This is a genomic window from Curtobacterium sp. VKM Ac-2889, from assembly GCF_015350855.1.
GTDB classification, from domain to species: domain Bacteria; phylum Actinomycetota; class Actinomycetes; order Actinomycetales; family Microbacteriaceae; genus Curtobacterium; species Curtobacterium poinsettiae.
In genome coordinates, this window is sequence record NZ_JADKSC010000003.1 from 1 (window position 1) to 230,686 (window position 230,686).

Below are 230,686 nucleotides of genomic sequence, written 5' to 3' on the forward strand. Positions count from 1 at the left end.
AAGCTAAGCCTCTCAGCGCCGATGGTACTGCAAGGGGGACCTTGTGGGAGAGTAGGACGCCGCCGGACTTAACGTAGCAACAACAGGGAACCCCTGACCATTCATGGTCAGGGGTTTTCTGCGTTCACGGGGTTGTTCTGCGTCATCCACAGCGCAGGAAGGACAGGCGGGTGCCGCGGTAGGGTTGGCGGGTCATGACTGCGCCATTCACCACCGCCTCCGGCTCCGACATCCGCGTCCGCTTCTGCCCGAGCCCGACGGGGACCCCGCACGTGGGGCTCATCCGCACCGCCCTCTTCAACTGGGCCTACGCCCGCCACACCGGCGGCAAGCTCGTGTTCCGCATCGAGGACACCGACGCCGCCCGCGACAGCGAGGAATCGTACGCGCAGATCCTCGACGCGCTCCGTTGGCTCCGGCTCGACTGGGACGAAGGCGTCGACGCCGGTGGCGAGCACGGACCGTACCGGCAGTCCGAGCGCACCGCGATCTACGACGACGTGATCGCGGAGCTCAAGGCGTCCGGACACATCTACGAGTCCTTCGTCACGCCGGACGAGATGGAAGCCCGCAACAAGGCAGCCGGTCGTGATCCCAAGCAGGGCTACGACAACCACGAGCGTGACCTGACCGACGCCGAGCGCCAGGCCTTCCGTGACGAGGGCCGCGAGCCGGCGCTCCGTCTGCGTGTGCCGGACCGCGACCTGAGCTTCGACGACCTGGTGCGCGGCGAGATCACGTTCAAGCAGGGCACCTTCCCGGACTTCGTGGTGGTCCGCCCGAACGGCAAGCCGCTCTACACGTTCACCAACCCGGTCGACGACGCCCTGATGGGGATCACCCACGTGCTCCGTGGTGAAGACCTGCTGTCGTCGACCCCGCGACAGATCGCCCTGTACGAGGCGCTGTACGAGATCGGCCTCGCGCCGTCCATCCCGGTGTTCGGACACCTGCCGTACGTGATGGGGGAGGGGAACAAGAAGCTCTCGAAGCGTGACCCCGAGTCGAACCTGTTCCACCACCGCGCCGCCGGCATGATCCCCGAGGGGCTCGTCAACTACCTGGCACTGCTCGGGTGGTCGATCGGCCCCGACCGCGACGTGTTCTCGATCGACGAGATGGTCGCGGCGTTCGACGTCACCGACGTCAACCCGAACCCGGCCCGCTTCGACCACAAGAAGGCCGAGGCGATCAACGGGGACCACATCCGGCTGCTCGCACCGGACGACTTCCGGTCGCGCCTGCTGCCGTACCTGACGGAGTTCGTCAGCGACTCGGCGACCCCGGAGCAGCTCGAGGTCCTGACGAAGGCCGCCCCGCTCGTCCAGGAGCGCATGCAGCTGCTCGGTGAGGCACCGGCGATGCTCGGGTTCTTGTTCACGGCCGACGCCGATCTGGTGGTCGAGGACGACGCGCTGGCATCGCTCAAGGGCGACACGGCGACCGTCCTGACGGCGAGCATCGCGGCGCTCGAGGGGGTGCAGGACTGGACCACCGAGTCGATCGAGGGTGCGCTCCGTGCGACCCTCATCGATGAGCTCGGCCTGAAGCCCCGCGTGGCCTTCGGACCGTTGCGCGTCGCCGTGTCCGGGCGTCGGATCAGCCCGCCGCTGTTCGAGTCGATGGAGATCCTGGGCAAGGAGTCCACCCTGACCCGGCTCCGCGCCCTCGCGGCGCGCTGACCGACCGTGAGCAGCACCGAGCAGGCCGTGCCGTTCGTGCACGACGTGGCGGTCATCGGCGCCGGGCCGGCCGGCCTGAGCGCGGCGCTCAACCTGGTCCGGGCGAAGCGAACCGTGCTGCTCGTCGACGCGAACCGGCCCCGGAACGCCGCCACCCTGCGGTCGCACGGGTTCCTGACACGGGACGGCATCTCGCCGCTCGAGCTCCGGAAGCTCGGCCGGACCGAGGTCGAGGGCTACCCGGAGGCGACGGTCGTGCAGTCCGTCGTCGACCTGGTGTCCCGGGACCCCGACAGGGACGCCTGGCGGGTGCACGGTTCGTGGCGCGGCACCGAGCTCGACGCCCGCGCCCGGACGGTCGTCGTCGCCACCGGGCTGCGTGAGGAGTTCCCGGCACTGCCGATGCTCCGCGCGTTCTACGGTACGGCGGTGCACAGCTGCGTCGAGTGCGATGCGTACGACAAGGCCGGGCAGCCGCTCGCGTTCATCTGCGAGACCGACGACGTGGTCGACCGCGCGCTGCTCATCGCGTCGTGGACGGACGACCTGATCGTCTACACGAACGGCATCGCGCCGATCGATGATGCTGGTCGCGCACGCTTGGCCGCGGCTGGCGTCGTCGTGGACGAGCGAGCCGTCGAGGACCTGGAGGGGGACCGCACCGGGATGACCGGCGTCCGGCTCGCCGACGGCCACGTCGAGCCACGCGCCGGCGGGTTCGTCCGCCCGGTCTGGCACGCGGACCTCGACTGGCTGCACACCAGCACGGGCACCGGCGCCGGCGCCGGCGCCGGCGAGAGCACCAGCGCCAGTACGGGCACCAGGGCCAGCGCCGGTGGGAGCACGACGACGACCGCGGACGCCGACACGCCCGGGTCGCTCGGAGGCCTGCAGCGCGACCCGCAGGGACTCCTGGTGGTCGACCGGGTCGGCCGGACATCGGTCCCGGGGCTCTACGCCGTGGGAGACGTCACGCCGCCCGGCCCGGAACAGCTCATCGTCGCCGCCGGGCACGGCGCCGCGACCGCTGCTGCCGTGCACCGAGACCTGGTTGGTGGTCTCACGGACCTCCGGGATGCTGTACAGTAGTTGATCGTGCCCCGGGTGACCGGGCCAGAAGGCCGACAGGCCTTTTGGGGTATGGTGTAATTGGCAACACAGCGGTTTCTGGTACCGTCGTTCTTGGTTCGAGTCCAGGTACCCCAGCACTCGATGAACAGCCCCCGGGATCTCCCGGGGGCTGTTCTCGTTCCGCGGGGCGGTTGCGCGGAACCGCACGATCCCCGAGCGGTGAGCCACCGCTGCGCGAGAACTGCCCAGGGCGGCGGACACCGATCGGTCCGGATCCGCAGCCTCCGTGGCGGGCGCGGGCCGCGCCTCCAGGCCGGGTTGCGGTTCCCCGCACCCACCCGGCACCTGCTCGCGTGCGCGGGAGCGCGGTCCTACGGTCGGAAGACCGTCGCGGGAGTCGTGGCGGTCCGCTGCCGAGCACCCGAGGTGTCATCGTGACCTCCGCCGACCCGCTGACGACCATCGATCCCTGGCACCACCCAGCCGCCGTCCCCGCAGCGGCCGACCACTCCGTGCTGGACCGCTGGGACCGCGTGGTGGCGCTCCGGGGCGACGCCGCCGCGCTCGCGGGGAACGGCCGTCCGTACACGTACGCCCAGGCGGACCGGGCGTCCCGCGCGCTGGCCGCAGCCCTGACCGTGACGCTCCGGCCCGACGACCACAGCGGCGCCGGCGTGGACGAGACCCCCGGCGGGGCGTCGAAGCCGGTCGGGCTGATGGCGGGACAGTCGACCGAGGCCGTGATCGGGATCCTGGCGCTGGTGCGTGCCGGACGGACCGTGGTGGTGCTCGACGACCACCTGCCCGCCGCACGGCTGGCGCACGTGGCCCGGCTCGCCGGAGTCGACGAGATCGTGGCCGACACCGAACGAGCGGCACCGGCCGCCGGTGTCGTCGCGGAGCGGGACGGCCGGGTGCACGCACTCGGCGAGCTGCTGGACGTGGGCGCACCCGGCGATGCCCCTGCGACGGACACCGCAACCGCACCCGGTGGTGCCCCCACGACGGACACCGCAGGCGCCCCCGGCGGGCGGGACCCCTTCGCGATCGTCTTCACCTCCGGCTCGACCGGCATGCCGAAGGGCGTCGTCCTGACGCACCGGCAGCAGATCGCCAACGCCGAGCAGGACGCCCTCGCCCTGGGCCTCGGCCCCGGCGACCGCCTCGGTGTGGTCCTGCCGCTGTCGTTCGCGGCCGGGCTGCTGTTCTCGTTCGACACACTGCTGTGCGGCGGCACGATCGTGCTGCTCGAGCCGCGTGACCTCGGTGTCGAACGGCTGCTCGGACGGTTCCGGGACGACGGCGTGAACGTGCTCGTCTGCACCCCGCACCTGCTGCGCTCGATCGTCGGGTCGCAGAACGCCCCCGGAGCGCACGGGACCGCAGCCGGGACCGCACCGGTGCTCGGCGGCCTGCGCTTCCTGATGACCACGGGCGAACCCGTCACCGGCGCCGACCTCGCCGCAGCCCGACCGCACCTGGACCCGGACACGCTGCTCCTGAACGCCTTCGGTTCGAGCGAGACGGCATGCGTCGCGTACTGCCCGGTGGCCCCGGGCGAGCCGGTGCCCGAGGGCGTGGTGCCCGCCGGGTGGCCACTGCCCGGCAAGACCGTGCTCGTGCTCCGTGAGGACGGCAGCCGGGCCGACCCGGGGGAGACCGGCGAGCTCGTCGTCGTCTCCGACGCCCTGACCGCGGGCTACTGGGGCGCGCCGGAGAAGACCGCCGAACGGGCCGGTCGCACCGGCGAGGCCGAGTCCGCCGTCGGCATCCCCGTCGGGACCCCGAGCTGGCGGCAGGGCGACCTGGCACGCGTCGACCCCGACGGCCGGCTCGTGCTGCTCGGCCGGTCCGACGACGCCGTGAAGGTCCGCGGCTACCTGGTCGAACCGAGCGAGGTCGAGGCGGCGCTCCGCGCGGTCCCCGAGGTGCACGACGCGGTCGTGACGGCACAGGTCGATCCCGGTTCCGTCACCCGGCTCGTCGCCTACGTGGTCGGTCGCCCGGGGCACCGCACCCCGGCACCGGGTGCGCTCCGACGGGCACTCCGCGACCGGCTGCCCGAGTACATGGTGCCGGCGTCGATCGTGCCGATGACCGAACTGCCGCGGAACGAGCGGGGCAAGGTCGACCGGGCCGGACTCCCCGGGGCGCCGAGCGTCGAGACCGAGATGGTCGAGGGTGAGTACGACCAGTGGGAGCTCGTCGTCGGGCAGATCTGGGCTGAGGTGCTCGGTCTGCGGGGCGTGCACCTGGACGAGGACTTCTCCGCGCTCGGCGGCGACTCGCTGTCCGCCGAGGAGATGCTCGCCGTCGTGCAGGACCGGCTCGGGGTCGACCTGCGCTCGTCCGACGTGCTCGAGCACCCGACGCTCCGCGCCTTCGCCCGCCGTGTGCGGAGCGGGACGAGCGCGCTGCCGAGGCACCCCGACGTCGTGAAGGTGTCCGAGGCGCGCGAGGGCGGCCGTCCGCCGGTGTTCTGCTTCGCGGGTGGCGGTGCCCTGGCGCTGACGTTCCTGCCGCTGTCGCGCCACCTGCCCGAGCACGACGTGTACGCGTTCCAGCAGCACGGGCTCGAACGCCGCGGGGTGCCGGACTGGACCATCGAGCGGAGCGCCCGCCGCTGGGTCGCCCTGATGCGCATCGTCCAGCCCCGGGGACCGTACGTGCTCGTCGGGCACTCGCTCGGCGGACTGGTCGCGCTGGAGATCGCCCGGCTGCTCACCGAGAGCGGCGAGCAGGTCGAGCACCTCGCGCTCCTCGACACGTACCTGCCGCGGACCGGGTCCGACACCGCTCGGCTGCACTTCGGTCGGCTCGGGCCGCGCGAGCACCGCAACCCCACCGTGCGGGCCGTGCGGCAGCGGGTGGACGGGGCACTCCGGCGCGTGCTGCCGTCCGGGACGTCGTGGGGCGACCACGTCGCCAAGCGCCTCCGGGCCTACACGGCCGGCGTCCTGCGTCACGGCGGCCAGCGACACTTCGACGCGTTCTTCGACCAGGCCGAGCTCGTGACCAGACGGCACCACCCGACGCCGTTCCACGGGCGCGCCACCTACGTGCTCGCCGACGCGAACCCCGACGCCGCCGGCTGGTCCGCGCTGCTGCGCGGGGAGACCGAGACGGTACGGATCGCCGCCGAGCACAGCTCGCTGCTGCGGGAACCGCACGTCGCCGACCTCGCGACGGCGCTGCGGGCCGCGTTCGCGACGGAGCACGCACCCCGGAGCTGAGCGGCCGCGCACCGGGTGCGGTGGTCGCGACCAGGAAGCGGACGGGAGGCGCGGGGCCGGCCGGCACCGCGCCTCCCGTCCGCTCGTGGCTCGTCCACCACCCGTCGGCCGCCGCGCCCGGCGGCCCACCTGCGCGAGCGTTGCGGGTTTCCGTATCCGCACCCGGGTGTCCGCAAGGGACCGCAGCGTGCATTGACCCTCCCGCCGGCCACGGCGATGGTTGGAACCGCGGGGGAGAGTACCCACTCACCCGCGGCAAGCCGGCGGCGTCGTACCCGCGTCCCGCTGCTCGACCGACGACGATCACCGTCGTCGAGGCGTCATCCGAGGACGCACCGCTCGTCTCGACGAGCCACCACCCGACAGCAACCCTGACCCGACAGGACCGCGCCATGCCCGTACGTACCGTCCGCCCTGCAGATCCGAGGGTCTCCGTCGTCATCCCGGCGCGGAACGAGGCCCGCAACCTCGAGATCATCCTCCCGAAGCTCCCGCCCGTGTACGAGGTGATCCTGGTCGACGGCAACTCCGTCGACGACACGATCGCCACGGCCCAGCGGGTCATGCCCGGCATCCGCGTCGTGCACCAGACGCGCAAGGGCAAGGGCAACGCCCTGGCGTGCGGGTTCGAGGCCGTCACCGGCGACGTCGTCGTGATGTTCGACGCCGACTGCTCCGCGGACCCCGACGAGATCCCTCGGTTCGTCCAGGCACTCGTCGAGGGCGCCGACGTCGCGAAGGGCACCCGGTACTCGCTCGGCGGTGGCAGCGACGACATCACGATCGTCCGCAACATGGGCAACCGCGGCCTGAACCTGCTCTGCAACGTCATCCTCGGCACCCGCTACAGCGACCTCTGCTACGGCTACAACGCCTTCTGGGCCGACGTGCTGCCGGAGATCGGTCTGCTGTCGTCCGAGCTGCCGAAGCCGGCCGACGGCTCGATGCTGTGGGGCGACGGGTTCGAGATCGAGACCGTCCTCACCTGCCGCTGGTCGGCCGCCGAACTCGCGATCACCGAGGTGCCGAGCCACGAGAAGCTCCGCGTGCACGGTTCCAGCAACCTGAACGCCGTGACCGACGGCATCCGCGTGCTGAAGTCGATCATGCACGAGCGCCGTCGCGCCGCCATCGGCCGTGCCGAGGTCCGCCGGGCGGCGATGAGCGTCGTGCCGCCGGCCCAGCAGCTCGTTGCCGGGCACGCTCCGGTGCACGCCGCCGGGCACGCTCCGGTGCACGTCGCCGGGCACGCTCCGGTCGGCACCCCCGTCGCCGCGACCGCCGGCATCCTCGAAGAGGACGTCGCGTGACGAGCGTCGCGGTCGTCATCTGCGCCTACACCCAGCAGCGCTGGGGCGACCTGCAGGACAGCGTCGAGTCGGCCAGGCGTCAGCCCGAGGCGCCCGAGGTCGTCGTCGTGATCGACCACGAGCCCGAGCTCCTGCTGCGCGCCGCGGCCCGCTGGCCCGGACTCCGCATCGTCCCGAACACCGAGGACCGCGGGCTGTCCGGTGCCCGGAACACGGGCGTCGCCCTGACGGACGCCGACGTCGTCGCGTTCCTGGACGACGACGCCACGGCGGACCCGGACTGGCTCGGGCACATGCTCACCGCGCTCGAGGACCCCGAGGTCGTCGGCGTCGGGGGCCGCGCCACCCCGTCCTGGCCGACCGCCACCGGCGCCGGCCCGTACGCCGACGAGCTGCTCTGGATCGTCGGCTGCTCGTACCGCGGCCTGCCGGAGACCCCCGGCGACGTCCGCAACGTGATCGGCTCGAGCATGGCCTTCCGCCGCGACGCGATCCTGCTCGCGGGCGGGTTCCGCTCCGGCATCGGTCGGGTCGGCAACCAGCCGCTCGGGTGCGAGGAGACCGAGCTCTGCATCCGCATCGCCCAGGCCCGTCCGGGTGCGCGGATCCGCCACGAACCGCGGTCGAACGTGTCGCACCGGGTCTCACCGGACCGTGTCACCATGCGGTACCTGCGTCGTCGCAGCTACTACGAGGGCATCTCGAAGGCCGTCCTGAGCCGCCGGGTCGGCACGGGGGACTCGCTCGCCAGCGAGTCGACCTACCTGACCCGTGTGATCCCGGGCGCCGTGCTGCGGGAACTCCGCCACGTCGGTCGTGGCGGAGGCCTGCGGGCGTACGCCATCGCGCTCTCCGTCGTCTCGACGGTCGCGGGCTACGCCGTCGGCCGGGTCCTCGGCACCCTCGTCGTGCGGACCCCGCCGGCACCCGCCCCGCTCCCGCAGACGGTGGGGACGCCGTGACCCGCGCGACCCTGGCGATGGTCCTCTCGCCGATCGTGAGCGGACCGCTCGTCCCCACGTGGGACGGCGCGCTCTGGATCGGCGAGGTGGACCGGGCCGACGTGCACGCGTCGAGCCACCGGGACGTCATCGCCCTGCAGGGATCGGCCGGGTACGGGCGTGCCCGGCTGCTCGTCCGCGACCGCGGTGAGCCGCTCGGCTTCGTCGAGACCGAGATCACCGAACGCCGTCGCATCGGCGGCACGATCGACGTCCGCGCGCTGCAGCGCGCGATCCGGCCCATGCCGGCCCCCGAGCGTCGGCCGGCAGCAGGTCTGGTGCTGCCGTCCGTCACCGTGGTGCTCTGCACGGACGGCGCCGCCGGCACGACCATGCGCTCGGTGCTGGCGAACCGGTACCCCGACTTCGACGTCGTGGTCGTCTCCCGCGGTGCCGACGACGAGGGCGTGGCGACGGTCGACATCGGCGGACGCCGGGTCACCACCATCGCCGCGCCGGGTGACGGGCTCGCCGCCGCGCGGAACGCCGGTCTGCTCGCCGCCTCGGGCGAGGTCGTCGCGTTCGTCGACGAAGGCGCCGTCGTCGACGGTGACTGGGTCGACGCCGTCGCCCGTGCCTTCGCGGCCGCTGACGACGTGGACTGCGTCACCGGTCTCGTGCCGAGTGCGGAACTCCGCACCCCGGCACAGCGCTGGCACGACGCCCACACCCCGGGGGCGCGCACCGTCCGTCGTCGGGTGTTCCGGCTCGACGACGCGGTGGACGACCTGCCGCTGCACCCCTTCGCCGCCGCCGCGTACGGCACCGGCGCGAACCTCGCCGTCCGCCGTGCGGCCGCGCTCCGGATAGGTGGGTTCGACACCGCCTTCGGTCCCGGCACCAGCGTCGGTGGCGGCGACGACCTCGACCTCTTCACACGACTGCTGTTCGCCGGATCCGCGATCGCCGTCGAACCGGCCGCCATCGCGTGGCAGCGATCGGCGGACGACGTCGCGTCGCTCCGCGCGGCCGCCGCTGCCCACGGCCACGGACTCGGAGCCTGGATGACCAAGAACGCCTTCGACCGCGACACCTTCACCGCTTCGGTGGACGCGGCCCCCGAGGCGATCAACGCCTTCGCCCGGCTCGGTCTCGAACAGGGCGACCGTGCGTCGGACGTCGCCGGGGACACCCGCACGGACCGGGCCCGCGCGACGGACCCGGTCGACGCGGAGTTCGCCGCGACCGAACGGCGGCTGCGGGGCGTCGAACGACGGTCGGTGCTCACCGCACCCGTCCTGGCGCTCGTCGAACGCCTGCGGGGTGGCGGCACCATCGACCGCACCGCACGCGGTCGTCACGAGCTCCGGCACGGCCTGGCCGGTACCCGCTCGGGCCGCCCGGTGGTGGCGGACGCCATGGGGCCGCTCACCCGCCTGAGCGCCGCGGGGCTCGTCACCGCGACGCTGCTCGTCGCGGTCGTCGGCGCCGTCGGTGACCTGCCGGTGCTGCGGGGGAGCGCGATCGGCGTCTTCCTGTTCGCGCTGCTCGGTGTCGCACCGCTCCTGCTCGTCCGTCCGATGCCGCTCGCCCGGTTCAGCGTCTTCGCCGTCACGGCGTCGCTGGTCGGCACGATCGCGATCGGCTACACGATGGCGACGTTCCGGATCTGGGAACCGACGGTGCCGTTCGTCGGGGTCGTCGTGCTCACCGCCCTCGCCCTGGCGATCGCGGTGCCGCGGGACCTCGCCGAACTCCGGCGCGCCCGCCTGCTGCCCACCGACGGTGCCGCACCGGCGCGCCGGTGGTCACCGACGCACACCGTGACCGCCGCTTCCGTGGCCGGTCTGCTCGTCATCGTCGTCGCCGCGCTGACCCACGTCGGCGATCCGGTGCCCGACGGCCTGTTCGGATCGCTGGGCCCCGGCCTGGTGATCGGCCTCGCGATCGTCGTCGCGGCCGCCGTCGTCGCCGTGGTGCGCGGCCGCGGACTCGCGGTCCCCGTCGTGGTGCTCGGTGGGAGCATCCAGCTCGCCCAGGCGATCACCTACGGCATGCCGACCGTGATGGCGGCCGCCCGGCACATCGGGGTCCTGGAGTACATCCGACGCTGGGGCGGGACGAACCCCACGGCCGACATCTTCCAGACGTGGTCCGGCCTGTTCGCTGGTGGCGCCTGGGTCGCGGACGTCGGCGGCATCGACAACGCCATGACCATCGCCGCGTGGGTCCCCGTCCTGCTCGCCTTCAGCACGACGATCGCGGTCGGTGTCCTGGCCGCCAACTGGCTGCCGGGCAACCGTCGTCCGTGGATCGCCGCGTTCCTGACGGCGATGACCGGTTCGCTCAACACGACGTACTTCTCGCCCCAGTCCGTCGGCATCCTGATGTCCCTGGTGATCCTGGTGCTCGCCGTCGGCCCGCTGCGCCGGACCGCCGTGACCACCGACGACGGCCTGCGGACCACCGTGCTCCGTCCACGCCGTGTCGGCCTGTCCCGGATCATCGCGATCACGGCGATCGGCATGTTGCTCGTCGTGACCCACCAGATCTCGCCCTACCTGACGGTCGCGGCGCTCGTGACCCTCGTCGTGTTCCGGTTGCTCCGCCCCTGGTGGCTGCCCGTCGTCGTGCTCGTGCCGGCGATCGGGTTCGCGATGCTGAACGGCGACGTGCTCGGCAAGTTCCTGTCCCTGGCGGCGGTCGGCAAGGTGCTCGACAACGTGCAGCCGCCGTCGCACGACATGACGGTGCTGCCGAAACCGCTCGTCACCCGGCTCGCGTTCGACGTGCCGGCCGTGGCACTCATCGTGCTCGGCCTCGTGGCGGTGCTCACCGTGCTCATGCGTCGTGACCGCGTGCACTGGGGCCTGCTCACCGCCGCCGCGAGCCCGATCTCGTTGCTCGTCGCGACGAACTACGGCCAGGAGGGCATCTTCCGGGTCGTGCTGTTCGCGACACCATGGATCGCGATCCTGGCGGCCGGCCTGCCCAGGCCGAGCGGCCGCTTCGCGTGGGCCGGTGAGCTGCTCGAGCGCACCTTCCGACCGACGGCGGTCACGGCCGTCTTCGCCGCCGCCGCCGTGGCCGCGATGGTCGCCGTCGGCGCCTTCGGCCAGACCGCCCTCGACTGGAACCGCGTGCCCCCGCGCAGCCAGTCCGCCGCGACGCAGTTCTACGACGCCACCGCCCCGAAGGGTTCCGTCATGCTGCTGACCGGTTCGGCGAACGCCGTCCCCAGCAACACCGGGTCGCGCTACTTCGACGTGGGCTGGTTGTCCCGCGAGGTGCTCGGCGACTACCCGGGACCCCGGGGCTACGACGCCGTCGACGACGTCTCCGAGATGACCCGTTCGCTGGTGCTCGAGTGGCCGGCCACGCAGTACTACGCCATGGTCGCGGAGCCGTTCGGCGCGTACGACGAGCGCTACGGGTACCAGACCGAGGTCGACTACCAGCGGGTCCGGGCAGCCATGGCCGACTCGCCGTACTGGAAGCGTGTGTGGGGCTCCGGCACCACGACGGTCTACCGGATCACCCAGGCGGGCCTCGCGCATGCCGCGGACTGACCGTCGGCGGACCGGGCGGGCGTGGCGCATCGGTGCCGCGTCCGCCGCGGCGGTCCTCGCGCTGGTGGCGCTCGCCGCCCCGGCCCTCGACGCGACGCGTGCTGCGGCCTCGGCATCGACGCCGACCAGCCGTTCCGAGGGCGGTGGTCCGGCGGTGCCCGGCCCGGCCGGTGTCGACTGCAGCGCCGGTCGTGTCCTCACCCTGGTGGCGCACGCCGACGACGACCTGCTGTTCTCCGGCACCGAACTCCGTGCGGACGTCGACGCGGGCAAGTGCGTCCGCTCCGTGGTCGTCACCGCTGGCGACGCCGGCAAGCCCGCCTGGTACTGGCAGGCGCGTCAGGACGGGCTGATGGCGTCCTACGCCGAGATCGCCGGCGTCGACCCGGTCTGGACGACCGGACAGGCCACCGTCGCGGGACGCACACTGCACACCGAGACCCTGGCCACCGACCCGGCGCTCAGCCTGGTGTTCCTCCAGCTGCCGGACGGCGACGTCGACGGTTCGGGCTTCGCGGCCGACGACGACGAGAGCCTCGAGAAGCTGTACCAGGGCCACATCCCGACGATCCACACCGTCGCTGACGCGTCGCAGCCGGCGTCGTACTCCCTCGCCGACCTGCGCGCGACCGTCGGCGGACTGTTCACCGACTACGCGCCCACCGAGGTCCACACCCTCGACCACGGCGGGTCCTACGGTGACGGCGACCACAGTGACCACCACACCGTCGCCTACCTGGCCGCCGAGGCCCAGGCCGCGTCGGCGACGTCCCACACCTTCACGGGGTACCTCGGCTACCCGATCGCGGACCGACCCTCGAACCTGACGGCGGCACAGACCGCGGCCAAGTCGGCGGCGTTCTTCGCCTACGCGGCGCACGACGGGGAGACCTGCGCGTCGACCTCGGCGTGCGCGTCCCGCCCCGAGGGCTCCTGGCTGAGCCGGCAGTACACCGTCGGGTCGTCCACCGAACCGCCGACGGACCCGCTGCCCGAGCACGGCACCGACGTCACCTCCGGCGCATCGGTCACGGCGAGCGCCGAGAACCCGGCCGACGGCCAGACCGCCGCCAAGGCCGTCGACGGCGTCGTCAGCGGCTACCCGGACGCCCCGACGGCCGAGTGGGCTGCCCCGTGGGGCGGCGTCGGGACGTGGATCCAGCTCGACTGGGCCGCGGGTACCACGTTGCACGAGGTCGACCTCGCCGACCGGCCGAACGGGGACGACCGGGTCACCGGCGGCACGCTGACCTTCTCGGACGGCTCGAGCGTGGCCGTCCCGGCGCTCGACGACGGCGGTGCCGTGCAGCGCGTGGCGTTCGCTGCGCGCCACGTCACGTGGGTCCGGTTCACCGTCGGCTCGGTGAGCCGGACGACACGGAACGTCGGTCTGGCCGAGATCCGGGCGTTCGCCCCGGAGCCGCCGCCGACGCCGACGCCGACGCCGACGCCGACCCCGACCCCGACGCCGACCCCGGATCCGACGCCGACGGCATCCGACGTCACCGCCTCGGCCGTGCCGACGGCCGCGTGGGACGACGCGTCCACCGGGCAGACGGTCGACAAGGCGGTCGACGGGGTCGTCTCGGGCTACCCCGCCGACACCACCGCCGAGTGGGTCGCCCCGTGGGGGCGGACCGGCGTCTGGATCCAGCTCGACTGGGCCGCCTCGCAGCGCCTCGGCCGGATCGTGCTGCACGACCGTCCGAACAGCGCCGACCAGGTCACCAGCGGGATCCTGACGTTCTCGGACGGCAGTCAGGTCGCGGTCGGTTCCCTGCCGGACGGCGGCGACGCCCTGACCGTCGACTTCACCCCGCGCAGCGTCTCGTGGGTGCGCTTCACGGTGACGGGCGTCTCGGACAGCACCGGCAACGTCGGACTCTCCGAGCTCCGCGCCTGGACGACCGGATGACCGACGACCAGGGGGACCGCCAGGAGGCCCGCCCCACGTGGTCGGAACACGTCGCCGACGACGCGGCGTCGGCCAACGGCGCGGCACCGGCACACGGACGCGGCCTGTCCCGGCACCGCCCGCCGCGCCGCCGCGCACGACGCGCCGCCTTCGCCGCCGGTGCGCTCCTGGCCGCCGCCGGCATCGTCGCCGGCACCGCGACCGCCACCACCACCGCGAACGGGGACGACGTGACCCTCGACGATCCCAGTGGCGTCTCGATGCCCTCCGACCAGCCGGCCGGGTGGACCCGGGTGTTCGGCGAGGACTTCGCCGACACCGCCACGAACCGCACCTTCGAGTCGCGGTACGCCGAGCGCTTCGTCGCGTACCACGGCTTCGCGGACACCGCGGGGACCGGGCGGTACCAGGCGTCGACGCTGTCCACGCACGACGGCCTGCTCGACGTGCGACTCCGGACCACCAGCGCCGGTGTCCCGCTCGCCGGCGGTGTGGTGCCGCTCGTCGACGGGCACTGGGGCGGACAGACCTCCGGCCGCTACAGCATCCGGATGAAGAGCGACGAGGTCGACGGGTACGGCGTCGCCGTCCTGCTGTGGAGCGATCAGAACCTGTGGTCGGACGGTGAGATCGACTTCCCGGAGGGGGCACTCGGTGCGCCGGCCTGGCTCAACGTGCACTGCCTGTCCGATCCGGCCGAGAAGTGCGTCCACGAGCAGACCTCGGCCTCGCTGGCCGACTGGCACACCTACACGATCGAGTGGACGCCCGAGCGGATGTCGTTCCTGGTCGACGACGAGGTCGTCGGCACCACGACGGAGAACATCCCGACGGCACCGATGCACCTGGTCGTCCAGGCGGGCTCGAACGGTGGGGACCCGCCCGCCGACGCCGAGGGCTCGCTGCTCATCGACTGGCTGACCATCGACGTGCCGTCTGCCGGGGCCGCGCCCGCGGCGACGCTGCCGTCCGACGCCCCGACCGACTGAGCTGCTCCGGACCCCGCACCGAGACCGGGGCGTGGTCGACGCTCAGTGCTCCGCGTGGTCGCGGAGTGCCTGCAGCAGCGCCGCGACGTGACGGTCACGGCCGTGGTGGTCCCGTACCCAGGCTCGGCAGCGGTCCGCCAGGCCTGGCTCGGTGCCGCTCGCGTGCAGTGCCTCGATCAGCGTGTCGGCGAGCGCGTCGGTGTCGGTCGGTTCGACGGTGAACCGGGCCCACTCGCCGCGCAGGATCTCGGCGGTGCCGCCCGATGCGGCCGCGACGACGGGGCGGCCGGTCGACATCGCCTCGACGACGACGCGGCCGTAGCCCTCCGGTTCGATGGAGGGCGCCACCACGACGTCGGCGGCGTGCAGCACGGGGACGACGTCGTCGCGCTCCGGCACCACGATGACGGACCCCGGTGGCAGCGCCGCGATCGCGCGGCGCACCGCGGGGGCGTCGGCGGCGGAGAGCGCTCCGGCGAGGACGAGCACCGGGGCCGGGGCGGGCGGTGTGCCGTGCCCGACGAGGACGCGGGTCGACGCGTGGACGCGCCCCCAGGCCTCCAGGAGGGCGAGCACGCCCTTCGAACGCGTGAGGCGACCGTAGTGGAGCACCACGGGGCGGTCGTCGTCGATGCCGAGCGCCGCACGGGCGCGGCGGGTGCTGGCGGGCGTGGCCAGCGGGAAGGCCGAGGTGTCGACGCCGTTCGGCACCGCGTCGATGCGGTCGGCCGGTGCCCCGGCTGCCGTCCAGGCCCGCGCCATCGCGGTGGAGACCGCGAAGAACCGCGTCCGGCCCCCCGCGAACGGCCCGAGGCGGCGGTAGTTCGGGGCGTGGTGCAGGTGCACCGCGAGGGGGACGCCGGACACGAACGACACGACGCGGCCCCACGGCAGGAACTCCGGCCGGTTCAGCCAGAGGACGTCGGGGCGGGACCGGCGGAGGCGGAGGCCCTCGCCGACGAAGCGCAGCAGGTCCCGCGGTGCGGTCCGCACCGAGAAGGAGTAGTCCCGTGCTGGGCGGAGCCGGACACCGAGACGGTCGAAGGGCGCACGGCCGTCGTCCGGGCGACCGGTCGGCGCAGGGCGGTGCCAGACCTCGACGTCGTGCCCAGCGGACACGAGCTCGCCGACGTCCTCGAGGACGCAGCGCTCGACGCCGCCGGTGATGGTGAGCCCGTTCGTGGCGACGACGACACGGAGTGTGCGGTGGGCGGTGGGACTGGTCATGCCGAGCCTCCGCGGGCGAGTTGCAGTCGACGGAAGAACCAGGGCATGCAGGCGACGACACCGACGACCCTGACGATGTTCCAGGTGAGGTCCTGCGGTGCCAGCAGCGACGCCGCGGCGAGCACCAGGGCGATGCCGACGGCCAGCAGCACCCCGCGTCCGGGCCCCCGCCACTCGCGGCGGTCCGGGAGCGCCGCCTGCTGCAGGACGGCGAGGATCCCGTAGGCGATCACGGTCGCGATGCCGGCGCCGACGATGCCGGTCAGCGGCACGAGCACCAGGTTTGCGGCGATGTTGACGACACCGGCGACCGCACCGATCACTCCCACGGTCACGCCGCGGCGCTCCACCAGCAGCAGTCGGCCGGTGGCGCCGCTCGCGACCACGGGGAACGCGGTCAGGGCGACCACGAACACGACGACGGTGAGCGACTCGACGCGGTACGAGGCCGGCGCGAGGATCGGCAGGGCCACGGGCGACACGAGCGTCACGGCGAGGAGCACGGGGGCGAGGAGCACGTAGAGCTCGTCGCGGGCGTGCATCGCGAGCCGACGACGGGCGACGGCGTCGCGGAGGGCGGCGAAGTGCGGCGCCCACGCCTGGTTCGTGAAGGTCAGCAGCAGGATGACCGCGGACCCGACGACGTAGGCGATCTGGTAGCGGGCGACCTCGTCGGCACCGAGCAGGCGCTGCACGACGAGCCGGTCGCCGGCGTTCAGGACGAAGTACGACAGGCTGCCGAGCGCGATCGGGACGCCCAGCCGGAAGGCGCGAGCGGTGGTGCGGTGGTCGAACAGGCCACGGAACCGGGGCCTGGTCGCGACGATGCCGATGACCATCGCGACGCCCTGGGCGACGACGCCGCCCCAGGCGTAAGTGGTGGCGTCGGCGTGCACGGCGGCCAGCAGCCCGAGGCCGATGACCGACCCGCCGACCGACGACAGCAGGCTCGTCACCGCGAAGACCCGGATGCGGTCCTGTGCCACCAGCAGGGCGAGGGAGAGCTGCACGATCGCGGCGGGCCCGGTCCACAGGACGGCCACCAGGAGCAGCGGGTGCTGGTCGACGAAGCCCGCGGCGTCCCCCCACAGCGGGATCGAGACGAGTGCGAACACCGTGACGGTGACGGCGGTGACCATGCCGACGAACAGCAGGCCGCGCGCCCGTCGGTCGTCGCCGTCCTCGGCCCGCTGCAGCACCGCCGCCTGGTCGATGCCGCACACCGCGACGACCACGAGCGCCTGGTAGAGCGCGATCGCCGAGGCCAGCACACCGAACTCGGCCGGTGGCATCAGGTGCGCCAGCACGGGCGAGATGAGCGAACTCACGACGAGCTGCATCGACCACACCACGACGTAGAGCAGGCCGCGTCCGAACAGCACCGACGAGCCGCGGGCCACCGCCGTCGAACCGGTGTCCGTGGAGAGCGCTCCGGGCGAGGCGGGCTGCTCGACGGCGGCCTCGGCTGCACGGGCCTCGCGTCGGGTCTGGGGGACGGTCACCGCGACACCACCGCCGGTTCGTCGTCGCGTCGGGCACCGGTGCGCAGCCCGAACGCGGCGTCGACGACGTCGAGCAGGTCGCCGCTGCGTTCCGTCGAGAACTTGCGGGCGAACAGGAACGGGGCGGACTGGTCGGCCGAGGCACGGCGTTCCAGCACCCGTCCGGCGTCCTCGATCCCGAGCCACGGCGGGCTCTTCTGCTTCGTGCCGTCCCACCCGATCCACCACAGCGGGTGCGCGACGTGGGCGTCGGCGAAGTCGGGGGTGAACGCCGGGGTCAGCAACACCGACGGCACGAAGGTCTCGTCACCGATCCACACACGCTCCCAGAAGGTCACCAGGTCCGGCCGGCCGTCGACCACGTCGACGACGCCCTGCGCATGGTGCCGCGCCAGGACCTTGAGCTGCGAGCCACCGCCGAACACGACGCCGCGCGGCGCCCTGCGGGGGATCGGCAGGCGCAGCATGTGCTTCCGCCACGCCCAGTGCCGGAAACGCACGCGGGAACGGCCACCGTCACGACCCCACGCGGGGTGCGGGAGCGGCTGCACGTCGACGAACGACCGACCGGGGTTCGCCGTCATGACCGCGGCGATCTCCGCGGCACCGGCCAACGGGTAGTCGCTGCCGGTCAGCACGGCCACGTGCGTCGCGTCGGTCTCCGCGAGGGCAGCACGGTAGCCAGCGACCTCGGCCGCGACGTTCTCCCACTTCGCCCAGCCGGTGCGCATCCGGGGCAGCACACGGACCCGCTCGGGCAGGTCGGCCGTCATCGCTGCGAACGCGTCGTCGTCGGTGCTCGCGTCGCAGTGCAGGAACACCGGGAACGGGTCGAGCGCCGCCACGAGACGACGGACGTGCGTCGGGTCCTCGTGGGCGAGGACGATGCACGCGAGCGGCGTGGGGGAGATGGCCATGTCCGCGACGCTAAGCGGGCCCGGGAACCCCGACAAGGCCGGTCAGGGGCGGGTGCGGGGGAACGGCGGTTTCCCGCAGACCGGCCGCTCGGACCGATCGGACGCGGGGCCGGTCAGCGGTTGCGGCGGAACTTCGGGCAGTCGCAGAGGGCGCAGTCGGTGCCGGGACGGTAGTGCTCGTGCGCCCCTTCGGCGTGCCCGCAGCTCGAGCAGCCGGACCCGGTCGCGTCGTCGTCGGCCACGAGCGTGAGGAGACCCCCCGAGGTCTCGGGCACCAGGTGCAACTGCGGCCGCGGACGCCTGGTCGGGCCGGGCCGGGCCGTCGTGCGAGCCTGGGGCATGCGTCCTCCTCGTGCTCGGCGGGCAGCCGGTGCGCACCGGGGCGATCGCCCGGCGTGTTCGCCACTCTACTGGCGGCAAACCGCAGGCTCCCCGCATCCTCCGAGCAACGCCGTTGACCCCCTGTCGTCGGCCGGTGACCATGGCCAGGTCCACCCGATGAGAGCGGCCCGACGGGACGAGCATGACCGACCACACCACCACCGCGGCCCGAGCCCTGACACTCGAGCCCGCGATGCCCTCGACCCACGCCCCCACCTGGGCCGGAGCCGCCTGGGTCGGTGCCGTCGACCGGTCCGCCGCGCTCGCCGCGGACACCGTCCAGCTGGCCGGCGCCACCGGCTTCCGCCGGGCACGCCTGATGGTCCGCGACGGCGACGACGTCGCCGGGTTCGTGGACGTGCGCGTCGACGAGGGCGGGGCGGTGGACCCGGCCGAGCTCGGACCCGTCCTGCGCCGACTGCCGGCACCGGGCCCCGCGGTCGACGCGCCCGCATCCGGCGCACGCGTCTCGGTCGTCATCGGCACGCGCGAACGCGCCGCGTCACTCGACCGCGCCGTCCGGTCCGTCCTGGCGTCGGCGTACGACGACTTCGAGGTGTTCGTCGTCGACAACGCGCCGGTCACGACCGGGACGCGCGACGTCGTCGCCGCGCTCGGTGACCCGCGGGTGCACTACGTCCTCGAGCCCCGCGCCGGAGTCTCGCGTGCCCGCAACGCCGGCCTCGCGCTCGCGTCCGGCACGGTCGTCGCCTTCATCGACGACGACGTCGTCGCCGACCCGCGCTGGATGGCCGCCATCGCCGCCGCCTACGAGCGGGACAGCGACGTCTGGTGCGTCACCGGACTGGTACCGAGCGGCGAGCTCCGCACCCCCACGCAGCGCTACTTCGACGAGCGGGTCACCTGGGCCCGGAACCTCGAGCGCCGGGTCCTCCGCACGGCGAGCCCTCCGGTCGACGAACCCCTGTTCCCGTTCACCGTCGGGGCCTTCGGCACGGGGGCCAACATGTCCGTGCGCCGCGACGCGGTCCGCCAGCTCGGCGGCTTCGACGTCGCCCTCGGCCCCGGCACCCGGGCCCGGGCCGGCGAGGACCCCGACCTGTTCACCCGGGTCCTGCTCGCCGGTGGGGCGCTCGCCGTGGAGCCCTCGGCCGTCGTGTGGCACGAACACCGGAAGGACCGTGCCGCTCTGCGGTCGCAGGCCATCGGTTACGGCACGGGCCTCGGCGCGTGGGTGACGAAGCTCGTCCTGCGGCCGTCGACCGCGTTCGCGGTGCTGCGGCGGGCGGCCGGGGCGGTGCGGCGGCTCGGTGCCCTGGGGCAGGGAGCGGACGATCGCCCGGTCGACGCGATCGGCGGCTGGCCCGTGGACGCCGAGTTCACCGAGGCGACGCGCGGGCTGAAGCGCGCTGAACTCGTGGCCGCGCTGGGCGGGCCGTGGCGGTACCTGGCCGGGCGGCTGACCGCGCGCTGAGGCGGGTACGCCGGCACCGGCTTTGCGACAGAGCACGCGTCGATCGACGCGTGCTCAGTCGCGTTCCGCGTGCGCGGCAGAACGGACGGGAGGCCCGTGGCGACGCTGCCACGGGCCTCCCGTTCCGCGCGGGGGACCGGCTAGGGCCGGAACCGTCCTGCCTCGACGTCGCGCCAGCGACGACGGCTCCGGAACCAGGCGGCCGGACCCGCGGGGAAGCCGCGCAACTCGTGGTACGCCAGGGTCTTCGGGATGCGTGTGGTCGAGGCCTCGTTCGTGACCTCGGTGGCGGCGTCGCGGCGCCCGGCCAGACGGGACACCATCTGCTTCGACTTGACCTTCGCGGCGAGCGGCATCAGGCGGGCGAGGACGGCGACGTGCCGCTTGTCCTTCGCGGCGAGCGCGAACATCAGCGCGGTGAACCCGACGCCGTTGCCGTGCAGCTGCTTGTGCAGGTCCTCGATGGTCTGACGGTGCCGGTGGTGCACGACCGCGCGGGGTTCGAAGCCGATCCTCCCGCCGCGCCAGAGCGTCTCGACGAACATCGCCAGGTCCTCACCGCCGCGGGCGGGGGAGCCGGCGCCGAGCGTGGGGTCGAAGCCACCGACGGTGTCGATCAGGGTGCGTCGGTAGGCCATGTTCGCGCCGGCGCCGTACGCCCCGATGCCGTAGACCGCGAAGCGCTTGAGCACCTGGCCCGACGGGGTGAGGGCACGGACGCGGGCGTGCCGCATGGTGCCGGGGACGTCCTCGGGGACGATCGTGACGGGCGAGAAGGTGCGCTCGGCGCTGAACCCGCCGTAGTACGCCTCGTACCAGATCTGCGCGGGGGTGGTGAGCTCGCTCGGCAGGATCACGCCGGTGACGGCCTGCAGGTCCGGCTCGCTGACGAACCGCGAACCGATCGCGCGGAGCCACTGCGGGTCGACGCGGACGTCGTCGTCGGTGAAGGCGATCACGTCGCCGGTCGCGGCGGCGACACCGGCGTTGCGACCGGCGGACAGGCCCGGGCGACGTTCCTCGACCAGACGGACGTCCCGCCCGGCCAGCATCGCGGGCAGCGCGTCACCGGCGGGGACGCGCACCCGGTTGTCGACGAGGATGACCTCGTGCCGCGGGTAGTCCAGGTGCTCGAGGACGTCGAGCAGCTTGCCGAGGTCCTCGACGCGGTCGACGACGGTGGACACCACGACCGAGATGGTCGGCAGGTCCTCGTCGGCCACGACGGGGACGTCAGCCAGCACGGTCTCCTGCAGGGCCTCGAGCGCGCGGGCCGCGTCGGCGGGGTCGTCGGTGAGCAGCACGTCGAGCGTGCCGGTGGGGTGGCCGCCGCGGTAGCCGATCACCATGGCGGACGCGCCGGTCTCGTCGGCGACGAGCCGGGGGAGCGGGGCGTCGAGGTCGACGCCGATCACCCGGCGCGGTGCGGGCACGGTGGCGGCGGTGGAGGGGATGGCCATGTGCGGGACGCTACGACGGCCCGGAGCGGCCGACAACGGGAGATCGGCGCAGTGGCGGGGTTCGTGCGGGGTTCCGCACGGCGCGTGTGCCCCGGACGAGGGTGAGCGCTCACCCAGGAAGACACGGGAAGCTCATGGGTCACGCTCAGGTCACGGATCCGATGCAACCGGTTGCGCTCCGGTCGGACCGGGCGTAGCTTCCTCCTCCAGCAGGCAGTGTCGCCTGCTCCAGGGCAGCGGTGTCGTGCTCCGACCGAGCCGTCCTGGTGATCTCAACGAGGAGACAACGCTGTGAAGACAACACGCGCCAGGGTGCGGTTCGCGTCCGTTGCGGGGGTCGCGGTCATCGGGCTCGTGCTCACCGGATGCTCGAGCGGCAGTTCGGCGGACGACGACGCCAAGAGCGGCCAGGACAGCCGCGGACCCATCACCTACGTGCAGGGCAAGGACAACTCGAACGTCGTCCGCCCGCTGATCGCGAAGTGGAACAAGGCCCACCCGGACGAGAAGGTCACCTTCAAGGAACAGTCCGACCAGGCCGACCAGCAGCACGACGACCTGGTGCAGCACTTCCAGGCCAAGGACGAGAACTACGACGTCGTCGACGTGGACGTCGTCTGGACCGCCGAGTTCGCCGCGAAGAAGTGGCTCACGCCGCTCACCGGCGAGATGAAGCTCGACACCTCGAAGCTCCTGCCGTCGACGGTGAAGACCGCGACCTACAACGACACCCTCTACGCCGCGCCGCAGACCTCGGACGGCGCGCTGCTCTACTACCGCAAGGACCTCGTCAAGACGCCCCCCACCACGTGGAAGGAGATGATGGACGACTGCACGATCGCGAAGGCCGCCGGCATCGGTTGCTACGCGGGGCAGTTCGCGAAGTACGAGGGCCTCACCGTCAACGCGTCCGAGGCGATCAACGGCTCCGGCGGTTCGGTGCTCGGCAGCGACGGTGCTCCCGACGTCGACACCGACAAGGCGAAGGCTGGTCTGCAGAACCTGGTCGACGCGTTCCAGGACGGGAACATCCCGGCCGAGGCGATCACCTACCAGGAGGAGCAGGGCCGCACCGCGTTCGAGGACGGCAAGCTGCTGTTCCTGCGCAACTGGCCCTACGTCTACAGCCTCGCCAAGACCGACGGCTCGTCGAAGGTCAAGGACACCTTCGGCATCGCGCCGATCCCCGGTGCCGACGGCGTCGGAGCCTCGACGCTCGGTGGGCACAACGCGGCCATCAGCGTGTACTCGAAGCACAAGGCGACGGCGCACGACTTCCTCGAGTTCCTGACCTCGGACGAGACGCAGAAGTTCTTCGCGACCCAGGGCTCGCTCGCACCGGTCGTCGGTGACCTCTACACGGACCCCGAGCTGACGAAGCAGCTGCCCTACCTGCCGACGCTGCTCAAGTCGATCGAGTCGGCGGAGCCGCGCCCGGTCACGCCGTTCTACCCGGCCGTCACGAAGGCGATCCAGGACAACACCTACGCGGCGCTCAAGGGGTCGAAGTCGGTCGACGAAGCCATGAAGGACATGCAGGACGCCCTCAAGGCCGCGACCGACAGCGGGAGCTAGCGGCCGCACCGCGGCTTCCGCCGCACCTTCCGGACAGGAGGCCCGTGGCGGGTCCGCCACGGGCCTCCCCTCCGTCCCCACTTGCGTTCCGACACCCCCGGCAAGGAGGCCGACACGTGTCAGCAGCAACCGAGATCCCCGCAGCCGTCCCGAACCCGACGGGCACGGAACCGAAGCCCCAGCGGCGCAAGGGCGGGCTCAACGCCGAGCACGGCCGGTGGGCCGTGTACCTCATCGGCCCGACGATCGTGCTCCTGGCGGTCGTCATCGGGTACCCCGTGGTCAGCGCGGTCATCCAGTCGTTCCAGCTCGACCAGGGCCTCGACAAGGCGACCGGTCTGTTCGTCGAGGGCGGCTTCGCCGGAGTCACGAACTACGTGCACTGGCTCGGCCAGCGGTGCGGGGACGTCGCGTGCCCACCCGGCAACCTCGGCTCCCAGTTCTGGGTCGCCTTCGGGAACACGTTCTTCTTCACGATCGTGACCGTGGTCCTCGAGACCGTCATCGGTCTGTGGATGGCGATCATCATGAACCGCAACTTCAGGGGCCGCGCCCTCGTCCGCGCCGCCATCCTGGTGCCGTGGGCGATCCCGACCGCCGTCACCGCGAAGCTCTGGTACTTCATCTTCGACGCGAACGGCGTGCTCAACCACGTGATCGGGCACCAGGTCCTCTGGTTCTCCGACGAGTGGGCGTCACGGTTCGCCATCGTCATCGCCGACACCTGGAAGACGACGCCGTTCATGGCGCTGCTGATCCTCGCGGGCCTGCAGCTCATCCCCGAGGACGTCTACGAGGCGGGGAAGATGGACGGCGCTTCGACGCTCCAACGCTTCTTCCTCATCACGCTGCCGCTCGTCCGGCCGGCCCTGATGGTCGCCATCCTGTTCCGCGTCCTCGATGCCCTGCGCATCTACGACCTCATCGCGATCATGACCGGCGGTGGTGGTGGTTCCGGGAACGCGACCGTGTCGCTGTCGGTGCTGGTCGTCGACCAGATCCGGCAGGGGTTCAATGCCGCATCCGCCCTGTCCACCATCACGTTCCTCATCGTCTTCATCGTCGCGTTCGTCTTCGTCCGGTTCCTCGGCGCGAACGTCGTGCAGACGCAGGCAGCCCAGCAGAAGGGTGAACTCAAGTGACCCTCGCAGCAGATCGTCCCCGGCGCACCGCCGCGACCCGCGACCGGGCGACGGACCGTCCCGACGTGCGGGTCCGACGCCGGACGGGCCCGAAGCTCCGGACCGCCGTGCAGGCCGTCGTCATCGCCGTCTGGTGCCTCCTGCCGTTCTACTGGATGGTGGTCACGAGCTTCCGCGAGGTCGGGTACACGTTCGACGCCACCCCGTGGTTCACCCACGTGACCCTCGACAACTACGCGACCGCGTTCTCGACCGCACTGGGCAACCACCTCGGCAGAGCCCTCCTGAACAGCGTGTTCATCGGCGTCGCGGTGACCGTCATCGCCCTGCTCGTCGGCACCACGGCGGCGTACGCGCTGGCCCGGCTCGAGTTCCGCGGCAAGTCGTTCATCGCCGGTGCGATCCTGGCCGCGTCGATGTTCCCCGGTGTCGCCCTCATCTCGCCGCTGTTCCAGCTGTTCACCGACATCGGCTGGATGGGGTCGTACCAGGCACTCATCCTGCCGAGCATCTCGTTCGTGCTGCCCCTGACCGTGTACACGCTCGCGTCGTTCTTCCGCGAGATGCCGTGGGACCTCGAAGAGGCCGCCCGCATCGACGGGTGCACCCGGGTGCAGGCGTTCCGGCGGATCATCCTGCCGCTCGCGGCGCCCGCGGTGTTCACCACGGCGATCCTGGCGTTCATCTCGAGCTGGAACGAGTACCTCATCTCGTCGCAGCTCTCGAGCGACGCGACACAGCCGGTGACCGTGGCGATCGCCTCGTTCGCCGGGTCGCAGCCGCACCAGGAGCCCTACACGGCGGTGATGGCCGCCGGCACGATCGTCACGATACCGCTCGTGGTCCTCGTGTTGATCTTCCAGCGGCGCATCGTGGCGGGGCTCACCGCCGGCGGCGTGAAGGGCTGACGGCCGTGGCCCAGCGCGGACCCACCCGTCCCACCGCCCACATCGAGGAATCGATCGGCTTCGTCGGCATGTTCGGCATGCTGTTCCTCGGCGTCACGGTGTTCTGCGAGCTCACCGGGCGACCGGCACTCGGCTGGGCGCTCACCCTGCTGGTGTGCGTGCTCGGTGTCGTCGCCCTCGACCGCTGGCGGGTGCGGGTGCTCCGCCGGCACGCCGAGGTCGACGGTGTCGGTGCCACTCCCGCCATCGCTGGGTTCCGCACCGCGCGCGGCGACGACCACCGGCGCCGGCCACGACCCTCCGCGGACGGGCGGGTGCACCGGCACAGCGGGTGGGACGAGCTCGCACCAGCCGGTCGTCGAGCGCCGCACGGCGCCCGCCGGGCCGCAGCGGCCGTCGCGCACGCCACCCCCGGCACTGCGGCCGACCGACCGGCGGACGTGACGCACGGGACGGACGGCTGACGGGCCTCCCGGGTCGCACCGATGGGGATCCAGGAGATCGCGACCGTCACGGGGCTGTCGAAGTCGACGGTGTCGCGGGCGCTCCGCGGCATGTCGAACGTGGCCGACACCACGATCGACGAGGTGCGCCGGGTCGCCGACGAACTCGGGTACGTCCCGAGCTCGGCGGCGGCCGGTCTCGCCACCGGGCGTCAGCGCGCCGTCGGGGTGGTCGTGCCCGTCATCGACCGATGGTTCTCCGTGCAGGCTCTCGGCGGTGTCGACGCGGAGCTCCGCCAGGCCGGGTACGACCTGGTCCTCTACAACCTCGGCGGCCCGGGCGGCGACCGTGACCGGGCGTTCCGGCGCTCGATGCTGCGGCACCGCGTCGACGGCCTCGTGCTGCTCTCCCTGGTGCTCGACGCCACCGAACGGGCCGAACTCGAACTCAGCCGACACCCGATGGTCGTCATCGGCGGCCCCGCACCGGGCCTGCGGAACGTGGGCGTCGACGACCGCGAGGTCACCCGGATCGCCGTCGAGCACCTGCACGGACTCGGGCACCGGCGGATCGCCTACGTGGGCGGCCAGGACGAGGCCGGCCTGAACGTCGCCGTGCCGCACCTGCGTCGGGACGGGTTCCTCGACGCGATGCGGTCGGCGGGGTCCGCGGTGCCGGAACGGTGGTCCCTGGACGGCCGGTTCTCGTTCGCCGGTGGGACCGCCGCCGGGGCCGTGCTGTTCGCCGAGCCGGCGACCGCGCGACCGACGGCGGTGCTCTGCGCCTCGGACGAGATGGCCCTCGGCGTCCTGCTGGCCGCCCACCGAGCCGGCCTCGCAGTACCCGAAGCCGTGTCCGTGATGGGGATCGACGGCCACGAGTTCGGTGCCACCGTCGGACTCACCACCGTCGCGCAGGACCCGGTCGCCCAGGGGCGGACCGCGGCGCGGGCGGTGCTCGCCGAGGTCGACGGCGGTGTGGCCGGCCCGATCGCGGCGGCACCGGCGCACCTGGTCGCCCGAGCGTCGACGGGGCCGCCGCCGGGGTGAGGTCGGCGGCGCGTGGGTGGCGTGGGCGTGGGCGGCGTGGGCGTGGGCGTGGGCGTGGGCGTGATCGACTCGGAACGACGTTCCCGATGTCGTACGACAACGGCGATGTCGTTCCGAGCCGACGCAGCCCCAGCGGCCCTCCCTCGCTCGGCTCGGCTCGGCTCGGCGTAGCCTCGCCCGCATGGAGGTCACGAAACTCGAACACGCCTGCCAGATCATCACCGAGGGCAACACCCGCTTGGTGCTCGACCCGGGCAACTTCACCCGCCCGGTCGACGTCACGGGTGTCGTCGCCGTCGTCGTGACCCACGAGCACCCGGACCACGTCACGCCCGAACAGCTGCACCGGATCCTCGCCGCCGACCCCGATGCCGTGGTGTTCGGCCCCGAAGGCGTCCGCGCGGCGCTCGCCGACTCCGGCATCGCGGTCGAGGTCGTGACCGACGGCGACCACCGCACCGTCGGCCCGTTCGAGCTCTCCTTCCACGGCACCCGACACCAGCTCATCCACTCCTCGGTGCCGATCGTCGACAACACCGGCGTGCTCGTGAACGGCCGGCTGTTCCACCCGGGGGACTCGTACACGGACCCGGGCGTCCCCGTCGAGGTCCTCGCAGCGCCCGTCGGGGCACCGTGGCTCAAGGTCGGCGAGATGATGGACGCCGTCGCCGCGATCGCGCCGTCCCGCGCGTACCCGATCCACGAGGCCACGCTCTCCGACATCGGCTACGACATGCACACGGGGCGGCTGCGCGAGGCCGTCGAACCCGCGGGGTCGCTCGTCGTGCTGCGGCCGGGGGAGTCGCTCACGATCTGACCGCGCGGGCGGACGGGAGGCCCGTGGCGGGCCCGCCCCGCGCCTCCCTTCCGAGGGGCGGTCGCGTCCACGGCCGCGCGACCGATGCGTGCGCATGTTGCGACAGACTGCGCGTCGTTCGACGGGTGTTTCGTCGCTCGATGCGCACGCAACGGATGCGTGTGCAGGTTGCGACAGAACGCGCGTCGTTCGACCGGTGTTCCGTCGAAATCTGCACGTGCAGCGAGCGCCGTATGCCGGGCGCAGCACGACGGCGCACCCGGGCGACACGCCCCGTTTTGGTGCGGATGCAGGGCTTGTGCAATACTTGTCGAGTTGTCGGAACGGCCCCATCGTATAGCGGCCTAGTACGCTGCCCTCTCACGGCGGTAACGCGGGTTCGAATCCCGCTGGGGTCACCACAGGTGACATGCTCCGAGTCCGACAACAGCCGCGGCCCCATCGTATAGCGGCCTAGTACGCTGCCCTCTCACGGCGGTAACGCGGGTTCGAATCCCGCTGGGGTCACCAGCACACGAAACCCCCGCCGAGCTCCTGCTCTGCGGGGGTTTCGTCGTCCCCTCCGACAGGCGGTGTCGACCCGGCTCGGCATATGTGCGCATCCACAGACCGTCCAGGTGCGGGCGATCGCGGGCGCCGCGGGTGGGGCGGTACGCTGTCGACGTCGCCAGACCCGGCAGTGGGGCCTGCCGGACCCAACCGCGCACCAGCCGCCAACGGTCCCTATCCCGAACACCGCACGCGCGGAGACGATCCGGCGTGCTCGGCGATAGGAGTACCGATGACCGATGAGCGCCCACCACACCTGCGATGGGGCTTCATCACCCTGGTCGCCCTCGGCGGCGCGATCGGGACCACCGTCCGCGCACTGCTCGCTGCGGCGTTCCCCGCACACGACGGCATCAGCTGGACCATCCTGGCGATCAACGTCGTCGGGGCGTTCTGCCTCGGGTTCCTGCTCGACGCGCTCGCACGCCGCGGCGCCGACGTCGGTCGTCGTCGCGCGGCCCGCCTGTTCGTCGGCACCGGCGTCCTGGGCGGCTTCACGACCTACAGCACGCTCGCGGACGACACCGCGCAGCTGCTCGACCTCGGCCGGTGGACGGCCGGCAGCGGGTACGCCCTGCTGTCGGTCGTGCTCGGACTCGCCGCGGTCGTCCTCGGTCTCTGGGTCGCCGCGGCCACCCGGCCCCGCACCCGCCCGGAACCGCTGCAGGATGCCCGATGAGCCCCGTCGAACTGCTCCTCGTCGCGGTCGGCGGGGGAGCAGGCGCCGCGCTGCGCTTCGTGCTCGACGGCCTCGTCAAGGGCCGCGTGGCCCGTTCGCGGTTCGCCGGGTTCCCGGTCGGCACGCTGCTCATCAACGTGTCCGGGTCGCTCCTGCTCGGCGTGCTGACGGGCCTCGGACAGGCCGGCACCATCCCCGCCTCGACGGTCGCGGTGCTCGGGACGGGCATGATGGGTGGGTACACGACGTTCTCGACGGCGAGCGTCGAGACCGTACAGCTCCTCCGATCCGGCAAGACCCGGCTCGCCGTCCTGAACGGCCTCGGGATGCTCGTCGTCTCGGTCGGCGCAGCTGCGCTCGGCCTCTGGATCGGAAGGAACTCATGACCTCGGAACGCCCCGGCGAACTCGTCCTCGTCCGTCACGGAGAGACGGAGTGGTCGAAGAGCGGGCAACACACCGGCCGCACCGACATCCCGCTCACCGACAACGGCGTCGAGCAGGCGAAGCGCGCAGGCCGGTACCTCGGGGACCGGTCGTTCGCGCTGGCGCTGTCGAGCCCGCTGCAGCGCGCCCGCGACACCGCACACCTGATCGGCGTCGAGCCGGAGCTCGACGAGGACCTGTACGAGTGGGACTACGGCGCGTACGAGGGCCTCACCACCCCGCAGATCAAGGTGCTGCGCCACGGACCGTGGGACCTGTGGACCGACGGCGTCCCCGCCGGCGACACCCCCGGTGAGAACGCCGCCGAGGTCCGGGTCCGCGTCGAGCGCATCCTGAACCGTGCCCGTCCGGTGCTCGCCGAGGGCCACGACGCCGTGTTCATCGCGCACGGCCACGTGCTGCGGGCGCTCGGCGCCGCGTGGATCCGGCTCGCACCGCAGGACGGTGCCGTGCTGAAGCTCGGCACCGCCTCGGTCAGCGTCCTGGGCTACGAGCACGGCCGCCCCGTCATCGACGCCTGGAACATCCAGCCGCGCGACTGACGCGCTGGTGGGGCGTCCGGTGCTCGCGAAAGCGACAGACCCGCGGCACCCGGTGCGGTCCCGTCCGCGAGAGCGACAGACCTCCGCGGTTGTTCCGCAGCGATCTGTCGCTTTCGCAGGGCGCGGTGGTCGTGACCACGGACGGACGGGAGGCCCGTGGCGGCCCCGCCACGGGCCTCCCGTCCGTCGTCCGCGCCCGTTCCTTCCCCTGTCACGCGCGATGGCAGGCGGAATCGGGCATCCCTGGTCGGAAGGAATGACCAGGAACGCCCGGAACGACCGGGTGCGTCAGACCGTGCGGATCGCGCTCGTCGCACCGAGGGCACGGCCGCGCCGGCGCTCGATCGCACGCCCGACGAGCAGCAGCCCCACGCTGACCACGGCACCGAGCACGGTCTGCGCGATCCGGTCGAGCGCGAGCAGCTGGGGCGCCTCGGGCAGGCTCAGCCACGAGACCGCCAACGCAAGCGGGGTGAGGAACAGCAGGCACACGGCGTAGTTCCGGGCGACGAAGATCTCGGCGAAGAACTGCCCGACGACGGCCAGCACGACGATCCACCACGCCGACGGTTCGAGCAGCAGGACGCCGACCGCGACCACGGTGCCCCCGATCGTGCCGACCACACGCTGCCCGGCGCGGACGACGGTGTGCCGCTGCCGGATCGCCGGCAGCGTCGACACCACCGCGATGACGGCCCAGTACGGGTGGCCGAGTCCGGGGATCGACTCCGCGACCGCACCGGCAACGAGTGACCCGACGACGTTGAGCCCGACGGTCTCCCACAGGGCCGGGGTCCCGAGGACCGCGAGCGAGCGGTGCTTGCGGTCGGCCAGCGGGCGGAACCGGTGCGGGGCGTGCGGGTGGAGCACCCGGCGGAGCACCGAACCGGACATCGCGACGAGCCAGGCCCAGACCACCGAGCACACGATGATCGTCGCGACGAGCGGGACGTCCGCCGGACGCATCGGGACGAGTGCGGACACGACGAACGCGAACACCGGGAAGATCGGCTGAGCGGGGATCGCCCGGAGCGCGGAGAGGGTGCAGACCGCGACCACCAGGACGACGACGAGACCCACGGCCTGCAGCCAGAGCGGCGACCCGACGAGCCCGACCCCGACGCCGGCGAACATGCAGAGCGTCTGCAGTGCACCCGCGACGCCGGTGGTGACGGCACGCTGCCGGTAGGGCTCGGTCGCACCGAAGATGGCGGTGAACCCGGCGAACATGGCGAAGGCGGCGTACCCGGGCATCCCGAGGGCGATGAGCAGCGCGAGCGGTGCGCCACCGGCGATCGCGGCGCGGGCCGCGCCCTCGAGGTTGATGGTCCGGGTCGAGTGCGCAGGTGTCGTCATGTCGTCCCCATCTTCCCACCGCGACAGGTGTCGGGGAGTCGCCCCGGGCCTCCAGGCCGCGCCGTCACGGGGTGACGGGCGTGCGACGGCGGGGTGACGGGCCCGCGACGGGCGGGGTGCCGCCCGTGCAACGGGCGGGGTGCCGCGCGTTGGTATACCAATGGTAGAGTCGCCTGATCGTGCCGCGGTCGCGGCGCAACGACGAGGACGAGGAGGGCCGGGCTCATGGGAAAGACGCTCGCCGAGAAGGTGTGGGACGACCACGTCGTGGTCAAGGGTGAGGACGGCAACCCCGACCTCCTCTACATCGACCTCCACCTCGTGCACGAGGTGACGAGTCCGCAGGCGTTCGACGGCCTGCGGCAGGCCGGTCGGCCGGTCCGTCGCCTCGACCTGACGATCGCGACCGAGGACCACAACACCCCCACGCTCGCCATCGACCGCCCCATCGCGGACCCGACGAGCCGGATCCAGATCGAGACCCTCCGTCGCAACTGCGAGGAGTTCGGCGTCCGCCTGCACTCCCTGGGTGACAAGGAGCAGGGCATCGTCCACGTGGTCGGCCCGCAGCTCGGCCTCACCATGCCCGGCATCACCGTGGTCTGCGGCGACTCGCACACCAGCACCCACGGGGCCTTCGGTGCGATGGCGTTCGGCATCGGCACGTCCGAGGTCGAGCACGTCCTCGCCACGCAGACCCTGCCGCTCAAGCCGTTCAAGACGATGGCGATCACGGTCGAGGGCACGCTGCGCCCCGGGGTGACGGCGAAGGACATCATCCTGGCCGTCATCGCGAAGATCGGCACCGGCGGCGGACAGGGCTACGTGCTCGAGTACCGCGGCTCCGCGATCCGCGCGCTCTCGATGGAGGGGCGCATGACGATCTGCAACATGTCGATCGAGGCCGGTGCCCGCGCCGGCATGGTCGCCCCCGACCAGACGACCTACGACTACGTGCAGGGCCGCGACCACGCCCCGACCGGTGCGGACTGGGACGACGCCGTCGCCTACTGGGAGACCCTCGCCACGGACGACGACGCCGTGTTCGACGCCGAGGTGTTCATCGACGCCGACGACCTCGAGCCCTTCGTCACCTGGGGCACGAACCCCGGCCAGGGCGTCTCGCTGTCCGAGAACGTGCCGGACCCGTCGAGCTACAGCGACCCCAACGACCAGGCCGCAGCACGCCGGGCCCTGGAGTACATGGACATCACCGCCGGCACCCCGATGAAGGACATCGCCGTCGACGCGGTGTTCATGGGGTCCTGCACGAACTCGCGCATCGAGGACCTGCGGGCCTTCGCGTCGATCATCAAGGGCCGCACCAAGGCCGACGGCGTCCGGGTGATGGTCGTGCCCGGCTCCGCCCGCGTCCGGCTCGAGGCCGAGGCCGAGGGACTCGACAAGGTGTTCACCGAGTTCGGCGCCGAGTGGCGGTTCGCGGGCTGCTCGATGTGCCTCGGCATGAACCCGGACCAGCTGGCGCCGGGGGAGCGCTGTGCGAGCACCTCGAACCGCAACTTCGAGGGGCGCCAGGGCAAGGGCGGCCGTACGCACCTGGTCTCGCCGCTCGTCGCCGCGGCCACCGCGGTGCGCGGCACGCTGTCCAGCCCGTGGGACCTGGAGACCGACGACGAGATCGCGGCGGCGACGTCCGCCACCGCCACCGAGGGGACCTTCTGATGGACAAGATCACCACCGTCACCGGCATCGCGGCCCCGCTCAAGCGGTCCAACGTCGACACCGACCAGATCATCCCCGCGGTCTACCTGAAGCGCGTCACGAAGACCGGTTTCGAGGACGCCCTGTTCTCCGGGTGGCGCCAGGACCCCGACTTCGTCCTGAACCAGGAGCGCTACCAGGGCGCCCGCGTCCTGATCGCCGGCCCCGACTTCGGCACCGGGTCGTCCCGCGAGCACGCCGTCTGGGCGCTCCGTGACTTCGGCTTCTCGGTCGTGATCTCGCCCCGGTTCGCGGACATCTTCCGGGGCAACGCCGGCAAGCAGGGCCTGGTCACCGCGATCGTGACCGAACCGGAAGTCGAGCGGCTGTGGGCCGTCATCGAGGCGAACCCGGGCGTCGAGGCGACGGTCGACCTCGTGACGCAGCGCGTGTCGCTGGGGGATGTGGACGTCCCCTTCGAGATCGACGCTTACACTCGTTGGCGGTTGATGGAAGGGCTCGACGACATCGGGCTCACCCTCCGTGACGAGACCTCGATCACGGAGTTCGAATCCCGCCGCTCCAGTTGGCGGCCGAAGACATTGCCGGTGAAGTAGTGAACTCTCTCGTACAAGACGCAGCGGCCGCAGGGGCGCGCGTGGGCCTCACGTCGGACGAGATCGTCATCCGCGGGGGCAAGCCCCTCGTGGGGCGCATCGAGGTCCGTGGGGCGAAGAACCTCGCGACCAAGGCCATGGTGGCGTCGCTGCTCGGTGACACCCCGTCGATCCTCCGTGACGTGCCGGACATCTCCGACGTCAAGGTGGTCCGCGGGCTGCTCGAGGTGCACGGCGTGCGCATCACCGATCCGGCACGAGGCGAGCTCATCCTCGACCCGTCGCGCGTCGAGTCGGCGCACTTCGCCGAGATCGACGCCCACGCCGGCTCGAGCCGCATCCCGATCCTGTTCTGCGGCCCGCTGCTGCACAAGCTCGGCGAGGCGTTCATCCCCGACCTCGGCGGCTGCCGCATCGGCGACCGCCCGATCGACTTCCACCTCGACGCGCTCCGCGCCATGGGCGCGGTCGTCGACAAGCAGGTCAACGGCATCCACCTGACGGCCCCGGACGGCCTGACCGGCGCCTCCATCGAGCTGCCGTACCCGAGCGTCGGCGCCACCGAGCAGGTCCTGCTCTCGGCGACCCTCGCCAAGGGCGTCACGGAGCTGCGGAACGCCGCGATCGAGCCCGAGATCATGGACCTCATCGCGATCCTGCAGAAGATGGGCGCCATCGTCTCGGTCGAGCCGAACCGCGTCATCTTCATCGAGGGTGTCGAGTCGCTCCGTGGCTACACGCATCGTGCGATCAACGACCGCAACGAGGCCGCGAGCTGGGCCTCCGCAGCGCTCGCCACCAACGGCGACATCTTCGTCGAGGGTGCGAACCAGCAGGAGCTCATGACGTTCCTCAACGTCTTCCGCAAGGTCGGCGGCGGGTTCGACATCCAGGAGGACGGCATCCGGTTCTACCGCGAGCTGGACACCCTGAAGCCCGTCGTCATCGAGACCGACGTGCACCCCGGCTTCATGACGGACTGGCAGCAGCCGCTCGTCGTCGCGCTGACGCAGGCCGACGGCCAGAGCATCGTGCACGAGACCGTCTACGAGAACCGCTTCGGCTTCACCGACGCCCTGAACGAGATGGGTGCCGACATCGTCGTGCACAAGGAGGGGCTCCCCGGCCACGACCGCCGTGTCGCCCGCCGACCGTTCGAGCAGGCCGCCGTCGTCACCGGGCCCACGAAGCTGCACGCCGCGAACGTCCGCGTCCCCGACCTGCGCGGTGGCTTCAGCCACCTCATCGCGGCGCTGACCGCCGAGGGCGAGTCGCACATCACCAACGTCGGCATCATCAGCCGCGGCTACGAGCACTTCATCCCGAAGCTGCGCAAGCTCGGCGCCGACTTCGACTTCGCTGGGTAGGCACCGTGCGGGCTGAAGGCAAGGGCGACGGTCTGGAGGCCCGTGGCGGCTCCGACGCGCAGGTCGCGACCGGCATCCCCGTGCGTGGGCGCCGGTGGCGCCGCGGCGAGCTGAACACCGCGTTCCGCATCGTCGCCTCCATCGTCATCCCGACGTTCCGGTTCTCGGCGCGCTACCACTGGCACGGCCCGAACCGCCTGCCGGCCGAGGGCGCGTTCGTGCTCGCGCCGAACCACTTCACGAACATCGACCCGCTGGTCGTGGGCACCGCCGTGTACATCTCGAAGCGGGCGCCGCGGTTCCTGGCGAAGGCGTCGCTGTTCACGGTCCCCGTGGTCGGCAAGCTCATGTCCGGCATGGGGCAGATCCCGGTCGAACGCTCCGGCCGGACGCGTCTGAGCGACCCGCTCGGCGGCGGCCGGTCGCTCGTCGAGCAGGGCGGGGCGATCATCGTCTACCCCGAGGGCACGCTCACGCGCGACCCGGACCTGTGGCCGATGCGCGGCAAGACGGGCGCGGTCCGGATCGCGCTCGAGAACGACGTCCCGATCATCCCGATGGCCCACTGGGGCACGCAGAACATCATGGCGCGGTACGGCAAGAAGCTCCGGCTGTTCCCGCCGTCGCGCGTCGACGTGATCATCGGCGACCCGGTCGACCTGTCGGCGTACCGCGGTCGGCCGATCGACCAGCAGATGCTCGGCGAGGCCACCGAACTCGTCATGCGCGAGATCACCGCGCTGCTCGAGGTGCTCCGTGGTGAACGGGCACCCGCGACCCGCTGGGACCCGGCGGCGAACAACCAGAAGGAGACCGGCCGGTTTGAGTGACCTCCGCCCCCACGACGACCGACCCGACCCCGCTGCGGCGGCTCCCGGGGCCTTCGACACCGCTGCGATCCGGGTGGTCATGCAGTCGACCGACAAGCCCCGGGTGGCCGTCATCGGTGCCGGCAGCTGGGGCACCACGTTCGCGAAGGTGCTGGCCGAGGGCGGTGCGTCCACCGTGGTGTGGGCCCGGCGCCCCGAGGTCGCCCGCGAGATCACCGAGACCAAGCGCAACTCGGACTACCTGCCCGGCATCAACCTGCCGCGCACGCTGACCGCCTCGACGTCCCTCGAGCGCGTGCTCGACGGTGCCTCGCAGGTGTACGTCTCGGTGCCCTCGCAGACCCTGCGCTCCAACCTCGCCGCGATCCGCGAGCTGCTGCCCGCCGACGTGCCGGTCGTCAGCCTGATGAAGGGCGTCGAGAAGAGCACGGGGCTGCGGATGAGCGAGGTCCTGCTGCAGGGCCTCGGCATCGACCAGGACCGCATCGCCGTGGCCAGCGGCCCGAACCTGGCGCTCGAGATCGCCCGCCGGCAGCCGACCGCCGCCGTGGTGTCGTCGTCCTCGCTGGAGACCGCCACCGACGTCGCCGCCGTCGCGACGAACCCGTACTTCCGGTCGTTCATCAACACCGACGTCATCGGCACCGAGTTCGGCGGCGTGCTGAAAAACCTCATCGCCGTGGCGATCGGCATCGTCGACGGGGTCGGCTACGGCGAGAACACCAAGGCCTCGATCATCACCCGCGGCCTGGCCGAGATGACCGACTTCGCGGTGTCGCTCGGTGCGCAGTCGTCCACGCTGTCCGGGCTCGCGGGCCTCGGCGACCTCATCGCCACGTGCCAGTCGCCGCTGTCGCGGAACAACACCGCCGGGCGGCTGCTCGGTCAGGGCTACCGGTTCGACGAGGTCGTCCGCCAGATGAACCAGACGGCGGAGGGGCTGGCCTCGGTCGCCCCGATCCTCGAGCTGGCCGCGGCGAACGGTGTCGACATGCCCATCGTCAGCCAGGTCGGCGAGGTCCTCGCCGGTAGGCTCGATCCGCGCAACATCGCGCCGCACCTCACCGAGACCGACGAGCCGCAGGGCGAGTGACCGGTCCCGCACCGAGTCACGAAGGGACTCCCGTGCCCACGATCCCCGAGGGAACCCCCATGCCCAGGACCACCGTCGCCGTGCTCTTCGGCGGTCGATCGAGCGAGCACGAGATCAGCTGCGTGACCGCAGGCGGCATCATGGACGTCGTCGACCGGTCCGAGTACGACCTGGTGCCGATCGGGATCACCCAGGACGGTGCCTTCACGCTGCAGTCCGACGACCCGGCGCAGTGGACGATCCGCGACGGCGCGCTGCCGACCGTGCCCGACAACGGCACGCGGATCGCGTTCCCGACGTCCCCGGCCACGAACGAACTCGTCGTGTCGCACCCCGACGGCACCGTCACCGCGATCCCGGTCGACGTGGTGTTCCCGATCCTGCACGGCCCCTTCGGAGAGGACGGCACGATCCAGGGCCTGCTCGAGATCGCCGGGCTGCCCTACGTCGGCGACGGCGTGCTCGCGAGCGCCCTGGCCATGGACAAGCACGTCGCCAAGGCCGTGCTCGAGCACGCCGGGCTGCGGGTCGCCCCGTGGACAACAGTGCTCCGCCGGCAGTGGGCGGCCGACCCGGTCGACGTCGCCGAGACGGTCGCCGCACACGGCTGGCCGCTGTTCGTCAAGCCGGCCCGAGCGGGATCGAGCATGGGCGTCTCACGCGTCGACGACCCCTCGCAGCTGGGTGCCGCCATGGACCTGGCGTTCGAGCACGACTCCAAGGTCATCATCGAGCCGCGGGTGATCGGCCGCGAGGTCGAGGTGGCCGTGCTCGAGGGGCGCGACGGTGCGCCGCGGACGAGCCTGCCCGGCGAGATCGTGGTGGCCGAGGACGGCTTCTACGACTTCGCCTCGAAGTACCTGGGCGGCGACGAGTCGCTGCTCTGCCCGGCCCCGCTGACCGAGGCGCAGACCGACGAGATCCGCTCGATCGGCGCGCGCGCGTTCGAGGCCATCGGCGGTTCGGGCCTGGCCCGTGTCGACTGCTTCCTGACCGACGACGGCTTCGTCGTGAACGAGGTCAACACGATGCCGGGCTTCACGCCGCTGTCGATGTACCCGCGCTGCTGGGCGGCGTCGGGCGTGTCCTACGGCGAGCTGGTCACCGAGCTCATCGAACTGGGTCGCGCCGCCGTCCGCTGACCAGGTCGGTCAGCCCTGCACGTCCGCCGGGTCGAGGCACTCGTGTCCGTCCTTCGGCAGCGACGACACGGCGTCGGACAGCTCCTGCACGACCGACGTGGTCTTCGTCGAGTCGACGACGACCTGCACGGCCGGCGACCGTCCGAACGTGGTGAAGACGACCTGGTCGCCGCGGTCGTCGCGGATCCAGTCGACGCCGCCCTGCGAGAAGCACGGCAGGTCGGACACGGTGGGCACGGCGACGCCGCAGTGGTAGATCGCCACCTCGGGGTCGCCCCAGGCCGCCGTGGCCTGTGCGTTCGTGTTCCGCAGGTCGAACTTGGAGCCCACGGTCGCGGGCAGTCGGACCTGCACGGCGGCACACGCTGCGGCGTCGGCCGACGGCGCTGCGGTCATCGAAACGGCGTTCGTGCACCCGGTCAGCCCGGCGGCGAGGGTGATCACGACCCCGACGATCGCGAGGGTTCGAGGGGTGCGGCGCGCGGTGTCCATCGCCGTCCAGGCTACCGTTCTCGTGTGGACGCGACGGACGACGCCTGGACCGGACCGACGGTGGGGGAGCTCGGCGAACTCGTCGTCCTCGACCGGATCACGAGCCGCCTGCCGACCGGGACGCCGATCCTCGGCCCCGGTGACGACTGCGCGGTGGTGGCAGCACCCGACGGTCGGTTCGTCGTCACGACCGACATGATGGTCCACGGTCCGGACTTCCGGTGGGCATGGTCGTCGCCGACGGACGTCGGGTGGAAGGCCGCCGCCACGAACCTCTCCGACGTCGGGGCGATGGGTGCGGTGCCGAGTGGCCTCGTGATCGCCCTGGCCGCGCCGCAGGACACCCCCGTCGCGGTCCTCGAGGGCATCGCCGACGGCTTCCGGCTCGCCGTCGACGCGCTCGCGCCGGGGTGCGGGGTGGTCGGTGGGGACCTCTCCACCTCGGCCACGTTCACGGTCACCGTCACCGCCTTCGGGGACCTGCGCGGCCTCGCACCCGTGCTGCGGTCGGGCGCCGGGGTCGGTGACGTGCTCGCGGTGTCCGGCGAGACGGGTCGTGCCGCACGTGGGCTGTCCCGGCTGTTCCGCGACGGCGTGGACGACCGGGGCGAGCCGGACCGCGCAGCGACCGTGACGAGCGGCGCCGACACGGACCCCGACGTCGGACGGCAGCGTCGCCCGGTCCCGCCGATCGCCGACGGCCCGCTCGCCGCGCAGACGGGGGCCACCGCGATGCTCGACCTGTCGGACGGCCTGGCGATCGATGCCGGCCGGATGGCGCGCGCGAGCCGCGTCACGCTGGAGATCGACGCCGAGGCCGAACTCGACGACGCCGCGCTGCACGGCGGCGAGGACCACGGACTCCTCGCCACGTTCCCCGCCGACGTCGTCCTGCCCGGGGGCTTCCGCCGCATCGGCGTCGTGCGGGAGCGTGGCGACGCAGACCTGTTGCGCGCCGGCTCCCCGGTGCCGACGACCGGCTGGGACCCCTACGCCGACTGGGACGGCGCCGCCGGCTGACCCGGCTGACCCGATCCGGTCGGTGCAGGACCGTGTTGCGACAGGACACGCGTCGTTCGACAGGTGCACTGTCGCAGAACGCGTGCACAGGCGCACCGCGCCTCAGTCGGCGGCGACGGCCTCCCACGCGACGGTCTCGCCGTAGCTGCGCTTGCTGAACGGCGCGAGCCCCGTCGGCCAGGTGGGTTCGGGGGAGCGCTTGCTCCGCTCGACCACGACGACGGCGTCGGGAGTCAGCTTCGGCGCCAGCGCCTCGAGCACCTCGGCGAGCTCGTGCTCCGTGACGTCGTAGGGCGGGTCGATGAACACCAGGTCGAAGGTGCGGACGGTTCCGCGCAGGTACCCGAGCACGGGCTGCGGCTGCACGTCGATCCGGACACCGGGGATCCGCTGCTGCACCGCCTTCGCGTTCGCCCGGCACGCCTGCGCCGCTGCGGACGCCCGGTCCACCAGGACCACCTCGACGGCCCCTCGCGATGCCGCTTCGAGCCCGAGCGCGCCCGTCCCCGCGTACAGGTCGGCCACCGACGTGTCCTCGACCAGTCCCCGCGCCTCGAGCGACGAGAACAGCGCCTCACGCACGCGGTCGCTCGTCGGCCGGGTGCCGGACTTCGGCACGCGGAGCGTCAGGGAGCCGGCGGCACCGGCGATGATGCGGGTCATGCAGCCACCGTATCGGCCCGGCGGGTCCGTTCCGGCGTTCTCCACAGGCCCATTCGGGAGGCGCGGGTGGGGTCGGTCGTGCCCGGTACCGTTGGACCGTGGTCACCTCCGGAACCCCCGCTGCGCCGGCCGCGCCCGACCTCGGTCCGGCGCCGCTCGACGCGCGGCTCGCGAACGTCCTCGGCGGTCGGACGGCGACCGCGATCGAGAAGGCCTTCGGCTACCGCACGGTGGGGGAGTTCCTCGAGCACGCGCCGCGTCGGTACGCCGAGCGTGGTGCGCTGACGGCCCTCGACTCGCTCGCGATCGGCGAACCGGTCACCATCGTGGCCGAGGTGGTCGACGTCCGCGAACGCACCATGCGCGCGCGTCGTGGCTCCATCCTCGAAGCGAAGATCGGTGACGGCAAGGGGCTGCTCACCCTGACGTTCTTCAACCAGGGATGGCGCACGAAGGACCTCGTGCCCGGCGCCCGCGGCATCTTCTCCGGCAAGGTCAGCGACTACCGCGGTGCCCGGCAGCTCGCCCACCCGGACTACGAGCTGTTCGACCCGGACGACCCACGGGCCACCGCCGACCCCGGTTCCGACGAAGCGATCCGGTGGTCGCGCCAGCCGATCCCGATCTACCCGGCGACGGCCTCGCTCACCTCGTGGCAGATCGCGAAGTCCATCGGCATCGTCCTCGACACCCTGCCGGACCTGCCCGACCCCGTGCCCGCGTCCGCGCGGTCCCGGCTCGACCTCGTGCCGTTCCGCCGGGCTCTCGAACTGCTGCACCGCCCCGAGAAGGTCGCCGACTTCAAGCGCGCGCAGGACGCCCTGCGCTACCGCGAGGCGTTCGTGCTGCAGACCGCCCTGGTGCAGCGCCGGATCGCGGCCCGTCGCACCGCGGCGACGCCGCGCGTGGCCGCTCCCGGTGGCATCCTCGAGCGCTTCGACGCCACCCTGCCCTTCACGCTGACCGACGACCAGCGTGCCGTCGGTGCCGACATCGACCACGACCTCGCCCGTACCTGGCCCATGCACCGCCTGATCCAGGGTGAGGTCGGTTCCGGCAAGACCCTCGTGGCGATCCGGGCCATGCTCACCGTGGCCGAGTCCGGCGGGCAGTCCGCGCTCATCGCCCCGACCGAGGTGCTTGCGGCGCAGCACCTGCGGTCCATCGTGAAGTTCCTCGGTCCGGACCTGGCGGCCGAACTCCGACCGGTGATCCTGACGGGGTCGCAGTCCACCGACGAACGCCGTCGTGCCCTGCTCGCCGCGGTGTCGGGCAGCTCACGGCTGGTCGTCGGCACCCACGCCCTCCTGGGCGACCGGGTGGACTTCGCCGAGCTCGGACTCGTGGTGGTCGACGAGCAGCACCGCTTCGGCGTCGAGCAGCGCGAGGCCCTCCGCACCAAGGGCACGACCCCGCCGCACGTGCTCGTGCTCACGGCCACACCGATCCCGCGCACCGTCGCGATGACCGTGTTCGGCGACCTCGACGTCTCGACCATCACGGGCATGCCGTCGGGGCGTGCCGGCGTCGAGACCTTCACCGTCCCGCTGGCGGAGCACCCCGGCTGGGAGCCCCGGATCTGGTCGCGGATGGCCGAGGAACTCGCGAAGGGCCGGCAGGCGTTCGTCGTCTGTCCGGCCATCGACGACGCCCACACCGAGGACGACGGGGAGCCGGAACCCGCCGAGGCCGAGGCCGACGCCCCGAAGCGCGCTCCTGCGACCGTCCTCGCCACGGCCGAGCGGATGCGCACCATGCCCGCGCTCGAGGGGCGCTCGATCGCGGTCCTGCACGGCCGGATGACCGCCGACGAGAAGGACCGCGTGATGACGTCCTTCGCCGCCGGTGACCTCGACGTCGTCGTGGCCACGACCGTGATCGAGGTCGGGGTCGACGTGCCGAACGCGGCGATGATGGCGGTCCTCGACGCCGACCGGTTCGGTGTCTCGCAGCTCCACCAGCTGCGCGGTCGCATCGGCCGTGGGCAGTGGGCCGGTGTCTGCCTGCTCGTCACCACGGCCGAGCTCGAGACCACCTCGCGTGAGCGCGTCGACGCGGTGGCCGCCTCGGACGACGGCTTCGAGCTCGCCCGGATCGACCTCGAGCTCCGACGCGAAGGCGACGTCCTGGGTGAACGGCAGTCCGGTGGGCGGTCCTCGCTCAACCTGCTCCGGGTGGTCGAGCACGCGGACCTCATCGTCGACGCGCGCGAAGAAGCCGAGCGGGTGCTCGAACCCGACCCGGAGCTCGAGGGTTCGCCGGCCCTCCGTGACGCGCTCGCCCGGCGCCTCGACGAGTCCGACGCGGCGTTCCTCGGCAAGAACTGACCCGGGGGCACGACGGCGCGCGCGGTATCGTCGCTGCCATGGCGCAGATCGCGGTGGTCCCCGGTTCCTTCGACCCCGTCACCCTCGGGCACCTCGACGTCATCGGCCGCGCGGCCGGGCTCTTCGACGAGGTGCACGTCCTCGTGGTGCACAACCCCGACAAGAAGCCGGCGATGTTCGAGGCGGTCGACCGGGTCCGGCTCATCCGGGACTCGCTGGTCGAGGTCGGCGCGCCCGGGACGGTCACGGTCGGCGAATGGACGTCGGGCCTGCTGGTCGACTACTGCCGACAGGTCGGCGCGAAGGTCCTGGTGAAGGGCGTGCGGTCCGGCGAGGACGTCGCGTACGAGACCCCGATGGCCATCATGAACCGCCACCTGGCCGACGTCGAGACGGTGTTCCTGCTGCCCGAGGCGTCACGGGCGCACGTGTCGAGCTCGCTCATCCGCCAGGTGTCGTCCCTCGGCGGCGACGTCACGCCCTACGTGCCGAAGACCGTCGCGGACGCCCTCGCGGCCCGCTGAGCGTCCCCGGGGCGGCATCGCGTCCGGACACGCCTGTCGCCACCTCGACTCTCGGCCTGGATCGCGCTAGGCTTGTCGATCGTGTCTTCCCCCGTGAACAGCCCCTACGCCCTGCGCGTGCGCGACCTCGCGCACCGGCCGGGCGAGATGCGCGAGCACTCGCTCGACATCGAGGTGCCCGACGCGATGGGGGCCGGTCTGATCGCCGTCCGCCAGGGTGCGGAACTGCGGATCGACGTCAAGCTCGAAGGCCTGCACGAGGGCGTCCTCGTGTCCGGGCACGCTTCAGCCGACGCCGCGGGGGAGTGCTCGCGCTGCCTCATCGACATCAGCGAACCGATCGAGGTCGATTTCGCCGAGCTGTTCGCGTATGATGCCTCGGAGGATTTCGACTTCTTCGTTCGCGATGACCACGTGGACACCGAACAGGTCGTTCGAGATGCGGTGGTGCTGTCGCTGCCGTTCCAGCCGGTCTGCCGACCGGACTGCCCAGGACTCGACCCGGTGACGGGTGAGCGTCTGGCCGACCTCGGCGAGCAGCCCGCTCGTCAGGTGATCGACCCCCGGTGGGCAGCGCTCAGCGGGATCGCTCTCGACGACAGTGCTGCAGGATCCACCGACGGTGACACCACCGCACCGAAGACCACCGAGGGCGAGGAGCGGGCCGAGACCGAGTAGGTCCCGACACCGCCAGCCCCCGTTCCGACCACCGACCAACCGAAAGAGATTCACCATGGCCGTTCCCAAGCGCAAGCAGTCCCGTGCGAACACGCACGCCCGTCGTTCGCAGTGGAAGGCCACGCCGATCCAGCTCGTGAAGACGATCGAGAACGGTCAGGTCACCTACAGCCTCCCGCACCGCGCGAAGGTCGTCGAGGACTCGGCCGGCACGCCCCTGTACATGGAGTACAAGGGCCGCAAGGTCGCCGACGTCTGATCGGACCGAACGCATGACGACAACGTCCGGCGCTGCGGGGTCTCGCCCCGCGGGGCCGGACGTCGTTCGTCTGCAGGGCATCCTCGGGGTCGACATCGATCTCGAGCTGCTCCAGCTCGCCCTGACGCACCGTTCCTACGCCTACGAGCACGGCGGCATCAAGCACAACGAGCGCCTCGAGTTCCTCGGGGACTCGATCCTCGGCCAGGCCGTGACCGTGAAGCTCTACCGGTCGTTCCCCGACCTCGACGAAGGCGACCTCGCCAAGCGTCGAGCGAGCCTGGTGTCGACCGTGGCGCTGGCCGAGATCGCCCGGATGATCGGGCTCGGCCGCTACCTGCGCCTCGGCAAGGGCGAGGAACAGACCGGTGGGCGCGACAAGTCGTCGATCCTGGCCGACACGGTCGAAGCCGTGATCGGCGCGACGTACCTGTCGGCCGGCCCCGACCCGGCCACCGAGCTCGTGCTCCGTCTGGTCGAGCCGCTCATGATCGACCCGGACCGCTTCGGCGCCGCGATGGACCCGAAGACGAGCCTGCAGGAGCTCGCCTCGAGCCGCTCGCTCGGCAACCCGGCGTACCGCGTCACCGAGACCGGCCCGGACCACGACAAGACCTTCACGGCCACGGTCGTCCTGCAGGGCGAGGACATCGCCACCGGCACCGGGTCGAGCAAGAAGGCAGCCGAGATGGCCGCCGCGCTCGACGCGTGGACGCGGCTGTCCGGTCGAGCGGCCTGACCGCGTGCCCGAACTCCCCGAGGTCGAGGTCGTCCGCGCCGGCCTCGAACCCGCCGTCAGCGGCGCGCGGGTCCTGCACGTCGACGTGGTCGACGACCGTGCCCTGACCCGGCACGACGGCCCCGCCGAGGACTTCGCCGACCGACTGACCGGTCGCACCATCGCCGCCGCCGTCCGCCGGGGCAAGTTCCTCTGGATGCCGCTGCAGCCCGAGCACGACGGGGACCGCCCCGAGGCACTCGTCGCCCACCTCGGCATGAGCGGGCAGATCCTGCTGGGCCGTGGTCGGCAGGCGGCGAAGCACCGGCGGATCCTCATCGACGTGCAGCCCGCGGGCACCGACCGTGCGGGTGCGTCGGAACCCCCGGTGGAGCTCGAGTTCGTCGACCAGCGCACGTTCGGTTCGATGGCGATCGACGCGATGGTGCCGACGATCGACGGTGCTCCCGCCGGGTTCGGCGGGCAGGTCGACGCGACCGACCCCGACGCCGTGTGGCGCCGCTGGGTGCCCGGCCAGGTGTCGCACATCGCGCGTGACCCACTCGATCCCGCGTTCGACGACGACCGGTTCACCGCGATGGCCCGGAAGCGCTCGAGCGGCATCAAGCGGGTGCTGCTCGACCAGGGTGTCGTGAGCGGCATCGGCAACATCTACGCCGACGAGTCGCTGTGGGCGGCGAAGCTGCACTACGACCGCGCCGCCGACCGGCTCACCCGCGCCGACCTGCGACGCCTGCTCGACGAGGTCCGCGCCATCCTGCGCCGGGCGCTCGAGGACGGCGGCACGAGCTTCGACGCCCAGTACGTCAACGTGAACGGGCAGTCCGGGTACTTCTCGCAGCGCCTGAACGTCTACGGCCAGCAGGGCAAGCCGTGCCCCCGCTGCGGCACCACGATCGTCCGCGAGGCCTTCATGAACCGGTCGAGCCACATCTGTCCCGTGTGCCAACCGCGTCCCCGTGCCCGCACGCGTTAGCCTGACGCCAACCTGAGCATCCGGAGACCGCATGTACTTGAAGAGCCTGACCATCAAGGGGTTCAAGTCCTTCGCGCAGCCGACGACGTTCGCGTTCGAGCCGGGCGTGACGTGCATCGTCGGCCCGAACGGCTCCGGCAAGTCGAACGTGGTGGACGCCCTGGCCTGGGTGATGGGGGAGCAGGGGGCGAAGACCCTGCGCGGCGGCAAGATGGAGGACGTCATCTTCGCCGGCACCTCCACCCGCGGTCCGCTCGGTCGCGCCCAGGTGCTGCTGACCATCGACAACAGCGACGGCCTGCTGCCGATCGAGTACTCCGAGGTGACGATCGCGCGCACACTGTTCCGCAACGGCGGCAGCGAGTACGCCATCAACGGTGAGAACTGCCGACTGCTCGACGTGCAGGAGCTGCTGAGCGACACCGGCCTGGGCCGTGAGATGCACGTGATCGTCGGGCAGGGGCAGCTCGACAAGGTGCTGCACGCCACGCCGGAGGACCGCCGCGGCTTCATCGAGGAGGCCGCGGGGATCCTGAAGCACCGCCGCCGCAAGGAGAAGACCCTCCGCAAGCTCGACGCGATGCAGACCAACCTGACCCGCTTGTCCGACCTGGCCGGTGAGATCCGGCGGCAGCTGAAGCCCCTCGGGCGACAGGCCGAGGTCGCGCGCAAGGCCCAGTCGGTCGCCGCGGTCTTCCGCGACGCCAAGGCCCGCATCCTGGCCGACGACGTGGTGCGCCTGCGCCGCGAGCTGCACGACCACCAGGAGGTCGAGGCCGGCCGCAAGTCCGAGCGCATCGTCCTGACCGAACGGCTCGACCAGACCCGGGTGCGCCAGCAGCACGTCGAGCAGAGCATGGTCGGCGACGACGTCGACTGCGCCCGCACCGTCGTGCACCGGCTCGAGAGCGTGCAGGAGCGCCTCCGCGGCCTGTCGAGCCTGGCGAACCAGCGCCTGATGTTCCTGGCGCAGCAGGCCGACGCCCCGCAGCAGGGCCCGACCGTCACCCAGGAGCAGGTGGACGGGGTCCGCGCCGAGGCCGATCGCCTCGCGGCCCGTGCCGACGAGATGCAGGGCGGCTCGGCGACGACGGCCCGTGCCGTGCAGGACGCCCGGGTCGCCCTCGACGCCCTCGACGAGCGGATCGCCGCGCAGGCCGCCCGGGTCTCGCAGCACGACCTCGAGGCGCAGCGGCTCGCCAGTGCCGTTGACGTCGCGCGGTCGAAGCGCGGTTCCGCCGTCGCCGACCGTGAACGGCGGGAGCGGGCTCTCGCCGAGGCCGGGGAGCGTGCCGAGCGTGCTGCGGCGGCCCTCGCCGAACTCGGGGTCGACCCGTCCGAAGGTGTCGACGAGGCCGCACTCGCGCAGACCCTCGAGCAGGCGCGTGCCGAGCTCGAACGGGCACAGAGCGCGCGCGACGAGCAGCGCGACCGGCTGCACGCCCTCGAACGCGAGCGGGACGCCCTGGACGCCCGGGTCACCGCGCTCGGCATGTCGATCGAGGTCCGTGACGGCTCGCAGGCCCTGATCGACGCCGGCCGCGCGGGCATCGTCGGTCGCCTGGCCGACAGCCTGACGGTGTCCCCCGGGTTCGAGGCCGCGATCGCCACCGCGCTCGAGGGCCTCGCCGACGCCGTGCTCGCCGACGGCCGCGGTGTGGCGCTCGACGCCGTCGACCACGCCCGTGCCGCTGACCTCGGCCGGATCGACGTCGTCGTCGCGGACGCCGCATCCGTCTCCACCGCTCTGCCCGCGACCCTGCCGGCCGGCGTCCGCCGTGCCACCGACCTGGTGCAGGGACCGCCGGCGCTCGCGTCGATCCTGCGCGACACGCTGGTCGCGGAGACCGACGACCTCGACCTGGAGGCGGTGCTCACCGCCGCCCCGCAGGCCACGGTGGTCACGCGGTCCGGCGACCTCGTCCGTGCGGTCCGCGTGACCGGCGGCGGGGAACGCGTGACCTCGCGCATCGAGCTCGTCGCGGAGCGCGACGACGCCGTGACCCGACGCGACGCGATCGCGACCGACGCGGAGGACGCCGCCACGGGCCTCCAGGCCGCGCGCAGCGCCGTCGAGGACGCACGCCGTCGTGCGGACGAGGCCGACGCGGCATCCCGGGCGTACACGCGGGCGAAGGCCGAGTACGACCGCACGAGTGCGTCGACGCGGGCGAAGGCGGAGAACGCCGCGGCCGAGGTCGAGCGGCTGCGCGCCGCGCTGGCGGAGACCGACGGTGCCGTCGAGACCGCCGAGGCGGCGCTGGCCGAGGCCGAGTCGGCCCACCGGACCTTCACCGAGCAGGACCGCCCCGTGGTCGACGCGTCCGAGCGCCCCGCGCTGCAGGACGCGCTCGAGGCCGCGCGCGCCGCCGAGGTCGAGCAGCGCATCCAGGTCGAGACCGTGCGCGAGCGGGTGCGCGCCGAACGGAACCGCGCCGACCAGCTCGAACGCCAGCTGGAGGCCGAGCGTGCCGCCGCTGAGGAAGCCGCGCGGCTCGCGGTGATCCGCCGCGGACAGATCCGCACCGCCGAAGCCGTGCTCGCCGACCTGCCCGGGGTGCTCGGCGCGGTCGACCGTTCGCTGGCCGAGGCGCGGGTGCAGCTGGCGACCGAGGAAGCCGAGCGGTCGAAGCGCAACACCGAGCTGCAGACGATCCGCAACGAGGAACGTGAACTCCGCGACCGCCTGCAGACCATCACCGACGGCGTGCACTCCCTCGAGATGGAGATCTACGAGAAGAAGCTGCACGTCTCCGGCGTCCTCGACCGGGCGCAGAGCGAGCTCGGGCTGACCGAGGCGGTACTGGTGGCCGAGTACGGGCCGCACGTGCCGGTGCCGGTCGACGTGCTCGTGGACCCGCGGGTGCTCGCGCGGAAGCACCGCGAGGCGGAGCGCGCAGCGGCGGCCGTCGCCGCCGACGCCGCGGGCGTGCCCGAGCCGGACCGCGCGGACGCGCACGAAGACGCAGACGCAGACGCAGACGCCGAGATGAGCACCGACGACGGCACTGACGAGCCGGCCGACGACCTGGCCCTCGTCGAGCCTGCGTCCACCCTGCCCGGCGGCCCCGCCCTGCCCGAGTTCGACACGACCGACGAGATCGACCCCGCCGACGTCGAGACCGTCCCCTACGTCCGCGCCGAGCAGGAGCGCCGGCTCAAGGCCGCCGAGCGCGACCTCGGGCAGCTCGGCAAGGTGAACCCGCTCGCGCTCGAGGAGTTCCAGGCGCTCGAGCAGCGGCACGCGTTCCTCGCCGAGCAGCTCGAGGACCTGCAGAAGACCCGGACGGACCTGCTGACGATCATCGACGAGCTCGACACGAAGATGCAGACGATCTTCGAGTCCGCGTTCAACGACACGAAGGAAGCGTTCGACGTCATCTTCCCGATCCTGTTCCCGGGCGGATCGGGGTCGATCAACCTGACCGATCCGTCCGACCTGCTGGGCACCGGGATCGACGTGCAGGTGAAGCCCGCCGGCAAGAAGATCGACCGCCTGACGCTGCTGTCCGGCGGCGAGCGGTCGCTGGCTGCGGTGGCGCTCCTCGTCGCGATCTTCACCGCGAGGCCGTCGCCGTTCTACATCATGGACGAGGTCGAGGCGGCGCTCGACGACGCCAACCTCGGCCGTCTGCTGACCGTGTTCGAGCGCCTGCGCGAGTCGTCGCAGCTCATCGTCATCACGCACCAGAAGCGCACGATGGAGATCGCGGACGCCCTGTACGGGGTGTCGATGCGGCAGGACGGCGTCTCCGCCGTCGTCGGGCAGCGGGTGCAGAAGCGCGAGCCGGCGGACGCGGTCGCGTAGGCGCCCTGGTCGCGACTCGACGACAGACAGGAGGCGAGGTGCCAGCCGGCACCGCGCCTCCTGTTCCGTCAGGTGCGTCCGGACAGGACGCCGGGTCGCTACGCGCGACCGCGGATCGTCCGGAGCAGCCAGCCGATGATCCCGAGCAGGATGAGCACGATGCCCACCCAGAGCAGGAGCTTCAGGGCGCCGACGAAGATGCCGCTGAAGAGCAGGACGAGGCCGACGATGATCGCGATGATCAGCAGTGCGGGCATGAGGGTCTCCTATCCCTGGAACGAGACCGAGCAGATGCCCGGACCAGAACGGGACGCTACTCCTCGGCGCGGCATCGCGTTCGGTCGTCCGGCGGGGCCGCGCCCGCTCAGCCGACGAGGTTCTGCACGAACACGTGCGGCGTGAAGCCCGTCAGGTCGTTGATGCCCTCGCCCTGGCCGATGAGCTTGATCGGGATGCCGGTCTTCTCCTGCACGCTGAGCACGAAGCCGGCCTTGGCCGAGCCGTCGAGCTTCGTGATGACGAGGCCGGTCACGCCGGCGCCCTCGATGAAGGCCTGGGCCTGGGCGAGTCCGTTCTGGCCGGTCGTCGCGTCGAGGACGAGCAGGACCTCGCTGATCTCGGTCTGCTTCTCGACGACGCGCTTGATCTTGGTGAGCTCGTCCATCAGCCCGGCCTTGGTGTGCAGGCGCCCGGCGGTGTCGATGACGACGATCTCGGTCTGGTCGCGGATCGCCTTCTCGACGGTCTGGTACGCCACCGATGCGGGGTCCTGCCCGGGCTGCGACGGACGGACGACGTCGACCCCGGCGCGCTGGGCCCAGGTGGCGACCTGCTCGACCGCCGCGGCGCGGAACGTGTCCGCCGCCCCGACGAGCACCGTGCGGTCGTAGGTCTTCAGGAACTTGGCGAACTTGCCGATCGTCGTGGTCTTGCCGACGCCGTTCACCCCGACGACGAGCACCACGGCGGGCCGCGCGCTGAGCTTCAGGGTGGTGTCGAGCTTGGAGAGCCGTTCCTCGAGGACCTCGCGGAGCATGCGCTGCAGGTCGGCGGGGTCGGTCGTGCCGTACCGGTCGACGCGGGCGTGCAGGTCCTCGATGATCTCCTCGGAGATGTCCGGGCCGAAGTCGGCGCCGATCAGGGCGGTCTCGAGGTCCTCCCACGTGGTCTCGTCGATCGTCTTGCGCTGGAAGAGGCCGCGCAGCCGTGTGGACAGTGACCAAGAACTCGCCATGCTCCCAGCTTAGAGCGCGGCGCATGTCCGCTGTGCCCGGTATGCTCGGGGACACGAAGGGGAGTATTCCCTCTCGGTGACCCCGTCAGTACGGTCCGGAACGATCCGGCCCCGGGGCGCCGGTCGTGCTGCACCGGTTCCGGTGCGGGGCGACGGAAGAGACCTTCAGGCCTCGGCGTACCCGCACACCAGTGGCACGCCCTACCTGAAGGAAACCGTGGACGTCCCACTCTTCGTCTGGCTCATCACGATCGCCGGCATCCTCGCGCTGCTCGTGTTCGACTTCTACTCGCACGTGCGCACGCCGCACGTGCCCCACATCCGCGAATCCGCGTTCTGGTCGGCCTTCTACATCGGCCTGGCCATCCTGTTCGGCATCGGGATCCTGGTGTTCGGCGGCGGACAGGCCGGTGGTGAGTACTTCGCCGGCTGGCTGACCGAGAAGGCGTTGTCGGTCGACAACCTCTTCGTCTTCCTCATCATCATGTCGAGCTTCGCCGTGCCGAAGGAGTTCCAGCAGAAGGTCCTGCTGGTCGGCGTCGCGATCGCGCTCGTCGCCCGCGGTGTGTTCATCGCCCTCGGCGTCACGATCATCGAGAACTTCTCGTGGGTCTTCTACCTGTTCGGTGCGCTGCTGTTCTGGCTCGCCTGGTCGCAGGCCCGCAGCGGCAACGACCACGGCAACGAGGGCGATTCGCGGCTCATCCGGATCCTCAAGCGCTTCATCCCGACCTCGGACCACTACGACGGTGACCGCCTGACCACCCGCGTCGACGGCAAGCGCCTGTTCACCCCGATGCTGCTCGTCATGGTCGCCATCGGCCTCACCGACGTGCTGTTCGCGCTCGACTCCATCCCCGCGATCTTCGGGCTGACGCAGGACGCCTTCATCGTGTTCACCGCGAACGCGTTCTCGCTCCTCGGGCTCCGGCAGCTGTACTTCCTGATCGCCGGTCTGCTCGAGCGCCTCATCTACCTGGGTCAGGGCCTGGCCGTCATCCTGGCGTTCATCGGTGTGAAGCTCGTCTTCCACGCCATGCACGTCAACGAGCTGCCCTTCATCAACGGTGGCGAGCACATCGAGTGGGCGCCGGAGATCCCGATCTGGTTCTCGCTGGGCTTCATCGCCCTGACGATCACGGTCGCGACGATCGCCTCGCTCGTGGTCTCGAAGCGCCGCCAGGAGCGCGGGCTCACCCCGTCGGGTGAGCCGAAGGAGTCGGTGGAAGCCGACGCGAAGTAGTCGTCACCACCTGACGGACGCCAGGCGCGGTGCCAGCCGGCACCGCGCCTGGCGTCTGTCCGGAGCGTCGCCCGGAGCGTCAGACGGCCTGGCGACCGGGGGTCGCGTCGAGCAGGTGGGCCAGGTGCTCGGGAACCGAGCCGCCGCGCGCCACCGTCGCCCGTGCCCACAGCCGGCCCGCCCGGTACGACGACCGGACCAGCGGCCCGGCGAGGACCCCCGCGTAGCCCATCTGCTCGGCGAGCTGGCGGAGCTCGACGAACTCCGCAGGGCTGACCCAGCGCGCGACCGGCAGGTGCCGCGGTGACGGGCGGAGGTACTGCGTCAGCGTGATGATGTCCGTGCCGGCGTCGTGCAGGCGCTGCAGGGCGTCCTCGATCTCGATGCGCTCCTCGCCCATGCCGAGGATCAGGTTCGACTTCGTGACGAGTCCGGCGTCGCGGCCCTGGGTGATGACGTCCAGGGAGCGTTCGAACGTGAACGCCGGTCGGATCCGCTTGAAGATCCTCGGGACGGTCTCGACGTTGTGCGCGAAGACCTCGGGGCGGGCGTCGAACACCTGGCCGAGCTGGTCCGGCCGGCCGTTGAAGTCCGGCACCAGGATCTCGACGCCGGTGCCGGGGGAGTGCTCGTGGATCTGCCGGATCGTCTCGGCGTAGAGCCAGGAGCCGCCGTCGGGCAGGTCGTCCCGTGCGACGCCGGTCACCGTCGCGTACTTCAGGCCCATCGAGATGACGGAGTCCGCGACCCGGCGGGGCTCGTCGCGGTCGAGCGGTTCCGGCTTGCCGGTGTCGATCTGGCAGAAGTCGCAGCGGCGGGTGCACTGCGATCCGCCGATCAGGAACGTCGCCTCGCGGTCCTCCCAGCACTCGAAGATGTTCGGGCAGCCGGCCTCCTGGCAGACGGTGTGCAGCTGCTGGTCCTTGACCAGGGCGGACAGTTCGCGGAACTCTGGGCCCTGCGTGGCGCGGGTCTTGATCCACCCGGGTTTCGTCTCGATCGGGGTCTCGGCGTTCCGGGCCTCGACCCGGAGCATGCGGCGGCCTTCGGGGGCGAGGGTCATACGAGGGTCTCCTGTCGGGCGGGCGCGGTGCTGGTGCTCGTGCTGGTGCTGGGGGTTGTCGTGCTGATCCGGTGGCCGCGGTGCATGCCGTCGACGGCCTGTTGGACGCCGTGCGCTACCAGGGGTGCGAGGTCGTCGACGGTCACGGGAGCGAGCCCCAGGTGCGCCGCGGCGGCGCGCAGCGTCGTGACCCCGGCGTCCGCAATGCCGCACGGGACGATCGCTCGGTAGGCGTCGAGGGCGTTGTCGCAGTTGATCGCGATGCCGTGGCTCGTCACGCCCTCGGCGACGTGCAGCCCGATGGCGCCGATCTTGGCGGCGGGGGAGCCGTCCGCGCTCGGCACCCATGCGCCGCTGCGCCTGGCGACCCGTTCGGCGTGCACTCCGACGGCGGCAGCAGCGTCGATGATGACCTGCTCCAGGTCGCGCACCCACGCGACGACGTCGAGGGGTTCGGCGAGTCGGACGATCGGGTAGGCGACGAGCTGCCCCGGGCCGTGCCAGGTGATGCGGCCGCCGCGGTCGGTGTCGACGACGGGGGCACCGTTCGTCGGCAGGTCGGATGGTTCGGTGCGGCGTCCGGCGGTGTACACGGACGGGTGCTCGCACAGCACGAGGGCTCCGGGGGAACGGCCTGCGACGACGGCGGCGTGCAGGTCCCGCTGCAGAGCGAGACCGTCGGCGTAGTCGAGCAGCCCGGGGTGGTGCACGATCTCGAGTTCCGGCATGCGGCGAGCGTACGACAGTTTCTGGACGGCGTCCAACAACTATCCTCTTGACCTCAACTATGGTTGAGATAGTCCGATGGGGACATGGACATCCGCCAGGTACAGCTCGCCACCCGATCGCTCGACGACACCGCCCGGTTCTACGAACGGCTGGGGTGTCCGGTCGAGATCGTCGACGCCGCGGTGCGCGTCGTCGTGGGGTCGTCGCTCCTCCTGTTCCGTGAACTGCCCGAGATGACCGGAGCCCTGCACCTGGCGATCACGATCCCCACCGGGACGTTCGACGCGGCCAAGGTCTGGATCGCCGGACTGACGACGGTGCTCGGTGCCGATGACCAGGACGAGTTCGAGGGGCCGCCGAACTGGAACTCGCGGTCGGTCTACTTCGAGGGGCCCGACGAGCAGCTCCTCGAGCTCATCGAGCGGCGGGACCTGCCCGCAGATGCGGGCGAGAACACGGTCGTCCCGCTCGTCTCCATCAGCGAGGTCGGCGTCCCCGTCCCCGACGTCCTCGGCGCCGTCGATGCCCTGCGACGCGCCGGTCTCGAGCCCTACGCGAACCCGCCGGGGGAGTCCTTCGCCGCGGTCGGCGACGTGGACGGCCTCGTGATCCTGGTGTCGCCCGACCGGCGCTGGTTCCCGACCGGTGACCGGAGTCCGTCGAGCGCGCCGGTGATCGTCGACCTGGGCCTCGGGGCACCGCTCGAACTGACCGAGGGTGTCCTCCTGCGGTGAACGGACCGGTGCGGCCTGCGCGAGCCTTGTAGAATCGACGGATCATGGCGCAATTCGGCTCACTCTCCGATCGGCTGACCGAGACCTTCCGCAATCTGCGGAGCAAGGGTCGGCTGACTCCGTCCGACGTCGACGGCACCGTCCGCGAGATCCGGCGGGCCCTCCTCGACGCCGACGTCGCGCTCGAGGTCGTCAAGGCGTTCACCGCCTCGGTGCGCGAGCGTGCCCTCTCCGACGAGGTCAACCGCGCGCTCAACCCGGCGCAGCAGGTCGTCCAGATCGTCAACGAGGAACTCGTCGGCATCCTCGGCGGGCAGCAGCGACGGCTCGAGTTCGCGAAGAAGCCGCCGACGGTCATCATGCTCGCGGGTCTGCAGGGTGCCGGTAAGACGACCCTGGCCGGCAAGCTCGGCAAGTGGCTCAAGAAGGACGGCCACACCCCGATGCTCGTCGCGGCGGACCTGCAGCGACCGAACGCCGTGCAGCAGCTGCAGGTCGTCGGCGAGCAGGCCGGCGTGCACGTCTTCGCGCCCGAGCCCGGCAACGGTGTCGGCGACCCGGTCAAGGTCGCCAAGAACGCCATCAAGGCCGCGATCGACCAGCAGTACGACACCGTCATCGTGGACACCGCCGGTCGTCTCGGTGTCGACGCCGAGCTGATGAAGCAGGCCGCGAACATCCGCAAGGCCGTCGACCCGGACGAGGTCCTGTTCGTCATCGACGCGATGATCGGTCAGGACGCCGTCAACACGGCCCGCGCGTTCCAGGAAGGCGTCGACTTCACCGGTGTCGTCCTGTCGAAGCTCGACGGTGACGCCCGCGGTGGTGCTGCCCTGTCGGTGGCCAGCGTGACCGGCCGCCCGATCATGTTCGCGTCGACGGGTGAGTCGCTCGACGACTTCGAGCCGTTCCACCCGGACCGCATGGCGAGCCGGATCCTCGACCTCGGCGACATCCTGTCCCTCATCGAGCAGGCGCAGGGTGCCTTCGACGAGGAAGAGGCGCGCAAGGTCGCGGACAAGATCGCGACCGACAACTTCACGCTGAACGACTTCCTGCAGCAGATGCAGCAGCTCCGCAAGGCCGGCTCCATCAAGGGCATGCTCGGCATGCTCCCGGGCGCCAAGGGCATGCGCGAGGCGCTCGACAACTTCGACGAGCGCGAGATCGTCCGCACCGAGGCGATCATCCAGTCGATGACGCCCCAGGAGCGCGAGCTCCCGAAGCTGCTGAACGGTTCGCGTCGTCTGCGCATCGCGCGCGGCGCCGGATCGACCGTCACCGAGGTCAACGCCCTGGTAAACCGGTTCGAGCAGGCCGCCAAGATGATGAAGACCGTCGCCCGCGGCGGCGTGCCGCAGATGCCGGGCATGGGTCCGATCCCGGGCATGCACGGTGGCAAGAAGCAGCAGCAGGGTGGCAAGAAGAAGTCGAAGGTCGGCAACCCGGCCAAGCGCGCGGCCCTCGCGGCGGGTGCCGCGGCTGCACCGCAGCAGGCCCCGCAGGGCTCCGGCCTCGGCCTCGGTGGCGCCAAGGGTTCCAAGGCGCCGACCGAGGAAGAGCTCGCGTCGCTGCAGAAGTTCCTGGGTCGCTGACGCGGCTCGCGATCGCGACCACCTGACGGACGGGCGCGCTCCGCTCAGCGTGACGCGCCAGCGGCACGCGGGGCGCGCTGACCGAGCCTGCGAGGGAGGGGAGCCAGCTGGCACCGGGCCTCCCGTCCGTCGTCCGGTCGCGTCGCGACGTTCCTTCCCATCGCACGGCCGATTCGACCAGGTACACCCGGTCCGGGTGGGTGCGTCAGAGCGCGTCGCGGAACTCCGTGACCAGGTGGCGGACCACCGCGCGCAGGTCGCCGCCGTTCTCGCGCGCGACCTGCAGCTGCCGCTGGTACGAGGCGCCGCGCTCGATCATCGTGTCGAGGTGGTGCAGTTCGTCCTGGCAGCCGAGCCGCTCCGCGATCGGGTCGAGCCGCTGCACCAGGTCGTGCACCTCGTCGGTCACGAGCCGCTCGTCACCGGCGACGTTCGTGATGATCTCGGCCTCCATGCCGTAGCGGGCCGCGCGCCACTTGTTCTCGCGGATGAACCACGGCTGCATCGTCGGCAGGGTCTCACCGGCGTCGAGCCGGTCCGAGCACGCGGTGACCAGGCACTGCACCAGCGCGGTGACGGCACCGACCTCGTGCAGGGTCGAGATGCCGTCGGACACGCGGTTCTCCAGGGTGCCCCAGCCGGGCGAGGGGCGGATGTCCCAGCGCAGGTCCTTCACGCTGTCGATGACGCCGGTGTGCGTGAGGTCGCCCACGACCTCCTCGAAGTTCGCCCAGGCACCGAGCTGCGGTGGGAGTCCACCGGTCGGGAGCTGCTGGAACATGAGCGCACGGTTCGAGGCGTACCCGGTGTCGGTCCCGCCCCAGAACGGGCTCGACGCCGTGAACGCCTGCAGGTGCGGGACGTACGCGAGCATCGCGTTCATGATCGGGACCGCCTTGTCGCGGTCGTCGATGCCGACGTGCACGTGCACTCCCCAGATGAGCATCTGGCGTCCCCACCAGCGGGTGCGGTCGATCAGGGTCGTGTAGTGCTCGCTGTCCGGGGTGATCTCCTGCTGGTCCCAGACGGCGAACGGGTGCGTGCCGGAGCACATCACCTGGGCGTCGAGCGGTTCGGCGGCGTCGATGACCTCGCCGATGATGCCGGACAGCTCGCTCGTCGCCGCACCCACCCGATCGTGGACGCTCGACACGACCTCGACCGTGTTGGTCAGCAGCTCCTCGGTGACGCGGTCGGGGTCACCGAGCCGCTCGTGCACGGCGGCGATGACGGCGGGGGCGCGGGGCGCGAGGTCGCCGGTCGACAGGTCGACCAGCGGGAGTTCCCACTCGACGCCGATGGTCGACGGGCGGGACTCGGTGAAGCGGATGTCCATGCCGTCCATCCTGCCCGGAACGTTGTCGGACACGCACAACGATCCGTCCGCCGGTCGCACGGACCCCGCAGAATGGGCGCATGAGCAGCGTCGCTTCCGCCCCCGTCGTCCCGGAGTCGCTCCGGCGCGTGGCGTCACCCTGGACCCTCGGGCCCCTGCACCTGCCGAACCGGGTGGTGATGGGGTCGATGCACACCGGGCTCGAGGTGCAGGACGACGGTGGTGCCGGCATGGCTGCGTTCTACCGGGAGCGTGCAGCTGGCGGAGCCGCGTGCATCATCACCGGCGGCATCGCGGTCAACGACGAGGCCCGCGGTGGTCCGGACTTCGCGGTGTTCGGGGTCGGGGGAGCCGACGAGCGGTTCCGGGTCGCGGTGCAGGCCGTGCACGACGAGGGCGGGACGATCCTGGCGCAGCTGTTCCACGCCGGTCGGTACGCCCTGGCGTCGGGGATGGTCGACCGGCACGGGGACCCGCAGCGCGTCGTGGCGCCCTCGGCCCTGCCGTGGGCAGCCGCCCGGGGCGTGGTGCCGACCGCGCTGACGGCGGCCGAGGTCGAGCGGACCATCGAGGACTTCGCCGTCGCTGCCCGCACCGCCCGCGCGATCGGGTTCGACGGCGTGGAGATCATGGCGTCCGAGGGGTACCTGATCAACCAGTTCCAGTCGCCGCTGACGAACCTGCGCGACGACGAGTGGGGCGGCGACGCAGCACGCCGCCGGCGGTTCGCGATCGAGGTCGTCCGGGCCGTGCGCACCGCCGTCCCGGACCTCGCCGTGACGATCCGGCTGTCCGGCGCCGACCTGATGCCCGGCTCCTCGACCGACGACGAGGTCGACGCACTCGTGCACGACCTGCTGCCGCTCGGGCTCGACGGCATCTCGGTCGGCATCGGCTGGCACGAGTCCCGCACCCCGACGGTGCAGGCCGCGGTGCCGCACGGGGCCTGGCTGGCGTACGCGTCCCGGATCGCCGGGGTGGTGCGCGCGTCCCCGCACCCGCACGTCCGCGTGATCGCCTCGAACCGGATGACGGACCTGCGGGACGGCGAGGCGGTGCTCGCCGACGGCCTGCTCGACGCCGTCGCCCTCGCCCGACCGTTCCTGGCCGATCCCGCACTCGTCGACCGCTCCCTGGCCGGCCGGTTCGCCCTCGTGAACACCTGCATCGGCTGCAACCAGGCGTGCCTCGACCGGTCGATCATCGGCGCGCCGGTGTCGTGCCTGGTGAACCCCCGCGCCGGCCGCGAGGTCGCGTTCCCCGCACGCCCGACGGCCGACCCGAAGCGCGTCGACGTCGTCGGCGGCGGTCCGGCCGGGCTCGCCGCGGCGGTGGACGCCGCCCGCCGCGGCCACGAGGTCACCCTCTGGGAGGCCTCCGACCGTCTCGGCGGCCAGTTCGGCCTCGCCGCACTCGTCCCGGGGAAGGAGGACTACGCCGCCACGGTGCGGTCCGCCCGCACGGAGCTCGAGGAGCGGGGCGCGACCATCCACCTCGGACGCCCGGCCACGGCTCGGGACCTCGTCGACAGCGACGCCGTCGTGCTCGCGGCCGGGGTGGTCCCGCGGAGCATCGACGTCCCTGGCAGCGACTTGCCGCACGTGCTGTCCTACGAGCGGGCGCTGCGGGACGGCGTCCCCGAGGGCACCGTCGCGATCATCGGCGGCGGCGGCATCGGGGTGGACACCGCGGCGTTCCTGACCGAGTCGCCCGACGAGGCCGTCCGGGCCGCCGGGTTCGCGGCGCGCTGGGACCTCGACGTGTCCGAGGAACTCGTCGGCGACGTCCCGCAGCGGCTCCCCGCGGCACCGCGCACCACCCGACCGGGGCCGGACGTGACGGTGCTCCGCCGATCGGGCAAGTTCGGCCACGGGATCGGCATCACCTCGCGGTGGGTCGCGATCGGTCGGCTGCGCGACGCCGGCGTGCGGATGGTCGGCGGCGTGCAGGAGTACCTGCGCATCGAACCCGGGGTGCTCTGGATCCGCGACGAGCACGGGGACGAGGTCGGCGTGCCGGCGGACACCGTCGTGGTCTGCGCCGGGCAGGAGCGGGCGAGCGACGCCGAGGGTGACGCTCCCGACGGACTCGCCACGGGCCTCCAGGCCGCCGGCGTGCCGTACGCCGTCGTCGGCGGCGCGCGGGACGCACGGAGCGTGGACGCGGTCCGGGCGACGTCCGAAGCCCTCGAAGCGGTGCGGCGCCTCGCCCCGTAGCGAGTCGGCTCGCATCACGGCCGGGAATCTGCAAGAATGAACGGTCGAATCGCCGCAGCTCGACCCTCTATCCAGCTGTGAGCGATCTCTCTCGAGCTTTCGCCGTGTGTGCCCCCACGCCCGCGGTTCCAGTTCAACCACAACGAAAGCAAACAGGAGCAATTGTGGCTGTCAAGATCCGTCTGAAGCGTCTCGGTAAGATCCGTGCGCCCTACTACCGCATCGTCGTCGCCGACTCGCGCACCAAGCGCGATGGTCGTGTCCTCGAGGAGATCGGTCAGTACCACCCCACCGAGGAGCCCTCGGTCATCAAGATCGAGTCCGAGCGTGCGCTCTACTGGCTCGGCGTCGGCGCGCAGCCGACCGAGCAGGTCGCGGCCCTCCTCAAGCTGACCGGCGACTGGGCCAAGTTCAAGGGCGAGAAGGACACCGAGTCCAAGGTCAAGGTGGCCGAGCCGAAGCAGGCCTTCCAGGTCGACTCCTCGAAGAAGGCCGTCCTCAAGCCGAAGTCGGAGAAGACGGCTCCCGCCGCCAAGGCCGACGACGCCGAGACCGCCGACGAGACGACCGAGGCGTAGTCCTTGCTCGAATCCGCGCTGACGCACCTCGTCAAGGGGATCGTCGATCACCCTGACGACGTGCGCGTCGCCAGCTCCACCTCCCCACGCGGCGAGGTCCTCGAGGTGCGTGTGCACCCCGAGGACCTCGGCCGCGTGATCGGTCGCGCCGGGCGCACCGCCAAGGCGCTCCGCACCCTCGTCACGGCCCTGGCCGACGGCAAGCGCGTGCGGGTCGACGTGGTGGACACCGATTCCTAGGGAGACGACCCAGCTCCGGGTGGGTCGAATCACGAAGGCGCACGGGCTCAAGGGCGGCATCAAGCTCGAGCTCTACACCGACGACCCGGATCGTCGGTTCACCCCGGGCGCCACCTTCACGCTCCAGGTCCCCGACGACTCTCCGTGGTCGGGCAAGACCCTCGAGCTGGACGAACTCCGCTGGTACAACGGTCACCCCGTCGCGTTCTTCGCCGGGATCGACGACCGCACCGGCGCCGAGTCCCTGGCACGCATCATCCTCTGGGTCGAGCAGGACGCCGACGCCGAGACCGGTGAGGACGACGCCTGGTACGACCACCAGCTCGTCGGGTTGAAGGTCCTGCGCGACGGCGCCGAGGTCGGCACCGTCGCCCGTGTGGACCACATGCCCGCGCAGGACCTGCTCGCGATCGACACGCTGACCCGCGGCGAGGTCCTCGTGCCGTTCGTCTCCGCCATCGTGCCCGCGGTCGACATCGCTGCCGGCACGGTCACGGTCACGCCGCCGCAGGGCCTGTTCGAGGACCCCGAGGACACCTCGCGCCCCGAGACGGTCACGGACTAGCTGCCGTGCGGATCGACATCGTCACGATCTTCCCGGAGTTCTTCTCCATGCTGGACGTGTCCCTGCTCGGCAAGGCGCGCTCCGGCGGCCTGCTCGACCTGCACGTGCACGACCTGCGGTCGTGGACCACCGACCGGCACCGCACCGTCGACGACACCCCGTACGGCGGTGGCGCTGGCATGGTGATGAAGCCGGAACCGTGGGCGCAGGCGCTCGAAGCGCTCTTCCGCCCCGACGGCTCGTCGACCCTGGTGGTCCCGACGCCGGCCGGCACCCCCTTCACGCAGTCGATCGCGCGCTCGCTCGCGTCGAAGTCCGACCACCTCGTGTTCGCCTGCGGGCGGTACGAGGGCATCGACGCCCGCGTCTTCGAGTGGGCGTCATCGCGCGCCACCGTCGTCGAGCTCTCGCTCGGTGACTACGTGCTGAACGGTGGCGAGGTCGCCGCGATGGCGATCATCGAGGCCGTCGGTCGACTGGTCCCCGGCGTGGTCGGCAACCCCGAGTCACTGGTCGAGGAGTCCCACGAGGACGGTCTGCTCGAGTACCCCTCGTACACCAAGCCCGCGTCGTGGCGCGGCCTGGACGTCCCCGACGTCCTGCTCAGCGGGCACCACGCCCGCGTCGGTGCCTGGCGGCACGAGCAGCAGCTGGAGCGGACGCGGCGCGTCCGTCCGGACCTGCTGCCCGACGCGTAGCGCGACCCGTCCTGGGAAAGCGACAGACGTCCGCGGAACATCCGCGGACACCTGTCGCTTTCGCTGTTCTGACGGTCCGCGGCCCGCGAGGTCTGTCGCCTCGGTGGGGTGGGGGCGACGCGTGACGGACTGGAGGCGCGGTGCCAGCTGGTGCCGCGCCTCCAGGCCCGCTACTGGTCGCGCTGGGCGCGACGCAGGGTCAGGACCTCGGGTCCGGCCTCGGTGACCGCCACGGTGTGCTCGACGTGCGCAGCGCGCGAGCCGTCGACGCTGCGCAGGGTCCAGCCGTCGTCGTCCTGGGAGAGCTCGTCGGTCGTCTGCATGAGCCACGGTTCGATGGCGACGACCAGCCCCGGCCGGAGCTTGAGCCCGCGGCCCGGACGGCCGTCGTTCGGCACGTGCGGGTCCCCGTGCATCGTGCGGCCGACGCCGTGCCCGCCGAACTGCAGGTTGACGTCGTGACCGGCCTGGTGCGCGACGTGTCCGATGGCGTGCGAGACGTCGCCGAGCTTGTTGCCGGGGGCGGCCTGGGCGATGCCGGCCGCCAGCGCCCGCTCGACGGTGGCGATCAGGGCCTGGTCCTCGGCACGCGGCGTCCCGACCTGGACGCTGACGGCGGAGTCCGCGACCCAACCGTCGACGCTCGCGGCGAAGTCCAGGCTCACCAGGTCGCCGTCCTGCAGCGCGTAGTCGTGCGGCAGGCCGTGCAGGGCGGCGTCGTTGACCGACGTGCAGAGGTTCTTGCCGAACGGCGACATCCCGAACGACGGGTGGTAGTCGACGTAGCAGCTCTCGGCCCCGCGCTCGGCGATCATCCGGGCCGCGACGCGGTCGAGGTCGAGCAGGTTCACGCCGACGTCGACCGTCTCGAGCAGTTCGTCGAGCACGTCGGCGACGAACCGGCCGGCGACACGCAGGCCGTCCAGCTCGGCGGGGGTGCGGAGTTCGATCATGGGTCCATCCTCGTCGTTTTGCCTCGCGCGCTCTCTGTGGCAGTATTGAACGCTGTGCCCTGGCTGGACTCTGCCACGGGGGAGTCGCCGACACCGGGCACGCACCACCACTTTCCGAACCTTCTATCCGCGGCGACCCGTGTGCGTCCGCAGAGAGTGAAACCCACCATGAGCCAGCTCCTCGACAACGTCGACGCAGCATCGCTGCGGACCGACGTCCCGGACTTCCGTCCCGGCGACACCATCAAGGTGCACGTCAACATCATCGAAGGCACGCGCTCGCGTATCCAGGTCTTCCAGGGTGTCGTCATCGGCCGTCAGGGCCACGGCATCGGCGAGACCTTCAAGGTCCGCAAGGTGAGCTTCCAGGTCGGCGTCGAGCGCTGGTTCCCGGTGCACTCGCCGATCATCGACCACATCGAGATCGTCACCAAGGGTGACGTCCGTCGTGCGAAGCTCTACTACCTGCGCGAGCTCCGCGGCAAGGCGGCTCGCCGCAAGATCAAGGAGAAGCGCGACGCCTGATCGCCTTCACAGTGAACGTCCGCGAGCCGGACGACGCTGCGAGCCCCTCGTCCATGTACGGTTGTGCATCGACGGGGGGCTCTTCCCATTGCGGCAGAGCGAGCGGTTCGAACGAGAGCGGAAATGACGGACACGACAGACGATTCGGGGCGCAGGCCACGTGCCGAGAAGCAACGGAACGGTGTCCTCACATTCCTCCGCGACCTCGTCATCATCTTCATCGCGGCACTCCTCGTGTCGTTCCTGGTGAAGACGTTCCTGATCCGGTCGTTCTACATCCCGTCGGCGTCGATGGAGAACACGCTGCAGATCAACGACCGCGTGATCGTCAACGAGCTCGTTCCCGGAACCGTGGCGCTGAAGCGGGGGGACGTCGTCGTCTTCAAGGACCCGGGCGGATGGCTCACCGGTTCCGACGTGCCGAACGTCACGCCGGACACGCAGCCCGCCAAGGCCATCGACTGGGCCCTGACGCAGGTCGGTCTCGGCACGGGGGACAGCGACGACCACCTCATCAAGCGCGTCATCGGACTGCCGGGTGACAAGGTGTCGTGCTGCAACGACCTCGGGCAGATGTCCGTCAACGGCGTCCCCATCAAGGAGCCGTACCTGAAGCTGCCCGCCGGTGCCCCGGCCTCGGCGACCGACTTCTCGGTGACCGTGCCGAAGGGCACCATCTGGGTGATGGGCGACAACCGGAACGACTCGAAGGACTCCCGGTACAACGGCGACACCCCGTCGAAGGGCTTCGTCCCGATGTCCGACGTCACCGGCCGCGCGTTCGTCATCTCCTGGCCGGCGAGCCGGTGGACCTGGCTCGACGACCACCCCGAGGTGTTCGCCGGCGTGGAGGAGCGCGACGAGTGACCGCCGTCCGTCCGTCGCTCCGGGTCGAGAAACGGCTGCTGGCCGAGGGCCGCGTGACCGTGATCGGCATGGACGAGGTCGGCCGTGGCGCCATCGCCGGTCCGGTCGGGGTCGGAGTGGCCGCGGTGACGCTCGACATCGGACGTGTGCCCCAGGGGCTCGCCGACTCGAAGCTGCTCTCCGAAGCGCGCCGGACCGACCTGGTGCCCGTCGTGCAGCGTTGGGCGCGGACAGCGGTCGGCATGGCCTCGGCGGAGTTCGTCGACCAGCAGGGCATCGTCCCCGCCCTCGGTGCTGCCGGGGCGCAGGCGCTCGGTTCCCTGGTCGCAGACGGGGTGTCCCTCGACGGCGCAGTGGTCGTGCTCGACGGCTCGTTCGACTGGTTGAGCAGGGCCATCCCCGCATCCCTCCGGCCGGCGACGGAACCGCTCGAGGTCGTCGTGCGGGTCAAGGCCGACCGCGACTGCGCCTCGGTGGCCGCGGCGTCCGTGGTGGCCAAGGTCGCGCGTGACGCCGTCATGATCACGGCGCACGACGACGCTCCGCACTACGGCTGGGTGTCGAACAAGGGGTACGGGTCGACGGCGCACTACGACGCGATCCGGACGGTCGGGGCGCACACCCTGCACCGGAAGTCGTGGCTGCACCAGGCCTCGAGCGTCGCGCTGGACGGGTTCGACGAACTCGACGCCCCCGCGGCCCTGACCGGTCCTCCGCTCGGGCGTCCGTCGCCGTAGACTGTGGGCGCAATGGATGAGGACGAATTCGACGACTACGACCGCGAGGTCGAGCTGGCCCTGTACCGCGAGTACCGAGACGTGGTCTCGCAGTTCCGTTACGTGGTCGAGACGGAGCGCCGTTTCTACTTGGCGAACGAGGTCGAACTCGTGCGCCGTGACACGGAGCACGACTTCTACTTCGAACTGACCATGAACGACGTCTGGGTCTGGGACGTCTACCGTTCCGACCGGTTCGTCAAGGGTGTCCGCGTGCTCACGTTCAAGGACGTGAATGTCGAGGAGCTCACGACGCGGGAACTCGAACTGCCGAAGGAACTCGCACTCGACGAGTGATCGTCGCTTTTCATTCTGCTGCTTTCTCGGTGAATCGCCGGTGATCCGAAGCGCCATGGAATTGTTCGCGCTATTCTGATGGCGATTTAACCGCCCCACGAACAGGAGCACCCCATGGCACAGAAGGTCACCGTCCAGCTCGTCGACGACCTCGACGATTCCCCCATCACCACCGGTGAAGGCCGGACGGTCGAATTCGCGTTCGACGGCTCGTCGTACGAGATCGACCTGTCGAACGACAACGTCGACAAGTTCCGCGAGGCGATCTCCGATTACGTCGCCGCGGCGCGCAAGGTCTCCGGTCGTCGGACCGGTGGCGGTTCCGCCCCGAAGTCCGCACCCAAGCGCGGCAACTCGGAAGAGCTCGGCAAGATCCGCGAGTGGGCCAAGGAGAACGGGTACGAAGTCTCGTCCCGTGGTCGTATCTCGACGCAGGTGCAGGAAGCGTACGCAGCAGCGCACTGACGCTCGCCGCAGCAGGACCCGGGTGATCTCGATCGCCCGGGTCCTTCTTCTTTCCTCCACAGTGGCAATCTGCTCGCACTGATTCCACAGATTCTGCATCGTCACTGATGCGGCTGTTCGTTCCCGAGATCGTTGTCGTGGAGGCAACGACATGGAACAACAGGTGCAACGCCCACCGGGGCGGTCGCTCCGGAACGGCCGACTCGGGCGATTCGGTGAAGAACGCGCGGTGGTCTGGCTCGAGGCTCGGGGATTCCGTGTCCTCGAACGGAACTGGCGATGTGCGCGTGGGGAGATCGACATCGTCGCGTGGGATTCCTGCACGCTCGCGTTCATCGAGGTGAAGACCCGGTCCGGTGCGGCGACCGGGCACCCGTTCGAGGCGATCACCGCAGCGAAGCTCACCCGGATGCGTCGGCTCGTCCCCGAGTGGTTCGACGCGCATCCCGAGGTCTCGGCACGTGCGGTCCGCGTGGACGTCGTCGCGGTCCACGTCGACGGACCCCGCATCGTCGTGGAACACCTGGCAGGCGTGCTGTGACCGGCATCGGCCGCGCGGCCGCGGTCGCGCTGCTGGGGGTCACCGGCCGCTGCATCGAAGTCGAAGCCCACCTCACCAGTCAGCTCCCGGCGTTCAGCATCATCGGGCTTCCCGACACCTCGTTGGGCGAGGCACGGGAACGCGTGCGATCCGCGGCGGCGAACGCGGGGTGCCCCTTGCCTGCCCGTCGGATCACCGTGAACCTGACCCCCGCTGCGATCCCGAAGCGCGGTTCCGGGTTCGACCTGGCCATCGCGATGGCGGTGCTCGCCGGCGCGGGACTCGCGCCGGACGTCTCGGAGCGTGTCGTGTACATCGGCGAGCTCGGCCTCGACGGTCGGGTGCGTCCGGTCCCCGGGGTGATCCCGATGCTCATCGCCGCGCGCGACGCCGGTGTCGACCGCGTGGTGCTGCCCGTCGGCAACCTGACCGAGGCCCGTGTCGTCAGCGGTGTGCGGGTCCGGGGTGTGGACTCGCTGCGGGCGGCGGCCATCGACGCCGGGGCGTTCCTGCCGGAGGTCGAGGTCGACCCGGTGCTGCCGGTCCCGATCCCGTCGGTGCCGCGTCCCGTGGCCGAGCTGTCCGACGTCGTGGGGAACCCGGTCGGGGTCCGAGCCGTGATCGCGGCGGCGGCCGGGGGACACCACGCGCTGCTGCTCGGGCCGCCGGGTGCCGGCAAGACGATGCTCGCCGAGCGGCTGCCCGGGCTGCTGCCGGACCTGGACGACGAGACCGCGCTCGAGGTCGCCGCGGTCCGGTCCGTCGCCGGACTCGGCCCCGCGTCCTGGAGCACGAAGCCACCGTGGGAAGCCCCGCACCACTCCGCCTCGGCGGTCTCGCTCATCGGCGGTGGGTCGGGGGTGCTGCGTCCGGGGGCCGTGTCGCGCGCCACCGGGGGCATCCTGTTCCTCGACGAGGCGCCGGAGTTCCCCCGGGCCGTGCTCGACGCGCTCCGGCAACCGCTCGAGTCCGGTCGGATCACCGTCCACCGGGCGGCGGGCGCCGCCGAGTTCCCCGCACGCTGCCAGGTCGTCCTCGCGGCGAACCCCTGCCCGTGCGGGAACGCCGGTGGTGCCCACGGGCAACCCTGTGAGTGCTCGCCGAGCACCGTTCGCCGGTACCTCGGGCGGATGTCCGGGCCGTTGCTCGACCGCATGGACATCCGCGTGCTCGTGCCCCGGGTGACGACGGGGCGGATGCGCGCCGCGGACGGCAGCACGCCGACCACGGCGGTCGCACGTGCAGCGGTCGCGGCAGCGCGGGCCCGCATGGCGGAGCGGCTGCACGGGACGGGATGGTCCCGCAACGCCGAGGTCACCGGGACCTGGCTCCGCGCCGACGGGCGCATCGAACCCGGGTCGACCGCGGACCTCGACCGTGCACTCGACCTCGGCACCCTGACGATGCGCGGCTGGGACCGCGTGATGCGACTGGCGTGGACGCTCGCCGACCTCGATGCCGTCGACCGGCCCACGGGTGAGCACATCCGGGGTGCCCTGGCCCTGCGGAGCGCGCTGTGATGCCGGCGGGCACGGAGCTCCTCGACACCGTGGCGCGCCTGCTGGGACGCAGCGGCGCCGCGGTCGACCCGGTGCAGGCCGCGGCACGGGTCGCGTGGTCGGCCATCGTCGAACCCGGGGACTCCGTCGCCGGCGAGCTCCTCGCCGGGCTCGGGCCGGAGCGCGCACTCGGTGGGGTGTTGCTCGCCGCGGACGGCGACCACGACGCGCTGCTGGGGGACTGCGTCGAGGCCGAGGTCCCCGGAGCCGAGGACCCCGCGGTGCTGCTCGGGGTGCTGCGGACCGCGGTGGAGCGCTGGCGGCCCCGGCTGGCCAGCGTCGAGGTGGGCGACGTCCTCGCGGCCGCCGGTGCGGTCGGCGCCGGTCTGCTCGTCCCGGAGAGCGACGGGTGGCCCTCGTCGCTGGACGACCTCGGGCCGCACGCCCCGGTGGTCCTGTGGACGCGCAGCCCCGGCGTCCGCCTCGGCGACGGGACGCCGGTGCTCGGGGTCGTGGGGTCCCGGGCGAACACGGTGGCCGGTGCCGAGGCGACCGCGGAGATCACCTCGACGGCGGTGGACGCCGGATTCCGCGTCGTCAGCGGTGGCGCCTACGGCATCGACGCCGTGGCGCACCGCGTGGCCGTCGCTGCCGGAACACCCACGATCGCGGTCCTGGCCGGTGGCATCGACCAGCTCTACCCGGTGGGCAACGCGCAGCTGCTCCACAACGTGGCACGGCAGGGCGCCCTGCTCGCCGAGTCGGCACCGGGGACACGACCGACGCGGTGGCGTTTCCTCGCTCGGAACCGGCTGATCGCCGCGCTGGCCGACGTCACGGTGGTGGTCGAGGCCGGTGCTCGGTCGGGGGCGCTCAACACCGCTCACCACGCCGCGCAGCTCGGCCGGCCGGTGTTCGCCGTGCCCGGAGCCTTCGCGTCCTCGGCGTCGGTCGGGTGCCACCGGCTCATCGCGCAGGGGCGGGCGGAGATCGTCGTGCACCCCGGCGATCCGGTCGCGGCGATCCGTGCGGTGTCCGGGACCTGTGGGGGAGCGGTGCCGGACGAGCCGTTGCTGTCCGGCAGGCAGGACCCCGAGGTGGTCCGGGTCCTCGACGCGCTCGGCCGTCGTGCGCTGCCCGAAGCCGAGATCGCCCGCCGAGCCGGGATGTCGACGGCGGACGTCGCCGACGCGCTCGCGCTGGCGCAGCTGCAGGGGCTCGTCGTCCCGAGCGGCGGCGGGTGGGGGCGGGCATGACGGTCTGCAGCCGTACGCTGACGTCGTGGCTTCGCGGACGGACGATCGACTCGAGGCGGCGGTGCACGCCTTCCTCGGACACGCGCGGCACGCGCGGGGCCTCAGCGAGCAGACCCTCCGCGCGTACGCCAACGACCTCGAGCAGCTCGTCACCTTCGCGGGCGGCCGCAGCGTCGACCGCGTCGCCGACGTCGAGCTGGAGCTCCTGCGTGACTGGCTCTGGGACGCCGACCAGCGGGGGCTGGCCCGGTCGACCATCGCCCGACGGTCCTCGTCCGTGCGGGCGTTCACCCGGTGGGCGAGCGAGACCGGGGTGACCCCGACGGATGCCGGGGTCCGGCTCCGTGCGCCGAAGGGTGGAGCGCACCTGCCCCGAGTGGTGTCCGCCGACCAGGTGCGCACCCTGCTCGACGGGCTCGGTGCCCGGGCCACGACGGACGACCCGACGGCGCTGCGGGACCTGGCCCTCGTCGAGCTCCTGTACGCGGCCGCCATCCGGGTCAGCGAACTCGTCGGGATCGACGTGACCGACGTCGATCGCGGACGCCTGACCGTGCGGGTCCTCGGCAAGGGCGGCAAGGAACGCGTGGTGCCGTTCGGCGTTCCGGCGCGGGACGCGCTCGAGGCATGGCTGGAGCGCGGACGGCCCGCCCTCGCTGCTCGGAGCGACGGCCCGGCGAGCACGGCGCTGTTCCTCGGCGACCGTGGCGCCCGACTCGGCGTCCGCAGCGCGTACCGCGTGGTGGCGCGGTTGCTCAGTGATCTGCCGGGCGAGGGCCCGAGCGGCCCGCACACGTTCCGCCACACCGCGGCGACGCACCTGCTCGACGGGGGAGCGGACCTGCGCGCGGTGCAGGAACTCCTCGGGCACGCGAGCCTGGGGACGACGCAGATCTACACGCACGTGTCGTCGGCGCGGCTGCGCGAGGTCTACCGGACGGCGCACCCGCGCGCCTGACGCTGCGCCGACGTCCCGGACGCTCGGTCGCCGGTGGGCTCAGCCGGGCCACGCCGACTCGGGCAGCAGCACCGGCCACTCGGCAGGCGGCAGGTACGGCATCGGGTCGACGTAGCGACCGTCGACCCGCGCACCCAGGTGGAGGCACGGTGCCGTCGCCGGACAGTGCCCGACCGAGACGCGCCCGACTGCATCGCCCTGCACGACCTCGTCACCGGCGGTGACCAGGGGCGTCACCGAGTCGAGCGTGCTGACCAGCCCGCTGCCGTGGTCGATCGTCACGACGGTGCGGCCGCCGACCGCGCCGGCGAACGCCACGGTGCCGTCCGCCACCGCCGACGCGGTCGTCCCCAGGGCCGCGGGGACGTCGATGCCGCGGTGGCCGGCGGCGTAGTCGGAGGACGGCGCCTCCCACGCACGCTCGACCACCCGTGACCCGGTCGGCCAGACCCAGCGGGCCTCGGCTCCGTCGGCGTCGGCCGCAGGAGTCACCGACGGCCCGGCTCCCGACGACGGCGCAGCACCGAACGCCGCCGCCCCGGACGCCGCCGTCCCGAACACCCCCGCACCGGACGCCGCCGTCCCGCACAGCACCGCCGCGCACACCACGGACAGCAGGACGGGACGGGAGCTCGATCGCATGTCCCCAGCCTCGGCCGTGGAACCGGCCCCGTGGCGGACACGGGGCGATCCGTGGAGGGGGAGTCGCGCCTCCAGGCCTGGGGAGGAACGATGCGACGGCCGATGCGACGGAGTCGACGTCGTCCGACAGCGACACCGTCGTTCCGCGTCGGCACGCCGACCAGTCGTCCCGATCTCGCACCCGGTTATGACCACATCCCGGGCGAGGAGTACAGTCGGGGCCGCTCCGGAACACGCAACGCCGCTCGGACGGCGAACCTGCCGACCGCCGGGGCACCGTGCTGCACACCGGCACGGCGGCAGAACCCAGGAGCATCGTGTCCACCACGACCACCGGGCACGGCGAAGACCGTGCGTTCAAGGGGAAGGTCACCCTGTTCGCCATCGCGGCGGCGGTCGGTGGCTTCCTGTTCGGCTTCGACTCGTCCGTCATCAACGGCGCCGTCGACGCGATCAAGGGTGAGTTCAACCTCTCCGACGCGGCCAGCGGCTTCGCGGTCGCCTCGGCCCTGATCGGCTGCGCGTTCGGCGCCTACTTCGCCGGCCGTCTCGCCGACCGCTACGGCCGCACCCGGATCATGTTCTGGGCCGCCGTGCTGTTCTTCGTCTCGTCGATCGGATCGGCGTTCGCGTTCGCCACGTGGGACCTCGTGGTCTGGCGTCTCGTCGGCGGTCTCGGCATCGGTACCGCCTCGGTCATCGCACCGGCGTACATCTCCGAGGTCTCCCCGAAGGCGATCCGCGGGCGGCTGGCCTCGTTCCAGCAGCTCGCGATCACGCTCGGTATCTTCGCCGCGCTCCTGTCCGACCAGCTCTTCGCCGTGACCGCGGGCAGCGCTTCGGCCGAGGTCTGGGGTCTGGCCGCCTGGCGCTGGATGTTCCTGGTCGGGGTGATCCCCTCGGTCGTCTACGGCGTCCTGGCGATCACGCTGCCGGAGTCCCCGCGGTACCTGCTCACCAAGGGGCGGGACGACGACGCGCGCGTGGTGATGGGCAAGATCGTGCCGCGCGACACCGTGAACACGAGCCTGGAGGAGATCCAGGACGGCATCAAGAAGGAAGCCAGCGAGAAGAAGGGCTCCATCCGGGGCAACCGCTTCGGGCTCCAGCCGATCGTCTGGGTGGGCATCATCCTGGCGGTGCTGCAGCAGTTCGTCGGCATCAACGTGATCTTCTACTACTCGACGACGCTCTGGCAGGCGGTCGGCTTCAAGGAGGAGGACTCGTTCCTCATCTCCACGATCACCTCGGTGGTCAACGTCGCCGTGACCTTCATCGCGATCTTCCTGGTCGACAAGGTCGGCCGCAAGCCGCTGCTGGTCGCGGGTTCCGCGGGCATGTTCGTCTCGCTCACCATGGTCGCCATCGCGTTCTCGCAGGCGATGATCGTCGACGGCAGCCCGAGCCTCCCCGGCTCGTGGGGCGTCATCGCGCTGATCTTCGCGAACCTCTTCGTGGTGTCCTTCGGCGCCACGTGGGGTCCGCTGATGTGGGTCCTGCTCGGTGAGATGTTCCCGAACCGCATCCGTGCCACGGCGCTGGGGATCGGTTCCGCCGCCAACTGGATCGCGAACTTCATCGTGACGATCTCGTTCCCGGTGCTCTCGGGCTTCAACCTCACCGTCACCTACGGCATCTACGCGCTGTTCGCGCTGCTGTCGCTCTTCTTCGTCATCGCGAAGATCCCGGAGACGAAGGGCCGCTCGCTCGAGGAGATGGGCATCTCCGCCGACGGCGACACGGTGGACGCCAAGGCCTGATCAGGACGGCCGGATCCGCGGAGATCCGCCGGATCGACCGGACAGGAGGCCCGGATCACGTCAGCCGCGAGGCGCGCGTGATCCGGGCCTCCCTTCTGTTAGCATCTATCCAGCAGCGTGCTGATGCGCGCTGACTTCGCGTGTCCACCAGGCCCTCATCGGCTCGGTACCCGACCACCGGTCCCGCTCTCACGAGCGGGCGGTCGCGTGCCAGGACACCAGGGATCACGACCGACGGTCGCGATCGACACAACCGCAACAGGTCCGCAGTGACGTGTGAGAGCACGGCTGCGCGCCGAGAACACAGAAGGAGGACGGCACATGGCCGTCGTCACCATCCGCCAGCTGCTCGACAGCGGCGTCCACTTCGGACACCAGACCCGTCGGTGGAACCCGAAGGTGAAGCGCTTCATCCTCGCCGAGCGCTCGGGCATCCACATCATCGACCTGCAGCAGTCGCTGGCCTTCATCGACCGCGCGTACGACTTCGTCAAGGAGACGGTCGCGCACGGTGGCACGATCCTCTTCGTGGGCACCAAGAAGCAGGCCCAGGGCTCCATCGCCGAGCAGGCGACCCGCGTCGGCCAGCCGTACGTCAACCAGCGTTGGCTCGGCGGTCTGCTCACGAACTTCCAGACGGTCTCCAAGCGCCTCGCGCGCATGAAGGAGCTCGAGGAGATCGACTTCGACGACACGACGAAGGGCTTCACCAAGAAGGAGCTCCTCATCAAGAAGCGCGAGCTGGACAAGCTCCACAAGACCCTCGGTGGTATCCGCAACCTCACGCGGACCCCGAGCGCGCTCTGGATCGTCGACACCAAGAAGGAGCACCTCGCCGTCGACGAGGCGCAGAAGCTCGGTATCCCGATCATCGGCATCCTCGACACCAACTGCGACCCCGACGAGATCACGTACCCGATCCCGGGCAACGACGACGCGATCCGCTCCGTCGGTCTCCTGACCCGCATCGTCGCCGACGCCGCGGCCGAGGGCCTGAAGACCCGCCACAACGGTGGCGACGAGGACGAGGCCAGCGAGCCCCTCGCCGAGTGGGAGCAGGAGCTCCTCGGTGGCGAGACGGCAACCCCGTCCGCCGACGCCGCCCCCGAGGGTGCGACCGTCGAGGAGAACAACGCTGACGCGCAGGTCGCCGCGAAGGAGATCGGCGAGCCGATCGCCGACGAGGCGAAGAACGCGGAGCCGACGGCCGAGGCCGAGGCAGCCGCGGAGACCACCCCCGCCGAGTGAGCCGCCGGGGCGTCGGACCCACCGGGTCCGGCGCCCCGACTGCACTCCACTCTCCACACACGTACAGTCCAGAAAGGACTCCAGTCAATGGCAAACTTCACCGCTGCTGACGTGAAGAAGCTCCGCGAGGACCTCGGCGCCGGCATGATGGACGCGAAGAACGCGCTCGTCGAGGCCGACGGCGACTACGACAAGGCCGTCGAGCTGCTCCGCATCAAGGGTGCCAAGGCCGTCGCCAAGCGCGACGACCGAGCCACCTCCGAAGGCGTCGTCGTCGCGACCTCCGAGAACGGCGCCGCCACGGTCGTCGAGCTCGCGAGCGAGACCGACTTCGTCGCCAAGAACGAGAAGTTCACGACCCTCGCCGACAAGGTGCTGGGTGCGGTCGCCGCTGCCGGTGCCGCCGACGTCGCCGCCGCCAACGCTGCACCGCTGGACGGCAAGACCGTCCTCGAGGTCGTCAACGAGTCGGCAGCCGCGCTGGGCGAGAAGCTCGAGGTCCGCACGGTCCGCCGTGTCGAGGGCTCGGCCTTCGAGATCTACCTGCACAAGACCAGCCAGGACCTGCCGCCGCAGATCGCCGTCGTCATCGCGTACGAGGGTGACAACGCCGCCGAGGCGCGTTCGATCGCCCAGCACGTCGCGTTCGCGAACCCGACGTACCTGACCCGCGACGAGGTCCCGGCCGAGGCCATCGAGAAGGAGCGTGCGACCGTCGAGGCGATCACGCGCGAAGAGGGCAAGCCCGAGGCCGCCCTCCCGAAGATCGTCGAGGGTCGGGTGAACGCCTACATCAAGCAGGTGTCGCTCCTCGACCAGGACTACGCGAAGGACAACAAGATCTCCGTCGCGAAGGCCGCCGAGAACGCCGGCATCACGATCCAGGGCTTCGCCCGCGTCAAGGTCGGCGCGTAACGAACCCGTGACGGGGTCAGGAACCAACGAGGTTCCTGGCCCCGTTTTTCGCGCGCACCGACACGACACGCGCGCGACACATCCGCGAGTACATTTCCACGAGACCACGACGAAGGGTGCGGACCAGATGACCGACGAGAAGACCGGACGACGCCGCGTTCTGCTGAAGCTGTCGGGAGAGGCGTTCGGCGCCGGCTCCCTCGGGGTGAACCCCGACGTGATCGGCACCATCGCCAAGGAGATCGCCGTCGCCGCGCGCGAGGTCGAGATCGCGATCGTCGTCGGCGGAGGCAACTTCTTCCGTGGCGCCGAGCTCTCGCAGCGCGGCATGGACCGCGGACGCGCCGACTACATGGGCATGCTCGGCACGGTGATGAACGCGCTCGCGCTGCAGGACTTCCTCGAGCAGGCCGGCGCCGCGACGCGCGTGCAGTCCGCCATCGCGATGACCCAGGTCGCCGAGCCGTACATCCCGCGGCGTGCCGAGCGGCACCTCGAGAAGGGCCGGGTCGTCATCTTCGGTGCCGGCGCCGGTCTGCCGTACTTCTCCACCGACACGGTGGCGGCGCAGCGTGCGCTCGAGATCAAGGCGGACGAGGTCCTCGTCGCCAAGAACGGCGTCGACGGCGTGTACACCGCGGACCCGAAGAAGGACGCCTCGGCCGAGAAGCTGCACCACGTGACCTACCAGGACGCACTGCTCAAGGGCCTCAAGGTCGTCGACGCCACCGCGTTCTCGCTCTGCATGGACAACGGCATGCCGATGCACGTCTTCGGCATGGAGGGCGACGGCAACGTCCAGGCCGCCATCCGTGGCGAGCGCATCGGCACCGTCGTCAGCAACTGACCCCCGGCGCTGACTAGACTCGACGCCAGTACCGAAGGAGTAACACCGTGATCAGTGATGTCCTGACCGAAGCCACCGAGAAGATGGCGAAGGCTGTCGAGGTCGCCAAGGACGACTTCTCGACCGTCCGCACCGGCCGCATCAACGCGGCGCTCTTCCAGAAGATCCCGGTCGAGTACTACGGCACCCCGACGCCGCTCGCGCAGCTCGCGTCGCTGCAGACGCCCGAGGCCCGAACGCTCATCGTCACGCCGTACGACAAGTCGGCGCTCAAGGAGATCGAGCGCGCCATCGCGACGTTCCCGAACCTCGGTGCCAGCCCGACGAACGACGGCGACATCGTCCGCGTGACGATCCCCGAGCTCACCAAGGACCGCCGCAAGGAGTTCGTCAAGCTCGTGCGGACGAAGGGCGAGGACCACAAGGTCGTCATCCGCAACATCCGCCGCAAGGCCAAGGACGACCTCGACGCGCTCAAGGGTGAGATCTCCGACGACGAGATCTCGCGTGGCGACAAGGACCTCGAGGGCCTGACGAAGAAGCACGTCGACCAGATCGACGACGCGCTGAAGAAGAAGGAAGCCGAACTCCTCGAGGTCTGATGCGTCGCTCCGACCAGGGCGATGACCGCCCCACAGCAGAGCACGGGCCCGCGACGAGCGGGCCTGTGAAGAAGGGGCTCCGCCAGGACTTCGATGCGCGCGCACGTGCGGCGCGCACCGACTTCGAGGCGCAGCTCCGCCAGCGCAAGGCCGACTTCGGTGCGCGGAACGAAGCACTGACGGCGCGGACCGGGCGCAACCTGCCGGCGGCGATCGGCATCGCGCTCGCGTTCGCGGTCGTCATGCTCGGCACGCTGCTCCTGTTCACGCCGTCCTTCATGGTGGTCGCGGCGTTCCTGCTGGGCGTGGGCGTCTACGAGCTGACGAGCGCGATGCGCTTCGCCGGCCGCGACGTCCCGCGGATCCCGAGCGTCGCCGTCGCGATCGCGGTGGTGCCGGCGGCGTTCCTGTACGGGCAGGCCCCGGCGCTGTTCACGCTGCTCGGCGGCATCGTCCTGATCAGCGTCTGGCGCCTGGTCGAGGTCGCCCTCGCCCGGCAGAAGCCCCCGGCCGGCAACGTCGTCCGTGACCTGACGAACGGGCTGTTCGTCCAGGCGTACATCTCGTTGCTCGGTGCCTGCGTCGTGCTGCTCTCCGCCCAGCGGGACGGCAACCTCTGGGTGATCGGCTTCATCCTCGTGGTCGTCGCGGTCGACACCGGTGCGTACGCGACCGGCCTGAACCTCGGCAAGCACCCGATGGCACCCCGCATCAGCCCCAAGAAGACGTGGGAGGGTTTCGCCGGGTCCGTGGCGGCGAGCATCGTCGTCGGCATCCTGGTGGCCGTGTTCATGCTCGGGCTGCCCTGGTGGACCGGTGTCGTGCTGGGTGTGCTCATCTCCGGGTCGGCCACGCTCGGCGACCTGACCGAGTCGATGATCAAGCGTGACCTCGGCATCAAGGACATTTCGTCGTTCCTGCCCGGGCACGGTGGACTGCTCGACCGCATCGACAGCATCCTGCCGTCGGCCGCGGTCGCCTACGTGCTGTACCTGGTCGTCAACCACTGACCCGCCCCCGGGCCGGGCTGTACGTGGCACTCAGCGCGTCCAGGTTGTGCCACGGGTCGGGACTGGCAGAATGACGCCGTGGCCACCACCTTCCCGACCGCAGCCCGTTCCGCCCTCGGTTACGACGTCGACGAAGTCGAGCGTTTCCTCGAGGACGCCCGGCGCGCGTACTCCGCCGACGACAGTGCCCCCGGCATCGAGGCTGCGAAGATCCGTGCCACGGCGTTCTCGATGCGCAAGGGCGGCTACTCCACCTCGCACGTCGACGCCGCTCTCGAGCGGCTGGAGGACGCCTTCGCGGCACGCGAACGTGAGCGGGAGATGAGCGAGGTCGGCAAGAAGGCCTGGTACGCCGAGGCGCGGACGAAGGCGTCGGACGTCGTGGCACGCCTCGAGCGGCCCGACGGCCAGCGGTTCAGCCGGGTGAGCGTCCTCGGCACCGGCTACCACCCGAAGGACGTCGATGCCTTCGCCGCCCGACTCGCCGGGTACTTCCGCGAAGGCAAGCCGCTCAGTCTCACCGAGGTGCGCTCGATCGTGTTCCGCCCGAAGCACGGCGGGTACCGCGAGGCGCAGGTCGACGCGGTGCTCGACGCCGTCGTCGAAGTGATGCTCGCTGTCCGATGACGACGCGCTGTCCCCAGGTGCTTCGCTTTCCGTGATCGTTCCGTTACCCTGGTCCTACTCATGGGCAGGCACACGGCAGATTCAAGCTCCGACCGCGATACCCGCGAGCACCTCAGCCTCCAGGCTTCCGGTGAGCGCCGCGCGGCAATGCAGCGAACCCGCACGACGGAGACGTCGGCGTTCGGGGTGACCCCGCAGGCAGCGGCGACGGGGCCGGTGGCCACGCCGAAGTCGGTCGCGGCGAACCGCGTCTCGGACGAGCGTGTGGCGTCCTTCGCCCACGACGCGCTCGTCGCCGAGCAGCGTTCCCCGAAGCAGCGCACCGCGACGGTCCAGCGCCGTACGACGCCGAAGCTGGCCAAGCCAGCCCGTGTCGCGTCGGTCAACGCCGTGGCCCGCAAGCGCGCGACGGCCCCGATGCTGTCGTTCGTCGGCGTGTTCCTGTTCGTCGGCGGGTCGCTGTTCAACCCGCTGCAGGCCGACGTGGCACAGGCCGCCGTCGACACCCCGGTGCTCGTGAAGGCCCCGGCACCCCAGCAGTACACCGCACACGGCACCTACGGCGAGGCCGCTGCCGACCGCGACGGCTACGGCGTCACGGTGCCGGCCCCGAAGGTCGTGAAGCCCGTCGTCGAAGACGACGACGCCGATGCCACCGACGCCGCCGCGGATGCCGCAGCCCCCGATTCCGAGCCGGTCTCGGCCGCCAACACGCTCGCGGCCACCGCCGCGACCCCCGACCCCGGCAGCGCGCAGGCGATCGCCCTGCAGCAGGTCACGGCCCGCGGCTGGGGCACCGACCAGTACAACTGCCTGGTCTCGCTCTGGAACAAGGAGTCCGGCTGGCGGGTGAACGCCTACAACCCGAGCGGTGCGTACGGCATCCCGCAGGCCCTGCCCGGCAGCAAGATGGCCACGGCCGGCGCCGACTGGCAGACGAACCCGGCGACGCAGATCACCTGGGGTCTCAACTACATCGCCGGCGTCTACGGCACCCCCTGTGGAGCGTGGGGTCACAGCCAGGCCAACAACTGGTACTGATCGGCTGCTCGGGTGCCGCGCAGCAATCGGCCGCGGCGTCCCCGTGGTCGCGACGTCGAGCCTGACGAGGAGTCCACCCTCGATCGGCTGATGAGTTCGTGGAAGCGCACCGAGGTCCGCCACGGTCGCGAGTACCAGGTGCAGCCGATCTCCGCCGCGTCGGCGCAGAAGGAGTACATCTGCCCGGGCTGCGGTGGCACCGTTTTGCCCGGCACCGCCCACGTGGTGGTCTGGCGCGCGGACGGCGTCCTGGGTGACGCCGCCGACCTGGCGTCCCGTCGGCACTGGCACAACCACTGCTGGAGCATTGCATGACCGAGCACGACGTGACGCACGACACCGAGATCCGCTCCGCGACCGAGCTGCCCGCCCGACGAACCGAGGTCGAGCTGGTCACGGACGACCACCTGACGCTCGTCGGGGAACTGGCCGAGCCCGCCGACGCGCCTGCCCGCGGCACCATCGTCACGCTCCACCCCCTGCCGACCGCACACGGCTTCATGGACTCCCACGTGCTCAAGAAGGCCGCTGCCCGGTTGCCGGCCCTGGCCGACATCGCGGTGCTGCGGTTCAACTTCCGATCCGTCACGTCGCCGCGCGGCACGTCCGAGGGGGGCTTCGGCGACGGCGTCTCCGAGGGCTTCGACCTGCGTGCCGCTGTCGCCGAGGTCGTCGACCGCGGGCTGCCGACGCCGTGGCTGGTGGGGTGGTCGTTCGGCACCGAGGTCATCCTCAAGCACGCACTCGAACACGTCGAGGCCGGCACCGTCGCCGGGGTCGTCCTGCTGTCACCGCCGCTGCACCGCACGTCGGACGCCGAGCTCGCCCGCTGGGCCGCCGTCGACGTCCCGGTCGTGGCGCTCGTGCCGGAGCACGACGACTTCCTGCAGCCCGAAGCTGCGGCCGCGCGGTTCGCGCTCGCTCCCAATGTCCGGGTGGTGCCCGTCGCGGGCGCGAAGCACCTGTGGGTGGGGGAGCGGTACGTGCGGATCGTGCTCGACGCGATTGCCGACCTCGTCGTCCCGGGCAGCGCACCGCTGCCGACCCACTGGCCGGTCTGAGCAACGCCCACGGCACGCCGTGCGCCCCGCCACCTGCTGCGGGTGGGGCGGCCTGGAGGCGCGTGTCGGGCCTCCGGGCCGGTGACCGTCAGCGCTCGGTCGCGTCCACGTCGTCGCGCTCGTCCGCAGCGGACGCTGCGGCGGGCGCCGTGCCGAGCAGGCCGGTCGCGTTCGTGAGGACCCCGCGGAGGTTCTCGAGGTAGCCCGCGACGGCCTCGCGCTCGGTGCGGATCGCCGCCAGGCGGTCCTCGGCCTCGGCGATGACACCGGCGGTGCGCTCCTCGGCGTCGGCGACCATCCGGTGCACCCGGTCTTGAGCGTCGGCGACGATGGTGCGTGCGTGCTCCTGCGCCTCGGCCGTGCTGGTGCGCTCGAGGTCGTCGGCTTCCTGCTGCAGACGCTCGGCTCGCTCACGGGCCTCGGTGGCGCGGCGCGTGGCCTCGGCGAGCTGCAGGTTCGCCTCGTCCAGGTACTTCTGCGTCTCGGTCACGGTCTCGTGGTGCTTCTGCAGGTAGTCCTGCTCGGCGTCGTCGCGGCGGGCCGCGAGTTCCGACTCGAGGGTCGTGCGGGCTTCGTCGCGTGCTCGGGCGATCTCGGCACGGACCTCGTCGCGTTCCTTCACGAGGGCGGCGCGGGCGGTGTCGATCTCCTGCTGCAGGGCGGTGCGCTCGGCTTCGAGCACCCCGAGCTCGGCGGTGCGGCGGTCGGCGATCTCGGCGTCGACCTCGGCGTGCTCGCGTTCGCGGCGTGCGGCGATGGCGTTCTCGTGCTCGCGGACGGCACGCTCGGCTGCTGCGTCGGCTTCGGCCCGCTCCTGCGCGATCCGGGCGTCGTGCTGCTCGAGTTCGCGGGCGATCCGGTCGGCGGTCTCCTGCACCAGGCGCGCGTTCTCGACGCGGGTCTGTTCCTCGTCGACGCGCAGCTGGGCGCGGGCTGCTTCGATCTCCTGTTCGAGGTCGGTGCGGGCCACGGCGAGTTCGCGCTCCCACTCGGCGCGGGCGGCCGCAAGCTCCTCGTCCAGTTCGCGGCGGCGGTCACCGATCTCGCTGTCGAGCTCGGCCCGCCGACGCGCGACCTCGGACTCGAGTTCGGCGCGACCGGTCTCGAGGGCCAGCGCGTGTGCCTGCTGCTCCTCGTCCCGTTCGCGGTGCCAGGCGGCGCGGCCCTCGGTGACCTCGCGCTCGAGGGCCTCGCGCCGGGTCGTCTCCTCACGGTCGAGGTCCTCGGTGCGGCGGGTGTGGTCGGCTTCGAAGACCGAACGGCGGTGCTCGGTCTCACGGTCGAGTTCGGCTGCGGCGGTGCGGGCGTCGGCGGACTCGCGCTGGGCGATCTCACGCAGCTCCGCGACCTCGTGCTCGACCTGGGCGCGCAGTGCGTTCGTCTCGCGGATGGCGACGGAGCGGACCTCGGCGGCCTCGGTCACCGCGGCACCGCGGATGGCGGCTGCCTCGTTGCGGGCGTCCTGCGTGAGCAGACCGGCCTCGGCGCGGGAGCGCTCGACGGTGTCGGCGGCTTCGGCGCGGGCACGGGTCAGCTCGTTGGTGGCGCGGGTGCGGGCGTCCTCGAGGGCGTCGCGCGCTTCTTCCTGCGCTTCGCGGACGGTGCGCTCAGCTTCGGCGCGGCTCGAGGCTCGGAGCCGCTGGGCGTCGATGTCGGCCTGGCTGATGAGCCGGGTCGACTGTTCCTCGGCGACACGCAGCGTGGACTCGAGGCGAGTGCCCAGACCGCTGTACGTGGGGGTGCCGGCTTCGTCCAGCTCGCCCTGCAGCTCGGACACGCGGGCCTGCAGGAGACGGATCTCCTTCGCGGCGTCGGCGCGGTCGTTGTTCGACTTGATGAGCTCGCGGCGCAGGTCGTTCAGTGAACGCTCCACCTCGTCGCGGCGGTACCCGCGCAGCTCGGTCCCGAACTCGGCCTCGTCGTTCGCCACGTGTCGCTCCTGGGTGCTCGGCGGAGGGCCCGGATCGGCCCGCGGTCGATTGTAGTGGCGGCCGGAGCGGGTCGTCTGAGTCCGGCGACAGCGCGGATTGATGCACTGTCCAGCGATGCTCGCTATCCTGAGTCGCTGATTCGCGCGCCGACATCCCCACCCCGGCGCGGTAGGGAGAGTGTTCGTGCGATTCGTCCTGGCGATCGTCAGTTTCGTCATCGGCCTGCTGCTCGTGGTGCTGGCGGTGGGGCAGCGGACCGTGTTCGCGCCGCCGTCCTCGCTCGTGGCCGAGAGCTCGACGACCAGTTCCGCCCCGGTGACGGTGATCCCGGGGACGACGCTCAACGCCAACCCCGGCTACCAGCGCATCAACGTGTCCGGCTCCGGCAAGGTGTTCGCGGCGTACGGCAAGACCGCCGACGTCGACGCCTGGATCGGTGACGCCGAGCACACCACGCTCCGCTTCGACGCCGAGAAGGGCTCGCTGGTCGGGTCGACCTCGGGCAGCGAGACGAGCGTGCCGTCGCCGAAGGGCAGCGACCTCTGGTACCAGGAGTACGACGGTGCCGGACAGTTCACCGTCCGCCTGCCCCAGGACGTCTCGGTCCTGGTCGTGAGCGACGGCAAGGCCGCCGCACCGAGCGACGTGTCCGTCACCTGGCCGCAGGACACCGCGACGCCGGCGGTCGGTCCGCTGCTCGTGGCCGGCGGCGTGTTCGTCCTCGGAGGCCTCGTGCTGCTCGTCCTCGCCTTCCTGCACCAGCGCCGTGGCCGCGGTCCCCGCCGTCGCAGCGGTGGCAGCCGTCCGCCGCGGGTGCGTGCATCGCGCCGTGCCGCCGCCGCCGGAGCGCAGGTGCCTCGCCCCGGTCGTCGTGGGACCCGCGCGTTCGTCGGCATCCCGGTGCTGCTCGTCGGTGCCCTGACCCTGGCCGGCTGCTCGTCGGACTACTGGCCGCAGGGCGGCGATCCGTCGCTGGCCACGCCGACTCCGACGGCCACCGCCACGGGGGCGGCGGAGCCCACCGAGCCGACCGCCGCGACCAAGCAGCAGATCACCCGCATCGTGCAGCGCGCCGCGGCCGTCGCGAAGCAGGCCGACGGGGCGCGCGACCGCGACCTGGTCCGCACCCGGTTCTCCGGCGCGGCGCTCGACCTCCGGCTGGCCAACTACTCGATCCGCGGCAAGGACTCGGACGTGAAGGCGCCGCCGGCGATCTCCGCAGCGCAGGTGTGCGTCGCGCTGCCGCAGCAGACCGACACCTGGCCGCGGACGGTCTTCACGATCGTCGCCGAGGACTGTGACGCCAAGTCGGCGCCGCAGGCCCTGACCCTGGTGCAGGACAGCGCCCGTGATCCCTACAAGGTCGCGTACGACGTGTCGCTCGAGGCCGACGCGAAGATCCCGAGCCTCGCCCCGACGACGATCGGTGCGGCCCTGCTCGCGCCGGAGTCGAAGCTCCTGACCATCCAGCCGGACCAGGTCGCGACCGCCTACGGCGACATCCTGTCGAAGGACACCGCCAGCGAGTACGCCGACCTGTTCACCACCGAGGGTGACGCACTCCGCACGACCATCGGCAAGGCGTACAAGGACAAGAAGGCCAAGGCGCTGCCGGACACGGCGAAGATCGAGTACTCGTCCGAGGTCCCCGCCGACTCCGCCGTCGCCATCGCGACGGACGACGCCGGCGCCCTGGTCTCGGCTGACCTGGATGAGATCGAGAAGGTGACCCCGACCGCGTCGGGCGCCGAGGTGAACACCGAGGGTGCCGTGAAGGCACTGTCCGGCGTCGACACGAGCAAGAAGGGCATCAGCGCCACCTACAGCGTCCAGCTGCTCTTCTACGTGCCGCCGGTCGCCTCGGATGGCAAAGTGGTCCTGCTCGGGTTCACGCAGGGCCTGACCGCAGCAAGTGAGGTGCAATGAGCAACATCCCCCCGACCCCGTCCGGGCTCCGCGGAGCCGTGGACCTGTCGTCCCTCGTCGACCGCGCACAGCGGCCGCCCCAGCCGTCCGGCGCTCCGGCCCCGGCGGGTCCAGCAGGCGGTGCCGCGCCCGGTTCCGACGTCGGCACTGCGAGCGGCGCCGGCCCGACGGTCCCGTCGCTCGTCATCGACGTCACCGACGCGACGTTCCAGGACGTCCTGGAGCTGTCGAACGTCGTCCCGGTCATCGTGGACATCTGGGCCGAGTGGTGCGGGCCGTGCAAGCAGCTCTCACCGATCCTCGAGCAGCTCACGGCCGAGTACGACGGCCGCGTGGTGCTCGCCAAGGTGGACGCCGACACGAACCCGCAGCTCGTGCAGGCGTTCCAGGCGCAGTCGATCCCGACCGTCGCAGCCGTGATCGGCGGACGCCCGCTCGGGCTCTTCGTCGGCGCACTGCCCGAGGCGCAGGTCCGCGACGTCTACGAGCAGGTGCTCCAGGCTGCCGAGCAGAACGGGGTGTCCGGTCGCGTGTCCGTCGACGGCGCAGCGGCCGACGTCGACGCGGAGCAGGGCGAGCCGGAGCCGGAGCCGCTCCCGCCGCACCACCAGGCCGCGTACGACGCGATCGAGCAGGGCGACTACGCCACCGCGATCGAGGAGTACAAGACCGCCATCCTGCAGGACCCGCACGACCAGATGGCCGTCGCCGGGCTCGCGCAGGTGTCGCTGCTCGACCGGTTGGACGGTCGGACGGCCGACGAGATCCGCGCCGCTGCTGCCGCAGGCCCGCAGGACGTCCAGGCGCAGCTCGCCGTCGCCGACCTCGACATCTCGGGCGGACACGTCGACGACGCATTCGGGCGACTGCTCGACCTCGTCCCGACCGTGTTCGGCGATGACCGTGAAGCCCTGCGCGTGCGGCTCGTCGAGTACTTCGAGCTCATCGGTTCCGAGGACCCGCGCGTCGTCGCGGCTCGCCGCCGCCTGGCGAACGCGCTGTACTAGCCGCTGCCGGGTCCGTGCGGCGCAGCAGACGCCGTCGTCACGCCGAGACGCCGCCGGATCCGGCGGCGTCTCGGCGTTTCCGCGGCGTCTCGCGGACACGACGGCGTCTCGAGCAGGACCGCCCGGACCCGCAACGAGACAGACGGGAGGCCCGGTGCCAGCTGGCACCGGGCCTCCCGTCCGTCGGTCGGTCGCGTCCTGGACGCGGGCCGGGTTACCGGGCCAGCTTCAGCCAGACGGCGCCGAGCGGCGGGACCACGACGTGCGCTGAGGCCGGGCGGCCCGCCCACGGGGTGTCCTCGGCGGTGACGACGCCGAGGTTGCCGACTCCGGAGCCGCCGTACTCGGCCGCGTCGGTGTTGAGCACCTCGTGCCACTCGCCCGCGGTCGGCAGCCCGAAGCGACGCTCCACCGGGACGCCGGAGAAGTTGACGAACACCGCGACGCGGTCGTCGCCGTCCTTCCGCAGGAACCCGAGGGTCGAGTGCGGTGCGTCGCCGCCCTCGAGCCACTCGAAGCCGTCGGCCGTCGAGTCGTGGGTCCAGAGCGCCGGGGAGTCCTTGTAGACGCGGTTGAGTTCGGCGACGAGGTCCTGCACGCCGCGGTGGCCGGGCTGGTCGAGGAGCCACCAGTCGAGGCCCTTCGCCTCGGACCACTCCGCGGGCTGCGCGAACTCCTGGCCCATGAAGAGCAGCTGCTTGCCGGGGTGCGCCCACATGAACGCCAGGTAGGCGCGCACGTTCGCGAGCTTCTGCCACTCGTCGCCGGGCATCTTGCCGTACAGGGAGCCCTTGCCGTGCACGACCTCGTCGTGGCTGATCGGCAGGGTGAACTGCTCGCTGAACGCGTAGACGAACGAGAACGTGATCTCGTCGTGGTGGTAGCTGCGGTACGCCGGGTCGCGCTGCACGTACTCGAGCGAGTCGTGCATCCAGCCCATGTTCCACTTCTGCCCGAAGCCGAGCCCACCGGCGCTCGTCGGCTGGGTCACCCCCGGCCACGAGGTGCTCTCCTCCGCGATCATCACGATGCCGGGGTACCGCTTGTACGCCGTCGCGTTCGTCTCCTGCAGGAAGGCGATCGCGTCGAGGTTCTCGCGCCCACCGTGGATGTTCGGCAGCCAGTCGGTGCGGGAGTAGTCGAGGTACAGCATCGACGCCACCGCGTCGACGCGCAGACCGTCGATGTGGAACTCCTCGAGCCAGTACAGCGCGTTCGCGACCAGGAAGTTGCGGACCTGCGGCTGCCCGAAGTCGAAGACGTAGGTGCCCCAGTCGAGCTGCTCACCGCGGCGGGGGTCGGGGTGCTCGAACAGGGCGTAGCCGTCGAAGCGGCCGAGCGCCCACTCGTCCTTCGGGAAGTGCCCGGGGACCCAGTCCATGATCACGCCGATGCCCGCGGAGTGCAGGCGGTCGATCAGGTAGCGCAGGTCGTCCGGTGAACCGAAGCGTGCGGTCGGGGCGTAGTACCCGGTGACCTGGTAGCCCCACGAGCCACCGAACGGGTGCTCGGAGAGCGGCAGGAACTCCACGTGCGTGAAGCCGGTGTACTCAATGTGCCCGATGAGCTGGTCGGCGACCTCGCGGTACGACAGGCCGGGGCGCCACGAGCCGAGGTGCACCTCGTAGACGCTCATGGGGGCGTCGTGCGTGGTGGTCTGCGCACGGCGCTCCATCCACGCGGCGTCGCCCTCGGACCACGTGTACGTGGACTCGGTGATGACGGAGGCCGTCGCCGGCGCGATCTCGGCTTCGCGGGCGAACGGGTCGGCCCGCTCCACCCAGCCGGAGTCGGTGAGGATCTGGAACTTGTAGCGCTGGCCGACGACGGCACCGGGCCAGAAGAGTTCCCAGACACCGAGGTCGCTCAGACGGCGCATCGCGGTGGTGCGGCCTTCCCAGCCCTCGAAGTCCCCGATGACACGCACGGCGGTGGCGCGCGGTGCCCAGACGGCGAATGCGACCCCGTCGACCCCGTCGACCGTGCGGGCGTGTGCACCGAGGTGCTGCCAGAGCTGCTCGTCGCGGCCTTCGCCGAACAGGTGCAGGTCGAGCTCGCCGAGCGTCGGGGCGAACCGGTACGCGTCGTCGGTGGTCCAGGTGGCGTCGTCCTCGTCCGTCGACGCGTCGTAGTCGTACTCCGACTCGACGCGGTACCGACCGAGCGTGTCGGCCGTGGCGCCGGCCCAGAGCCCGTCGCCCTCGTGCGTGAGCTCGATGTCGTCGCCGTCGGGGCGGACGAGTCGCACCGCGCGAGCCAGGTGGCGGACGACGCGGACGCTCGTGCCGCCGTCGACGGGGTGCGGGCCGAGCACGTCGTGCGGCTGGGACCACCGGCCCTCGGCCACCTGCAGGCGCAGCCAGTCCTCGATCGGTGCCGGGCGCGGGTCCGTGGCGGCACCGGCAGTGCCGACGGCCGGGGCCGGGGCATCGGCCGGAGCCGGGGAGGCGGCAGCGGCGCCGGGGGCGACCGGGGCGTCGACGGACGCCGGACGGACGACCGGTGCCGAGCCTTCGGTCGGGGCCTGCGGGTCGTCCGACGACGAGGCTGCCGCCACGGACGGCTGCCGCGGGTGCGTCGGGTCGGCGGGGTGTCCGGCGAGCGTCGCGGACTCCGCCACGCCGCGGTCGGGCGCCTCGCGCTCGGCCGGAGGGGCACCGGGCAGGTCCTCGGCGGGAGCGGACACCTTCGGCTCGTAGCGCGGCACGGCCGGCGGCGGAGGCGGTACCGGCGGCACGGCCGGTCCGCGCTTCGTGGGGTCGGTCGGTTCGGGGGTCATCGGTGGGGTCCTTCCACGACGAGCAGGTGCACGGGCTCCTGGAACGCGTCCAGGCGGACGTAGTTCGACGCGCCCCAGGTCCAGCGCTGACCGGTCACGACGTCACGGACGTCGAACAGGCCCTCGGTCGGCAGACCGAGTGCGGCGAGGTCCAGGTGCACGGTGGTCTCACGGGCGGAGTGCGGGTCGACGTTGGCGACGACGATCACCGTGTCGGGCCGACCCGACCGGATGAAGTCACCCGACAGGTGCTTCGAGTAGACGACGATCGCCGGGTCGTCAGCGGCGTGCACGTGCAGGTTCCGCAGCTGTCGCAGCGCGGGGTGCGCCGCCCGGAACCGGTTGAGCATCGTGACGTACGGGGCGAGGGACGCGCCCTCGGCCTCGGCCAGTGCGAAGTCGCGCGGCTTGTACTCGTACTTCTCGTTGTCGATGTTCTCTTCGGAGCCCGGTCGTGCGACGTCCTCGAACAGCTCGTACCCGGCGTACATGCCCCACGTCGGCGCACCGGTGGCGGCGAGCGACGCACGCACCTTGTAGCCGGCTCGGCCGCCGAACTGCAGGTACTCGGTGAGGATGTCGGGGGTGTTCACGAAGAGGTTCGGGCGCAGGTAGTCGCTCGTCTCGTGCGAGAGCTCGGTGAAGTAGTCCTCGATCTCGTCCTTGGTGTTGCGCCAGGTGAAGTACGAGTACGACTGCTGGAACCCGGCTTCGGCGAGCGCGCGCATCATCGCCGGGCGGGTGAACGCCTCGGCCAGGAACACGGTGTCGGGGTGCTCGTCGCGGATCTCACGGATGACCCGTTCCCAGAACCACAGCGGCTTGGTGTGCGGGTTGTCGACGCGGAAGATGCGGATGCCGAAGGCGATCCAGTGGCGCAGGACGCGCTCGACCTCGGTGACCAGGCCCTCGGGGTCGGTGTCGAACTGGATCGGGTAGATGTCCTGGTAGCGCTTCGGCGGGTTCTCGGCGGTCGCGATGGAGCCGTCGGCGCGCTGCGTGAACCACTCCGGGTGCTGGGTGACCCAGGGGTGGTCGGGGGAGCACTGGAGCGCGAAGTCGAGCGCGACTTCCATGCCGGTGTTCTTCGCCGTCTCGACGAAGTCGCGGAAGTCGTCCTCGGTGCCGAGGTCGGGGTGGATCGCGTCGTGCCCGCCTTCGGGGGAGCCGATCGCCCAGGGGCTGCCGGGGTCGTTCGGCCCGGGCGTGAGCGTGTTGTTCGGCCCCTTGCGGGCGGTGGTGCCGATGGGGTGGATCGGCGGCAGGTAGATGACGTCGAAGCCCATCCGGGCGACGGCGGGCAGGCGGCGGGCCGCGGTGCGGAAGTCACCGCTCTTCCAGGAGCCGTCGGGGTTCTTCTTCGCGCCTTCGGAGCGGGGGAAGAACTCGTACCAGGCGCCGACGCCGGCGCGGGTGCGTTCGACGTCGAGCAGCTGGGTGGCGGAGTGCGTGCGGAGCGAGGTGAGGGGGGCTTCCTCGACCTCGGCGACGATGCGCGGGTCGTCGACGGCGGCCAGGCGTTCCGCCGGGTCGAGGTCGGTGTCGCGGACCCGTGCGGCGGCGCGTGTGGCGGCGGGGGAGCCGGTCTCGTCGGCCAGCCGGTCGAGCAGCACGGCGCCGTCGAGCAGCGTCGCCTCGGTGTCGACGCCGGCTGCGATCTTCAGGCGTGCGCCGTGCAGCCAGCTCGCCCAGTCGTCGGAGTACGACTCGACGTGCCAGGTCCAGACGCCGACGTGGTCGACCTGCACCGTGGCGTCGTAGCGGTCGGTGCCGGGGGCACCGAGGGTCATGGGGACGGTGCGTGTTCCACCGTCTGGGCGTTCGAGGACGAGGTCGGCGCCGATGATGCCGTGTCCTTCTCGGAAGACGGTCGCACCGAACGTGATCACCTCGCCGTCGAATGCCTTGCCGGGGAAGCCGTTCGGCGTCCTCGGGGCGAGCTCGGTGATCGGGATGCGCCCGATCTTCGGGCGTCGGGGTCGGTCTGCGGTGGCCACGGAAGCGACGCTACCCGGCGGGCGGCTCCGCGTTCCCCGGATTCCGCCCACTGTGGAGGGGCCGGGCGCGCCGTGGACCCTGTGGAGGACCGGACGCAAGGCCTGTGGCGGGGCCGCCACGAGCCTTGCGTCCGCCTGTCGGTCGCTGTGCCCGGCCGCACCCGCCTGCTCGCGCTACGCCACCTCGAACAGGTGGATGCCGGGGCCGTAGGCGGTGAAGACCTGCCCGGCGGGACGGAGGCGCTCGTGGTCTCGGTGCTTCTCGCTCGACCAGGCCAGGCGGTACCCGAGGACGTCCTCGCGCGCCGGCAGGGTCAGGTCGCGGGTACGGCCGCTGCCGTGCACGACCACCAGGACGCGGTCGAAGGGCTCGTGCTCCGGTGTCGACTCGACGAAGTACTGCAGGGCGCGGTGCACCGGCTGGTCCCAGCCCTCGATCGTCATCGCGTGCCCGTCCGGTCCGTACCAGGACATCCGCGAGGCCCCTGGTGTCTCCTGGCCCTCGACGCCGAAGCGGGTGGGCCGGAGTGACGGGTGCGCCTGCCGGAACCGGGCCAGCGCGGCGACGGCCTCGGTCATCGTCTCGGCGTCCTCGTCGTCGGACCAGTCGACCGGGGTCAGGTCGTCGGACACCACGTAGGCGTTGTTGTTGCCGTGCTGGGTGCGGCTCCGCTCGTCGCCGGCGGTGAGCATCGGCACCCCGGCGGACAGCATGAGCGTCGCCACCATGTTGCGCATCGACCGGCCACGCGCGGCGCGGACCCCCCGGTCGGCGGTGTCGCCCTCGATGCCGTGGTTGAACGAGCGGTTGTCGTTCGAGCCGTCGCGGTTGTCCTCGCCGTTGGCCTCGTTGTGCTTGCCGTCGTACGACACCAGGTCGAGCAGGGTGAAGCCGTCGTGCGCGGTGACGAAGTTGACGCTCGCCAGCGGGCCGCGGTCGGCGCCGAAGACACTCCTCGACCCCGACAACGCTTCAGCCAGCTGGCCGATGCCGGTCTGCGGCAGGCCGGTGCGGCGCTCCTCGGCGATGTCGGTGAGCCAGAACTGCCTGACCGTGTTCCGGAAGCCGTCGTTCCACTCGCTCGTGCGGTCCCCGGCCGCACCGAACGCCCCGGTCTTCCAGCCGTCGGGGCCGACGTCCCACGGCTCGGCGACCACCAGGGTGTCCTGCAGGTCGGGGTGGTTCCGGATGCGTTCGAGCAGTGGGTGCGACGGGTCGAACCGGTGCTCGCCGTCGCGGGCCAGGGCGGCCATCAGGTCGAAGCGGAAGCCGTCGACCTGCACCTCGCGCGCCCAGTACACCAGGCTGTCGACGATGAGGTCCGCGGTCGCCTCGACCGAGGTGTCGAGCGTGTTCCCGCACCCGGTGGTGTCGTAGTAGCCGTCCCGGTACGGCGAGGCGGAGTGCGCCCAGCGGTACCGGTTCGCACCGTCGATGCCGCGCAGGCTCGTCGTCGGGCCACCCAGGCCCTCTTCCGCGGTGTGGTTGTAGACGACGTCGAGGACGACCTGGATGCCGGCCTCGTGCAGCAGCCGGACCATGCCCTTGAACTCGCGCAGGACGGCGTCGGCACCCTGCTGCCGGGCCGGTGCCGAGGCGTGCGCGGCGTGCGGGGCGAAGAACCCGAGCGTGTTGTAGCCCCAGGCGTTCTGCCGGCCGGCGTCGCGGAGCCACCGCTCGGTGTCGAAGGCCTGCACGGGCAGCAGCTCGAGCGTGGTGACGCCGATGCGGTGCAGGTGCGCGATCGTGCTCTCGTGTGCGACCCCGGCGTACGTGCCGCGCAGGTGTTCCGGCAGGTGCGGGTTCGCTGCCGTCAGGGTGCGGACGTTCGCCTCGTAGACGACGGCGCGGTCGAGCGGGACCTGCGGCTTCACGACGCCGCCCCAGTCGAAGGCGTCGTCGACGACGACGCTGGTCCAGCGCGGGCCGGCTGCTTCGTCGTTCCCCGTCGGCAGGATGCCCCGCGCGTACGGGTCGAGCAGCGGACGCGTCGGGTCGAACTCGTGCCGCGGGCCGACCGGGCCGTCGACGAGCAGGTGGTACCGGTCGCCGGGCACGACCCCGGGGACCTCGCCGGTCCACACGTCCGTGTCCGGCACGCGCTCGAGCGGGTGTCGGGTCGGCCGGCCCTCGGAGCCGTCGGAGCGGTCGGTCCCGTCCGCGCCGTCGGCGCTTCCCGCGCTCGTCACGACCAGGACGACGCCCGTCGCCGTCGCGGACCGCAGGGTGAACCGGGGGACGGTCCCGCCCAGGGAGAACCCCGGCGTCAGGTCGATCGCTGTCTCGTGCACGCGACAAGGGTACGAGGACCGGCGCGTATCCTGGACACTGCTCGATCCAGGGGGTGCATTTGTCGGTCTACCTCGACCACGCCGCGACGACGCCGATCCTGCCGGAGGCGCTCGCCGCCTTCACCGATGCCCTGGGCACCGTCGGCAACCCGTCGTCCATCCACAGCGCCGGTCAGCGCGCGAAGATGCTGCTCGAGGACGGCCGCGCCGCCGTCGCGCGCTCGCTCGACGCCGACCCGGTCGAGGTCGTGTTCACCTCCGGCGGTACCGAGAGCATCAACCTCGCCGTGAAGGGCCTGTTCTGGGCTCGCCAGCGTGACCGTCAGCGGCCCCGCATCGTCGTCCCGGGCGGCGAGCACCACGCCACCGTCGACACCCTGACCTGGTTGGAGACGCACGAGGGGGCCGTCGTCGACGTGGTCCCGTTGGACGCGCAGGGTCGCGTCGACCTCGCCGGACTGGAGGCGCGGCTCGCCGACGCCTCGGACGTCGCCCTGGTCACGTTCCTGTGGGCGAACAACGAGGTGGGCACCATCCAGCCCGTGTCACGGATCGTCGAACTCGGGCACGCCGCCGGCGTGCCCGTGCACAGCGACGCGGTCGCCGCCTACGGCCAGGTGCCCGTGTCGTTCGCGGCGTCCGGCCTCGACGCCCTCAGCGTCTCCGCCCACAAGATCGGCGGGCCCGTCGGCATCGGTGCGCTCGTGCTCGGACGGAAGGCGACCGTCGAACCCCTCATCCACGGTGGTGGGCAGCAGCGGCAGGTGCGGAGCGGCACGCAGGACGCCCCTGCGGCTGCGGCCTTCGGCGTGGCGGCCGGCGCGGTGGTCGCCGAGCCGATGCCGCACCCGGCGCTCGCCGCCCTGCGGGACCGCCTGGTCGCCGGGGTGCGTGCGGCCGTCCCGTCAGCCGTGCTGATGGGGGACCCCGTCGACCGGCTGCCGGGCAACGCGCACTTCACGTTCCCCGGGTGCGAGGGCGATTCGCTCCTGTTCCTGCTCGACGCCGCCGGGGTCGCGGTGTCGACCGGATCGGCGTGCCAGGCCGGGGTGCCCGAGGCGTCGCACGTGCTGCTCGCGATGGGGCTGTCGGAGCAGGACGCCCGCGGTGCGCTCCGGATCACACTCGGGCACACGACGACCGACGCCGACGTCGACGCGTTCCTGGCTGCGCTGCCGGATGCGGTCGCGCGGGCCGGTGCCGCGGGGATGGCGTCGCGGGAGCCGCTGCTCGGGCGGTAGGGCCTCTTCCGTCGGGCTGGATGCCACGGGGCACGGTTGCGGTGCTGGACATCGTTCTGCTCCTGACGTCGAGAGCCTCGCGACTCTACGGGTCACGGCGGGTGCGGGTCGCGCGCGGCTGCGGGAGCGGCTGCCGTCGGATCCACACACCGACCCAGACGTGCGAGAGCCCGGTCGCTGCGAGACCGACCATCGCCCACCCGACGACGCCGTGCCCGGTCCCGACCCAGAAGACCCCGAGGACGAGGACGAGCGTCGTCACGACTGCACCGAAGGCGAGCATGAGCAGACTGGACACGGGACTGGCGTTCTGGGCGAGCCGAGCGTCACGCACCCAGGCCGGGTTCCGCACGCGCCACAGGACGATCGCGACGGTGCCCAGCAAGACCGCGATGCTCACTGCGAGCAGACCTGTTCCAGCCACGGCCCGATGGTGATCCGACGGGACCGTCCTCGACGCGATCTCCACGAGGGCCTCGCGACCGACCCGCATCGTTGTGATACTTGGACATGCTCGAGTTGGTGCGACCGCAGACGGCGTTGTACGAGGCGTGGGCTGAAGCGCATGCCGAGTGGGGGCCGGGTCTGCACGAGGACGGGTTCGGGATCACGGCGCACGACGACGTCAGCGACGAGGACGGGTTCCGCACCTGGGTCGGCCGAGTGCATGCCAGGCCCGGCGCGCTCTGGTGGATCGTCGAGGACGGCCGTGTCCTGGGCGGGATCGCACTCCGGGCTCCGGGAGACACCGCCGGCGTGCACCGGTTCGGCCACGTCGGGTACGGGATCCGCCCGTCAGCACGGGGCCGCGGCGTGGCGACGTGGGCGCTGGGCCAGGTGCTCGCCCACGCCTCGCGAGTCGGGATCGACCCCGTGATCGTGCTCTGCCGCGATGACAACGCCGGGTCCATCCGGGTCCTGGAGCACTACGACGCGGTGCTGTCGTCGATCGAACGGCGTGAGGGAGTGCGGCTCCGGCGGTACGCCGTCTCCCGGTCGCACCGGCGTCCCGGGTAGCCGATCGAGCGCACGGCCGCCCCCGGGAACCCTTGTCGACGCGTCACACCAGCCGGGCGAGGAGCGCGTCCGTCTCGGCTGCGGTCGGCGCTGTCGCCGGACCGTTCCTGGTGACCGCGAGGGCCGCCGCGGCGTTCGCCCGGCGGACGGCGTCGACGAGCGACGCACCACGGGACAGCGCAGCGACGAGCACTCCGCCGTGGGCGTCTCCCGCACCGTTGGAGTCCACCGCGACGACCCGGAAGCCGGGGACCAGCACGGGGGAGGCACCGGGCTCGACGACCCAGCAGCCGGCTGCGCCGTCGCGCACCAGGGCGGTCCCTCGGGCGGCCGCGGCGATCGTGGTGACCGCCTCGGGGAGTCCCGCGGACGTGGGAGCCATGAGTCGCGCCTCCCGTCCGTTGGCGCTGACCACGTCCGCACGCGCCATGACGGGGCCGAGCACCGCCGGGGGCAGCGTGTCGACCAGCGGCGACGGGTCCAGGACGACGCGGACTGAGTCGGGGACACCCCCGAGCCAGTCGGCGATCGCTCGCCCGTTGACGGCGTGCGCGAGGCCGTAGCCGGACACGAACACGGTGTCGTCGGCGACGAGGGCGATCCGGTCGAGGTCGGCGCGGCCGAGCTGTCCCTCTGCGCCGACGCTCGTGACGAAGGTCCGCTCCGTCGAGGCGTCCACGAGTGCGACGCAGTACCCGCTGTCGACGTCGTCGAGACCGGGCTGCAGGACGTCCACGCCGGACGTGGCGAGCGCGCGACGCACCACGTCGCCGAACGGCCCGCTGCCGTACTGCCCCCCGAACGCGACGTCGAGTCCGTCCCGGACAGCGGCGACCATCGTGTTCAGGCCGCCGCCCGCGGTGATCTCCGACGCGGAGGCGATGACGTCGCCGCCCGGATCCGGGATCGCGTCGACGCGCATGACGATGTCGACGATGACGTTGCCGACCGAGACGAGGCGGGGCATCAGGCGCGCGCCCCGGCGTCCGTGGTGGTGGCCGGCTCGTGCTCGGTGAGCCGGCCGCGTGCTCCGCCGGTCAGCAGGTAGACCGCGGCAGCGACGATGAACGTGATCACCCAGCCGAGTCCGTTCGCGCCGATCCAGGTCGCGGAGAACGCACCGACGAAGACGGGGTCCGCGTCACCGACCTGCACCTCGGTGAACAGGAAACCGATCACGATCGCGACGATCCAGGCGGCGAGGGCACCCCAGGCGACACCACCGCGGTACCAGTACCGGCCGCCAGCGCGCAGGTCGAGGAGCGCCGCCGGGTCGTACCAGCGCCGCCGGACCATGTCGGCGGTGAAGGCGCCGAGCCACGCGGTGATCGGGACGGCGAGGACGGAGATGAACGTGATGAACGGGGCGTAGAAACCGTCGGCGACGAGCATGAAGTACATCGCGCCGAGTGTGGTGACGACCACATCGACCGCGACCGCCCACACGCGCGGGACCTTGATGCCGAGGGTCAGCGTGGTGAGGCTCGCCGAGTACACGGACAGGTGGTTCGACAGCAGCAGGCCACCGAACGCCGCGATGAGGTACGGGATCGCCATCCAGCTCGGCAGCAGGTCGCGGATCGCAGCGACCGGGTCACCGGCCTGCGCCAGCGTCGGGTCTCCGGCGGAGACGAGCGCGCCGAGGCCGACCAGGACGACGAGCGGGATGCCCGCACCGGCGGCACTCGACGCGATGAGCGCGCCGGCCTTCGACGAGGCGCGGGTGTAGCGGGCGATGTCCGCTCCGGCCGTGGCCCAACCGATGCCGGTACCGGCTGCGATCGTGCCGATGCCGATGACCATCGCGGCGACGGGGCCCGCGGGCTGGGACCCGACGACGTCCCAGTCGACGCGCAGCACGAGGAAGACCGCGACGAACACGTTGAGCGCACCGAACACCCACGTCGCCCACTTCTGGACGGCGACGATGAACGCGTGCCCGAGGCCGGAGACCAGCACCGTGGCGACGACGAACACCAGGATCGCGACGATCGTCAACACCGGGTTCGCCTTCGCGTCACCGCCCGTCCCGAACAGGATCGTGAACAGCGACAGGAGCACGAACGCCGCCGTCGTGGTGTTCACCGTCTCCCAGCCGAGCCGCGACAGCAGCGACACGAACGTCGGCCCGATGTTCCCGCGGACGCCGAACACCGCTCGGCTGAGGGTCAGACCCGGAGCACCGCCGCGGCGGCCGGCGACGGAGATCACGCCGACGACCGCGAAGGACCCTGCGGCGCCGATCACCGCGACGAGCAACGCCTGCCAGATGGTCAGGCCCTGGAACGCGACCAGGGTCGCACCGAGCGGAAGACCGAGGATGGAGATGTTCGCGGCGAACCAGACCCAGAACAGCGCGCCGGGCGTACCGGTCCGTTCGTCGTGGGGCACGGGCTCGATGCCCCGCTGCTCGATCGTCGTCAGCGTGCCGCTGCTGAGCGTGGTGGGCGTGTGGGACATGGTTCGGTTCCTCTTACGTCGTCGGAAGGGTGGTGCGCGAGACCGTGCGTCGGCCTGTCCAGGCGACGCCACAGCGTGGGGGGAGGGGGGAGGCGGGTCAGCTGCCCGCGCGGAGGGTGAGGAGTCCGTCGACGACCCGGTCGAGCCGGAGGTCGTTGACCGTGGTCACGGTGGCGACGGCATCGGCGGGCCAGGCATCCTGCCCGTGGACGGCGCCGAGCACCGCACCGGCCATCGCGGCGATCGTGTCGGTGTCGCCGCCGAGTGCAGCCGCTGCGCAGAGGGTCTGCCACGGGTCGAGGTCGAGGGCGACGAGGGCGAGTGCGGCGACGACGGACTCCTGGCTGGCCACGCTCGTGCCGATGAGCCGCGTGATCGTGTCGATCTGCGCGGACGCGGGCACGGTCGGCAGGTGCTCACGCGCCCACGTCGTCCTCGCAGCGATGTCCGCACCGGCGACCCAGTGGCCGCGCTCCGCGCCGATCGTGGCGGCGGCGACCGCGGCGTCGAGCGCTCCGGACCGGGTCGCCCCGTCGATGCCGGCGCTCACGGCCCCGGCGATCGCGCTCGCTCCGGCGATGCCGAGTCCGGTGTCGTGGGTGACGCGGCTGGCGTCCTGGACGGCGTCGACCAAGCGGACCAGGTCGTTCGAGGGCACGGCGACGCCGACCGGTGTGATCCGCATCGCGGCCCCGTTCGTCGTGCCGGTCGAGCCCGCCTCGGACGCGGGGACGCCGTCGAGGATCCGCTGCACCGCGGTCTTCGTGCTCGGGCCGAGCAGGTCGAGCGAGCCCTTCGCCTCCATCCCGCGCTCCCAGGCGATGAGCGCCTCGGCGAACCGGACCGGGTCCAGTCGTCCGTTGCCCTCGAGCAGCAGCTCGGCGAGCATCAGGGCCTGTTCGGTGTCGTCGGTGATCGTGCCAGCCGGCATGCCGGTGGCGATGCGCTGGTGCGGTCCGGCGTCGGCGAACCCGGCGATGGCCCCGTGGTCGGCGAGGATCTGCGCGCGGGACATCGACTGGGTCGGCATGCCGAGGGCGTCGCCGATCGCCAGGCCCGTCAGGGCAGCGAGGGCGTGGTCTCGGAGGCGGTGCTGGTTCACGGTGTCCTGTCGTGGGGTCGTGACGTGGTCCCGAAGCGCATGTGCAGTCGGAAGCGGTCGGGGTCGAGGAGGCTGTCCACACGCTCGACGAACGCGCCTTCGGCCGTGCGTGCGATGCGTCGGCTGCGCAGGAACGGCGTGCCCGCGGTGCGGTCGAGCAAGGCCGCGTCGTCGATGTCGAGCGGCACGACGTCGATCCACTGCTCGGCGCTCGCCGGCACCAGACCGGTCTCGGCGATCGTGGCCGTCAGGGAGCCGTCGACGAGTCCGTCGGTGGTCGCGGACGCCAGGCGCCCCAGGTGCGGCACGACGCTGCGCTCCAGGGACACCGGACTGCCACCGACGACGACACGGAGCCGGTCGACCGCGACGAACGTCGCGCTGGCGGCATCGACCTCGGTCTGGAGCGCTGCGTCCTCGAACCGCTCGATGCGCAGGGTGCGGGTCGACACCTCGGTCCCGGAAGCGGCGATGGACCGTGCCCAGCCGCCGCGGGGGTCGAGGGAGGCGCCGTCGAACGTGACGACCGAGCCGATCCCACCCCGGGTGGCGATGTACTCGTCGTCTGCGAGGTCGGCGAGGGCAGCTCGGACGGTGCCACGACTGACGGCGAAGCGCACGGCCAGGTCGTGCTCGCCGGGCAGGCGCTCGCCGGCTCGGTACCGCCCCGTCGCGATCTCGTCGCGGAGCGCGTCGGCGACGAGACGTCGCTTCGAGGTGATCGGCATGCCATGAGCGTACATGTACAAGACCTGTCCAGTCGTGTCTCCGCGCTCAGTGGATGACCGGCCGGTCCGGTCCGGGTACCTCGACGCTCAGAGGTCGCAGACCGCGGTGGGCAGGTTCTGCTCCGCGCTGACCCACACCGATTCGACGTTCGCCCCGCCCTCGCCGAGTTGGAACGAGACGAGGCCGCCGGGCAGCTGGACGTCCCACCGCGACCAGGATCCGTCCGGTGTCGAGATCCGTTCCGTGAGTGACGGGTACGCGGCCCGGAGTGCATCGGAGCTCGACCCCACACCGATCCCCGCGGCGGTCGTCGGCCCAGCCGTCGTCGTCCGGGCAGAGTCACCCTCGGTGCCGATCAGGACCCCGGTCACGCGGTCGTCCTCCTCGGTGATCCGCAGCGTCGGGCTGCCGTCGCGCGCCCACGTTCCCGGAGCCGTGCACGTGCTCGGCGTCGCGGGCACCAGACGGTACGCCTGCGCGAGGTCGTCGCTCTCCGCCTCCGTGGCGCCGCCGAGCGCGATCGGACCGACCTCGTCGCCCGAGATGGTCCACGAGGACGGGTCGTCGAGCGCGAAGGGGCCCTTGCTCGGTGTCGGGGCAGTGGATCGTGTCGGTGGGGCTGTGGGCTCCGGGGTCTCCTGGACCGGAGCGGACTCCGGGGTGCTGGTCGTGGCCGGTTCGGTGGGCCCCGGCGTGGAGACGGGGGCGGGGTCGGCGGGGAACGGCTGCGGGATCACGCCGAGTGCGACGCCACCACCGGTGATCCCGAGGCCGAGCAGGGCGACGACACCGATGACGATCGCGGCGCGGCGACCACGTCGGCGCGGCGCAGGGCGCTGTTCGGTCGCGCGGGTGAGCACGGTGCGCTTCATCGCGACGAGCATGCGCTGCAGGTCGTCGCCGGAGGGAGGCTCAGTGTTCATCGTGCATCACCGCCTTCTGCAGTCGGGCACGGGATCGGGCTGCACCGCGGGGAGCAGCGTCGACGGTGAGGCCGAGGGCCTCGGCGGCGTCCGCGTAGGAGCGTCCGTCGACGAGGCAGGCTTCGCAGAGGCGGCGGTCGACGGGTGCCAGCGCATCGATCTCGTCGCGGACCCAACGCAGTCCGACGCGGGCACCGTCCGCGTCGGGACCTGCGGTGTCGCCGTCACCCGTGCCGGGGCGGCGCGCGTGGTCGCGGCACACGACGAGCAGCCAGGGCAGCAGGGCGTCGGTCGCCAGACGGAGCGTTCCGCCGCGCTGCCAGAGCGTGAGGAAGGTGTCCTGCACGATCCGTTCGGCGTCCTCGCTGCTGGAGGCCAGGGCCCATGCGAAGCGGGTCAGGGTGGGCGCGTACCGATCGAACGCGTCAGCCAACGCCGCACGTTCGCCGTTCGCGAGTCGACGCCTCAGTGCTGCGTCGGCGTTGGCGCCGTCATCCACGGTTGCCCCCTCTCACCTCAGGAGTGTCGCCAGCGACGCGATCCTGACACAGCGGCGTCCGCCGGCGTGTCGCGCCGCGGGCGGACGCGGGTGGCAGGCCCCCGGTCGACGTCACCGTGACCGGTGTGACGGACCTGCGCCGGGCCTCCCGGTCGGCCGTTTCCCAGCGCGCCGGACAGGCGGGCGCGCTGGGACACCGCACGGTCGGCGCGTCCGTCGTCAGCGGTCGTCGGCCGTCGGTCTCGGACTGCTCGTCGTGCGCCGCACCACCAGTGACACCGGCACTCGGTGCACGCGCGGCTCCGGCGTTCGGCCGTGCACGCGTTCCCCGAGCCAGCGTGCGGCCTGGGCCCCGATCGCGAAGGTCCCGTTGTCGACCGTGGTCAGCGAGATGTGCCGGATGCTGCCGAGGTACGTGTCGTCGTAGCCGACGAGCGACACGTCGTCCGGGACGGCCAGGCCCAGGTCGTCGGCCGCGGACAACGCGCCGATGGCGACGAGGTCGTTGTAGGCGACGAGCGCGGTCGGACGGTCAGCCGTGGCCAGGACTCGTCGGGCCGCCGCGTACCCGCTCTCCTCGCTCATGCCGGCCGGCACCACGACGGCGTCGGCACCGTGGCGGGTCATCGTCGTGCGGAAACCCTGCTCGCGGAGCTCCCCGACGCGCCCCGGGCCGACGAGGTGACCGATCCGCGTGTGCCCGAGTGCGAGGAGGTGCTCGGTCGCGATCGACGCGCCGGCGTGGTCGTCGTTCACGACCACGTCGGTGTGCAGGTCGTCAGGCTCGTAGGTCCCGGCGAGGACCACCGGGATCTCCTGGGCGGCCCGTCGGAGCGCGGCGTCGTCCTCGGTGGTGCCGACCACGACGATCCCGTCGACCTGTTGTCGCAGGAGCATGTCCACGGGGGAGCCGCCCACACGCCGGGTGGTCGCCGAGTCGACCAGGATGGGTGCCAGCCCGACGGTGTCGAGTGTGGCGGTCAGGCCGGCGAGCAGGTCGACGAACCAGGGGTTCCGCAGGTCGTTCAGCAGCACGCCGACGGTGCCCGTCCGCTGCTCACCGAGGCTCCTGGCTGCGCGGTTCGGTCGGTAGCCGAGTTCGGCGACTGCTCGTTCGACGGCCGCGCGACGAGCGTCACTGACCCCTGGGTCGCCGCGGAGCGCGAGCGAGACCAGCGACTTCGAGACCCCGGCGTGCTCGGCGACGTCCCGGATGGTCGGGGCGTGGTGCGGTCTCGACATGGATGCAGGCTAGTCGTATTCTGGACCGGTCCAGTTCATTCCAGTGCTGTCCAACGAAGCGAGCGCAGATGCCCCCGAAGATCTCCATGAACGTCACGACGACGTTCCACGGCAACGTCGTCCAGGACATCCGACTGGCGAGGGAAGCCGGGTACGGCGGGATCGAGCTGCAGAGCCCGAAGCTCTACCGGTACCTCGACGCCGGCTACGACATCCGGACGCTGCCGCCGCTGCTCGAGGGGCTCGAAGTGACGGGGCTCGGTGCGGTGCTCGACATCGAGCGTCAGGGTGCCGGTCGCGACGACTTCGTGGCGGAGGTCGAGCGCATGTGCGGTGTGGCGACCGCCGTCGGGGCGCCCATCGTGCAGCTGTGCACCGGGCCGGTCGATTCCGCGGTCGTCCGTGACCACCGCGCGGGCCGCCTGGCCGACGACGACACCCGGTACCGGGCGACGCTGGGGCTCGACGAGGACGCAGCGGTCCGCATCACCGGAGCGAACGTCCGTCTGGCGGCGGACATCGCCGCGGACCACGGACTCGAGGTCTACCTGGAGCCCCTCGCGTGGGCGCACCTCAACCGATGCCGGCACGCGCTGGACATCATCGAGGAGGCCGGGCGCGACAACGTCGGCATCGCACTCGACACCTGGCACTTCTGGACGACCGGGGACACGCTGGCCGAGGTCCGAGCGCTGCCCGCGTCGGTCATCAAGGCCGTCCACCTGTCGGACGGGTTCGACCTGGACCGCGACCGGACGGTTCCCGACCAAGCCGTCCACCGCAACGTCGTGATCGGCGGTGGCGCGATCCCGCTGCAGCAGTGGGTCGAGGCGATCAAGGCCACCGGCTACGACGGATGGTGGGTCACCGAGATGTTCTCCGACCGGGCGAACGAACAGGATCCCGCCGTCGTCGCACGCACGATGCACGACCTGACCGCGATCCTGGTGGGCTGATCATGACGCAACGCTTTGCCCTCGTCGGCGCCGGGTTCATCGGCGCTGTGCACGCCGCGTCCCTCGCAGCGCACACCGACGTCGACTTCGTGGGGATCCACGACGTCGATCGTGACCGCGCTGCGTCGCTGGCGGCACGCCACGGCACCCGGGCGCTCACCCAGGATGAGGCGTTCGACGCGGCGCAGGTCGACGCGGTCTTCGTCGCTTCCTCCACCGACACCCACGCGCAGCACCTGCGCGCTGCCGCCGACGCCGGGATCGCCGTGCTCTGCGAGAAACCCATCGCTGCCGGGTACGCCGACGCGGTCGCGGTGGTGGAGCACGTGCGTGCCAGCGGCGTGCCGGCGATGCTCGACTTCAACCGGCGGTGGGACCGTGACCACGCCGAGTTGCAACGCATCGTCGCCGCGGGGGAGATCGGTGCGGTCGAACTCCTCCAGCTCAGCTCCCGTGGCCCGTCCATGCCGCCGCTCGACTACCTGCGGGTCTCCGGCGGCCAGCTCCGCGACCAGACCGTGCACTTCTTCGACCTCGTGCGGTGGATCACTGGCGAGGACCCGGTGACGGTCGCGGTGGCGGGTTCGGCGCTCGTCGACCCGGCCATCCGCGAGTTCGGCGACGTGGACACATCGGTCACGACTCTCACGATGCCCTCCGGCGCGCTCGTGCAGATCGACAGCGTGCGGCGCACCGGCTACGGCTACGACGAGCGCATCGAGGTCATGGGATCGTCCGGACTCGTCGAGTCGCGGCGGAACCACCGCGGTAACGTCGCTCGTTACACCGATGGGCAGATCGTCGCGGACGGACTCCACGACGGCTGGTTCGAGCGTGTGCAGCCCACCTACGCCGCGACGCTCGCCGCCTTCGTCGCGTCGCTCGAGTCCGGATCCGAGCCGCCGGTCTCCCTGGAGGACGGGCTCAGGGCCCAGGCCATCGCCGAGGCGGCCACTCGTGCCCTGTCGTCGGGACGGACGGAGCACATCGACTACTGACCCCCGGTCGGCCGAGTCGGACTCGCGCCGGTAGGATCGATGACCATGGTCGAACTGGACTTCACCGAGCAGCTCTCCGCCCTTCGCGAGACCTTCGGCAACATCCGCTCGGTGGTCGACGTCGACCGCCTGCAGCGTGAGATCGCCGACCTCAGCGAGCAGGCCGGGGCCCAGGACCTCTGGGACGACGTCGACCACGCGCAGCAGGTGACGAGCTCGCTCTCGCACCGGCAGTCGGAGCTGAAGAAGATCACCGACACCGAGCAGCGCATCGACGACCTCGAGGTGCTGGTCGAGATGGCGAACGAGGGCGACGACCAGGAGTCGGCCGACGAAGCCCTCGCCGAGCTCAAGGCGATCCAGAAGATGATCGGCGACTTCGAGGTGCAGACGCTCCTCGACGGCGAGTACGACGACCGTCCGGCCGTCATCACGATCCGTGCCGGCGCCGGTGGTGTCGACGCGGCGGACTTCGCCGAGATGCTCCTCCGCATGTACCTCCGGTACGCCGAGCAGCACAACTTCAAGACCACCGTGATGGACACCTCCTACGCCGAAGAAGCGGGCATCAAGTCCGCGACGTTCGAGATCGACGCCCCGCACGCGTTCGGCACGCTGTCGGTCGAGGCCGGCACCCACCGCCTGGTCCGGATGTCGCCGTTCGGCGCCGCCGGCAAGCGCCAGACGTCCTTCGCCGCGGTCGAGGTCATCCCGCTCATGCCGGAGACCGCCGTCATCGACATCCCCGAGAACGACATCCGTGTCGACGTGTTCCGCTCGTCGGGCCCCGGCGGACAGTCCGTCAACACGACCGACTCGGCGGTGCGGCTGACGCACATCCCGACCGGCACCGTGGTCTCGATGCAGAACGAGAAGTCACAGATCCAGAACCGCGCAGCCGCCATGCGCGTGCTGCAGTCGCGCCTGCTCCTGCTGAAGAAGGAAGAGGAGAACGCGAAGAAGAAGGAGCTCGCCGGCAACATCACGGCGAGCTGGGGCGATCAGATCCGCTCGTACGTCCTGGCGCCGTACCAGATGGTCAAGGACCTCCGGACGGAGCACGAGGTGAACAACCCCTCAGCCGTGTTCGACGGCGATCTGGACGGCTTCATCAACGCCGGCATCCGTTGGCGCAAGCAATCCGTCGCCGACTAGGGGTCCGTGAGCCGCGCGCCTCGCTTGCTTTCCAAGCGGGGCGACCTACCCTGATCCGGTCATGATCAAATTCGACCAGGTCACCAAGGTCTACTCGGGCAACCCGAGTCCGGCGCTCGACAACCTCACCCTCGAGATCCTCAAGGGTGAGTTCGTGTTCCTCGTGGGCGCGTCCGGTTCCGGCAAGTCCAGCTTCCTGCGCCTCGTGCTCAAGGAGGAGAAGCCCACCAGCGGGCAGATCCACGTGCTCGGGCAGCGCCTCGGGTCCCTGGCGTCGCGGAAGGTCCCGTACTTCCGACGCAACCTCGGCGTGGTGTTCCAGGACTTCCGTCTGCTGCCGAACAAGAACGTGTTCGACAACGTGGCGTTCTCGCTGCAGGTCATCGGCAAGAGCAAGGGCTTCATCAGTGAAGCCGTGACCGACGTGCTGAAGCTCGTCGGACTCGCCGGCAAGGCCACCCGCATGCCGCACGAACTCTCCGGTGGTGAGCAGCAGCGTGTGGCCATCGCCCGCGCCGTCGTGAACAAGCCGGCGATCCTGCTGGCCGACGAGCCCACCGGAAACCTGGACCCCACCACGTCCGCCGGCATCATGGCGCTCCTCGAACGCATCAACCAGGGAGGCACCACCGTGCTGATGGCGACGCACGACGCCAGCATCGTGAACCAGATGCAGCGGCGGGTCATCGAGCTCTCGAACGGCACCGTCCTGCGTGACGAGCAGTCCGGCGGCTACCAGACCCAGGCCGTCCCGATCCAGCGAGGCACCGTGTCCAACACCACCGGCATCCAGACGATCCCGGGGCTCATCCGATGAGGCTCGGACTCGTCATGTCCGAGGTCGGCTCGGGCCTGCGGCGCAACGCGTCGATGGTCGTCTCCGTCGTCCTCGTGACCTTCATCTCACTGACCTTCGTCGGTACCGCGATCCTGCTGCAGATGCAGATCAACCAGATGAAGGGGTACTGGTACGACCGGGCGCAGGTCGCCGTCTACCTGTGCACCGACACCGACACCACGGGCAACTGCACCGGCGCGAAGGCCACCGCGGACCAGCGCGAACAGGTCCAGGCGCAACTCGAGTCGTCGACGCTCAAGCCCTACATCGAGAAGACCTACTACGAGAACCAGGACCAGGCCTTCACCCGGTTCAAGGAGCAGTTCAAGGACTCGGCCGCGACGGAGTTCGTCAAGCCGGAGTACCTGAACGAGACCTTCTGGGTCAACCTGAAGAACCCGTCGCAGGCCGATGTCCTGGTCGAGAGCCTGTCGAAGGTCGCCGGCGTGCAGAGCGTCGTCGACCAACGCGGGTACCTGCAACCGATCTTCAACCTGCTCAACGCATCGTCGTACACGGCGATCGGCATCGCGGGGCTCATGCTCGTGGCGGCCGTGCTGCTCATCGCGACGACGATCCGGTTGTCGGCGTTCAGCCGACGGCGAGAGCTCGGCATCATGCGACTCGTGGGTGCGTCGAACCGGTTCATCCAGACACCGTTCGTGCTCGAGGGGGTGATCGCCGCAGCCATCGGAGCCGTCCTGGCCGGCGGCGCGATCACCGCCGTGGTGTGGTTCTTCGTCCGGAACTTCCTGGCGGAGCGCTTCACCGGCACGGCGTTCATCGGCATGGGGGACGCGGCCATCGTGGTCCCCGCGGTGATCGTGATCGGGGTGCTCCTCGCAGCGGCATCGGCATCGATCGCCATCCGTCGGTACCTGAAGGTCTGACGCAGCACAGCATCCGCGAGCGGGCGGCGCGCCGGGAAGGTGCGCCGCCCGCTTCGTGTTGAGTAGTCTGTAGGGCTGCGCGGAACGATCCGGCGCAGTGCACCGGTCACCATCGAGAGGAGTCGTCATGGCGAAGGAACGCGGTGAGAAGATCGTCGCGACGAACCGTCGCGCCCGACACGACTACCTCATCGAGGACACGTACGAAGCAGGCATGGTCCTGTCCGGCACCGAGGTGAAGTCCCTGCGCATGGGGCGTGCGTCACTCGTCGACGGGTACGCCTTCATCGACGGTGGCGAAGCCTGGATCGACGCCGTGCACATCCCGGAGTACACCGAGGGCACGTGGAACAACCACTCGCCCCGACGGAAGCGCAAGCTGCTCCTGCACAAGCAGCAGATCGTGAAGATCTCGCACAAGACGGCGCAGGGTGGCTACACCCTGGTGCCGTTGCAGATCTACTTCCACGACGGTCGGGCCAAGATCGAGATCGCCGTCGCGAAGGGCAAGCGCGAGTTCGACAAGCGCCAGGCTCTGCGCGAGAAGACCGACAAGCGTGAGGCCGAGCGGGCCATGCGCACGCGGAACCGCGTCGGCGAGTAGCGCCGACGCACGTCCTCGGCTAGACTGGGGGACTGCTCCGATCGGGGCATTGGCAACTCAACAGCGTGACAGCGGTTCGCACGTCCGGCCCGCATGGGGATGATCGGTTTCGACATTGCCTGTGTGCCGACGGGAAGCGGGCCGAGGACCCACGGTTATCTCGTTAACGATCCGTGGAAACCAACAAGTGCCAATTCCAAGCGCACTGACTTCGCTCTCGCTGCGTAAGCAGCCCAGCACATGAAGTCCGTCGGCCAGGTGACCGTCCCCTAACCTGATCCCGACGTCATCCAGAGGACTTGCTGCACGGTTGCGCCTCAGGGCCGTGCGGGACTTGCACTGAGACTGGGCCCGTCGTCCTAGAAGCCGGTAGCAAAGGACGGGGCCGAGCAGAACGAACTATCCGGATACGCCCGTAGAAGACGTCGAATTGCAGCGATGGACGGGGGTTCGATTCCCCCCATCTCCACCATTCGCCGAACGACGAACCGCTGTCACGCTGAGCCACCTGAACGCCCCGGCACCGTCCCCTGGACAGTGCCGGGGCGTTTCCTGTTCCGCCACGTCCGAGGACTACGCTGCGGAGCAGGCGCGCAGAACACGCTCGCGTCGAACCCGAACGAGAGGTCAGCACGTGGTGCAGGAGATCGCGATCCGTGTCCGTCTGCGGGAGCAAGAACGAGTGGTGCTCAGCGAGTACGAGCGGATCGTGGGCTCCGTCGCCACGGTCGCCGCCCTCGCCGCCTGGCTGCCGAACCCCGACACCCGACTGGTCGTCCGCGGCCGCGGTGCCGAACCGGTGCGGCTCGAGACCGTCACGTACGGGTCGGTGGTCGAGATGCTCGTCGTGCTCGACCAGCGCTCCGCCGGGGTGGAACGTGCCGCCGCCGCCATCGCCGCGCTCATCGAGTCGGTCCGGCACGAGTACGTCGCCGACGACGTCTCCGGGGTCGCCGGGGAACTCGACCGGCTCGACCGCGCTGCCCCGCGCGGCCGCTCCGTCGTGGAACGCGCCCTGCGGACGTTCCTCGAGGGGGCACGGTCCGACGTCCTCGCGCGCCGGTCCACGACCCGCGTGCGGACCGCACAGGCGCTGCTCCGACTCGCCGAGGCGGACGCGGTGCTCACGGTCGAACGGGTCGCCGATGCCCTGGCGCCGGTGCTCGAGGAGCACGCTGTCGACGTCGAGCTGGACACCGGCTCCGCCGTGGTCGTCGCGCCGATCGACGGGGTGGAGTCGCCGGAGACCGAGGCTGCGCCCGGCGACGCCGACGCCTCGCAGGCGGAGCGGGAGGCCGTGTCGGCCGTCCTGCCGCTGCCGACGGGTGCGAGCAAGGCGAAGTCGAAGCAGGACGACGGCAAGAAGAAGCAGTCCAAGCAGGACGGCGACAAGAAGAAGCAGTCGAAGAAGGACGGCGACAAGAAGAAGCAGTCGAAGAAGGACGACGGCAAGAAGCAGTCCAAGAAGGACGACGACAAGAAGTCCAAGAAGAAGTAGCTCACGGCCGCTCCCACTAGAAGTCGAACAGGTTCGCCCGGATCCCTCCGGCGCCGTACTCCCGTCGCAGGAGCCCGCGGCGCCGGAGCACCGGCACCAGGTCGCCGAACGTCCGGTGGATCTGCGCCGGGTGCAGGTCACCCGAGAAGATGATCCCGTCGTTGTCGGCGTCGCTGCCGAGCTCCTCGACGAAGTCCGCGAACTCGTCGGCGGTCCCCACGAACCCCGAGCGTGACGCGATCCGCCCCTGCCGCGCCTTGCGGGTGAGCAGTTCCCGCAGCGGTGCGTCCGGGGTGTCCCCGAGCAGCCCGCGGATCGTGCCGGCCGAGACGTGCTCACCGAAGGTCCCGTCGGGTACCGGGGCGTCCAGGTCGAGCGCGAGCAGGTCGGTCTCGGAGTCGCTCGACCACGCGATGGCCGCCGCACGCAGCGCGTCGTCCGAAGGGTGCTCGGACGCCGCGACGATGCGGTCGGCCTCCTCCGGCGAGGACACGATCACCGGCTTGAGCACGAACAGGATCCGCAGGTCCGACGCGGAGCGCCCCGCCGCTTCCGCTGCGGCGATCACCCGTGCTCGGTAGTCCGTCACCGCGGCGGCCGACAACGGCGCGAGCGCGAGCTGCACGTCCGAGTGGGTCCCGGCGAACGCGAGCCCACGACCGGAGCCGCCGGGGGAGACGACGACCGGGTCCGAGGCGAGCGGCAACGCGTTGAGCGGCCCGTCGGCGGTGAAGTGGGCGCCCTCGTGGTGGAACGCGTCGAGGGCCTCCCCGTCCGCGAAGTGCCAGGAGTCCGGCGCCCCGACGTACCCGTCGCCCCACGAGTGCCAGAGCCGGCGGAGCAGCGTGATCCACTCCTCGGCGCGGTCGTACGCCTGGTCGTGGGGCAGCGGCGGCAGGCCGGCGTGCCGTGCACTGCCGACGTCGGTGACGACGTTGATCCCCAGACGGTCCGAGGACAGGTGTGCCAGGGTCGCGAACTGCCGTGCCGCCAGGTACGGCGGGGTGATCCCCGCGTTGACGGTCGGCGCGATGCCGATGTGCGAGGTGGCGGCGAACAGGTACGGGGCGAGCAGCAGCGGGTCGTGCTTCGGGCCGCCGTACGCCTGCCGGATGCGCAGGTCGAGGGTCGCGGGGTTCCCGAGCGAGACGGCGTCCTCGGCGATGACCAGGTCCATGCCGGCCTGCTCGAGTGTCCGGACGGACTGCTGGTACAGGTCGGGCTTTGTCCAGTCGTGGCCCCAGTCCCAGTCGGACCGGCCCCACGCCTGCGGGCCGAAGCCCCGCGAGAAGAAGTACCCGAAGTGCTGCAGCTCGGCCATTCAGCGCTCCTGCCGGTCGAGGGCCGGCCCACCGACCGCCGAGCGGTGCGCGTCGGACGCTCCACGTGCCTCCAGGCCGGTGGTCGCTGCGGACCGCACGGCGGCGAACCCGCGTTCCAGGTCGCGGAGCAGGTCCGCGATGTCCTCGATGCCCACCGACAGCCGGATCAGGCCGTCGTCGATGCCCTGCTCGGCGCGTTCTTCCGGCGTGCGGCCGGCGTGGGTGGTGGTCGCCGGGTGCAGGATCAGCGAGCGGACGTCGCCCAGGTGGGTCATCCGGCTGAACAGCTGCACGGCGTCGATGAACGCGCGCGCGGCGGCTCCGCCACCGGCGAGCGTGAAGGCGAAGACGGATCCGGCCCCACGGGGCAGGTAGCGCTGGGCGAGGTCGTGGAACGGACTGGAGGCCAGGCCCGCATGGTCGACGCTCGTCACCTCCGGCTGCTGGTCCAGCCAGGACGCGACGGCCAGCGCGTTCGCGCAGTGGCGTTCCACCCGCAGCGACAGCGTCTCGATGCCCTGGCGGAGCAGGAACGCGTTGAACGGGGACGGCGCCGGACCGATGCGTGCGGCGACGACGTCGCGGGCGAACACGGCGAACGCCCGGTTGCCGTACCGCTCGACGTAGCTCTCGCCGCCGAGGGACCGTTCGGGGCTGGTCAGGTGCGTCCAGCGCTCGGGGGCGGCGGACCAGTCGAAACGGCCGCCGTCGACGACCACCCCGCCGAGTCCGGCACCGTGCCCGGACAGGAACTTCGACGCCGAGTGCACGACGATGTCCGCACCGTGCTCGACCGGGCGCACCAGGTACGGCGTGGCGAGGGTGTTGTCGACGATCAGCGGGACCCCGGCGCGGTGCGCGGTCTCGGCGACGCCGGCGATGTCGAGGACGTCGTTCTTCGGGTTGGGGATCGTCTCGGCGAAGAACGCCTTGGTGTTCGGCCGGACCGCGGCAGCCCAGGCGTCGAGGTCGCGGGCGTCGGTGACGAAGTCGACCTCGATGCCGAGCCGGCCGAGGTTCTGCAGCAGCAGTCCGCGGGTGCCCTCGTAGATGCTCCGGGCGCTGACGACGTGGTCGCCGGTCTGCAGCAGACCGAGGAACGCCACGGTCGCCGCCGCCTGGCCGCTGCCGACCAGGATCGCCTGGACCCCGCGTTCGAGCAGCGCCACGCGACGCTCGACGTCGGCGTTCGTGGGGTTGCCGAGTCGCGTGTAGGTGTAGCCGTCGTCGGTGTCGGCGAAGCGGTCACGGGCCTGGTCGAAGTCGTCGAACAGGAACCCGGAGGACATGTGGATCGCGGGCACCCGGGCGCCGTGCTCGGCGTCGGGCACGAAGCCGCCGTGCACCTGTTCGGTCGCGAAGCCGTGGTCGTCGGTCGCCATGGGACACCTCCGGGGGTCGTGTGGCGGTAGCCTCGCAGCCCCTCGGAGCGGACAGGCGATTGCGGCCCCCGGTTACGTGGCCGCCACCCCTCAGACGAGCGCGCGGACCCCGGCGACGACGGTGTCCCAGACCTGGAGCAGGGGCTCACGCGCCAGCCACACTGCGACGGCGTTGACGAGGACGAACAGCACGAACCACAGCGACGCCGGCACCCGCATCTCGGCTGCGGCGATGTGGAAGTCGGTCTGCACCCGGGCGCCGGTGAGCAGCCAGCGACCGACCTGCACCACCGACCGCAGGCCGTCGACGACGAAGAAGGCCCCGACGGCGGCGACCACCAGCACGGTCACCTCGGACGGGCGGACGGCCACCCACAGGGCGAGGGCGTCGAAGCCGAGCACGACGAGCAGGCCGAACCAGTTCCGGACGAAGGCGAGCGCCACGAGGCCGATGACCGCGAGCACCACCACGGGCAGCCAGCGGGAGCCGTGCAGCACCCCGGTGACCAGGAGCACACCCGCCCACAGGGGCGCGCTGTAGCCGGCGTACAGGTTGAGGATGCGGACGAGCCACCGGATGCCGCCGGGCACCCGTCCGAGTTGGACCCAGGCCTCGCCGGAGCCGTCCGGGTGCAGTTCGATGCGCTGGATCCGTCCGCCGAACGGCACGACGACGATCGCGTGCCCGACCTCGTGCGCGATGGTGGCGGCGATGCGTGCCACACGGCCGACGAACGGCACGAACGGCAGGACGGCGCCGACGAGGAGCGCGACGAAGACGAGGGGCGGGGCTGCGGTGGTCAAGCCACCAGCATCGCAGCCCCGCCCAGGAAGATCCTGCGGGACCGGCGTCAGGGGAGCACGGCGGTCGTCAGCACCACCGTGACCAGGACCACGGTGCTGGCGATCGCCAGGGCGGTGAGGACGGCGAGGAACACCGTCAGGCGGTTCACGCGTCGGCGCCCGGCTACTCGACCGTCACCGACTTCGCCAGGTTCCGGGGTTTGTCGACGTCGCACCCGAGCTGCAGGGCGAGTTCACGGGCGAGCATCTGCAGCGGCACGACGGCCTCGAGCGGACCCCACGGCGCCGTCATCGCGCCCCAGGCCAGGCCACCGGTGCCACGGCGGCCGAGCGCGGGGATGTCCGCCGACTCGCCGCCGATGGTGATGACGAAACCACCGCGGGCCCGGACCTCGGCGATCGCCGACCGGATCTTCGGTTCGCCGTGGTCGATGACGACCACCGGTGTGCCCTCGTCCACCAGGGCGAGCGGTCCGTGCTTGAGTTCACCGGCGGGGTAAGCCTCGGCCCAGCGGTAGCTGAGCTCCTTGAGCTTCAGGGCGCCCTCGGCGGCGTACGGCAGCCCGGTGCCACGGCCGAGGAACAGGAATCCGGTCGCCTCCTTGACGCTCGACGCCAGCAGCGGCATCCGCTCGGCGGACACCCGCGCGGCGTGCTCGATCCGGGCGGGCAGGTCGAGCAGCTCGTCGACGAGCACCTGGGCGTGCGACGGCTCGATGCGGCCGGAGGCGACCATCGCGGCGATCATCGCCGCGACGCCGACGACGACCTGCGCCGTGAACGTCTTCGTGGCGGCGACCCCGATCTCCGGACCGGCGTGGCAGTCGAGCAAGGCGTCCGCTCGTCGGGCCAGCGAGGAGTGCATGTTGTTCGTCAGCGCGAGCACCGGGTGGCGGTCCTCGAACCGGTCCAGGGCGCGGAGCACGTCGGCCGTCTCACCGGACTGGCTGATCGCGACGACCAGGGTGCCAGGACCGAGCACGGCCTGGTCGGCCTCGCTCGCGACGACGATGTCGGTCGGCACCCCGCCGATCCCGCGCAGTGCCGTCGCGATCACCTGACCGGCGTTCAACGACGTGCCGCAGGCGACGATCGCCAGCCGGTGGAAGCCGGCCAGACCGAGGCCCACCCACATGCTGCCGTCGGCGGTGCGCCGGGCCACCCGGTCCAGGATCGTCGCGACGACGTCGGCCTGCTCGCCGATCTCCTTGGCCATGTGGTCGGTGTGGTCACCGAGGTCGAGCGCGGCCGCGGCGAACGGGGACGCCGTGGGGAACGGCACGGGCACCGTGATGCCGTCGGACGACCAGGTCCAGGCTTCGCCGAGCTCGACGACGTCGCCGTCGCGGAGCGCCACGAACGTCTCGCACCACTCGGCGATCGCACCGATGTCGCTCGCCACGAAGTCACCACGGCCGGAGCGCGCGACGACCAGCGGGGAACGGTCCGCCGCCACGACCATCCGGCCGTCCCGGGCGTCCAGCACCACGATCGCCCACGACCCCTCGAGCTGCGCCGTCGCGATCTGCACCGCGAGCATCAGGTCTGGGTCGACCGTCAGGGCCCGCTCGACCAGGTGGGCGATGACCTCGGAGTCGACGTCGGACCGGAACCGGTGCCCCTGCGCCTCGAGCGTCTGCCGCAGCCGCTCCGCGTTCTCGATGATGCCGTTGTGCACGATCGAGATCCGGCCGGTGCAGTCGGCGTGCGGGTGTGCGTTCGCCTCACGCACCGCACCGTGCGTGGCCCAGCGGGTGTGGCCGATGCCGATGCCGGTGAGCGCGTCGCCGGAACGGGCCGCGACGAGCGTGCGCAGGTCGCCGACGCGGGAGACCGAGCGGATCGTCTCGGCGCCGCCGACGGCCGTCCGGACGGCGATGCCGGCGGAGTCGTACCCGCGGTACTCGAGTCGTTCGAGTCCGTCGAGCAGGTAGGGGGTCGCGTCGTCAGACACGCGGGCCGCGATGATGCCGCACATCGGTTGTCCCTTCGGGGGAGCGAGGGTGGGTGGAACGGGGCGGTGGGGCTGCACCGACCGCCGTCGGGTCTGCCGCGCGTCCGGGTCCCCTGGGCGAGGGAACCGGCGCCCGTCCTCGGATCAGGCGAGGACGGACGTCGGTGTCGTTGGGCCGAGGGGCTCGGGTACCGGACGGGGGTACCGCGGGCTGGCCCCGGGGGAGGGGCACGGCGGTCGGTGCAGGAGAAGCCTCACCCGCCGCCGACCCCACGGCAACACCGGTCGGCCGCTCTTGCGGTTCCCCGCGCGCGGGGGCACACCGCCCTGCGGGCGCGTGCGGACTCCCGCAACCGCGCGCGCTTCGCGCGGAGCGACGCGCCAGCGGCGCGCGGCGCCAGCGCCGACCGAGCCTGCGAGGTCGGTTGCGTGAAGACGTGGAGCGCAGACGGACAGGAGGCCCGGTACCAGCTGGTACCGGGCCTCCCCTTCATCCTGTGGTGGCGTCTCCTACGTGAGGAGCGCGACCAGGTGCGATCGCGACCGCGCGCCGACCTTGCGGTAGATCTGCGTGAGCCGCAGTTCCACCGTGCGCTGCGACATGAACAGCGACGACGCGATCTCACGGTTGCGGTACCCCTCGGTGACCTTCTGCACCACCGCGCGCTCCTCGGCGGTCAGCGACGTGAGCACCGCCGACGCGTCCGGTGCGCTGCGCGGCGTCCCGGGGAACGCCGGCGACAGCACCGGCGCGGACCGGATCGACGACGAACCCGTGCCGAACGGCGGCATCGCCACAGCCGGCGCCGGGGTCACGAGCGGACGACGCAGGCCCGCCGCCTCGTAGGCCGCTGCGGCCGCCGCACCCAGGCGCGGACGCTCCGCGGGGTTGCCGACCGCGGCCAGCGCCGCGAACGTCCGGGCACGCTCGTACTGCGAGTCGTGCGGCTGGAACAGCTCCAGCGCGCGGCGACGAGCCGACTCGCGGGTGGTGTCGTCGGCGACGAGCGCCAGGCTCCGCGCCAGCACCAGGGCCCCCCACCGACCCGGGCGGGCGTGGTGGTCCGCAGCGAGACGGGCCGTGATCGTCCGGGCATCGTCGATCCGACCGAGGCGCACGTACGCCTCGACCAGGTCACCGAGGTGCCGGAGCACCGCCGGGTTCCGGAGCGACCGGCCGATCGCGTCAGCGGCCTCGAGCGCGGTCGCTGCCTCGTCGAGCCGACCGTCGAGCAGCAGGACCTTGCCGCGGAGCGCGTGCAGCTTCGCCGTCGCACCCCAGAGCCGACTCGTCGAACGGTGCTCGAGGCACCGGTCCACCACGTCGAGCGCCTCGGCCGACCGGCCCTCGGCGAAGTGCCGCCACGCGACGGCGATCGCCCGGGACGGCTCACGCAGCCGCTCGGCGACGGACGAGCCGGACTCCCAGACGTCGATCGCGCGGAGCGCCTGCCGGAAGTTGCCGGAGCGCACCTCGTTCTCGGACGTCAGGTACCGGGCCGCCTCGTTCCACACCGCCGCGGACTCCTGCCCACGGGCGAGCACGAGTGCGAACACCCGTCGCGCGCTCCGGTAGCGCTCGCCGATGCTCAGCGCGTGGGCGAGGAGCAGCAGGGCCGGGTCGGACATCGCCACGAGCGCCGACGTCGCGAGCCCGTCGTGCAGCTCGGTGTCGGGCGGCAGCACGCCGTCCACCGCGGCGATGAGCTCGCGCGCGGTCGTCGTGATCTCGAGGGTGTGCGCGGACGCCGACGCCTCGAGCGGTTCGATCCGGTGCAGCAGGTCCTTCGCCTGGTCGAGCTCCCACGCCTCGGCGCGGAAGCACGCCACCATGGCCATCAGTCCGGCCACGGCGTCCACCTCGGTGGGGTCGGTCGCGTCGACGGGGACGAGCAACTCGTCCGCGTGCACGGCGTCACCGCTGAGGTACTCAGCCGAGTACTGCAGACGCAGTCGGCGGACCTCGTTCGGCGTCGTCCGGAACGGACGGAGCGCCGCCAGGTACCGCGCGGCGAAACCGAGCAGACGCTTGCCGAGCATGGCCTCCGCGACCCCGAGGAGCGCGACGTGCTCGTCCTCGGTCCCGCCACCGATGTGCAGGGCACGCTCGGTCAGCGCGATCGCGGCGTGCACGGCGCCGTCCACGACGTACGACCGTGCGGCCTGCAGCAGCGCGACCACGTCGGGGACGTCGTCGACGAAGCTCCGGTGCCACGCGGCCGACCGCGGGTCGGTCTCGGCGCTCGCCGTGGCCAGCTCGGCGTGTGCCGCGCGGCGGTCACGGGCGGGCATCCGCCAGTAGAGCGCGGAACGGACCAGTGGATGCCGCACGGTGACGCTCTGCCCGCGGACGGTCGCGAGACCGGCCCCGACCAGGTCGTCCAGCTCGTCCCGGTCCCACGCCGTGGTCTTCGCGACGGGCACCAGGGCGAGCTTCGCGAGGACGTCCAGATCGCGTCCTGCGGCCGGCTCGAGTGCGAGCGCAGCGATGGCCTCGGTGGTCGGAGTGGGGCGGAGCGGGAGCACGATCGGCTCGGCACCGGTGAGCTGCTCCCGGGTGAGCACCGCGAGCTGTTCGCGGAGTGCGCCGGGGTTGCCGCCGGTCTCCTCGGCGAGGACGGCGAGGACGCCGTCGTTCGCCTCGGCCGGTGCCATGGACCGGGCGAGGAGCAGGGCCTCGTCCGACGGCAGCGGCTCGATGCGCAGGGTCGGCAGGGCCGCGAGCGGACCGTCCGACGGCACCGAGCGGACCGTCGCCACGACGCGCAGGGCGGTGCCCGCGAGTCGTCCGGCGAGGAACGCGATGAGCTCCTGGCTCTCCGTGTCCATCCGGTCGAGGTCGTCGATGAGGACGAGCGTCGGCGGCAGGGTCAGAGCGTGCACGGCGTCGAGGAAGTCGTGGGCCGCCGCCAGTCCGGCCGTCACAGCGGCCGCGGTCCCACCGGCCTGCAGCAGGTGGGCGATGTGCGCGGTCGCTCGTGGGTCGTCCAGCGCGGTGAACAGGGAGGTCACCCCGGCCAGTGGCCAGCGGGATTCACTCCCGTTGACACCGACCCGGACGATGGGCAGGGAAACGCGGTTCGAGACCGCGTCGAGGACGCTGCTGCGTCCGGAACCAGGGTCGCCGACCACGACCATCGCGGACTCCCGTGGGAGCACTGCGAGGGTCGCGATCCGGTCGACCTCGAGACGTCGACCGGTGAGTGCCATGACTCACCGGCCTCCGGGTCCGGAGGCGGATGCTGCGAGGAGGGCGTCGGCGAACACGGGGGTCGCTGCGACGGGGCGCACTGCGGCGGACCGGGCTGCTGCACGGCGGGTGACCGTGGCGGAGCGCGGACGAGAGGCGGCGACTGAGCGCGCGCCGGAACTGTCGTGGATTGGATGCGGTCGTCGAGTGAGGGTGCACTCGGTTCCGCTCGGGAACGATGATGTCATCGTCTGTATCACCCCTCGGGTTAGGGTCTTCGGACGAACACGACGGGTCGGTTCCACCGTTCGGATCTAGGGAATCCGAGGGCGTCACGTGACCTGCCGTCTGGAGCACGATAACTCAGGTCTCGTCCCGCTGAGCGGACTCGCGCGGACGGATGTCCACATCCGTGCCCCCAGTACGGGGGCCCACGAGGGGCCCCCTCGTCCGCTCGCTGCGGGGTGTCCGAACGGGCCGATCGGGGCCGTCGGAGCCAACCGGGGTACAGGGCTGTCCGGACCGTGTTCGTCGCCGCAGGTGTACCACGGACGGGATGTCCAACGCCGAACCGACCGACGCCCGCCTCGACGACCGCACCCGGTGGCGCGCCTTCGCCGTCTGCGTGGCGGTCGCGGCCCTGACGATCCTCGACCTGTCGAAGGTGAACGTCGGGCTGCCCTCGATCGAGCAGTCCCTCGGGGCCACCAGTTCGTCGCTCCAGCTCATCGTGGCGGGGTACGCGCTGGCCTTCGGTCTCGCCCTCGTGCCCGCCGGTCGGCTCGGCGACCTGAAGAGCCGACGGGTCATGTTCATCGTGGGGCTCAGCGCGTTCACCGGATCGAGTCTGCTGTGCGCCGTGGCGCCGAACATCGAGGTCCTGATCGTCACCCGGATCCTGCAGGGCTTCGCCGCCGGCATCCAGATGCCCCAGGTCATCGGACTCGTGCAGCAGCTGTTCCGCGGGCCGGAGCGGGGCCGTGCGTTCGGGCTGTTCGGCGCGATGATCGGCATCTCCACCGCACTCGGCCCGACCATCGGTGGCGGCCTCATCGCGATCGGCGGCGAGGAGTCCGGCTGGCGGCTGCTGTTCTGGATGAACGTGCCCCTCGGCATCGCCGCGCTCGTCTTCGCCATCCGCCTGCTGCCGAAGGGGGCTCAGGGGACGGCGCAGGACCGCGAACTGGACGTCGTCGGCATCCTGCTGCTCGGTGCGGCCATCGTCACCCTGATGCTGCCCTTCGTGCTGACCAGCGGCGGTGGTGGTTCCGCGACGCGCTGGTTCTGGCTGGTCGGCTTCGCGGTGTTCCTCGTGCTGTTCGTGCTCTGGGAACAGCGGTTCAAGCGGCAGGGCAAGTCGCCCGTGGTGCACTTCGAGCTCTTCCGACTGTCGTCGTACCGCAACGGACTGTCGATCGTCGCCGTCTACTTCGCGGCGCTGCCGGCGTCCTTCCTCATGGTGACGCTCTACCTGCAGGAGGGCCTCGGCCTCTCGCCGCTGTTCGCCGGCATGGTGAGCATCCCCTTCGCGGCGACGAGTGCCGTGGGCTCGTACATCGGCGGACGGATCGTCGACCGGGTCGGGCGGGCGCTGGTCGTCGCCGGGCTCGGGATGGTCGTCGTCGGCTTCCTGCTGCTCATGCTCGCCGCGGTCGCCACTCCGCCGGAGGTGACCCCGTGGGCGATGGCCGGAGCGTTCCTGGTGGGTGGTCTCGGTGGTGGGTTCGTGGTGTCACCGAACCAGACGCTGACCCTGGCCGAGATCCCCGTCGAGCAGTCCGGTGTCGCGGGCTCGATGCAGCAGCTCGGGCAGCGGGTCGGGACGGCGATCGGTACCGCGGTCGCGACGAGCATCTTCTACGGCATCGTCCGGAGCCAGACGGCGGGGTCGGGGTCCGGCGGGTCCGGACCGGGCAGCCGGCTCGACGCGTACCACGACGCGTTCCGCAGCGGCACGACGTTCACGGTGTCGCTGATGGCGCTGGCGTTGGTGCTGGCGGGTGCGGACCTGGTGGCGCGTCGCCGGGCGGCGCGGCGGTCCGAGGGGGAGTCCGAGCGTTCCGACGCGGCTGCGGAGCCCGCCGACCGCGGCTGATCCGCTCGACGGCGGCTGATCCGCTCGACGGCGGCCGATCCGCTCGTTGGCGGCCGATCCGCTCGAGGGCGGCCGATCCGCTCGGCCGCCGTCCTAGGACTCGCGGCGGATGACCTCGACGACGGCGTCGTGCACCAGGCCGTTCGTGGCGAGGGCGCTGCCGTGCCAGGGCCCGGGATCGCCGTCGAGCGAGGTGAAGCGACCGCCGGCCTCCTCGACGATGGGGACGAGGGCGGCGATGTCCCACGGCTTCAGGTCCGGTTCGCCGGCGACGTCGAGGACGCCCTCGGCCACCATCATGTACGACCACATGTCGCCGTAGGCCCGGGTGCGCCAGACCCGGCGGGACAGGTCGACGAGCGGCTCGAGGCGGTCGTCGTCGTCCCACTGCTGGATGCTGTTGTAGCTCAGGCTGGCGTCGGCCAGGTCGGCGACCCCGGACACCCGGAGCGGTCCGTCCAACGAGAACGCACCGGAACCCTCGGCCGCCCACCAGCGCTTGCCGAGGGCCGGAGCGCTGACGACGCCGAGCACCGGGCGACCGTCGATCGCGAGCGCGATCAGGGTCGCCCACACCGGCACGCCACGCAGGTAGTTGGCGGTGCCGTCGATCGGGTCGACCACCCACTGCCGGTGCCCTTCGCTGACGGCCTCGGCTCCGGTGTCGGCCGTGGTCTCCTCACCGAGGAACGCGTCGTCCGGTCGCTCGGCGGCGAGCCGCTCGCGCAGGGCCCGTTCGACCGCCTGGTCGGCGTCGGTGACGTGCGTGCTGTCGGCCTTCTTCGTCACGTGCAGGTCGGCGGCACGGAAGCGCTCGAGGCTGATCGCGTCGGCGGTGTCGGCGAGGGAGCGGGCGAAGTCCAGGTCGGCGCTGAGGTCCACGTCGCCCAACCTACCGTCGCTACGCGGCGACGACCTCTTCTTCCTCGAGCCGGGTGACCTCGCGTTCGCGGGCGATGCGGGTCCGGCGTGCGACGAGCCCGTGCACGACGGCACAGAGCAGGAGCGCCGCCGCCAGCCAGAGGGCGAGCACGAGGGACGGTCGGCCGAGCGACGCATCCGGGAAGTACTGCAGGTCCTGTGCGGCCTGCAACCACGCCGCGCCGCTCCAGAAGGTGTGCAGCGCGGCGAAGAACCCCGGCTGGAACGCCGGCTGGAAGATCCCGCCGGAGGACGTGAAGTTCAGCATCACGAACAGCATCGTGAGGATCGGGGTGGTCCACCGTCCGAGCACGGGGTGCAGCCCGACGCCGAGCGCGACGATGACCGCGTCGTAGAGCCAGGCGAACAGGAACACCTGCCAGTGGTGCGTGGTGATGACGCCGTAGACCGGGCCGGCGACGACCACACCGATCCCCGCGACGACCCCGGCGGTGGCCAGGCCGATGACCGCGGTCCACACGGTACGGAGCTTCGTCGCGACCGAGGCCACGGCGATCGCGGACGCGTACCCGCCGACGCTCAGGGCCACGAGCAGGAAGAACAGCCCCTGGCCGGTGGTGTCCTGGCTGCCCGTGGGCACGACGTCGACGACCCGGAACGGCACGTGCTGGTCGTAGGCGATCGGCAGGAACACCTTCTGTGCGGCGCTCGCGGTCGTCTCCGACGCGGCGGTCGAGACGTAGAGCGTGGCACCGGTCGCGGTGGGTGCGTAGACCGCCGCGAGGTCGCGGTCGCGCACCTGCTGCTCGGCGGCCTTCGTCGAGGCGACGACGTGGGCCACGAGGGCGCCGTCGGACTGGTCGGTCACGGTCTGGGCGAACACCTGGGTGGCGGCGCCCTGGCCGACGATGCCGACGGGGAGTTCGTGCGGCGCCGGGGCGTGGAAGGCGCCGAGGTACGCCAGGCCCATGCCCGCGGCCAGGAACAGCGGCACGAGGATGTGCGAGGCGAACGTCAGCAGCACGCGACCGAGGCCGGCCGGGCGCAGGACGCTGTCGGAGCCCTGCGGCTTCGGGGCTCGCGAGGACTTGTGCGTGGGGGAGTGGTGCGCGTGCGACGTCGTCGTCGTGCTCGGGGACGGGGCGTCGACAGCGGGGGTCGGCGCAAAGTTGTACTTTGCAACTTCGGACACGATCGCCAACTGTACAACGCCGGTGCGTGCTTGTCGACGCAGGCCCGGAGTCGAGTCGTCGTCCGGTGCGAGGTTGCCCGCTCCGTGCGAGGCCGCGAGCCCGCACGGAGCGCACGACCTTGCACCGTTCAGAGCCCCTCGCACGGTGCGAGGTCCGCACGGTGCGACGGGGCGGGCGTGGGGGGAGTGGTCACGACTCACCGCGCGCCGTCGCTCGGGCGGTCACGAACTGTCGGATGCCGCGCCGCCAGCCGACAGTTCGTGACCGCTCGACGCACACACCGCGGGGTGTCGTGACCAGCCGCCGACCAGCCGCCGCCCAGCGCCGACCGCCGACCAGCCGCCGACCAGCCGCCGAGCGCCGACCAACCGCCGAGCGCCGACCGGCCGCCGACCAGCGCCCGCAGCCACCGCCCCTCGCGCTACTCCGAACCGGGGTCCGACGCACCCATCCCGGTCAGCAGCGCCCGGAACGAGTCGAGCCGCTCGACACCGGTCGGCCCGAGCTCCCCGTCCTGCACCCGGTCGACGATCTCCCAGTCGTGCGCCTGCGCCAACGGGATGCCGTCCCGCGCGGGCAGCACCGGGATCGCGTGCGAGGCGAACGCCCGGAACACGTTCGCGGGGTCGACGTGCCCCAGGCCGAACGACCGCACGCCCGGGGTGTCGATGATCCAGCCACCGTCACGGACCCGCAGCGCGATCGACGACGACGACGTGTGCCGCCCGCGACCGGTCACGGAGTTCACGACGCCGATCGCCCGCGTGGACCCGGTCAACGCGTTCACCAGGGTCGACTTGCCGACGCCGGAGTGCCCGACGGTCACGGTCACCTTGTCGTCGAGCAGCTCGTGCAGCGCCTCGAGCGGGACGTCGTCCGAACGGCTCGTCACGATCCGCAGGTCCAGGCAGGCGAAGTGCGCCAGGAACGCAGCCGGGTCGGCGAGGTCGGTCTTCGTGATGCAGAGGATCGGGTCGAGCCCCGCGTCGAACGCCGCCACCAGGTACCGGTCGATCAGGCGGGTGCGCGGCTCGGGGTCGGCGGCGGCCACCACGATGAGCATCTGGTCGGCGTTCGCCACGATGACGCGCTCGACCTCGTCGGAGTCGTCGGCGCTCCGGCGCAGCAGGGTGGTGCGTTCGGCGACCTTCACGATGCGCGCGAGCGACCCGGGGTCCCCGGAGACGTCGCCGACGAGTGACACGTGGTCGCCCGTGACGACGGACTTCTTGCCGAGCTCGCGGGCCTTCGTGGCCGTGATGACGTGGTCGTCGATCAGCACCCCGAACCGCCCGCGGTCGACGTTCGTCACCCACCCGACGGGGGCGTCGTCGTAGGTCGGCCGGGTCTTCGTGCGTGGCCGGTTGCCCTTCGGGTTCGGACGCACCCGGACGCTCGACTCGTCGTACTGCCCGTACGGCTCGTCCGCGTCGGTGTCGTCACCGTCGGCGTCGTCCCACCAGCTCATGCGTCAGTCCCCACTCACCGGTGCAGCGGCCACCGAGGACGCCACGAGTGCCGCCCACAGCTCCGGGAACTGCGGCAGCGTCTTCGCCGTCGACCCGATGTCGTCGACGGCGACGCCGTCGACGACGAGGCCCACGATCGCCCCAGCGGTCGCCATCCGGTGGTCGTCGTACGCGCCCCAGGCGCTGCCGTGGAGCGGCGCCGGCTCGATCCGCAGGCCGTCGTCGAGTTCGTGCACCGCGCCTCCAGACCGGTTGAGGTCCGCCGCCAGCGCGGCCAGGCGGTCCGTCTCGTGGCCCCGCAGGTGCCCGATGCCGGTGATCTCGCTCGGCCCGCCGGCCAGCGCGGCCAGCGCGACGAGCGCCGGTGCGAGTTCGCCGCCGCGGCTCAGGTCGAGTTCGAGACCCGGCAAGGAGGCCCCGCCGCGGATCCCGACGCCGCCGTCGACGAGCAGGTCGTCACCGTCACGGGCCACGGTCGCCCCCCACAGGGGCAGGAGCGTCTCGAGGTCGGCGCCGACCTGCGTCGTCTCGGTGGGCCAGGTGCGGATGCGGACCGTACCGCCCGCGACGAGCGCGGCCACCGCGAACGGAGCGGCGTTCGACAGGTCGGGCTCGATCGTGACGTCGCGCGCGCCGATCGGACCGGGGTGCACGACCCACTCGCCGACCGACGGTTCGTCGACCCGGACGCCGCGGGCACGGAGCGCCGCGACGGTCATCTCGATGTGCGGCATGCTCGGCAGGCGTTCGCCGACGTGGGTCAGGTGCAGTCCCTCGTCGAAGCGTGGCGCCGACAGCAGCAGCCCGGAGACGAACTGCGAGGACGCCGACGCGTCGATCGTCAGTGCACCCCCGCGCACCGAGCCGGTGCCGGTGAACGAGAACGGCATCGAGCCGCCGCCGTCGTCCGTGACGTCGACACCGAGGTCCACGAGGCCCTGCACGATGGCGTGCATCGGCCGCTTGCGGGCGTAGGGGTCGCCGTCGACCGTGACGGGCCCGACGGCCAGGGCGGCGAGCGGCGGCAGGAAGCGCATCACGGTGCCGGCAAGCCCGCAGTCCAGGCGGACGTCGCCGTGCATCGGGGCGGGCGTGACCCGGAGGTCCGGGCCGTAGGGGTTCGGGGCGGTGCCGGCTGCGGGCTCGAGTTCCTCGATGCCGACGCCCAGCGCCCGGAGGCCGGCGATCATCAGTGCGGAGTCGCGCGAGTGCAGCGGCAGCCGGATCGTCGAGGGGCCGTCGGCGAGGGCCGCGAGCACGAGCTCCCGGTTCGTCAGCGACTTCGACCCGGGCAGCGCGACGTCACCGCGCAGCGGCCCCCCTGCGACCGGGGCGATCCAGGGTGCGGCGGGCTGGGTCCCGCTCTGGGAATGCGTCGTGTCTGCCATCGGTTCACCAGGGTACTGAACGCACCGGGAGGATCAGTGGCGACAGCAACACTCGCTCGAGAGTGGACCAGCACGGCGACCGTGCTGACCGCGGTGCCGACGACGCTCGGCACGCTCGGCCTAGACTTGGCCGCGATGACGACCGACGAACCGCAGGCAGCTCCGCACCACCTGGTCGACGAGACCGAGGTGCAGCTCGACGCCGTCGAAGACGAGCAGACCGCCCTCGACGACGCAGCCGACGAGCCCGTGGACGCGAAGACCGTCTCCGAGGCGGAGCTGCGGTCCCTGTTCGAGGACCAGGCCCTGCCCTTCATGGACCAGCTCTACGGCGCGGCCATGCGGATGACCCGCAACCCGGCCGACGCGTCGGACCTGGTGCAGGAGACCTTCGTCAAGGCGTTCGCCGCGTTCCGCCAGTTCAAGCAGGGCACGAACCTGAAGGCCTGGCTGTACCGGATCCTCACGAACACGTTCATCAACACCTACCGCAAGAACCAGCGGAACCCGTACCAGGGCACCATCGACGAGCTCGAGGACTGGCAGCTCGGCGGCGCCGAGAGCGTCACCCAGTCGATCTCCGCCCGGTCCGCCGAGGCCGACGCGATCGACCACCTGCCGTCCTCCGCCGTGAAGGACGCCCTGCAGGCCATCCCCGAGGACTTCCGGATGGCCGTCTACTTCGCCGATGTCGAAGGCTTCTCGTACCAGGAGATCGCCGACATCATGAAGACCCCCGTGGGGACGGTCATGAGCCGCCTCCACCGTGGTCGCCGGCTCCTCCGTGGGCTTCTGGCGGACCACGCCCGCGAGACCGGCATCGTCCCGGATGCAGCGTCGACGGCGACGATGCGCGGACGAGGCCGGGGCGCGGCGCCGACGACGAAGGCAACCGCGGCCACGGGTCGCACCGGACGGAAGGACGCACGATGAGCGGCTGCGACTGCTCGAAGGCGAAGGCCGAACTCGAGGAGTTCCTGCACGACGAGCTCCGCCACGAGGACGCTGCGGACATCCGCGAGCACATGGACGGGTGCGAGGACTGCCAGACCGAGCACCGCGTCGGCGTCGTGCTCATGGAGACCGTCCGCCGTGCGTGCAAGGAGACCGCTCCGGACCAGCTGCGCAGCGAGATCCTCGAGCGCATCCGGCAGGAACAGTCGACGCACTGACGTCACAGGCCGGGCGCACGCCCGGCTCGGGTGGCGCCCGGACTGGTCAGGCATCGGCGTTCGCCTCGGCCCGGTCCGGCGTCAGCGGCCGGCCTGGAACGCACGGGTGATCGCCGCTGCGTCGAGGATGCGCTCGTGCACCCGGACCGTGTCCACGTCGCCGGTGTAGACGTAGTCACCGGCGTTCGGCCAACCGGCCAGCGTCTGGCGTCCGGCGCGCCAGTGTCCGGCGTACTGACGCAGGGTGACGGCGTCGGAACGACTGCCCTGCAGCTGGCCGTCGACCCAGAGCGCCATCGATCGTGACTGGAACGTCGCGACCGCGTGGTGCCATTCGCCGTCGGTGACCGTCGCCGTCGATCCCAGCGTGAACTTGAACTGCGACCCTGATCCCTCGACGCCGAACCGCAGGACTCCGTCGGCACCGATGTACAGGTGCCGGTCGCGGTACTGGGACGCCGCAGAGCGGTCCGAGCCGAAGCCGAACACGCGCCCGCCGTCGGTGTCCTGGGTGCGGAACCAGACCTCGATCGTGAAGGCGTTCGGAGCGTCGACCGCGGTGTCGGTGACCGCCCACCCTTCGGCCCCGTCCTCGGTCCAGAACGTCGCGTACGGGTTCGTGGCGCAGTCGGCGTCGACCCGGGCAGCGGCGGGCGTGAAGGTGCCGTCGCCCCCGGACCCGCTCGAGTCCACGACCCGGGGGCCGCTCTTCTCGGCGAAGTCCCACGCGAGTGCCGCGCCGGGTGCGGGCTGGCGGAAGCACCCGAACCCGCCGGTGCCGAGTGCCGAGGCGGTGCCGGTCGAACCGCTGAACCCGGCTCCGGCCCCGAACCCGGTTCCCGCTCCTGCTGCGGCGAGCAGGGTGAGGACGATGGCAGCCGCCGTGAACGCCGCGACCGGCACGGTGGACGACGACACGGCGGTGATGGTGACGGTGCCGGGCTCCGCGACGACCGGCGAGTGGACGTCCCGGCGCGGCGCGCCGCAGGTCCGGCAGGGGCGACCGGCGGTGATGTCCCGGTTGGCCCGCCCGGCGACGACGAGCACGGCGGCGACGACACCGGTCAGCAACAGGGAGGTCCAGTCGCCCCCGCGGATCCAGACACCGGGCAGCCCGACCCACGGGAAGCGCAGGACGCCGACACCGAGGACGGCGTCCGGGGCGACGGCAGTCCGGTCGGCCGTCGGGTTGGCGTCCCCTCGCAGGCGCAGGGCCCCGTCCTGTTCGACGCGCTCGAGCCGGTGCAGCCGGAGTCGGTCCCGGTGGTCCGGGTCCTCGACGAGCAGCACCCGTCCGGCCTCGACGGTGTCCGGGCCGGCCGGCATCGCGGCGACGACGTCCCCGGTCCGGATGCCGGGCGCCATCGAGTCGGAGACGACGGTCGTCACGTGCCACCCGAGGGCCGCGGGGAGCGACGCCCACAGCGCGAGCAGCAGGGCCGACCAGAGGACCGTGCGTGCCGTGACCGCGAGGAGCAGCCGGGGCACGTCGCCGGCGCAGCGGACGTGACGGCGGGTGGTGGCGTTCGGCATCGGCTGCTCCTCGGGTCGGGCGGGTCGGACGGGTCGGGTTCGGGACGGGGTCAGTCGGTCTGCGCTTCCCACACGAACGTGGTGCCCGCCTCGGACGACTGCACGGTGTTCGGTGCGCCCGCAGCCAGGTCGTAGCTGAAGCGGTAGGTCGTGCTCGCCGTGCCCGTCGCGGGCTGCCACGCGTCGACACCGGTGCCGAAGGACTCGGACTCCATCAGGCCGGCGAGCGTCCCGTCGTGCACGGTCGTCGCCGTGGTGAAGGTGCTGCAGTCACCGGGGGTGCCGAGGCTGCCGCGCTCGACGGTCAGTCCCACGTGCTCGGCGAGTGCGTCGTCGTCGGCCTGGTCGGTGGTGAAGAGCTTCACGGTCGAGGCGTTGGTGGTGTTCGCTGTGACGGTGATGCAGTTCGAGCCGCTGGACCCGGGCACCAGGTCGTGGGCGTCGAACATCGCGACGCCCTGGTCGTCGTCGGTGAGCGAGACGGCGCCGGTGCGCCAGCTGTTCGCGGCGTTGTCGGTGCTGCTCGAGAAGGCGGCGTACGAGGCCGTGGCGATGAGGGCACCGCTGGCGACGACGGCGAGCGGGAACGCGATCCAGGCTGCGGTGCGGCCGTGGCGGGAGGTGATGTGCATGGCTGTCCTGTCGTTCGGGATCACCTGGCGGGTGATATGACAGCAGAGTATATGAATATCAGTTGTTATGGAAGCCCGTCGCAACACGACCGGCGGCCCGGGTAGGTTGGCCGACATGACCCTCACCGTCGAGTCGACCACCGCCTGGTCTGACACGGACGTCGCCGACGTCGCCGCCCTCGTCCGCCTGCTCGGTCACGACGTCGACGACGCGTCGATGCGCGCCCGCCTCGAACGGCTCACGCCCGAGGCCGGGCACCGCACCTGGGTCGTCCGGGGGGACGACGGCCGTGTGGCCGCCGTGGCCGGGGCCCAGGTCACGTGGGCGTACGCCAGCGACGAACCGACGGCGCAGCTGCTGCTGCTGGTCGTCGACGACACGGCCCGGAGGCTCGGCACCGGTTCCGCACTCATCGACACGTTCGAAGCGTGGGCCGTCGAGCAGGGCGCGCGTCGCCTCAGCGCGGTCAGTGCGGCAGCGACGGACAACGCGCACCGGTTCTACCAGAAGCGCGGGTACCACGACGCCGGAGTCCGGTACACCAAGTTCGCCTAGGGGCGTCGCACTCCTCGGGAACAGCGAAGCGCCCCGTGCGGGAGTCCGATGGACTCCCGCACGGGGCGCTTCCTCGTGGTTACGCCGACGTGCTCAGTGCCGTGTCGATGACGTCCGCGGCCTCTTGTGCGGAGCGCTTCGACGACCCGGTGGCCGGTGCTGCACTCGCCGAGCGGGCCGCGACGGACAACGGTCGGCCGCCCAGGTGCGGCGACAGGTTCATGCAGACGAACGGCCAGGCGCCCTGGTTCTCCGGCTCCTCCTGTGCCCACACGACGTCGGCGTCCGGGTAGCCGGCCAGCACCTCGAGGATGCGGTCGAGGGGGAGCGGCGCGAGCTGCTCGAGGCGGACGAGCGCGACGTCGGTGATCCCGCGCTTGTCGACCTCGGCGCGCAGGTCGTGGTGCACCTTGCCGGAGTGCAGCACGACCCGGCGGACGGCACCCTTGTCGGTGATCCGGTGGTCGTCCAGCACGGGCTCGAACGTGCCCGTCGTGAAGTCCTCGACCGCGCTCGTCGCCTGACGGAGCCGGAGCATCGCCTTCGGCGAGAACACGATGAGCGGCTTCTGCGGACGGGCCCAGGCCTGTCGGCGGAGCAGGTGGAAGTACGACGCCGGGGTCGACGGTCGTGCGACGATCATGTTGTCCTCGGCGCACAGCTGCAGGTATCGCTCGATGCGCGCAGACGAGTGGTCCGGCCCCTGGCCCTCGTACCCGTGCGGCAGCAGCAGGACGAGGCCGGAGCGCTGTCCCCACTTCTGCTCGGCGGACGAGATGAACTCGTCGATGACGATCTGGGCGCCGTTCGCGAAGTCACCGAACTGCGCTTCCCAGAGCACGAGGGACTCGGGGCGTTCCACCGAGTAGCCGTACTCGAAGGCCATCGCCGCGTACTCGCTCAGCAGCGAGTCGTACACGTAGAACCGGGCCTGGTCCTCGGTGAGGTTCGACAGCGGTAGCCACTCCTGGCCGTTCACCCGGTCGTGGAAGACCGACTGGCGCTGGACGAAGGTGCCACGGCGGGCGTCCTGTCCGGCGAGGCGGACCGGCTTGCCCTCGACCAGGATCGACCCGATCGCCATGAGCTCGGCCATCGCCCAGTCGATGCCGCCGTTGCGCGTCATCTCGGTGCGCTTGGTCAGCAGCTGCTGCAGCTTCGGGTGGATGGAGAACCCGGCGGGCGGGTTGCTGTGTGCGTCGCCGATCGCCCGGACGAGCTCGTCGGACACGGCGGTCTCGTGCACCTCGACCTCGGAGTCGTCGCGCTGCGCTGCCGGGCGTTCGAGGCCCTGCACCGCACCGTCGTCGTCGACCTCGATCACCGGGATGGTGCCGGTCTGCGCCTCGTGCGTCTCGGCGAAGGCCCGTTCCAGGCGGTCCTGGAAGTCGCGGTGCGCTTCGTCGTACTCCTCTTGCGTGATGTCACCACGGCCGACGAGGGCCTCGGTGTACAGCGTGCGGACGGAGCGCTTCGCCTCGATGAGGTTGTACATCAGCGGCTGTGTCATCGAGGGGTCGTCGCCCTCGTTGTGGCCGCGACGGCGGTAGCAGATCAGGTCGATCACGACGTCGCGGTGGAACTCCTCGCGGTACGCGAAGGCGAGCTCGGCGACACGGGCGACGGCCTCGGGGTCGTCACCGTTCACGTGGAAGATCGGCGCCTGGATCGTCTTCGCGACGTCGGTGGAGTACACCGAGCTGCGCGCGGACTCGGGCGGGGTGGTGAACCCGACCTGGTTGTTGATGACGAGGTGGACCGTGCCACCGGTGCGGTAGCCGCGGAGCTGCGACATCTGCAGTGTCTCGACGACCACGCCCTGGCCCGCCATCGCCGCGTCGCCGTGCACGAGCACGGGGAGCACGCCGAAGCTGCCGGGGGCCTCGCGGTCCTGCTTGGCGCGGACGATGCCCTCGAGCACGCCGTCGACGGCCTCGAGGTGGGACGGGTTCGCGGCGATCGTCACCGGGATGCTCGAGCCGTCGGACGTGCGGAACACGCCCTCGGTGCCGACGTGGTACTTCACGTCGCCGGAGCCCTGACCGGACACCGTGCCCGGCAGCGACGAGCCCTCGAACTCACGGAAGATCTGTCCGTAGGTCTTGCCGGCGATGTTCGTCAGCACGTTCAGGCGGCCACGGTGGGCCATGCCGATCGCGACCTCGGCCAGTCCGGCTCCGGCGGCGTGCTGGATCAGGGTGTCGAGGAAGGCGATGGTGGACTCGCCGCCCTCGAGCGAGAAGCGCTTCTGGCCGACGTACTTGGTCTGCAGGAAGGTCTCGAACGCCTCGGCCTCGTTGAGCTTGCCGAGGACGCGGAGCTGCTCTTCCTTCGACGGCTTCGAGTACGGCACCTCGATGCGCTCCTGCACCCAGCGACGCTGTTCCGGGTCCTGGATGTGCATGTACTCGATGCCGACCGTGCGGCAGTACGCGTCGCGCAGGATCCCGAGGACGTCGCGGAGCGGTGCCGAGGTGGTGCCGGCGAGCCCGCCGGTGACGAACTCGCGGTCGAGGTCCCAGAAGGTGAGCCCGTGGCTCTCGATCTCGAGGTCGGGGTGGGTGCGCTGGCGGTACTCGAGCGGGTCGATGTCGGCCATCAGGTGCCCACGGACGCGGAAGCTGTTGATGAGCTCCTGCACGCGCGCGGTCTTGTTCACCCGGTGTGCCAGGTCGACGTTGATGTCGTTCGCCCACTGGATCGGCTTGTACGGGATCCGGAGCGCGGCGAAGATGCCGTCGTAGAAGCCGTGCTCACCGATCAGGCGCTCGTGCACGTGCTTGAGGTACTCGCCCGAACCGGCGCCCTGGATGACACGGTGGTCGTAGGTGCTCGTCAGGGTGATGGTCTTGCCGATGCCGAGCTCGACCAGGGTCTTCGACGCCGATCCCTGGAACTGCGCCGGGTACTCCAGGGCACCGGCGCCGATGATCGAACCCTGCCCCTTCGTCAGACGGGGGACCGAGTGCACGGTGCCGATGCCGCCCGGGTTGGTGAGCGAGATCGTCGTGCCCTGGAAGTCCGCCGGGGTGAGCTTGTTGTCACGGGCGCGCTTGACGAGGTCCTCGTAGGCGGAGAGGAACTGGCCGAACGTCAGGGACTCGGCCCGCTTGATGCTCGGCACCAGGAGCGAGCGGGTGCCGTCCTTCTTGGGGACGTCGATCGCGATGCCGAGGTTCACGTGTGCCGGGGCGACGACGAACGGCTTGCCGTCGCGCTCTTCGTAGAAGACGTTCTGGCTCGGGAAGTCCTTGAGCGCCTGCACCATCGCCCACCCGATCAGGTGCGTGAAGGAGATCTTGCCGCCGCGGGCCCGCCGCAGGTGGTTGTTGATGACGATGCGGTTGTCGATCATCAGCTTCGCCGGGATGGTGCGGACGCTCGTGGCGGTCGGGACCGTCAGCGAGGCGTCCATGTTCGACGCCAGGGTCTTCGCCATGCCCCGGAGCGGGGTCGCCACGTCCTCGTGGGTCTCCTCGTGGTCGTCCGCGGCGTCGTTCGCCTCGGCCGGGATCGGCTGCGGTGCCGGCTGGCGCGAGGTGGTCTTCGCCTGGATCGGACCGGACTTGGCCTCGCCCGGAGCGTCACCGGTGGCGGGCTGCTGCGTCGACGACTGCTGCTGGGCCGGTGCCGGCTGCGCCGGGGACTGGGCCGGGGCCGCAGCGCCACCGACCTGCGTGCGGTGGTAGCTCTCGAGGACCGGCCACCAGGACTTGTCGACCGACTCCTTGTCCGCGACGAACTGCTCGTAGAGCTCGTCGACGAGCCACTCGTTCGCCCCGAATTCGCCCGCGGTCTCGTCCGTTCCGGTCAGATGGCTCGACACAGCCGATCGCCCACTCTCCGTCGATAGATGCTCGTGTGTGTCGTGCGGAGCAACCCTGCGCCGCACAGGTGCCAAGCCTAGCCGCTCCGACATGTCCGTTCCGTGTCAGCCGCGGCGCGAGTCGGTGGCCCGTGGGCACCCGGTCGGGGCCGTGACCGGAGCCGTACAGTGGAGCGCATGAGGTTCTACGAGACGCGGCCGACGCACGACCTGACCTACTCCGACGTCTTCCTCGTCCCGAGCCGTTCCGGTGTGACGAGCCGCTTCGACGTCGACCTGGCGGCGAACGACGGCAGCGGCGCCACGATCCCGATCGTCAGCGCCAACATGAACTCGGTCACGGGCCCCCGGCTCGCCGCCACCCTCGCCCGGCGCGGTGGCCTCGGCGTGCTGCCGCAGGACATGCACCTGCAGGACCTCGACGCCGCGATCCGCTGGGTGAAGGACCAGCCGGTCGACTTCGACACCGCCTACGACGTGGGGGCGCAGACCACCGTCGCCGAGGCCCTGGAGCAGCTCCTGCCCGTCGCCGGCCGTGGCGTGGTCGTCCGCGACGCCGACGGCGAGTACCTCGGCTGCGTGCCCGCCACCCGCCTCGGCACCGCCGGCCCCGACGCCGTCCTCGGCGACCTGCTGCACGGAGCCTCGACCGCCATCGACGCCGAGGACGCCGGGACACCCCGCCACGTCCACCAGGTGCTCTCCGCCGCCGAGGTCGACTTCGCGCCGGTGATGCGGCACGGTCGGGTCGTCGGCACCACGAGCCAGACGAGCGCGATCCGCTCCGACATCTACACGCCCGCCGTCGACGCCTCCGGGCGGCTCCGGGTCGCCGCCGCGCTCGGCATCAACGGCGACGTCGCGGCCAAGGCGAAGGCGCTGGCCGCCGCGGGCGTGGACGTCCTGGTCCTCGACACCGCGCACGGACACCAGGACGGCATGCTCCGTGCCCTCCGCACGGTCTCGTCCCTGCAGCTCGGCATCCCGCTCGTCGCCGGCAACGTCGTCACCGCCGACGCCGTCGCGCACCTGGTCGGTGCCGGGGCGGACATCATCAAGGTCGGTGTCGGGCCGGGCGCCATGTGCACGACCCGCATGATGACCGCCGTCGGCCGCCCGCAGTTCTCCGCCGTGCTCGAGACTGCCGCCGCCGCTCGGTCGCTCGGCGCGCACGTCTGGGCCGACGGCGGGGTGCGCTACCCGCGCGACGTCGCCCTCGCGCTGGCCGCCGGGGCGTCCGCGGTCATGATCGGCTCGTGGTTCGCGGGCACGCTCGAAGCGCCCGGTGTCCTGCGCCGCGACGCCGCGGGCAAGGCGTACAAGGAGAGCTGGGGCATGGCCTCGGCCAAGGCCGTCCGCGAGCGCTTCGAGCGGCTCGACCCGTACGAGCGGGCCCGCAAGGAACTCTTCGCCGAGGGGATCTCGTCGTCGACGATCTACCTCGACCCGGAGCGCCCGAGCGTCGAGGACCTGCTCGACATGATCACCACCGGCGTCCGCAGCTCCGCGACCTACGCGGGTGCGTCGTCGCTCGCCGAGTTCTCCGAGCGCGCGCTGGTCGGCATCCAGTCCGCCGCCGGGTACGAAGAGGGCAAGCCCCTGCCCGTCAGCTGGTAGCGCGGACGGGGCGCGCGTCGCCCTGGTCGCGACCACGAACGGACGGGAGGCGCGGTGCCAGCTGGCACTGCGCCTCCAGTCCGTCCTGCCGGTGCGTCTACCGGCGTCGGGTCGCGTCCTCGACCTCGCCGACGAGTTCCTCGAGGATGTCCTCGAGGAACAGCACGCCGAGCGTGCGGCCGTCCGCGTCGAACGCGCGCGCCACGTGGCGGCCTGCGGCCCGCATGGTCGCGAGCGCGTCTTCGAGGTCCATCTCGGTGTACAGCGAGATGAGCTGCCGGATGCGCTTCGGCGGCACCGGGTCGTCGAACTCGTCCGGTCGCAGGTCGATGACGTCCTTCACGTGCACGTAGCCCGTGGGGGAGCCGTCCTCGCCGACGAGCACGTAGCGGGAGAACCCGCGCTGTGCCACGGCGCGCTCGACGTCGCCGGGCGTGGCGTCGTCGGGCAGCGTGACGAGCTCGGCCATCGGCACGGCCACGTCACGGACCTTCTTCTCGGTGAACTCGAACGCCAGGGCGAGCTTGCCGTCGTCGGTCAGGGTGCCCTCGCGGCGGGACTGCTCCACGATCGTCTGCACCTCTTCCACCGTGAACGCGCTCACCGCTTCGTCCTTCGGCTCGACGCGGAACAGTCGCAGCACGGCGTTCGCCACCTCGTTCAGGCCGACGATGACCCAGTGCAGGCCGTGGCCGATGTACCAGAGCGTCGGCACGAGCAGCAGCGCGGCGCGGTCCGGCATCGAGAACGAGATGTTCTTCGGCACCATCTCGCCGAACACGACGTGCAGGAACGACACGAGCAGCAGCGTGAACACGAAGGCCACCGTGCCGATCACCTCGGCGCTCCAGCCGGTCAGGTGCAGCGGCACCTCGAGCAGGTGGTGGATCGCCGGCTCGGAGACGTTCAGGATGAGCAGCGAGCAGACCGTGATGCCGAGCTGCGTCGTCGCGAGCATGCGGGTGGCGTGCTCCATCGCCCACAGCGTCATCTGCGCGGCCTTCGAGCCCTCTTCGGCGCGGGGCTCGATCTGCGAGCGGCGTGCCGAGATGACCGCGAACTCCGCCGCGACGAAGTACGCGTTGCCCAGCAACAGGACGACGAGCCAGAAGATGCCCCACCAGTCGGAGCTCATCGGGTGCTGCCCTTCGTCGTGGTGGCCGCGGCCTTCGTGGTGGTCGGGGTGCTCTTGGTGGACGGGATGATGATCGCGGTGGCCGCCGTGTCGGTCGGCTCGCGCGTCGGGGTCCAGCGGATGCGGTCGATCCGGCGGCCGTCCAGACGCTCGACGCGGAACACGCCGCCGTCCAGCGGGACCTCGTCGCCGACGACGGGCAGACGGCCCAACGTCGACATGACGAACCCACCGACGGTCTCGTACGGGCCGTCCTCGGGCACCTTCACGCCGGCGCGGTCCTCGAGCTCGTCGGGACGCAGCAGACCGGGGAAGGTCAGCCAGTCTCGGGAGCGGACCACGTCGATGCGTGCGCGGTCGTGCTCGTCGGAGACCTCGCCGACGATCTCCTCGATCAGGTCCTCCAGCGTGACGACCCCGGCGGTGCCGCCGTACTCGTCGACGACGATGACCATCTGGTAGCCGCGGCCACGGACCTCGGCGAGCAGGGTGTCGCCCGGCATCGTCTCCGGCACACGCTCGGCGTCGGTCATGAGCGCCCCGACGGGGACCTCCGGACGCTTCTCGCGCGGCACGGCGACGGCCTGCTTGACGTGCACGATGCCGACGACGTCGTCCGCGTCCTCCTCGATGACGGGGAAGCGGCTGAAGCCGGTCTTGCGGGCGAGGGCGATGACGTCCTCGGCGGACTCGGACACCCGGATCGTGGAGAGCCGGGGGCGCGGGGTCATCACGTCACTGGCGCTCAGCTCGGAGAACGAGATGGTGCGCTCGAGGAGCGTCGCGGTGTCCTGCTCGAGCGAGCCCTCGGACGCCGACCGGCGCAGCAGCGAGGTGAGTTCCTCGGCACTGCGGGCGCCGGAGAGCTCTTCCTGCGGCTCGATGCCCATCGACCGCAGGACGGCGTTCGCGGTGCCGTTCAGCAGCGCGACCGCCGGCTTGAAGACCGTCGTGAACGCGATCTGCAGCGGGACCACGAGCCGTGCGGTCTGCAGCGGCAGCGCCAGCGCGAAGTTCTTCGGCACGAGCTCGCCGAGGATCATCGACAGCAGGGTCGCGATGACGAGCGCCACGATCGAGCCGACGGTCTCGACGATGCCCTCCGGCAGGTTCATCGCCAGGAACGGTGCCTCGAGCAGCTTCGCGATCGAGGGTTCGAGCAGGTAGCCGGTCAGCAGCGTGGTCAGCGTGATGCCGAGCTGCGCGCTGGACAGGTGGGTCGAGGTGACCTTCAGCGCGCCGATGACCGGTGCGAGGCCGGCCTCTCCGCGGTCACGCCGTGCTTCGACGTCGGCGCGGTCGAGGTTCACCAGCGCGAACTCGGACGCGACGAAGACACCCGTGCCGAGGGTCAGCAGGATGCCGCCGATCAGCATGACGATGTCGATCGGACTCATGATTCACCCCCGTTCGCGCACAGGGATGACGTGCAGCTCACCGAGTGAGCGGCGGATGAGTGAGGCGAAGAACTATTCGGGGGATCGTCCACAGTGCTGCCAATCGTACCGCCTGCGCGGGCTCGGAGCCGTGGAACCGTACAGATCCGGTCCGCCGTCTACGCCGTGATCCGCGCGCGGTGGTACTGCTGCGGCTCGTAGTCGACCGCCACGCGGAGTTCCAGCGCGGCGCGGAGCGCGAACGACGGGTCGCGGAGCATCTCGCGCCCGATCATCACCACGTCGGCCAGGCCGGTCGCGACGATCTGCTCGGCCTGGAACGCCTCGGAGATCATCCCCACCGCGATGGTCGGGATGCCGGCGTCGCGCTTGATCGCTGCGGCGTGCGGTACCTGGTAGCCGGGGCCGACCGGGATCGGCGCGCTCGCGACGTTGCCGCCGGTCGACACGTCGGCCAGGTCGGCACCGTGCTCGGCGGCCCAGCGGGCGACGACCGTGGTCTCGTCGAGCGTGAGCCCGCCGTCGACCCAGTCGGTGGCCGAGAAGCGGACGACGATCGGGAAGCCCTCGCCGACCTCGGCACGCACGGCGTCGACGACCTCGAGCAGCGCGCGGGCACGGTTCTCGAGCGAGCCGCCGTACTGGTCGGTGCGCTGGTTGCTCAGCGGCGACAGGAACTGGTGCAGCAGGTACCCGTGGGCGGCGTGGATCTCGACCAGGTCGAACCCGGCCTCCACCGCGCGGCGGGCGGACTGGGCGAAGGCGAGTGCGACGACGCGGATGTCCTCGACCGCGAGCTCGCGGGGCACGTCGTAGCCGTCGAACGCCACGGCCGACGGGGCGACGGTGGTCCAGCCGCCCTGGTCGGCGGGGACGGTGCCGCGCGTGGCGTCCCAGGGGCGGTACGTCGAGGCCTTGCGGCCGGCGTGCGCCAGCTGGATGCCCGCTGCGGCGCCCTGCTCGTGCAGGAAGTCGACGATCGGCTTGTAGGCGTCGCGCTGCTGGTCGTTCCACAGCCCCAGGTCCTGCGGGGTGATCCGTCCCTCGGGCACGACGCCCGTCGCCTCGACCACGACCGCGCCGGCACCGCCCTTCGCGAACCCGCCCAGGTGCACGAGGTGCCACGGGGTCGGCACGCCGTCCTGCTGGTCCACCGAGTACTGGCACATCGGGGAGACCCAGATGCGGTTGCGGACGGTCAGGTCACGGACGGTGATCGGGTCGAACAGGGCGTGCGTCACGCGGGCTCCTCAGAGGACGGGTGCCGGTGCCTCGGCCAGTTCCGTCAGGAACGACCGCAGCGACGCCGGCGACGTGTAGTGGTGGCCGACCGCCCCGATCGCTTCCGCACCGGTGGCGTTCTCGGCCCTGTTGTCCACGAACACCATCTGACCCGGGTCGATTCCCAAGCGCGCACAGGTGTCGCGGTAGATGGATGCCGCGGGCTTCAGGACGTGCTCCTCGGCGCTCACCACGACGGTCTCGAACAGCGATCCCATCGGGGACCGTCGGTACGGGTCGCCGAAGTCGAAGCCCGCGTTGGAGAGCAGGGCGACGCGGGTGCCGGCGTCGTGCAGCTCCTCGACGATGTCGAGCGTCTCCGGCTCGACCTCGAACCACCCGGTGAAGTCGATCGCCCAGAACCGGTGGATCTCGGAGATGCTCCAGTTCCGTCCGGTCCGTTCCGCGATGGCACGCCAGTACGCCACGACGGACAGGTCGCCGCGGTCCAGGTCGTGCCGGAGCTCCTGGTAGACCGGGAACAGTTCCTCCGCCGGGACACCGGTGGCGGCCACCAGGGCGTCCCGCGAGGCGTGCGGCGTCCGGCTGATCACCTCGCCGTAGTCGAAGACCACCACGCGACCAGGCAGGAACAGGCTCATGGCCTCCACCGTAACGTGGGGCCGGTGAACGACTTCGTGCCCGTCCGACCGTCCGATGCCGCCGCGTGGGTCACCGCGCCGACGGGGGAGTCCACCAAGTACCGGCGCGGGGTGCTCGGCATCGCGACCGGCTCCGACCAGTACCCCGGCGCCGCGGTGCTCGGGGTCGACGCCGCCGTGCACACCGGCGTCGGCATGGTCCGGTACGTCGGACCCGCACGCGCCACCGACCACGTGCTCACCCGCCGCCCCGAGGTCGTGTCCGGTGGGGGACGCGTGCAGGCCTGGCTCGTCGGCTCCGGCATCTCGGCGTCGTCGCTCGGCGATCTGGACGAGGCGACGGCGTCGGGCTTCTCGCACGCCTCTGACGACGGCGTCCCGGTCGTCGTCGACGCCGGGGCGATCCCGCTCGTCGACCTCGGGCCGCTCGCCGTGCTCACACCGCACGCCGGTGAGCTCGCTTCGTTCCTGGGGGCGGATCGCGCCGACATCGAGCAGGACCCGGCCGCCGCGGCGCTCCGTGCGGCCGAGCGGTCCGGCAGCGTCGTGCTGCTCAAGGGGGAGCGGACCCACGTGGTCACCCCGGACGGGTCGGTGCGGCTCGTGGCGTCCTCGGCGACGCCGTGGCTCGCCGCCGCCGGCGCCGGGGACGTGCTCGGCGGGGTCCTCGGGGCACTCGTCGCCGCGCGGCAGGGCGCCGTCGAGGCTGCCGGGTCGTCGCTCACGCCGTCCGACCTCGCGCACCTGGCCGCGTCGGCCGCGGTGGTGCACGGGCTCGCGGCGCGACGGGCGTCCGGCGGCGGGCCGTTCCCGATGACGACGCTCATCGCCGAGCTGCCCGGGGTCGTCCGGGACCTCGTCGTGGACGGGGATGCGCGCGGGTAGCGGTCGGTGCGCGTGCACTTTCCGACGATCCACGAGGTGATCGACGCGTGTTCTGTCGACGGATGCGAACGCAGTGGGTTCGGCGGTCACGTCACGGGCGTGACGCGCGTCGCGGACGTCAGGTCGCGGGGGTCGCGTGCACCAGGAACTCGACGGAACCGGCGTCGTCGACCTTGACGAACCCCAGGCTCGGGGCCTGCACGCCGTAGTCCGAGAAGGTGATCGGGACCGAGCCGGAGATGTCGACGCCGTCGCCGTTCAGGCCGACCTGCAGCTTCGCGGTGACGTCCTTCGTGACGCCGTGCAGCGTGAGCTTCCCCGGAGCCGTCACGGTCGTCGTGTCGGAGCCCCTCGGCACCGCGTCGGCGATCGGTGCGGTGAGCTCGAACGTGGCCTCGGGGAAGGCCGCTGTGTCCATGGCGGAGTCGCGGAAGTACGAGTCGCGCTGGTCCGAGTCGGTGGTGATGTCGCCGACCTGCACCGTGATCTTCGCGGCGGTGATGCTCGTGCCGTCGACGGTCGCGGTGCCCGAGACGCTGTCGGTGCGGCCGGTGACGGTGACGTCGGAGCCGTTCAGGACCTCGTGGACGCGGTACCCGGCCTCGGAGTCGCCGCCGACCGTCCACTCGCCGGACAGGTCCGTGTCGTCGAGGGTGGAGGCCTCGCGCGTCGCCGCGACCGACGGGGCGGCCGAGGCCTTCGCGTTCTCGTTGCTCGTGTAGACGTTCGTGAAGACCACCGCGCCGATGACGCCGAGGACGACGACGGCGGCGATGACGGAGATCCAGATGACGGCCTTGCGGCGCTTGCGCGGGGTGTCGGAGGTCACGAGCTGAACGGTGACACGTCATGCTCGGGAGACCCTGAGTCCGTGGCGGGGATCGTCTCCGGTCCTGCCGCTACGCTCGTCCGGTGCAGAGGACCTCGACCCGGTGGCTCGAACTCGCCGGCTTCGTCCTGGCGTTCGTCGCCGTGCACGGCTTCCTGTGGTGGCTGACCCTCGTGTCGGCGAACCTGCCGCTCGGTGACGTGACCATCACCTACAGCCGCTGGATCGAGACCGGGCGGAGCGCGGACTTCTGGGTGGGCATCGACGGCGCGTGGGTGTACCCGATCCTGGCGATCGTGCCGATGGCCGCAGCGGCGCTCGGGGGCGTCGAGTCGATCGGCACCGGCTGGCTGCTGCTGATGGTGCTGCTCGACGCCGCGGCGTGCGCGTTCCTGTGGCGGTTCCGGGCGCGAGTGGGGTCGTCGGACCGCTTCGGCGCGCACGGCGTGCGGGTCGCCTGGTGGTGGCTGCTGTTCCTGCTCGTGCTCGGGCCGATCGCACTGGGCCGGATCGACACCGTCGCGACGGCGTTCGCGCTGGTGGGGGTGGCGTTCGTGGCCTCGAGGCCGGCCGTCGCTTCCGCGCTGTTCACCGCCGGTGCGTGGACGAAGGTGTGGCCGGCGGCACTCGTCGCGGTGCTGCTGCTGCTGGTGCGTCGTGGACATCGCCGTGGCGTGCTCGCCGGTGCGCTGGTGCTGAGCGCGCTGATCGTGCTCGTCGACGTGCTGTGGGGTGGTGCGCCGTTCCTGCTGTCGTTCATCGGCGAGCAGACCGGTCGCGCGCTGCAGATCGAGTCGCCGCTCGCGACGCCGTTCATGTGGGCCGCAGCCTCCGGCGTTCCGGGGGCAGCGGTGTTCTACAACCAGGAGATCCTGACCTTCGAGGTGTCCGGTGCCGGCACGTCCGCCGCCGCCGCGGTGTCGACGCCGTTGATGGCCGTCGTCGTGGTGGCCGGGGTCGTGCTCGCGCTCTGGGCCGCCCGCCGCGGTGCCCGTCGGGCCGAGCTCGCGCCGGTGCTCGCGCTCCTGTTCGTGGCCGCGCTCATCGCGACGAACAAGGTGGGGTCGCCGCAGTACATCGGCTGGTTCGCGGTGCCGATGGTGTGGGGGCTCGCCGCAGGCACCCCCAGTGCGCGCCGGTTCGTGCCGATCGCGGTGACCGCCCTGCCGATGGCGCTGCTCACGCAGGTGATCTACCCGGGCTACTACGACCAGTTGCTCGGCGTGCAGCCGTGGATCCTCGTGGTGCTCACGGTGCGGAACGTACTCGAGGTCGCGATCCTGGTGTGGAGCGTGGTCGTGCTGGTGCGGATGGGGCGGGCTGCGGGGCCCGGACGGGTGTTTGGACGCTCGTCGCCGTCCGTGCACGACCAGCCCGAGCCGGGCAGGATGGACGCATGATCGTCGCCTTCTCCGTCGCTCCGTCCGGTGGTCCCGCTGCAACGTCCGACGGGTCCGTGCACGATGCCGTCGCGGCCGCTGTCCGCGTGGTGCGCGAGAGCGGGCTGCCGAACCGCACCTCGTCGATGTTCACCGAGATCGAGGGGGAGTGGGACGAGGTCATGGACGTCGTCAAGCGCGCCACCGAGGCCGTCGGTGCGTACGGCACGCGGGTGTCGCTCGTGCTCAAGGCCGACATCCGCCCCGGGCACACCGGCGAGATCGACGGCAAGCTCGAACGGCTCGAGGCCGCGCTCGGCGAGTAGCCCGCGGCGCCGTCGCCCGACACGCCGGACCGGTCCCTCGGATGTCGGTGGCCGGGTGTCTCATGGTCGGCATCGAGCCACTTCCGGTGGCCTCCGAGACGACGATGAGGAGCGCGTGATGATGCACGATGGGTGGTGCCCCGACTGCGACCTGCGAACGGTCGTCATCGACACGGACGAACAGGGCGAGAACGCCTGGGCGAGCTGCGCGGAGTGCGGCACCGGATGGGTGCACCGTGACGAGCTGCCCGATCTGCAGGGTGCGTCGAGCGGTGTCGCCGGGCAGGGTCGCCGCGCAGCCTGACCGCCACGGGTCGGGGCGGTGCCCTCAGCGCTCGAGCGCCCCGTGCACGCCTTCCGCGCGCTGCTGCACCCGCTCGAACACGTAGTCCGGCTCCGGCCGTTCGAGTGACCCCGTGTAGAACCCGAGCACGAAGTCATGGCCGAAGAAGCTCGTGTGATGCTGGTACGCGGTGGCGAACGACTTCTCGCCACTGTCGAGCCGGACCACGCCGAACTGCCCTTCGGCCACGGTCCATGTGCCGTCGGCCGACACGGTGCTCGGGCGGGACCTGCAGGCGTCGAGCTGGTACCCGCCGTTCCCCGAGCCGTCGCAGACCAGGGCAGCGGGGAAGTCCTGTGCCCGGAATGTGCCGTCCTCGTCCAGCACCAGCACCGACTGCCCCCGGTCGTCCTGTGCCCACGTTCCGACGAATCCCTGCTGGACGTCTCCGGGGCTCGGCGTGGCGGGCACCCCGGAGCAGGCTGCGAGCAGCAGGGAACTCACCGCCAGGACGCCAGAGAAGCCCGCCCTGTTCCTCCGTGTCACCGGTCCACCGCCCCCGTCCGTGTCGTGCGCATCGTTCGACCGCAGCGCCTCGGTGCTCGCCAGGAGCGCCCGGCCGGGAGCGCGGCCCGTTCCGGCCACTGTAGTTGCGTGCGCTTCCGTTCGCCCTTTGGAGCGGTCTACACTGCTGAGACCGGGTCGTCGCGGCAGTCACCCACGACGCCGCCCGGACCGTCCCGTTCGTCGCTGAACCCGGACCGGCACCTCCGGTCGTGACGGCGTGATCGACCGTCGCACGCACGCACTGCGCGGACCGGTCTGCCGAACCGGCTGCAGCCGTCGCCGCGTTCCCGATCGCCGCGGTCCCGCACTGCGGACAGTTCTATCTCCCTCCCGCACAGAACAGGCCCCATGTCACAGCTCACGCCTGCGCGTCGCACCCTCGCGCTCATCTCGCTCGCCCTCGGTGGCTTCGCCATCGGCTCGACCGAGTTCGTCGCGATGGGTCTGCTGCCGAACATCGCGCAGGCCCTGCTCCCCGAGCAGTACGGCATCGACCCCGACGCCGGGATCGCCCACGCTGGCTGGCTGGTCAGCGCGTACGCCCTCGGGGTGGTGGTCGGTGCGCCGACCATCGCGGCGATGTCCGCACGGTTCCCGCGCAAGGGCCTGATCCTCGTGCTGCTCGTCGGCTTCGTCGTCGCGACGATCGCGAGCGCCCTGCTGCCCTCGTTCGGCCTGGTGCTCGTCGCCCGCTTCGTGGCCGGGCTGCCGCACGGCGCCTACTTCGGCATCGCCTCGATCGTCGCCGGCGACATGATGGGTCCGGGCAAGCGCGGCAAGGGCATCGCCATGGTGCTGCTCGGTCTGTCGGTCGCGAACGTCGTCGGTGTCCCCGCGATCACCTGGGTCGGCCAGATGGCCGGCTGGCGGGTCGCGTACGGCGTCGTCGCCGCGCTGTTCGCCCTGACGTTCCTGGCCGTCGCGGCCTTCGTGCCGAAGAGCGCCCGCGACGAGCACGCCACGATCGGCCGTGAGCTCCGGGCGTTCCGCGTGCCGCAGGTGTGGATCGTGATGGGCCTCGGCGCCGTCGGGTTCGGTGGCTTCTTCGCGGTGTACTCGTACATCTCCCCGCTCGTGCAGAACGTCACCGGGATGCCGGAGTCGTTCGTGCCGATCGTGCTCGTCGTCGTGGGCATCGGCATGGTCGTCGGCGGTGTGCTCGGCGGACACCTGGCCGACCACAGCGTGAAGCGCACGATCTACGTCGGCATGTTCTCGCTCATCGGAGCCCTGCTCGTCACCGTCCTGACGGCGCAGTGGCTCTGGGGCATGCTGCTCGGCGCGTTCCTGCTCGGTGCGACCTCGTCGGCGATCCCGCCGGCGGTGCAGTCGCGCCTGATGGACGTCGCGGGCGATGCGCGCACGATCGCGGCGGCGCTGAACCACTCGGCGTTCAACATCGGCAACTCGATCGGTGCGGCCCTGGGCGGCGCCGTCATCGCGGCCGGTTTCGGGTTCCTCGCCCCGGGCTGGCTCGGCATCGGCCTGGCGCTGCTCGGTGCGCTCGTCACGATGGCGAGCTACGCCGTCGAACGGCGGAGCACCCGACGCGCTGTCCGTTCCTCGTCGCCGTCCACCGGTCCGATCACCGCACCGGTCCCGACGGCCTGACACGCGGGGTGCGCGTACGCACCCACCGGACGGGAGGCCCGTGGCGGCGCCGCCCCGGGCCTCCCGTCCGTCACGTTGCGCGGAAGACCGCTCCGAGTGAGCAGAAGACGTCGGGTTCCGTGACGGGACCCGACGTCTTCTGCTCACTCGATGCGCGACGCGACGCGCGTCAGAGCCCCAGGGGGCTGCCGTCCTGCACGATGATGCCGTCGGTGATCGCCCGCTTCCGGAGCGCCACCTTCGTGCCGACGTCGAAACCGGCGACGCGGTACTTCTCGCGGATGCGCTTGAGGTAGCTCTTCGCGGTCTCCTCGGAGATGCCGAGCTGGTAGGCGACGCTCTTGACGGGCTCGCCGCCGCCGTACAGGGCCATCACACGACGCTCCTGCGCGCTGAGCTTCGGGACGCCGCCGACGTCGCCGCTGTTGATGGCGAGGTCGAGCTCGGCCGAGACGTACTGCTCGCCGCGCTGGGCGGAGCGGATCGCCTCGACGATCATCTCGGCGTCCTCGCTCTTGACCAGGTAGCCGAGGGCGCCGGCGCCCAGGGCTTCGCGCACGACGTTCGGCTCGGAGTAGGTGCTCATCACGACGGTCTTGACGCCGGCGGTCTTGAGCGTCGAGATCTTCAGCGACACCGGGATGGAGTCCTTGAGGTCCAGGTCCAGCAGCACCACGTCGACCGGGAACGCGGGGCTCGTCAGGAGCTCCGGCCAGGTCGTGACGGCGGCGACCAGGGTGATGTCGTCGGCCGCGTTCCGGATCCACTCCGTGAGCGCGCCGAGGAGCATCCTGTGGTCGTCGACCAGTGCGAGTCGGATCGGTTCCTCTGGAGTCGCCATGCTGGCGTCCTTTCTCGGTGCGGATTGCTCGGCCGATCCTAGGAGGATCCCGGCCGGAAGCGGGTGAGGCGTGCGGGTGTCCGACAGCTACATCGACGGATGTCGGTTCACGACGCAGTGCGCGACGATGTGCAGCGTGCCGTCGCGAACGGTCTCGGTGTACTGGCCGATGCGCTGCAGGGCGCTCCAGGCCGTCGGGCCGAGGCTGCGCCGGGGCACCCCGCGGGACTCGATGACGACGGGCACGTCCATGGTGTCGTCGCTGACCGGGTGGCCGTCGGAGCCGATCGGGCCGAGCGTGACCGAGACGACGGGCATGCCGGGCTGCGCGGTACGGCCGTCGCCGACCATCTGCCAGATCGCCTGCAGCAGGCCGTCGCGCTGCGTGGGGGAGAGGTGTCCGGCCAGGGCGGTCGGGTCCGCGACGCTCACCGAACGACCGAGGTGGTCGGACTCGGTGATCGCGTGGTAGAGCCAGGTCTCGCGGCGGCCCTCGATCAGGTGCAGACGGAGCTCGGTGGCGAGGGACGCGGCGACGGAGCTCGAGGCGTCGGACAACGGCAGCGGGTCGGTGCCGTTCGCGACGGCGTCGAGCAGCTTCTCGGCGGCGAGGTCGAGCCGGGCGAGCTCGTCCGAGGCGAGCATGCCGACGGCGAACTGCGGCGCCTGCACGTTGCTCTGCACGAGCACCCGGTCGAGCTCACGCTGCACGAGCTGGCGGAACCGCTGCACGACGTACAGGGCGAGCGACGGCGGCACGACGACGAGCGAGAGCAGGGAGACGATGCCGGGCAGGGTGTCGTGCGTGATCGGCGTCGACACGACGGCCATCACCACGAACGCGATGCCGAGCACGCCGATGGCGGCGGCGACCTCGCGGGCGGGTCGGAGCGTGGCGATCGGCAGCAGCGCGAACCCGGCTGCCATCGAGGCGCTCGCGGTGTGGGCGATGTCGTGCTCGGGCCAGATGCCGATGAAGTCGAGCGTGACCACGCAGGCCAGCACGACGCAGATCAGCGCGAACGCCGGCCCCGTCAGCCGTTCGCCGTAGGTCAGGACGCTGAGCCCGACCCCGACGGCCGCGACGATGTAGAGCACCCAGGCGACCGTGGGCAGCAACGGGTCGGAGTACTCGTTCCAGCGCACCAGGAAGAACGCGATGCCGGCGACGGCCTCGATCGCGGTGAGGATCGCGGCGCCGAGGCCCAGGTACCCGGCACCGAGTGACGCGCCTGGTTTGGCGGCCTGGCGCAGGGACCGGGCGCCGGTGGACGTCGAGGGGAGTCCTCGGGCCTGGCGGCGCTCGCTCGTGCGGTAGCGCTCGCGCGCCTCGCGACGGGTGCGGGGCGCCGGCGGAGCGGTCTCGCCGGGCAGACTGCGGCCGATGGTGTCCTCGGGGATCCGGCTCATCGCGGTGCCTCCAGGACGACGGTGGTGCCGGAGCCCGGCGCGGAGAAGAGCTTCGCGTCGCCGCCGACCTCGCGCAGACGGTTCACGACGCTCTCCTTGAACCCGAGGCGTTCGGCGCTGACGGTGGTCAGGTCGAAGCCGACACCGGAGTCGGTGACCATGGCTCGGACGACCTCGTTGTCGTGGACGATCGTGACGTGTGCCTCGCCGACGCCGGCGTGCCGACGGACGTTCTCCAGGCACTCGCCGAGTGCGAGCAGGAACGCGTCGAGCACGTTCGACGGCAGCAGGACCTGCCCGGTGCCGTGCCAGCTGACCTCGAGGCCCATCCGGCCGAAGCGCTGCTTGACCGATTCGAGGGTCTGCCCGAGCGGTGATTCCTCTTCGCGGGTGAGCGAGTAGTCGCCGGACTGCGAGGGCTGCGGGGTCGCGCCGAGGCGCAGGTGCCGAAGCAGCCGGGCGTCCTCGGCGGCCTGCTCGCGCATCGCCTGCTCGGAGACGCCGACGCCGGAGTGGGCGAGCAGCGTCAGGGTCGCGAGCACGGTGTCGTGCAGCAGGCGGGCACCCTGGCGTCGCTGCGCCTCGGTCTCGCTGGCCTGCCGTTCGGCGCGGTGGGCGGTGCCGATGCTGTAGATCCGGCGGGCCACGCGGGGGATGCTGCGCGAGATCCAGATCGCCACGACGGCCATCAGGATCCACCCGAGCAGTGCGCCGCTGACCGGGGTCGACAGGATCGAACCCGAACCCCAGACCATGAGCCCGACGACCACGCCGCCTCCGGCGATGGTGATGCCGAGCCCGACCGGGTGCCCGCGCTGCGCCATCAGCGGTGCCGAGAGCCCGCCGGCGGCCAGGGGCATCACGGCGCTGGCGATGAGCGGCCGGGCCGTGTCGTCGACGCCGGTGAAGAGCAGCACCATCGTGGCGAGCCCGGCGACGACGACGGCGGCGGTCCACCACACTTCGCCGCCGCGGCCGAAGCACACCAGCGCGGTGATCATCGCGGCGATGCACAGGAGTGCGCCGACGAGGACCGGCACGGGCACGGCTGCAGCGGAGACGATGCCCACGACGCTGACGAGCGCGCAGACGATGCCCACGACACGGGTCGCCGACCGCAGCAAGCGGTCGCGTTCCTGTGCGATGAAGTCCATCGATGTCCTGGTTGGTGACGATCTGGGTGGAGCGGGAAACCGAGCGTCGGTCAGTGCCGAGCTCCACGCCATCATTCCACGCGCGCCACCCGTTGGGGGGTCTTCGGCGCGCCGCCCGCGCTCTGCGGCACCGGTTCAGGACTCGAGCAGCCGCCGCAGGTGCGCCCCGACCTGCTCGTGTTCGATGAGGAACCCGTCGTGTCCGAACTCGCTCTCGATCACCGCCGCGGTGTCACCGTCGAGCGCGTCCGGCACGCCTGCGGCGATCCGGTGCTGGTCCTCGACGGGGAACAGCCGGTCGCTCGAGATGCCCACGACCAGGGTCCGCGCGGTCACGAGCGCCAGCGCCGCCGCCACCCCGCCGCGCCCGGCACCGACGTCGTGCGAGTCCATCGCGTACGTCAGCGTCACGTAGCTCGAGGCGTCGAACCGCCGGGTGAACTTGTTGCCGTGGAAGTCGAGGTAGCTCTCCACCGAGAAGCGTCCGTCGTCGCCGAGCGGTGAGACGTCGCTCTGCCAGGACCGCGCAAAGCGGCTGTTCAGCTCGTCCGAGGCCCGGTAGGTCATGAGCGCCATCCGCCGTGCCAACGACAGTCCGCGGTGCGGCCCCTCGCCGGTGTCGGCCTCGTAGTAGTCGCCGCCCGCGAACGCCGGGTCCATCTGGATCGCCGCCCGCTGCAGCGAGTTCGCCGCGATCTGGTCGGCGGTGGTCTGCGCCGTCGACGCCAGGACCGCCAGCCGCCCGACCCGCGCCGGGTGCGAGACCGCGAACTCGAGGGCGTGCATGCCGCCCATCGATCCGCCGACGACGGCCGCGAAGGTGTCGATGCCGAGCCGGTCGGCGAGCTGCGCCTGCACCTCGACCTGGTCCCGCACCGTCAGGAACGGGAACCGCGAACCCCACTCCGCGCCCGTCGGCGACACCGACGACGGTCCGGTTGTGCCCTGACAGCCGCCGAGCATGTTCGGCGCGATCACGAACCACCGGTCGGTGTCGATCGCCCGGCCGGATCCGACGACGTCGCCCCACCAGCCGGCGGTGCGGTGTCCGGGGCCGGCGGGCCCCGTGACGTGCGAGTCCCCGGTGAGCGCGTGCAGGACGAGCACGGCGTTGTCGCGAGCCGCGTTGAGCGTGCCCCACGTCTCGTACGCCACGCGCACTGACGGCAGGCGGCCGCCGCGCACCCACTGCTCGCCGAGCGACGCGAAGTGCCGTGCACCCGGGTGGTCACCGGGGCGCCAGGCGCCGGTCACGGGCGGCTTGCCCAGGGTGCCGAGTTCGGTGCCGGGCACCAGGGTGGACGGCACGGAGTCCTCGGGGGTCGTCTGCCAGTCCATGGTGCGTCCAGTCTGCCGGGAGGCGCGGGTCGCCGCCGCCGTGTTACGTCACGTCCGGCGCGTGGCCGCGCCCCGGGCCGCGGGTGCCGCTGCCGTGTGTGCGCATGTTCCGACATCGTGCGCGTTGTTCGACTCGTGGATCGTCGCATCATGCACACGTACCGGATGCGTGTGCAACGAACGACGTCCCACGCGTCGATCGACACGTGGGACGTCGCAACATCCACACGCATCGAGCGAGTGGTGCCGGCGGCGCGGCGAGCCCTACGCGCGCTGGCTCTCCTGCGCGACCGCCCGGGCCGCGGCGAGCCCGGCCTCGAGGTCTGCCTTCAGGTCGGCGATGTTCTCGATGCCGACCGACAGGCGCACCAGGCCGGGCGTGACCCCGGTGGTGAGCTGCTGCTCGGGCGTGAGCTGCGAGTGCGTGGTCGACGCCGGGTGGATGACGAGGGAACGGACGTCACCGATGTTCGCCAGGTGCGAGAACAGCTGCAGGTTGTCGACGAACGCCTTGCCCGCGGGCACCCCGCCCTTGAGCTCGAACGACAGCACGGCACCGACGCCCTTCGGCGCGTACCGGTTCGCGGCCGCGTACCAGGGCGACGTCGGCAGGCCCGCGTAGGCGACGGTGGCGACGTCGGGGTGCTGGTCGAGCCACTCGGCGATCTCCTGGGCGTTGGACACGTGCCGCTCGATGCGGAGCGACAGGGTCTCGATGCCCTGCAGCAGCGCGAACGCCGTGTCCGCCGAGTTCGAGGCGCCGAGGTCACGGAGCAGCTGCACCCGGGCCTTGACGATGTAGGCGAGTGCGTCGCCGACGGCCTCGGTGAAGACCGCACCGTGGTACGACGGGTCCGGGGTGCTGAACTCCGGGAACCGGTCGGCGTGCTGTGACCACGCGAACGTCCCGCCGTCGACGATGAGCCCGCCGATGACGGTGCCGTGTCCGCCGAGGAACTTCGTGGCCGAGTGCACGACGATGTCGGCACCGTGCTCGAACGGACGGATCAGGTACGGCGTCGCGATCGTGTTGTCGACGATCAGCGGGACACCGGACTCGTGCGCGACGTCGCTGACCCCGGTGATGTCGAGGACGTTGATCTTCGGGTTGCCGATGGTCTCGGCGAAGAACAGCTTCGTGTTCGGGCGGACGGCGCGGCGCCACTCCTCGAGGTCGTCCTGGTCCTCGACGAACGTCGTCTCGATGCCGAGCTTCGCCAGCGTGTACTTGAACAGGTTGTACGTGCCGCCGTAGATCGACGACGACGACACGATGTGGTCGCCCGCCCCGGCGATGTTCAGGACCGCGTAGGTCTCGGCAGCCTGGCCGGACGCGACGAGCAGGGCCCCCGAACCGCCTTCGAGCGCCGCGATCCGCTGCTCGACGACATCGTTCGTCGGGTTCGTGATCCGGGAGTAGATGTTGCCCGGCTTGGCGAGCGCGAACACGTCGCGCGCTTCGTCCGAGTTCGCGAAGACGTACGAGGTCGTCTTGTAGATCGGCGTCGCTCGGGCCCCCGTGGTCGGGTCCGGCTGCGCGCCGGCGTGGACCTGGGTGGTCTCGAACTGCCAGGCGGCGGCGTCGTTCGTGCTCATCGGTGCTCCTGTCGGGTGCGGTTCTCGTGCGGTCGCGCCGTCGGCCGGGAGGCACGTGCGGCGCTGCGTCCCCGGTCACGGTACGCAGGTGGCCGGGTCCACACCAGCGCACCCGCCTCGGGACGTAACGCGCGCGCCCGACGCGCCGCGGGCCTCCCGGCCGTCCGTCCGCACCGTGCTGTCACCGTCGGACGGTGCGAGGTCGGTGGTTCGGTGCGGCGCTGCCGCGCCGCACGGGACGGGCAAGCTCGCACGGGCCGGAGGAACGCGCACGGTGCGGGGTTCCGTCGGACGGTGCGAGGTCGGTGGTTCGGTGCGGCGCTGCCGCGCCGCACGGGACGGGCAAGCTCGCACGGGCCGGAGGAACGCGCACGGTGCGGGGTGGCACCGCTACGCGGCGTCGCGGCGGAACAGCCAGTCGACCTTCGGCTCGAGCAGCCAGCGCATCCCGCGCCGCACGAAGGGCTGCGCCAGGAAGAGGCTGACGACGCAGGCGATGACGACCATCAGCAGCACGAACGGCCAGGCCGAGTGCTCGCCTGCCAGGACGCCGGACTCCCGGATCGGGTAGAGCACGAACGTGTGGAGCAGGTAGACGTACATCGTCGCGGCGCCGAACCGGGTGATCCAGACGTTCCGGCGGGGGATGAGCACCAGGAACGACGCCGTCAGCAGCGTCGCGAGCAGCATCAGGCCGAAGCGCACCGCGCCGGCCCACCAGGCGTCCTCGCCGAGCCCCGAGTAGGAGTCGTCGTAGAAGAACCAGTGGTGCAGGTCGAACTCCTTGAACTGCGGGATCCAGACCGCGCACGACACCGCCCACGCGGCGAACACCACGGCGGCCGCCACCCGCACCCGGACGACCGTGCGGCGCGACGCCTCGTACCAGCGGTCGAAGACGCCCCACTGCTTGACCTGCCAGCCGAGCAGGAAGAACGGCAGCAGGCTGATCGCACGGGACAGCGAGAGCGTCGAGTCGACGTTGTCGAAGTACCCGACGCCGATGCTGAACACGACCGCCCAGAACAGCGGCCACCGCAGCTGCGCCAGGTACGGCAGGATCAGCTTGAAGATGCCGAGGGCCAGCAGGAACCACAGGGTCCACGTCGGCTGCGTCGGGTTGAAGTCCTTGCCGCCCTCGACGATGCCCTGCACCACGGTCCAGATCGTCTGCATGATGATGTACGGCACGACGATGTCCGTGATCGTCCGGCGCATCCGCTTCGCCGTCGGGGTGTCCGCCGACGAGAAGTACCCGCTGATCACGCCGAACGCCGGCATGTGGAACGCGTAGATGAACGTGTAGAGCGCCAGGGCGTGCTCGCTCGCCGGCGTCTGCCGCTGGATCGCGTGGCCGATGACCACGAGCGTGACCGCGACGAAGCGCGCGGTGTCCCACATCGGGATCCGGCGCGGGGCTCGACCGGGCTCGAGCTGCGTCGCCGGGGCCGAGGGGGCGGGAGGGGCGGCATCCGTCGTCATCGCCGGTCACGTTACCGGATCGTGACCTGGACGGCCTGGTGCGGTGCCGGAACCGTCCCGCTCGGTACGGTGGACGGACCGGGCCACCACGTGCTCCGGTCACCGACGCAGGAGGCAGATCACATGGCAGCACGGCGCGCAGTCGTCACCGGAGCGAGCTCGGGCATCGGGGCGGCCACCGTCCGGCTGTTCCGGTCGCGGGGCTGGGACGTGCTCGCCGTGGCCCGCCGCACCGCGAAGCTCGAAGCGCTCGCCGCCCAGACCGGGGCGGACACCCTGGTGGCCGACATCACGGACGCCGACGACGTGACGGCGCTCGCCGCGCGGGTCGCGGACCTCGGCGGCGCCGACGTCCTGGTGAACAACGCCGGCGGGGCGTTCGGCTCCGCGAGCGTCGAGGAGTCCGACGTCGACGACTGGCGCGCCATGTTCGAGGTCAACGTGATCGGCACGAAGCGAGTGGTCTCCGCGCTGCTGCCGCACCTGCGTGACCGGGCTCGGGTGTCCGGGGGAGCCGACATCGTCACGGTGACCAGCACCGCCGGGTTCGTCGCGTACGAGAACGGCGGCGGCTACAACGCGGCGAAGTTCGCAGAGCACGCCCTGGTCGGCGCACTCCGGCTCGAACTGAACGGCGAGCCGATCCGGGTCGTCGAGATCGCGCCGGGCATGGTGAAGACCGACGAGTTCGCGCTCACCCGGTTCCGCGGCGACGAGCAGAAGGCCGCCGCGGTGTACGACGACGTGCCGGAGCCGCTGGTGGCCGACGACGTCGCCGAGGCGATCGTGCACGCGGTGGAGCTGCCGCCGCACGTGAACCTCGACCTGGTGACGATCCGGCCGGTGGCGCAGTCGGCACAGCACAAGCTGGCGCGCGGCCCGCTGACGCCGCGCTGAGCAGCCGGTACGCCGCGCACCCGGCCACCCGCGCAGCGCCCGGGCGGCGGGCGCGGGTCGCGGGCGTGGGCTCCCTGCCGGTACCGTGGTCGGATGCCGATCAGCAGCGAACCCGAGCCCGCGGCTCCGTCCACCGTGACCGTGACGAGCGGGCCCGAGGTACTCGGCTGGCTGGAGTTCGGTGACGCCGCACGCCTGCTCGCCAAGGACGTCCTGTCCAGTGGCTTCGAGCCCGAGGTCGTCGTCGCCGTCGCCCGCGGCGGACTGATCATCGCCGGCGCCGTGGCGTACGCCCTCGGCACCAAGGAGTGCGGCTCGATCAACGTCGAGTTCTACACCGACGTCGAGCAGCGGCTGGAGGAGCCGGTCGTGCTCGCCCCCGCCCTCGACGCCCCGAGCCTGGCCGGCAAGCGGGTCCTGGTGGTCGACGACGTGTCCGACTCCGGCCGCACCCTGCGCCTGGTGGTCGACATCATCCGGAACGCCGGCGGCGATGTCCGGAGCGCCTGCCTGTACTCGAAGCCCGGCACCGTCCTGGAGCCCGACCACGTGTGGCGCCGGGTCGACGGCTGGATCACATTCCCGTGGAGCGCCCTGGCGCCCGTGACGGCCGAGTCGTGAGCATCCACCTGGTCGGCGGCGGGCTGTTCGCCGCCTCGGACGCCGCCGCGCCGTTCCTCGCCGAGGCCACCGCCCGTTCGGCGGCGGTCGGCCGCAGCGTCCCCCGCATCGCCCTGCTCTCCGTGGCGGGCCCGGACGGCGGCAGCCCGTCGTCGACCGCCGACATCGCCGAGGTCCTCGGCGGTCCGCGAACAGCCGAGGTGCTCGTCACCGAGGTCGCTGCCGGCCAGGTCTTCGACACGACGGTCCTGAGCGACGTCGACGCCCTGCTGATCGGCGGCGGTGTCACGCCCGACTACCTCGCGGCGATCGCGCCGCTGGTGGACCAGCTCCGCCTGCTCGTCTCCGACGGTCTGCCCTACCTCGGCTACTCGGCCGGCGCGATGATCGCCGCCGACCGTGCCCTGGTGGGCGGCTGGCGCATCGGTGGCGTCGAGATCTGCCCCGAGGCCGCGTCCGAGGGCCTGGACGAGGTCGAGCTCCGCGAGGGCCTCGGGCTGGTCGACCTGACGATCGACGTCCACGCGGTGCAGGCCGGCACGCTCGCGCGGCTCATCGCCAGCGCCGAGGCCGAGTTCGTCACCGCCGGGCTCGCGATCGACGAGGACACCACGCTCGTCGTCGGTGAAGGTGCGCTCGAGGTCCGGGGGACCGGCAGTGTCTGGCGCGTGATGGCCGGCGAGGAGTCGGTGTCCGTCGCCACCATGGGTGCGTAGCCGACGTGGAACCGCGGCCGCTCGCCGACCTGGTCGACCCCGGCTGGGCGTCGGCGCTCGCCCCGGTCGAGGACGACGTGCACCGGATCGGTACGTGGCTCCGTGACGAGACCACTGCGGGTCGGCGCTGGCTGCCCGCCGGCGGCGACGTGCTGCGCGCGTTCACGACCCCGTTCGACGCCGTCAAGGTGCTGGTCATCGGCCAGGACCCCTACCCGACGCCCGGCCACCCGATCGGCCTGTCGTTCGCCGTCGACCCCGCGGTCCGTCCGGTGCCGCGGAGCCTGGCGAACATCTACCGCGAGCTGTCCGACGACCTCGGGGTGACACCGCCCGCGCACGGTGACCTGCGGGCGTGGTCCGACCAGGGCGTGCTGCTGCTCAACCGGGTGCTCACCGTGCAGGCGGGTGAGGCCGGCAGCCACCGCGGCAAGGGCTGGGAAGCGGTGACCGACCAGGCCGTCCGAGCGCTCGTCGCCCGCGGTACCCCGCTCGTGGCCGTGCTCTGGGGCGCCCAGGCCGGGTCGGTGCGGCCGCTCCTCGGCGACACCCCGGTCGTCGCCTCGGCCCACCCGAGTCCGCTCAGCGCGTCTCGCGGGTTCTTCGGCAGCCGCCCGTTCTCGCAGGTGAACGCCATGCTCGAGTCGCAGGGCGCACCGTCCGTCGACTGGACGCTGCCCGCTCAGTAGGCTCGGCACGTGCTCGAGGAGGAATACCAGCGACGGCGGGTCCTGCCGCGACACCTGCGTGCCCCGGCGGCGACCGAGACGGCGTTCGAGTACCGCATCCGTGCGGCCGAGGTGGGGGACCTGCCCCACGTGCGCGAGATCCACACGCACTACGTCCGGAACTCGTCGGTGACCTTCGACCCGTCGGCGTTCACGTACGCCGCGTGGAAGAAGCGCTACGACGACATCCGCAAGCGCCGGCTGCCGTTCCTGGTCGCGGAGAACCCCGCCGGGCAGATCCTCGGGTACGCGCTGGTCGACGCGTGGAACCCGCGGGACCGCTCGAACCACGTCGTCGAGGACTCGATCTACCTCGGTGCCGCGTCCGGTGGCAAGGGCCTCGGCCGTGCGCTGATGGAGGCCCTGCTCGACGAGTGCCGGTCGGCCGGGGTGCGCGAGGTGGTGGCGGTCATCGCGGACCGGCAGGCCGAGGCGTCGATCCGGCTGCACGAGCGGCTCGGCTTCGAGGAGGTCGGCCGGATGGGCAAGGTCGGCTACAAGTACGACCGCTGGCTCGGCACCGTCACGATGCGGCTCCGCCTGCGCGGGCCACGGCTGTTCGCCCGCCGCCGCTGACGGCACCGGCACCGGCACCGGTGCCGGTGCCGGCACCGATACGGACCTGACGGACCTGACGGACGTCCGTCACGCTCGCCACGTGGCCGCAGGGCGGACGGGAGGCCCGTGGCGGGCCCGGCACGCGCCTCCAGGCCGTCGCCCGGTCCCGTCAGCCCGCCGCAGCCTCGGTGATGAACTCGTCGCGCGTCACGCGCAGCAGCGCGGTCGCCGCCGCCGCAGCGGCGTCGGCATCGCCGTCGACCGCTGCGCGACCGACCGCCTGGTGCCGGAGCGCCGCTTCGCGCGTCCAGCGCGTGATCGGGTCGCGCGACTCCGACGTCCGGGTGCGCAGGAGCGCCTCGACTGTGCCGGCGAAGTGCGCGAACACGGCGTTCCCCGACCCGGTGAGCAGTGCACGGTGGAAGCGGACGTCGGCCTCCAGGTAGGCGCGGCTGTCCTCGCGCCCGCAGGCGTCGAGCATGTCCTCGGCGGCGGCGAGCACGGCGGAGGCGCCGTCGGTGCCAGCAGTCAGGGACGCCGCGACCGGTTCGACCCCGAGCCGGAGTTCGACCAGCTCGCGCTGCTGCACGAAGTACGCCGGTGACGTGCCCCGCCACCGGATGACGGTCGGGGCGAGCAGTTCCCAGGCGGTGATGTCGCGGACGAGCGTGCCGACGCGCTGCCGGGGCTCGACCAGGCCGAGCGACTGCAGCACGCGCAGGGCCTCGCGGACGACGGAGCGGGACACCCCGAACTCGTCGGCGACCACGTCGGGCCGGACGACGGAACCCGTGGCCAGGTCGCCGTCGACGATCCGCTGGCCGAGCGTGTCGAGCACCTGGGCGTGCAGTCCGCGTGCCGTGGGCATCGTTCCTCCGTGCAGTACGGGTCACGCGGTCGCCGTGACACCGATCCCATCGAAGCGGCAGACTCCGGGGACGGGCGGTTGGCGCGCGGGACGACGTCGTATAGTCTGATTAATCAGATTATTGAGGGTCGGCGTTCGTCGCGCCAGTCCACCCTCGACACGAAGGCGACGGAGCCGCGCAGCAGCGACTCCAGGAAGGGGCGCTGATGCCTCACGCTCTCCCGGACCACCTGCTCGCCGCAGGTGGCACCACCGAGACGGTCGACCCGTCCGGTTCGATCCCACAGCTGATCATCGCGGCACTCGTCGGCATCGTGGTGATCATCGCGCTCATCACCTGGCTCAAGGTGCACCCGTTCATCGCGCTCACGATCGGTGCGCTCGGCGTCGGCATCGGTGCAGGGCTCGCTCCGGACAAGGCGGTCACCAGCTTCGGCGACGGCTTCGGCGCGACCATGACGAGCGTCGGCATCCTGGTCGGACTCGGGGCGATGTTCGGCAAGATGCTCGTCGACTCCGGCGCAGCGGACCGCGTCGTGGACACCCTGGTGCGGAAGTCGTCGAAGGCGGCGCTGCCGTGGACGATGGCCCTGATCGGGGCGCTCATCGGGCTCCCGATGTTCTTCGAGGTCGGCCTCGTCCTGCTCATCCCGATCATCGTGCTCGTCGCCAAGCGCAGCGAGGTGCCGATCATGAAGATCGCCGTCCCCGCCCTGGTCGGCCTGTCCACGATGCACGCGTTCGTCCCGCCGCACCCCGGCCCGCTCGTCGCGATCTCCACCGTCGGCGCGAACCTCGGCACCACGCTCGCCTTCGGCATCGTGCTGGCGATCCCGGTGATCATCCTGGCCGGGCCGCTCTTCGCCCGCTTCGCGGCCCGCTGGGTCGACATCCCCGTGCCCGACATGTTCGGGTCGCGTGGGGCGGTCGCCACCGCCGGGTCGGGGTCGGGTTCCGCCTCGGGGTCGGGGTCCGGGTCCGCCGCCTTCGCCGACGACCCGGCGCACCCCGGACGGGAGGCCCGGCGCGGCCCCGCCACGCAGGACACCGCGTCCCTGCCCAACGGCAAGAGCGACTTCACGCGCGTCATCAGCGAGCCGCGCAGCCCGTCGTTCACCGTCGCGCTGATCGGCATCCTGCTGCCGGTCGTGCTCATGCTCGCCCAGGCGATCCGTGAGGCCACCGCACCGGACGCCGCTGGCTCGTGGGTGAGCCTGCTCGACTTCCTCGGCTCCCCGATGATCGCCATCGGCATCGCCGCCGTCTACGCCATGGTCTTCTTCGCGATCGGCGGCGGCATGGACCGCTCCGCGGTGTCGAAGTCGCTCGAGAGCGCGCTGCCCCCGATCGCCGGGGTGCTGCTCATCGTCGGCGCCGGCGGCGGGTTCAAGCAGGTGCTCATCGACACCGGCATCGGCGGCGTGATCGCCGACGCCGTGAAGGACTCCGGCGTCTCCGTGCTGCTCGTGGCCTGGATCGTCTCGGCCCTGGTGCGCGTCGCGACCGGTTCCGCCACGGTCGCCACCGTGACCGCCGCCGGCATCATGGCGCCCATCGCCGCCGACCTGTCGACGCCGATGACGTCGCTGCTCGTGCTCGCGATCGGTGCTGGCTCGGTGTTCCTGTCGCACGTCAACGACGCCGGGTTCTGGCTGGTGAAGGGGTACCTCGGCACCACCGTGGGGCAGACGTTCAAGACGTGGACGGTGCTCGAGTGCCTCATCTCGGTGTTCGGTCTGCTCGGGGTCCTGCTGGCCGGGGTGTTCATCCGATGAGCGGCGCAGCAGACCACGGTGCGACCGCTGCTGCCGGTGCGGCCGACGCCGGGCTCGACGCCCGCGTCCTGGTCGTGATGGGGGTCTCCGGGTCCGGCAAGTCGACCGTCGCCGCGATGGTGGCGGAGCAGGTCGGGTGGGAGTTCGCCGAGGGCGACGCGATGCACCCGCAGGCGAACGTCGACAAGATGCACGCCGGTACCCCGCTCACCGACGAGGACCGCTGGCCGTGGCTCGACGTCGTCGCCGGGTGGATCCGCGGGCATCTGGACGCCGGGACGAACGGCGTCGTGACCTGCTCGGCCCTGAAGCGCTCGTACCGCGACGTGCTGCGGGCCCCCGGGGTGGTGTTCGTGCACGTCGCCGGAGACGGCGCGCTCATCGAGGAGCGGATGGCGCAGCGCTCCGGGCACTTCATGCCGACGTCGCTGCTGCAGTCGCAGCTCGCCACGCTCGAGCCGCCGCAGCCCGACGAAGCCCACGTGACGATCGCCGCCGACCGCACCCCGGAAGAAGAGAGCGCCGAGGTCGTCGAGCGGCTCGGACTCGTCCGGATCCCGCGAGGCTGATCCGGTGGTGCCGGTGCTCAGCTGAACCGGATCGGCGTCCCGACGGGCAGTGCCGCCAGGGTGCGGGTCATCTCCGCCGAGATCCGCACGCAGCCGTGCGAGCTGCCGGTCGGGTCCGGGTAGTAGTGCAGTGCGGTCAGCGCAGCGTTGCCGCCGTAGGACGGGATCCGGGACGAGTGCGCCCCGGTCAGGATGATCGGGTTGCCCTGCGTGTACGCGACGCGGGTGTCGACGTACGCCGCCTCGACGTAGGTGGCGGTGTCGGCCGGTGTGGGGTCCTCCGGTGTGCCGAGCCGGGCCGCCTCGGTCGCGGTGACCTTGCCCGACCGGGTGACGACGGACACGGTGCTGGCGGCGACGTCGACCGTGATCATCCGGTCGGTGCGCACCACCGTGAAGTCGGCGGCCCGGGCCCAGGCGAACGTCGCGCTCGGGGCGTCCGGGTCGCCGCCGTCACCGGGGGTGCGGTTGCGGGACGGCGTCGACACCAGGAGCATCCCGCCGTCCTTGCCGGGGGAGCGACCCCAGACCGCCGTCGCAGCGGGCCGGTTGATCGTCGACACCAGGTGGGACAGGGTCGCCACCGGCCGGGCGCGGCTCGACGGGCTCGCGTACAGGGCGACGAGCGGCGTGCGCGGGGTCGCGATCTGCCAGGTGTCCTCCGGCTCCACGTCCGAACCGTCGAGCAACTGCGGGACGACCGCGTCGTGGAACGCCAGCGGCAGCGCGGCCAGGGTCGCGTCGGACGGTGCGGCGGGGACGGCCGCGAGCGTCGGCGTCCGCGTGGCGCTCGGGGTCGGTGTCGTCGTCGCCCGTGCCGCGCGGGTCGACTCCGGCTCGGGCTCGGGCGACCCGACGCTCACCCCCACCACGACGGCGGCGACGGCGAGCACCACCACCCCGGCGGTCGTCGCGATCCAGGTGTTGCGTCGCATGGTGGGTCCCCCTCGGTCGATCCGTCAGCGTTCGGTGGATCCGTCAGCGTTCGGTGACGGTGCCGCCCTCGACCCGCCACTGCCGGTCGAGTCGGACGGTCTCCAGCATGCGCCGGTCGTGTGTGACGAGCAGCAGGGTCCCGTCGTAGGACTCCAGTGCCTGCTCGAGCTGCTCGATCGCAGTGAGGTCCAGGTGGTTGGTCGGCTCGTCGAGCACGAGCACGTTCACCCCGCGGGCCTGCAGCAGTGCGAGCCCGGCCCGGGTGCGCTCGCCGGGGGAGAGGGCCGAGGCCGGTCGGCCGACGTGGTCCGCCTTGAGCCCGAACTTCGCGAGCAGCGTCCGGACGTCGGCCGTCGTGTACTCGGGGACGATCGCCTCGAACGCCGCCGCCAGGGGCCGGTCGCCGGTGAACGCCGCACGCGCCTGGTCGACCTCGCCGACCGCGACGCTCGAGCCGAGCGAGGCCGTGCCCGTCGTCGGCGCCTGCCTGCCGAGCAGCGCCCGGAGCAGGGTGGACTTGCCGGCGCCGTTCGGACCGGTGATGCCGATCCGGTCACCGCCGTCGACCTGCAGGGAGACCGGGCCGAGGGTGAAGTCGCCCTGGGTGAACGTGGCGTTCGACAGCGTCGCCACGACGGCCGACGACCGGGGTGCGCTGCCGATCGTGAACTCGAGCTGCCACTCCTTTCGCGGCTCCTCGACCTCGTCGAGCCGGGCGATGCGGGACTCCATCTGCCGGACCTTCTGCGCCTGCTTCTCGCTCGACTCCGAGGCGGCACGGCGGCGGATCTTGTCGTTGTCCGGGCTCTTCTTCATGGCGTTCCGGACACCCTGGCTCGACCACTCGCGCTGCGTCCGAGCCCGCGAGACCAGGTCGGCCTTCGTCGACGCGAACTCGTCGTACGCGTCCCGCTTGTGCTGCCGGGCGATCTCGCGCTCCTCGAGGAACGAGTCGTACCCGCCACCGAACAGCCGGTTCGACGACTGCGCCAGGTCGAGCTCGAGCACCGAGGTCACCGAGCGCGCCAGGAACTCACGGTCGTGGCTGACGAGCACCACCCCGCCGCGCAGCCCGCGCACGAACGCCTCGAGTCGGTCGAGGCCGTCCAGGTCGAGGTCGTTGGTCGGCTCGTCGAGCAGGACGATGTCGAACCGTGACAGCAGCAGCGCGGCGAGCCCGACGCGGGCGACCTGCCCACCGGACAGCGCGGTCATCAGGGAGTCCGGGCCGACGCCGTCCGCAGCGGAGTCGCCGGTACCGGGCTCGAGGCCGAGGTCGGCGAGCACCGCCGGGATCCGGTCCTCCAGGTCGGCGGCCCCCGCGGCGAGCCAGCGGTCGAGCGCCGCCGAGTACCGGTCGGCCGCTGCGTCGCCGGCGTCGGGGTCCCCGAGGGCCGCCGCCGCTGCGTCCATCGTCACCGTCGCCTCGGTGCAGCCGGTCCGGCGCCCGAGGTACGCCGCGACGGTCTCGCCCGCGATGCGCTCGTGCTCCTGGGGGAGCCACCCCACGAACGCGTCCGTCGGCGCCAGGGAGACCGTGCCGGCCAGCGGCTCGTCGACCCCGGCCAGCAGCCGGAGCAGCGTGGACTTGCCGGCACCGTTCACGCCGACGACCCCGATCACGTCGCCCGGCGCCACCGTCAGGTCGAGGGAGTCGAACAGCGTGCGAGCGGCGTACCCGCCGGACAGGCCCTTGGCGACGAGCGTGGCGGTCATGCGCCCATCGTGCCACGCGGGAGCGGCACCACCGGCGCGACCCTCAGCCCCGCGGCGTCAACCGGCCCGCACCGATCGGCAGCAGCCCGCCCCGGTACTCGAGCGCGTTCGAACCACCCACCGGCACCGAAGCCGCCCCGAACCGCCACGCGCGGTTGAACAGGTACACGCCGATCACCGTGTCGCCGTCGTCCGGCACCGCCCACGTGCCGGTGCCCCACTGCGCCGGGTGCCCCACCCCGTCGACGGTGACGGTCGGCCGGGCGAACCAGACGAACAGGGGCTTCACGAGCCGCAGTTCGATCCGGCGCTTCGTCGTGCCGGAGGGGAGAGTCGTGTCCACCGTCGAAGGATACGGGCCGCCGCCTAGGCTCGGAGCCGTGTTCGAACTCCACCACCTCTCCGCACAGGAACTCTGGGACTGGATCCGTCGAGGGGAGGCGACCGCCCTCGAGGTCACCGAGCACTACCTGGCCCGCGTGGAACGCCTGGACGCCGGACTCGGCGCCTTCGTGACGGTCACCGCGGACGCGGCCCGGGCCCGAGCCGACCGCCTCGGTCACCTGGTGCCGACGTCGAGACCGCTGTGGGGCCTCCCGTCCGCCGACAAGGACCTGTACGACCGTGCCGGCGTGCCCACGCGGAACGGCACCGCGAGCCTGCCGGAGCGGCCCGCCGCGGCCGACCACCCGCTCGTCGCCGCGCTCGACGCGGCGGGCACGGTCAGCCTCGGGAAGACGGCGTCACCGGAGTTCGGTATGTCCTCGTCGTCCGAGACCCGGCTCGGCGTGACCCGGAACCCCTACGACACCACGCGGGCGCCGGGCGGGTCGTCGAGCGGTGCGGCCGTCGCCGTCGCCGCCGGGCTGCTGCCGGCCGCGATCGGTTCGGACGGCGGCGGGTCGGTGCGGATCCCCGCGGCGGCGACCGGACTCGTCGGGCTGAAGCCGAGCCGCGGTCGTGTGCCGTCCATGCCCGGCCGCTCCGGCGTCGGCGGCCTGTCGGTCGCCGGACCGCTCACCCGCTCCGTCGCCGACGCGGGCATGCTCCTCGACGCGCTGGTCGCGCCGACCGGGCTGCCGGAGCCGTCGCCGTACGCCCTCGTCACCCCCGACGTCGGCGAGGGGCCGTTCACCGCGGCCGCCGTCCGCGGCGAGGGCCGGTTCGTCGTCGGGGTGCTCGACGGTTCGCCGTGGGACGACACCGTCGACGTGGTCGTCGATCCCGCTGCCCGTGCCGCCGTGGAGACGGCCGTGCGGGTGCTCGGCGAGGTCGGGCACGGCGTCGAGGACGTCCGGATGCCCCGCGTGCCCTACGCCGACGCGTTCCGGGTGGCGTGGGAGAGCTCGGCTGCCCGCCTGCCGCTGGTGCCCGGAATCGACCTGTCGGCGCTGACCCCGCTCGTGGGTTGGCTCGTGGCGCGTGGGCAGGCACTGTCCGCCACGCAGGTCCTCGACGCGATGACGACGCTCGACACCTTCTCGACGACGCTCATCGGCGCGTTCGACCGGTTCGACGCGGTGCTCACGCCGACCCTCGCGATGACGCCGCGGCCCCTCGGCTGGTACGGCGACGACCCGGACGAGGACTTCCGCCGCCAGTGCGCCTACTCGCCGTGGACGTCGATGGCGAACGTGTCCGGGCTCCCCGCGATCACGTTGCCGGTCGGCGTGACCGACGACGACCACCCCGACGGGGGCGGGCTGCCGATGGGCGTGCAGCTGATCGGACGCCCCGGCGGCGAGCGCGTCCTGCTCGCGATCGGCGCGCAGCTCGAGCGCCGGTTGCGCTGGCAGCGGCGGCACCCGGCTGCCTGGACCGCCTGACGCCAGGTCCGGGCGGCTCCGGGAGCGCGCGGGGCGCGGGGCGCGGGGCGCACCGTGCGGCGTTGTCAGGCTGGTGCGGCGTTGCACGCTCGGTGCGGCCTTGTAGGCCGGCCGCGTGCGGGCAAGCCCGCCCGGGTTGGCGGGGAGTGCACGGTGCGGTTTCGTGCATGTGGTGCGGTGTTGCACGCTCGGTGCGGCCTTGTAGGCCGGCTCCGTGCGGGCAAGCTCGCACGGGTTGGCGGGGCGTGCACGGTGCGGTGGACTCGTGTGCGTCTGGTCGGGAGGCGCGGGCCGGTCCGGTGCCGTGCCTCCTGGCTGGCGCACGGTGCGGTTCGTGCATGTGGTGCGGTGTTGCACGCTCGGTGCGGCCTTGCGGGCCGGCTCCGTGTGGGCAAGCCCGCACGGAATGGGGGGCGTGCGCGGTGCGGTGGACTCGTGTGCGTCTGGTCGGGAGGCGCGGGCCGGTCCGGTGCCGTGCCTCCTGGCTGGCGCACGGTGCGGTTCGTGCACGTGGTGCGGCGTTGCTTGTTCGGTGCGGCCTTGTAGGCCGGCTCCGTGCGGGCAAGCCCGCACGGAGTGGCGGGGCACGCACGGTGCGCCGCCCGCCCGGCGCCGCCCGCCTACGGCAGCGTCGGTGCCGCCGCCACCAACGCCCGCGTCACCGGGTGCTGCGGCGCATCGAGGAGCGAAACCGGCCCGTGCTCGACGACCCTGCCGTGGGACATCACCGCGACCGTGTCGCACAGCCGCTGCACGACGCCGATGTCGTGCGACACCAGCACGAGCGTCAGCCCGAGGTCGTCGGCGAGCGATCGGAACAGCTCGATCACCCGGGCGCGGACCACCACGTCGAGGGCGCTCATCGGCTCGTCGCCGAACAGGATCCGGGGCGAGTGCACCACGGCCCGGGCGATCGCGATCCGCTGCCGCTGCCCGCCGGAGAACTCGTGTGGGTACCGGTCGACCGTGTCCGCGGGCAGGTCGACGCGCTCCAGCACGGCACGCACGAGCTCGTCGTGCGACCCCGGGACCTGCAGTGCCCGCAGCGGCTCGGCGACGATCGCACCGACGCGCATCCGCGGGTCGAGGGACGCGTACGGGTCCTGGAACACCACGCCGGTCTCGCGACGGAACCAGCGCAAGGCGCGCGCGGACCGGGACGCGACCACCGGACGACCGGAGGCGGCGACGGTGCCGGCGGAAGGGCCCTCCAGGCCGGCGAGCAGCCGGACCAGCGTGGACTTGCCGGACCCCGATTCGCCGACGATGCCGAGCCGTGCGCCGGGGGCGACCGTCAGGTCGACACCGTCGACGGCGGTGCGGACCGGACCGGGTTCGAACGGGCCGCGGCGGGGGAGGCGGTAGGTGCGGTGGAGACCGGTGGCCTCCAGGGCCGGGAGGGTCACGGGGCGGTCCTCCTGGCGGTGGCACGTGCGGCGTCGACGAGCGCGGCGGTGGCGGGGTGCTGCGGCGCGGCGAGCAGGTCCGCGACCCGGCCCTGCTCGACCACCCGGCCGGCGTCGAGCACCACGGCGGTGTCGGCGATGCGCGCGAGCACGGCGAGGTCGTGGGTGACGAACACCATGCCCGCGGGCAGGTGCTCGAACAGGTCGAGGATGCGTGCCTCGGTCGTGACGTCGAGCGCCGTGGTCGGTTCGTCGGCCACCAGGTACGACGGCTCGCCCGCCATCGCCATCGCGATGGAGATCCGCTGCCGCTGCCCGCCGGACAGCTGGTGCGGGTACTGCCGCAGCAGCGATTCCGGGTCGGGCAGGCCCACGGACGCCGCCAGGTCGACGGCCGCCGCGCGGGCCGCGCGACGGTCGAGCCCGCGGTGCAGGCGCAGCGGCTCGGCGATCTGCGCGCCGACCCGTCGCAACGGGTCGAGCGCGGTGCCCGGCTCCTGGAACACCATCGCGATGCCCGATCCGCGGTGTCGCGCGCGCTCGCGGTCGGGCAGGCCGACGAGTTCGGTGCCGTCCAGGCGGACGCTGCCGGTCACGACGGCGCCGGTGGGCGCAAGGCCCATCAGGGCGAGCGAGGTCATCGACTTGCCGGATCCGCTCGCGCCGATCACGCCGACGCGCTGGCCGGGAGGCACGGTGAAGCTGACGTCGTCGAGGATCGTCCGCCCCGTGATGCGGACCGACAACCCGCGCACCTCGAGCCCGGAGGCTGCGGTGGTCGCGTCGGTGCCGGCTGGGCCGGATCCGGCGCGTGCGTCGGCGGTCATGCGGTCACCCCCGGGGTGGTCGTCGCCGGATCGCTGCGACGGCCGTCGGTGCTGCGGTCGCTCGTCGTCAGCCGCGGGTCGGAGGCGTCGCGCACCGCGTCGCCGAGCAGCGAGAGTGCCGCGACGACGAGGGCGATGGCGGCGCCCGGCCAGGTCGCACTCCACGGGTGGACCCCGATGTAGGTCTGCAGGTCGGACAGCAGGCTGCCCCACGACGCGGTGTCGGACCCTGCGCCGTAGCCCAGGTAGGACAGCCCGGCCTCGGCGAGCACGGCCGTGGCCATCGCGAGCGACAGCTGCACGGTGAACAGCGGCGCCGCGTTCGGCACCAGGTGGCGGAACAGCACCCCGGCACCGCCGACGCCCGATGCCCGCGCCGCGGTGACGTAGTCGCTCCGGGCGATCCGCCGGATCTCGCCGCGGGCAACGCGGGCGATCGTGACGCCGAAGGACAGCCCGACGCTGACGATCACCACGCCGAGCGACCCGCCGAACACCGCGGTCAGGAGCATCGCGGTGAGCAGGGTCGGGAACGCCACCAGGATGTCGAGCAGGACCGCGGTGCCCTCGCGCACCCAGCGGGCGGTGAGCGAACCGATCGCGGTGAGGACGATGCCGACGACGCTCGCGATCACGCCGGAGCCGACGGCGACGAGCACGGTGGTGCGGGTGCCGGCGAGCAGGTAGCTGGCGATGTCGCGGCCGGCGGCATCGGTGCCGAACCAGTGCGCGGCGCTCGGTCCCTCCCACTGGTGGAACGGATCGGCGCGGAACGGGTCCTGCGGCGTCCAGACGAACGACACGGCGGCGAGCACGACCAGCAGGCCGAGCACGACGACGGCGAAGACCCCGGTCGGTCGGGACACCAGGCGGCGGATCATCCCTGCACCTCGCGCTGTCGGGGGTCGAGGGTGCGGTGCACGACGTCGACGGCGAACCCGACGAGCAGCACGAGCCCCGTGAGCACGAGCAGTTCGGACTGCACCTTGGTGATGTCACGGCGGCCGACGTCGGTCACGAGCATCCGACCGACCCCGGGCAGCGAGAACAGCTGTTCGACGACGACGGCCCCGACGAGGAGCCCGGCGATCTGCACCCCGAGGACGGCGAGCACCGTCAGGGCGACGCTCGGCAGCCCGTGACGGAGCAGGGCCTGCGTGCGGGTGAGGCCGATCGCGGCCGCGGTGCGCAGGTGGTCGGCGTCGAGGACGGAGAGCGTGGCGGAGCGGGTGAACCGCAGGATCACGGCCCCCTCGACAGCACCGATGGTCAGCGCGGGCAGCACGAGCGACGCGAACGCCCGCCCGGGTTCCGACCAGCCGTCGAGCGGGAAGCCCTGCGTCGGCAGCCAGTGCAGCGTCACGGCGAACAGCGCGACCAGGAGCATGCCGGCCCACACGACGGGCACGGCGGCGACGGCCTGTGCGACGAACCCGATGACGGCACCTCCCGGGCGGCGACGGAGCACCGCGGCGACGACCCCGAGCGGCACGCCGATCACCAGGGCGGTCACCAGCGACATCGCGGCGAGCGGCAGGGTGATCGCGAGCTTCTGCGCGATCTCCGGAGCGACGGCACCGTTCGTCACCAGGGAACGGCCGAGGTCGCCGCGGAACACCCCGCCGATCCAGTCGAGGTACTGCACCACGACGGGCCGGTCGAGTCCGAGCTGCTGGCGGAGCTGCTCCACCTGCGCCGGGGTCGACTGCGTGCCGGCGACGACCTGGGCGACGTCACCGGGCAGCACGCGGAGCGTGGCGAAGATGATGACGCTCGCCACGAGCAGGCCGACGACGAGCAGGAGCGCCCGCCCGATGAGGAACCGGGTCACGACACCGATGCTACGGGGATGGAGTGCGCCCCGGGCACGCGGCCGCTCCGGGGCGTGGTGTGGCTCCGCCTCACTTGACCGCGAGCTTCGACAGGTCGAGGCGCGAGTTGCCGCCGTCGACCGGGAAGCCCGTCACGCCGGAGCGCACCGCGGTGATCTCGGTCGCCGTGTAGAGCCACTCGCCGGCCGCGTCCTCGCTGACGATGCGTGCGGCCTTCCGCAGTGCCTCGGTCTTGGTGGCCTCGTCGGTCGCCGCGATCGACCGGGCGTACAGCGCCTGCACCTTCGGGTTGTCGTAGCCGAAGTAGTAGTCCGGGTTCGCCCAGTTGCCGAAGTCACGCGCCTCGACGTGGTCGACCATCGACAGGTCGAAGTCCCGCTCGCCGGACTTCGGCGCCTGGAACACCGAGGACAGCCAGGTGGCGAAGTCGACGCGCTTGACGGTCAGGGTGATCCCGACGTCGGCGAGCTGGGACTTCAGCACGTCGCCGATGGTGGTCGGGTAGATGTTCGCGTAGGTGAGCGTCAGCTTCAGGTCCTGCTGCCCGGCGGCGGCGAGGAGCTTCTTCGCGTTCGCGGGGTCGTACGCGTCGATGTCGGTCAGGTCCTCGTAGCCGGGGTCGAGCTCCGGGATCGGGCCGCCCTGCTCCACGCCGGTGCCGCCGATCGCCTTGATGAGCGCCTTCGCGTCGATCGCCTGCCGGATCGCCTGGCGCACGCGCTTGTCGGTGAAGGGTTCCTTGCGGTCGTTGAACGCCAGCGTGTACTTGTCGGTCGTCTTGCCGCTGTGCAGCGTGATGTCGCCGTTGCCCTGCAGCTGGCTCTTCAGGGTGCCGTCGACCGGGTTCAGGACGTCGAGGTCACCGTTCGCCATCGCGTTGACGGCGGTCGACGGGTCGGTGATGTACCGGAAGACGATCTTCGCGACCTTCGCCTTCGTGCCCCAGTAGTCCTCGTTGCGGTCGAAGGTGAGCGAGTCGCCCTGCTTCCAGTCCGCCACCTCGAACGGGCCGGTGCCGTTCGCACTGTCGGACAGGTCGTTGTCCGCGGCCTTCTCGAGCACCAGGCCGGCGCGACCGGTCAGGTTCCAGAGCAGGTCGGAGTCGGGCTTGGCGAGTTGCAGCACGACGGAGTCCGCGGACGGCGAGGTGATCGACGTGACGCCCGCGAGCTTGGCCGAGTCGACGTACGAGTCGTTCGACTTGACCTGCTCGAGCGACCACACGACGTCGGCCGCGGTGACCGGCTTGCCGTCCTGGAACGTCGTGCCGTCCCGCAGCGTGAACGTGTACGTCAGGCCGTCGTCGGACACCTGGTGCGACGAGGCCAGCACGTCGCGGACGTCGCCCTGGGCGGTCCGGCCGACGAGCCCCTGGTACACGTTGTCGATGAGCACCTGGTCGAGCGCCGCCCCGGACTGGGTGCGGATGTCGAGACTCGTCGGCTCGAGCACGAGCCCGACACGGACCGTGGCGTCCTTGCCGCCGGTGGTGTCGGACGAGCCGGAGCAGCCGGTCAGCGCGAGGGCTGCGACGACGGCGACCGCGGTGGCGGCGACGACAGCGCGCCCGGTGCGCGAGGAGCGTGCAGGACGACGGAGCAGGAGCGGACTCATGGGGTGGTGGGTTCCTTCCGGGCGCGAGGGCGGGATCGGGCCTCGCGCTCGCACGAGGCTACCGGCGGCCGGGGCCGTCCGGCGACGGTTCTTCGATCGGGTGCAACAATCCGTGCCGCCCCGCCCATGCCCGGATCGCCGACGCCAGTTCGAGGGGCGCCTGGTTCTGCACCGCGTGCCGCGAGGTCACCGTCACGATCTCGGCGTCCGGCAGACGCTCGGCGAACCCGGCGTGCAGCTTCGGGGAGACGTACCCGCGATCACCACGGACGAGCAGGATCGGCACGCGCAGGGCCTCGAGGTCCGGCCACGCGTCGGCGAAGCGCCCCACCGACGACGTCCGGCCGGCGGGCAGGTGCGGGAAGTGGTGCCGGCGGACGAGCCGTCCGTCCGCACCGAGGGCCGTCGTGTGCCGGGCCTCGCGCAGCAGCACCTGCCGGTCGTCGCCGACCCGCGCCTCGATCGCCCGGTCGACGACCTGCTCGAGGGACTCGAACGGCTCCTCGGCCTCGAGCGCACGGGCGATCCGGTCGACCGCACGCTGCGCGAAGTCCGGCGACATGTCCACGAGCACGAGTCCGGTGACCCGCTCCGGCGCGGTGGCCGCGAGCCGAGCGGACAGGATGGCGCCGAGCGAGTGCCCGACGACGACCCCCGGCGGCACCGCGAGCGCGTCGAGCGCGGCGAGCACGCTCGGCGCGGTCGCGGCGGCCGCGTAGTCCGCGTCCTCCCGCCACGACGACCGACCGTGGCCGGGCAGGTCGAGGGCGACCGCCGGCTCGCCCACGGCGAGTGCCGTGGTGTCGAAGCTGTGGGCGTCGATGCCGAGCCCGTGCAGGTAGGTGATCCGCGCCTCCTGGCCGACGTCGCCCCACCGGATCGCGGAGATCTCCTGCCCGTCCGCGGTGCGGACCACCTGCCTGGAGGCGCGGAGCGGCGTGGTCACGCCGCTCGCGCTGGCGAGGGCGGGCAGGTCGGCGAATTCGTCGTCGGGGGCATCGGACACGGGGACGATCCTCGCACCGTTCCGGGGGCCTGGAGACGTTAGGTAAGGCATGCCATACTCGGTTCCGTGGCAACCCGGTATCGCGTCTTCTCCGTCCGTGTGGCCGCCGTGACGTCGCTCACCCCGAACTTCGTCCGGGTGACACTGACGGGCGACGCGCTCGCCGACTTCTCCTCGGTCGGTCTCGACCAGCGGATCAAGATCGTGCTGCCCCTGCCCGGCATCGGCTTCTCCGAACTGCCCGAGGACCAGGACTGGTACGCCGCCTGGCGCGCGCTGCCGGACGAGACCCGGAACCCGCTCCGCACGTACACGGTCCGTTCGTTCCGGCCGGACGCCCGCGAGCTCGACATCGACTTCGTCGCGCACGGCGACACCGGTCCGGCGTCGCGCTGGGTGTCGGCGTGCCGCGTCGGTGACGAGCTGCGCATCGTCGGGCCGCGGGTGCCCGAGTCGCCGGAGGACCTGCCGACCGGTGCCGCCGAGTTCGCTCCCGGACACGCGAACCGGATCCTGCTCGCCGGGGACGAGACCGCCGCACCCGCGATCTGCGCCATCCTCGAAGCCCTCGACGTCTCGACCGTCGGCCACGTCTTCATCGAGGTGCCCACCGACGCCGACCGGCTGCCCGTCAACGCGCCCGCCGGGGTCGAGGTCCGCTGGATCGCCCGGAACGGCGCCACCCACGGCGTCCGGATGACCGACCAGGTGCACGCCTGGGCCTCCACCGTCGCACCGGCCACTGCCGCCGCGTGCGAGCCGGCCGCCGAGCTCACCGACGTCGACGTCGACGAGCAGGTGCTGTGGGACGTCCCCGCCGCGGTCGACGATCGTCCCGTGTACGCGTGGATCGCTGGCGAGGCCGGCTGCGTCAAGGAACTCCGCCGCCACCTGGTGCGCGGCGTCGGCATCGACCGCAAGCAGGTCGCGTTCATGGGCTACTGGCGGCACGGCAAGGCCGAGCACTGATGCCGACCGCGGGCACCGTGCACGGCCCGGTCCCGACCACCGCGCTGGGCGCCCGCGGGCTGACCCTGGCGTACGACGACCGGGTCGTGGTGGACACGCTCGACGTCGACATCCCCGACGGTGAGCTGACGGTCATCGTCGGCCCGAACGCCTGCGGCAAGTCGACGCTGTTGAAGTCCTTCGCCCGCACCCTGAAGCCCCGTGCCGGCACGGTGTACCTCGACGGTGCGCCGATCGACTCGTACCGCCCGAAGGCCGTCGCCCGCCGGGTCGGGATGCTCCCGCAGACCCCGATCGCCCCCGACGGCATCACCGTGCGCGACCTCGTGTCCCGGGGCCGGTTCCCGCACCAGGACCTGCTGCACCCGTCGTCCGGGTCCGACCGGCAGGCCGTGCAGGCCGCACTGGAGCAGACGTCGACGGTGGAACTCGCCGACCGCAGTGTCGACGAACTCTCCGGCGGCCAGCGGCAGCGGGTGTGGATCGCGATGGTGCTCGCGCAGCAGACCGACATCGTGCTGCTCGACGAGCCGACGACGTTCCTCGACATCGCGCACCAGTACGACGTGCTCGAACTCGCCTCGACGCTGCACGCCGCCGGCCGCACGGTCGTCGCGGTGCTGCACGACCTGAACCAGGCCGCCCGCTACGCCACCCACGTCATCGCGATGCGCGACGGTGCGATCGTCGCTTCGGGGGAGCCGGCGTCGGTGCTCACCGCGGACCTCGTCGAGGACGTCTTCGGCCTGCCGTGCGTCGTCGTCCCCGACCCCGAGACCGGCACGCCGCTCGTGGTGCCCCGGCGGCCCGCGGCCTGACGCGCGGCTGCGGCGGCGGCCGGGCCGGCGGGCCGGCGGCCGGGTGGGGGCCGGGCGGCGGCCGGGGCTGGTCACGACTCGTCGTGGGCCGGCGCGCGAGTGGTCACGAACCGTCGGCTGGCGGCGCCGCAGGCGACGGTCTGCGACCGCTCGCCGCGCGCCCGACGGGGTGTTGCGACCGGCCGTGACCCTGTCCCGGCGCCGCCACGCGCCTCCAGGCCGTCGGCCGGTCGCGTTTCGTCGCCTGGCCGGCCTGCTGCCGAGTGGTCACGACTCGTCGTGGGCCGCACGTCGTGTGGTCACGAACCGTCGGCTGGCGGCGCCGCAGGCGACGGTCTGCGACCGCTCGGCGCGGGCCCGTCGGGGTGTTGCGACCCGCGCGGGTGCAGTGGGGTGGGGCGCGGTGGCCGGGAGGCCCGTGGCGGCGCCGCCACGGGCCTCCAGGCCGTCGGATGGTCGCGTTTCGTCGCCTGGCCCGCCCGCCACCGAGTGGTCGCGAATCGTCGTGGGCCGGCGCGCGAGTGGTCAGGAGCCGTCGGCTGGCGGCGCCGCAGGCGACGGTCTGCGACCGCTCGCTGCGCGCCTGGCGGGGTGGGGCGTGGCGGCCTGGAGGCTCGGGGCGGGCCCGCCACGCGCCTCCAGGCCGTCGACTGGTCGCGTTTCGTCGCCTGGCGGGCCTGCCGCCGAGTGGTCACGACACGTCGTGCGCCGGACGCCGTGTGGTCACGAACTGTCGGTTGGCGGCGCCGCAGGCAACGGTCTGCGACCGCTCGCCGCGCTCCCGGCGGGGTGTTGTGACCGACGGAGCCGCCGGCCGACACGTCCGCCGAGGTCGCACCCGCACCCGCACCCGCACCGCACCCGCACCCGCACCCGCACCGCACCCGCCGCACCCGTCAGCGGTACCCGCCGTCCTCCAGGCCGGCCTCGACCTCGAAGCGGTTCCGCAGTGGATCCCGGCCGGCGACGGCGTAGAGCAGCGGCATGAGCATGCCGTACCGCCGCCACTGCTCGACGTGCACCCGCTCGTGCCGGAGCACCCGCGGGCCGTCGTTGTCGCGGGTCAGGTACACCGAGCCGACGCAGGTGCCGCCTCGACGGAAGACCCAGCGTGGGAGCCCCGTGCAGACCACGAGCCCGTCGACCACCCGGATCCGCCCGGTCGACAGCGGGACGCCCACGGCGAGCCCGACGGCGGTCGCGAACACCCACCCCGCCCGGGAAACGGGGGAGTCGAGCAGCGGGTTGCGCACGCTCAGGCCGGGCGGCCGTAGGTCTCGAGCAGGCGCAGCCAGACCTCGTTCATGGTGGGGTAGGCGGGCACCGCGTGCCACAGGCGGTCGATCGGGACCTCGCCCACGACGGCGACGGTGGCGCCGTGCAGCATCTCGGCGACGTCCTGGCCGACGAACGTGACGCCCACGACGACCCGTCGGTCCTCGTCGACGACCATCTTCGCGCGGCCCGTGTAACCGTCGGCCTGCAGCGAGGACCCGGCGATCGCACCGAGGTCGTACTCGACGGCGCGGACGTTCAGCCCCTGCTCACGGGCCTTCGCCTCGGTCAGGCCGACGCTCGCGACCTCGGGGTCGGTGAACGTGACCTGCGGCGCGGCGGCGTGGTCGGCGGTGGCGACGTGCGCACCCCACGGCTCGGTGTGCAGCGGCGTGCCCTGGTACCGGGCGGCGATCGCCTCGCCGGCGGCACGGGCCTGGTACTTGCCCTGGTGGGTGAGCAGGACGCGGTGGTTGACGTCGCCGACGGCGTACAGCCAGTCGGTGCCGTGCACGAGCATCGTGTCGTCGACGTCGAGCCAGTCTCCGGCGGTCAGGCCGACCGTCTCGAGCCCGAGGTCGCGTGTGTGGGCGGCGCGGCCGGTGGCGGCGAGCACCTCGCTCGTGATGACCGTGGTGCCGTCGTCGAGTTCCGTCGTGACGAGGCCGTGCTCGTCACGGTCGACGCGGACCGGGTTGACGCCGGTGCGGACGTCGACACCGAGTTCGCGCAGGGAGTCGGCGACGAGTTCCCCGGCGAAGGGCTCCATGCCGCCGAGCAGGCCGTGCCGGGCGACGAGGGTGACCTTCGCGCCGAGCGAGGCCCACGCGGTGGCGAGTTCGGAGCCGGAGACGCCGCCGCCGATGACGAGCAGGCTCTCGGGGACCTGCTGGGCGCTGGTGCCCTCGCGGGTGCCCCACGGCTTCGCGTCGGCGAGACCGGGCACCGGGGGCAGCGTGTGCAGGGAGCCGGTGACGACCGCGACGGCAGCACGGGCGGTGTGCGTCTCGCCGTCGACGTCGATGGTCTTCGGTCCGGTGATGCGGGCGTGCCCGCGGATCAGGTCGATGCCGGCGGACTCGAGCCACGAGACCTGGCTGTCGTCCTTCCAGTCCGAGGTGAACGAGTTGCGGCGGGCCAGCACGTGGGCGGCGTCGAGCGTGCCGGTCACGGCCTGCTTCGCACCGTCGAGCCGCTTGGCCGCGGCGAGGGCGTGTCCGCTGCGCAGGAGTGCCTTCGAGGGCATGCACGCCCAGTACGAGCATTCGCCGCCGACGAGCTCGGCCTCCACGATGGCGACCGACAGGTCGCGCTTCCTGGCGTAGTCCGCCACGTTCTCGCCGACTGCGCCGGCGCCGATCACGATGAGGTCGTAGTCCGTCATGCGGCCGAGCGTACGCGGACCGGCATGGGGTGCGCCGGGCGCGCGGGGTGCGTGGTCAACCCACCCGGAAGGCGCTGGTCACCGCGCCGACGACGCGCAGGATCACGCCGAGGTCGTCCACTGCACGGCCCGGGTCGACGGGCGCGAACCCGGTGAGTGCGGCGCCGACGAGGCGCCGGCCGCGCGTCGCGGCCTGGATGCGCTCGACGAGCGCTGCGCCGTCGAGGCCGAACGGCACGGGTTCGAGCAGTCCGTCGACCTCGGACGGGTCGAGGACGTCGAGGTCGACGTGCACGAAGACGGACGACGCACCGGTGCGCTCGACCGCTGCGGCGAGGGCGTCCGGTGTGGCGGCGTCGACGTCGAGGTGCACGATCCCGGCCTTGTCGAGGGCGGCGCGCTCGGCGTCCTCGACCCCGCGGACCCCGGCGACGACGACCGAGGACGCCGGCACCACCGGCAGGCCGGGGAACAGGTCGTCGGGGCGGTCGACCAGCAGACGCAGGGCGGCGGTCTCGGCGGCGACGGGCTGGGCACGGTTGAGCGCGCGGTACCCGCTGGAGCCGGAGATCCGGACGAACGCGGTGTCCGGCAGAAGGGCGGCGGTCGTGCCGAGGACACTGGCGCCGTCACCGCCGACGACGAGCACCGGTTCGGTGGCGACGGCGGTCTCCTCCGCGACGCGTTCGGCGACGGCGAGCACCGAGGTGTAGCGGGCGACCGCGGTCTCGAGGCGGTCTCCGGCGCCGGCCGGGACATCGACCACGGTGGTGGACGCCCGGGGGAGGTCGGCTGCGATCGCCGACGCGCCGTCACCCAGGCGCATCGCGCGCGACGACGCCGAACCCTGCCACTGACCGACCACGAGGAAGTGCATCGTCTCAGTCTGTCAGCTGGGGTCCGGCGTCGTCAGGGTGTTCGTCAGATGCTCGAGGATCCGCCGGACTTCAGCGCGGCGAGCCGTGCCTCGACCTCGGCGTCCTTGCCGACGTCCTCGAGGCTCTCGAACTGGGCGTCGAGGCTCGACGACTGCAGCTCCTGCTGGCCGAGCACCTTCGCCTCTTCGCGGCGGACCTTCTCCTCGAAGCGGCCGAGGTCGCTCGTCGGGTCGAGCACGTCGATGTTGCCGAGGGCGTCGTTGACGCGGGACTGGGCCTCGGCGGTCTTCGAGCGGGCGACGAGGTTGTCCCGCTTCGCGCGGAGCTGCTCGAGCTTCTGCTCCATGCCGGCGAGACCGGTCTTGAGCTTCTCGACGGCCTCGTTCTGCGACGCCAGGTTCGGCTCGGCGTCCTTGACCTCCTGCTCGGCAGCGATCTGCTTGCCGATCGCGATCTTGGCGAGGTTGTCGAACTTGTCGGCCTCGGCCGACTTGCCCTCGGAGCGGTACTTGTCGGCTGCGGTGGAGGCGTTGGCGGCCTTCTGGCCCCACTCGACCGCGGCCTTCTTGTCCTCCTCGTGGTCCTGCTCGAGCAGGCGGACGTTGCCGATGGTCTGCGCGATCGCGGTCTTCGCGTCGGCGATGTTGTTCGTGTAGTCGCGGACGAGCTGGTCCAGCATCTTCTGCGGGTCCTCGGCGTCGTCGATGATCTGGTTGATGTTCGCGCGCACGAGGGTGGAGATGCGTCCGAAGATGGTCTGCTTGGCCATTGCTGTTCCCTTTCGTGGAAGTCCTGTGGACGGTGTTGTCGGGTCGGGTCGTGTCTGGTTCTGGGTGCCGGGGGAGTCCGTCGGGTCAGAAGCGGCCACCGCCGGAGAAGCCGCCGCCCCCGCCGCCGCCACCTCCGCCGAAGCCGCCACCGCCGCTGAAGCCCCCGCCGCCGCCGAAGCCGCCGCCCCCGAAGGAACCGCCGCCGTAGCTGCCGCCGCGACCGCCGAGCAGGCCGCCGAGGACGAGTCCGGTGACGAGTCCGCCGAGCTGGGCGCCGCCACCGCCTCCGCCCTGACCGCCGCCCCAGCCGCCCAGGTCGTCGTTCGCGGCGTCCATCGCGGCTGCGGCGTACTGCTCGGCCGCGCGGGCGGCGTTCAGCGCCTGGCCGGGGTTGCTCGGGGCGAGTTCGACGGCGTCGTCGTAGGCACGCTGGGCCTCGGACAGTCGCGTCCGGGCGGTCGGGCCGATGCCGCCGCGGTGCAGGGAGACGTAGTCGCGGGCCTGGCTGATCCGGTTCCGGGCGTCGCGCAGGGCGGCGTCGAGTGCCTGGGTGGCGCGCTGGCGCTGTTCCTCGGCACCCCGTGCCGCGGCGATGGCCTGGTCGATCTCGGTGTTCGCCCGGGTCAGCGCGTCGACGGCGGCGACCGGGTCCTTCGGGTCGAGCCCCTGGCGGAGCACGGCTTCGGCGCGGGTGACCGCTGCGGCGAGGTCCGGGCCGCCGGAGCGCAGGCTGCGGGCGGCGGCGACGTCGCCCTGGATGTCGATGCGCATCGCCTCGGCGCGTGCAGTGGCCTCGTCGAAGGACTGCTCGGCGGCGAGTGCGCCGTCGGTGAGCTGCTGCACCTGGGCGAGGGCGTGCTGGGCGTCGCGCACGGCGACGACAGCCTCGCCCTTGTCGCCGGCGGCGATCGAGGCGGTGGCGGCGTTGGAGCGTTCGGTCGCGAAGGCGAGCACCTGGTGGGCCTGGTCGACGTTGTTCGCCACGGTGGCGAGGGTGCGGCCGGTGTAGCGGGCGCGGACGCGGTCGAGTGCGGCGGCTGCCGACCCCACCGAGGCCGGTGCGGCGGCCACGGCCTGGGCGAGCGACGCGGCGGCGTCCTCGACGCCGTCCTCGAGCGAGCGGAGCTGGTCGAACGCCTCGGTCTGCTCCTCGATCGCGGCGTGCGCCCGTTCGCAGATGACGATGATCTGGTTCGCCCACTCGGCGCGCTGCTGGGGGGTGTCGGGGATCTCGTCGTCGAGCTGCTGCCGGATCGTGAAGGCCTTGCGGACCTCGCGCTGGGCGGCCTGCACGGCGTCGGCGAAGGGCTTGGCGGCGTCGGGGCCGAACTGCGCGCTCGCGAACCCGACCTCTTGCTCGGCGGTGCGGAGTTCGTCGTCGATGGTGACCAGGGCCCCGCCGGCGGTGCGTTCGAGGTCGGCGAGCGAGGCTTCCTGTGCCTCGGTGGCTGCTGCGGTGCGGCGCTTGTTGCGGGTCCGGACGACCAGGACCACGACGACGAGTCCGACGACCACGACGAGCAGCAGGATCCACAGCCAGGTGAGGTCGACCGGGGCCTGCGACTGGGTCAGCCCGTCGGCGAAGGCCACGGCGGCGCCGGACCAGTCATCCTGCTTGAGCCGGGGCAGCAGCGAATCGTCGACGGCGTTCTGCACGTCGGACTCCGAGATCGCGGTCTCGTTCGTCTGCTGCACGTCGTAGTTGCGCTCGGTGACCGCGACCGAGAGCAGGATGCCGCCGCTGTCGATCTGGTTCTTCTCGAGCACCGCCCGACCCCACTCGGTGTGGTCGGTTGGATCGGAGAAGGAGGGCACGAACACGACGTACAGCTGCGTCTGCGTCTCGGCGTACAGGTCTTGCACGGCCTGTTCGACCCGCGCCTGCTGTGGTGCGGTCAGCGCGTCGGCCTCGTCGAGGACGTACGTCCCGCCCAGGTCGACGGGCGCCGTGGCGTGGGCGGTCGCTGCCGGAGCCAGGACGATCAGCATCGCGACGAGGGCGGCCGTCACACGGCTCCACAGCCGCGTTGTCCCCCTGTGCCCGCTCGATCCGTCCGTGTCCGATCCGTGCTGGACCGCTCGCATCCGTCCTCCGTCCGTCGCCGGTCGGTACCCCGTGGCACCGCCCCGGACCGCGCCATGAGGGCGCTGTCGCCCGGAGTCTATCCAGGCCACGCAGGGGCACCGCCAGACTCTGGGGGAACGCTCCGGAGGGTGCTTCCTGTGGACGTCTTGTCCCCCGTACCGGGGTATGCTGGCGCCACTGTTCGAGGATGAACGGAAGGGGAAGAACGATGGAACGCACCACGAGCACCGAGGTCGTCCCGCTCGAGGACGGCTACCACCGGGTGTCGACTCCGGCGACGGGCGTGATCGGTTTCGTGCGCGAGCACGACGGCCGCTACGAGGTCCTGCGCGGACGGGTTCGCCAGGCGACCCGCTCCGAGGGTCAGTACAGCACCATGAACGTCGCGCTCATCGCGCTGACGCACGCCTGATCCGCTCTGGGCCGGGCCACACGACCGACGGGCGCTGCCCGGTTCGGTGAGCCGCGCCTCCAGGCCGTCACGGTGACCATCCGGACACCGGGCGCTGCGCGCGCGGACGACCGGGAGGCACTGGTCGCCGCCGTCGCGTCGGCGACGGGTGCCGAGCCGCTCGCCGTGCGCGCGGGGCGCGTGTGTCCGCACTGCGCGGGGACCGACCACGGCCGTCCGTGGGCGAGTGCCGCGGGCGTCCCGGTCGGCGTGAGCCTGTCGCGCGCACCGGGCGTCGTCGCCCTCGCGGTCGGACCGGCGGCACTCGGCGTCGACGTCGAACGGGTGTCCCGGGTCGCCGCCGCGCCGCTCGACGCCTTCACACCGGGGGAACTGCTCCGGGCCGACGGGGACCCGGCGCTCCTCGCTGCCGCGTGGGCGGCCAAGGAAGCCGTGCTGAAACGCGACGGACGTGGGCTGCGCGTCGACCCGCTCGCGGTGGACGTCGACGTGGTCGGCGGCACGGCCCGCTTCGAGGGTGTCGGACAACCGCTCACCGTGCTGTTCCCCGCGCCGGACGTGGTGCTCGTCGTCGCAGCGGGTGGCCTGCCCGTCGACGTGGTCGGGACGGTCAGCGGGGGAGCGTGAGCACCTCGGCGCCGTCCTCGGTGATCGCGATGGTGTGTTCCGTGTGGGCGGTCCGCGCTCCGGTGGCACTCCGCAGGGTCCAGCCGTCGGGGTCGGTGACCAGGACGTCGGTGTCCGCCATCACCCACGGTTCGAGCGCGAGCAGGAGCCCCGGTCGGAGCGTGTAGCCGCGGCCCGGACGGCCGGTGTTCGACACGTGCGGGTCCTGGTGCATGGTGGAGCCGATGCCGTGTCCGCCGAACTCGACGTTCACCGGGTAGCCCGCGGCTTCGAGCACGGTGCCGATCGCGTGCGACAGGTCGCCGATGCGTGCCCCGGGTCCGGCGGCGGCGATGCCCGCGGCCAGCGCTCGCTCGGTGGCGTCGATGAGTGCGGTGTCCTCGGGGCGCGCGGTGCCGACGACGAAGCTGATCGCGGCGTCGGCGGCGATGCCGTCGAGGGAGACCGCGAGGTCGAGGGTCAGCAGGTCGCCGTCACGCAGCGCCTGATCGTGGGGCAGCCCGTGCAGGACGGCGTCGTTCACGGCGGTGCAGATGTGGTGGCCGAAGGGGCCGCGGCCGAACGAGGGGGCGTAGTCGACGTAGCAGGAGTCGGCGCCGGCGGCCTCGATCATCTCCTTCGCCCACCGGTCGATCTCGAGCAGGTTCGTGCCGACGCGGGTGCGTTCGCGCAGGGTCTGCAGGATCGTGCCGACGAGGGCTCCTGTGGCGCGGCCCTTGTCGACCTCGGCGGGGGTCAGGATCTCGATCACGCGGATGATCATACCGGTATTACTATGTGGTCATGGTCCGTCTCCCACTCCGCCCCGACGAGGTCGCGCGCGGTCGTCGCCTCGGTGCGCTGCTCCGTCGTGCCCGGGGTCCGCGGTCGATCGTGGACACCGCCCTGGCTGCGGGGATCTCGCCGGAGACGCTCCGGAAGATCGAGACCGGGCGCATCGCGACGCCGGCGTTCTCGACGATCGCGTCGGTCGCCGGTGTGGTCGGGCTGTCGCTCGACGCGGTGTGGTCCGAGGTCAGCTGCGACCCGGTCGACGGCGAGCTGGCGGGCTAGTCGACGCGGCGAAGCCTGCTAGCCAGCGGGCAGCGCCGGCACGGACACCTCGTCGACCCAGGGCCCGGTCACCGCACCGACGTCCGCGACCGAGCGGCCGGCGGCGTCCGCGAACGCACGGAGCACGTCGGGCACGGTGACGGATCCGTGCCGGTGCCGCTCGGTGATGCTCCGCAACCCGGTGAAGAAGGCGTCGTCGCCGAACGTGCGGCGGACGGCGTGCAGGGCGAGGGCGCCGCGCTTGTAGACGCGGTCGTCGAACATGTCCTTCGCGCCCGGGTCACCGACCACCAGGTCCTCCGGCTGCTCGAGCAGTCCGTGCCGGTACCGCTCGGCCAACACGTCGGCGGTGTCGTCGCCGCGGTCCTCGGACCACAGCCACTCGGCGTAGCAGGCGAACCCCTCGTGCAGCCAGATGTCCTGCCACCGGGTGACGGTCACGGAGTTGCCGAACCACTGGTGGGCGAGCTCGTGGGCGATGAGACGGTCGGTGCCGTGCTCGCCGTCGACGTGGTTCCGGCCGAACACCGCCAGGCCGTGGGCCTCGAGCGGGATCTCGAGGTCGTCGTCGGTCACCACGACGGCGTACGCCGCGAACGGGTAGGGGCCGAACCGGTCACCGAACAGCGCGAGCATCTCCGGCACCTGGCCGAAGTCGGTCTTCGCGGCGGCGGCGAGGTCGGCGGGGTGGTGCAGTGTCACGGGGACGCCGCTCGTGCGCAGCTTCGTGGTGCGGTAGCGGCCGATCTGCACGGTCGCCAGGTACGTCGCCATCGGCTCGGTGGTGGCGTAGGTCCAGCGGGTGCCGACGCGGTCACGCTCCTTGGCGAGCAGCTCGCCGTTCGCCAGGACGTCGTACGCAGCCTCGGCCGCGATCTCGATGCGGTAGGTGGCCTTGTCGTCGGGGCGGTCGTTGCACGGGAACCACGACGGCGCCCCGGTGGGCTGCGCGGCGACGATCACACCGTCGGAGAGTTCCTCCCACCCGAGCTGCCCCCATGCGCTGCGCACGGGGTGCGGGGTGCCCCGGTACCGCAGGTGCACGCTGAACACGGTGTCGGCGGCGATCGGTTCGGCCGGGGTGACGGTCACCTTGTGCGTGGCGGTCGACACCTTCTTGGCGCGTCGGCCGTCGACGTCGACGCGGTCGACCGTGAGCCCGTGCAGGTCGATGACGACCTTGTCGAGGGGTTCGAGGGCGCGCGCGGTGATCGTCGCGGTGCCGTCCAGGCGGTTGGTGGCGACGCGGTAGTCGAGCCGGAGCTCGTAGTGCTCCGCACTCCACCGTCGGTCGCCGCTGTGCGGGGTGTAGGGGTCTGCAGCGGGATCGGTGGGCACGGGGACAGTCAACCTCATGGTGCCGGTGGGGCTGTCACCGAGGGCGGTGCCGCTGTCCACGGAGCGATCGGGTTGCCGGCCCAGCGGGACCCCGGCGGCACCTGCTCACCGCGCATCACGAGCGAGGACGGTCCGACGGTCGCCCCGGCACCGATGCCGGCCGCCGGCAGGACCACGCTGTGCGGCCCGAGCGTGGCGCCAGCGTCGAGCCGGACGGTGTCGAGCTGCATCACGCGGTCGTGGAACAGGTGCGTCTGCACGACCGTGCCCCGCGCCACCGACGCCCCGGACCCGATGGTGACCAGGTCGGCCTCGGGCAGCCAGTACGTCTCGAGCCAGGTCCCGCGCCCGATCGTCGCGCCGAGGCTCCGCAACCAGACGGCCAGAGCAGGGGTGCCGGTGGCCTGCTCGGCGAACCACGGCCGGGCGACGGTCTCGACGAAGGTGTCCTGCACCTCGTTGCGCCACACGAACGACGACCACAGCGGGTGCTCCCGGGCGGTGATCCGGCCGACGAACGCCCACTTCGCGATCGTCGACACCACTGCGGCGACCGCACCGGCGGCGATGAGCACCGGACCGGCGAGCAGCACCGTCCACCCGATCCCGACGGCCGACCACAGCGCCAGCAGTGTGCCGGCCACGCCGAGCGCGATCGCGGCGGACACCATCGGGGCGACCAGGCGCAGCAGCTCCCAGCAGCCGCGGGCGATCTTGAGCCGCCGGGACGGACGGAACGTGCGCGCCTCGTCGAACTCCGTCGCCGCACGCCGCAGCCGCACCGGGGGCGACCCGAGCCACGACGACCCGCGCTTGGCCTTCTTCGGCACGGCGGACAGCACCGCCACCAGGGCCTCGCGCGGCACCGAGCGTCCGGCGCCCGTCATCCCGCTGTTGCCGAGGAACGCCCGACGGCCGACCTTCGACCGACCGATCCGCACCCGACCGCCGCCGAGTTCGTAGGTGGCCACCATGGTGTCGTCGGCCAGGAACGCCCCCGACGCGATCTGCGTCAGCGCCGGGATGAGCAGCACCGTGGAGATCTCGGTGTCCCGACCGACCCGGGCGCCGAGCAGGCGCAACCACACCGGCGTCACGAGCGAGGCGTACAGCGGGAACAGCAGGGTCCGAGCCGCGTCGAGCACCCGCTCGGTCGACCACACCTGCCAGCCGATCCGGGAGCGCACCGGGTGCCGCCCCTCGTGCAGGCCGACGCCGAGCAACCGCACCGCGACCACCACCAGCAGCGCGTACACCGCACCGGCGACGACCGTCGCCAGGGGGACCGTCACCAGCGCGCGGAGCACCGCGTCGCCCAGGGCCGACGCCCGCCCCACCAGGGCCAGGGCGACCAGCAGTCCGACCGCGACACCGACCACCGGCAACCCGGCCACCGCCAGGGACCCGGCCCCGTACGCGAGCAGCCAGCGGCGACGGACCGCAGGGCGGGACTCCCGGTCGCCGCGAGCCGACCCGACGCGTTCCGCCGGCGCCCCCGCCCAGCGTTCGCCCGCCGGCACCGGACCGCCCACGGCGGAACCCGCCGTCACCTCGGCACCCGCGCCGACGTGCGCCCCCGGCAGCAGCGTCGTCCGGCTCCGCACGACCGCGTCGTCGTCGATGCGGACGTGCCCCAGGTGGAACACGTCGCCGTCGAGCCAGTGCCCGGCAAGGTCGACCTCGGGTTCGATCGACGCGCGCTTGCCGATCGTCAGCATCCCGGTCACCGGCGGCAGCGTGTGCAGGTCGACGTCCCGCCCGATCCGCGCACCGAGCGCCCGTGCGTAGTAGCTGATCCACGGGGCACCCGCGGTCGACGGGCCGTCCACCGCCTCGGCGATGCGCTCGGCCAACCACACCCGCAGGTGCACCGAACCCCCACGGGGGTACGAGCCCGGACCGACCCCGGCGAGCAGCAGCCGCGCCAGCACCACCGTCAGCGCCATCTTGCCGATCGGCGTCACGAACACCAGGAGCATCAGCACCAGCACCGGCCAGGGCAGCACCGGCAGGAACGGCAACGTCGTCGCGTGCAGCACCGCAGCCACCAGGGCCGTCCAGGTCAGCACCCGCAGCCCGCGGAGCACCTGCACCGGCAGCCCGAGCAGCGTCATCAGCAGCCCCGTCGCCGGGGGGACCGGCGCCACGTCGCGCGACGATGCCTCGACCGGCCCGGACTCGTCCAGCGCCGCCGCCAACGCCCCGATCCGCGGGTGGTCGTACACGTCCGCCACCGTCGTCGTCGGGAACCGCTCACGGATGGCCGACACCAGCTGCGCCGCCGTCAACGACCCACCGCCGTGCGCGAAGAAGTCGTCGTCGACGCTCGCCACCGGCACCCCGAGGATCGCCGACCACCGCTCGGCGATCCACGCCACCGTGTCCGGCAGCATCGCCGCGTCCGTCGCCCCCGGCAACGGCCACGGCAGCGCCGCACGGTCGACCTTGCCCGACGTCCGCGTCGGCAGCGACTCCACCACCGCCACCAACGGCACCAGCGCCGCCGGCAACTCCTGGCGCAACCGTGCGTTCGCCGCCGCCACGTCCACCGTCGCCCCCGCCACCGGCGCCACGTACCCGACGAGCACCTGGTTCCCCGCCGGGGTCCGCTGCACCACCGCAGCACCACCCGCAACGTCGTCCAGGGCCTGCAGCGCCGCATCGATCTCACCGAGCTCGATCCGCCGACCGCCGAGCTTCACCTGGTCGTCCGCACGCCCCTGGAACACCAGGCCCTCGGGCTCGTACCGCACCAGGTCCCCGCTCCGGTACGCCCGCTCCCACCCGAGCTCCGGGAACGGCGCGTACTTCTCCGCGTCCTTCGCCGGGTCCAGGTACCGCCCCAGCCCGACCCCACCGATCACCAGCTCACCGACATCGCCCGGCTCCACCCGCTGCCCGGCACCGTCCACCACGGCCAGGTCCCACCCGTCCAGCGGCAACCCGATCCGGATCGGCTGGCTCCCGTCGAGCAGGGACCCGCACGCCACCACCGTCGCCTCGGTCGGCCCGTACGTGTTCCACACCTCACGGTCACGACTCGCGATGCGCGCCGCCAGCTCCGGCGGGCACGCCTCACCACCGAAGATCACCAGCCGCACCTGCTCCAGCGCATCGTCCGGCCACAACGCCGCGAGCGTCGGCACCGTCGACACCACCGTGATCGTGTGCGCGATGAGCCACGGCCCCAGGTCCACCCCCGTCCGCACCAGCGACCGGGGCGCCGGCACCAACGCGGCACCGTGCCCCCACGCCAACCACATCTCCTCGCACGACGCGTCGAAGGCCACACTCAGCCCCGCCAGCACCCGGTCACCCGGACCGATCGGCGCCGCCTGCAGGAACATCCGCGCCTCGGCGTCCACGAACGCCGCAGCACTGCGGTGGGTGACCGCCACGCCCTTCGGCACCCCGGTCGACCCGGACGTGAAGATGATCCACGCGTCGTCGGTCTCGCGGGGGAGCTCGGCGCTCGCCGCAGGGTCGGTCACGGGCAGTTCGGCGCCGTCGCGGTCGCGCAGCACGCCGCCGGCACCGATCACCCCGACGACACCGGCTTCGCCGAACACCAGGTTGGCGCGTTCCTCGGGGTCGTCGGCGTCGACGGGCACGTAGGCGGCTCCGGCGGCCAGCACGGCGAGGATCGACAGGTACAGGTCGCGCCCGCCGGAGGGGATCCGCACCCCGACCCGGTCCCCGCGCCGGACGCCCCGGCGTGCGAGGTCGTCGGCCTGCGCGTGCACCAGGTCGAGCAGGGCGGCGTAGTCGACGCTGCCGGCGGGGTCCTCGAGCGCGGTGGCGTCCGGATGGGTCGCCGCGGTCGCCGAAAGGACGTCGAACAGGGTCCGTGGGGCGGGTGCGTCGCCGCCGCGGGCGAGTTCGAGCTGCGCGTTCCCGGTGCCGGTGGTCATCGAGGCCTCTTCCCGGTCGCGTGCGGGACGACCGGCCCGTGATCCTAGGGGACCGAGGTGTCCCGCTCGGAAACACGGGGTAGCGCAGGGGCGGGGCGGGGCGGGGCGTCGCGCGCCGAGTGAGCAGAAGACGTCGGGTCACCCGCCTCGACCCGTCGCGTTCTGCTCACTCGACGAGGAGCCCCAACGGGGGAAGGTCGCCGCAGGCGACATCGTGCAGCCGACAGAGCGCAGTGAAGACGTCTGCTTGCGCGGGTGTGTCCAGTGCCCCCAGGAGGATTCGAACCTCCGCCCCTGCCTCCGGAGGGCAGTGCTCTATCCCCTGAGCTATGGGGGCCAAGGGGTGTGAACAACCGTAGCAGGTCCGGTGGGTGGTCCTGGACAGCGCGTGTCGCGCTGTGGACGCGGGGGTCGCCGGACGGGAGGCGCGGTGCGGGCCCGCCACGGGCCTCCCGTCCGCACGCTGCGCGGGTTGCGTTCCGGTGCGGGGTTCTGCGTTCCGTGCGGCGCTGGAAGCGCGCACCGGGCACGCAACCGCGCACCGGGTGGCGGACCGCGCACCGTGCCGGCCCGCGTACGTCAGCCCGCAGGCGTCGCCGACCCCGTCGCGGACGGCTGCAGCGCGGCCCGCACCGCGTCGACGACGGGCTGCGCCCCACCCGGCTCGGTGAACAGCGTCGACTGCGCGGTGATCCAGTACGGGTCGGCGAAGGCATCCGCCCGGCCGACGGCACCGTTCAGGGCGAAGTACCCCTCGACGCGGTAGGTGGGGACCGATCCGCCCCGCTCGTACAGGGCGTCCTTCAGGTTGGTGAGCGACTTCTCAGGCAGGTCGGCGACCGCGAACGTGATCGCCGTGGCGTCCGCGTCGGTGCTCACGAACCGGCAGACGCGGCCCTGCTGCTTCGCGATGGTCGCGGCGGGGGAGCCCTTCGCCGGTGTGAACGAGTCGTCGAGCTCGAAGGTCTGCCCGTACACGGACAGGGCGCTCATCGGCAGGAGTTCCCCGCAGGTCTGCGACACCGGCTTGCCCGCGGGGGTCGCACTGGCCGACGGGGTGCTGTCCCCGCCGCCCGAGCACCCGGCGAGCACGACGGCTGCTGCGGTGGTGAGGGTGGCGACGGTGAGCGCCCGGGCACGGCTGCGGGGGGTCATCCCGACATGATGCTGCATCGACCGGTGCGGACCTGGGCGTCCCGGTAGGATCGGTCCTCGTGACTCCTGCCGAACTCTCCGCCGCGTACCTGTCGATCCTGACCGGGATCGTCGAGCGCCGAGGCGCGTCCGAGACCGTGACGATCGAGGAGTCCCACGTGGTGCTCGAGCGTCCGAAGAACCGCGCCCACGGCGACTGGGCCTCGAACGCCGCCATGCAGCTCGCGAAGCGGCTCGGCACGAACCCGCGCGAGCTCGCGACCGAGATCGCCGGCGAGCTGACCGAGCTCGACGGTGTGGACTCCGTCGACGTCGCCGGCCCCGGCTTCATCAACATCACGCTCGAGGCGGCCGCCGCTGGCGAGATCGCGCGCACCATCGTGGACGGCGGCGAGTCCTTCGGCACCGGCGACCTGTACGACGGCGTCCGGATCAACCTGGAGTTCGTCTCCGCCAACCCCACCGGCCCGATCCACATGGGCGGCGTCCGCTGGGCCGCAGTGGGCGACAGCCTGGCCCGCGTGTTCCAGGCGCAGGGCGGACTCGTCACCCGCGAGTACTACTTCAACGACCACGGCGCGCAGATCGACCGCTTCGCCCGCTCCCTCGTCGCCAGCGCACTCGGTGAGCCGACGCCCGAGGACGGCTACGGCGGCGCCTACATCGCCGAGATCGCGGCACGGGTCATCGCGACCCTCGAGCCGGGCACCGACGTCCGCGACCTGCCGCGCGACGAGGCGCAGGAGCTCTTCCGCCGCGAGGGCGTCGACTTCATGTTCGCGGACATCAAGTCGTCGCTGCACGACTTCGGCGTCGACTTCGACGTCTACTTCCACGAGAACGCCCTGCACGAGTCGAAGGCCGTCGAGCGTGCGATCGCCCGGCTGCGGTCGGCCGGCGTGATGTACGAGGCCGAGGGCGCCGAGTGGCTCCGCACGACCGACTTCGGCGACGACCGCGACCGCGTCGTCATCAAGTCGGACGGCGAACCCGCGTACATCGCCGGTGACCTGGCGTACTACCTCGACAAGCGCGAGCGCGGGTTCGAGCGCAACCTGATCATGCTGGGCGCCGACCACCACGGCTACGTCGGCCGGCTGATGGCGATGTGCGCCGCGTTCGGCGACGAGCCGGGCAAGAACCTCGAGATCCTGATCGGGCAGATGGTCAACCTGCTCAAGGACGGCGAACCGATGCGCATGTCGAAGCGCAACGGCACCATCGTCACGATGGAGGACCTGGTCGACGCCGTCGGTGTCGACGCCGGCCGCTACGCCCTGGTCCGCTTCGCCAGCGACACCGCGATCGACATCGACCTCGACCTGCTCACGAAGCGCACGAACGACAACCCCGTCTTCTACGTGCAGTACGCCCACGCCCGCACGCAGTCGGTGGCCCGGAACGCCGCGGCCGCCGGGGTCGACCGGTCGGTGTTCGACGCCTCGCTGCTGACCCACGAGTCGGAGAGCGCGCTCCTCGGAGCCCTCGCCGAGTACCCGCGGGTCGTCCGGCACGCCGCCGAGCTGCGCGAGCCGCACCGCATCGCGCGCTACATCGAGCAGCTGGCCGGCCTGTACCACCGCTGGTACGACTCCTGCCGCGTCACGCCCCTCGGCGACGAGCCCGTGACCGACCTGCACCGCACGCGCCTGTGGCTGAACGACGCCACCGGCCAGGTCGTCCGGAACGGCCTCGGCCTGCTCGGCGTGTCGGCTCCGTCCCGCATGTAGCGGTCGCCCCTTCCGAAAGACACCGGTGTTCGCGCACCGAACACCCGCATTCCGGGGTGTCGAGCGCGAACACCGTGTTTTGCGTCCTGGCCGCGCCCGGCCGCAGCCCGGCCGCGCCTGCCCGCGCCCGGCCGCAGCTGCGCCGCAGACCGGGCTGGCAGGCTAGGACGCATGCCTGCAGCCACCGAACGCCCCACCAAGCGCCGCCGCTGGCCCGTCGTCCTGCTCGTGCTCGTCGTGGTGCTCGCCGGCCTCGTCGTCGTCGCCGAGTTCGTGCTGCGCGGCGTCGTCGACCGGATCATCGCCCAGCAGGTCGAGCAGTCGCTGCCCGACGGCACGACCGGCCAGGTCGACGCGCACGCCGAGGGCATCGTCATCCCGCAGCTCATCAGCGGCACGCTCGATCGCGTCGAGATCTCCTCGGAGAAGCTCACGGTCGACGGCATCCCGCTCGCCGCCGACGTCACTGCGCAGGACGTCCCGGTGGACGGCAAGGGTGACGTCCGCGACGTCGACGGCACGGTCACCCTGGCGTCGTCGAGCGTCAAGGACCTGGCGAAGTACAGCCCGCTCTTCGACCGCCTCAGCCTGGCCGACGGTGGGGTCGAGCTGACCGGGTCGTCGTCGGTGCTCGGCTACGACATCACGTACGCCGCCAAGGGTGCCGTCGTCGCGCAGGACGACGGCCGCGGCATCTCGATCACCCCGGAGAGCGTCCGGATCACGAACTCCGACCTCGGTCTGAAGGTCGACTCGATCCCGGGCGTCACCGGCGTCCCGGTGCAGGTCTGCACCGCGCAGTTCCTGCCCGAGGCGCTGCGGGTGCGCTCACTCGACGTGTCGAAGTCGGACGCGACGGTCCGCATCACCGCGGACGCGCTGCCGCTCACCGAGGACGGCCTGCGGACCGTCGGCAGCTGCCGCTGAGCGGACGGGTGCGTAACGCGGCCCGGGAGGCGTGGCTCGCGTCGGTAGGATCGGGTCCCGTGAGCGAGAACCCCCTTGCACCGCCGCGGCTGCGGTTCCCGACGGACGCCTCCGAACTGGTGGACCGCATCTGGCCCGCGTCCGCGACGCGGACCGACGACGGCACCCTGGCGATCGGTGGCATCAGCGCGACCGACCTGGTCGCCCGGTTCGGCACGCCGCTGTACGTCGTCGACGAGCGTGACGTGCAGTCCCGTGCGGTGCGGGTGCGGAACGCCTTCACCGAGGCCTTCGAACGCATCGGCAGTCACGCGCACGTCTACTACGCCGGCAAGGCGTTCCTGACGACGCAGGTGGTCGCGTGGATGGCCGAGGCGGACCTGCGCGTCGACGTCTGCACCGCCGGTGAGCTCGCGGTCGCCCTGGCCGGTGGCATCGACCCCGGTCGGCTCGGCTTCCACGGCAACGACAAGTCCGACGCCGAGATCGCCCGTGCCCTCGAGGTCGGCGTCGGCACGATCGTGCTCGACAGCCACGAAGAGGTGCAGCGCGTCGCCCGCGCCGCCGCCGACGCCGGGGTCGTGCAGCGTGTGCGCATCCGGATCAACACCGGCGTGCACGCGTCCACCCACGAGTACCTGGCGACCGCTCGCGAGGACCAGAAGTTCGGCATCCCGCTGTCCGAGGCCGTCGACGCCGCGGCAGCCGTCCGTGCCGAGCCCTCGCTCGCCTTCGTCGGCCTGCACTCGCACATCGGTTCGCAGATCTTCGATGACGCCGGCTTCCGCGAGGCCGCACGTCGGCTGATGGACGTGCACGCGACGCTCGTCGCCACCGGCCCGGTGCCCGAGCTGAACCTCGGCGGCGGCTGGGGCATCGACTACACCGAGGCCGACTCGGCGTTCGCCCCCGAGGACGTCGCCGATGCACTGGCCGCGATCATCGGCGAGGCCTGCGCCGAACGCGGCATCCCGGTGCCGGACATCGCCGTCGAGCCGGGCCGGTACGTCATCGGCCCGCCCGGGGTGACGCTGTACCGCGTCGGCACGATCAAGCCCGTCACGCTCGAGACCGACGACGGCGGCAGCGCGACCCGCACGTACGTCTCGGTCGACGGCGGGATGAGCGACAACATCCGTCCGGCCCTGTACGGCGCCGACTACACGGCCCGGCTCGCCCGCACCTCCGACGCACCAGCGGTGCTGAGCCGCGTCGTCGGCAAGCACTGCGAGAGCGGCGACGTCGTGGTGAACGACGAGTACCTGCCCGGCGACGTGCAGCGCGGCGACCTGCTGGCCGTGGCGGCCACCGGTGCCTACTGCTGGGCGCTGTCGAGCAACTACAACCACGTGGGCCGCCCGCCGGTCGTCGCCGTCGCGGACGGCACAGCCCGTATCCTCGTGCGGGGCGAGACGATCGACGACCTGCTCGCCCGTGACACCGGGGTCGCCGCCGTGCCCGCCGAGGGCACCGGCCGCTGACCCCCGACCCGACCGGGTCCGCCCACCCCGCAGGGCGTGCCCCCATCGACAGGAACCGCTACCAGATGATCGAATACCGCAACGTCCGTGTCGCGCTGCTCGGGGCCGGCTCGGTCGGTTCCCAGGTCGCGCGACTGCTCCTCGAGCACGGCGACGAGCTGGCCTCGCGCGCCGGAGCCGGGCTGGAGCTCGTCGGGATCGCCGTGCGCGACGTGGACGCGGAGCGCGACGTCGACCTGCCGGCGGAGCTCTTCACCACGGACGCTGCGTCGCTCATCCTCGGCGCGGACATCGTCGTCGAGCTCATCGGCGGCATCGAGCCGGCGCGCACCCTCGTGCTCCAGGCGCTGCAGTCCGGCGCCGACGTCGTCACCGGCAACAAGGCGCTGCTCGCCACCCACGGCCCGGAGCTCTTCGCCGCGGCCGAGCAGGTCGGTGCACAGCTCTACTACGAGGCCGCCGTGGCCGGTGCGATCCCGATCATCCGTCCGCTGCACGACTCGCTCGCCGGTGACCGCATCGTCCGGATCATGGGCATCGTCAACGGCACGACCAACTTCATCCTCGACCTGATGGACCGCAAGGGTTCCACGTTCCAGGACGCCCTGGCCACCGCGACGGAGCTCGGGTACGCCGAGGCCGACCCGACCGCCGACATCGAGGGCTACGACGCCGCGCAGAAGGCCGCGATCCTGGCCTCGCTCGCGTTCCACACCTCGGTGCCGCTCGCCGCCGTGCACCGCGAGGGCATCACCCACGTCACGATCGAGCAGGTCCGCGCCGCCCGCAAGGCCGGCTACGTCGTGAAGATCCTGGCGACCGCGGAGCGGCTGACGGACGAGGACGGCCGCGAGGGCGTCAGCGCCCGCGTCTACCCGGCCCTCGTGCCCGAGTCGCACCCGCTCGCGAGCGTGCACGGAGCGAAGAACGCCGTGTTCGTCGAGGCTGAAGCCGCCGGTGACCTGATGTTCTACGGCGCGGGTGCCGGTGGCGTCGAGACGGCCTCGGCGGTCCTCGGCGACCTGGTCTCCGCGGCTCGTCGGCACGTCATCGGTGGCCCGGGCGTCGCCGAGTCGACGCAGTCCGAGCTGCCGGTGTTCCCGATCGGCACCGTCCGCACGAGCTACCAGATCACCCTGCACGTCACGGACGCACCCGGCGTGCTGTCGACCGTCGCGGGCGTGCTCGCCAAGCACGGCGTCAGCGTCGAGACGGTCGAGCAGACCACCACCGGCGCAGCCGAGGGGACCGCGACGCTCGTCATCGGCACCCACCTGGCGCGCGAGGCCGACCTCGCGGACACCGTCGTCGCCCTCCGCGGCGAGGACGTCGTCCTGGACGTCACCAGCGTCCTGCGCGTCGTCGGTCGCTGACGCGACCACGGGCCTCCAGGCCGACCAGCAGGCTCGCCGAGCCGAACCACCACCAGATCCACCCCACCGGACAGAGAGAGAAGCCTGATGGCCCACCAGTGGCAGGGAGTCCTGCGCGAGTACGCCGACCGACTCGACGTGACCGAGGCGACGCCCATCGTCACCCTCGGTGAGGGCGGCACGCCGCTCATCCCGGCTCGTCGGCTCTCCGAGCGCACCGGCGCCGAGGTCTACGTGAAGTTCGAGGGCATGAACCCGACGGGCTCGTTCAAGGACCGCGGCATGACGATGGCGATCTCGAAGGCCGTCGAGCACGGCGCGAAGGCCGTCATCTGCGCCTCGACCGGCAACACCAGCGCCTCGGCCGCCGCGTACGCGACGCACGCCGGCATCACCGCCGCGGTGCTCGTGCCCGAGGGCAAGATCGCCATGGGCAAGCTCAGCCAGGCCGTCGCCCACGACGCCCAGCTGCTGCAGGTGCAGGGCAACTTCGACGACTGCCTCGACATCGCCCGCGACCTGGCGGCGAACTACCCGGTGCACCTCGTCAACTCCGTCAACAACGACCGCATCGAGGGGCAGAAGACCGCCGCGTTCGAGGTCGTCGACGTCCTCGGTGACGCACCGGACTTCCACTTCCTGCCCGTCGGCAACGCGGGCAACTACACCGCGTACTCGCGCGGCTACCGCGAGGACGTCGCCGCCGGTCGGAGCACCAAGCTGCCCCGCATGTTCGGGTTCCAGGCCGCCGGTTCCGCCCCGATCGTGCACGGCGAGGTCGTCCGGCACCCGGACACCATCGCGTCGGCCATCCGCATCGGCAACCCGGCCTCGTGGCAGTTCGCGCTCGAGGCGCAGCAGGAGACCGACGGCTACTTCGGTGCGATCAGCGACGAGGCCATCCTCGCCGCGCACCGCATCCTGTCGGCCGAGGTCGGCGTCTTCGTCGAGCCCGCGTCGGCGATCGGTGTCGCCGGGCTGCTCGAGCGCGCCGACGCCGGTGTCGTGCCGAAGGGCGCGAAGGTCGTCATCACGGTCACGGGTCACGGCCTGAAGGACCCGCAGTGGGCCCTCCGCACGCCGGACGGCGGCGAGGTCACCCCGACGAGCGTGCCGGTCGACACGAAGTCGATCGCCGACGTGCTCGGTCTGGTCAGCGAGCAGTGATCTCCGACCGCTCGTCCGGACCGGGGGAGGGCGTCACCGCCCGCAGCGCTGTACCGGCCGGACGGGCGGTCCGGACACTGCCGGCCGGATCGACGGTCCGCGTCCGGGTGCCGGCCACGTCGGCGAACCTCGGCCCCGGCTTCGACTCGCTCGGCCTCGCGCTCTCGCTCTACGACGAGGTCGTGGTGCGCGTGCGCCCCGAACCCGGCGCGACCGTCACGGTCGAGGGCGTCGGCGCCGGTGAGGTCGCCACCGACGACTCGAACCTGGTCGTCCGTGCCGTCCGCCGAGGGTTCGAACACGCCGGTGTCGACCAGCCCGGCCTCGAGCTGCACGCGACGAACGCGATCCCGCACGGGCGCGGTCTCGGCTCGTCCGCCGCGGCGATCGTCGCGGGGCTGATGGCGGCCCGCGGCCTGCTCGAGGGCATCGTCGACCTCGACGCCTCGACGCTCCTGACCCTGGCCACCGAGATGGAGGGCCACCCGGACAACGTCGCGCCGGCGCTCTTCGGCGGCCTGACGATCGCGTGGATGACCGCCGAGGGCCCGGCGTACAAACGGCTCCTGGTGCACCGCGGTGTCGCCCCGGTGGTGTTCGTGCCGACCTCGACGCTCTCCACCAAGCTCGCGCGCTCCCTGCAGCCCGAGCAGGTCCCGCACGCCGACGCCGCGTTCAACGTCTCCCGCTCGGCGCTGCTCGTCGCGGCGCTCATCCAGAGCCCCGAGCTGTTGCTCGCCGCGACCGAGGACCGTCTGCACCAGGCGTACCGCGCCAGCGCCATGCCCGAGACCGACGCCCTGATCCGGCTGCTCCGGCAGCACGGCCTGGCCGCGGTGGTCTCCGGTGCGGGGCCGAGCCTGCTCGTCCTCGGCAGCGACCCGGCACAGCGGCTGACCGCCGCCGACCTGGTCCAGCGACACGCCGAATCCGACTGGCGGCCGCTCATGCTGGCCGTCGATCTCGGTGGTGCTACAGTGGCAGCGCACTCGGCGCTCGAAGCCGAACCCGCGTAACCGTACGGATCGCTCGTCCTCCAGGACAGCTCCTACGACGTCGCAGGGTCCGGTGCGCGAGTGTGCATCTCTTTCTGATCACCGAATCCCGATCCGTCGTCTGAACGGCGGTCGATGCTCACTGCATCCGGGACGGTGGAAACTCTCCGCGTTCTGCGGTTCGAAAGGAAACACCGACCTTGACCGACAACAACTCCGCCCAGGTGGAGATCCCCAGCGACCTGCGTGCCCTCCGTCTTCCGGAGCTCCAGCGCATCGCCTCCTCGCTCGGCATCACCGGGCTCTCCAAGCTCCGCAAGGGCGACCTGATCGCCTCCATCGAGGACAAGCGCCCCCTCGACGAGACGCCGGCCGCCCCGGCCGCCGTCGTCCCCGAGACCCCCGCCGAGCCGGCCGCCACCGAGCAGCCGACCCTGCCGGAACCCGCCGAGACGCCCGCGCAGCCCGCTGCCGAGGCCCCCGTCGCCGACTCCGAGGCACCCGCCGAGTCGGCAGCCCCGAGCCGTGCCCGTCGTTCGCGCCGTGCGTCGTCCGGTGGCACCGTGAACGCCGCACCGACCTCGGCCGCCGAGCACACCAACCACGGTCAGACCGGCACCGAGGACCTCCTCGCCGGGCTCGACCAGGTCCGCGCCGAGAAGGACGCGCAGGAAGCCGCGCAGTCCGGCTCGCAGCGCCGCGGCCGTGGCCAGCGGAACGCCGAGCAGCGCACCGAGCAGCGTGGCGCCGAGCAGGGCCAGCAGGCGTCGGCACCGGCCGAGGCCGAGCAGCCGAACCAGGCTGCCCAGCAGCAGGGCCAGCAGGGCCAGCAGGGCCAGCAGGCCCCGACGTCCGCCGTGCAGGCCGACCAGGACCAGAACGAGTCCGGCGACCAGAACGACCAGGGCGACCAGAACTCCGAGCAGGGCGAGGGCGGCTCGCGTCGCGGTCGTCGCAGCCGTGGTCGCGGTCGCGGCCGTGGCCAGAACGCCGAGAACGGCGAGCAGCAGAACGGCGCCGACCAGCAGAACGGTGGCCAGAACGGCGGCCAGCAGAAGCAGAACGGCGCCGACCAGAACGGCCAGCAGAACGGCGGCCAGCAGAACGGCGGCCAGCAGAACGGCGGCCAGCAGAACCAGCAGAAGCAGAACGGCGGCGAGCAGCAGAACGGCAAGCAGAACGACCAGCCGAAGCAGGCCGACGCCAAGCAGGACGACAAGTCCGACCAGAAGCAGCAGAACGCCGGTCAGCAGAAGCAGCAGACCAGCGGCCAGCAGAAGCAGCAACAGCAACAGCACGCCGACGAGGCCGAGAGCGGCCGCAGCCGTCGCCAGCGCGACCGCAAGCGCGGCCGTGGCGGCCAGAACGACGACTTCGAGCCCGAGGTCACCGAGGACGACGTCCTGATCCCGATCGCGGGCATCCTCGACGTCCTCGACAACTACGCGTTCGTCCGCACCACCGGCTACCTGCCGGGCCCGAGCGACGTCTACGTCTCCCTCGGCCAGGTGAAGAAGTACCACCTGCGCAAGGGCGACGCCGTCGTCGGTTCGATCAAGCAGCCGCGTGACGGCGAGCAGCAGAGCCGTCAGAAGTACAACGCGCTCGTCGCCGTCGAGTCGATCAACGGCCAGTCCGCCGACGAGGCCGCGGCCCGTGTCGACTTCAACGACCTCACCCCGCTGTACCCGAACGAGCGCCTGCGCCTCGAGACGGAGCCGGGCAAGCTGTCGACCCGCATCATCGACCTCGTGTCGCCGATCGGCAAGGGCCAGCGCGGTCTCATCGTGTCCCCGCCGAAGGCCGGCAAGACCGTCGTGCTGCAGGCCATCGCGAACGCCGTCGCCAAGAACAACCCCGAGGCGCACCTGATGGTCGTCCTCGTCGACGAGCGGCCCGAAGAGGTCACCGACATGCAGCGCACGGTGAAGGGCGAGGTCATCGCCTCGACCTTCGACCGTCCCGCCGAGGACCACACCACCGTCGCCGAGCTCGCCATCGAGCGTGCGAAGCGCCTGGTGGAGCTGGGCCACGACGTCGTGCTGCTGCTCGACTCGATCACCCGCCTGGGCCGTGCGTACAACCTGTCGACCCCGCCGTCGGGCCGCGTGCTCTCCGGTGGCGTCGACTCGGCGGCGCTCTACCCGCCGAAGCGGTTCTTCGGCGCCGCGCGCAACATCGAGGACGGCGGCTCGCTGACCATCCTCGCGACCGCGCTCGTCGAGACCGGCTCCAAGATGGACGAGGTCATCTTCGAGGAGTTCAAGGGCACCGGAAACATGGAGCTCCGCCTGAACCGCCACCTCGCCGACAAGCGGATCTTCCCCGCGGTCGACGTGAACGCCTCGGGTACCCGTCGCGAGGAGCAGCTGCTCTCCGCGGACGAGGTCAAGATCACCTGGCGTCTGCGCCGGGCCCTCGCCGGGCTCGACCCGCAGCAGGCCCTCGAGATCGTGCTGCGGAACCTCAAGGAGACGCAGTCGAACGTCGAGTTCCTGGTGCAGGTGCAGAAGTCGGTCCCCTCGACCGGCGCCCACCACAACGGCCACCAGGAGTAACGCGTGTTCGAGTCGGTAGCGGGGCTGCTGGCGGAACACGAGGACCTGACGCAGCAGCTGTCGGACCCCGCGCTCCACGCCGATGCGGCCCGGGCGAAGAAGGTGAACCGGCGGTACGCCGAGCTCAACCAGATCAAGTCCGCGTACGAGGCCTGGCAGGCGGCGGGGGACGACCTCGCCGCCGCCCAGGAACTCGCGCGTGAGGACGCGGCGTTCGCGGACGAGGTCCCCGGGCTCGAGGAGCAGCTGTCGGAGCGCCAGGAGCGTCTCCGGCGGCTGCTCATCCCGCGCGACCCGGACGACGGCCGCGACGTCATCATGGAGATCAAGGGCGGCGAGGGCGGCGAGGAATCGGCGCTGTTCGCGGCCGACCTCCTGCGCATGTACTCGCACTACGCCGAGACCAAGGGCTGGAAGGTCGAGCTCCTCGAGCGCACCGAGTCCGACCTGGGTGGCTACAAGGACGTCCAGGTCGCGATCAAGTCGAACACGACCGACCCGTCCCAGGGCGTCTGGGCACACCTGAAGTACGAGGGCGGTGTGCACCGCGTCCAGCGTGTGCCGCAGACCGAGTCGCAGGGGCGCATCCACACCTCGACCACCGGCGTGCTGGTGTTCCCCGAGGTGGACGAGCCCGAAGAGGTCCAGATCAACCAGAACGACCTGAAGATCGACGTCTACCGGTCCTCCGGCCCTGGCGGCCAGTCGGTCAACACGACGGACTCCGCGGTCCGCATCACCCACCTGCCCACGGGCATCACGGTGGCGATGCAGAACGAGAAGTCGCAGCTGCAGAACCGTGAGGCCGGCATGCGCGTGCTCCGTGCACGCATCCTCGCGCGCCAGCAGGAGGAGCTCGACGCGATCGCCTCGGACGCGCGCAAGTCGCAGATCCGCGGGATGGACCGTTCGGAGCGCATCCGCACGTACAACTTCCCGGAGAACCGGATCGCGGACCACCGCACCGGCTACAAGGCGTACGACCTCGACCGCGTGATGAACGGTGCCCTCGAGCCCGTCATCCAGTCCGCCATCCAGGCGGACGAAGAGGCGCGGCTGGCCGCCATCGGCGACCAGGACGCGTAACCGCACACCCAGCCTGGAGGCCCGTATCACCGCCGACACGCCCCTCACGTACGCCGCGGATCGCCTGCTCGAGCAGGCGACCGCGGCGCTCGTCGCCGTCGGCGTCCCCACGCCCCGGGTCGACGCCGAGCTGCTGCTCGCGTGGGCGACCGACACCTCGCGCGGTGCTGTCCAGGCCCGGGCGCTGATCGGCGGCGGCATCGCCCCGGAGCACGTCGAGCGCTTCCGGCACGCGGTCGCCCGCCGAGCCACCCGTGAGCCGCTGCAGCACATCACCGGGCAGGCGTACTTCCGCGCGCTCACCCTGGCCGTCGGACCGGGCGTGTTCGTGCCCCGTCCGGAGACCGAGGGCGTCGTCCAGTTCGGCATCGACGCCCTCCGCGCGACCGCCGTGCCCGAGCCGATCGCCGTCGACCTGGGCTCCGGAAGCGGTGCGATCGCGATCGCGATGGACACCGAGGTGCCGAACGCCGTGGTCTACGCGGTCGAGCGGTCGCCCGAGGCGCTGCCCTGGACCCGGCGCAACGTCGATGCCCACGGCGGGACCGTGCGGCTCGTCGAGGGCGACCTCGCCGACGCGCTGCCGGAACTCGACGGCACCGTCTCCGTCGTCGTGTCGAACCCGCCGTACGTGCCGGACGACGCGATCCCGGTCGACCCCGAGGTCCGCGACCACGACCCGGCGATGGCGCTCTACGGTGGGCCGGACGGCCTCGACGCCGTGCGCGCCCTCGCCGAGACGGCCTGGCGGTTGCTGGTGCCCGGGGGAGCACTGGTCATCGAGCACGCCGAGCCGCAGGGCGCCGGCGTCCGGCAGGTCCTGGCGGGCCGGGGGTTCCGCACCCCGGAGACGCACGTCGACCTGACGGGTCGCGACCGCACGACCACCGCGACGCGCTAGGCGGGGGTGAGCCGCGCCTCCAGGCCGTCCTCGCCCGCCGTCGGCTGCGGTGAGACGCCGTCGTGTCGGTGAGACGCCGCGATGTGCGCGAGACGCCGCGGTGTCTGGCGGCGTCCTGACAAGACGACGGCGTGTCGGCGGGTGTGAGCGCTCGTCAGGCGACGGGGGAGGTCTCGCGCTGCGCCGCGACGAAGGCGCGGACGTGCTCGCGAAGGTCGGTGTCGTGCTCGACCAGCACCGCGTGGATGCCGACGCTCCGCGCACCCGCGATGTTCTCGGGCATGTCGTCGGCGAAGAAGGTGCGCTCGGCGGGGACCCCGTGGTGGGCGATCGCACGCTGGAAGACCTCGGGCTCGGGTTTGCGGGCGCCGAAGTTGCTCGTCGTGTCGAGGTGCTCGCCGAAGACCTCGGGCAGGGACGGTGCCCACTCGTGGATCCACCGGCCGGCGAGCGGACCGTTGTTGGTGAGCAGCCCGACACGCCCGTGCTCGCTCGCGATCCGGACCGCCTCGATGCGTTCCGGCAGCTCGGTCATCGCGGCGCCGCGGATCCGGGCCCAGTCGGCCTCGGGGACGTCGCACTCCATCGCGCGCTCGAACGCAGCGAGGTACTCGTCGCCGTCCGCGAACCCACCGGCCTCGGCGCGCATCTCGTGACCGCAGTCCCACCAGCGGCGTCGGAGCTCCTGGAACGCGTGTCCGGTGAACTCGGAGAGTGCGGCCATGCGCACCTTCCAGTCGTACCGGACCAGGACGTCGTCCATGTCGAAGAGGAACAGGAGCGGGGGTGCAGGCGTCTCGTTCACGATGTCCACCATTGTGTCGCACTATCATCGTCGAGTCATGGCATCCCGATACGACTGCACCGACTCCGACGGGCTCCTGACCGGGATGCGGCTCGCACGCGCCGCCCTCGGACGCGGAGAGCTCGTCGTGGTCCCCACCGACACCGTCTACGGCCTCGCCGCGGACGCCTTCAGCGCGACCGCCGTGCAGCGGCTGCTCGACGCGAAGGGCCGCACACGGCAGTCCCCGCCGCCCGTGCTCATCCCCGGTCCGCCCACGCTCGACGCCCTCGCCAGCGACGTCCCGCAGCCGGTGCGCGACCTGGTGGCCGAGTTCTGGCCCGGCGGGCTGACCGTCATCCTGCACGCCCAGCCGTCGCTCGACTGGGACCTCGGCGAGACGCGTGGCACGGTGGCCCTGCGGATGCCGGACTCACGGATCGCCCTCGAGCTGTTGCAGGAGGTCGGGCCCCTGGCGGTCTCGTCCGCGAACTCCACGGGCGACCCGGCCGCGATGGACGTCGACGCCGCCGAACGCATGCTCGGGGACAGCGTCGCGATCTACCTGGACGGCGGGCCGATCGAGGTGCACGACGGCTTCGAGGCCAGCACGGGGTCGACCATCGTCGACGCCACCGGGCTGTCGGACGGCGGGAAGCTCCGCATCGTCCGGCACGGGGTGATCCCCGACGAGGAGATCATCCGGGTCGTCGGAGCCGACCTCGTCACATGAAGTACTACCTGCTCGCGGGGGCCATCGCCGCGGTCGTGAGCTTCGTGATGAGCCTGATCGTCTGGAAGCTCGGGCTGAAGTACAAGTGGTACCCGCAGGTCCGTGAGCGGGACGTGCACCGCACCCCGACGCCGCGGCTCGGCGGCATCGCGATGTACATCGGCGTCATCGTCTCGCTGCTGGCGGCCTGGTTCCTGTTCCCGTCGATCGCGGGGACCGATTACTTCCGGTTGGTGTTCTCCGAGCCGGGCCGTGTGCTCGCGGTGCTCGGGGGAGCGACGATCATCGTGGTCCTCGGCGTCGCGGACGACATCTGGGACCTCGACTGGATGACGAAGCTCGCCGGGCAGATCATCGCGGCGGGCATCCTCGCCTGGCAGGGCGTCGCGATCGTGTCGCTGCCGATCGGCAACACGCTGGGCGTCGGGTCGTCGTACATGAGCCTGATCTTCACCGTGCTGGCGGTGGTGCTCGTGATGAACGCGGTGAACTTCATCGACGGGCTCGACGGGCTGGTGGCCGGTGTCGCGATCATCGCCGGCGGCGTGTTCTTCCTCTACACGTTCTTCATCAACCGCGTGGTCGTGCAGACCGAGTTCTTCTTCAACCTGCCGTCGCTGCTCACCGCGGTCCTCGTCGGGGCCTGCTTCGGCTTCCTCATCCTGAACTGGCACCCCGCGAAGCTCTTCATGGGGGATGCCGGCGCGCTGCTCGTCGGGTTCCTGATGGCCACGAGTGCGGTCTCGGTCACGGGCAACATCGACCCGGCGGCGGTCCAGACACGCCAGGCGCTGCTGCCGGCGTTCATCCCGATCCTGCTGCCGTTCGCGATCCTGATCGTCCCGATCCTGGACTTCGGGCTCGCGGTCACCCGACGGCTCAGCGCGGGGAAGTCGCCGTTCTCGGCCGACCGGAAGCACCTGCACCACCGCCTGCTCGACATGGGGCACTCGCACTTCCACGCGGTGCTGATCTTCTACGCCTGGACCGCGACCGTCGCCTTCGGGTGCCTGCTGTTCCTCTTCGTGGACTGGTACTGGGTCGTCGTCTTCGTGTCCGTCGGCTTCACCGTCTGCGCCGTCGCGACGTTCGCGCCGCTCGGACGGAAGCGCGCCGAGATCGCCGCGCAGACCGCCAACCGCTCCGCCGCCGTGGTGGACGCCAGCCTCGACCCGCTCGACCGGGCCGCCAACGACCGCACGATCCCTGGAGACATCACGTGACCGCACCGAACGCGCTCGACCACGTCCGGCCGGTGTTCCGCCGCATCATCACCTGGGGAGCGGTCCTCGCCGTCGCCCTGGCGGTCGTCGGCGGACTCATCGGGTTCCTCGTCGCGGACGGCCCCGGGCTGGTCGGGGGACTGCTCGGCGCGGTGCTGAGCGTCGTGTTCCTCGGCCTCACCGCGGTCAGTGTCCTCGTCGCGCTGCGGGTGTCGAAGGGCCAGATGATCTCGGGTGCGTTCTTCGGGATCGTGATGGGCACCTGGCTGCTGAAGTTCATCGTCTTCATCGTGCTGCTGGTCCTGCTCAGGGACCGCGACTGGGTCGACTTCCCGGTGCTGGCGATCGTGATCATCGCGGGGGTCGTCGGCTCCCTGGTGATCGACGTCGTCGCGGTCGCGAAGGCCCGCACCCCGATCGACGTCCGGCTGCCGGGCGACGGTCTCGACGACTCCGCGGACGCTGGGAACCCGACCCCCCGCGTCTGAGAAGCCGGGAAGCCTCTCGCACCTGATAGGCTTCTCGAAGTCCGCTACCGGAGCCTTTCGCTCGGGGCGGGCGAGCCTCCACAACGTCCACCATCGCGTGCCATGATGTGCGCGCGCCGACACAGGAGACAGCGCTGCTATCCCACGCTCTTCCCCTGTCCCTCTCCGCTGCGGTTGACACCGTCGCGGCGGGGAGCAGCAAGGCCGCCGAGTTCCATGGTCCGTCGATCAACGAGTTCTTCCCCGATGCTCTTCTGTGGGCAGGGACGCCGTTCGAGATCGATCGGCTCGTCCTCATCCGATTCTTCGCCGTCGCCGTGCTCCTGGTGTTCGCGTTCGTGGGTACCCGTGCACTGAAGCTCGTGCCGAACCGCGGTCAGGCGTTCATCGAGTACGCGTTCGACGTCGTCCGCCGCAACACGTTCGACAACCTCGGCGAGAAGGACGGCAAGCGCTTCCTGCCGCTCCTGGCGACGATCTTCTTCGGCGTGCTGTTCATGAACCTGACCGGTCTGGTGCCGTTCATGAACCTCGGCGGGACCAGTCGCATCGCGATGCCGATGATCCTGGCGATCGTCGCGTACGTCGCGTTCATCTACGCCGGTCTCCGCAAGCACCCGGGCACGTTCCTCCGGAACTCGCTCTTCCCGCCCGGTGTGCCGTGGTTCCTCTACATCATCGTGACGCCGATCGAGCTGGTCTCGACCTTCGTGCTCCGTCCCGTCACCCTGACGCTGCGACTCCTGATGAACATGGTCGTGGGGCACCTGCTCCTCGTGCTGTTCTTCTCGGCCACGCAGTTCTTCTTCTTCGACGCTTCGCTCGGCTTCAAGGCCTTCGGCGTCGGGACCATCGCGTTCGGCATCGCGTTCAGCTTCTTCGAGGTCCTCGTCGCGCTGCTGCAGGCCTACGTCTTCATGCTCCTCACCGCCGTCTACATCCAGCTGGCGCTGGCTGACGAGCACTGATTCCTCACTGACCCCCTACGGGACCGACGACCGTCGGACCCGCACCTCGAAAGGAAAACACGTGGACGCAACGACCGTTCTCGCGGAGATCAACGGCAACATCGCGACGGTTGGCTACGGCCTCGCAGCGATCGGCCCGGCCATCGGCGTCGGCATCGTCGTCGGTAAGACGATCGAGTCCGTCGCTCGCCAGCCCGAGCTCCAGGGCCGCCTGACGACCCTCATGTACATCGGTATCGCCTTCACCGAGGCCCTGGCCTTCATCGGTATCGCCACGTACTTCATCTTCACCGGCACCAACTAAGGCTCCTCGATGCACAACGCACTCATCATCGCGGCGGAGGAGACGCACAACCCGCTGATCCCGCCGTTGTACGACGTCGTCTGGTCGGCGCTTGCCTTCGTCATCATCTTCCTGGTGATGTGGCGTGTCGTCACGCCGCGCATCACGAAGATGCTCGATGAGCGCACCGAGGCCATCGAGGGCGGCATCAAGAAGGCCGAGGCCGCTCAGGAGCAGGCCGCTGCTGCGCTCGAGGAGTACAACAAGCAGCTCGCTGATGCACGTGCCGAGGCATCGCGCATCCGTGATCAGGCCCGCGCCGACGCCACGGCGATCGGCAACGAGGTCCGCGAGCAGGCGACCGCCGATGCAGCACGCATCACGGCCAACGCACAGGCGCAGATCGAGGCCGAGCGCCAGAGCGCCGTCCAGGCACTCCGGTCCGAAGTGGGCACCCTCGCGCTGGACCTCGCGTCCGGCGTGATCGGTGAGTCCCTCAAGGACGACGCCAAGTCCACCGCAGTGGTCGACCGCTTCCTCGCCGACCTCGAGGCCTCGCAGGCCACGAAGACGGGGGAGCACTGAGCATGCGCAGCGCTACCAGAGAAGCACTCGCGTCCACCAGGGCGGTGCTCTCGGACCTCGGTCCGAGCGCCGGCCTGGTCGCGGGTGCCGAGATCCTCGCCTCCGGGCGTGCGATCGCCGGTGCGCCGCAGCTGCTCGGGCTGCTGTCCGACCCCACGGCCGACGCGGCCGGCAAGAAGGTCCTCATCGACCGTGTCTTCGCCGGACAGTCGGACGCGACGCGTGCGGTCCTGACCGCGGTGGCCGGCTCGCGCTGGTCCTCGCAGCAGGACCTGCTCGCCGGCATCGAGGACGCGGGCATCCGCGCCGTCGCCGCCACCGCGGGTCCGGACTCGTCGATCGAGTCGGAGTTGTTCGCCTTCGAGACCGCCGTCCGTTCGGACGCCGGACTCGAGCTGGCGCTCGGCACCAAGCTCGGCAGCCCCGAGCAGAAGGGCGCGCTCGTCGAGCGGCTCCTCGGTGCCAAGGCGTCGGAGCAGACGGTCATCATCGTGTCGTCCCTGGTGCAGCAGCCCCGTGGTCGTCGCATCGGTGAGATCGTCCGCGACGCATCGCGCATCGTGGCCGAGCAGGCCGGCAAGCTCGTCGCGACGGTCGTCACGGCGACGCACCTGACCCCCGCCCAGTCGGCCCGCGTCACGCGCGGTCTGTCCGAGCGGTACGGCAAGGACATCAGCATCAACCAGGTCGTCGACCCCACGGTCGTCGGCGGGGTCCGGGTGCAGATCGGCGGCGACGTCATCGACGGCACCGTGTCCACGCGACTCTCGGAGCTCCGGCTCCAGCTCGCCGGCTAGGCGTACGGTCGAAGCCGCTCCTCCCCAAGTCCACAACGGGAACTGCCGAGTTCGGCAGCGTCACCCTCTCGGAGCCGAAGGGCCCCGGAAAACCACAAGGAAAATCCCATGGCAGACATCACCATCAGCCCCGATGAGATCCGTGATGCCCTGAAGGACTTCGTCTCGAACTACGAGCCGACGAAGGCCTCCACGGCCGAGGTCGGGCACGTCACCGACGCCGGTGACGGCATCGCCCACGTCGAGGGTCTCCCCGGCGTCATGGCGAACGAGCTCATCCGCTTCGCGGACGGCACGCTCGGCCTGGCGCAGAACCTCGATGAGGACTCGATCGGCGCCATCGTGCTCGGCGAGTTCGGCGGCATCGAAGAGGGCATGGAGGTCACCCGCACGGGTGAGGTCCTCTCCGCCCCCGTCGGCGACGCCTTCCTCGGTCGCGTCGTCGACCCGCTCGGCGCCCCGATCGACGGTCTCGGCGAGATCGCAGCCGAAGGCCGTCGTGCCCTCGAGCTGCAGGCCCCCGGCGTCATGGCCCGCAAGTCGGTCCACCAGCCGCTGCAGACCGGCATCAAGGCCATCGACGCGATGATCCCCGTCGGCCGTGGTCAGCGTCAGCTGATCATCGGCGACCGCCAGACCGGCAAGACGGCCATCGCGATCGACACGATCATCAACCAGAAGGCCAACTGGGAGTCCGGCGACGAGGACAAGCAGGTCCGCTGCATCTACGTCGCCATCGGCCAGAAGGGCTCCACGATCGCCTCCGTCAAGGGTGCGCTCGAGGACGCCGGTGCGATGGAGTACACCACCATCGTCGCCGCCCCGGCCTCCGACCCGGCCGGCTTCAAGTACCTCGCCCCGTACACCGGTTCGGCCATCGGCCAGCACTGGATGTACCAGGGCAAGCACGTCCTCATCATCTTCGATGACCTGTCGAAGCAGGCCGAGGCCTACCGTGCGGTGTCGCTCCTGCTGCGTCGCCCGCCGGGCCGCGAGGCCTACCCGGGTGACGTCTTCTACCTGCACTCCCGTCTGCTGGAGCGTTGCGCGAAGCTGTCCGACGAGCTCGGCGCGGGCTCGATGACGGGTCTCCCGATCATCGAGACCAAGGCGAACGACGTCTCGGCGTACATCCCGACCAACGTCATCTCCATCACCGACGGCCAGATCTTCTTGCAGTCGGACCTCTTCAACGCGAACCAGCGTCCGGCCGTCGACGTGGGCATCTCGGTGTCCCGCGTCGGTGGTGACGCCCAGGTGAAGTCGATCAAGAAGGTCTCCGGCACGCTGAAGCTCGAGCTGGCGCAGTACCGCTCGCTCGAGGCGTTCGCGATGTTCGCGTCCGACCTCGACCAGGCGTCGCGTCGTCAGCTGGAGCGCGGTGCACGTCTGACCGAGCTCCTCAAGCAGCCGCAGTACTCGCCGTACCCGGTCGAGGAGCAGGTCGTCTCGATCTGGGCCGGCACGAACGGCAAGCTCGACACCGTCCCGGTGCCGGACGTGCTCCGCTTCGAGTCCGAGCTGCTCGACCACCTGCGTCGCAACTCCGACGTGCTCACGACCCTGCGCGAGACGAACCAGCTCAGCGACGACACCGTCGCCGAGATGGACAAGCAGATCGACGAGTTCACGAAGAGCTTCCAGACGAGCGACGGCAAGACCCTCGGCTCCGAGCAGTTCGACGCGGCCGAGGCCGAGGACGTCGACCAGGAGCAGATCGTCAAGGGTCGTCGCTAGATGGCAGCGCAGGTCCGGGTCTACCGCCAGCGGATCAAGTCGGCGAAGACCACGAAGAAGGTCACCCGCGCGATGGAGCTGATCTCGGCGTCGCGGATCCAGAAGGCGCAGGCCCGTATGGCTGCGTCCGGTCCATACTCGCGGGCCGTCACGCGTGCGGTGTCGGCCGTGGCGACGTTCTCGAACGTCGACCACGTGCTGACCACCGAGCCGGAGTCGTCGACCCGTGCAGCCGTCGTGCTCTTCACCTCGGACCGCGGCCTGAACGGTGCGTTCAGCACGAACGTCCTCAAGCAGGGCGAGGAGCTCGCCTCCCTGCTCCGCAGCGAGGGCAAGGACGTCGTCTACTACCTGGTCGGTCGCAAGTCCGTCGGGTACTTCGCGTTCCGTGAGCGTCCGTCCGAGCAGCAGTGGGTCGGCAACACCGACCAGCCGGAGTTCTCGACGGCCAAGGAGATCGGCGACGCCGTCGTGGCGAAGTTCCTCCAGGACACCGCTGCGGGCGGCGTGGACGAGATCCACATCGTGTTCAACCGGTTCATCAGCCTGGCGACCCAGGAGCCCCAGGTCGTTCGCCTGCTGCCCCTCGAGGTCGTCGAGGGCATCGATGAGCCCGAGGGCAACGAGCCCCTGCCGCTCTACGAGTTCGAGCCGGACGCCGACGCGGTGCTCGACTCGCTGCTCCCGGTCTACATCGAGAGCCGCATCTTCAACGCCATGCTGCAGTCGGCTGCTTCCGAGCACGCCGCACGGCAGAAGGCGATGAAGGCGGCCAGCGACAACGCCGACTCGCTGATCCGTGACTTCACCCGACTCGCGAACAACGCGCGTCAGGCGGAGATCACCCAGCAGATCTCCGAGATCGTCGGCGGCGCCGACGCCCTCTCGTCGAAGAAGAAGTAGTCCGCGTCGTTCGCGGACAGATACCCACCCTCAGGAAGGCACCAGCCATGACCGACACCGCAACCACCGCGGTCGAGACGTCGTCGGCGCCCGGTGTCGGCCGGATCGCCCGCGTCACGGGCCCCGTCGTCGACATCGAGTTCCCCCACGACGCAATCCCGGAGATGTACAACCTCCTGTTCACGACCATCACCATCGGTGACTCGTCGCAGGAGATCGGCCTCGAGGTCGCGCAGCACCTCGGCGACGACCTCGTTCGTGCCATCTCCCTGAAGCCGACCGACGGCCTGGTCCGTGGCCAGGAGGTCCGTGACTCGGGCGCTCCGATCTCGGTCCCCGTCGGCGACGTCACCAAGGGCAAGGTCTTCGACGTCCTCGGCAACGTGCTCAACACGGACGAGAAGCTCGAGATCACCGAGCGCTGGCCGATCCACCGCAAGGCCCCGGCCTTCGACCAGCTCGAGTCGAAGACCTCGATGTTCGAGACCGGCATCAAGTCCATCGACCTCCTCACCCCGTACGTGCAGGGTGGCAAGATCGGCCTCTTCGGTGGTGCGGGCGTCGGCAAGACCGTCCTCATCCAGGAGATGATCCAGCGCGTCGCGCAGGACCACGGCGGTGTGTCGGTGTTCGCCGGTGTCGGTGAGCGCACCCGTGAGGGCAACGACCTCATCGGTGAGATGGAAGAGGCGGGTGTCTTCGACAAGACGGCCCTCGTGTTCGGCCAGATGGACGAGCCGCCGGGAACGCGTCTCCGCGTGGCCCTGTCGGCGCTGACGATGGCGGAGTACTTCCGCGATGTCCAGAAGCAGGACGTGCTCCTCTTCATCGACAACATCTTCCGCTTCACGCAGGCCGGCTCCGAGGTCTCGACGCTGCTCGGTCGCATGCCGTCCGCCGTGGGCTACCAGCCCAACCTCGCCGACGAGATGGGTGTGCTCCAGGAGCGCATCACCTCGACGCGTGGTCACTCGATCACCTCGCTGCAGGCGATCTACGTGCCGGCTGACGACTACACCGACCCGGCTCCGGCCACCACGTTCGCGCACCTCGACGCGACGACCGAGCTCTCCCGTGAGATCGCGTCGCAGGGTCTGTACCCCGCGATCGACCCGCTGGCGTCGACGTCGCGCATCATGGACCCGCGTTACCTGGGTGCCGACCACTACGAGACGGCCACGCGCGTCAAGCAGATCCTCCAGAAGAACAAGGAACTGCAGGAGATCATCGCCATCCTCGGTGTCGACGAGCTCTCCGAAGAGGACAAGATCACCGTCGAGCGCGCTCGTCGTATCCAGCAGTTCCTCTCGCAGAACACCTACATGGCGAAGAAGTTCACGGGTGTCGAGGGCTCCACGGTGCCCCTCAAGGACACCATCGAGTCCTTCCGTGCCATCGCCGACGGCGAGTTCGACCACGTTGCGACCCAGGCGTTCTTCAACGTCGGTGGCATCAATGACGTGGAAGAGAAGTGGGCGCAGATCCAGAAGGAGAACCGCTGACATGGCGGGTCTCAACGTGAGCGTCGTCTCGGCTGACCGTGAGGTCTGGTCGGGCGACACCACCATGGTCGTCGCACGGACGACAGAGGGCCAGATCGGCATCCTCGCCGGACACGAGCCGATGCTCGCGATCCTGGCGCAGGGTCAGGTCCGCATCACGCGGGCCGATGGGTCGACCGTCGCGGTCGACGCCGAGGACGGCTTCCTGTCGGTCGAGCACGACACGGTGACGATCGTCGCGCGGCAGGCCGCGCTGGCGTCCTGACCGGACTGACCGTCCTGCTCCCGCCTTCGGAGACGAAGCGGGAGGGCGGGGACACGAGTCGCACGCTCGATCTGCGTGCGCTCTCGTTCCCGGAACTGGCCGATGAGCGGGCCGCGGTGATCACCGCGGCCCGCTTCGTCAGTTCCGAGGAGTCCTCGGCCAGGACGGCACTCAAGCTCGGTCCGAAGTCGATCGCCGAGCGTCTCCGGAACCTCGAGCTCGAGACCTCGGGCACCATGCCTGCGATCGAGCGGTACACGGGGGTCCTGTTCGACCCGTTGGGTGCCCAGGACGCGGACGCTGCGACCCGGGAGTGGTGGGCGGAGCACGTGATCGTGCAGTCCGCGATGTTCGGGCCGATCGGTGCGGGGGACCCGATCCCGGCGTACCGGCTGTCGCACGACTCGCGGCTCGGTTCGATCCGGTTGGCCGCGCACTGGCCGGCGGTGTCGACCCGTTCCCTGCTGACCCGTGCGGACGGCCTGGTGCTCGACCTGCGGTCCGAGGGGTACCGGCAGCTCGGCCCCGTGCCCGGAGCGGTGGCACCACGGGTGGTGAGCGTCGAGGGCTCCGGCCGTCGTCGAGCTCTGAACCACTGGAACAAGACGGCGAAGGGTCGCCTGGTGGCGCTGCTCGCCCGCACCGGTGCGAGCATCGGCAGCATGGGCGACCTGGTCGAGTGGGCTGCTGCGCACGGTGTCGTCGTCGAACCGAACGAGGGCGGCTGGGATCTGGTCGCCGAGAGCCTGGAGCCCGTCACGGCCTGAGCCGGACCCGCCCGGTCCGTCCTCCACACGCGTCGTCAGCGGCGCTCCGGTCCACAGATGGCCGGGGCGCCCCTGCCTGGAGGCCCGCAGCACGTTTCGATGACGTGCATGATCCCTCTCACGGCACAGTCCGACCCCGGTTCCGCAGTCCGTTACCCTCGCGAGATCGCCGCTGCGGTCACCCTCCCCGCCGCGGCGGCCGCGCTGGTCGCGCCCGGTCGTGCCGACCTGTCGACGGCCGCTGCGACGGCCGTGGTGACAGCGTGCGGCGCGCTCGCGCCCCGGATGGCCCTGGTCCCCTTCATCGCGGCACAGGGCGCACCGGATCCCCGGTCGATCCGCGTGTTCGACCCCTTCGCCGATCCGACGCCGCCGGCGCTCCACGGGTTCGGCCCAGCGCCCGACCGTGCCAGGGTCCGGCTCGCAGGGGATCGGTGTGCTGATGCCTGGCGGCTGTGGCGGGCACAGGACGGCCCGTTCGACGGCTCGTCGGGCGCTGCGGGTGCCCTGTCGCTCGGGGCGTGGTGCGCCTGGGCGCTCGGATCGTGGGCACGGGCGGAGACCCGGGCACGCTACGCCCTCGAGACCCGCGCGGACGACCCGCTCGCGGGGCTGGTCCTGCGCTCGGTCATCGCCGGCAGTGGGCCGTCGTGGGAGCGGCGATGACCTGGGGTCGACAGGATCGTCTACGGTGGGGGAGACCACACTGGGAGGGCTCCGGTTGCGCGACGACGACATCGAGGACACCGTCATCCGGCGACCCCGACGATCGCCGGGCGGTGACCGGACGGCCGACGCCATCGGCGACACGGTCATCCGTGGCGCAGCACCGGGCGGTTCCGGCACCGGAGCGGACCCGGCGTCCGAGTCCGACGACGGGGTCCTCGGCGACACCGTCATCCGGCCCGGACACGACGGCGCCGTCCGGGTGCCGGCGCCGGCTGACGACGCCGATCCGGAGGACACCGTCGTCCGGCTGCCAGCGCGACCGGGCGCCGGGCCGGGCCCGTCCGTGGGTGCTGCCCCGGGCCTCCCGACCGTGCCGTCGGTCCCCGCAGCGCCGACGGCACGCGTGCCGTCCATCCGCATCGGCGACCGCACCTTCCGGCTCGACCACCCGGTGGTCATCGGCCGACGGCCGTCGCTGCCGCGGGTCACCCGCGGTCCGCAGCCCGAACTCGTGACCGTGCGGTCGGTGTACGGACAGGTGTCCTCATCGCACGTGCGGATGCACGCCGAGGGCGAGGCCGTCGTCGTGCAGGACCTCCGGTCCACCAACGGGACGGTCGTCCGCCCGGCCGGTGCACCCGCCTACCGCATGGCGTCGGGTGCGTCGATCGTCGCGCTGACGGGTACGGTAGTCGAGATCGGTGACGGCAACGCCATCGAGGTCCTCTCGCCGTACCTCCGGGTCGCACCGACGGCAGATGGGGCGCCTCCGGTTCTCCCGTTGCCCTCCGATCAGACAGCACACGGCACGCCCCGACCCACCAGAGAGCGATCCTGACACGTGACCGAACTCGGCCGAGCAGCCACTGCGCACGCCATCGACGTCCCCGGTGCCGACGGCGCCACCCTGACGCTCTCGTGGGGAGCCGCGACCGACGTCGGTCGACGGCGTGACCACAACGAGGACAGCTACATCGTCGGTGCGCCGTTCTTCGTCGTCGCCGACGGCATGGGCGGGCACCTGGCAGGCGACCGCGCCAGCGACGCGGTCGTGCGTCGGCTCGAACAGGTCACCGCGGAACCGTTCACCACGCGGCAGGGCATCCAGCGTGCCCTGCTCCTGGCGACGGCCGACATCGAGCGTGCAGCCGGCGGCAACGCCATCGGCGCAGGTACCACGGTCACCGGGATCGCACTCGTGGCGTCGCTCGGGCAGCCCGCGGCGCTCGTGTTCAACGTCGGCGACTCGCGTACCTACCGCATCGAGGACGGCGTGCTCCGTCGCGTCACCGTCGACCACTCGGTGGTGCAGGAGATGGTGGACGCCGGCCTGTTGCGGGCCGAGGACGCCGAACAGCACCCCGACAGCAACGTCATCACGCGAGCCGTCGGCTTCGGTGAGCCGCCGGCGCCGGACTGGTGGACCCTGCCCCTGCGGGCCGGTGACCGCTACATCGTCTGCTCGGACGGGCTGACCAAGGAGCTCGGCGACGCCGGCATCGCCCGGATCGCCGCACGCGAGCCGGGCGCGCAGGACCTGGCGGAGCGCCTGGTCGGCGACGCCGTCGTGGCCGGGGGCCGTGACAACGTCACCGTGGTGGTGCTGCAGGTCGACGCCGCACCGGACGACGGTGACCTCGAGGACACGCTGCCGCGGCACTAGCTGGCCCCCGAACTGGGGGAACACGTCGACCGGTGGGGGACCGACGTGCGGAATGTCGGTCACCCACGCTTCGTACAATGACATGGCCACGTCGAGAGAGCTGGCCGCTCGGCCGGGGGGAGGAGAGGACCATGGCGAGACGCCTGCCGTCCAACCCGCCCGTGATCGGCGGTTTCAGTCCCGTGCACGTCCTCGGGTCCGGTGGCTTCGCCGACGTCTTCCTCTATGAGCAGGACATGCCCCGGCGCCAGGTCGCGGTCAAGGTGCTGCTGGACGAGGTCGTCGACGACCGTGTCCGGCAGATGTTCCAGGCCGAGGCCAACCTGATGGCCCGGCTGAGCACGCACCCGTCGATCCTCACCGTCCTGCAGGCGAGCGTCGCGGCGGACGGTCGCCCGTACCTCGTGATGGAGCTCTGCTCGTCGTCGCTCAGCGAGCGGTACCGTCGCGAACCGATCCCGGTCTCCGAGGTGCTGTCGATCGGCATCCGCATCGGATCCGCCCTCGAGACCGCACACCGCGAGGGCGTGCTGCACCGCGACATCAAGCCGTCGAACATCCTGCTGACCGCCTACGGCAACCCCGTGCTCTCCGACTTCGGCATCGCCGCGACCATCGGCGGCACCGACCCGGACGAGCCGATCGGCATGTCGATCCCGTGGTCGGCCCCCGAGGTCCTGATCGACGAGTCGCGCGGCACGATCCAGTCCGAGGTGTACTCGCTCGCTGCCACCGTCTACTCGCTCCTGGCGGGGCGCAGCCCGTTCGAGGTCCGTGGCGGCAAGAACGGCGCGAACGACCTGATGCACCGGATCGACAAGGGCGGGGTGAAGCCCACCGGACGCACCGACGTGCCGCCCTCGCTCGAGCGCCTGCTCGCCTCGGCACTCTCGCGCAAGCCGCAGGGGCGCCCGGCGTCGGTGATCGAGCTCGTGCGCGGGTTCCAGCAGGTCGAGGCCGAGCTCGGCATCCCGCAGACGTCCGCCGACGTCGCGGTCGAGGCCTGGGCGATCTCCACACCGACCCCACACGGCGACCGCACGATGATCCGTGAGCTGCAGCCGCCGACCCGTGTCGGTGGCCGCCGCCGGACCCGACGCGCCGTGCAGGGCGGTGTCGTGGCCGGCGGCGGCCACAGCGTCGGCACGGTGCACCGCACCGGTTCCGTGACGCGGAGCCGCCGCCGGAGCCGTTCGACCCTGGTCTGGGCGACCTCCCTCACCGTCGTCGTGGTCGCCGCCCTCGCCGTCGCCACGGTCGTCGTCGTCGGACGACTCGGCGCCGGGGCGATCCCCGTCGTCGCCGAACTCCGCGCCGAGACGTCCCCGCAGTCGGTGTCGTTCAGCTGGACCGACCCGGGCCTGCGCAGCGGCGACACCTACGTCATCTCGTCGAACGGCTCCTCGAGCCAGCAGACCGGCACGACCTTCGTCGTCTCCGGTGACCGGGGCGACGAGGAGTGCATCGCCGTCGCGGTGAACCGGGACGGCAAGACGGGCGCTGCGAGTGCGCAGAAGTGCGCGACGATCGGGAGCGCCGGGTGATCCGCGCCCTCCTCGCGAAGCACCGCTCCGCCGCGGTGACGACGGGCGTCTCGGTGCTCGTCGCCGCCGTCGTCGCGACCACCGCCATCGTGTCCACCGGGTACCACACGCAGCGCGTCGACCTCGGGGACGGCACCGTGTGGGTGCCCTCTGCCGAGTACGGCGCCGTCGGACGGGCGAACACCGGCATCCTGCAGCTCAACACCGCGGTCGAGACGGCCAGCGACGACCTCTCGGTGCTGCAGCGTGGATCCACCGTCTACAGCGTCGACGAGACGAAGGGCACCGTCGCACAGGTCAACGTCGCCGACGCCACCGTCGGCGACGCCATCACCCTGCCGGCGGGGACGCCACATGTCTTCTTCGCCGGTGACACCGCGGTCATCGGCAACGCCGACACGGGCGAGCTCTGGGCCACACCCGCGAGCGACCTCGCCGAGTTCGACGCGTCGGCCAAGGCCGACCTGACCCTCGGCGCCGACACCGTCTTCGACGCCTCCGACGGGCACGTCGCGGTCTACTCCGCGAAGACCGGGACCGCATCGCTCGTCGACGTCGGCACGACGCTCACCGTCGACCAACGGTGGAAGGTCAAGATGGACCGCGGCGACGACTTCCAGGTCGCGACCTTCGACGGGCACCTCGCCGTGCTCGACCGCACGAGCGGTGCCCTGTCGGTCGACGGCCGCACCGTCGAGCTCGGTGACCGGGTGGGCTCGTCGCCGGCGCTGCAGCGTTCGTCGGACACGACGGCCCAGGTGACCGTCGCCGGCACAGCGGGCCTGGTCCGGGTTAGCGCCTCCGGTGCCGTGGACGCCACCGCGCTCCAGGTCTCCGGACGCGCCGCCCGGCCCTACGTCGACGGATCGTGCACCTACGCGGCATGGGCGGGCGGACAGGCGATCGACACCTGCGACGGCAACGCGCTGCAGCGGCTGGCGAGCACCGGCGGCACGAGCGAACTGCAGATCCTGCACAACGGCGACACCGTCGTCGCCAACGACCCGACGAGCGGCCGTTCCTGGGCCATCGACCGGAGCGGTCAGCTCATCGACAACTGGGCCGACCTGATCAAGCGGGACGACCAGCAGCAACGGGAGCAGGTCTCCGACGACGACCCCGAGGTCGACAAGGACCAGAAGCCGCCGGTCGCGGTCGACGACGAACTGGGCGCTCGTCCGGGACGCACCACGAGCCTCCCGGTCCTGCTCAACGACTACGACCCGAACGGTGACCCGATCATCGTGAGCAAGGTCGGCACCATCTCGAAGTCCGCCGGCCGCGTCGCGATCGTCGGCGACGGTCAACGCCTCCAGGTGACGCTGTCGTCGCGCGCCACCGGAACCGTGACGTTCCCGTACACGATCACCGACGGCAACGGCGGCTCCGACACCGCGACCGTCCGGGTCACCGTCCGCCCCGACAGCCAGAACGAAGCACCGCGGCAGGTGCGCGACACCTCTGCCGACGTCGTCCAGAACGGGCACGTCGTGACGAACGTCCTCGGCGACTGGGTCGACCCGGACGGCGACCCGGTGTACCTGGAGTCGGCCACGGCGTCGAACGGCGACCGGGTGTCCACCACGCCCGACGGTCTGCTCGACTTCCGGAACGACAGCGGTCGGACCGGCGAACGGTCCGTGCAGCTGGTCGTGAGCGACGGCCGCGCGGACGGCCGGGGCGCCGTGACGGTCCGGGTGGCCAAGCAGGGCACCGTCCCGCTGCGTGCCGATCCGTTCCCCGTGTCCGGCTACGCGGGCAAGGCGTTCACGGTCGAGCCGCTCGACCACGTGCGGGGCGGCAACGGCACCGTGACGCTGACGAGTGTGTCCTCGGCGTCCGGCCTCACCGTCACCCCGAGCTACGACGCCGGCACGTTCCGCGTGCAGGGTGAACGGGCGGGCGACCACCAGCTCGAGTACACGGTGACCGACGGCGTGAAGACGTCGAGCGGCATCGTCCGTGTGACCGTCCTCGCGCCACCGGACGCGTCGACGGCGCCGATCACCACGCCGAAGACGGTGTTCGTCAACACCCTGTCCTCGAAGGACACCGACGTCACCGCGACCGACATCGACCCGGCGGGCGGCGTGCTGCTCGTGACGGCGCTCGACGGCCCCGGACGCGGCAGCGGCGTGCAGGCGAGCATCCTCGACCAGCACACGGTCCGGGTCACCCTCACGGCACCGCTCGACGGACCGGTCTCGTTCGGGTACACCGAGACCAACGGCCTGGCGTCGTCCCCTGGCACGATCACCGTCGTCGAGATCCCGAAGCCAGACCGCATCCAGCCACCGGTCGCCCAACCGGACAGCTCCACGGTGCGTGTCGGCGACGTCGCGAACATCGACGTGCTCGACAACGACACCCAGCCAGAAGGCGAGCCGCTGACGCTGCAGCCCGAGCTGGTGCAGAACGTGCCGGGCGACGGCGGGCTGCTGTTCGTCTCCGGTGACCACCTGCGGTACCTCGCCCCGAAGACGCCGGGCAACTACACCGCCGTCTACCGGGTCGCCGGGCCCGACGGCCAGTACGCCGACGCCGCCGTGTCGATCTCGGTGCGCGAGCGCGACGCCGCCACGAACAACCCGCCGGTCCCGCAGACCGTCACCGCGCGCGTCGTCGCCGGTTCGTCGGTGCGGGTCAGCGTGCCCCTGAACGGGATCGACCCGGACGGCGACTCCGTCCAGCTCGTCGGCGTGGGTTCCAACCCCGACAAGGGATCGGTCACCGACGTGGCCGCGGACGCCCTGACCTACGAGGCCGGCGACTACTCAGCCGGCACCGACGAGTTCACCTACACCGTGGTGGACGCTCTCGGCGCCCGTGCGAGCGGCACCGTGCGCGTCGGCATCGCGCCGCGCGCCGAGCAGGCGTCGAACCCCGTGGCCGAGGCCGACCACGTCACCATCCGGCCGGGCGGCTCGGTCACGGTGCGCGTCCTGCAGAACGACTCCGACCCCGAGGGTGGGCAGCTCACCGTCGCACAGGCGGAGCCCACGGCAGAGGACGTCACCGCGAAGATCCTCCGCAAGCAGCAGATCCGCGTCACGCCCCCGAAGTCGGCGAAGAGCGGTGACTTCGCGGTCCTGTACACCGTCGCGAACACCAGCGGGGGATCGAGCACGGCCTTCCTCACGGTGACCGTCGACCCGGACGCCCAGCCGCTCCGGCCCGAGGTCGACGACACCACCCTCGACCTGCAGGACATCCTGCACCGGCAGAGCGTGACCGTCGACGTGCTCGACAACGTCTTCTTCGCCGAGGGCACCGCGGCCGACCTGCGGGTCGGCGTCGTCCCCGGCTACGGCGACACGGCGAAGCCCACCGACGACGGCCGCATCACCGTGCGGTTGACCGACGACTCGCAGGTGATCCCGTTCTCGGTCGCTCGGATCGACCATCCGGACATCGTGTCCTACGGTTTCATCAACGTGCCGGGCTTCGACGATGCCCTGCCCCAGATCAACCGCAGCGCGGGCGCGGTCACGGTGAAGAGCGAGGCGACCGTCCGCATCCCGCTGCAGGACTTCGTCGTCACCGCGAACGGCAAGACCGCGAAGATCACCGACCGCGGCACGGTCAAGGCCACCCACGCCAACGGGCAGAGTCTCGTGGTGGACTCGTCGACGCTGCAGTTCACGTCGGCGAAGCTCTACTACGGCAGGGCGTCGATCTCGTTCGAGGTCACCGACGGGTCGTCGGCGAACGGCGGCAAGGGACGCGTCGCCACACTCGTGCTGCCGATCACGGTGACGCCCCGGTCGAACCAGCCGCCGGCGTTCACGGGCTCCTCGGTCGAGATGCAGCCGGGGGAGACCCGCAAGATCGACCTCACGAAGCTGACCGACTACCCGTACCCGAAGGACCTGCCGGAACTCCGGTACTCGATCGTCGGGCGGCCCGCAGCGGGGACGACCGCGTCGATCGCGAAGCAGCAGCTCACGATCTCGGTCGCCGACACCGCGAAGAAGAACACGACGGCGTCCGTCGGGATCGGTGTCGCCGACGACGCCAACGCCGGGCGTGCCGGGACGGTCACCGTCGGTGTCGTCGCCTCCACGCGACCGGTGGTGCAGCCCGGCGCCGACCGATCGGTGACCAAACGCGGGGCGACCACCACCATCGACGTGCTCACGAACGACCAGCCGACCAACCCGTTCCCGGGTGAGCGTCTGCGCGTGGTGAACATCCGCGGACTGTCCGGCGGGCTGCCGAGCGGTGTCACCGTCACCCCGAGCGGTGACCGCACCCGCCTGCAGGTCTCGGTCGCAGCCACAGCGAAGCCCGGCGACGCGCACCTGCAGTACCAGGTGGCGGACGCGACGAACGATCCCGACCGCTACGTCTGGGGCGACGTCACGATCTCGGTGCAGGACGTTCCCGATGCCCCCGGTGCGCCCAGCCGGACCGGCTCCTACGACGGTGGCCAGGCCACCCTCACCTGGTCGACGCCGCAGGGCAACAACTCGCCCATCACCGGCTACCGCGTCGTCGGGACCAACGGTGTCTCGAAGAACTGCGGCACCGCGACGGTGTGCACGCTCACGGGACTCGACCCGAAGGCGTCCTACCGGTTCCAGGTCGTGGCGACCAACGCGATCGGCGACTCGAAGCCCTCGGCCCGCTCGGCCCCGGTGAGCGCGGACTTCGTGCCGGCACCGCCGAAGGGCATCACCGTCACGCCGAGCAAGTCGACGCCGAACCAGCTCGACGTCAAGTGGGGCAAGGTGTCCGCGCCGAACAACGGCAGCGCGGTCGACGACTACATCGTGTCGATCGAGGGCCCGGGCCTGTCGACAACTCGCCACACCGGGACCGCCACGAACACCTCGTTCACCGGTGCCCAGAGTGCTGCTCAGTACAAGGTCACCGTGTCGGCCCGCAACGACGCCGACCGCAACGGCACCGTCGTGCAGTGGAACTCCGCGTCCGCGACCGGCAGCGCCGTCGGGACGCCCGGCAAGCCGACGAACCTGCAGGCGGTCGCCGGAGACCAGGCAGACTCCTCTGGTCGGTCGACCGTCACCGTGACCTGGAGCGCCGGTGATGCCGCGGGCGGCTCGGGGCTCCGCTACGCCGTGTTCCGTTCCGGCAACGTGAACTGCGCTGCGCCGTCCTCGAACTCACTCGGCAGCTCGAGTCCGACGCGCGACTCGGGTGTCGGCGGTGGGTCGACCCGGTACGCGGTGACCGTGACCAACGGCTACTTCTGCAACGTCGAGTACGTCGACGCCGTGACCTACGAACGCCCGTCGGGAACCGGCAGACCCTCGGTTGACGTCGTGCCGGCTGGCACCAACCTCTGGAACGTGAGCGTCACCGCCCCGTCGCGGCCTGCACATCACTACCAGCTCGAGACCGGCGGACAGCCGATCACGCTCCAGCCTGGCCAGACGTGGACGGGCGTGCCCGGGTCCGGCGCCCGCAACGTCTCAGCACTCCTGACCCTCCGCGCATGCGGCGGCCCAGGGAGCAGCTTCTGCACGTCTGATGCTGACTCCTGGACGGGGAACGCCACCGCGTTCGATGCGAACCTGACGGTCACGACCGCCCAGCAAGGACAGGCGATCGCCGTGACGGGCCCCAGCGGCAGTGGGATCACGGTGCGGTACACCGCGTACTGGTACGCGAGCGACGACGGTGACGGATTCCCCACGACATCGAGCTGGGACGCTGGGCAAACTCCTCCCGAACCACCGTTCTTCGCCAAGTCCGTCAAGGTCCGCGCGTACGTCAGCGCGACGGACGGATCCGGTTCGACCCAGGCCGGCGAAGCGACCGAACCGTTCCCGGTCGCAGCCGCCCCGGAACCTCCGCCAGAGCAACCGGCCCCGGAACCCGCCCCCGGCGGCTGACCCTCGCCGCCCCGACCAGCCCTCTGCCGCACCTCCCGCCACGACCGAAGGACCATCCCGCATGAGCATGACCCCGGAGCAGGCCACCTGGTTCGCCGACGTCGCAGGCCGCATCGTGACCAACGTCGAGCAGGTGCTCCTCGGGAAGACGTTCGTGATCCGCCTCGCGGTCACGGCGATGCTGAGCGAGGGACACCTGCTCCTCGAGGACGTCCCCGGCACGGGCAAGACGAGCCTGGCCCGGGCGATGGCGCAGAGCGTGCAGGGAACCACGAACCGCATCCAGTTCACCCCCGACCTGCTGCCGGGTGACATCACCGGCATCAGCGTCTACGACCAGCGGACGCAGGAGTTCGACTTCCACCGCGGGCCGGTCTTCGCGAACATCGTGCTCGCCGACGAGATCAACCGTGCCAGCCCGAAGACCCAGTCCGCGCTGCTCGAGGCGATGGAGGAGTCCGCGATCACGGTGGACGGCGTCAACCACCGTCTCGCTGCGCCGTTCATGGTCATCGCGACCCAGAACCCGATCGAGCAGGCCGGCACGTACCGCCTGCCCGAGGCGCAGCTCGACCGCTTCCTGATGAAGACGTCGATCGGCTACCCGGACCACGCCGCGACGGTGAAGATCCTGGAGACCTCGTCGGCTCCCTCGGCGTCGGTCCCGCTGGCGAGCGTCGTGCCCGCCGCGACCATCACCGAGATGGCGGCCCTGGCGCGCACCGTGCACGTCGACGCCGTGATCGCCGACTACGTCGCCCGCCTGGTCGACGCGACCCGCTCGGCGAGCGAGGTCCGACTCGGCGTCAGCGTCCGCGGTGCGATGGGCCTGATCCGTGCGTCCCGCGTCCTCGCGGCGCTGAGCGGTCGGCACTACGTCACCCCGGACGACGTGAAGGCGCTTGCGGTCCCGGTCCTCGCACACCGCCTGGTGCTCGACGCCGAGGCCGAGTTCGACGGCGTCAGCGCACCGAGCGTCATCGCACAGCTGCTGGTGGAGACCCCGCCGCCCGCCGACCGAGTCACGACGTGACGGACCGCCGGTCCGTCTCCACGCGCTCGCGCCGTCCGTCCTCGACGCGGTCGCGTCGTGGCACGACGGCGTACGAGCGCACGGGGACCGTCACCGGCATGACCAACGTCCGGACGCGCATCGTCGGTGACCGCGACGGCGTCGCAGCGGATGCGGTGATCGGGATCGTCCGGATCTGGGCAACGGCCTGGAGGTTCGTCCTGCGTCTCTGGGGCGAGGTCTCGTCCGTCGTCACCGGGCTCGGGTGGACGGTCGCCGCGCTGACGCTCGTCGCGTTCGTGGCCGGCTACCGGTTCGGCCTGCGGGAGATCGTCGTCGTCGGGTTCGCCGGTGCGGTGCTCGCGGTCGTCGCCGCGGTGGCGCTGATCGGCCGGTCGCGGCTCGCGATCCGGATGCGGTTGCCGCAGCACCGCGTCGCGGTCGGCGACGAGGCCGGTGTGATCGTCACGGCCGAGAACCCCACACGGTTGCCGTCGGTGCCGACGACCGTCGAGGTGCCGGTCGGATCGGGCCTCGTGGACGTGGCGATCCCCGCCATCGGGCCGCAGGGCACGTTCGAGCGGCAGGTTCCCGTCCCCACGCTCCGCCGCGGGGTGCTCGACGTCGGTCCCGTGACCGGGGTCCGCGCCGACCCGGTCGGGCTCGTCCGCCGCGAGGTCGTCTGGACCGCCCGCGAGCAGGTCATCGTGCACCCGCGCACGATCGCGATCCCGTCGACGAGCACGGGCCTGGTGCGCGACCTCGAGGGGCAGGCGACGACCGACCTGTCGCCGTCGGACATCGCCTTCCACGCGATCCGCGAGTACATGCCCGGTGACGACCCCCGCACCATCCACTGGAAGTCGACCGCCAAGTCCGGCGCGCTCATGGTCCGGCAGTTCGAGGACACCCGACGCTCGCACCTCGTGGTCGCGCTCGGCATCGCCCGCGGCGAGTTCGCCGACGACGAGGAGTTCGAGCTCGCGGTGAGCGCCGCGGCGTCGCTCGGTGCCCGGGCGATCCGCGACGGCCGTGAGGTCTCGGTCGTGGTGTCGCAGCGCACCCCGGAGTTCGCCAAGCGCGCCGTCTACGCCGTTCGGACGCTCCCGACGGTGACGCCCACGCGCCTGCTCGACGACTTCGCCTCGGTCGGCCTCGCCGACGCCTGCCTGCCCATCGCCGAGGTCTCGCGGATCGTCGGCAGCGACACCGAGGGCATCTCCGTCGCGTTCCTCGTGGTGGGGTCCACCGTCGGCCTGCCCGCCCTGCGGCTCGCCGCCACCCGGTTCCCCGTCGGGGTGGAGGTCGTCGCGGTGATCTGCGAGCCCGAGGCCCAGCCCCGGTTCCTGCGGGTCGCCGGCCTGACCGTGATGACCATCGGCTACCTGGACGACCTCCGGCACGCCCTGCACCGATCGGCGTCGGCAGCGTGAGCGCCGCACCCGTGACCACCCCGGCACCCTCGGCGGACCGGGCGAGGCGTTCCACGCGACGGTCGGACCGTCGCGATGCCCGACGGCTCGTCCCGTTCCGGCTCGCCGGCGGCACCCTGGCGGTCTGGCTGCTGCTGGCCGTCGCGAGCACGTCGTGGTGGCCGGTGTACCGCGACCCAGCGATGCTCACCGCGGCGGTCACCGCGATCGTCATCGGGACGGTCGTCGCGCTCCTCGGCACCCTGTTCCGGCTGCCGACGGCCGTCGTGGCGATCGCGACGGTCGCCGCCTTCACGGTGAGCGGTGTCCCCGCCGCCGTGCCGAGTCAGGCCAACGGCCTGCTGCCCACCGGGCGCGGATTCCTCGACCTCTTCGCGGGCGTCGCCCTCGGCTGGAAGCAGCTGGTGACCATCAGCCTGCCCGTGGGGTCGTACGAAGCGTTGCTCGTGCCGTACTTCGTGACGCTGCTCGTCGCCACGGTGACCGCCGTGAGCGTGGCGACCCGCGCCTCCAGGCAGGAACTCGCGAGCATCCCGGCACTCGTGCTCTTCGCGGTGGGCGTGGTCGTCGGGCCGAGCCGGCTCGACACGTCGATCGTGACGGCCGTCGTCCTGGTCGGCATCGCGCTCGTCTGGGCGCTGACGGTGCGGCACGCGCGTCGCGCGGTCGCGGTGGCCACCACCATCGGTTCCCGTGTGCCGGTCGCGCGGTCGATCGTCCGTCCGGCGCTCGTCGGCACGGGGACCATCGTGGCCGCGGCGGTCGTGGCGACCGGTCTCGGCCTGGTCGCTCCGCCGTCCGGGGACCGCACGGTCGCGCGCACCGACGTCGTGAAGCCGTTCGACCCCCGCGACTACGTCAGTCCGCTCAGCGGGTTCCGTGCCTACGAGGAGTCGACGGCATCGGACGCCACCCAGCTCCGGGTGACCGGTCTGCCGAAGGACGGGTTCGTCCGCATCGCGACGCTCGACACGTACGACGGCGTGGTCTACCGCGTCGGCGGGTCCGACGGTTCGGCCGGCTCGGGCACCTTCGAACGGGTGCCGACCGCGGTCGACGTCCGGGGTGTCCGGGGCACCACGGTCGACGTCGGGGTGACCGTCGACGGCTACCGCGGTGTCTGGTTGCCCACCGTCGGCGACCTGGAACGTGTGCAGTTCACCGGGAAGGACGCCGACGACGAGCGCGGCGCGTTCTTCTACAACGGGTCGACCAGCACCGGCGCGGTGGTGGGCGGCGTCGGCGACGGCACCTCCTACGACCTCACCGCGGTGCTGCCCGACCAGCCGACCGAACGGCAGCTCGCCGCCGCCCGGCCGGGGAGCGCTGCCGTGCCCACCGCGCGGGACGTCCCCGACGCCGTCCGCGACACCGTGGAGTCGACCACGAAGGACGTGTCGGCGCCCGGGGCGAAGCTCCTCGCCGCGCTGCAGGCGCTGCAGCGGAACGGGTACGTCAGCCACGGTGTCGGTGACGACCGGAAGAGCCGGTCGGGCCACGGCGCCGACCGGGTCCAGGAGCTCCTGACCGCACCCCTGATGATCGGCGACCAGGAGCAGTACGCCGCGGCCGCCGCACTCATGGCGGACGAGATCGGGTTCCCCGCACGGGTCGTGATGGGCTTCACCGCCGGGGGAGACTCTGGCCGGAACGGCACCGCACAGCGCGGGGGGACGACGACCTTCCGCGGGTCCGACGTGACGGCTCGCATCGAGGTGGACACCGCGCAGTGGGGATGGGTGATGCTCAACCCGAACCCCGAGGTGCGCGACATCCCGAACGAGCAGCAGCAGACCCCGCAGCCGGTGACCCGGCCGGAGACCGTCGTGCCGCCGCCTCCGGTGGACCAGCAGGACCAGGACCAGCAGGCGCCTCCGGAGAGCGACCGGAACACGCCGCCGGTGCAGCCGCTCTGGCTCCAGATCCTGCTCGCGGTGCTGCCCTGGGCACTCGGGACCCTCGGCGTGGTCGCACTCGTGCTCCTGCCGTTCGCCGTGATCGTGCTGCTGAAGCGACTGCGACGGCGCCGACGGCGGAACGCCGCCTCGCCGCGGGGCCGCATCGTCGGTGCCTGGGACGAGTACCGTGACCAGCTGCTCGACCGTGGGCACGACGTGCGGCGTTCCGCCACTCGTCGTGAAGCCGTCGTCGGCGCACCCGGCGAGGGCGGTACCGGACTCGCTGCGCTGGCCGACCGCGCGGTGTTCGGACCGAGCGACCCCGACCAGACCACCGCCGACCGCATGTGGTCCGCGACCGACGACGCGATCGGCTCGTTGCGCCGTGACCGCACCCGCCGGGAGCGGTTCCGCACGGCGGTCTCGCTCCGGTCCCTGCGGGGAACGCTGCGGCGTCCGACGGCGCGGGCTCGTCGGGGGACCGGCGGCCAGGGTGCACCGGGGCGCGGCGACTACGATGTCCAGAGGCCGGACGAGCGTCGTGGTCGGCCGAGTGAGGACAGAGGCACCACGTGATCAGATGCGAACACTGCGGATCGATGCTCCCGGACGGGGCGATCTTCTGCGGTGAGTGCGGCCGCGCGGTCACCGCTGCGGCGAGCCGTCGCCCGGTCGCGCCGACCCCCGTCGAGCAGGCACCACCGCCGCCGTTGCAGCAGCCCGACGCGCACGGCCGACGATCCGACCCCGCCTCCGACGCCTGGTTGCCCGAATCCACGCTCGACCCCGCGACCCGTGCCTGGCTCACCGGTGCCGACCGCCGCGGCGAGGAACCGCCGGCCCCCGTGCCGGTGCAGCGTCCCGATGACCTCGCCCCACGACAGGCGCCCTCGCACGTGCACGGTGCCGGGTCGGGGCTCGACGACTGGTCGGGTGCGGCGGACCGGTCAGCGGCCGAGCCGGTCCTGGACCCCGACGCCTACGCGTCCGACCCGCTCGACGCCGACGACCCCGAGCGGACCCGGATCGCCCCGGCACCCAGTCGACCCGCGACACCCGCGGCGCCGGCGAACGACGCCGATGCGCCCACCGTGCAACAGTCGGTACCGTCTCCGCCAGCCGCTCCCGTCGCTCCCGTCGCGCCTGTCGCGCCCGAGCCCTCCCTGCCCGTCTGGGCACCGCCAGCCGACTCCGCACCGCCGGCAGCACCCGCCGGTCCGTCCTGGTGGGTGGGCCGGGGCGCACCTGCCGCCGCCGAGGCACCCGCCGAGCCGGTCGTCCCGCCCATGCCGGGAGCACCGTCCGAACCGGTCGCCGAGCAGGACGCTCCGGCTTCCGCGCGTGCGTCCGACGCGCCGGTCGTTTCCGCGCCGGAGCCGGACCACCTGACCGTCGCTGCCTCGGAGACCGCTGCCGACGACGACCAGTCGCCCGTCGTGTCGCCCCCGCAGCCCGGGGACACCGCCGTGGTCGAACCGCTGATCGACCGCCGTCCGCCGCGTCCGGCCCCGCTCGTCACACCGGGCATGCACGAGACGACCATCTGCCACGTCTGCGGCAACCGGCTCGAGCCGGACGACATCTTCTGCGGTGAGTGCGGGGCGGTCCGGCCCGCCGTGACCGCGGCCTTCACCGGCCCGGTCATGCCGTTGCCGATGACCCGGCCCGACTGGGCAGCGGACGACACCGCCGGCACCGAGACGTCCGAGGCGAGCACCGCCACGAACCAGGCAGACGGGCACGACAGCAGTGCGGACGAGCCCGCGGACCCAGACCGGTCCGCCGACGTCGCCGCACTCGACGAGCCGGATGACGAGATCCAGGCGGACGACGAGTCCGTCCCCGCCGACGTGGAGCAGTCGAGTCCGGGCGGACGCCCCCGCGGGGCGCACGCTGCACCGGAGACCGAATCGGAGACACCGCGCGGGGCGCCTTTCGTCGCGGATTCGCCGATCCCACCCGTGCCGGGTTCCGTCGCCGCGCCGTCCTCGGCGCCGTCCACCACGACCACGGGCGCACCGCTCGCTGCGCCCCTGCCCCCGATCCCGGGCGTGACCGGACCGGCGCTGCCCCTGCAACCGGCTGACCGGCCGGACTCGAACGCCGGAGCCGACGACCTCGACGAGGACGTCGACGAGACCCGCATCGTCGCGAAGACCCCGACCCGGGCTCCGTTCGTGCTGCACTTCAGCACGGGTGAGCGGCTCGGCGTGCACGGCACCGGGCTCCTCGGACGACTGCCCCGACCGCAGCCGGGCGAGCGCTACGACGACCTGCTGACCGTGCACGATCCGGGCAAGTCCGTGTCGAAGACCCACCTCGAGCTCGGCCGGGACGGCGATGACCTGTGGGTCTCGGACCGGTTCTCCGGCAACGGCACGGTCGTCCGGCACATCGACGGATCCATCCGCCGCTGCGAGCCCGGTCGCCGGTACCGCGTCGAGCGGGGCGCGCGGGTCGACATCGGTGAGCAGTTCTTCCTGGTGCAGTAGGGCACTTCTCCACAGATCCGCTCCCGGGCCAGCGCCGGGCACCCGGTTCCTGGTGCGATGGGGACATGTCCCGGTTCACCGCTCGCTGCGTGGTCGTGGGGGCCGCGGTCGCGCTCGTCGTGGTCGGCGTCCTCGCGCCGCTCAGCGGCGTCGGGCACGGTGTCCTGCTCGGCGCAGGCGCGTGCTGCGCCCTGGTCGACGTGGTGCTCCACCGTTCCGCGTCGGCGCTCCCGGCGGACCGTCCGGTCGTGGTCGTCGCGCCGTCGATCCCCGACCGGGTCGGTGCTCCGGGCACACCTCCTGACACGTCGGAACGCCTCCACGTGCTGCAACCGCCGGCGGCCCTCGTCCCCGACGCCGATGGTGGGTCACCCACACTCGTCCTCGGACACGGTCCCGGCGATCACGTGGTCCGGGTCGATGCGGCGTCACACGTCGCGGTCGTCGGGACCGGGGCACTGGCCCTCGCGGTGTTCCGCGGGCTCGCCGAGCAGCTCCGTGCCGCTGCCGTCCACGACGGGGACGACCTGCGGTGGGCCGTCGCGCCCGGACTCCTGGACGCCGGGGGACCGACCAGCGACGAGCCCTCGCTGCGCACCCTGCCGCGGGGCACCTCGGTCGCGGTGTGGATGGACGAGGGCGGCCGACCGCTCGGCACCGTGGTGCTCGTGGCCGGACTCGGATCGGTGCCCCGACACCGGGACGTCACGGTCGAGGTCACGCGGTACGGCTGTTCCGTCCGCCGATCCGACGACCACGACGTCGTCCGGGTCGCCCCGGCGCTCCCGCTGCTCGACCTCGACCCCGTCGGCACCGGCTGAGGAAGCGCGCCGCACGAGGGCCGCCGATCGATCGGCGACGACCGAGCATCAGCGCAGCCCGGCGCCCGCGCGCACCGTCCCGACGGGCACGCCGCCACCGAGGACCCGCTCACCGGTCGCCTCGAGCACGTCGGCCACCCCGTCGGCCGCGACGAGCCCGTTGCGCTCGAGCAGGGCCAGGGCTGCCAGGGTGCCGGCCCGTTGCGAGCCGTCGAGCACCTTCACCGCGACCGCCGCACCGCCGGGCAACCCCATGACCATGACGCCCTCGGCACCGAACTTCGCCAGCACCTGCAGCCGCTCGATGGTCACCGTGTTCGCACGTCCGACGCCGTCGATCGCCCACGGGTGGGCCAGGACCGCGTCGGTCAGGGCGGCGGAGTCGTCGTCGGCCCGTGCCACGACCCCGGCGAACCCGCGCGCGAGCCCGGTCAGGCTCAGCGGGAACACGGGAGCGCCGCAGCCGTCCGTGCCGACCAGGTCGACGGTCTCGTGCGTGTACTCCTCGACCACGGAACGCACCCGCTGCTGCAACGGGTGCTCCGTGTCCAGGTACGTGGCTTCGTCCCACCCGTTCACCCGGCAGGCGGCGAGCATGCCGGCGTGCTTGCCGGAGCAGTTCATGGCCAGTCGGCGGGGGCCGTCCATCGTGCGGGCGGTCCTGCGGTCGAAGGGCATGTCCGGCGGGCAACCGAGGTCGGCCTCGACGTGGTCGAAGGACTCGAGCATGTGCAGGGCGAGCGCCTGGTGCGCGGCGGTGCCGGCGTGGCTCGCGGTGGTGAGGACGAGCTCCTCGTCGGAGAACAGCGCACCGGCTCGTCGGACCGCCAGCGCCTGGAACGGCTTCATGGTGGAACGCGGGTAGATGCTCGCGGTCACGTCGCCGACGGAGTCGATCACCGTGCCGGTCGCGTCGACGACGACGCCGGCTCCGACGTGTCGGCTCTCGTCGAACCCTGAGCGTTCGAGCACCGCCAACTCGACGGAACCGTCGGCGGTGAGAGGATGGCGATCACTGCGGACTTCGGGGCTCACCGTCATGCCGCCATGCTAGCCAAGGCGAAGGGGCGCACCCGTGCACGACCACTCCTACGAGGTCTCCGTCAGCTGGACCGGCGACCGCGGGACCGGCACCTCCGGGTACCGCGACTACGGCCGCGAACACGTGGTCTCGGCCACCGGCAAGCCCGACGTCCCCGGCTCCGCCGACCCGACGTTCCGCGGGGACCGTGACCGTTGGAACCCCGAGGAGATGGTGGTCGCGGCACTGGCCCAGTGCCACATGCTCAGCTACCTGCACGTCGCGGTCACGAAGGGCTTCACCGTCGTCGACTACCGGGACACCGCGACCGCGTCGCTCCGCCTGAACCGCGACGGGTCGGGCGAGCTGACCGAGGCGACCCTGCACCCGGTGGTCACGATCCTCGAGGCCGACCGGGTGGCGGACGCCGAGGCCGCGCACACCACGGCCAACGAGCTCTGCTTCATCGCGCGGTCGGTGGCGTTCCCGGTGCACCACGAGCCGCAGCTGGTCGTCCGACCTGCGTCATTGGCAGGGGACTCTTCGGCTGGTGGGGCAGACTAGGTTCCCGTGAAGCGTCTCCGCCTGCTCCCGATCGCCATCGTCCCCGCCGTCGTGCTGGGACTCGCCGCCTGCTCCGGCTCCGGTTCGAGCGGGCCCTCGGCCTCGCCGACCCCGTCGGCCAGTGCCACGGCCTCGGCGATCACCTCGTGCCCCGACCCCGGCAAGTCGTCCGACTCGATCAAGGCGACCGGGGCGTTCGGGGGAGCGCAGGCGCCGACCGTGAAGTTCGCGTCCGGTCTGTCCGCCAAGACCCCGCAGGCCACCCGGCTCGTGCAGGGCAAGGGCGCGTCCCTCGACGAGGGCGACTACGCGCAGGTCTCCTACAGCGTGTACGAGGCGTCCGACGCCAAGAAGCTCGGCACCGTCGGCTTCGACGAGGGCAACCCGCAGGTGCTCTCCGTCGGTGGCAAGGGCTTCGGCGCGCTCCTGGCCTGCTCGAAGGTCGGCGACCGGATCGCCGCGGTCGGACAGTCCTCCGCACTCGGCTTCAACACCGGCGGCGAGATCGTCGTGGTCGCCGACGTCGTCGCGCAGACCCCGACCAAGGCGAACGGCACCCCGCAGGACCAGGACCCGGGACTGCCCTCGGTCAAGGACAAGGCTTCCGGTGAGCCGGAGATCACGGTCCCGAAGGGCGTGAAGGCACCCACGAAGACCACGGTCGAGGTGCTGAAGCAGGGCGACGGCGCCGCGATCGCCGACGGCGACACCGCGCTCGTGCAGTACAAGGGCGTCGTCTACGACACCGGCAAGGAGTTCGACTCCTCGTGGTCGAAGGGCGTCCCCACCACCTTCACCGTCTCGGAGAGCGCGCTCATCAAGGGCTTCGTCACCGGGCTCGTCGGCCAGAAGGTCGGCTCGCAGGTGCTCATCGTCGCTACGCCGGAGGACGCCTACGGCGCCAACCCGCGGGAGGGCTCGGGCATCCCGAAGAACGCCACGCTCGTCTTCGTCGTCGACATCCTCGCCAAGGGCTGACCGTGACGGACGACCGCGTCGGCAGCGCCGGTCCGGAGCGTCGGCGCATCGTCGTCCTCGGCAGCACCGGCTCGATCGGCACCCAGGCGCTCGACGTCGTCGCCCGCAACCCCGACCGGTTCGAGGTCGTCGGGCTCACTGCCGGCAGCAACCGTGCACTGGTCGCCGAGCAGGCCGCCCGGTTCGGCGTCCGCGACACGGCGTTCGGTGCGGCCGACTCGGAGCAGCTCGTCCGCAGCGTCGAGGCCGACGTCGTCCTGAACGGCATCACGGGCTCCGTCGGCCTCGGTCCGACGCTCGCGGCGCTCGAGAGCGGCGCCACACTGGCCCTCGCCAACAAGGAGAGCCTGATCGTCGGCGGCTCGCTCGTGCAGCAGGCCGCGGCGCCCGGGCAGATCGTGCCCGTCGACAGCGAGCACTCCGCGATCGCGCAGGCGCTCCGTTCCGGCGCCGACACCGAGGTGCAGCGGCTCGTCCTCACGGCGAGCGGCGGTCCCTTCCGCGGGCGCACCCGTGAGCAGCTCCACGACGTCACCCCCGCCCAGGCGCTGGCGCACCCCACCTGGGACATGGGACTCGTCGTCACGACGAACTCCGCGACCCTGGTGAACAAGGGGCTCGAGGTCATCGAGGCGCACCTGCTCTTCGGCGTGCCGTACGACCGCATCGACGTCACCGTGCACGCGCAGTCGATCGTGCACTCGATGGTCGAGTTCGTCGACGGCTCCACCATCGCCCAGGCATCGCCGCCGGACATGCGGCTGCCGATCGCGCTCGGCCTGGCCTGGCCGGACCGCGTGCCCGGCGTCGGCGTCCCGCTCGACTGGACGACCGCGAGCACGTGGACGTTCGAGCCCCTCGACCAGGACGCCTTCGGAGCCGTTGCCCTCGCGAAGCGCGTGGGCGAACTGGGTGGGACGTTCCCGGCCGTGTTCAACGCCGCGAACGAGCAGGCCGTCGCCGCGTTCCACGCCGGCGCGATCGGTTTCCTGGACATCGTCGACACGGTCGAGCACATCGTCGAGGAGCACACCGCGGGGGAGCCGTCACTCGACGGCGTGCTCGCTGCGGAGCAGTGGGCGCGCACCGCTGCGGACCGCGCACTGACCCGCTGACGCGGGTCGCGCCTCCCGTCCGACGCGGAGGCGGCAGACCGCGGACGTGACGCACCGGCCTGGAGGCCCAGCTCGCCTCGCAGACGGCGCTCGGCTCCGTCATGGAATCAGTCCCGTACTCTTTCCCGGTGACCGTCGAATCCGTCCTGCTCTTCGTCCTCGGCGTGGTCGTCTTCATCATCGGCCTGCTGGTCTCGATCGGACTCCACGAGCTGGGGCACCTGTCCTTCGCGAAGCTCTTCAACGTCAAGGTGACGCAGTACTCGCTGGGCTTCGGCAAGGCGATGTGGTCGTTCAAGCGGGGTGAGACCGAGTACGGCATCCGCCCGATCCTGCTGGGCGGGTACATCTCGATGGTGGGCATGCTCAAGCCGCGCGCTTCGGGCCGCGAGATCACGAACACGGGGATGTACAGCGCCTTCGTGCAGGACGCCCGTCAGGCCAGCGCCGAGCAGATCGCGGACTCCGGCGGCGACGACTCCCGCGCCTTCTACCGCCTGACGCCGTGGAAGCGGATCATCGTGATGGTCGCCGGCCCGGCGATGAACCTGGTGATCGGCATCGTGCTGTTCGGCGTGCTGCTGTGCGGGTTCGGGGCACCGACCACGACCTTCACGTCGAGTGTCGGCTGCGTCCTGCCGAACAGCCGGACGACCGAGTGTTCGCCCGGCGACGCCGTGTCCCCGGCGAAGCAGGCCGGCATCGCCTCCGGCGACGTCGTGCTCTCGGTGAACGGCGAGCAGGACCCCACGATCACGCGCGTCTCCCAGGTCTTCCAGGAGTCCGCGGGTGAGCAGGTCACCGTGGTCGTCGACCGCGACGGCGCGCGGAAGACGCTCGAGATCACCCCGACGACCGCCACCCGTGACGTCTACGACGCCGAGGGGAAGGTCGTCAAGAACGACGACGGCACCACGAAGACCCAGCGCGTCGGCGTGGTCGGCGTCAGCATCGGTCAGTCCCTGGTGCGGCAGTCCCCGGCCGCGGTCCTGCCCGCGACGGGCGCCCAGATCGCCGCGTCGGCGCACCTGATCATCGACCTGCCGCAGCGTCTGGTCGCGGTGTGGAACGCCGCGTTCGGTGCGCAGGAGCGGTCGCAGGACAGCCCCGTGTCGGTGGTCG

200 protein-coding genes, 4 tRNA genes and 1 other RNA gene (1 of these 205 cut by a window edge) are annotated in these 230,686 nt (G+C 71.7%); 132 read left to right on the forward strand and 73 right to left on the reverse strand.

Going from position 1 to position 230,686, the window contains the following annotated elements:
* Positions 1 to 194: 194 nt before the first annotated feature.
* The 9 genes from gltX to ITJ50_RS10295 all read left to right on the forward strand — a co-directional run bounded on the left by gltX (position 195) and on the right by ITJ50_RS10295 (position 14,710).
* Positions 195 to 1,682, forward strand: a complete 1,488-nt coding sequence (gene gltX, locus ITJ50_RS10250) for a glutamate--tRNA ligase (protein WP_194590444.1) — start codon at positions 195 to 197, stop codon at positions 1,680 to 1,682.
* 6 nt (positions 1,683 to 1,688) lie between these two features.
* Positions 1,689 to 2,771, forward strand: a complete 1,083-nt coding sequence (locus ITJ50_RS17890; RefSeq protein WP_194590445.1) for an NAD(P)/FAD-dependent oxidoreductase — start codon at positions 1,689 to 1,691, stop codon at positions 2,769 to 2,771.
* Between the two features lie 45 nt (positions 2,772 to 2,816).
* Positions 2,817 to 2,888: transfer RNA gene (locus tag ITJ50_RS10260), tRNA-Gln, on the forward strand.
* A gap of 299 nt (positions 2,889 to 3,187) precedes the next feature.
* On the forward strand, positions 3,188 to 5,986 hold the full coding sequence (locus ITJ50_RS10265; RefSeq protein WP_194590446.1) for an alpha/beta fold hydrolase: 2,799 nt from the start codon (positions 3,188 to 3,190) through the stop codon (positions 5,984 to 5,986).
* Between the two features lie 392 nt (positions 5,987 to 6,378).
* Positions 6,379 to 7,296, forward strand: a complete 918-nt coding sequence (locus ITJ50_RS10270) for a glycosyltransferase family 2 protein (RefSeq protein ID WP_194590447.1) — start codon at positions 6,379 to 6,381, stop codon at positions 7,294 to 7,296.
* Positions 7,293 to 8,258, forward strand: coding sequence for a glycosyltransferase family 2 protein (locus ITJ50_RS10275; protein ID WP_071251622.1), 966 nt, complete (start codon positions 7,293 to 7,295; stop codon positions 8,256 to 8,258). The genes ITJ50_RS10270 and ITJ50_RS10275 overlap by 4 nt, the downstream gene beginning before the upstream one ends.
* Positions 8,255 to 11,806 carry a glycosyltransferase gene (locus ITJ50_RS10280; RefSeq protein WP_194590448.1) on the forward strand — a complete coding sequence of 1,184 codons (3,552 nt, stop codon included), beginning with the start codon at positions 8,255 to 8,257 and terminating at the stop codon, positions 11,804 to 11,806. The genes ITJ50_RS10275 and ITJ50_RS10280 overlap by 4 nt, the downstream gene beginning before the upstream one ends.
* Positions 11,793 to 13,721 carry a PIG-L family deacetylase gene (locus ITJ50_RS17445; protein ID WP_228500784.1) on the forward strand — a complete coding sequence of 643 codons (1,929 nt, stop codon included), beginning with the start codon at positions 11,793 to 11,795 and terminating at the stop codon, positions 13,719 to 13,721. The genes ITJ50_RS10280 and ITJ50_RS17445 overlap by 14 nt, the downstream gene beginning before the upstream one ends.
* A complete protein-coding gene (locus ITJ50_RS10295) occupies positions 13,718 to 14,710 on the forward strand; it encodes a glycoside hydrolase family 16 protein (protein WP_052481845.1) in 993 nt (330 codons plus the stop codon). Before ITJ50_RS17445 ends, ITJ50_RS10295 begins: the two co-directional genes overlap by 4 nt.
* A 42-nt stretch (positions 14,711 to 14,752) precedes the next feature.
* Here the strand turns inward: ITJ50_RS10295 and ITJ50_RS10300 are convergent, their stop codons facing one another.
* The 4 genes from ITJ50_RS10300 to ITJ50_RS10315 form a co-directional block, all read right to left on the reverse strand.
* Positions 14,753 to 15,937, reverse strand: coding sequence for a glycosyltransferase family 4 protein (locus tag ITJ50_RS10300; RefSeq protein ID WP_071251625.1), 1,185 nt, complete (start codon positions 15,935 to 15,937; stop codon positions 14,753 to 14,755).
* Entirely contained in the window at positions 15,934 to 17,439 is a 1,506-nt protein-coding gene (locus ITJ50_RS10305; RefSeq protein ID WP_194590449.1) for a lipopolysaccharide biosynthesis protein, read from the reverse strand. Before ITJ50_RS10305 ends, ITJ50_RS10300 begins: the two co-directional genes overlap by 4 nt.
* A complete protein-coding gene (locus ITJ50_RS10310; RefSeq protein ID WP_017887126.1) occupies positions 17,436 to 18,356 on the reverse strand; it encodes a beta-1,6-N-acetylglucosaminyltransferase in 921 nt (306 codons plus the stop codon). Before ITJ50_RS10310 ends, ITJ50_RS10305 begins: the two co-directional genes overlap by 4 nt.
* Positions 18,357 to 18,469: 113 nt before the next feature.
* Positions 18,470 to 18,697 carry a hypothetical protein gene (locus ITJ50_RS10315; RefSeq protein ID WP_194590450.1) on the reverse strand — a complete coding sequence of 76 codons (228 nt, stop codon included), beginning with the start codon at positions 18,695 to 18,697 and terminating at the stop codon, positions 18,470 to 18,472.
* A 182-nt stretch (positions 18,698 to 18,879) separates the two neighbouring features.
* On the opposite strand from ITJ50_RS10315, the gene ITJ50_RS10320 reads away from it, so the two are divergent.
* Positions 18,880 to 20,172, forward strand: coding sequence for a glycosyltransferase (locus tag ITJ50_RS10320; protein WP_056069007.1), 1,293 nt, complete (start codon positions 18,880 to 18,882; stop codon positions 20,170 to 20,172).
* 140 nt (positions 20,173 to 20,312) lie between these two features.
* On the opposite strand, the gene ITJ50_RS10325 is transcribed toward ITJ50_RS10320, so the two are convergent.
* Complete coding sequence (locus ITJ50_RS10325; RefSeq protein ID WP_052481843.1) at positions 20,313 to 21,632, reverse strand: glycosyltransferase; 1,320 nt, start codon at positions 21,630 to 21,632, stop codon at positions 20,313 to 20,315.
* Between the two features lie 291 nt (positions 21,633 to 21,923).
* Here ITJ50_RS10325 and ITJ50_RS10330 point away from each other — a divergent pair, with 291 nt between their 5' ends.
* The 11 genes from ITJ50_RS10330 (at position 21,924) to ITJ50_RS10380 (ending at position 29,783) form a co-directional block, all read left to right on the forward strand.
* Positions 21,924 to 23,207, forward strand: coding sequence for an ABC transporter substrate-binding protein (locus ITJ50_RS10330; RefSeq protein ID WP_040419670.1), 1,284 nt, complete (start codon positions 21,924 to 21,926; stop codon positions 23,205 to 23,207).
* Positions 23,208 to 23,323: 116 nt separating this feature from the next.
* Positions 23,324 to 24,349 (forward strand): carbohydrate ABC transporter permease, encoded by a 1,026-nt coding sequence (locus ITJ50_RS10335; RefSeq protein WP_017887131.1) that lies wholly within the window; start codon positions 23,324 to 23,326, stop codon positions 24,347 to 24,349.
* On the forward strand, positions 24,346 to 25,257 hold the full coding sequence (locus ITJ50_RS10340) for a carbohydrate ABC transporter permease (protein WP_159557891.1): 912 nt from the start codon (positions 24,346 to 24,348) through the stop codon (positions 25,255 to 25,257). The genes ITJ50_RS10335 and ITJ50_RS10340 overlap by 4 nt, the downstream gene beginning before the upstream one ends.
* Before the next feature lie 5 nt (positions 25,258 to 25,262).
* Complete coding sequence (locus ITJ50_RS10345; protein WP_194590451.1) at positions 25,263 to 25,721, forward strand: hypothetical protein; 459 nt, start codon at positions 25,263 to 25,265, stop codon at positions 25,719 to 25,721.
* 21 nt (positions 25,722 to 25,742) lie between these two features.
* The gene (locus tag ITJ50_RS10350) at positions 25,743 to 26,750 is read left to right on the forward strand and encodes a LacI family DNA-binding transcriptional regulator (protein WP_194590452.1); all 1,008 of its coding nucleotides are present in this window, start codon (positions 25,743 to 25,745) and stop codon (positions 26,748 to 26,750) included.
* 181 nt (positions 26,751 to 26,931) lie between these two features.
* On the forward strand, positions 26,932 to 27,567 hold the full coding sequence (locus tag ITJ50_RS10355) for an MBL fold metallo-hydrolase (protein ID WP_194590453.1): 636 nt from the start codon (positions 26,932 to 26,934) through the stop codon (positions 27,565 to 27,567).
* Between the two features lie 325 nt (positions 27,568 to 27,892).
* Positions 27,893 to 27,968 (forward strand) — tRNA-Glu (locus ITJ50_RS10360).
* A 33-nt stretch (positions 27,969 to 28,001) separates the two neighbouring features.
* A tRNA-Glu gene (locus ITJ50_RS10365) sits at positions 28,002 to 28,077 on the forward strand.
* A 271-nt stretch (positions 28,078 to 28,348) separates the two neighbouring features.
* On the forward strand, positions 28,349 to 28,795 hold the full coding sequence (locus tag ITJ50_RS10370; protein ID WP_194590454.1) for a fluoride efflux transporter FluC: 447 nt from the start codon (positions 28,349 to 28,351) through the stop codon (positions 28,793 to 28,795).
* A complete protein-coding gene (gene crcB / locus ITJ50_RS10375; protein WP_042539687.1) occupies positions 28,792 to 29,181 on the forward strand; it encodes a fluoride efflux transporter CrcB in 390 nt (129 codons plus the stop codon). The genes ITJ50_RS10370 and crcB overlap by 4 nt, the downstream gene beginning before the upstream one ends.
* Positions 29,178 to 29,783, forward strand: a complete 606-nt coding sequence (locus ITJ50_RS10380) for a histidine phosphatase family protein (protein WP_017887138.1) — start codon at positions 29,178 to 29,180, stop codon at positions 29,781 to 29,783. Before crcB ends, ITJ50_RS10380 begins: the two co-directional genes overlap by 4 nt.
* 288 nt (positions 29,784 to 30,071) lie before the next feature.
* Here the strand turns inward: ITJ50_RS10380 and ITJ50_RS10385 are convergent, their stop codons facing one another.
* Positions 30,072 to 31,139, reverse strand: a complete 1,068-nt coding sequence (locus ITJ50_RS10385) for an FUSC family protein (protein WP_042539685.1) — start codon at positions 31,137 to 31,139, stop codon at positions 30,072 to 30,074.
* Positions 31,140 to 31,364: 225 nt separating this feature from the next.
* Between ITJ50_RS10385 and leuC the strand changes: the two genes are divergently transcribed.
* The 6 genes from leuC (at position 31,365) to ITJ50_RS10415 (ending at position 37,850) form a co-directional block, all read left to right on the forward strand.
* On the forward strand, positions 31,365 to 32,822 hold the full coding sequence (gene leuC, locus ITJ50_RS10390) for a 3-isopropylmalate dehydratase large subunit (protein ID WP_056068985.1): 1,458 nt from the start codon (positions 31,365 to 31,367) through the stop codon (positions 32,820 to 32,822).
* Complete coding sequence (gene leuD, locus ITJ50_RS10395; protein WP_017887141.1) at positions 32,822 to 33,418, forward strand: 3-isopropylmalate dehydratase small subunit; 597 nt, start codon at positions 32,822 to 32,824, stop codon at positions 33,416 to 33,418. The genes leuC and leuD overlap by 1 nt, the downstream gene beginning before the upstream one ends.
* Entirely contained in the window at positions 33,418 to 34,785 is a 1,368-nt protein-coding gene (murA, locus tag ITJ50_RS10400) for a UDP-N-acetylglucosamine 1-carboxyvinyltransferase (RefSeq protein ID WP_031259726.1), read from the forward strand. The genes leuD and murA overlap by 1 nt, the downstream gene beginning before the upstream one ends.
* Before the next feature lie 5 nt (positions 34,786 to 34,790).
* Positions 34,791 to 35,615 carry a lysophospholipid acyltransferase family protein gene (locus tag ITJ50_RS10405; protein WP_017887143.1) on the forward strand — a complete coding sequence of 275 codons (825 nt, stop codon included), beginning with the start codon at positions 34,791 to 34,793 and terminating at the stop codon, positions 35,613 to 35,615.
* Between the two features lie 79 nt (positions 35,616 to 35,694).
* Positions 35,695 to 36,708, forward strand: a complete 1,014-nt coding sequence (locus tag ITJ50_RS10410) for an NAD(P)H-dependent glycerol-3-phosphate dehydrogenase (protein WP_031259730.1) — start codon at positions 35,695 to 35,697, stop codon at positions 36,706 to 36,708.
* A 59-nt stretch (positions 36,709 to 36,767) separates the two neighbouring features.
* Entirely contained in the window at positions 36,768 to 37,850 is a 1,083-nt protein-coding gene (locus tag ITJ50_RS10415) for a D-alanine--D-alanine ligase family protein (RefSeq protein ID WP_017887145.1), read from the forward strand.
* Between the two features lie 9 nt (positions 37,851 to 37,859).
* Here the strand turns inward: ITJ50_RS10415 and ITJ50_RS10420 are convergent, their stop codons facing one another.
* Positions 37,860 to 38,342 (reverse strand): DUF3515 family protein, encoded by a 483-nt coding sequence (locus ITJ50_RS10420; RefSeq protein ID WP_017887146.1) that lies wholly within the window; start codon positions 38,340 to 38,342, stop codon positions 37,860 to 37,862.
* Between the two features lie 24 nt (positions 38,343 to 38,366).
* On the opposite strand from ITJ50_RS10420, the gene thiL reads away from it, so the two are divergent.
* The gene (gene thiL / locus ITJ50_RS10425; protein WP_056068982.1) at positions 38,367 to 39,362 is read left to right on the forward strand and encodes a thiamine-phosphate kinase; all 996 of its coding nucleotides are present in this window, start codon (positions 38,367 to 38,369) and stop codon (positions 39,360 to 39,362) included.
* Between the two features lie 102 nt (positions 39,363 to 39,464).
* Here the strand turns inward: thiL and ITJ50_RS10430 are convergent, their stop codons facing one another.
* On the reverse strand, positions 39,465 to 40,025 hold the full coding sequence (locus ITJ50_RS10430) for an RsmD family RNA methyltransferase (protein ID WP_017887148.1): 561 nt from the start codon (positions 40,023 to 40,025) through the stop codon (positions 39,465 to 39,467).
* 98 nt (positions 40,026 to 40,123) lie between these two features.
* On the opposite strand from ITJ50_RS10430, the gene ITJ50_RS10435 reads away from it, so the two are divergent.
* The 7 genes from ITJ50_RS10435 (at position 40,124) to ITJ50_RS10465 (ending at position 49,336) form a co-directional block, all read left to right on the forward strand.
* Positions 40,124 to 42,352: an ATP-dependent DNA helicase RecG gene (locus ITJ50_RS10435; RefSeq protein WP_071251635.1), complete on the forward strand. Its 2,229-nt coding sequence runs from the start codon at positions 40,124 to 40,126 to the stop codon at positions 42,350 to 42,352.
* 38 nt (positions 42,353 to 42,390) lie between these two features.
* Positions 42,391 to 42,876 carry a pantetheine-phosphate adenylyltransferase gene (gene coaD, locus ITJ50_RS10440; RefSeq protein WP_017888275.1) on the forward strand — a complete coding sequence of 162 codons (486 nt, stop codon included), beginning with the start codon at positions 42,391 to 42,393 and terminating at the stop codon, positions 42,874 to 42,876.
* A gap of 93 nt (positions 42,877 to 42,969) precedes the next feature.
* Positions 42,970 to 43,554: a YceD family protein gene (locus ITJ50_RS10445; RefSeq protein ID WP_017888274.1), complete on the forward strand. Its 585-nt coding sequence runs from the start codon at positions 42,970 to 42,972 to the stop codon at positions 43,552 to 43,554.
* A 55-nt stretch (positions 43,555 to 43,609) separates the two neighbouring features.
* Positions 43,610 to 43,813: a 50S ribosomal protein L32 gene (gene rpmF / locus ITJ50_RS10450; protein ID WP_017888273.1), complete on the forward strand. Its 204-nt coding sequence runs from the start codon at positions 43,610 to 43,612 to the stop codon at positions 43,811 to 43,813.
* A 13-nt stretch (positions 43,814 to 43,826) separates the two neighbouring features.
* Positions 43,827 to 44,552 (forward strand): ribonuclease III, encoded by a 726-nt coding sequence (gene rnc / locus ITJ50_RS10455; RefSeq protein ID WP_017888272.1) that lies wholly within the window; start codon positions 43,827 to 43,829, stop codon positions 44,550 to 44,552.
* Between the two features lie 4 nt (positions 44,553 to 44,556).
* The gene (gene mutM, locus ITJ50_RS10460; protein WP_194590455.1) at positions 44,557 to 45,528 is read left to right on the forward strand and encodes a bifunctional DNA-formamidopyrimidine glycosylase/DNA-(apurinic or apyrimidinic site) lyase; all 972 of its coding nucleotides are present in this window, start codon (positions 44,557 to 44,559) and stop codon (positions 45,526 to 45,528) included.
* 31 nt (positions 45,529 to 45,559) lie between these two features.
* Positions 45,560 to 49,336, forward strand: coding sequence for an AAA family ATPase (locus tag ITJ50_RS10465; protein ID WP_194590456.1), 3,777 nt, complete (start codon positions 45,560 to 45,562; stop codon positions 49,334 to 49,336).
* Between the two features lie 98 nt (positions 49,337 to 49,434).
* On the opposite strand, the gene ITJ50_RS10470 is transcribed toward ITJ50_RS10465, so the two are convergent.
* Together ITJ50_RS10470 and ftsY are read right to left on the reverse strand one after the other, a co-directional pair.
* Positions 49,435 to 49,593, reverse strand: a complete 159-nt coding sequence (locus ITJ50_RS10470) for a hypothetical protein (protein ID WP_017888269.1) — start codon at positions 49,591 to 49,593, stop codon at positions 49,435 to 49,437.
* A 107-nt stretch (positions 49,594 to 49,700) separates the two neighbouring features.
* Entirely contained in the window at positions 49,701 to 50,570 is an 870-nt protein-coding gene (gene ftsY, locus ITJ50_RS10475; RefSeq protein WP_017888268.1) for a signal recognition particle-docking protein FtsY, read from the reverse strand.
* Between the two features lie 217 nt (positions 50,571 to 50,787).
* On the opposite strand from ftsY, the gene ITJ50_RS10480 reads away from it, so the two are divergent.
* Positions 50,788 to 51,813, forward strand: a complete 1,026-nt coding sequence (locus tag ITJ50_RS10480) for a TerC family protein (RefSeq protein WP_017888267.1) — start codon at positions 50,788 to 50,790, stop codon at positions 51,811 to 51,813.
* Between the two features lie 79 nt (positions 51,814 to 51,892).
* On the opposite strand, the gene lipA is transcribed toward ITJ50_RS10480, so the two are convergent.
* Both lipA and lipB read right to left on the reverse strand, forming a co-directional pair.
* Positions 51,893 to 52,876 (reverse strand): lipoyl synthase, encoded by a 984-nt coding sequence (lipA, locus tag ITJ50_RS10485; RefSeq protein ID WP_194590457.1) that lies wholly within the window; start codon positions 52,874 to 52,876, stop codon positions 51,893 to 51,895.
* Complete coding sequence (gene lipB, locus ITJ50_RS10490) at positions 52,873 to 53,604, reverse strand: lipoyl(octanoyl) transferase LipB (RefSeq protein ID WP_194590458.1); 732 nt, start codon at positions 53,602 to 53,604, stop codon at positions 52,873 to 52,875. The genes lipA and lipB overlap by 4 nt, the downstream gene beginning before the upstream one ends.
* Positions 53,605 to 53,688: 84 nt before the next feature.
* Between lipB and ITJ50_RS10495 the strand changes: the two genes are divergently transcribed.
* Both ITJ50_RS10495 and ffh read left to right on the forward strand, forming a co-directional pair.
* Entirely contained in the window at positions 53,689 to 54,339 is a 651-nt protein-coding gene (locus ITJ50_RS10495; RefSeq protein ID WP_194590459.1) for a hypothetical protein, read from the forward strand.
* A 44-nt stretch (positions 54,340 to 54,383) separates the two neighbouring features.
* Positions 54,384 to 55,934 carry a signal recognition particle protein gene (ffh, locus tag ITJ50_RS10500; protein WP_017888263.1) on the forward strand — a complete coding sequence of 517 codons (1,551 nt, stop codon included), beginning with the start codon at positions 54,384 to 54,386 and terminating at the stop codon, positions 55,932 to 55,934.
* Between the two features lie 205 nt (positions 55,935 to 56,139).
* Here ffh and ITJ50_RS10505 read toward each other — a convergent pair whose 3' ends face one another.
* On the reverse strand, positions 56,140 to 57,279 hold the full coding sequence (locus tag ITJ50_RS10505) for a glutamate--cysteine ligase (RefSeq protein WP_175470751.1): 1,140 nt from the start codon (positions 57,277 to 57,279) through the stop codon (positions 56,140 to 56,142).
* 71 nt (positions 57,280 to 57,350) lie between these two features.
* On the opposite strand from ITJ50_RS10505, the gene ITJ50_RS10510 reads away from it, so the two are divergent.
* The 5 genes from ITJ50_RS10510 (at position 57,351) to trmD (ending at position 61,567) form a co-directional block, all read left to right on the forward strand.
* Positions 57,351 to 59,486 (forward strand): FAD-dependent oxidoreductase, encoded by a 2,136-nt coding sequence (locus ITJ50_RS10510; RefSeq protein ID WP_194590460.1) that lies wholly within the window; start codon positions 57,351 to 57,353, stop codon positions 59,484 to 59,486.
* Between the two features lie 164 nt (positions 59,487 to 59,650).
* Positions 59,651 to 60,064: a 30S ribosomal protein S16 gene (rpsP, locus tag ITJ50_RS10515; RefSeq protein ID WP_017888259.1), complete on the forward strand. Its 414-nt coding sequence runs from the start codon at positions 59,651 to 59,653 to the stop codon at positions 60,062 to 60,064.
* Positions 60,065 to 60,067: 3 nt separating this feature from the next.
* Positions 60,068 to 60,304: an RNA-binding protein gene (locus ITJ50_RS10520; RefSeq protein WP_017888258.1), complete on the forward strand. Its 237-nt coding sequence runs from the start codon at positions 60,068 to 60,070 to the stop codon at positions 60,302 to 60,304.
* A gap of 19 nt (positions 60,305 to 60,323) precedes the next feature.
* The gene (gene rimM / locus ITJ50_RS10525) at positions 60,324 to 60,869 is read left to right on the forward strand and encodes a ribosome maturation factor RimM (RefSeq protein ID WP_194590461.1); all 546 of its coding nucleotides are present in this window, start codon (positions 60,324 to 60,326) and stop codon (positions 60,867 to 60,869) included.
* A gap of 5 nt (positions 60,870 to 60,874) precedes the next feature.
* Positions 60,875 to 61,567 (forward strand): tRNA (guanosine(37)-N1)-methyltransferase TrmD, encoded by a 693-nt coding sequence (gene trmD / locus ITJ50_RS10530; protein WP_194590462.1) that lies wholly within the window; start codon positions 60,875 to 60,877, stop codon positions 61,565 to 61,567.
* A 170-nt stretch (positions 61,568 to 61,737) separates the two neighbouring features.
* On the opposite strand, the gene map (ITJ50_RS10535) is transcribed toward trmD, so the two are convergent.
* A complete protein-coding gene (map, locus tag ITJ50_RS10535; RefSeq protein WP_017888255.1) occupies positions 61,738 to 62,520 on the reverse strand; it encodes a type I methionyl aminopeptidase in 783 nt (260 codons plus the stop codon).
* Positions 62,521 to 62,688: 168 nt separating this feature from the next.
* On the opposite strand from map (ITJ50_RS10535), the gene rplS reads away from it, so the two are divergent.
* The 9 genes from rplS to ITJ50_RS10580 all read left to right on the forward strand — a co-directional run bounded on the left by rplS (position 62,689) and on the right by ITJ50_RS10580 (position 69,704).
* Entirely contained in the window at positions 62,689 to 63,045 is a 357-nt protein-coding gene (rplS, locus tag ITJ50_RS10540) for a 50S ribosomal protein L19 (protein WP_017888254.1), read from the forward strand.
* Positions 63,046 to 63,168: 123 nt separating this feature from the next.
* The gene (lepB, locus tag ITJ50_RS10545) at positions 63,169 to 63,912 is read left to right on the forward strand and encodes a signal peptidase I (protein WP_017888253.1); all 744 of its coding nucleotides are present in this window, start codon (positions 63,169 to 63,171) and stop codon (positions 63,910 to 63,912) included.
* Positions 63,909 to 64,649, forward strand: coding sequence for a ribonuclease HII (locus tag ITJ50_RS10550; RefSeq protein WP_056068963.1), 741 nt, complete (start codon positions 63,909 to 63,911; stop codon positions 64,647 to 64,649). Before lepB ends, ITJ50_RS10550 begins: the two co-directional genes overlap by 4 nt.
* Positions 64,650 to 64,661: 12 nt before the next feature.
* Positions 64,662 to 64,985 (forward strand): DUF2469 family protein, encoded by a 324-nt coding sequence (locus ITJ50_RS10555; RefSeq protein WP_017888251.1) that lies wholly within the window; start codon positions 64,662 to 64,664, stop codon positions 64,983 to 64,985.
* Positions 64,986 to 65,099: 114 nt separating this feature from the next.
* A complete protein-coding gene (locus ITJ50_RS10560) occupies positions 65,100 to 65,450 on the forward strand; it encodes a histone-like nucleoid-structuring protein Lsr2 (RefSeq protein ID WP_056068961.1) in 351 nt (116 codons plus the stop codon).
* A gap of 151 nt (positions 65,451 to 65,601) precedes the next feature.
* Positions 65,602 to 65,991 carry a YraN family protein gene (locus ITJ50_RS10565; RefSeq protein WP_042539661.1) on the forward strand — a complete coding sequence of 130 codons (390 nt, stop codon included), beginning with the start codon at positions 65,602 to 65,604 and terminating at the stop codon, positions 65,989 to 65,991.
* The gene (locus tag ITJ50_RS10570) at positions 65,988 to 67,511 is read left to right on the forward strand and encodes a YifB family Mg chelatase-like AAA ATPase (protein WP_194590463.1); all 1,524 of its coding nucleotides are present in this window, start codon (positions 65,988 to 65,990) and stop codon (positions 67,509 to 67,511) included. Before ITJ50_RS10565 ends, ITJ50_RS10570 begins: the two co-directional genes overlap by 4 nt.
* Positions 67,511 to 68,746 carry a DNA-processing protein DprA gene (dprA, locus tag ITJ50_RS10575; protein WP_071251649.1) on the forward strand — a complete coding sequence of 412 codons (1,236 nt, stop codon included), beginning with the start codon at positions 67,511 to 67,513 and terminating at the stop codon, positions 68,744 to 68,746. Before ITJ50_RS10570 ends, dprA begins: the two co-directional genes overlap by 1 nt.
* 25 nt (positions 68,747 to 68,771) lie before the next feature.
* Positions 68,772 to 69,704, forward strand: a complete 933-nt coding sequence (locus tag ITJ50_RS10580) for a tyrosine recombinase XerC (protein ID WP_416354618.1) — start codon at positions 68,772 to 68,774, stop codon at positions 69,702 to 69,704.
* Between the two features lie 39 nt (positions 69,705 to 69,743).
* On the opposite strand, the gene ITJ50_RS10585 is transcribed toward ITJ50_RS10580, so the two are convergent.
* A complete protein-coding gene (locus tag ITJ50_RS10585) occupies positions 69,744 to 70,346 on the reverse strand; it encodes a M23 family metallopeptidase (RefSeq protein ID WP_194590464.1) in 603 nt (200 codons plus the stop codon).
* 317 nt (positions 70,347 to 70,663) lie between these two features.
* Here ITJ50_RS10585 and ITJ50_RS10590 point away from each other — a divergent pair, with 317 nt between their 5' ends.
* The 10 genes from ITJ50_RS10590 (at position 70,664) to ITJ50_RS10635 (ending at position 79,457) form a co-directional block, all read left to right on the forward strand.
* The gene (locus tag ITJ50_RS10590; protein ID WP_323749903.1) at positions 70,664 to 72,106 is read left to right on the forward strand and encodes a sugar porter family MFS transporter; all 1,443 of its coding nucleotides are present in this window, start codon (positions 70,664 to 70,666) and stop codon (positions 72,104 to 72,106) included.
* A 321-nt stretch (positions 72,107 to 72,427) separates the two neighbouring features.
* A complete protein-coding gene (gene rpsB / locus ITJ50_RS10595; RefSeq protein ID WP_017888243.1) occupies positions 72,428 to 73,354 on the forward strand; it encodes a 30S ribosomal protein S2 in 927 nt (308 codons plus the stop codon).
* An 87-nt stretch (positions 73,355 to 73,441) separates the two neighbouring features.
* Positions 73,442 to 74,269, forward strand: coding sequence for a translation elongation factor Ts (tsf, locus tag ITJ50_RS10600; RefSeq protein ID WP_027465873.1), 828 nt, complete (start codon positions 73,442 to 73,444; stop codon positions 74,267 to 74,269).
* A 127-nt stretch (positions 74,270 to 74,396) separates the two neighbouring features.
* Positions 74,397 to 75,116, forward strand: coding sequence for a UMP kinase (gene pyrH, locus ITJ50_RS10605; RefSeq protein WP_017888241.1), 720 nt, complete (start codon positions 74,397 to 74,399; stop codon positions 75,114 to 75,116).
* 47 nt (positions 75,117 to 75,163) lie between these two features.
* Positions 75,164 to 75,718 (forward strand): ribosome recycling factor, encoded by a 555-nt coding sequence (gene frr, locus ITJ50_RS10610; RefSeq protein ID WP_017888240.1) that lies wholly within the window; start codon positions 75,164 to 75,166, stop codon positions 75,716 to 75,718.
* A gap of 65 nt (positions 75,719 to 75,783) precedes the next feature.
* Positions 75,784 to 76,728, forward strand: a complete 945-nt coding sequence (locus ITJ50_RS10615; RefSeq protein ID WP_042539655.1) for a phosphatidate cytidylyltransferase — start codon at positions 75,784 to 75,786, stop codon at positions 76,726 to 76,728.
* 78 nt (positions 76,729 to 76,806) lie between these two features.
* Positions 76,807 to 77,355: a DivIVA domain-containing protein gene (locus tag ITJ50_RS10620; protein ID WP_017888238.1), complete on the forward strand. Its 549-nt coding sequence runs from the start codon at positions 76,807 to 76,809 to the stop codon at positions 77,353 to 77,355.
* 147 nt (positions 77,356 to 77,502) lie between these two features.
* Positions 77,503 to 78,396, forward strand: a complete 894-nt coding sequence (locus tag ITJ50_RS17450) for a lytic transglycosylase domain-containing protein (protein ID WP_228500795.1) — start codon at positions 77,503 to 77,505, stop codon at positions 78,394 to 78,396.
* Positions 78,397 to 78,408: 12 nt separating this feature from the next.
* A complete protein-coding gene (locus tag ITJ50_RS10630; RefSeq protein WP_042539653.1) occupies positions 78,409 to 78,711 on the forward strand; it encodes a hypothetical protein in 303 nt (100 codons plus the stop codon).
* Positions 78,708 to 79,457: an alpha/beta hydrolase gene (locus tag ITJ50_RS10635; RefSeq protein ID WP_042539651.1), complete on the forward strand. Its 750-nt coding sequence runs from the start codon at positions 78,708 to 78,710 to the stop codon at positions 79,455 to 79,457. Before ITJ50_RS10630 ends, ITJ50_RS10635 begins: the two co-directional genes overlap by 4 nt.
* An 88-nt stretch (positions 79,458 to 79,545) precedes the next feature.
* Here the strand turns inward: ITJ50_RS10635 and ITJ50_RS10640 are convergent, their stop codons facing one another.
* Positions 79,546 to 81,387 carry a hypothetical protein gene (locus tag ITJ50_RS10640; protein WP_194590466.1) on the reverse strand — a complete coding sequence of 614 codons (1,842 nt, stop codon included), beginning with the start codon at positions 81,385 to 81,387 and terminating at the stop codon, positions 79,546 to 79,548.
* Positions 81,388 to 81,571: 184 nt separating this feature from the next.
* Here ITJ50_RS10640 and ITJ50_RS10645 point away from each other — a divergent pair, with 184 nt between their 5' ends.
* On the forward strand, positions 81,572 to 83,314 hold the full coding sequence (locus ITJ50_RS10645; RefSeq protein WP_194590467.1) for a hypothetical protein: 1,743 nt from the start codon (positions 81,572 to 81,574) through the stop codon (positions 83,312 to 83,314).
* On the forward strand, positions 83,311 to 84,321 hold the full coding sequence (locus tag ITJ50_RS10650) for a tetratricopeptide repeat protein (protein WP_194590468.1): 1,011 nt from the start codon (positions 83,311 to 83,313) through the stop codon (positions 84,319 to 84,321). The genes ITJ50_RS10645 and ITJ50_RS10650 overlap by 4 nt, the downstream gene beginning before the upstream one ends.
* 214 nt (positions 84,322 to 84,535) lie before the next feature.
* On the opposite strand, the gene glgB is transcribed toward ITJ50_RS10650, so the two are convergent.
* The 3 genes from glgB to ITJ50_RS10665 all read right to left on the reverse strand — a co-directional run bounded on the left by glgB (position 84,536) and on the right by ITJ50_RS10665 (position 91,389).
* Entirely contained in the window at positions 84,536 to 87,100 is a 2,565-nt protein-coding gene (gene glgB, locus ITJ50_RS10655; protein WP_194590469.1) for a 1,4-alpha-glucan branching protein GlgB, read from the reverse strand.
* Positions 87,097 to 89,097: an alpha-1,4-glucan--maltose-1-phosphate maltosyltransferase gene (locus tag ITJ50_RS10660; RefSeq protein WP_194590470.1), complete on the reverse strand. Its 2,001-nt coding sequence runs from the start codon at positions 89,095 to 89,097 to the stop codon at positions 87,097 to 87,099. The genes glgB and ITJ50_RS10660 overlap by 4 nt, the downstream gene beginning before the upstream one ends.
* Positions 89,098 to 89,271: 174 nt before the next feature.
* Entirely contained in the window at positions 89,272 to 91,389 is a 2,118-nt protein-coding gene (locus tag ITJ50_RS10665; RefSeq protein ID WP_194590471.1) for a glycogen debranching protein, read from the reverse strand.
* A gap of 59 nt (positions 91,390 to 91,448) precedes the next feature.
* Here ITJ50_RS10665 and ITJ50_RS10670 point away from each other — a divergent pair, with 59 nt between their 5' ends.
* The gene (locus tag ITJ50_RS10670) at positions 91,449 to 92,630 is read left to right on the forward strand and encodes a cysteine desulfurase family protein (RefSeq protein ID WP_017888228.1); all 1,182 of its coding nucleotides are present in this window, start codon (positions 91,449 to 91,451) and stop codon (positions 92,628 to 92,630) included.
* A gap of 85 nt (positions 92,631 to 92,715) precedes the next feature.
* On the opposite strand, the gene ITJ50_RS10675 is transcribed toward ITJ50_RS10670, so the two are convergent.
* Complete coding sequence (locus tag ITJ50_RS10675; protein WP_139179675.1) at positions 92,716 to 93,054, reverse strand: hypothetical protein; 339 nt, start codon at positions 93,052 to 93,054, stop codon at positions 92,716 to 92,718.
* Between the two features lie 86 nt (positions 93,055 to 93,140).
* Between ITJ50_RS10675 and ITJ50_RS10680 the strand changes: the two genes are divergently transcribed.
* Positions 93,141 to 93,647: a GNAT family N-acetyltransferase gene (locus tag ITJ50_RS10680; RefSeq protein WP_017888226.1), complete on the forward strand. Its 507-nt coding sequence runs from the start codon at positions 93,141 to 93,143 to the stop codon at positions 93,645 to 93,647.
* A gap of 43 nt (positions 93,648 to 93,690) precedes the next feature.
* Here ITJ50_RS10680 and ITJ50_RS10685 read toward each other — a convergent pair whose 3' ends face one another.
* The 7 genes from ITJ50_RS10685 to ITJ50_RS10715 form a co-directional block, all read right to left on the reverse strand.
* A complete protein-coding gene (locus ITJ50_RS10685) occupies positions 93,691 to 94,614 on the reverse strand; it encodes a PfkB family carbohydrate kinase (RefSeq protein WP_017888225.1) in 924 nt (307 codons plus the stop codon).
* The gene (locus ITJ50_RS10690; protein ID WP_194590472.1) at positions 94,614 to 96,107 is read right to left on the reverse strand and encodes a purine-cytosine permease family protein; all 1,494 of its coding nucleotides are present in this window, start codon (positions 96,105 to 96,107) and stop codon (positions 94,614 to 94,616) included. Before ITJ50_RS10690 ends, ITJ50_RS10685 begins: the two co-directional genes overlap by 1 nt.
* Before the next feature lie 97 nt (positions 96,108 to 96,204).
* Positions 96,205 to 97,209 (reverse strand): ADP-ribosylglycohydrolase family protein, encoded by a 1,005-nt coding sequence (locus tag ITJ50_RS10695; protein WP_194590473.1) that lies wholly within the window; start codon positions 97,207 to 97,209, stop codon positions 96,205 to 96,207.
* Positions 97,206 to 97,937: a GntR family transcriptional regulator gene (locus ITJ50_RS10700; RefSeq protein ID WP_214519717.1), complete on the reverse strand. Its 732-nt coding sequence runs from the start codon at positions 97,935 to 97,937 to the stop codon at positions 97,206 to 97,208. Before ITJ50_RS10700 ends, ITJ50_RS10695 begins: the two co-directional genes overlap by 4 nt.
* 87 nt (positions 97,938 to 98,024) lie before the next feature.
* Positions 98,025 to 98,861 (reverse strand): hypothetical protein, encoded by an 837-nt coding sequence (locus tag ITJ50_RS10705; protein ID WP_194590474.1) that lies wholly within the window; start codon positions 98,859 to 98,861, stop codon positions 98,025 to 98,027.
* Positions 98,851 to 99,294 carry an RNA polymerase sigma factor gene (locus ITJ50_RS10710; RefSeq protein ID WP_228500798.1) on the reverse strand — a complete coding sequence of 148 codons (444 nt, stop codon included), beginning with the start codon at positions 99,292 to 99,294 and terminating at the stop codon, positions 98,851 to 98,853. The genes ITJ50_RS10705 and ITJ50_RS10710 overlap by 11 nt, the downstream gene beginning before the upstream one ends.
* Positions 99,295 to 99,579: 285 nt before the next feature.
* Positions 99,580 to 100,602 (reverse strand): LacI family DNA-binding transcriptional regulator, encoded by a 1,023-nt coding sequence (locus ITJ50_RS10715; RefSeq protein WP_017888219.1) that lies wholly within the window; start codon positions 100,600 to 100,602, stop codon positions 99,580 to 99,582.
* A gap of 68 nt (positions 100,603 to 100,670) precedes the next feature.
* On the opposite strand from ITJ50_RS10715, the gene ITJ50_RS10720 reads away from it, so the two are divergent.
* The 8 genes from ITJ50_RS10720 to ITJ50_RS10755 all read left to right on the forward strand — a co-directional run bounded on the left by ITJ50_RS10720 (position 100,671) and on the right by ITJ50_RS10755 (position 107,541).
* The gene (locus tag ITJ50_RS10720; protein WP_140448172.1) at positions 100,671 to 101,558 is read left to right on the forward strand and encodes a sugar phosphate isomerase/epimerase family protein; all 888 of its coding nucleotides are present in this window, start codon (positions 100,671 to 100,673) and stop codon (positions 101,556 to 101,558) included.
* 2 nt (positions 101,559 to 101,560) lie between these two features.
* The gene (locus tag ITJ50_RS10725) at positions 101,561 to 102,556 is read left to right on the forward strand and encodes a Gfo/Idh/MocA family oxidoreductase (protein ID WP_194590475.1); all 996 of its coding nucleotides are present in this window, start codon (positions 101,561 to 101,563) and stop codon (positions 102,554 to 102,556) included.
* A gap of 45 nt (positions 102,557 to 102,601) precedes the next feature.
* Complete coding sequence (gene prfB / locus ITJ50_RS10730) at positions 102,602 to 103,711, forward strand: peptide chain release factor 2 (protein ID WP_017888216.1); 1,110 nt, start codon at positions 102,602 to 102,604, stop codon at positions 103,709 to 103,711.
* A 61-nt stretch (positions 103,712 to 103,772) separates the two neighbouring features.
* Positions 103,773 to 104,528 (forward strand): cell division ATP-binding protein FtsE, encoded by a 756-nt coding sequence (gene ftsE, locus ITJ50_RS10735; protein WP_017888215.1) that lies wholly within the window; start codon positions 103,773 to 103,775, stop codon positions 104,526 to 104,528.
* A complete protein-coding gene (gene ftsX, locus ITJ50_RS10740; RefSeq protein WP_017888214.1) occupies positions 104,525 to 105,439 on the forward strand; it encodes a permease-like cell division protein FtsX in 915 nt (304 codons plus the stop codon). Before ftsE ends, ftsX begins: the two co-directional genes overlap by 4 nt.
* Positions 105,440 to 105,566: 127 nt before the next feature.
* Positions 105,567 to 106,043: an SsrA-binding protein SmpB gene (gene smpB, locus ITJ50_RS10745; RefSeq protein WP_017888213.1), complete on the forward strand. Its 477-nt coding sequence runs from the start codon at positions 105,567 to 105,569 to the stop codon at positions 106,041 to 106,043.
* Between the two features lie 95 nt (positions 106,044 to 106,138).
* Positions 106,139 to 106,515, forward strand: a transfer-messenger RNA (tmRNA) gene (gene ssrA / locus ITJ50_RS10750).
* Positions 106,516 to 106,677: 162 nt separating this feature from the next.
* Positions 106,678 to 107,541 (forward strand): hypothetical protein, encoded by an 864-nt coding sequence (locus ITJ50_RS10755; protein ID WP_194590476.1) that lies wholly within the window; start codon positions 106,678 to 106,680, stop codon positions 107,539 to 107,541.
* Positions 107,542 to 107,557: 16 nt separating this feature from the next.
* Here the strand turns inward: ITJ50_RS10755 and ITJ50_RS10760 are convergent, their stop codons facing one another.
* The 5 genes from ITJ50_RS10760 to ITJ50_RS10780 all read right to left on the reverse strand — a co-directional run bounded on the left by ITJ50_RS10760 (position 107,558) and on the right by ITJ50_RS10780 (position 116,213).
* Entirely contained in the window at positions 107,558 to 108,862 is a 1,305-nt protein-coding gene (locus ITJ50_RS10760) for an LLM class flavin-dependent oxidoreductase (protein WP_056068916.1), read from the reverse strand.
* Positions 108,863 to 110,245 (reverse strand): O-acetylhomoserine aminocarboxypropyltransferase/cysteine synthase family protein, encoded by a 1,383-nt coding sequence (locus ITJ50_RS10765; protein ID WP_194590477.1) that lies wholly within the window; start codon positions 110,243 to 110,245, stop codon positions 108,863 to 108,865. It abuts the gene before it with no gap.
* A gap of 90 nt (positions 110,246 to 110,335) precedes the next feature.
* Positions 110,336 to 111,049, reverse strand: coding sequence for a M50 family metallopeptidase (locus tag ITJ50_RS10770; RefSeq protein ID WP_017888209.1), 714 nt, complete (start codon positions 111,047 to 111,049; stop codon positions 110,336 to 110,338).
* A gap of 163 nt (positions 111,050 to 111,212) precedes the next feature.
* Positions 111,213 to 113,027 (reverse strand): glutamine--fructose-6-phosphate transaminase (isomerizing), encoded by a 1,815-nt coding sequence (gene glmS / locus ITJ50_RS10775; RefSeq protein WP_194590478.1) that lies wholly within the window; start codon positions 113,025 to 113,027, stop codon positions 111,213 to 111,215.
* A 486-nt stretch (positions 113,028 to 113,513) separates the two neighbouring features.
* Positions 113,514 to 116,213, reverse strand: coding sequence for a helix-turn-helix transcriptional regulator (locus tag ITJ50_RS10780; RefSeq protein WP_194590479.1), 2,700 nt, complete (start codon positions 116,211 to 116,213; stop codon positions 113,514 to 113,516).
* A gap of 536 nt (positions 116,214 to 116,749) precedes the next feature.
* On the opposite strand from ITJ50_RS10780, the gene ITJ50_RS10785 reads away from it, so the two are divergent.
* The gene (locus tag ITJ50_RS10785) at positions 116,750 to 118,288 is read left to right on the forward strand and encodes an MFS transporter (protein WP_042539629.1); all 1,539 of its coding nucleotides are present in this window, start codon (positions 116,750 to 116,752) and stop codon (positions 118,286 to 118,288) included.
* A 93-nt stretch (positions 118,289 to 118,381) separates the two neighbouring features.
* Here the strand turns inward: ITJ50_RS10785 and hisN are convergent, their stop codons facing one another.
* The 4 genes from hisN to aroA all read right to left on the reverse strand — a co-directional run bounded on the left by hisN (position 118,382) and on the right by aroA (position 123,220).
* Complete coding sequence (gene hisN, locus ITJ50_RS10790) at positions 118,382 to 119,170, reverse strand: histidinol-phosphatase (protein ID WP_194590480.1); 789 nt, start codon at positions 119,168 to 119,170, stop codon at positions 118,382 to 118,384.
* Between the two features lie 19 nt (positions 119,171 to 119,189).
* Entirely contained in the window at positions 119,190 to 120,362 is a 1,173-nt protein-coding gene (locus ITJ50_RS10795; protein WP_194590481.1) for a hypothetical protein, read from the reverse strand.
* Positions 120,363 to 120,784: 422 nt separating this feature from the next.
* Entirely contained in the window at positions 120,785 to 121,831 is a 1,047-nt protein-coding gene (rsgA, locus tag ITJ50_RS10800; RefSeq protein WP_194590482.1) for a ribosome small subunit-dependent GTPase A, read from the reverse strand.
* A gap of 3 nt (positions 121,832 to 121,834) precedes the next feature.
* Positions 121,835 to 123,220, reverse strand: a complete 1,386-nt coding sequence (gene aroA / locus ITJ50_RS10805; RefSeq protein WP_194590483.1) for a 3-phosphoshikimate 1-carboxyvinyltransferase — start codon at positions 123,218 to 123,220, stop codon at positions 121,835 to 121,837.
* An 81-nt stretch (positions 123,221 to 123,301) separates the two neighbouring features.
* Between aroA and ITJ50_RS10810 the strand changes: the two genes are divergently transcribed.
* Together ITJ50_RS10810 and ITJ50_RS10815 are read left to right on the forward strand one after the other, a co-directional pair.
* Positions 123,302 to 124,153 carry a sigma-70 family RNA polymerase sigma factor gene (locus tag ITJ50_RS10810; RefSeq protein WP_194590660.1) on the forward strand — a complete coding sequence of 284 codons (852 nt, stop codon included), beginning with the start codon at positions 123,302 to 123,304 and terminating at the stop codon, positions 124,151 to 124,153.
* A complete protein-coding gene (locus ITJ50_RS10815; protein WP_017888199.1) occupies positions 124,150 to 124,392 on the forward strand; it encodes a zf-HC2 domain-containing protein in 243 nt (80 codons plus the stop codon). Before ITJ50_RS10810 ends, ITJ50_RS10815 begins: the two co-directional genes overlap by 4 nt.
* Positions 124,393 to 124,473: 81 nt before the next feature.
* On the opposite strand, the gene ITJ50_RS10820 is transcribed toward ITJ50_RS10815, so the two are convergent.
* Together ITJ50_RS10820 and ITJ50_RS10825 are read right to left on the reverse strand one after the other, a co-directional pair.
* Positions 124,474 to 125,925 carry a LamG-like jellyroll fold domain-containing protein gene (locus ITJ50_RS10820; RefSeq protein WP_194590484.1) on the reverse strand — a complete coding sequence of 484 codons (1,452 nt, stop codon included), beginning with the start codon at positions 125,923 to 125,925 and terminating at the stop codon, positions 124,474 to 124,476.
* Between the two features lie 50 nt (positions 125,926 to 125,975).
* The gene (locus ITJ50_RS10825; RefSeq protein WP_194590485.1) at positions 125,976 to 126,557 is read right to left on the reverse strand and encodes a hypothetical protein; all 582 of its coding nucleotides are present in this window, start codon (positions 126,555 to 126,557) and stop codon (positions 125,976 to 125,978) included.
* Between the two features lie 115 nt (positions 126,558 to 126,672).
* Between ITJ50_RS10825 and ITJ50_RS10830 the strand changes: the two genes are divergently transcribed.
* Positions 126,673 to 127,113, forward strand: a complete 441-nt coding sequence (locus ITJ50_RS10830) for a GNAT family N-acetyltransferase (protein ID WP_042539621.1) — start codon at positions 126,673 to 126,675, stop codon at positions 127,111 to 127,113.
* A 79-nt stretch (positions 127,114 to 127,192) separates the two neighbouring features.
* Here ITJ50_RS10830 and ITJ50_RS10835 read toward each other — a convergent pair whose 3' ends face one another.
* On the reverse strand, positions 127,193 to 130,939 hold the full coding sequence (locus tag ITJ50_RS10835; RefSeq protein WP_175470728.1) for a multifunctional oxoglutarate decarboxylase/oxoglutarate dehydrogenase thiamine pyrophosphate-binding subunit/dihydrolipoyllysine-residue succinyltransferase subunit: 3,747 nt from the start codon (positions 130,937 to 130,939) through the stop codon (positions 127,193 to 127,195).
* Between the two features lie 177 nt (positions 130,940 to 131,116).
* On the opposite strand from ITJ50_RS10835, the gene ITJ50_RS10840 reads away from it, so the two are divergent.
* Positions 131,117 to 132,556 carry a GuaB1 family IMP dehydrogenase-related protein gene (locus ITJ50_RS10840; RefSeq protein WP_194590486.1) on the forward strand — a complete coding sequence of 480 codons (1,440 nt, stop codon included), beginning with the start codon at positions 131,117 to 131,119 and terminating at the stop codon, positions 132,554 to 132,556.
* 97 nt (positions 132,557 to 132,653) lie between these two features.
* Here ITJ50_RS10840 and ITJ50_RS10845 read toward each other — a convergent pair whose 3' ends face one another.
* From ITJ50_RS10845 to ITJ50_RS10860, 4 genes are all read right to left on the reverse strand, one after another.
* Complete coding sequence (locus tag ITJ50_RS10845; protein WP_194590487.1) at positions 132,654 to 133,691, reverse strand: hemolysin family protein; 1,038 nt, start codon at positions 133,689 to 133,691, stop codon at positions 132,654 to 132,656.
* A complete protein-coding gene (locus tag ITJ50_RS10850) occupies positions 133,688 to 135,088 on the reverse strand; it encodes a hemolysin family protein (RefSeq protein WP_159557953.1) in 1,401 nt (466 codons plus the stop codon). The genes ITJ50_RS10845 and ITJ50_RS10850 overlap by 4 nt, the downstream gene beginning before the upstream one ends.
* Before the next feature lie 158 nt (positions 135,089 to 135,246).
* Complete coding sequence (locus ITJ50_RS10855) at positions 135,247 to 136,329, reverse strand: NADH:flavin oxidoreductase/NADH oxidase (RefSeq protein ID WP_071250933.1); 1,083 nt, start codon at positions 136,327 to 136,329, stop codon at positions 135,247 to 135,249.
* Positions 136,330 to 136,338: 9 nt separating this feature from the next.
* Positions 136,339 to 136,971, reverse strand: coding sequence for an HAD family hydrolase (locus ITJ50_RS10860; protein WP_056068896.1), 633 nt, complete (start codon positions 136,969 to 136,971; stop codon positions 136,339 to 136,341).
* A gap of 24 nt (positions 136,972 to 136,995) precedes the next feature.
* Between ITJ50_RS10860 and ITJ50_RS10865 the strand changes: the two genes are divergently transcribed.
* Positions 136,996 to 137,856: an ADP-dependent NAD(P)H-hydrate dehydratase gene (locus ITJ50_RS10865; protein ID WP_194590488.1), complete on the forward strand. Its 861-nt coding sequence runs from the start codon at positions 136,996 to 136,998 to the stop codon at positions 137,854 to 137,856.
* Between the two features lie 118 nt (positions 137,857 to 137,974).
* Here the strand turns inward: ITJ50_RS10865 and ITJ50_RS17895 are convergent, their stop codons facing one another.
* On the reverse strand, positions 137,975 to 138,685 hold the full coding sequence (locus ITJ50_RS17895) for a YceI family protein (RefSeq protein WP_194590489.1): 711 nt from the start codon (positions 138,683 to 138,685) through the stop codon (positions 137,975 to 137,977).
* 83 nt (positions 138,686 to 138,768) lie between these two features.
* Here ITJ50_RS17895 and ITJ50_RS10875 point away from each other — a divergent pair, with 83 nt between their 5' ends.
* The 3 genes from ITJ50_RS10875 to ITJ50_RS10885 all read left to right on the forward strand — a co-directional run bounded on the left by ITJ50_RS10875 (position 138,769) and on the right by ITJ50_RS10885 (position 140,694).
* Positions 138,769 to 140,085 (forward strand): glycosyltransferase 87 family protein, encoded by a 1,317-nt coding sequence (locus tag ITJ50_RS10875; RefSeq protein WP_194590490.1) that lies wholly within the window; start codon positions 138,769 to 138,771, stop codon positions 140,083 to 140,085.
* Positions 140,082 to 140,390, forward strand: a complete 309-nt coding sequence (locus ITJ50_RS10880; protein ID WP_017888186.1) for a thiamine-binding protein — start codon at positions 140,082 to 140,084, stop codon at positions 140,388 to 140,390. Before ITJ50_RS10875 ends, ITJ50_RS10880 begins: the two co-directional genes overlap by 4 nt.
* A 118-nt stretch (positions 140,391 to 140,508) precedes the next feature.
* Positions 140,509 to 140,694 carry a hypothetical protein gene (locus tag ITJ50_RS10885; protein WP_159557959.1) on the forward strand — a complete coding sequence of 62 codons (186 nt, stop codon included), beginning with the start codon at positions 140,509 to 140,511 and terminating at the stop codon, positions 140,692 to 140,694.
* A 24-nt stretch (positions 140,695 to 140,718) separates the two neighbouring features.
* On the opposite strand, the gene ITJ50_RS10890 is transcribed toward ITJ50_RS10885, so the two are convergent.
* Positions 140,719 to 141,177, reverse strand: coding sequence for a hypothetical protein (locus ITJ50_RS10890; protein ID WP_017888184.1), 459 nt, complete (start codon positions 141,175 to 141,177; stop codon positions 140,719 to 140,721).
* 411 nt (positions 141,178 to 141,588) lie between these two features.
* Here ITJ50_RS10890 and ITJ50_RS10895 point away from each other — a divergent pair, with 411 nt between their 5' ends.
* A complete protein-coding gene (locus ITJ50_RS10895) occupies positions 141,589 to 142,851 on the forward strand; it encodes an MFS transporter (RefSeq protein ID WP_194590491.1) in 1,263 nt (420 codons plus the stop codon).
* A gap of 169 nt (positions 142,852 to 143,020) precedes the next feature.
* On the opposite strand, the gene ITJ50_RS10900 is transcribed toward ITJ50_RS10895, so the two are convergent.
* The 6 genes from ITJ50_RS10900 to ITJ50_RS10925 all read right to left on the reverse strand — a co-directional run bounded on the left by ITJ50_RS10900 (position 143,021) and on the right by ITJ50_RS10925 (position 150,672).
* Positions 143,021 to 143,692 carry a response regulator gene (locus ITJ50_RS10900; RefSeq protein WP_194590492.1) on the reverse strand — a complete coding sequence of 224 codons (672 nt, stop codon included), beginning with the start codon at positions 143,690 to 143,692 and terminating at the stop codon, positions 143,021 to 143,023.
* An 87-nt stretch (positions 143,693 to 143,779) separates the two neighbouring features.
* Positions 143,780 to 145,102, reverse strand: a complete 1,323-nt coding sequence (locus ITJ50_RS10905; protein ID WP_017888181.1) for a hypothetical protein — start codon at positions 145,100 to 145,102, stop codon at positions 143,780 to 143,782.
* Positions 145,099 to 146,256, reverse strand: a complete 1,158-nt coding sequence (locus tag ITJ50_RS10910; RefSeq protein WP_071250945.1) for a sensor histidine kinase — start codon at positions 146,254 to 146,256, stop codon at positions 145,099 to 145,101. The genes ITJ50_RS10905 and ITJ50_RS10910 overlap by 4 nt, the downstream gene beginning before the upstream one ends.
* A 135-nt stretch (positions 146,257 to 146,391) precedes the next feature.
* Positions 146,392 to 147,594, reverse strand: coding sequence for a homoserine O-acetyltransferase MetX (metX, locus tag ITJ50_RS10915; RefSeq protein WP_194590493.1), 1,203 nt, complete (start codon positions 147,592 to 147,594; stop codon positions 146,392 to 146,394).
* 264 nt (positions 147,595 to 147,858) lie between these two features.
* Positions 147,859 to 149,190: a bifunctional o-acetylhomoserine/o-acetylserine sulfhydrylase gene (locus ITJ50_RS10920; RefSeq protein ID WP_017888178.1), complete on the reverse strand. Its 1,332-nt coding sequence runs from the start codon at positions 149,188 to 149,190 to the stop codon at positions 147,859 to 147,861.
* 390 nt (positions 149,191 to 149,580) lie between these two features.
* Positions 149,581 to 150,672 (reverse strand): acyltransferase family protein, encoded by a 1,092-nt coding sequence (locus ITJ50_RS10925; RefSeq protein WP_017888177.1) that lies wholly within the window; start codon positions 150,670 to 150,672, stop codon positions 149,581 to 149,583.
* 123 nt (positions 150,673 to 150,795) lie between these two features.
* On the opposite strand from ITJ50_RS10925, the gene ITJ50_RS10930 reads away from it, so the two are divergent.
* The 5 genes from ITJ50_RS10930 (at position 150,796) to ITJ50_RS10950 (ending at position 154,210) form a co-directional block, all read left to right on the forward strand.
* On the forward strand, positions 150,796 to 151,569 hold the full coding sequence (locus tag ITJ50_RS10930) for an SDR family oxidoreductase (RefSeq protein ID WP_031260283.1): 774 nt from the start codon (positions 150,796 to 150,798) through the stop codon (positions 151,567 to 151,569).
* A 93-nt stretch (positions 151,570 to 151,662) separates the two neighbouring features.
* Entirely contained in the window at positions 151,663 to 152,190 is a 528-nt protein-coding gene (locus tag ITJ50_RS10935; protein ID WP_017888175.1) for a phosphoribosyltransferase, read from the forward strand.
* Positions 152,187 to 152,906: a Type 1 glutamine amidotransferase-like domain-containing protein gene (locus tag ITJ50_RS10940; RefSeq protein WP_194590494.1), complete on the forward strand. Its 720-nt coding sequence runs from the start codon at positions 152,187 to 152,189 to the stop codon at positions 152,904 to 152,906. The genes ITJ50_RS10935 and ITJ50_RS10940 overlap by 4 nt, the downstream gene beginning before the upstream one ends.
* A 5-nt stretch (positions 152,907 to 152,911) precedes the next feature.
* Positions 152,912 to 153,595, forward strand: a complete 684-nt coding sequence (locus tag ITJ50_RS10945) for a uracil-DNA glycosylase (RefSeq protein ID WP_194590495.1) — start codon at positions 152,912 to 152,914, stop codon at positions 153,593 to 153,595.
* 9 nt (positions 153,596 to 153,604) lie between these two features.
* The gene (locus ITJ50_RS10950; RefSeq protein ID WP_042539612.1) at positions 153,605 to 154,210 is read left to right on the forward strand and encodes a GNAT family N-acetyltransferase; all 606 of its coding nucleotides are present in this window, start codon (positions 153,605 to 153,607) and stop codon (positions 154,208 to 154,210) included.
* A gap of 151 nt (positions 154,211 to 154,361) precedes the next feature.
* On the opposite strand, the gene ITJ50_RS10955 is transcribed toward ITJ50_RS10950, so the two are convergent.
* Entirely contained in the window at positions 154,362 to 155,060 is a 699-nt protein-coding gene (locus ITJ50_RS10955) for a FadR/GntR family transcriptional regulator (RefSeq protein WP_017888170.1), read from the reverse strand.
* A gap of 206 nt (positions 155,061 to 155,266) precedes the next feature.
* On the opposite strand from ITJ50_RS10955, the gene ITJ50_RS10960 reads away from it, so the two are divergent.
* Together ITJ50_RS10960 and ITJ50_RS10965 are read left to right on the forward strand one after the other, a co-directional pair.
* Complete coding sequence (locus ITJ50_RS10960) at positions 155,267 to 156,835, forward strand: GntP family permease (protein ID WP_159557971.1); 1,569 nt, start codon at positions 155,267 to 155,269, stop codon at positions 156,833 to 156,835.
* Positions 156,832 to 157,404 carry a gluconokinase gene (locus ITJ50_RS10965; RefSeq protein ID WP_194590496.1) on the forward strand — a complete coding sequence of 191 codons (573 nt, stop codon included), beginning with the start codon at positions 156,832 to 156,834 and terminating at the stop codon, positions 157,402 to 157,404. The genes ITJ50_RS10960 and ITJ50_RS10965 overlap by 4 nt, the downstream gene beginning before the upstream one ends.
* A 17-nt stretch (positions 157,405 to 157,421) precedes the next feature.
* Here ITJ50_RS10965 and ITJ50_RS10970 read toward each other — a convergent pair whose 3' ends face one another.
* The 3 genes from ITJ50_RS10970 to ITJ50_RS10980 are packed head-to-tail and all read right to left on the reverse strand — an operon-like array spanning position 157,422 to position 160,399.
* Complete coding sequence (locus ITJ50_RS10970; RefSeq protein ID WP_194590497.1) at positions 157,422 to 158,339, reverse strand: L,D-transpeptidase; 918 nt, start codon at positions 158,337 to 158,339, stop codon at positions 157,422 to 157,424.
* A gap of 43 nt (positions 158,340 to 158,382) precedes the next feature.
* On the reverse strand, positions 158,383 to 160,056 hold the full coding sequence (locus tag ITJ50_RS10975; RefSeq protein ID WP_194590498.1) for an ABC-F family ATP-binding cassette domain-containing protein: 1,674 nt from the start codon (positions 160,054 to 160,056) through the stop codon (positions 158,383 to 158,385).
* Positions 160,057 to 160,099: 43 nt separating this feature from the next.
* Positions 160,100 to 160,399 carry a hypothetical protein gene (locus ITJ50_RS10980; protein WP_071250963.1) on the reverse strand — a complete coding sequence of 100 codons (300 nt, stop codon included), beginning with the start codon at positions 160,397 to 160,399 and terminating at the stop codon, positions 160,100 to 160,102.
* Positions 160,400 to 160,436: 37 nt separating this feature from the next.
* On the opposite strand from ITJ50_RS10980, the gene ITJ50_RS10985 reads away from it, so the two are divergent.
* On the forward strand, positions 160,437 to 161,882 hold the full coding sequence (locus ITJ50_RS10985) for an amidase (protein ID WP_194590499.1): 1,446 nt from the start codon (positions 160,437 to 160,439) through the stop codon (positions 161,880 to 161,882).
* 620 nt (positions 161,883 to 162,502) lie between these two features.
* On the opposite strand, the gene ITJ50_RS10990 is transcribed toward ITJ50_RS10985, so the two are convergent.
* From ITJ50_RS10990 to ITJ50_RS11015, 6 genes are all read right to left on the reverse strand, one after another.
* Positions 162,503 to 163,288 carry an ABC transporter ATP-binding protein gene (locus ITJ50_RS10990; RefSeq protein WP_017885783.1) on the reverse strand — a complete coding sequence of 262 codons (786 nt, stop codon included), beginning with the start codon at positions 163,286 to 163,288 and terminating at the stop codon, positions 162,503 to 162,505.
* A complete protein-coding gene (locus ITJ50_RS10995) occupies positions 163,285 to 164,115 on the reverse strand; it encodes an ABC transporter ATP-binding protein (RefSeq protein WP_194590500.1) in 831 nt (276 codons plus the stop codon). The genes ITJ50_RS10990 and ITJ50_RS10995 overlap by 4 nt, the downstream gene beginning before the upstream one ends.
* Positions 164,112 to 164,996, reverse strand: a complete 885-nt coding sequence (locus tag ITJ50_RS11000) for an ABC transporter permease (protein WP_194590501.1) — start codon at positions 164,994 to 164,996, stop codon at positions 164,112 to 164,114. The genes ITJ50_RS10995 and ITJ50_RS11000 overlap by 4 nt, the downstream gene beginning before the upstream one ends.
* Positions 164,993 to 165,946 (reverse strand): ABC transporter permease, encoded by a 954-nt coding sequence (locus ITJ50_RS11005; protein ID WP_017885780.1) that lies wholly within the window; start codon positions 165,944 to 165,946, stop codon positions 164,993 to 164,995. Before ITJ50_RS11005 ends, ITJ50_RS11000 begins: the two co-directional genes overlap by 4 nt.
* 70 nt (positions 165,947 to 166,016) lie before the next feature.
* Complete coding sequence (locus ITJ50_RS11010; protein WP_194590502.1) at positions 166,017 to 167,561, reverse strand: ABC transporter substrate-binding protein; 1,545 nt, start codon at positions 167,559 to 167,561, stop codon at positions 166,017 to 166,019.
* 58 nt (positions 167,562 to 167,619) lie between these two features.
* Complete coding sequence (locus tag ITJ50_RS11015; RefSeq protein WP_194590503.1) at positions 167,620 to 168,567, reverse strand: alpha/beta fold hydrolase; 948 nt, start codon at positions 168,565 to 168,567, stop codon at positions 167,620 to 167,622.
* A 66-nt stretch (positions 168,568 to 168,633) separates the two neighbouring features.
* Between ITJ50_RS11015 and ITJ50_RS11020 the strand changes: the two genes are divergently transcribed.
* Positions 168,634 to 169,536 carry a siderophore-interacting protein gene (locus tag ITJ50_RS11020; protein ID WP_323749904.1) on the forward strand — a complete coding sequence of 301 codons (903 nt, stop codon included), beginning with the start codon at positions 168,634 to 168,636 and terminating at the stop codon, positions 169,534 to 169,536.
* A complete protein-coding gene (locus tag ITJ50_RS11025; RefSeq protein ID WP_194590504.1) occupies positions 169,536 to 170,354 on the forward strand; it encodes an ABC transporter ATP-binding protein in 819 nt (272 codons plus the stop codon). The genes ITJ50_RS11020 and ITJ50_RS11025 overlap by 1 nt, the downstream gene beginning before the upstream one ends.
* Before the next feature lie 896 nt (positions 170,355 to 171,250).
* Here ITJ50_RS11025 and ITJ50_RS11030 read toward each other — a convergent pair.
* The 5 genes from ITJ50_RS11030 to ITJ50_RS17650 form a co-directional block, all read right to left on the reverse strand.
* Positions 171,251 to 171,607, reverse strand: a complete 357-nt coding sequence (locus ITJ50_RS11030) for a hypothetical protein (protein ID WP_017885775.1) — start codon at positions 171,605 to 171,607, stop codon at positions 171,251 to 171,253.
* A 2-nt stretch (positions 171,608 to 171,609) separates the two neighbouring features.
* Positions 171,610 to 173,013, reverse strand: a complete 1,404-nt coding sequence (locus tag ITJ50_RS11035) for a dihydrolipoyl dehydrogenase family protein (RefSeq protein ID WP_194590505.1) — start codon at positions 173,011 to 173,013, stop codon at positions 171,610 to 171,612.
* 55 nt (positions 173,014 to 173,068) lie between these two features.
* Entirely contained in the window at positions 173,069 to 173,890 is an 822-nt protein-coding gene (locus ITJ50_RS11040; protein ID WP_194590506.1) for an arginase family protein, read from the reverse strand.
* A gap of 44 nt (positions 173,891 to 173,934) precedes the next feature.
* The gene (locus ITJ50_RS11045) at positions 173,935 to 174,660 is read right to left on the reverse strand and encodes a PspA/IM30 family protein (RefSeq protein ID WP_017885772.1); all 726 of its coding nucleotides are present in this window, start codon (positions 174,658 to 174,660) and stop codon (positions 173,935 to 173,937) included.
* A gap of 85 nt (positions 174,661 to 174,745) precedes the next feature.
* A complete protein-coding gene (locus ITJ50_RS17650) occupies positions 174,746 to 176,671 on the reverse strand; it encodes a TPM domain-containing protein (RefSeq protein ID WP_194590507.1) in 1,926 nt (641 codons plus the stop codon).
* 284 nt (positions 176,672 to 176,955) lie between these two features.
* Between ITJ50_RS17650 and ITJ50_RS11055 the strand changes: the two genes are divergently transcribed.
* Entirely contained in the window at positions 176,956 to 177,159 is a 204-nt protein-coding gene (locus tag ITJ50_RS11055; protein WP_017885770.1) for a hypothetical protein, read from the forward strand.
* A gap of 72 nt (positions 177,160 to 177,231) precedes the next feature.
* Positions 177,232 to 177,786: a 4'-phosphopantetheinyl transferase family protein gene (locus tag ITJ50_RS11060; RefSeq protein ID WP_194590508.1), complete on the forward strand. Its 555-nt coding sequence runs from the start codon at positions 177,232 to 177,234 to the stop codon at positions 177,784 to 177,786.
* Here ITJ50_RS11060 and map (ITJ50_RS11065) read toward each other — a convergent pair.
* Positions 177,770 to 178,537, reverse strand: a complete 768-nt coding sequence (gene map, locus ITJ50_RS11065; protein ID WP_031259118.1) for a type I methionyl aminopeptidase — start codon at positions 178,535 to 178,537, stop codon at positions 177,770 to 177,772. The genes ITJ50_RS11060 and map (ITJ50_RS11065) overlap by 17 nt on opposite strands.
* A 32-nt stretch (positions 178,538 to 178,569) precedes the next feature.
* Between map (ITJ50_RS11065) and ITJ50_RS11070 the strand changes: the two genes are divergently transcribed.
* Entirely contained in the window at positions 178,570 to 178,839 is a 270-nt protein-coding gene (locus tag ITJ50_RS11070; RefSeq protein WP_031259117.1) for a helix-turn-helix domain-containing protein, read from the forward strand.
* 18 nt (positions 178,840 to 178,857) lie between these two features.
* Here the strand turns inward: ITJ50_RS11070 and ITJ50_RS11075 are convergent, their stop codons facing one another.
* From ITJ50_RS11075 to ITJ50_RS11090, 4 genes are all read right to left on the reverse strand, one after another.
* A complete protein-coding gene (locus tag ITJ50_RS11075) occupies positions 178,858 to 180,177 on the reverse strand; it encodes a M1 family metallopeptidase (protein WP_323749905.1) in 1,320 nt (439 codons plus the stop codon).
* A gap of 14 nt (positions 180,178 to 180,191) precedes the next feature.
* The gene (locus ITJ50_RS11080) at positions 180,192 to 184,088 is read right to left on the reverse strand and encodes a Pls/PosA family non-ribosomal peptide synthetase (RefSeq protein WP_194590510.1); all 3,897 of its coding nucleotides are present in this window, start codon (positions 184,086 to 184,088) and stop codon (positions 180,192 to 180,194) included.
* 265 nt (positions 184,089 to 184,353) lie between these two features.
* A tRNA-Arg gene (locus ITJ50_RS11085) sits at positions 184,354 to 184,425 on the reverse strand.
* A gap of 242 nt (positions 184,426 to 184,667) precedes the next feature.
* On the reverse strand, positions 184,668 to 185,243 hold the full coding sequence (locus ITJ50_RS11090) for a hypothetical protein (protein ID WP_194590511.1): 576 nt from the start codon (positions 185,241 to 185,243) through the stop codon (positions 184,668 to 184,670).
* 59 nt (positions 185,244 to 185,302) lie between these two features.
* On the opposite strand from ITJ50_RS11090, the gene argS reads away from it, so the two are divergent.
* The 9 genes from argS to prmC all read left to right on the forward strand — a co-directional run bounded on the left by argS (position 185,303) and on the right by prmC (position 197,461).
* Positions 185,303 to 186,973 (forward strand): arginine--tRNA ligase, encoded by a 1,671-nt coding sequence (gene argS, locus ITJ50_RS11095; protein ID WP_194590512.1) that lies wholly within the window; start codon positions 185,303 to 185,305, stop codon positions 186,971 to 186,973.
* A 171-nt stretch (positions 186,974 to 187,144) separates the two neighbouring features.
* Positions 187,145 to 187,900, forward strand: a complete 756-nt coding sequence (locus ITJ50_RS11100; RefSeq protein WP_017885762.1) for an LmeA family phospholipid-binding protein — start codon at positions 187,145 to 187,147, stop codon at positions 187,898 to 187,900.
* Positions 187,901 to 187,959: 59 nt separating this feature from the next.
* Positions 187,960 to 189,381 (forward strand): diaminopimelate decarboxylase, encoded by a 1,422-nt coding sequence (lysA, locus tag ITJ50_RS11105; RefSeq protein WP_071251722.1) that lies wholly within the window; start codon positions 187,960 to 187,962, stop codon positions 189,379 to 189,381.
* 65 nt (positions 189,382 to 189,446) lie between these two features.
* Positions 189,447 to 190,754, forward strand: a complete 1,308-nt coding sequence (locus ITJ50_RS11110) for a homoserine dehydrogenase (protein ID WP_071251721.1) — start codon at positions 189,447 to 189,449, stop codon at positions 190,752 to 190,754.
* A gap of 87 nt (positions 190,755 to 190,841) precedes the next feature.
* Positions 190,842 to 191,921, forward strand: coding sequence for a threonine synthase (gene thrC / locus ITJ50_RS11115; RefSeq protein WP_017885759.1), 1,080 nt, complete (start codon positions 190,842 to 190,844; stop codon positions 191,919 to 191,921).
* Between the two features lie 77 nt (positions 191,922 to 191,998).
* The gene (gene thrB, locus ITJ50_RS11120) at positions 191,999 to 192,937 is read left to right on the forward strand and encodes a homoserine kinase (protein WP_071251731.1); all 939 of its coding nucleotides are present in this window, start codon (positions 191,999 to 192,001) and stop codon (positions 192,935 to 192,937) included.
* Positions 192,938 to 193,116: 179 nt separating this feature from the next.
* Positions 193,117 to 195,474 (forward strand): transcription termination factor Rho, encoded by a 2,358-nt coding sequence (rho, locus tag ITJ50_RS11125; protein ID WP_194590513.1) that lies wholly within the window; start codon positions 193,117 to 193,119, stop codon positions 195,472 to 195,474.
* 3 nt (positions 195,475 to 195,477) lie between these two features.
* Positions 195,478 to 196,560 carry a peptide chain release factor 1 gene (prfA, locus tag ITJ50_RS11130; protein ID WP_017885756.1) on the forward strand — a complete coding sequence of 361 codons (1,083 nt, stop codon included), beginning with the start codon at positions 195,478 to 195,480 and terminating at the stop codon, positions 196,558 to 196,560.
* Between the two features lie 25 nt (positions 196,561 to 196,585).
* Entirely contained in the window at positions 196,586 to 197,461 is an 876-nt protein-coding gene (gene prmC / locus ITJ50_RS11135; RefSeq protein ID WP_140448222.1) for a peptide chain release factor N(5)-glutamine methyltransferase, read from the forward strand.
* A 154-nt stretch (positions 197,462 to 197,615) separates the two neighbouring features.
* Here prmC and ITJ50_RS17900 read toward each other — a convergent pair whose 3' ends face one another.
* Complete coding sequence (locus ITJ50_RS17900; protein WP_159557995.1) at positions 197,616 to 198,266, reverse strand: HAD family hydrolase; 651 nt, start codon at positions 198,264 to 198,266, stop codon at positions 197,616 to 197,618.
* 37 nt (positions 198,267 to 198,303) lie between these two features.
* Here ITJ50_RS17900 and ITJ50_RS11145 point away from each other — a divergent pair, with 37 nt between their 5' ends.
* The 22 genes from ITJ50_RS11145 (at position 198,304) to ITJ50_RS11250 (ending at position 225,886) form a co-directional block, all read left to right on the forward strand.
* Positions 198,304 to 198,978 (forward strand): L-threonylcarbamoyladenylate synthase, encoded by a 675-nt coding sequence (locus ITJ50_RS11145; RefSeq protein WP_017885753.1) that lies wholly within the window; start codon positions 198,304 to 198,306, stop codon positions 198,976 to 198,978.
* Positions 198,975 to 200,201, forward strand: coding sequence for an MraY family glycosyltransferase (locus ITJ50_RS11150; RefSeq protein WP_017885752.1), 1,227 nt, complete (start codon positions 198,975 to 198,977; stop codon positions 200,199 to 200,201). The genes ITJ50_RS11145 and ITJ50_RS11150 overlap by 4 nt, the downstream gene beginning before the upstream one ends.
* Positions 200,198 to 200,689 carry a hypothetical protein gene (locus ITJ50_RS11155; protein WP_017885751.1) on the forward strand — a complete coding sequence of 164 codons (492 nt, stop codon included), beginning with the start codon at positions 200,198 to 200,200 and terminating at the stop codon, positions 200,687 to 200,689. Before ITJ50_RS11150 ends, ITJ50_RS11155 begins: the two co-directional genes overlap by 4 nt.
* A gap of 107 nt (positions 200,690 to 200,796) precedes the next feature.
* Complete coding sequence (gene atpB / locus ITJ50_RS11160; protein WP_017885750.1) at positions 200,797 to 201,657, forward strand: F0F1 ATP synthase subunit A; 861 nt, start codon at positions 200,797 to 200,799, stop codon at positions 201,655 to 201,657.
* Positions 201,658 to 201,718: 61 nt separating this feature from the next.
* Positions 201,719 to 201,961 (forward strand): ATP synthase F0 subunit C, encoded by a 243-nt coding sequence (gene atpE, locus ITJ50_RS11165; RefSeq protein WP_017885749.1) that lies wholly within the window; start codon positions 201,719 to 201,721, stop codon positions 201,959 to 201,961.
* Positions 201,962 to 201,970: 9 nt separating this feature from the next.
* On the forward strand, positions 201,971 to 202,525 hold the full coding sequence (locus ITJ50_RS11170; protein ID WP_194590514.1) for a F0F1 ATP synthase subunit B: 555 nt from the start codon (positions 201,971 to 201,973) through the stop codon (positions 202,523 to 202,525).
* Between the two features lie 2 nt (positions 202,526 to 202,527).
* Positions 202,528 to 203,322, forward strand: a complete 795-nt coding sequence (locus tag ITJ50_RS11175) for a F0F1 ATP synthase subunit delta (protein ID WP_031259114.1) — start codon at positions 202,528 to 202,530, stop codon at positions 203,320 to 203,322.
* Between the two features lie 108 nt (positions 203,323 to 203,430).
* Complete coding sequence (atpA, locus tag ITJ50_RS11180) at positions 203,431 to 205,059, forward strand: F0F1 ATP synthase subunit alpha (protein ID WP_017885746.1); 1,629 nt, start codon at positions 203,431 to 203,433, stop codon at positions 205,057 to 205,059.
* The gene (locus ITJ50_RS11185; RefSeq protein WP_017885745.1) at positions 205,060 to 205,962 is read left to right on the forward strand and encodes a F0F1 ATP synthase subunit gamma; all 903 of its coding nucleotides are present in this window, start codon (positions 205,060 to 205,062) and stop codon (positions 205,960 to 205,962) included.
* 47 nt (positions 205,963 to 206,009) lie between these two features.
* A complete protein-coding gene (gene atpD / locus ITJ50_RS11190; RefSeq protein ID WP_017885744.1) occupies positions 206,010 to 207,464 on the forward strand; it encodes a F0F1 ATP synthase subunit beta in 1,455 nt (484 codons plus the stop codon).
* A gap of 1 nt (position 207,465) precedes the next feature.
* Positions 207,466 to 207,729 (forward strand): F0F1 ATP synthase subunit epsilon, encoded by a 264-nt coding sequence (locus ITJ50_RS11195; RefSeq protein ID WP_017885743.1) that lies wholly within the window; start codon positions 207,466 to 207,468, stop codon positions 207,727 to 207,729.
* Between the two features lie 14 nt (positions 207,730 to 207,743).
* Positions 207,744 to 208,496, forward strand: coding sequence for a YaaA family protein (locus tag ITJ50_RS11200; protein WP_228500885.1), 753 nt, complete (start codon positions 207,744 to 207,746; stop codon positions 208,494 to 208,496).
* Between the two features lie 108 nt (positions 208,497 to 208,604).
* Entirely contained in the window at positions 208,605 to 209,162 is a 558-nt protein-coding gene (locus ITJ50_RS11205) for a hypothetical protein (protein ID WP_017885741.1), read from the forward strand.
* A 25-nt stretch (positions 209,163 to 209,187) separates the two neighbouring features.
* Positions 209,188 to 210,003 (forward strand): FHA domain-containing protein, encoded by an 816-nt coding sequence (locus tag ITJ50_RS11210; RefSeq protein ID WP_152427141.1) that lies wholly within the window; start codon positions 209,188 to 209,190, stop codon positions 210,001 to 210,003.
* 3 nt (positions 210,004 to 210,006) lie between these two features.
* On the forward strand, positions 210,007 to 210,828 hold the full coding sequence (locus ITJ50_RS11215) for a PP2C family protein-serine/threonine phosphatase (RefSeq protein ID WP_017885739.1): 822 nt from the start codon (positions 210,007 to 210,009) through the stop codon (positions 210,826 to 210,828).
* A gap of 131 nt (positions 210,829 to 210,959) precedes the next feature.
* Positions 210,960 to 212,372 (forward strand): serine/threonine-protein kinase, encoded by a 1,413-nt coding sequence (locus ITJ50_RS11220; RefSeq protein WP_031259111.1) that lies wholly within the window; start codon positions 210,960 to 210,962, stop codon positions 212,370 to 212,372.
* Positions 212,369 to 218,230 (forward strand): Ig-like domain-containing protein, encoded by a 5,862-nt coding sequence (locus ITJ50_RS11225; protein WP_194590515.1) that lies wholly within the window; start codon positions 212,369 to 212,371, stop codon positions 218,228 to 218,230. The genes ITJ50_RS11220 and ITJ50_RS11225 overlap by 4 nt, the downstream gene beginning before the upstream one ends.
* A 61-nt stretch (positions 218,231 to 218,291) precedes the next feature.
* Positions 218,292 to 219,263 carry an AAA family ATPase gene (locus tag ITJ50_RS11230; RefSeq protein WP_027465773.1) on the forward strand — a complete coding sequence of 324 codons (972 nt, stop codon included), beginning with the start codon at positions 218,292 to 218,294 and terminating at the stop codon, positions 219,261 to 219,263.
* 98 nt (positions 219,264 to 219,361) lie between these two features.
* Positions 219,362 to 220,675, forward strand: a complete 1,314-nt coding sequence (locus ITJ50_RS11235; RefSeq protein WP_040418733.1) for a DUF58 domain-containing protein — start codon at positions 219,362 to 219,364, stop codon at positions 220,673 to 220,675.
* Positions 220,672 to 223,149 (forward strand): DUF3488 domain-containing protein, encoded by a 2,478-nt coding sequence (locus ITJ50_RS11240; RefSeq protein WP_194590516.1) that lies wholly within the window; start codon positions 220,672 to 220,674, stop codon positions 223,147 to 223,149. The genes ITJ50_RS11235 and ITJ50_RS11240 overlap by 4 nt, the downstream gene beginning before the upstream one ends.
* Positions 223,146 to 225,065 carry a zinc-ribbon domain-containing protein gene (locus tag ITJ50_RS11245; RefSeq protein ID WP_323749906.1) on the forward strand — a complete coding sequence of 640 codons (1,920 nt, stop codon included), beginning with the start codon at positions 223,146 to 223,148 and terminating at the stop codon, positions 225,063 to 225,065. The genes ITJ50_RS11240 and ITJ50_RS11245 overlap by 4 nt, the downstream gene beginning before the upstream one ends.
* A 65-nt stretch (positions 225,066 to 225,130) precedes the next feature.
* Positions 225,131 to 225,886: a hypothetical protein gene (locus tag ITJ50_RS11250; protein ID WP_056068818.1), complete on the forward strand. Its 756-nt coding sequence runs from the start codon at positions 225,131 to 225,133 to the stop codon at positions 225,884 to 225,886.
* 48 nt (positions 225,887 to 225,934) lie between these two features.
* Here ITJ50_RS11250 and ITJ50_RS11255 read toward each other — a convergent pair whose 3' ends face one another.
* Positions 225,935 to 226,927, reverse strand: coding sequence for an asparaginase (locus ITJ50_RS11255; protein ID WP_194590518.1), 993 nt, complete (start codon positions 226,925 to 226,927; stop codon positions 225,935 to 225,937).
* Between the two features lie 34 nt (positions 226,928 to 226,961).
* On the opposite strand from ITJ50_RS11255, the gene ITJ50_RS11260 reads away from it, so the two are divergent.
* The 4 genes from ITJ50_RS11260 to ITJ50_RS11275 form a co-directional block, all read left to right on the forward strand.
* Complete coding sequence (locus ITJ50_RS11260; RefSeq protein WP_017885731.1) at positions 226,962 to 227,471, forward strand: OsmC family protein; 510 nt, start codon at positions 226,962 to 226,964, stop codon at positions 227,469 to 227,471.
* 6 nt (positions 227,472 to 227,477) lie between these two features.
* Positions 227,478 to 228,449 (forward strand): FKBP-type peptidyl-prolyl cis-trans isomerase, encoded by a 972-nt coding sequence (locus ITJ50_RS17905; RefSeq protein ID WP_194590519.1) that lies wholly within the window; start codon positions 227,478 to 227,480, stop codon positions 228,447 to 228,449.
* Between the two features lie 2 nt (positions 228,450 to 228,451).
* Entirely contained in the window at positions 228,452 to 229,564 is a 1,113-nt protein-coding gene (gene dxr, locus ITJ50_RS11270; RefSeq protein WP_194590520.1) for a 1-deoxy-D-xylulose-5-phosphate reductoisomerase, read from the forward strand.
* A 128-nt stretch (positions 229,565 to 229,692) separates the two neighbouring features.
* Positions 229,693 to 230,686: the 5' portion of a M50 family metallopeptidase gene (locus tag ITJ50_RS11275; RefSeq protein ID WP_017885728.1), read on the forward strand. It continues 335 nt past the right edge of the window; 994 of the gene's 1,329 nt are visible here — the first part of the coding sequence; it begins with the start codon at positions 229,693 to 229,695; its stop codon lies off the right edge, out of view.

Bases quoted from the DNA above. Each gene is read 5' to 3' on its own strand.
- gltX (WP_194590444.1), top strand. From the start codon at position 195: ATGACTGCGCCATTCACCACCGCCTCCGGCTCCGACATCCGCGTCCGC.
- ITJ50_RS10270 (WP_194590447.1), top strand. From the start codon at position 6,379: ATGCCCGTACGTACCGTCCGCCCTGCAGATCCGAGGGTCTCCGTCGTC.
- ITJ50_RS17445 (WP_228500784.1), top strand. From the start codon at position 11,793: ATGCCGCGGACTGACCGTCGGCGGACCGGGCGGGCGTGGCGCATCGGT.
- ITJ50_RS10295 (WP_052481845.1), top strand. From the start codon at position 13,718: ATGACCGACGACCAGGGGGACCGCCAGGAGGCCCGCCCCACGTGGTCG.
- ITJ50_RS10300 (WP_071251625.1), bottom strand. From the start codon at position 15,937: ATGACCAGTCCCACCGCCCACCGCACACTCCGTGTCGTCGTCGCCACG.
- ITJ50_RS10310 (WP_017887126.1), bottom strand. From the start codon at position 18,356: ATGGCCATCTCCCCCACGCCGCTCGCGTGCATCGTCCTCGCCCACGAG.
- ITJ50_RS10315 (WP_194590450.1), bottom strand. From the start codon at position 18,697: ATGCCCCAGGCTCGCACGACGGCCCGGCCCGGCCCGACCAGGCGTCCG.
- ITJ50_RS10320 (WP_056069007.1), top strand. From the start codon at position 18,880: ATGACCGACCACACCACCACCGCGGCCCGAGCCCTGACACTCGAGCCC.
- ITJ50_RS10325 (WP_052481843.1), bottom strand. From the start codon at position 21,632: ATGGCCATCCCCTCCACCGCCGCCACCGTGCCCGCACCGCGCCGGGTG.
- ITJ50_RS10350 (WP_194590452.1), top strand. From the start codon at position 25,743: ATGGGGATCCAGGAGATCGCGACCGTCACGGGGCTGTCGAAGTCGACG.
- ITJ50_RS10355 (WP_194590453.1), top strand. From the start codon at position 26,932: ATGGAGGTCACGAAACTCGAACACGCCTGCCAGATCATCACCGAGGGC.
- ITJ50_RS10370 (WP_194590454.1), top strand. From the start codon at position 28,349: ATGACCGATGAGCGCCCACCACACCTGCGATGGGGCTTCATCACCCTG.
- crcB (WP_042539687.1), top strand. From the start codon at position 28,792: ATGAGCCCCGTCGAACTGCTCCTCGTCGCGGTCGGCGGGGGAGCAGGC.
- ITJ50_RS10380 (WP_017887138.1), top strand. From the start codon at position 29,178: ATGACCTCGGAACGCCCCGGCGAACTCGTCCTCGTCCGTCACGGAGAG.
- ITJ50_RS10385 (WP_042539685.1), bottom strand. From the start codon at position 31,139: ATGACGACACCTGCGCACTCGACCCGGACCATCAACCTCGAGGGCGCG.
- leuC (WP_056068985.1), top strand. From the start codon at position 31,365: ATGGGAAAGACGCTCGCCGAGAAGGTGTGGGACGACCACGTCGTGGTC.
- leuD (WP_017887141.1), top strand. From the start codon at position 32,822: ATGGACAAGATCACCACCGTCACCGGCATCGCGGCCCCGCTCAAGCGG.
- ITJ50_RS10410 (WP_031259730.1), top strand. From the start codon at position 35,695: ATGCAGTCGACCGACAAGCCCCGGGTGGCCGTCATCGGTGCCGGCAGC.
- ITJ50_RS10415 (WP_017887145.1), top strand. From the start codon at position 36,768: ATGCCCAGGACCACCGTCGCCGTGCTCTTCGGCGGTCGATCGAGCGAG.
- ITJ50_RS10420 (WP_017887146.1), bottom strand. From the start codon at position 38,342: ATGGACACCGCGCGCCGCACCCCTCGAACCCTCGCGATCGTCGGGGTC.
- ITJ50_RS10430 (WP_017887148.1), bottom strand. From the start codon at position 40,025: ATGACCCGCATCATCGCCGGTGCCGCCGGCTCCCTGACGCTCCGCGTG.
- coaD (WP_017888275.1), top strand. From the start codon at position 42,391: ATGGCGCAGATCGCGGTGGTCCCCGGTTCCTTCGACCCCGTCACCCTC.
- rpmF (WP_017888273.1), top strand. From the start codon at position 43,610: ATGGCCGTTCCCAAGCGCAAGCAGTCCCGTGCGAACACGCACGCCCGT.
- rnc (WP_017888272.1), top strand. From the start codon at position 43,827: ATGACGACAACGTCCGGCGCTGCGGGGTCTCGCCCCGCGGGGCCGGAC.
- ITJ50_RS10465 (WP_194590456.1), top strand. From the start codon at position 45,560: ATGTACTTGAAGAGCCTGACCATCAAGGGGTTCAAGTCCTTCGCGCAG.
- ITJ50_RS10470 (WP_017888269.1), bottom strand. From the start codon at position 49,593: ATGCCCGCACTGCTGATCATCGCGATCATCGTCGGCCTCGTCCTGCTC.
- ftsY (WP_017888268.1), bottom strand. From the start codon at position 50,570: ATGGCGAGTTCTTGGTCACTGTCCACACGGCTGCGCGGCCTCTTCCAG.
- lipA (WP_194590457.1), bottom strand. From the start codon at position 52,876: ATGACCCTCGCCCCCGAAGGCCGCCGCATGCTCCGGGTCGAGGCCCGG.
- lipB (WP_194590458.1), bottom strand. From the start codon at position 53,604: ATGCCGGAACTCGAGATCGTGCACCACCCCGGGCTGCTCGACTACGCC.
- ITJ50_RS10495 (WP_194590459.1), top strand. From the start codon at position 53,689: ATGGACATCCGCCAGGTACAGCTCGCCACCCGATCGCTCGACGACACC.
- ffh (WP_017888263.1), top strand. From the start codon at position 54,384: ATGGCGCAATTCGGCTCACTCTCCGATCGGCTGACCGAGACCTTCCGC.
- ITJ50_RS10505 (WP_175470751.1), bottom strand. From the start codon at position 57,279: ATGGACGGCATGGACATCCGCTTCACCGAGTCCCGCCCGTCGACCATC.
- ITJ50_RS10510 (WP_194590460.1), top strand. From the start codon at position 57,351: ATGAGCAGCGTCGCTTCCGCCCCCGTCGTCCCGGAGTCGCTCCGGCGC.
- map (WP_017888255.1), bottom strand. From the start codon at position 62,520: ATGATCGAACTCCGCACCCCCGCCGAGCTGGACGGCCTGCGTGTCGCC.
- rplS (WP_017888254.1), top strand. From the start codon at position 62,689: ATGAGCCAGCTCCTCGACAACGTCGACGCAGCATCGCTGCGGACCGAC.
- lepB (WP_017888253.1), top strand. From the start codon at position 63,169: ATGACGGACACGACAGACGATTCGGGGCGCAGGCCACGTGCCGAGAAG.
- ITJ50_RS10555 (WP_017888251.1), top strand. From the start codon at position 64,662: ATGGATGAGGACGAATTCGACGACTACGACCGCGAGGTCGAGCTGGCC.
- ITJ50_RS10560 (WP_056068961.1), top strand. From the start codon at position 65,100: ATGGCACAGAAGGTCACCGTCCAGCTCGTCGACGACCTCGACGATTCC.
- ITJ50_RS10565 (WP_042539661.1), top strand. From the start codon at position 65,602: ATGGAACAACAGGTGCAACGCCCACCGGGGCGGTCGCTCCGGAACGGC.
- dprA (WP_071251649.1), top strand. From the start codon at position 67,511: ATGCCGGCGGGCACGGAGCTCCTCGACACCGTGGCGCGCCTGCTGGGA.
- ITJ50_RS10585 (WP_194590464.1), bottom strand. From the start codon at position 70,346: ATGCGATCGAGCTCCCGTCCCGTCCTGCTGTCCGTGGTGTGCGCGGCG.
- rpsB (WP_017888243.1), top strand. From the start codon at position 72,428: ATGGCCGTCGTCACCATCCGCCAGCTGCTCGACAGCGGCGTCCACTTC.
- tsf (WP_027465873.1), top strand. From the start codon at position 73,442: ATGGCAAACTTCACCGCTGCTGACGTGAAGAAGCTCCGCGAGGACCTC.
- pyrH (WP_017888241.1), top strand. From the start codon at position 74,397: ATGACCGACGAGAAGACCGGACGACGCCGCGTTCTGCTGAAGCTGTCG.
- ITJ50_RS17450 (WP_228500795.1), top strand. From the start codon at position 77,503: ATGCAGCGAACCCGCACGACGGAGACGTCGGCGTTCGGGGTGACCCCG.
- ITJ50_RS10635 (WP_042539651.1), top strand. From the start codon at position 78,708: ATGACCGAGCACGACGTGACGCACGACACCGAGATCCGCTCCGCGACC.
- ITJ50_RS10650 (WP_194590468.1), top strand. From the start codon at position 83,311: ATGAGCAACATCCCCCCGACCCCGTCCGGGCTCCGCGGAGCCGTGGAC.
- glgB (WP_194590469.1), bottom strand. From the start codon at position 87,100: ATGACCCCCGAACCGACCGACCCCACGAAGCGCGGACCGGCCGTGCCG.
- ITJ50_RS10680 (WP_017888226.1), top strand. From the start codon at position 93,141: ATGCTCGAGTTGGTGCGACCGCAGACGGCGTTGTACGAGGCGTGGGCT.
- ITJ50_RS10685 (WP_017888225.1), bottom strand. From the start codon at position 94,614: ATGCCCCGCCTCGTCTCGGTCGGCAACGTCATCGTCGACATCGTCATG.
- ITJ50_RS10690 (WP_194590472.1), bottom strand. From the start codon at position 96,107: ATGTCCCACACGCCCACCACGCTCAGCAGCGGCACGCTGACGACGATC.
- ITJ50_RS10700 (WP_214519717.1), bottom strand. From the start codon at position 97,937: ATGCCGATCACCTCGAAGCGACGTCTCGTCGCCGACGCGCTCCGCGAC.
- ITJ50_RS10705 (WP_194590474.1), bottom strand. From the start codon at position 98,861: ATGAACACTGAGCCTCCCTCCGGCGACGACCTGCAGCGCATGCTCGTC.
- ITJ50_RS10715 (WP_017888219.1), bottom strand. From the start codon at position 100,602: ATGTCGAGACCGCACCACGCCCCGACCATCCGGGACGTCGCCGAGCAC.
- ITJ50_RS10720 (WP_140448172.1), top strand. From the start codon at position 100,671: ATGCCCCCGAAGATCTCCATGAACGTCACGACGACGTTCCACGGCAAC.
- ITJ50_RS10725 (WP_194590475.1), top strand. From the start codon at position 101,561: ATGACGCAACGCTTTGCCCTCGTCGGCGCCGGGTTCATCGGCGCTGTG.
- prfB (WP_017888216.1), top strand. From the start codon at position 102,602: ATGGTCGAACTGGACTTCACCGAGCAGCTCTCCGCCCTTCGCGAGACC.
- ftsE (WP_017888215.1), top strand. From the start codon at position 103,773: ATGATCAAATTCGACCAGGTCACCAAGGTCTACTCGGGCAACCCGAGT.
- ftsX (WP_017888214.1), top strand. From the start codon at position 104,525: ATGAGGCTCGGACTCGTCATGTCCGAGGTCGGCTCGGGCCTGCGGCGC.
- smpB (WP_017888213.1), top strand. From the start codon at position 105,567: ATGGCGAAGGAACGCGGTGAGAAGATCGTCGCGACGAACCGTCGCGCC.
- ITJ50_RS10760 (WP_056068916.1), bottom strand. From the start codon at position 108,862: ATGGCCGAGCTGCAGCACTTCGGGTACTTCTTCTCGCGGGGCTTCGGC.
- ITJ50_RS10765 (WP_194590477.1), bottom strand. From the start codon at position 110,245: ATGGCGACCGACGACCACGGCTTCGCGACCGAACAGGTGCACGGCGGC.
- glmS (WP_194590478.1), bottom strand. From the start codon at position 113,027: ATGTGCGGCATCATCGCGGCCCGCGTGTCTGACGACGCGACCCCCTAC.
- ITJ50_RS10780 (WP_194590479.1), bottom strand. From the start codon at position 116,213: ATGGCACTCACCGGTCGACGTCTCGAGGTCGACCGGATCGCGACCCTC.
- ITJ50_RS10785 (WP_042539629.1), top strand. From the start codon at position 116,750: ATGTCCAACGCCGAACCGACCGACGCCCGCCTCGACGACCGCACCCGG.
- rsgA (WP_194590482.1), bottom strand. From the start codon at position 121,831: ATGAGCTGGTGGGACGACGCCGACGGTGACGACACCGACGCGGACGAG.
- aroA (WP_194590483.1), bottom strand. From the start codon at position 123,220: ATGGCAGACACGACGCATTCCCAGAGCGGGACCCAGCCCGCCGCACCC.
- ITJ50_RS10815 (WP_017888199.1), top strand. From the start codon at position 124,150: ATGAGCGGCTGCGACTGCTCGAAGGCGAAGGCCGAACTCGAGGAGTTC.
- ITJ50_RS10820 (WP_194590484.1), bottom strand. From the start codon at position 125,925: ATGCCGAACGCCACCACCCGCCGTCACGTCCGCTGCGCCGGCGACGTG.
- ITJ50_RS10825 (WP_194590485.1), bottom strand. From the start codon at position 126,557: ATGCACATCACCTCCCGCCACGGCCGCACCGCAGCCTGGATCGCGTTC.
- ITJ50_RS10830 (WP_042539621.1), top strand. From the start codon at position 126,673: ATGACCCTCACCGTCGAGTCGACCACCGCCTGGTCTGACACGGACGTC.
- ITJ50_RS10840 (WP_194590486.1), top strand. From the start codon at position 131,117: ATGAGGTTCTACGAGACGCGGCCGACGCACGACCTGACCTACTCCGAC.
- ITJ50_RS10845 (WP_194590487.1), bottom strand. From the start codon at position 133,691: ATGAGCTCCGACTGGTGGGGCATCTTCTGGCTCGTCGTCCTGTTGCTG.
- ITJ50_RS10850 (WP_159557953.1), bottom strand. From the start codon at position 135,088: ATGAGTCCGATCGACATCGTCATGCTGATCGGCGGCATCCTGCTGACC.
- ITJ50_RS10860 (WP_056068896.1), bottom strand. From the start codon at position 136,971: ATGAGCCTGTTCCTGCCTGGTCGCGTGGTGGTCTTCGACTACGGCGAG.
- ITJ50_RS10880 (WP_017888186.1), top strand. From the start codon at position 140,082: ATGATCGTCGCCTTCTCCGTCGCTCCGTCCGGTGGTCCCGCTGCAACG.
- ITJ50_RS10885 (WP_159557959.1), top strand. From the start codon at position 140,509: ATGATGCACGATGGGTGGTGCCCCGACTGCGACCTGCGAACGGTCGTC.
- ITJ50_RS10895 (WP_194590491.1), top strand. From the start codon at position 141,589: ATGTCACAGCTCACGCCTGCGCGTCGCACCCTCGCGCTCATCTCGCTC.
- ITJ50_RS10900 (WP_194590492.1), bottom strand. From the start codon at position 143,692: ATGGCGACTCCAGAGGAACCGATCCGACTCGCACTGGTCGACGACCAC.
- ITJ50_RS10905 (WP_017888181.1), bottom strand. From the start codon at position 145,102: ATGAGCCGGATCCCCGAGGACACCATCGGCCGCAGTCTGCCCGGCGAG.
- ITJ50_RS10910 (WP_071250945.1), bottom strand. From the start codon at position 146,256: ATGGACTTCATCGCACAGGAACGCGACCGCTTGCTGCGGTCGGCGACC.
- metX (WP_194590493.1), bottom strand. From the start codon at position 147,594: ATGGACTGGCAGACGACCCCCGAGGACTCCGTGCCGTCCACCCTGGTG.
- ITJ50_RS10920 (WP_017888178.1), bottom strand. From the start codon at position 149,190: ATGAGCACGAACGACGCCGCCGCCTGGCAGTTCGAGACCACCCAGGTC.
- ITJ50_RS10925 (WP_017888177.1), bottom strand. From the start codon at position 150,672: ATGACGACGGATGCCGCCCCTCCCGCCCCCTCGGCCCCGGCGACGCAG.
- ITJ50_RS10930 (WP_031260283.1), top strand. From the start codon at position 150,796: ATGGCAGCACGGCGCGCAGTCGTCACCGGAGCGAGCTCGGGCATCGGG.
- ITJ50_RS10935 (WP_017888175.1), top strand. From the start codon at position 151,663: ATGCCGATCAGCAGCGAACCCGAGCCCGCGGCTCCGTCCACCGTGACC.
- ITJ50_RS10955 (WP_017888170.1), bottom strand. From the start codon at position 155,060: ATGCCCACGGCACGCGGACTGCACGCCCAGGTGCTCGACACGCTCGGC.
- ITJ50_RS10960 (WP_159557971.1), top strand. From the start codon at position 155,267: ATGCCTCACGCTCTCCCGGACCACCTGCTCGCCGCAGGTGGCACCACC.
- ITJ50_RS10965 (WP_194590496.1), top strand. From the start codon at position 156,832: ATGAGCGGCGCAGCAGACCACGGTGCGACCGCTGCTGCCGGTGCGGCC.
- ITJ50_RS10970 (WP_194590497.1), bottom strand. From the start codon at position 158,339: ATGCGACGCAACACCTGGATCGCGACGACCGCCGGGGTGGTGGTGCTC.
- ITJ50_RS10975 (WP_194590498.1), bottom strand. From the start codon at position 160,056: ATGACCGCCACGCTCGTCGCCAAGGGCCTGTCCGGCGGGTACGCCGCT.
- ITJ50_RS10995 (WP_194590500.1), bottom strand. From the start codon at position 164,115: ATGACCGCCGACGCACGCGCCGGATCCGGCCCAGCCGGCACCGACGCG.
- ITJ50_RS11000 (WP_194590501.1), bottom strand. From the start codon at position 164,996: ATGATCCGCCGCCTGGTGTCCCGACCGACCGGGGTCTTCGCCGTCGTC.
- ITJ50_RS11010 (WP_194590502.1), bottom strand. From the start codon at position 167,561: ATGAGTCCGCTCCTGCTCCGTCGTCCTGCACGCTCCTCGCGCACCGGG.
- ITJ50_RS11025 (WP_194590504.1), top strand. From the start codon at position 169,536: ATGCCGACCGCGGGCACCGTGCACGGCCCGGTCCCGACCACCGCGCTG.
- ITJ50_RS11035 (WP_194590505.1), bottom strand. From the start codon at position 173,013: ATGACGGACTACGACCTCATCGTGATCGGCGCCGGCGCAGTCGGCGAG.
- ITJ50_RS11040 (WP_194590506.1), bottom strand. From the start codon at position 173,890: ATGCACTTCCTCGTGGTCGGTCAGTGGCAGGGTTCGGCGTCGTCGCGC.
- ITJ50_RS11045 (WP_017885772.1), bottom strand. From the start codon at position 174,660: ATGGCCAAGCAGACCATCTTCGGACGCATCTCCACCCTCGTGCGCGCG.
- ITJ50_RS11055 (WP_017885770.1), top strand. From the start codon at position 176,956: ATGGAACGCACCACGAGCACCGAGGTCGTCCCGCTCGAGGACGGCTAC.
- ITJ50_RS11070 (WP_031259117.1), top strand. From the start codon at position 178,570: ATGGTCCGTCTCCCACTCCGCCCCGACGAGGTCGCGCGCGGTCGTCGC.
- ITJ50_RS11080 (WP_194590510.1), bottom strand. From the start codon at position 184,088: ATGACCACCGGCACCGGGAACGCGCAGCTCGAACTCGCCCGCGGCGGC.
- ITJ50_RS11090 (WP_194590511.1), bottom strand. From the start codon at position 185,243: ATGACCCCCCGCAGCCGTGCCCGGGCGCTCACCGTCGCCACCCTCACC.
- ITJ50_RS11100 (WP_017885762.1), top strand. From the start codon at position 187,145: ATGCCTGCAGCCACCGAACGCCCCACCAAGCGCCGCCGCTGGCCCGTC.
- ITJ50_RS11110 (WP_071251721.1), top strand. From the start codon at position 189,447: ATGATCGAATACCGCAACGTCCGTGTCGCGCTGCTCGGGGCCGGCTCG.
- thrC (WP_017885759.1), top strand. From the start codon at position 190,842: ATGGCCCACCAGTGGCAGGGAGTCCTGCGCGAGTACGCCGACCGACTC.
- ITJ50_RS11145 (WP_017885753.1), top strand. From the start codon at position 198,304: ATGGCATCCCGATACGACTGCACCGACTCCGACGGGCTCCTGACCGGG.
- ITJ50_RS11150 (WP_017885752.1), top strand. From the start codon at position 198,975: ATGAAGTACTACCTGCTCGCGGGGGCCATCGCCGCGGTCGTGAGCTTC.
- ITJ50_RS11170 (WP_194590514.1), top strand. From the start codon at position 201,971: ATGCACAACGCACTCATCATCGCGGCGGAGGAGACGCACAACCCGCTG.
- ITJ50_RS11175 (WP_031259114.1), top strand. From the start codon at position 202,528: ATGCGCAGCGCTACCAGAGAAGCACTCGCGTCCACCAGGGCGGTGCTC.
- atpA (WP_017885746.1), top strand. From the start codon at position 203,431: ATGGCAGACATCACCATCAGCCCCGATGAGATCCGTGATGCCCTGAAG.
- ITJ50_RS11185 (WP_017885745.1), top strand. From the start codon at position 205,060: ATGGCAGCGCAGGTCCGGGTCTACCGCCAGCGGATCAAGTCGGCGAAG.
- atpD (WP_017885744.1), top strand. From the start codon at position 206,010: ATGACCGACACCGCAACCACCGCGGTCGAGACGTCGTCGGCGCCCGGT.
- ITJ50_RS11195 (WP_017885743.1), top strand. From the start codon at position 207,466: ATGGCGGGTCTCAACGTGAGCGTCGTCTCGGCTGACCGTGAGGTCTGG.
- ITJ50_RS11205 (WP_017885741.1), top strand. From the start codon at position 208,605: ATGATCCCTCTCACGGCACAGTCCGACCCCGGTTCCGCAGTCCGTTAC.
- ITJ50_RS11220 (WP_031259111.1), top strand. From the start codon at position 210,960: ATGGCGAGACGCCTGCCGTCCAACCCGCCCGTGATCGGCGGTTTCAGT.
- ITJ50_RS11230 (WP_027465773.1), top strand. From the start codon at position 218,292: ATGAGCATGACCCCGGAGCAGGCCACCTGGTTCGCCGACGTCGCAGGC.
- ITJ50_RS11235 (WP_040418733.1), top strand. From the start codon at position 219,362: ATGACCAACGTCCGGACGCGCATCGTCGGTGACCGCGACGGCGTCGCA.
- ITJ50_RS11250 (WP_056068818.1), top strand. From the start codon at position 225,131: ATGTCCCGGTTCACCGCTCGCTGCGTGGTCGTGGGGGCCGCGGTCGCG.
- ITJ50_RS11255 (WP_194590518.1), bottom strand. From the start codon at position 226,927: ATGACGGTGAGCCCCGAAGTCCGCAGTGATCGCCATCCTCTCACCGCC.